The following is a 223,563-nucleotide window of genomic DNA, read 5'->3' on the forward strand; positions in this document are numbered from 1 at the left end:
CCGCCAGGCGGTGAACTCCTTCATCCGGACCAGCGGGATCTACGACGGTGTCGTCGACTTCGACGCCGCCGTGCGCGATCCCGCCGACCCGCTCGCGATGCTCCCCGCCTACGACTCCGGCGACCACCTGCACCCGAACGACGCCGGATACCAGCGGATGGCCGACGCGGTGCCGCTCACTCTGCTGTGACCGGCACGAGCGGCTTGCGCGGGAACGCCAGCACGGCAAGGAGACTGAGCACGCCGACCCCCACCATGTACAGCGAGACGGACAACGAGGTCCCGGTCGAACTCTGCAGCGAGGCCGCGATCAGCGGGGCGAACCCGCCGCCCAGCACCGCGCCCACGGCGTAGGCGAACGACGATCCGCTGTAGCGGAACCGGGATTCGAACAGCTCCGAGAACAGCGCCGACTGCGGGCCGTACGTCGCGCCGAGGCCGATGTTCAGCACCACCACGGCGACGATCAGCAGCCACGGCTGTGCGGTGTCCACGAGCAGGAAGAACGGGATCGACCACACGACCAGCAGCATGGATCCCGCGAGATAGACCGGTTTCCGCCCGACCGAGTCCGACCAGATCGCCGCCGCGACGATGCTCGCGAGCCACACGACGCTGCCGACGATCACCACGACCAGCATCGTCGTGCTCGACAGCTTCAGCACCGAAGTGCCGTACGACAGCAGGTAAGCGAAGAAGATGTAGCCCAGCGCGGTGTTCGCGATGAAGCTGACCGCCGCGGCGAGCACCTGCTTCGGCCGCGCGCGCAGCACCTCCACGATCGGCAGCCGGCTGCGCGCGCCGGTGCTGCGCAGCTTCGCGAACACCGGGCTTTCCTCCACGCGCAACCGGATCACCAGCCCGACCCCCACCAGCACCAGGCTGACCAGGAACGGGATCCGCCAGCCCCACGACCGGAACTCGTCCGGCGACAGCGAACTGTTCACCAGGAAGAACACCAGCTGGGCGAGAATGAGCCCGGCCGGGACGCCGATCTGCGAGAACGATCCGTACCGGCCGCGTTTGCCTTCCGGCGCGTGCTCGACCGCCATCAGCGCCGCGCCGCCCCACTCGCCGCCCGCCGAAATCCCTTGCAGCACGCGGAGAACGACGAGCAGCACCGGGGCGATCACACCGGCCTGGCGGAAAGTCGGCAGCGCGCCGACGCCCGCGGTCGCGAGCCCCATCAGCACCAGGGAGGCGACCAGCATCGCCTTGCGCCCCACGCGGTCGCCGAAGTGGCCCCACACGATCCCGCCCAGCGGCCGCGCGACGAACCCGACGCCGAGCGTCGCGAACGCGGCGAGCGTGCCGGACGCCGGGGAGAGCGAAGGGAAGAAGAGCTTGTTGAAGACCAAGGCGGTCGCCGTGCTGTAGGCGAAGTAGTCGTACCACTCGATCGTCGTCCCGACCGCGCTGGCGAGCGCCACCCGCCGGATCCGCCCCGCCGTGTTCACTTCCTGCTCAAGCACCACTGCCGAGCCCCCTTCTCGTTCAGGCGCGTCATCTTGGCACGGCCACTCCCCTCCGGTCGACCACCGGAAGGCGGGTGCTTTGCCCGCCCTGCCGCAGGTCGGCGGTCTGCCCGGCGGCGGCGCCTGTCGCCGCGAAACTCGGTTCCCGCCGCGCCCGAGGGTGTGCGAGGGTCGGCCGGTGCCCGATTCCTCCCTTGCGCTGCTCCGCTGGCAGTTCGACCTGACGTGGTCGCTGTTCGACTACCACCTGGAGCAGCTCGAGCCCGACGATTTCCGCCGGGAGCCCGCCGCGCTGTGCTGGACGATGCACCGGGCCGAAGACGGAACGTGGACGCCGGACTGGGCCGAGCGCGAGCCCGATCCCGTTCCGGTGCCGACTATCGCCTGGCTGAGCTGGCACCTCGGCTGGTGGTGGAGCGTCGCCCTCGACCAGGTTCGCGGTCGGGAACCGCGGGAACGGAACGACATCGCCTGGCCGGGCCCCGGCGAGCCGGCCGTCGCGTGGCTCCGCGGCCTGCGCGCGGACTGGCTCGCCGCACTGGACCGGCTCACCGACGCCGACCTGGCTTCCGCCGTTCCGTTCCGGTCCGAAGACGACCCCCGGCGCACCCTCGGACACCTGATCGCCTGGGCGAACGCGGAGCTGATGAAGAACGTCGCGGAGATCGGCCAGCTCCGCCTCCAGCGAGCCGCGCGCTGAGGAAACGGCTAGCCCGCCTTGGCGATCAACTCGTCCGCGACCCACCGCGCGGCCCCGGCCGGATACGGCGCAGGAAGGCCGAGCACGACGTGGCTGAACCCGCCTTCGAGCGCCTGCCCGATCGCCGTCCGGGTGAGAGCGGGCTGGTCGTAGGACACCGGCAGATGGATCGAGCGCGTGATCTCCGCCGGGTCGCGGCCGATTTCCGCGCAGTACTCGTCCAGCATCGCGCTGCGCTCGACGACGTCCGCGATGTCCCCGCCGGGGATGTTCCAGACGTCGGCGTGCTCGGCGACCACGCGCAGCGTCGCGCGGGCCCGGCCGCCGATCACGAACGGCGGATGCGGGCGCTGCACCGGCTTCGGGTTGCCGAACGCACCGGTGAGCTGGATGTGCTCGCCGGCGAAATCGAACGGCTTGTCCTCGGTCCACAGCTTCCGGATCACCGTGCACGCTTCGGCGAACCGGCCGACCGCGTCGGCGGTCTCCAGATACGGCAGGCCGTGCGCCTCGTACTCCCGGCGGGCGATCGGGTGGCTTGGCCGGGAGCCGACGCCGATGCCGAAGTCGAGCCGTCCGCCGGACACGACGTCGACGGTCGCGGCGATCTTCGCCAGCATCGCCGGCGGGCGGAACCGGTTGCTGGTCACCAGAAGCCCCAGCCGGAGCCGTTCGGTCTGCGCGGCCATCGCCGCAAGCAGCGTCCAGCCTTCGAAAATCGGCCCGTCCAGTTCTCCGGCGATGGGCAGGAGATGGTCGAACAGCCAAGCGTGCTCGATGGCGGGGACGGTGTCCGCCTCGCGCCAGACCTCCCGCAGCGAGGCGTACGTAGTCTGCATCGGCGCGGTCATGATGCCGAACCGAGGTCTCTCGGTCATCGGGGGAAGTCCTCTCACTCGTGGGATTCGACGCGGCCGAGCGGGCTGTCGGGGATCCCCGCCCAGCTGTCGTCGCCAGGGATGAGCGCGCTGCGGAGATACGCCGTGGTCAGCCGCTGCTGAAGGGCCACACGTTCGGGGCTTTCGTCGGTGGTCTCCGTGACGCCGTAGCCGGTGATGCCGCCGAGCGAATGCTCCGCGCCGAAGAGCGTCAGCAGGCTCTTCTCCCCCGGGCTGAGCCGGTACGCGTCGGTGAACCAGTCCGGGCCGCGCACCGACAGGGCCGAATCGTCCTGGTCCCCGGCGATGAAGAGCGCGGGTGCCTTCAGGCCGTCGAAATTCGGGCTCATGAACGGGAAATGCTCGGCAGCGAACGGCGACAGGTCCGCGCCGCCGATGCCGGTGAGGGCGAACAGAACCCCGGCGGACACTCGCGAATCGGTCAGATCCTCGCCGAGGCTGCCGTCCGCCTCGACGACGCGCGCGCCCAGCAGCATGCTCGCCGACTGCGCACCCCAGGAGTGCCCGGCGACGGCGATCCGGCTGTGGTCGACGCGCCCGCTCAGCCCGGGCAGAGCCGCTTCGGCGGTGTCGAGCTGGTCGATGACGTGCCGGAGGTCCTCGACCCGCAAGCGCCAGATGTTCGGCGTGCGCGGGTCTTCCGCGGGCAGTGCGCGGGTCCGCGAATCGAGGTGAGTCGGTTGCACGACAACGAATCCGTGCGCGGCCCAGTAGTCGACGAGCGGGGCGTAACCGTCCAGGGAAGAGCTGAAACCGTGGGAGAAAACGATCACCGGGAGGTCCTGTCCGGTGGCCGGGGCGGACACGCGCACCGGCAGGTCCTCGCCGCGGCCCGGCGCGTCGAGCCGCACCGGTTTCACCGAGACGACCGGAGCCGCGGGCTGTACTGCGGACATGGGGAATACCTTCTTTCGCCGTCCGGGCAGGAGGGTGTGGTGGCCGACGGCCCGGTCTGGCATCATGAGCAAACGGAACGTTGCTCCGGTAACTATACGGAACATGGTTCCGCTTGTCTACCGGCGGCACGCGGAGGGAGTGGCACGTGGGTGAGAACGCGGGGGCCCGCACGAAACGGGCGGACGCCCGGCGCAACGAGAAAACGCTGCTCGACGCGGCGGCGGCGGTGTTCGTCGCGTCCGGAGTGGACGCGCCGGTGCGCGACATCGCGGCCAAGGCCGGCGTCGGCGTCGGCACGATCTACCGGCACTTCCCCACCCGCGCGGACCTGATCATCGCGGTGTACCGGCACCAGGTCGAAGCGTGCGCCGACGCGGGACCGAAACTGCTCGCGGAGAACGAGTCCCCGCACGCCGCGCTCGCGCAGTGGATCGACCTGTTCGTCGACTTCCTCGTCACGAAACACGGGCTGGCCGGGATCATGCAGTCCGACCACAGCGGGTTCGAGGCGCTGCACGGGTACTTCCTCACCCGGCTCGTCCCGGTGTGCACCGAACTGCTCGACGCCGCCGAGAAGGCCGGGGAAATCCACACCGACCTGGAGGCCATCCACCTGATGCGCGGCGTCGGAAACCTGTGCATCGGCGCGGAAGCCGACGACAGTTACGACGCGCGCCGGCTGGCCGCGCTGCTGATCACCGGGCTGCGGCAGACCGGCTGAGTTCTCGGACGGGTCTCCGTGAGCGCGCGGCGGTCAGCCCGTCACCGCTCCGGAACCTCGACCTCGTCCGGACGCCGTTCCGGCCGCAACCCCCGCCACGCCGTATGCCGCAGGCGCCCGTCCCCCGGGGTCAGGCGGCGGTACACGACCTCGCCGACCACCTTCGGGTCCAGCCAATGCGCGCCGCGCGCCCGGTCCCGCGGCACCGGCTCGGCGAACGGGCTTGTCTTGCGCTCCAAGGGAACGAGCTGCGCCTGAAGGTCTTTGAGCATCGCGTCAGTGAAGCCGGTGCCGACGTCGCCGAGGTACCGCAGCTCCCCCGACTCCGGGTCGTGCGCGCCGAGCAGCAGCGCGCCGATCGTGCCCTCGCGCCGGCCCTGGCCCGCGCGCCAGCCTCCGAGCACCACCTCGGTCGTCTGCACGAGCGGATGCTTGAGCCATTCCGGACTGCGCCGTCCCGGGTGATACCGCGACGTGCGGGCCTTCACCATCAAGCCTTCGAGCATCATTTTCCGCGCGACGTCCAGCAGACCGGCCGGGGTCAGCCCGTCTTCGGCGAGGTCGCCGTGCCGGTACCAGGGCGTGATCGCGACCAGTTTCCGGTCCGGCGGTTCGATCTCGGCGAGCATCTCGCGGCGTTCCTCGTACGGCGCGTCGAGCAGGCTTTCCCCGCCCAGGCTCAGGAGGTCGAAAGCGAAGTACGCGACCGCTTTCCAGGTGCGGTTCTGCAGGAGCCCGAAGTCGGGGCGGCCGTGCTCGTCCAGGGCGACGATCTCGCCGTCCAGTACCGCCGGGCGTCCCCCGAGCGCGTCGCCGAGCGCGCCGGACAGCTGCGGGAACCTGGTGGTGAAGTCGTTGTCGTTGCGGCTGGTCAGCAACGTGCTCCCGTCGGGTGCGACGCGCATGGTCGCCCGGTAACCGTCCCATTTGAACTCGTAGGCGTACGCCGGGGAGTCGCGCAGCTTGCCGCCGTCGGGCGACGCCAGCATCGGCTCGATCGCGGGCGGCATGCCACCGGCCAGTTCGGACATTCGGGCACCTCCGCGCACCACCGTAAGCCGAACTTGCCGGATCCGCCGCCGTAAGATGGCCCGGTCCACGATGGAGGGGGCCAGGGCCGGTGCCGAGCACGGATTTCGATCGCATCATCCGCAAGCTGCGCGACGTCGAACGCGGCAGCGGCCGCGACTACACGTCGTTCAGCGTGCGCGGCAAGCGCTTCGGCTACCACTGGCCGCGCACGGACACGGTCGGGCTCAAGCAGACGATCGCGGAACAGCAGGCGCTCGTCGCGGAACGGCCGGACGTTTTCGAGGAGCAGTTCACGTCCGGCGGGTTCGGCTGGGTGGTGGTGCGGCTGGGCGGCATCGAGGCCGACGAACTGGCCGAACTCGTCTACGAGGCGTGGCGGCTGTCGGCCCCGGAGGACCTGGCGGCCGAGGTTCCGCTGCCGCGGCTCTGAAAATCCGGCACCGCGCAACGGCCCGGCGGACTTCTTCGTGTTCTGGCGGTCTCGCGGCGGTCGGTGCAAGTGCTGGCGGGGCTCGTCGTGGGGTGGTTCTGCGGTACCAGCGGGCTTTCCCCAGAGGGACCGGCGAAGCGGCCCTGCCTGCGCCCTACCCGGCCGAGTGGGGCGCGGCTTGGTCCGCGGGGCGCGGCTGGCGCTGATCTGCCTGCGCTGTCTGGCCTGCTGCGAACAGACCCGGCACCCTGAGTCCACATCGGACTGTCCACAAACGACGGTGCGCCCCGGCCGCGAAGCCGGGGCGCACCGCCCGAGTCACCAGGGGTTGTTGTCCTGCTCGTCCGGGTCGATGCCGCCCGGGCGGCGGCCCTGCGGCGGCGAAGCCGGTCCGCCCGGAGCGGGCGGCGAAGCGGGCGGACGGGCCGCGCCTCCCGCCGGGGGCGGCGTCGCGGCGGGCGGCTCCGGTTCGGCGTCCGGGCCGTCCTGCTGGTCGGCCGGGTCCGGGTCGGGGTCCGGGAACCGGTTGCGGAGCGAATCGAGCATGACGGCGCGGGTGTCCGGGTCCTCGTCGCCGAGGCTGCGGCCCATGACCTCGGCCACCCGGTCGGTGATGCCCGACTGCGCCTTGCGCATGGTCTCGAGCACCATCCTGGAGAGCTCCTCCGGCGGGATGGTGCGCGTGCGGGAACTGAACACCAGGTCCGACACGACCCCGTCGGCCCCGACGGTGACCTTGACGGTCCCGTCCGGGCTCGTCGCGGTCAGCCGCAGCCGCTCGGTTTCCTGCTGGGCCGCCGCGTAGCGCTCCGCCTTGCGGGCGAACCCGGCCGCCCATTCGTCCATTCGCCGGATTGCGTCGTCGGGGTCCCTGATCAGGTCGCCCAGCCCACCCGCGCTGGTCATGCTGTTCGTTCTCCTCGAATCCCGTCGCCCGCGCCGCTGCGGGCGGGTCGTGTCCTCGCCGCGACCGGCACCGTCATTCCCTCGACGGTACCCGCCCGCCGCCGCGCCGCGAGGGCGCCACCGCCTCGCTACGTCTCGTCCGGCGAAGCGTCCCGGTTCACCCGCAACGAGGCGTCGACCCGTTCCTTCGGCTGCACCGGCTCAGCCCCGCCGACCCGGAAGCGCTCCTTGAGCTCCGCGCCGTTCTCGTCGCTGAGCGGCCCTTCGGTCGCCACCTTCCTGAACGGCTTCGACTGGCCCTCGTCGCCCTCCTGGTAGGACTTCGCGGCGGTCCGCACGTTGTCGGCAGTCGCCTGGACGCCCTCGATCGCCCCGCTGATCGCTTCCTTGGCCTTCTCGCCGGTCGGGTTGATGATCGGCGGGAGGAACGCGCACAGCACCCCGTACGCGTCGTCGGACATCGCGTAGTTCGCCGCCTGCGCCGCGGTGTTCAGCCGGTCCACCAGGCCGTCCAGGTGGCTCGCGTGCGCCACGAGGTCGTCGGGTTCCACGCGGAACCCCTGTGCGCCTCCGCTCATCGCCGCCTCACTTCCAGTCCTTGTTCTTCCAGTCGCCGATCACCGGCGGGGCGACGACCTCGTCCGGCGCGAAGAACGACGGATCGTCCGACTCGACGAAGCTCGCGACCTTGTGTTCCTTGTCCTCCGGGCCTTTGCCGCCCTTGCCGCCGCCCATGGCTCCCATGCCGGGTGCGCCCGCGGCGCCCTTGCCGCCCGCCGCGCCCGAACCGGGACCGCCGCGCCCGGCGACGCCTTCCTCGGCCGGGCCGGAGCCGCCCGCACCGCTGAACGCTCCCCCGCCGCCCTTGGCGCCGCCGCCGCCCGCGCCGCCGCCGAGCCTGCTGCTGATGCTCTCGCCGTTGACGCCGCCGACCTTGCCGATGCCGCCGAGCTTCTCGCCGCTCGGTCCGGTGCCGCCCGGGAACAGCGGTTTGCCGTCCGGGCCGATCTTGCCGGGGTTGAACGGTTTCGGCTCGTACGGCTTGATCCCGCCGGGGCCTTCGAGGGACGGGGGCTTGAACGGCTGCGGCTTGTACGAGTTCGGCTTGTACGGGTCCCCGTCCTTGAACGTCGGCGGGGTGAACGCCGGCGGCGTGAAGTTCGTGCCGCCCGGGTTGCCGCCGCCCGGGATCGGCGGGATGTTCGGCGGGGTGAAGTTCGTGCCGCCGGGATTCCCGCCGCCCGGGATCGGCGGGATGCTCGGCGGGGTGAAGCCCTGCGCCCTCGTCGAATCGGGGTCGGTGTTCGTGGCCGGGATGGGCGGGAGCGAACCGCCGGGGCCTCCGCCGCCCGGACCGCCGCCGTAGCCGCCTTCGGGAATCTTCAGCGACGCCGGGTCGAACCGGCCGCCGGGCTGCTGCCCGCCGGGACCGCCGGTGACACCGTCCGGCCCGCCGCCGTAGGCACCAGGACCGCCGCTCGGCGCCTGCGGCTTGCCGTCCGGGCCGAGCGGCCGTCCGTCGGGACCGATCGGCTGCCCGTCCGGGCCCACCGTCGTCCCCGGCGGGCCGATCGGCTTGCCGTCGGGTCCCAGCGGACGGCCGTCCGGGCCGATGAGCTGGCCGTTCGGTCCGACCGTCGTCCCCGGCGGGCCGATCGGCTTGCCGTCGGGGCCGAGCGGACGGCCGTCCGGTCCGGTCGTCTGCCCGCCGGGCGCGCCCGCGCCGCCGCCCGCCGGGCTTCCCTGGAGCATCGGCGAGAGCCGGGCCGTCTCGGCGGGCAGCTTCGGCGGTTCGGCGAACCGCGGCGTGGCCACCGCGCCGGCGATCGTCTGGTCGTACCGCGTCATGATCTGCGCGGCCTGCTCCCGGGCGGCCTGCTGGTCGTTGTAGGTCTTCATGTCCGCGGCGTAAGCCACGGCGTACACGGCCGGGTCCTTGATCGTCATCAGGACTTTGTTCGCCTCCTGCGGCGAAAACTTCACCGGCGGGTTGGCGTTCATCGCCTTCTGCGTCTCGTTGAGCGCCTGCGAGTGGACCTCCTGCTGGCGCCCGGTGAGCGTCGCCCCCTGCGCGGTGGTGCCCAGCCACTTGCCGACGTTGGCGAGGTGCACGCGCGCCGCGTCGCCGCCGGCGCCCTTCCAGTTCGAGGTGCTCGCGTTGATCGCGTCGCCGAGGTTCTTCTGGTGCGCCGCCAGCTCGTTGCCGATGCGCACCCATTCCTCCGACGACTCGGCGACCGCGGCCGGGTCCGCGTCCGAGGTGATGACGTCGACCATCTGCTCGTGCGTCGCGTTCTTCCAGTCGGTGTGCGGGGCCGCGCCCGGGTCGCGCATCTCCAGGTCCTTGCCCAGCTGCTGCTTCGACTCGGTCAGGTTCCGCTCGTACATCTTCTGGATCAGCTCGTCGCGCAGCTTCCCCTGGACCTTCGGGAACAGCCAGCCGTTGAACATGAGGTCGACCTTGTTCGTCGCGTCCTCGCGCAGCTGGTCGCCCGAGGCCACGTCGTCCGGGCGCACCGGCCCGATGAAGTACTTCGACGACGGGTCCAGCGTCGGGTTGTAGAGCCCGCTGTGCGGGTCGTAGTCCGTCGAGCTCGGATCGGAGACGGACTCGGCGGTCGGTTGCTTCTTGTCGGCCACTGGTCTCCCCTTCAGCCCTGGTCGCCGGCGGTGCGGTGGATGCGCTCGAAGGTCTCCCGCGAGCTGTGCTCCCGCTCCTTGTAGTTCTTCTTCGCGAGCTTGATCGCCTCGACGTAGGTCGGGAATTCGTCGCGCGCCGCCTGCAGCTGGGTGAGCAGGCCCTGCGCGTCGCGCGCGGTCTCGGCCATGTGCCTGCTGACGAACTGCCCGGCCGGGCTCTTCGACATCGCCGGGACCTCGCCGACCTTCTGCAACGCGTTCCAGCGCGCCTGCAGGGCGTCGACCACGCCTTCGAGCGCGGCGATCATCTTGTCGCCGGTGCTGTCGTCCACCGCGAACGATCCGCGCTCGGCCAGCGTCTTCAGCTGGCGCGCGGGCAGCAGGTCCCTCGTGGCGGCCACGGGGGCCAGCCTCGCCTGCATCGCCATCGGTGCCTCGTCGGTCATCGGGACCTCGTTCTCCTCGTGAACTGTGGCCGGGTCGGGGGACATGCTCAGTAGACTTCGGACACCGCCTGCCGCACGGCCCGGACGAGATCGCGGTGCCCGGCAGGCAGGTACTCGGCGGTCAGGTCGCCGGCCTCGCTGACGGCCGACTTGATCAGGTAGCGGCCGTCGGCGGTGTCGAGCCAGCCGATCGGGGCTCCCCCGCGCCGTTCGCCGTGCCGGCCCCACCCGCTCGCGACGATGTGCCCGCCGCCGAGCCGGGGCTGCGCCAGGACGCGTTCGAGCACCTCGACCCCGCCGGGCGCGGCGCGGGAGACCCGCGGGTCCGGGCGGCGCGGCTGCACGCGCCCGCTGACCTCGATCATCCCGAACGCGTCGGTCTCTTCCTCGTCCTCGGCCTCCTCGGCCCGGCGGCGCGCGGTCATCGCGGACACCTCGCGCTCGGCCGCCTGGCGGATGGTGTGCGCGCCGGTGCTGGCCGGGCGGGCGCGGGGCAGCACCCCGGCGACCACCTCGACGAGCTCCTCGTCGTCGAAGAGCGAGAACAGCAGTTCGTCGGTCTTCGCGTCCTGGGTGATCCCGAGCGCCTGCCTGCCGTCGCTGAGCGCGACCACCGCGATGTCCGCGCCGAGGCCGTCGATCCCGCTGACCGCGACCGACACCCGCGGCTTCGCGAGCAGCTCGAAGGCGGTGCGCACGTACGGGCTCAGCTCGTCGCCGACCGAGAGCCTGCGCTCCTCGATCGCGTCGTTCACGATCTTCGCGACCCGCACGAACCGGTCCGGTTCCGCGGGCACGGAGCCGATCCGGAGCGGGAACTGGCGGATGTTCCCGCCCGTCGCCTCCGCGATCACCAAAGCTTCGACGACGTCGAGAACGAACTCGAACCTGTCCGCCATCCCGAGGGCATCCTTCCCACAGCCGGGTCGGGCACGGCCGCCTCGGCGCTCGGGCGAGCGACGCCGAATTGCCTTGCCGTGCCTGGGATTCGCAACGGGGAAAGACTATCAGTCCGGCAGGGGCGGGTGATCACCACGGGGACGGCTGCCCCAATGTACCGAGGGCCGTGTCCGAAGAGACACGACCTGCGGTTTCGCCGCGCGCGGCGCTTGACGTGCGGCCCGGAGGCGGCGGAAATTCCCGGGTGCGAGAAAGCCGACAACGGGCCGCCGCGGATCGCGGCGGCCCGTTGTCCTGCCCGGTTCTGCCGAGTTGTTCTCCTGTTCTTCGCCGTCGTTTCGCCGGTTCGTTGCTCCACAGTGGACTGGACGGCGTCAGGAGACGCCGCGCGCCCGTTCGATGTCCGGCGAGCGGTACATCCGCTCCGGGATGCGCGCCAGGGTCGATTCGTGCACCTGCGGCCCGAGCCCGTACAGCTTCTGGAAGCTCATGATCAGCGGCCGCCACGCGTCCGGGTCGATGCGGTCGTCGGCTCCCGGCATCCGGATGTCGTCGTGCACGAACACCCGCTGCACGCGCACTTCCAGCCCGACGATCCCGCCGCGCTGCGCCTCGTCGTCCTCGGCGAACGGGTGCACGGACTCGAGCACCGCTTCCATCGCGACCGGGCATTCGGCGACCCGGGGCGGCGCGATGGTCTCCGACGGGACCGGCGTGAGCCCCGCGCGGCCGAATTTGTCCGCGACGTGGAAGTAGCCGCGCTCCTGCTTGCGCGGCGGCACCGGATCGGAGCCGGTGGTCAGCGCCAGCCGGTCCACCGCGGCGGCCATCGCCGACGACGGGAGGTTCAGCACGCATTCCCGCGTGCGCAGCAGGTTGAGCGTGGTCTTCGACCGCGCGCCGAGTCCGAGCATCGCGCGCCAGCCGAGCCAGAATGCCGACGACATCGGGGCCAGGTTGGCCGAACCGTCCTCATTGGACGTCGAGAGCAGCACCACCGGGGTGCCGAAGTAGAGAATGCCGGGCTCGATCGCGGTGTGCGGAGGAAAAGTCGTGTTCACACCGCTCAGTCTGGCCACCGTCGCCCGCACCCCGCTGGCGGAAATCGGCCGTCGCTTTCCGGTCCCGGACAGCCCGTGAAGGACTCCTTGCGGGAATCTGATTCCCCCAAGGAGTCCTTCACGGACAGCTAGGCGATGCCCGCCGCGGACAGCGCGCGTCCGGTGAGGACCCGGGCGAGGTGACGCCGGTACTCGGCCGTGGCGTGCGGTTCTTCCGGGGGCGAAGTGCCCTCCGCGGCCAGTTTCGCCGCCTCCGCCGCGGTGGCTCCGTCGGCCAGCGCGCGTTCGGTGGCCGACGCCCGCAGCGGTGTGCCGCCCATGTTGATCAGGCCGACCGAGCGTCCGACCACCGCGACGCCGACGATCGCCCAGTCGATGGCGCGGCGGGTGAACTTCTCGAAGCCCCAGCCCAGCCCGGCCTGGCTCGGCAGCCGGATCTCGGTGAGCAGTTCGTCCGGCTCCAGCGGCGTCGTGAACGGCCCGAGGAAGAATTCCGCGGCGGGGATCCGCCGCTCCCCGTCCGGTCCGCGCGCGACGAGCGTGCCGTCCGCCGCGAGCACGGCCGCGGGCAGATCGGCCGCCGAATCGGCGTGCACCAGCGAGCCGCCGATCGTCCCGCGATGGCGCACCTGCGGGTCGCCGACGGAACCGGACACGTGCGCGATCAGCGGCGCGTGCTCGGCGAGCACCGGGTCGCGTTCGAGGTCGTGGTACCGGGACAGCGCCCCGATCACCACCTCGTCGCCCTCGGTCCGGACGAACTTCAGCTCCCGCAGCGGCGCGATGTCCACCACGACCTCCGGCGCGGCGAACCGGAGTTTCATCAGCGGCAGCAGCGAATGCCCGCCCGCGAGCAGCTTCGCGTCCTCGCCGTGCTCGGCGAGCAAGGCCAGCGCTTCGTCCACAGTGGACGCTCGCCGGTAGGCGAATCCGGCCGGGATCACTGCGCCACCTCCTGCCCGGACGCGTCGATCACGGCGCTCACGATGTTGTGGTAGCCGGTGCAGCGGCAGAGGTTGCCCTCCAGCGCGGCGCGGGCCTCGTCGCGCGTCGGCTTCGGGTTTTCCTTCAGCAACGACACCGTCGCCATCATCATGCCGGGCGTGCAGAACCCGCACTGCAGGCCGTGCTGCTCGCGGAACGCGCGCTGCACCGGGTGCAGGCCCTCTGTGCCTGATCCGGAGGCCAGACCCTCCACAGTGGTCACTTCGTGCCCGTCCGCCTGCGCGGCCAGCACCGTGCAGGATTTCACCGATTCGCCGTCGAGCAGCACCGTGCACGCCCCGCAGGACGTGGTGTCGCAGCCGATGTTCGTGCCGGTGAGGCCCGCGGTGTCCCGCAGGTAGTGCACGAGCAGGGTGCGGTCGGGCACCTCCCCGGCGATCGTCTTCCCGTTCACCTCGATCGAGACCCGCACGTCAGTTCGCCTTCCTAGCGTCGTTCAGGGCCGTCCACACCCGCAGCGGGGTGGTCGGCATGTCCAGGTGCCGCACGCCGAGGTGGGCGAGCGCGTCCACCACCGCGTTGTGCACCGCGGGCGTCGACCCGATGGTCGCCGCCTCGCCGATCCCCTTGACCCCCAGCAGGTTCCGGGTCGTCGGCGTTTCCATGTCCACCAGTTCGAAATCGGGCAGCTCGGGCGCGGTGACGAACGAGTAGTCGGCCAGCGTCGCCGTGGTCGGGTTGCCGTCCGCGTCGTAGCTCATCACCTCGAGCAGCGCCTGCGCGATGCCCTGGCCGAGCCCGCCGTGCCGCTGGCCGCGGAAGGTCAGCGGGTTCACGATCGGACCGGCGTCGTCGAGCGCGACCAGCCGGAGCACTCGCACCTTGCCGGTTTCGGTGTCCACCTCGACGACCGCGAGGTGCGCGCCGAACGGGAACGTCGGCGCGCCGTCGCCGAACCAGACGTCCGCGGTGAACCCGTCCGCCTCGGCGGCGACGCGGGCCCAGTCGAGCGTCGTGCTGGACGGCGCGCCGCGGACCTGCCACACGCCGCGTTCGACGTCCAGCTCCAGGTCGTCCGGCGCGGCCTCGAGCAGGTCCGCCGCGACCTGGCGGGCCTGCGCCACGACCTCCTCGGCCGCCCGCCGGATCGCCGAGCCGCCGAGCTGCAGCGAGCGCGAACCGAACGTGCCGATCGCGCGCGGGACCTCGTCGGTGTCGCCGTGCCGCACGGTGATCTTGTCCATCGGCACGCCCAGCTGGTCAGACAGCAGCATCGCCAGCGACGTCCCGAGCCCCTGCCCGTGCGGGGAACTGCCGGTCCACGCGGTGACCGAACCGTCCGGGTGCACATCGACCCGGCCGCTCTCACCCCCCGCGTCGCCGCCGGTGATCTCCACGTAGGCCGCGATGCCGAGCCCGAGCGCCACCGGGTCCCCGGCCTCGCGGCGCTTCTTCTGTTCCTCGCGCAGCCGCGCGTATCCCGCGGCCTCGAGCACCTTGTCGAGGGCCGCGGCGTACTCGCCGGTGTCGTAGGAGCCGCCAGTCGGCGTCTGGTAAGGGAATTCTTCCGGACGGATGAAGTTCACCCGCCGGACGTCCGCCGGGTCCATGCCGATTTCCGCGGCGAACAGGTCGATCGCGCGCTCGATGGCCGCGGTCGCCTCGGGACGGCCTGCACCGCGGTAGGCGGCGATCGGCGTGGTCGTGGTGACCACGCCGCGGCTGCGCGTCTGCACCACCGGGAACCGGTAGACGCCCGGGGCCATCAGCTCGGTGAGCGTCGGCAGGAACAGCGCACGCGGGTACGCGCCGGCGTCCTGGAGGACGTCGAGCCGGTACGCCAGCACGGTTCCGTCGCGCTTGCCGCCGATGGTCACGGTGTTGCGCTGCGCGCGGCCGTGCGTCATCGCGGTGAGATTCTCGCTGCGCGACTCCGCCCACCGCACCGCGCGCCCGGCGCGCTTCGCCGCCCAGGCGAGCAGCACCGCCTCCGGATCCGCGCCGATCTTCGCGCCGAACCCGCCGCCGACGTCCGGCGCGATCACCCGCACCAGGTCCTCGCCGATACCGAGCGCGCCGGCCACGATGCTGCGGCCGATCTGCGCGTTCTGCGTGGAAAGCCACAGCGTGACCCGGCCGTCATCGCCCCACGCGACGGACGCCCCGCGCGGCTCGACCGGGGCCGGGGCCACGCGCTGGTTGAGGATCTCCTCGGTGACGACGACTTCGCAGTCCTCGAACACGGAGTCGTCGAACTCCTCCGCACCGTGCGTGTGGACCACGTTGGTGCCGTGGTCCGGAAACACCAGCGTCTCGTCGGCGAGCGCGGTGTCGAAGTCCGCGACCGCATCCAGCGGGTCGTAGTCCACATCGACCAGTTCGGCCGCGTCGGCGAGCTGGTACCGCTCCTCCGCGAGCACCAGCGCCACCGGCTCGCCGACGTACCGCACGACGTCCTTCGCCAAGAACGGCTCCGCGACCGGCCCCGCCTTGCCCGGTTCGAGATCGAGATCGGCCGCGGTGTACACGCCGACCACGCCCGGCGCGGTGCGTGCTTCCTCCACGTCGATGCCGACGATCCGCGCGTGCGCGATCGGGCTGCGCACGAAGACCGCGTGCACGGCGCCGGCCAGCGCTTCTTCCTTGAGGTCGTCGACGTACGTTCCGCCCGCGGTGATCAGCTTCTCGTCTTCGACGCGCACCACCCGGGTGCCGACAATGCTCATCTGTCCTCCTGCTCGGGTACCCCGCCGACTATGCCCGCATGTGCCGCCCCGCGTCAGCCTGAAGAGGTTTGCCACGCCGAAACTGCTGGAAGAGGGAGACGCACGGGCTGGCGGCTGACTCCGTTCGGTGACCAGCGCATCTCGACGGCAGCGACCAGGATCAGCCCGAGTAAGCCTGCCATCCCAAAACCACCGCCAGGCAAAGCCCTCCCAAGCCGATCGCCACCCGCAGCGGCGTGGCAGGCAGGTAGCGCACCAGCACCGAGCCCAGCCACGAGCCCGCCACTGAGCCCAGGCACACCGCGATCGCCGCGGGCCAGAAGACCTTGCCGGTGAAGGCGAAGACCAGCGCGGCGATCAGATTCGCGGTGCCGGTGGCGATGTTCTTCGCCGCGTTCGTGCGGGCCAGCGCCTGGCTCCACACCGTCGTCAGCAGCGCGAGCATCAGCACCCCGGCCGCGGCCCCGAAGTACCCGCCGTACACGCCGACCAGGAAGGCGGCGATCCCGGTGAGGGGGCCGATTCCGCGGTGTTCCTGGTGCTCGGCCATCCGCCGCAGCCGCGGACCGGCCATCAGCACCACCGACGCGCCGCCGATCAGCCACGGCACGACGACGGTGAACGCGTCCGGCGAACTGACCAGCAGCACGAGCCCGCCGCACGCCCCGCCCGTCGTGGTGATCAGGCACAACGGCAGCAGCCGGCGGCCCTGGCCCTTCAGTTCCGGACGCGCGCCGACCGCGGCTCCGGCTGTCGTGCCCAGCATCGCCACCGTGTTGGTCATGTTCGCGATCACCGGCGGAAGCCCGGCGGCGAGCAGCGCCGGGTACGACACCAGCGACGCCAGGCCCGCGGTCGCGCCGGTCAGTCCGGCTCCGACCCCCGCCAACACGAGCAGCAGGAAGCCGCCGAAGCCGATGATCACGTTGTCATCTCAACACGCCGGTCCCGGCGGTTCGCGGCGGGGGGAGGCGATCCGGAGCAGCGCTCCCCCGGCGAAACGTATAGGGCGTTATACAATTTGGTCCGCCGTTGTCCGAAACCGGACGGAATCGTCCGGGAGGGTTGCCCCGCCGCCGAGCCGCCGCACAGAATCCGCGCTGACAAGGTTGTCACCACGGGAGGACGCGGGATGGACGGGTTCACCCGGCGGCAAGCGCTCGGTCTCGCCGGTGCGGGAGCCGCGGTCCTCCTGGCCTCCGGAACAGGGGTCGCCCGAGCGGCGACCCGGCCCGCGCCGGATCCCGTCGCCGCGACCTACCTGCGAGTCCTCCTCCGGCACACCCGCTGGGCCGAGCAACAGTTCGACCCCGCCGCCGGGATCTACCCCGCCCGCGACTTCACCTTCGCGGTCGTCCTCGGCAACGCGTTGCTGCTGACCCGCGACGGTTACGACGCCGCCGTCGCCGGGGTCGACCGCGAAACCCTCCGCGCGCACACCCTCGCCACCATCAAGCACTTCGCCGCCTCCAACCGGCTCACCGGCGGCGCCGAATGGGGCCGGACACTGTTCTTCGACACCACTTTCCAGTCCTACTTCCAGCTCGCCGCGCGTCTCTTGTGGACAGAGCTGGACGCCGCGACGCAGCGGAACGTCGAACGCATCGCGACCGAACAGGCCGCCTACACGACCAGTCTCGGCACCGGCAACGACCCGGCCTCCGGCGACTGGACGCCCAACGGCCTGCGCGGCGGCTACGTCGGCGACACGAAGCTCGAGGAGATGGGCGTCTACGCGCAGTCGCTCGCCCCCGCGCTCGCCTGGGCTCCGAACGATCCGCGCGCCGCGGAATGGCGCGCCGCCTTCGGTTCCTGGAGCCGCAACGAAGGCGGCCTGCCCGCCGCGGATCTGGCGAATCCCCGGCTCGTCGACGGAAAACCGATCAGCGACAACACCGCGACCAACCTGTACGACACGTTCCTCGTCGAGAACCACGGCTCGTTCGGCCCGCACTACCAGGAAGAACTCTGGCGCACCTCCGGCCGCAACGCGATGCATTTCCTCACCGCCGGCGTCCCGCTGCCCGAGGTGCTCACCGCGCAGCCGAACGGCGAACTGCTGTGGCGCACCATGCTCCTGATGACCAGCGACGCGGGCGAACCGCTGATGCCGATGGTCGCCGACCGCGAACACCTCTACGGCCGGGACGTCATCCCGCTGGCCTTCCGCGCGCAGGTGCTCGGCGACCGTCACGCCGCCTGCGCGGAAGCGCAGCTGGCCGCGCGGCTGGAGCCGTACCAGGCATACCCGCCGGTCGACCGGATCACGAAGTTCTCCGGCGAACCGAAGTACGAACCCGAAGCCCGCGCCGAACTCGCCATCAGCTATCTGCTGCACGAATGGCGCGCCGAGCACGGAGGCCCGATCAGCGCGGTGCGCAAGGAGGAATTCGACGCCCACGCCGCTCGCGCCGCCGACTTCGGCTTCGGACCGGGACTGCTGGCCCACCGCTCCCCCGCTGCGTGGGCGGCGACCGTCACCAAACCCGGCTTCGTGAAATTCGCCTGGCAGCCGAACCACGACGACTGGCTGTTCGTCCTCGGCGGCGCCAACCCGATGCTGCTGCCCGCCACGAACATCGCGGTTCGCGAACGCCACGCCACGACGTACCGCAAGATCCGCGACGGATTCGACGGCACCGTCGGCGTCCTGCGGTTCGACACCGGATACGCCGCGCTCGCCACGCTACCCACCGGCACCGCGGTCTACGCCAGCACTGGCGTCGCGCCGGACGAAGGCGTGCTGAACGTCTACAACCTGACTATGCCAGGCGTTCCCGGTCTCGACGGCGACCGCACCTACACCACCGCCGAGGGTTCGGTGACGCTCTCGGCGCCATCCGGCTCAACCGGCGACCGCACGGACGACCTGGCCTTCCCCGCGGTGACCGCGCGGTACGTGCGGATGCTTGGCGTGCAGCCGGATCCGCAGTACGGCTACTCGCTCTGGTCATTCGAAGTCCACGACGGCGACGGACCCGACCTCGCCCGGACCGGAACCGCGTCCGCGTCCTCGGCCACGCCGGGCAAGGAGGCGAAGTACGCCACCGACGGCGATTCCGCCACCCGCTGGGCAGTGTCCACATCGGACCGCCCGCGAGCGGACAGCTGGCTGGCCGTCGATCTCGGCGCGACACGTCGGTTCGATCGCGTCCGCCTGAGCTGGGAGGCCGCCGCCGGACGGAAGTACCGAATCGAAACCTCGCCCGACGGCGCCGCCTGGACCTCGATCGCGACCTACCCGGCACCCGCGCTGCACAGCACCGGCGGCTGGCTGGACATCGACGGCCGGGCCGGGATCGTCGTCACCAGCCCGAATCCGCTCACCGTCACGAACGACCACGTCACGCTGTCCGCCGGTCCGCCCGCGCCGTTCGCGGCCGAGCTCTACGCCGGCCGCGCGGATCTGCCGACGCTCACCCAGCGTGCTCGCGCCACCGCCGCGGGCATCCACGCGAGTGTCACGGACGATTTCCTCGTGCTGGCAAACCTTTCCGGCACCGCCGCGACCGGAACTGCTTCCCTGCCCCAGGATCGCACCGCGCTGCTGCTGTACCGAGGCACGCAAACAGTCACCACGTCCGGCAGCTTGTTCAGCTTCGAGCTGGCCCCCGGTGAAGGCCGGATCGAACCGCCTCGCTTCACCGTGCGCGGCAAGTCCGGCAGTGCCGTGCCGCCCGGCCTGACCGCGGCAGTGCACGATGCCAGCCGGGTCGATCTGACCGCGCCGCCCGGACTCCTCCCGGCGGTCGTAACCGTGACGCCGACGGGCGGCCGTCCGCGCACCGTCACGCTGCCACCAGGCCACACCGTGCCTGTCGTCTTCGCCGAAACCCGGCCCTATCCGCTGAACGACCACGCCCTCGGAGCCGCGACTTTCCCGGCCGAACCGCTGCCGCCCGGGATGACCAGCCCGGACGCCGCCGTCGACGACGACCCGGAGACAGCGTGGCAGCCCGGCCCGGGCGGCCGGATGGTGACAGACCTCGGCGCGCCGCTGGAGGTCGCGACCGTCGAACTCTCCTGGACGGCCGGACGCGTACCCGCCACCGTCATCGAGACCAGCACTGACGGCATCACCTACACCGAAGCCGCCCGCCCCGACCGGAAACGCACCGCTTCCGTCGCCCTCACCCGACCAGTCCGGTACTTAGCGGTCCGCACCCTGGACTGGCGACCGGGCGACGCCGGCCTCACCCGGGTCTCCGCCCTCACACTGCCGAACTAGCCGGCCAGTCCTCGAACGGCAACGCGAGCGTGTGCCCAGTCTGCTCGGCTTTCGCCCGCAGATACCGGACGTTGTTCTCGTTCGCGAAAACCCCGGTGCGGACCTGCTCGCGCACGTCGATGCCGTGCCGCGCCAGCTGAGCCACCTTGTCCGGGTTGTTCGTGAGCAGATCCAGCTGCTGGACGCCGAGCACGGTGAGCATTTGCGCGGCGGCGGTGTAGTCGCGCGCGTCTTCAGGCAGGCCGAGCGCGGCATTCGCCGCATAGGTGTCCAGTCCGGAATCCTGCAGCGCATACGCGTCGAGCTTGTTGTACAGCCCGATTCCGCGACCTTCCTGGCGCAGGTACAGCACGTACCCGCCGACCTCGGAAATCCGCGCGACGGCCTCCGCCAGCTGCGGTCCGCAATCGCAGCGCGCGGAGTGGAAGACGTCGCCGGTGAGGCACTCCGAATGCAGCCGCACCAACGGCACCGGACCGGGTTTTCCCAGCACGAAGGCAACATGTTCGAGCCCGTCGGACAGTCCGGCGAACGTGACCGCCTCGGAACCGACCGCGGGACCTTCGCCGAACCGCAGCGGGATCCGCACGCGGGTGCGCACTTCGGGAACCGTCGTCATCGGGCTGCTCCTCTCCCCTCGGGCCATTCCGACCCTACCCAGAACCGCCGACAAAACCGCGGCGACGGAGTGCGGCCAAGGTCACGTAGGCTCGCGGGCATGGCCGACCGCCCGGAATTGTTCGTCCCCGAAACCGATCCCGCGCAGCTCGCCGACCTGCGCGCCCGGCTGCGCGCCACCCGCTGGCCGGACGCGCCGGAAGACGGCTGGGCGCTCGGCGCCGACGTCGGTTACCTGCGCGAACTGATCGCCTACTGGGCGGACGAGTTCGACTGGACGAAGCAGGAGTCCGCGCTCGCGCGACTGCCGCGCTACCGGGTCCGGCTCGGCGGGTCGCGGATCCACTTCGTGCACGCTCGCGCGGTCGCGCCGAACGGTCCGGCGCTGCCGCTCGTGCTGACCCACGGCTGGCCGGATTCGTTCTGGCGGTACTCGAAAGTCATCCCGTTGCTCGCCGACCCCGGCGCCCACGGCGGCGACCCGGCCGACGCGTTCGACGTCATCGTCCCGGACATGCCCGGCTACGGGTATTCCGACCGCCCGACCGGTCCCGCACCCGATTCCGTCGCGGTCGCCGGGCTGTGGGCCGAACTGATGACGGTCCTCGGCTACGCCCGCTTCGCCGCGGCGGGCGGCGACATCGGCAGCAGCGTCAGCCGTTTCCTCGCCCTCGACCACCCGGACCGGGTCGTGGCCGTGCACCGGATGGACGCCGGACTGCCCGCGTTCGTCCCGGACGATCTGACGCCCGAGGAACGCAGCTGGCTCCAGGACGCCACGGCCTGGGGCGCCGCCGAGGGCGCGTATGCCGGGATGCACCGCACCAAACCGCAGACCGCCGCCGTCGGCCTCACCGATTCGCCCGCCGGGCTGGCCGCGTGGATCGTGGAGAAACTCCGTGCGTGGAGCGACTGCGGCGGCGACGTCGAACGCGCCTTCACGAAGGACGAGATCCTCACCAACGTCACGATCTACTGGCTCACCGGCACCATCGGCTCGGCCATGCGGATGTACCGGGCCAACGCCGCGATCCCGCCGGAACAGCACGCCCGGCGGGTCGAAGTGCCGTCCGGTTTCTCGCTGTTCCCGGCCGACCTCGCCCGCGCGCCGCGCGCGTGGCTCGACCGGATGGCCAATACCGTCCGCATCACCGAACCGGAGCGCGGCGGGCACTTCGCGCCGTTCGAGGAGCCTGAGCTGTACGCGCGGGAACTCCGCGACTTCTTCCGTCCGTTCCGAACCGCCTAACTCCCCCACGTAGACGGCATCCATCCCTCCTGTCCCGCCGGCGGCAACGCAGGCGACAGCAACGCCAGATCCGGCGGCACGAGCACCGCCGCCGATACCAGCGCCGCCACCAGATCGTCGTCCGGCGCCCCAGGCCGGAACCGGAACCGCACCGAATCCAGCACCCCCGCCACGACCTCCGCGGTCCATCCGCCCTCCGGATCGAGCGCGGACAACCGATGCGCGGCCAGCGAAACGGGCACCGGACGCGGCCGTTCCTCGCGCCGCAGGAATCCCCGCGCCACCATGGCGAGCACGAACCGTTCGTCCGGCCGCAGCCGCCCGGCAGGGACCGGCGACGGCGTCCCGTCGGCGATCCGGATCTCCAGCACGTGCTCGCGGTCCCCCGAACCGCGCGCGTACACCGGGAGATAGCCGGGCGGCAGCGGAACCGGCGCGGCTCCGGCGAACAGCAGCCGGGACCGCGGCAGCCGCAGCGGCACCTTGCCGGTGGCCCGCACCCACCACCGGCCCGCGTGCCGCTCCACCGCTCCGTGGCGGCGGCTGACGCGGCGGTCGTCCTCGCCCAGCGGCACCGTCACCTCGGCGGTGTTCCGCCCGAACGTGACCGGACCCCGCCCGGCCGGCGGCACCAGGACTCCCCCCGCGCGTCCCAGCACCGCCAGCGTGCCCGGCGGAGACGCGAACCCGAGCGCCAGGCTCGGGTGCCCCGCGGGCAGCGTCCGCATCGCCTCCCCTGCCACGGACCCCCCGCGGAGCCGCTGCCGGACCCCGGCCGGGCGGCCGCGAAAGCCCGCCGGGGGCGCGGAGCCGGATCCGCCGCGCGTCCCGAGTCAAGCAGGAGAGGCCGGGACCCCTCCCGGATCGTCGTCGGGCTCGAGCAGCGCCAGGTCCGGCGGGACCAGCGACGTCGACAGCAGCAGTTCCTTGATCAGGTTGTCGTTGAGCGCGTTCCCGACCGGTTCGCCGACCTCTTCCCGGGTCAGCCCGGCCACCCCGGCGCGGGCCAGCCGGGCGCGCACGGCGCCGACGAGGTGCTCGACGCGCTTGCTGCTCCAGCGCGCCTCCGGTTTCAGCTCCGACAGCTGCTCCGCGACCTGCCGCCACGCGAGCGGCTGCGGATACTTGTCCTGCAGCAGATACCGCTGCGCGAGCGAGACGAGGACGAGCCGTTCGTCCGGCGTGAGCCGCCACATCCGCGGCGGTTCGGTCACGTCCTGCGGCCGCGAATCCGGGCGGCGGCCGTCCGCGCCCGCGACGTACACCTCGAGCAGATGCTCGCGCCCGGCCGAACCGCGCACGAACGCCGCCGTGTAGCCCTCGGCCAGCGGCACCGGTTCCTCGTCCGGGAACAGCAGCCGCGAACCGGGCAGCCGGATCGGCAGCCTCCCGGTGTTGTGGATCCACCAGGAATCGCGGCGGCGCACCAGGAATCCCTGTTTCCGGCTGACCTTCCGGTCGTCCTCGCCGACGCACACGTGCACGTCGTCGCGGTTGCGCCCGAACAGCACCTGCCTGCCGTCGCGCGGAGGCATCCGCACGCCGCCGGTGACGGCGAGCGCGAAGATCGTGCCCGGAGGGGAAGGCGGGACGCCGTGCGCGAGGCTGCCGTGGTCCGGGCCCAGCTCTTCCGGCGTGCCGCCGGCGAACGCGGTCATGTCTTCGGCAGCTTTCCGGCCAGCGAACCGGCCAAGGCGGACACCGGCGCGCAGAGCCGGTCGGGCGGCCCGTCCCCTTTCACCACGACCAGCAGCCGTTCCACCCGCGGGTCCCCGTGCGCGTCGGTGTAGGTACGGTAGACGAGGACCGCCTGGCAGCTTCCCTCGGCGAAGCCGTCGGTCTTGAGATACGCGTCGTGGCCGCCGACCCGCACAAGCCGGCCGGTCGTGCCGTCCGGCGGCTGATCCCGGTCGAACAACACGGTCACCGAGCGGCTGGCCGCCGGGCTGTTCCAGTCGCACCGCCAGCCGCCGAAGCCGGGCTCCGTCCGGACCGGCGCGCCGACTCCGGCCGCCGAAGCGACCGTGCCCGCGTCGAGAAGCGAGCACGCGTCCGCGTACGCCAGGGAACCCGCCGGGAACGCCGTCGCACGCGCCGGAACCCCGGCCGCCGCCATGGCTTTCGTCGCCGAACCGACCGCGGTGTCAGCGGCCTGGCAGAGGTTGAGCTGGTATCCGTTGTCTTGGGACACCGTCACGTGCACCAGAAACCGGTCCTGCAGCTGGATCAGCCGCTCGCACTGGTCTGTCGGCGGAGCGGCGAACACCGTGAACGGCCCGGATTTCGACTGCGCGCCCTCCGGCGCGGCGCCGCCCACAGGAGGGCTCTCCAGCTCCACCTTGACGTCCGCCTGCAGGTCGCCGCGCCGCAGGACCGCGTCACAGCGGTTGAAGTTCCCGTAGTCCGGGACCGTTTCCGGGTCGCCGAACGGCCTCAGCGGAGCGGCATCGACCAGCCGGCACGGGTCCGCGGCCCGCGGGTCGGGACCGATTCCGAGTTTCGCCTGCGCAACCGGCGCGGTCGGCGGAGCGGCGGTGGTTTTCGCCGGGCGCGTCACGAAATACGCGGTGCCCACGATGGCGACCGCCGCGACCGCCACCCCGGCGATCAGCAGCCCGCGCCGGTTGCGCCGCCGCCGCGGCACCTCAACCGGCAGCGCGTCGATCCCCTCGGCCAGCAGTTCCCCCGCCGACACCGCGGTCGGCCGTTCGGCGGGATCGCGCCGCATCAGCAGTTCCAGCGTCGGCGCGAGACCGTCCGCGTGCCGCGCACGCGGGACCGCGCCCTCGGCGACCCGGCGGATGGTGGCGTACTCATTGCCGCCCGAGAACGGCGGCGAACCTTCGACGGCGGCGAAAAGCGTTGCCCCCAAGGAAAAAACGTCCGACGCCGCGGTGGGCGGATGCCCTTGCGCGACCTCCGGGGCGAGGTAGTCCGGCGTACCTCCGATGAGCGGCGAATCCGTCACCGTCTCGTCCGTGCGGACCGAGCGGGAGATCCCGAAATCGGTGAGCTTCGCGCGGCCGTCCGAGGCGATCAGGACGTTGCCCGGCTTGACGTCGCGGTGCACGATGCCGTGCTCGTGCACCGCGCCGAGCGCCGCCGCGATCTGCACGCCGATCTCGGCGACCGTGTGCGCGGGCAGCCGCCCTTCCGCGGCGAGGATTTCAGCGAGACTGCGCGACGGGACGTACTCCATCACCAGCCACAGCTCGTCGCCCTCGGCGGCGACGTCGAAGAAGGTGACCACGTTCGGGTGCAGCACCCCGGCCGCCAGCCGGGCCTCGCGGCGCAGCGTCCGCCCGCTCACCACGTCGGACAGCCGGGCCTGCTTGAGCGCCACCTCGCGGTCGAGCCGGTCGTCGCGCGCCCGCCAGACGACGCCCATGCCGCCGCTGCCGACGCGTTCCAGCAGCCGGTACCGGTCCGCGATGAGCTGGTCCGCGTGCACCGACGCTCCCCTCGGCGTGGTCCGACCCCTGTGAGGTAACTCGCAGTAACGATACTGCATCGCCTCCGTTCGCAGAAAGCGGCCCGGGACCCCTCCCGTCGTCCGGACCTACCTTCGCCGCGTCCCCCGACCGAGCGAAAGAAGGAGACCGATGCGCGCCCTCGCCCTCGCCGTCACCGCGGTCCTGGCCGTTGCCTTCGCCCCGTCCGCACAGGCCGCCGGGCCCCGGCTGCACCTCACCGCGGGCGGCACCCCGGATCAGCCGCGCGTGTACTCCGGCGGCGGGCAATCCGTCCGCGGCATCGACGTCGACGCCGACTGGGTCGTCGTCGACGGATTCACCCTCGACAGACCGTCCGCGCCCGGCGTGGAAATCCGCGGCAATCACGTGACCCTGAGGAACACCAGAATCACCGCCCCGCAAGGCGGAGACGGCGACGGCATCCGCTTCTTCGGCGATTACCTCGCGATCGAGCACAACACCATCAGCCGGACGTCGAACCGCGACGGTGCGCACGCCGACTGCATGCAGACCTTTTCCAGCGACAGCCCGCCGAGCAACCACGTCCGGATCGAAGGGAACCGCTGCGAGAAAATCGACAACATGTGCCTGATGGCCGAAGGCCCGAACGACGGCGAGGGCGACGGAAAAGGCCACACGACGGATTTCCTGATCAAGGACAACTTCTGCGAGACGCTGGTGGCTTCGCAGACGCTGATGTTCGAGGACGTCCAGCAGGCCACCATCACGGGCAACGCCTTCGCCGCGGGGCCCGATCACGCGATCGGCCTGGCGATCCACTCCACCGGCGCCCGCGTCGAAGGCAACCGCGTGGACCCGTCGATCCCCTGCGAGCTCGGCATCGACGATTCGTCGCGAGAGGGCTACGCCGGGCCGGAGCCCGCGTGCGCTCCGTGACTTTTGCGGACCTTTGCGGACCTTTGTGGACGGTCCGGCCGACCGCGCACCGTGACCGAAACCGCCGGAATTCGCCCGGATTCGGACAGTCGGGTGAATCCGAAGTGACGCGGTTCACCAGGGGACAGGGCGGGTATCTCCCCGATGACGGCACGCGGGCCGCCGAAGGAGAACTCCATGCTCAGTCATCACGAACGCGTCGAGCTGGACAAGATCGAGCGCTGGTTCGAAACCAGCGACCCGGAACTGGCGGCCGCCCTGCGCCGCGGCAAACCGGCCCGCTCCGCCGTGCTGCTCACCGCGTTCGCGATCCTGCTGGACGTCGCCGCGTGCGGCCTCCTGGTCGCGGGAATCGCCGGATCGAGTCCGGCGCTGACGGTCTGCGCCCTGTTCGCCGCGGCGGGCGGGGTGGCCGCGCACCTGGCCCGCTGCCGCGACCGCCGGTGACCGGCTGATCCGCTCCGCCGGACTCCCCGCGGTGCTGGTCCGCGTCCGCCCGTGACGGCCGCTCATGGCCAAAGCGGATGCCCTCTGGCCGGAACGCCGCTTCCGCAGGCACTGAACTCACCGGACCAGAGCACACACAACTCGACCCCCCAGCCCGCCTGGCCAGCACACCTCTAGCCCACCGCCGACGTCCACCGGACACCCCTTCCCCCGCCACCCACCATCGCCGGACTACACCGCGCTCCCCGACCACCAGCCCCGTCCGGGCCGCGACCCGGCCAGCACACCCCGCCGCCCGCCTCCGGATGCGCCGCCCGACCCCCGCACCGCACACTGGTCCGGTGTCCGACTGGGTGCTGCACGTCGACCTCGACCAGTTCATCGCGGCCGTCGAGGTCGCCCGGCGGCCGGAGCTGCGCGGGCGGCCGGTGATCGTCGGCGGGAAAGGCGATCCGGCCGAGCGCGCCGTCGTGGCCACCGCGTCCTACGAGGCGCGCGAGTTCGGCGTCGACTCCGGCATGCCGCTGCGGCTGGCCGTCAAACGCTGCCCGGACGCCGTCCTCCTCCCGGTCGACGCCCCGGCGTACCAGGAGGTCTCCGACCGCGTGATGGCCCGGCTGCGGGAATTCCCGGCGGTCGTCGAGGTGCTCGGCTGGGACGAAGCGTTCCTCGGCGCCACCGCCGACGATCCCGAAGCGCTCGCCGCGGAAATCCGGCGCGGAATCGAAGAAGAAACCGGGCTCTCGTCGTCCGTCGGAATCGGCGACAACAAACTCCGCGCCAAACTCGCCACCGGTTTCGCGAAACCGGCCGGAATCTACCGGCTCACCCAGGAAAACTGGTGGGACGTCATGGCCGAACGGCCCACCGACGCGTTATGGGGAATCGGCCGGAAAACCGCGAAGAAACTCGCCGAGGCCGGATACTCCACCATTCTCGATCTCGCCGCCGCCGATCCCGACGCGCTCGCCGCGCGGTTCGGGCCGAAACTCGGCCCCTGGTACCGACTGCTGGCCGGCGGCATCGGCGACGCCGAGGTGAGCGCCACCCCGTACGTCGCGCGTTCCCGAAGCAGGGAAACAACATTCCAGCAAGACCTCACCGACCCGGAAGCCATCGCCCGAGAGACCGCGACTCTCGCCGAACGCGTCGCGCAGGACGTCGCTGACGAGGGACGTCCCGCTGCCCGCGTCGCGGTCAAGGTGCGGTTCGCGCCCTTCCTGACCCACACGCACAGCGTGACGCTGCCCGCACCGTCCTCGGATCCGGCTGTGCTCTCCGCGGCGGCGCAAGACCTGTTGGGCCGCTTCACTTTCGGCAAGCCGGTGCGACTGCTCGGCGTCCGTGCGGAGTTCCCGCGCGCTTGACAGGTGCGGACCGGCCTTGCCAAGGTGGAATCGACGCACCCGCCTGGGTGCGGCTCCGGGCCGAGAGGCGCTGCGACGGGGTTTCCCGCCACGCTCGGCCCGCGGGACTTCGAGAGAAGGGCGCCTCCTGGTTCAGGAGGTGCCGCGTGTTACTGACGATTCCGGCCCGGTCAGCGCCGTCGCGCGACGTGCACCGTGTGGTCGGCGGCCAGCTCGACCGTGTCCGGCAACACCTGCCGAATCCGCTGGAAAACCTGTTGCCGCACCGAAATCGGCAGCATCAGGTACGCGGAGACCGTGGACAGCAGACCGACGTACTCGTCCGCGCGCAGCGTCAGCCGCTCCGAGACGACGAACTGCCGGACATCGGCGAACAGCTGGGACTTCTCGAGTTCCGTGCCCGGCCACCGCAGCTTGCTCTCCGGCGGTGTGCCGTCCGGCGACGGGATCTCCGCGCTGTCCAGAAACGGAGCCTGCGCCTCCTCGACCGCTTGCCGCACAACGGGATCCGCCAGCTCGGCGGGTCCGCCGACCGACGCGAACACCCCGCCGGGGGCGAGCAGCGCGGCGATCCGCGGCCACCGCCCGGCCGGGTCCGTCCAGTGCAGGGCCGCGGCCGAGTACACCAGCCCGTACTGCCGCTCCGGCCGCAGGTCCTCCAGCGCGCCTTGCCGCGTCTCGACCTCGGCGGGCACGTGCTTGCGCAGTTCGGCGAGCATCGCCGGATCCGGATCGGTCGCGGTGACCGCGATCCCCCGGCCCGCGAACACCCGGGTCATTTTCCCTGTCCCGGCCCCGATTTCGAGCGCGTCGGCGACCGGCGTGCCCGCGTAGTCCAGCACCCGCTCGGCTAGTTCGGCGGGATATCCCGGGCGGTACCGCTCGTACGCCTGCGCCACCGCCCCGAAAGTCAACGCGCGCTCGGTCATGCCCGGCATTCTGGCCTGACAAGCACCGCGCGCGCCTCCCCTTGTGAGCGCCAGCAAGACGCCGGTGCTCCATTCTGCCCGAAAAACCCCGAAAGGACCGGACAATGTCGCCTACCCTGCGTACCGTCGACGCCCTCGAGTTCGCGGTCGCCGACCTGTCGCTCGCCGCGGCCGGACGCATCCAGCTCGACCTCGCCGAGCACGAAATGCCCGGACTGATGGCGCTGCGCCGCGAGTTCGCGGAGTCCCAGCCGCTCAAGGGCGCGCGTATCGCGGGCTCGCTGCACATGACCGTGCAGACCGCGGTGCTGATCGAAACGCTCGTCGCGCTCGGCGCCGAGGTGCGCTGGGTGTCCTGCAACATCTTCTCCACCCAGGACGAGGCGGCCGCGGCGGTCGTCGTCGGCCCGGACGGAACCCCGGAGCGTCCCGAGGGCGCCGCGGTATTCGCGTGGAAGGGCGAAACCCTCGACGAATACTGGTGGTGCACCGACCAGCTGTGCCGTTTCCCCGGCGGCGAACCGCCGAACATGATCCTCGACGACGGCGGCGACGCGACCCTGCTCGTCCACAAGGGAGCCGAGTTCGAGAAGGCGGGCGCGGTGCCCGCCGCGCGCGAGGACGATCCGGAGGACTACCGGATCCTGCTGCGCACCCTGGCGGCCAGCCTGGCCGAGGATCCGCAGCGGTTCACCCGGATCGCCGGCGCGATCCGCGGGGTCACCGAGGAGACCACGGCGGGCGTGAACCGGCTGTACCAGCTCGCGGCCGCCGGCGAACTGCTGTTCCCGGCGATGAACGTCAACGACTCGGTCACGAAGTCGAAGTTCGACAACCGGTACGGAATCCGCCATTCGCTCCCGGACGGCCTCAATCGGGGCACCGACGTGATGATCGGCGGCAAGTACGCCGTCGTGTGCGGGTACGGCGACGTCGGCAAGGGCGCGGTCGAGGCGCTGCGCGGACAGGGCGCGCGCGTCGCGGTGACGGAGATCGACCCGATCTGCGCGCTGCAGGCCGCGATGGACGGGCTCGACGTGGTGGAACTCGACGACGTCGTGGAGCGCGCCGACATTTTCCTCACCACCACCGGCAATTTCGGCATCGTCTCGGCCGAGCAGATGGGGCGGATGAAGCACCAGGCGATCGTCGCGAACGTCGGCCACTTCGACAACGAGATCGACATGGCGGGGCTCGCGAAGGTCCCGGGCATCGTCAAAACCGAGGTCAAACCGCAGGTGCACACGTGGCGGTTCCCGGACGGGCACGCGATCATCGTGCTGTCCGAGGGCAGGCTGATGAACCTCGGCAACGCGACCGGGCACCCGTCGTTCGTGATGTCCGCGTCGTTCGCGAACCAGGTGCTCGCGCAGATCGAACTGTTCGGCAAGCCGGGCGGCTACGCGAACGACGTGTACCGGCTGCCGAAGCACCTCGACGAGAAGGTCGCGCGGCTGCACCTCGACGCGCTCGGCGTCCGGCTGACCAAGCTGACCAAGGAACAGGCCGAGTATCTCGGCGTGGACGTCGACGGACCGTACAAACTGGACCATTACCGCTACTGACCGAGCGGACCGGCACTGCCGGGAAAAAGGGGTCCTCCGGCTCCGAGGGGGAGGGAGAGCCGAAGGACCCCCGGTAGTGTTAGCACATCGCCAAGCAGCTTGTACACGGCCGGGTACCCGATCGGGTAGAGATGCCCCGGCTGCGCGGTGCGACGGACCCGGCCGCCGCCGCAGGTCAGGAAGCCTGCCGCAGCAGGGATTTCTCCGCTCCGGTGCAGGCGCACCCGGCGTCGAGGGTGTGACAGTCGATGATCAGGCCGTGCCGGACCCGGTCCAGGTCGAGGCAGGACGGGTCGGTGCACTCGGCGAACCCGCGGTCCGGGTGGACCACCAGGGTGCCGTGACAGTGGTCGATGCCGCTCGTGCAGAACGCGCACTCCATGCTCAGCCGCCTTCCGCTCAGGTATTCGAGTCCCCGGCGCCAGGTGCTCCGGGGCCGGACTCCTCTTTGGTACCACTGGAAATCTCGCCGCCGCAGAATACCGGGCGGCGTGTCGGCCCCCACGGTCCGGTGAAGTACGCCGCACTCGCTCACCCGGCGTGACGAACGGCATTTTCCGGACGGCAACGGTGAAATTTCACTATTCCGCGCCGCGGAACACTCCGCCCGAGCACCGGGCGCCGGCGAAAACCCCGCTCAGGCGCTTTTCGGCCGCCGAGCCCGCGCGGCCGGTTTCTTCGCCGCCGTTGTGCCGTCGCCGGCGGCTTTCTTCTTCTCCTTGGCAGGCCCGCGCGTTTTCTTCGCCGCCGACACGCTCGCTTCCAGCGCCGCCATCAGGTCGACGACCTCGGCCTTCTCCCCCTGTTTCGGCGCGCCGACCGTCTGGCCGCCGCCCGCCTTCGCCTCGATCATCGCCTCGAGCGCTTCGCGGTAGGAGTCGGAGTACTTTTCCGGTTCGAACACCGGCTCGGACAGCGAGTCGATCAGCGACCCCGCCATCGTCACCTCCTGCGGCCGGACCTGCGGCGGATCCTCGTGCAGGAACGGGAAATCCGGGACGCGGACCTCGTCGGCCCACAGCATCGTGGTCATCACGAGCACGTCGTCCACGACGCGCAGCAGTGCCAGGCTCTCCCGCTGGCGCACCGCGACCTTCGCGATCGCCACGTGGCTCGCCTTCTGCAGCGCGTCGCGCAGCACCACATACGGCTTGACCGCGTTCTTCTGCGGTTCCAGGTAGTAGGTGCGGTCGAACCGGATCGGGTCGATCGACTCCAGCGGCACGAATTCGAGCACGTCGATCGAACGCTGGGTGGGCAGCGGCAGTTCGGCGAGGTCGGCGTCGGTGATCACGACCATCTCGCCGTCGGGCAGCTCGTAGCCCTTGGCGATGTCGGAGTAGGGCACCTCCTCGCCGTCGATCGAGCAGAACCGCTTGTACTGGATCCGCCCGCCGTCGGCGACGTGCACCTGGCGCAGCGACACGTTCTTGTTCTCGGTCGCCGCGTACAGCTGGATCGGGATGCTGACCAGCCCGAAGGACACCGAGCCCTTCCACATCGACCGCATGCCGCGCACCTCCGCCGAGTTCGCCGGTACGTATTCACGCTCGGTCACCACCGTAGCCGCGATCGTCCGAATCCGACAGTCCGCGCAGGTCCGGGGCCTACGCGCAGCGACCGCGCAGCCACTGCCCGGCTCCTGTGTCCGGATCCGGTGTCGGATGATCGGGCGCGATCGGCCACGCGCCGTAGCGCCGCCCGGCCCGGTCGACGTCGACCGCGCTGGTGACGACGAGTTTCGCGCCGTCGGCCAGGGCGAACACGTCATTGGCGGTGGCGAATCCCGCGGTGGCCCCGCCGAACGTCGCGGCCCGGCCGAGCCCGCGGAAGGCGATCAACGTCGCCTCGCCCGAACTGGCGGTGATCCGCGAGGTCAGCACCGCGACCGGCGGTGCCGGACGGCTCAGCCGCACCGGGTTGACCTCGTCCGTGCGCGGGACCTCGCCGGACCAGGCCCGCCCGTCGCGGACGGACCAGAAGGTCGGAGCCGCCCCGGGTGCGGAGAACGAACCCGCGATCCCGTCCCCCAGCAACGGAGCCAGCACCGTCAGCATCGGCCACATGTTCCCGCCGGTGTCGTCGCGAAGATCGACGATCCAGCCGCACGAGGCCTGCGCTTCGACCGCCCGCAGCGCCGCCACCCCAGCCGCGACGTAACGCCGTTCGCCCGCGGGATCGGAGACAAAGCCGGGAATCTTCAGCACCGCGATGCCGTCCGACACGGAACTCGACGGCACCTCGATCGTCGCCGCCGACAGTGGCCGCGCTTGCGCGGGAGTGAGCAGTGCGCTGTGCGGGTTGCCCAGTTCGGCGAGCACGGTCCGGATCGCCGGATAAGTCCCGGAGTAGGTCGAAACCCCCTCGGCGGCGCGCAAGGCCTCGGCCTCCGCACGCGGCCAGTCGACCCGGTCCCGGTCGATCGAATGCGTCCGCAGCAGATTCAGCGCGCCGAGAAGATACGTCGGCGGCGTCGGCACGGACGGCTGGGCCGCGACCAGTCCGGCGCCGAGCAGCACCAGCGCGACGACCGCGGCCAGCGCTCTTCTCAAGCCGGCGAGCCCGGGAAATGCGGATTCTCGATCACGCCGACCAGGTTGCCGTCCGGTGCGCGCACCAGCGCGGTCCGGATCCCGCCGCCGAAGTCGGTCACCGCCGCGTGCTCGGCCGCGCCCTCCCCGACCAGCTTCGCCACCGCGGCTTCCACGTCCGGCACGCCCCAGTACGTCACCGGCCCGTCGCCGTTCTCCGCGCGGCCGTTCGGGTCGAGCGCCAGTTCGTAGCCGTGGACGCTGTACCCGACGTAGAACGGTTCGTCGAAGTACGGCGGCACCCCGAGCACCCGGGTCCACCACTCCTTGGCCACCGCCAGGTCCTCGGCCGGATACACGATCGTGCGCAGTCCGTCGAACATGTGTTCATCCTGGCACAGATCTCCCGCGCGGCCCCACACCTCTGCGAGAACGAAAATTTTCGCGGTCCGCATAATTTTTCGCACCACGCAACTTTCGCTGCTATTCTCGATCCGGTGACTTCCACCGCTCCCCTGGGCCTGCGCGAGCGCAAGAAGCGAGCCGCGCGAAGGGCGCTCGCCGACGCCGCGCTGCGGATCGCGCTCGAGCGCGGCCTCGACCAGTTGCGGGTGGAGGACATCGCGAGCGAGGTGGGCGTGTCCCCGCGCACCTTCAACAACTACTTTTCCAGCAAGGAGGAAGCTGTCTGCGCGTTCATCGTCGAACGGCAGGAACGCGTGCGCGAAGCGCTTCTGGCGAGGCCCGCCGACGAGCCGCTCTGGGACGCGGTCGTCAACGCCTCGCTCACGCGGTTCGCCGAGGAGGACCGCCCGAACCGCGAGGACGTGCGGCGGGTGCGCGCGATGATGAAGAACGGCGGCCTGTTCGGCGAGATGCTGCGCGCGTACGCGACCGTCGAGCGCGTGCTGGCCGACGCCATCGCCGAACGAGCGGGCGACCACGCAAATCCGTTGCACGCCCGGCTGATGGCGGGCATTGTGCAGAACGCTTCGCGCATCGCCTTCGAAACCTGGCTCAATTCGGACTCCGACGACGAAGAGTTCGTATCGATCTTCACCGGCCTCCTGCGGGAGGCAGCCGCGGGGATGCCCGCACTGGCCGCGTCCGGCGCGGCACGCTAGACCCGAACCGACGCCATTCACTTTTTTTGGGGGAGTGCCCGACCGTGCTGGTCACCTTGTTGCGCAGCTACCTGCGCCCGTACCGGGCCGCGCTGTGGCTCGTCGTCGCACTGCAACTGGTGCAGACGATCGCCGCGCTGTACCTGCCCACGCTCAACGCCGACATCATCGACGGCGGCCTCGTCAAGGGCGACACCGGCTACATCATCAAGATCGGCGGCGTGATGCTGCTGATCACGCTGGTCCAGATCGCCGGGTCGATCGGGGCCGTCTACCACGGCGCCCGCGTCGCCTCGGCCGTCGGCCGCGACCTCCGCGCCGGAGTCTTCCACCGCGTGCAGGATTTCTCCGCCCGCGAGATCGGCAAGTTCGGCACGCCGTCGCTGATCACCCGCACCACCAACGACGTCCAGCAGATCCAGCTGCTCGCCTCGCTCACCTTCACGCTGATGGTGTCCGCGCCGATCATGTGCGTCGGCGGCATCCTGCTCGCGCTGCAGCAGGATGTCCCCCTGTCGTCGCTGCTCGTCGTCATCGTGCCGGTGCTGGGCGTCGCGATCGGCCTCATCGTCATGCGGCTGCGCTCGGCGTTCCGGCTCATGCAGGTGCGCCTCGACCGGATCAACCAGGTCCTGCGCGAGCAGATCATGGGCATCCGGGTGATCCGCGCGTTCGTCCGCGACCAGCACGAGCGCGAGCGCTTCGGCCGCGCGAACGACGAGCTGTTCACGGTGTCGCTGCGGGTCGGCAGGCTGATCGCGCTGATGTTCCCCACCGTGATGCTGGTGGTGAACGTGTCGAGCGTCGCCGTGCTGTGGTTCGGCGGGCAGCGGGTCGACAGCGGGGCCATGCAGATCGGCGCGCTCACCGCGTTCCTGTCCTATCTGCTGCAGATCCTGATGGCGGTCATGATGGCCACCTTCATGTTCATGATGGTGCCGCGCGCGGAGGTCAGCGCCGAGCGGATCACCGAGGTGCTCGACACCGAGTCGAGCGTGCGCCTGCCGGCCGAGCCGCTCCCGGCCGGAGCCGAGCGCGGGCGCCTCGACCTCACCGGCGTCGAATTCCGGTACCCCGGCGCGGAAAAGCCGGTGCTGCAGGACGTGTCGCTGTTCGCCCGGCCCGGGGAGACCACCGCGATCATCGGCAGCACGGGCAGCGGGAAGACGACGCTGCTCAACCTGATCCCGCGGCTGATGGACGCCACGAAGGGCTCGGTCCGGGTGGACGGCGTGGACGTCCGCCAGCTCGACCCGGCAGTGCTCTCGTCGGTGGTCAGCATGGTGCCGCAGAAGCCGTACCTGTTCGCCGGGACGGTCGCCAGCAACCTCCGCTACGGCAATCCGGACGCGACGGACGAAGAGCTGTGGCACGCGCTGGAAGTCGCGCAGGGCAAGGACTTCGTCGAACGGATGGAACAGGGCCTCGACTCCCCCATCGCCCAGGGCGGCACGAACGTCTCCGGCGGTCAGCGGCAGCGCATCGCGATCGCGCGGATGCTGGTGCACCGGCCGGAGATCTACCTGTTCGACGATTCGTTCAGCGCGCTCGACTACGCCACCGACGCCGCGCTGCGCCGCGCGCTCGCCGACGAAACCCGCGACGCGACCGTCGTCATCGTCGCGCAGCGGGTCAGCACGATCCGCGGCGCGGACCGGATCATCGTGCTCGACGACGGCCGCGTCGTCGGCACCGGAACCCACCACGAGCTGATGGACACCAACGAAACCTACCGGGAAATCGTGCTTTCGCAGCTGACTGAGCAGGAGGCGGCGTGAGCGAGGAAACGAAAACCGCTGTCGCGCACGACGCCGACGAACCGGCCGCCGTCGCCCGCGACAAGACGCGGCCGCAACCCGTCGCGGGGCCCGGCCGGATGATGTCCGCGGGGATGCCCGCGGAGAAACCGCTCGACTTCAAGGGTTCGCTCGCCCGGCTGCTGCGGCTGCTGCGCCCGCAACGGGCGGCGCTGACCGGGGTGCTGGTGCTCGGCGCGATCGGCGTGGCGCTGACCGTCCTCGGGCCGAAGGTGCTGGCGCGGGCGACCGACCTGATCTTCGCCGGCGTGTCCAGCAGGCATCTGCCGGCGGGCGCGACCAAGGAGCAGGTGATCGAGGGTCTGCGGGCCCGCGGCGAGAACACGCTGGCCGACATGTTCACCCGCGTCGACCTGGTGCCCGGCCACGGCGTCGACTTCACCGCGGTCGGCCAGGTGCTCATGATCGTGCTGGCGCTGTACGTCTTCGCGGCGTTCCTGGGCGTCATCCAGGCGCGGCTCACCACGAATCTCGTGCAGGGCGCGGTGTTCCGGCTGCGCCAGGACATCGAGGCGAAGTTCGCGCGGCTGCCGCTGCGCTATTTCGACCGCCAGCCGCGCGGCGAGGTGCTGAGCCGGGTCACCAACGACATCGACAACCTGGCGCAGTCGCTGCAGCAGACGCTGTCGCAGATCGTCACTTCGCTGTTCACCGTGCTGGGCGTGCTGGTGATGATGTTCGTGATCTCGCCGCTGCTGGGCGCGATCGTGCTGCTGACGGTGCCGCTGTCGGTGTTCGTCGCGGCCAAGATCGGCAAACGCGCGCAGCCGCAGTTCATCCGGCAGTGGTCGACGACCGGGAAGCTCAACGCGCACATCGAGGAGATGTACTCGGGCCACTCGCTGGTGCACGTCTTCGGCCGCCGCAAGGAGGCCGAGGAGCTCTTCCGGCAGCAGAACGAGGCGCTGTACGAGGCGAGCTTCAAGGCGTCGTTCATCTCCGGCACGATCCAGCCGGGAATGATGTTCATCGGCAACCTGAGCTACGTGCTGGTCGCGGTCGTCGGCGCCCTGCGGGTCGCGTCCGGCAGCCTGACCCTGGGCGACGTGCAGGCGTTCATCCAGTACTCGCGCCAGTTCAGCCAGCCGGTCACGCAGATCGCGAGCATGGCGAACCTGCTGCAGTCCGGCGTCGCCTCGGCCGAGCGGGTGTTCGCGCTGCTGGACGCGAAGGAGCAGGAACCGGAGCCGGAGCAGCCGCGGCGCCCGGAGGTCGTGCGCGGCAAGGTCGAATTCGAGCACGTGTCGTTCCGCTACCTGAAGGACACGCCGCTCATCGAAGACCTGTCGCTGTCGGTCGAACCCGGCAGCACCGTCGCGATCGTGGGCCCGACCGGCGCGGGCAAAACCACGCTGGTCAACCTCCTGATGCGGTTCTACGAGATCGACGGCGGCCGGATCACCCTGGACGGCGTCGACATCAAGGCCATGGACCGCGAAGAACTGCGCTCGAAGACCGGCATGGTCCTGCAGGACGCCTGGCTGTTCGGCGGCACGATCGCGGAAAACATCGCGTACGGCGCGGACAACGTCACCCGCGAACAGGTCATCGAAGCCGCGAAGGCAACCTACGTGGACCGCTTCGTGCGCACCCTCCCAGACGGCTACGACACGGTGCTGGACGACGAAGGCGGCACCGTCAGCACCGGCGAAAAGCAGCTGATCACCGTCGCACGAGCCTTCCTGGCCAAGCCCGCGATCCTGATCCTGGACGAGGCCACGAGCTCGGTGGACACCCGCACCGAAGTGCTGATCCAGCACGCCATGAACTCGCTGCGCACCGGCCGCACGAGCTTCGTGATCGCCCACCGCCTCTCCACCATCCGGGACGCCGACGTCATCCTGGTGATGGAAAACGGCAACATCGTAGAACAAGGCAACCACGAAACGCTCATCAACGCAGGCGGCGCCTACTCCCGCCTCTACGCAGCCCAATTCGCAGAAGCCATGGCAGAAACCGAATAACACATCCCACACACACAAACAGGCCTCCGAGGAACCACTTCCTCGGAGGCCCTTCCCATCCCACCGCAACCAACGCACCCAACCCACCAAGCACCCACACCACCCCCGCACCCCGATACGAAGCCTTCCCTGCGGTTCGGGGGTGCTTGTCAAGGCATCTTTCCCGCCTTGACAAGCACCCCCGAACCGTCAGCACACTGGGCTTCGGGGTGCCCCCAACTCAGACAAGGCGCAATGTCGCCGCCAGGCGACGAGCCGAACCCCGACGCCCCACCTCAAATCCGAGGAATATTCCGCAAATTAGACTTGGCCAATTCCAGCATCTTCCCCACTCCCCCGCTCAACACCGTCTTGCTGGCCGCCAACGCAAACCCCTTCACCTGCGCCGCGGTGATATTAGGCGGAATAGACAACGCATTAGGATCCGTAACCACATCCAGCACCGCCGGCCCGTCGTGCGCCAGAATGTCCCGGATCCCCTCCCGGACCTCCCCGGGCTTCTCCACCCGCCGCGCATGCAACCCGGCCGCCCGGGCGATGCCCGCGAAGTCCACCTGATCGTGGTCGGTGCCGAACTCCGGCAACCCGTCCACGAGCATCTCGAGCTTCACCATCCCCAGCGAAGAGTTGTTGAACACCACCGCCTTGACGGGCAACGCATGCGTCTTGAGCGTCAGCAGCTCCCCCATCAACATCGCGAGCCCGCCGTCGCCGCACATCGCCACCACCTGGCGCCCAGGCGCGGCAGCCTGCGCCCCGATCGCGTGCGGCAACGCATTGGCCATGCTGCCGTGCACAAACGACCCCAGGATCCGCCGCCGCCCGTTAGGCGTGACGTACCGAGCGGCCCAGACGTTGCACATCCCAGTGTCCACAGTGAACACCGCATCGTCCGCGGCTTCCTCGTCCAGCACATCCGCGACATACTCCGGATGCAGCGGGATGTGCTTGGACACCTCGTTGGTATAAGCGTCGACGACCCGCTGCAGTCCCCGCTCGTGCTTGCGCAACATGGCATGCAAGAACGACCGATCAGTACGCTCCCGCAGCCGGGGCAGCACCGCGCGAATCGTCGCCCCGACATCCCCCTGCACCCCGAATTCGAGGACCGACCGACGCCCCATCCGGGCGGGGTCGATGTCCACCTGCACGGTGTTCCGCTGCGGCAGGAAGTTGTCGTACGGGAAATCCGTGCCCAGCAACAACACGAGATCCGCCTCGTGCATCGCCTCGTAGCAGGCCCCATAGCCGAGCAGCCCGCTCATCCCGACGTCGAACGGGTTCGAGTACTGCACGAACTCCTTTCCCCGCAACGAATGCCCGACCGGCGCCCCGACCGCGTCCGCGAGCGCGAGCACCTCGTCGTGCGCGTCCCGGCACCCCGCGCCAGCCATGATCATCACCTTCTCCGCCCGGTCGATCCGGTCGGCGAGGCGAGCGAGGTCAGCCTCAGCAGGCACCACCGCGGGCGGACTGCCCAGCGAAGCGGACTCGCCAGTGGCGTGCGCGGCGGGCTCGTGCGACACGTCGCCGGGCAGCACCAGCACCGCGGCCCCGCGCCGGCCGACCGCGTTCTGCACCGCGATCCGCGCGAGCCGCGGCATCTGCTCGGGCGAGCTCACCATCTCGCAGTAGTGGGAGCATTCGGCGAACAGGTGCTGCGGATGCGTCTCCTGGAAGAACCCGGTGCCGATCTGCGTCGAGGGGATGTGCGAGGCGATCGCGAGCACCGGCGCTCCGGAGCGATGCGCGTCGTAGACCCCTTGCAGCAGATGCAGATTGCCCGGCCCGCAACTGCCCGCGCACACCGCGAGGCGTCCGGTGAGCTGCGCCTCGGCCGCGGCGGCGAACGCGCCGGCCTCCTCGTTGCGCACGTGCACCCAGTCGATCCCGCCCCGCGCCGAACCGCCGGTGCGGCGCACCGCGTCCACCACCGGGTTGAGGCTGTCGCCCACCACCCCGTAGATCCGGTGCACCCCGGATTGCACCAGAACGTCGATCAACTGGTCGGCCACCGTCGCCATGCGCCTGCGTCCCTTCGTGAGAGTCCCTTCGCAGTCTGGCATCGATCGAGCGAACCGCCACCGCATTGACAGGTATTGTTGTCAATGGCACGGTGAACGACACCGACCACGAGGAGGACCCCGCCCATGCCCCGCGAGTTCGAGGTGCGCAAAGAGGTTCAGCTGCCCGCGGACCCGGAGGCCGTGTGGGAGGCGGTCGCGACCGGGCCCGGCATCGATTCGTGGTTCATGGGCCGCCACGAGGTCGACGCCGAGGCCAAGCGGATCCGGTTCCGCCTCGGCGAAATGCGCGCCGAGGCGGAGATCACCGCGTGGGACCCGCCGCGCCGGTTCGCCTATCGCGGCGAGCCGGCCGAGGACGGCACGTTCGACGCGATGGAGTTTCTCGTGGAAGCGGCCGAAGGCGGCACGTCCGTGCTGCGGTTCGTGCACCGGGGTTTCGTCCAGGACGGCTGGGACGACGAGTACCACGAGTCCTTCGCGGTCGGCTGGGAGATGTACCTGCACACGCTCGCCCAGGTGCTGGCCCATTTCCCCGGCCGCTTCGCGACCTACGTGACCGCGGACGGCCCGGCCTCGTCCGCGATCCGGGAAGCCTGGCCGAAGCTGCTGGCGGCGCTGGGCCTGCCCGCTGAACCCTCAGCCGGGCAAGCGGTCCAATTCAGTGTCGGCGACGACGTGATCGAGGGCGTCCTCGATTACTCGACCCCGAATTTCGCCGGAGTCCGCACCGAGGACGGCCTCTACCGGTTCCACGAGCGGTCACTGCTCGGCATGCCGGTCGCGGTCGGACATCACCTGTTCCGTCCGGACGTCGACGAGAACGCCGAAAGCGCGGCCTGGAGCCGCTGGCTCGCCGACGCGCTCAGCTGACGTCAGCGGCGGCGCAGCAGCAACGCCGCGCCACCAGCCGCCACGACGAGCCCGGCGATCACGTTGCCGGTCACCGCACCGGCCGACGGCACTGTCTCGTCGCCGTAGCGAAGCAAGAACGGAGACACCGCGGCCCACACTCCGAGCACCGGCAGCACCCAGGCCAAGGCCAGCGCGCCGGAATCCCGGGCCCGCATGGCGGCGAAGACGACGATCGCCAGCCCCGCGACGGTGTTGCTCACCGCGAGTTCGGCGGCCCCGCCGAAGCGCAGCAGCCACGGCGCGGCGATCAGGTACAGCCCGGCCAGCACAGCGAGTCCCGCTGCACCCCCGGACACCGCGGTCTTGCCGGACATCGTGCTGGTGGACATCACGGATCACCTCAGCAGATCTCGGTTCCACCCCACGGGTACCCAGATTCCGGGCCGGGATTCACGCCCCCGCGGCGGCGCACGCCTCGCGCAGGCCGCGGCGCACCGGCGCCTTGATCCCCGCCACCGCGAACGCGCGCAGCACGAGCGGTCCGGTCGCGACGATCGAAAGCGCCGGCCGGGCGCGGCTCGTCTCTTCGAGCGCGCGCAGCCCGGCACAGCTGACATAACCGACCCGCGACAGGTCCACGACCAGTTTCCCGCCGGCTCCGGAGGCGGCCGACAGCGCCGAGCGGAACTGCCCCACCGACGCGATGTCGATCTCGCCCGCAGCCGTGACCAGCACGATGTCGCCGTCCCTCCGGCTGGTGAAGACGGTGAGACCGGCAGCCCCGCGAGCACCCATTGGCGGAACGGTACGCGTCCGCACGGCGCCGGCAAACCCGTCCTGCCTCAGCCGGGTGGGGCAGTTCACCGGAATGTCACCGCGAGGCCAGCAGTTTTTCGCGCAGCTCCGGCTGATCGGCGAGACCTTCCCGGACCGTGCGGTCGACGAACGGCCGCATCCCCTCGTGCGGGGCGAGCGACCAGTCGAGCGGGCCGAGCGGCGGCCGCGGGTCGTATTCGATGCCGAACTGGACCAGCCGCGCGGCGTCCGTTCCGCTCATCCGCTCCACCAGGTGCAAGGCCAGGTCGATGCCCGCCGACACCCCGGCGGCGGTGATCACCGGGCCGCTGTCCGCCCAGCGCTGCCGGACCGGCGTGGCCCCGAACGCCCGCAGAGCGTCCAGGAAAGTCCAGTGCGTGGTCGCCTCGCGGCCTTCGAGCAGGCCGGCCTGGCCGAGCAGCAGCGAGCCGGTGCACACGGACGTCATCAGCTCGGCGGACTTCGCGGCCTGGCGGAGGTAGCCGATGAGCTTCTCGTCGCCGAGTGCGCGCAGCGTCGGAGCGCCGCCGCCGGGGACCAGCACCCAGGACGGGTCCGGGACCTGGTCGAAGGTGTGGCTCGGCGCGATCCGCAGCGGCGTGTCGGTTTCCGTGGTTTCCAGAGTTTCGCCCACGACCGCCACCCGGACCGAGGGATCGGCCGCCGCGAAGGAGGTGAGGACCTGCAGCGGGCCCGCCAGGTCGAGGATCGTCAGGCCGGGGTACACGACGAACGCGAAGGTTTTCCGGGTCATGCCGCTACCCTCCCGGACCCGCGGGGCGGCCGGGACACGCGTGTCCGAAATCCTGCGAACCTGGTTGATCCGGCCGGGCGAGCTGCTACGGTGCGGCCATGCCGAGTACCGCCCGGCAGGTCGTGATCCTCGGGTACCCCGACGCGGAACTGCTCGACATCGCCTGCGTGTCCGACGTTTTCGACGCCGCTACCCGGCTCGGCGCGGCCCGGCCGTACGAGGTCCGGCTCGCCACCGTCGACGGACTCCCCTTCGCCTGCCAGTCCGGGCTCACGCTCGCCCCGCACGTCCGCATCGACCAGGTTCGCGGCCCGCTCGACACCTTCGTCGTCGCGGGCGGACTGGGCCACTACGCCGCCGCCAAGGACGAACGACTGCTCGCGCACGTGCGGCGGTTGTCGCAGCTCAGCAAGCGCACGGCGTCCGTCTGCACCGGGGCGACCGTGCTGGCCGCCGCTGGCCTGCTGAGCGGCCGCCGCGCTACCACGCATTGGGCGCACGCGGCGCGGCTCGCCGAGCAATACCCGTCGGTGACCGTCGATCCGGTGCCGCTTTTCGTGCGGCACGGCGACGTCTACACCTCGGCGGGCGTCACCAGCGGGCTCGATCTCACCCTCGCGTTCGTCGAGGAGGACCACGGCCCGACGCTCGCCCGCGAGGCCGCGCGGTCCCTGGTCACCTACCTGCAGCGGCCCGGCAACCAAGCGCAGGTGAGCATGTTCCTCGCCGGCCCGCCGCCGGAACACCGGCAGGTCCGCGACCTCACCGCGTACGTCGCCGAGCACCTCGCCGACGACCTCGGCGCCCACACGCTCGCGAAACAGGCCGGCATCAGCACCCGCCAGCTGACCCGGCTGTTCGACGCCCACCTCGGCACCACGCCGGGGAAATACGTGCGGACCGTGCGCGCCGAACACGCCGCCCGTCTGCTGTCCGGCACCGACCTCCCGCTCACCGCGATCGCGCGACGCTGCGGTTTCGGCTCCACCGAGACGCTCCGGCAAGCGTTTCTGGACCATTTCGACACTCCGCCCTCGGCCTATCGCCGGGTGCACCTGCGTTCTGCGCACGCCTGAACGAAACGCCCGCTTCCTCCCCCACCCCACCCGGTACGGGTGAACCGGGAGCCGGGAGGGCAGGATGTCCGCCGTGGCACCGCACGACTACCCCGACCAGGACCCCGACGACACCGGCCCGCTGCCGCGCGTGCCGGGCGAGCCCGCGTCCCCGTCCCCCGCCGTGCCACCGCCGGTTTCTCCGGCCTCGCCGCCGCGCGCCCGGCCGGACGGGCCGCGCCGCCCGCGCCGCGCCGAACCCGCGCGACCGGCCGACCGGACCGGCGAACCCGGACGACCGGCTGAGCAGTCCGGCACTCCCGGCCGCCCCGGCGAACCGGGACGGCGACCCGAGCGGTCCGGCGAACCCCGGCGTCCGCGTGCCGCCGCGCCGCGGCCTGCTCAGCCCGGCGCCCCGCGCTCGGCGCAACCGGGCTCTGCTGACGCCCGCGGCTCGCACTCCGGCGAACTGCGCTTGCCCCGCCGCGCGGGCGACACTCCGCCGCCCGGCACCCGCCGCCGTCCCCCGGCCCGGCCGCCGCAGTCCGAAAAGGACACTCCGCAACCCGCCGCGGCCAAGGAAACCCCGCCGGCCACCGGACACGGCCACGGTCATGGGCACGGCCACGGTCCGGCCGCCCCCGCGTCGCAACGGGTCCGCAAGCTGCTGATCTGGCTCCTCGCCCCGCTGGCCCTGGCCACCGTCGTCGGCATGATCGTCCTGTACCCGTGGGGCAGCTCCCTGCCGAAAAGCGCGGTGCCGCAAGGCGCTCCGGTGCAAGCGGCGATCACGACCGCGACGTCCGGTCCCTGCCTGCAGCCCGGCCAGGTGCAGGTCGGCTCGCAGCCGGACCCGAACGCGAAACCGTGCCTGACCGTCGACCTGCAGATGTCCGACGGCCCGGCGGCCGGGAAACCGGTGCGGCTGACCGTGCCGATCGAGCCGAGCACGCCGCGGTTCACCGCGGGCGACAAGGTCGTGCTCGCCTACAACGGCGGCAATCCGCTCGATCCGCAGTCGTTCACGCTCGTCGATTTCCAGCGCGGCACGCCGCTGGTGCTGCTCGCCGCGCTGTTCGCGATAGCCGTACTCGTGCTCGGCCGCTGGCAGGGGGTGGCGGCGCTCGTCGCGCTGGTGCTGAGTTTCGTGGTGATCGTGCTGTTCGTGCTGCCCGCGATCCTCGCCGGGGAGAACCCGCTGGTGGTGGCGATCGCCGGGGCGGGCGCGATCATGTTCCTCGCGCTGTATCTGACGCACGGGCTGTCCGCGAGAACCTCGGTCGCCGTATTGGGGACGTTGGTCAGCCTCGCGCTGATCGGGATCCTGTCGGCGATCTTCTCCGCCGCCGCGTCGCTCACCGGCCTCGACGACAGCACCACGACGCTGATCGCCTCGCTCGGCCACGGCATCGACGCCCGCGGCCTGCTGCTGGCCGGCATCGTGATCGGCGCGCTGGGCGTGCTCGACGACGTGACGATCACCCAGACCAGCGCGGTGTGGGAACTGCGGCGCGCGAACCCCTCGCTCAGCTGGCGGGAGCTGTACAGCTCAGGCCTGCGGATCGGCCGCGACCACGTCGGGTCCGCGGTGAACACGCTGGTGATGGCCTACGCCGGGGCCGCGCTGCCGGTGATGCTCTACTCCGCGATCTCCGGCGTCGGCCTCGGCTCGCTCCTCGGCAGCGAGGACATCGCCGCGGAAATCATCCGGACGCTGGCCGGTTCGGTCGGCATCGTCGCCGCGGTGCCGGTGACCACCGTCCTGGCGGCCCTGATCGCCGCACGGGAGCCGGTAGAACACCTCATCAGCACCAGCAAACCCGCTGAATCACACTAGCCACACGCTGGCTGACCCGGTCGGGCGCGGGCGGCGCGGATGAGGTACGAAGACCGCGACCCCGCACCCGAGGAGGGGCTGTGTTCTCAGCCGTCCTGGCCGGACCCCGAGTCACCGTGCACCTGATCCGCCGCCTGTTCGCGTCGGTGCTGGAAGCCGCCGAAACAGTCCCGCGGATCGCCACCGCACTCGACGAAGTCCGCGCGACACTCCGCCACGTGGAGCGGCTTCTCGCCTACGTCGCCGAGGAACTCCCCGAACTGGCCGACCAGCTCGACCGCATCCGCGCCCGCGTCGACGGCCTGGAAGAACACACCCGCGAACCCGCCGGACGCGAATAATCCGCCTCAGGACCTACTCGAACTCGACCACAACGCGGGATCGCGGCATGAAGGCGATCCCGCCGCGACGGCGGAGCCGGCGCCAAACTACAGCGCCGCGACGAACCGGCTGACCGCTTCCATCGGAAACCGCTGCAGGTACTTCCCCGCAGGCGCCGCCGAAGCCAGCCGGTACAACGGCCGCTCCGCCACCGCGTCGCCCCGAGCCTCCGCGCGCAGCTCCGCCACCAGCAGCTCCGAGAACACCAGCCCGTTCGCCTCGGTGTTGTTCAGCACCGCGTCCGCCAGCCGGCGCAGTTGCAGCGCCCCCAGCTCGCGGCCGCCCGTTCCGGAAAACACCGCCAGGTCGAGCTTCACCGCCCGCCGCCGGTGCCCCGCGTTCACGAGCAACGCGACCGTCCGCGTGCCGCGGACGTCGCTGATCACCACGTCCAGCCGCGGCGCCTCGACCAGGTCCACTCGCCGGACGCCCCACGTGCGCACCACCAGCGTCGTGCCCTCCAGCCAGATCCGGCGGCGGTACGCGTACAGCACCACGTGGATCAGCGGCAGCGCGACGACCGCCGCCACGATCAGCCCGGTCAGCTGTCCGCCGATCAGCCCGGCGATCCCGCCGAACGCCGCGGCCAGGATCAGCACGCCGAAGACGCCGGACCACGCGCGGCGGCGGCGCAGCTTCGGCTCGTCGGCGAACAGCGGCAGGCGCTCCGCCGGCTTCCCGGTCACTGCACGGCTCCCGGCACGAAGGGGTTGGCGGCGCGCTCGCGGCCGATGGTCGTCGCCGGTCCGTGGCCGGGCAGCACGACGGTGTCGTCGGCGAGCGTGAGCAGTGTGCGCAACGAATTCTCCAGATCGGAGCCGGATCCGCCGGTGCGCCCGACCGATCCGGCGAAAAGCGTGTCCCCCGTGAACACCAGCCTGCCACCCTCGCCGGTCTCCACGGTGAACGCGACCGAACCCGGCGTGTGCCCGGGCAGCGGGAGCACCCCGACAGCCAGCCCGGCCGCCTCGACCTCTCCGGGAGCGAGCGGCTCGAAGGGCCCGTCGTACCAGCCGGCGTCGCCGGGATGCAGCCGCAGCGGCACTCCGTGCGCCCGCGACAGCTCGGCGGCCGCGCCGACGTGGTCGGGATGGCCGTGCGTGGCGAGCAGCGCGACCGGCGTCAGAGCGTGTTCCGCCAGCGCGCCGGCCAGCGGCTCGGCGGCTCCCTCGCCCGGGTCCACGACGAGACACGGACCTCCCGCGGCCGGAGCCAGCAGATAGCAATTCGAGCGCAGCGGACCCGCGGCGAACCCGGCGACGAGCACCGAACCCTCCTCCCCGGAAGCGGCCTTGATCACGACCCGGTGAAGACTAGCCGCCCCTGTACGGAGTCCTAACAGGCTGTGCCCATACACTGCCGCTACCTCAGACGTGTGACTTCGAGCGGAAACTGGAGGGCGGGTGGCGACCAACCAGCAGCGCCGAGAAGCCGCAAAGCGCAAACTCGAGCGGCAGCTCGTGCGCCGGGCGGAACAGGCGAAGCGACGCAAGATCGTGGGCGCTGGAGTGGTCGGCGGTGTCGTCCTCATCGTCGCCGGTCTCGTGGTGTGGATCGTGAACAGCGGCGGCAGCGGCGACCAGCCGGCCGCGGCGCCGCCGTCGAGTTCCGCGCCGCCGGTCCCGAGCGCCACGAACATCCCTACCGAGCGCACCGCGCTCCCCAAGCGCCCCAAGGCGCTGCCGAACCCGACGACGTGCTCGTACCCGGCCGACCCCAGCGGCAAGCCGCCGTCGGGCAAGAAGGCGACCGCGCCGGACGGCAAGAACGTGTCCTCGTCCGGGACCGTGAACATCACGATGAAGACCACCCAGGGCGACATCCCGATGACGCTCGACCGTTCGCTCGCGCCGTGCACGGTCCAGGCGTTCGAGAGCCTCGCGAAGCAGGGTTTCTACACCGACACGATCTGCCACCGCCTCGGCGTCACCGACCTGCAGATGCTGCAGTGCGGCGACCCGGACGCGAAGGGCGACGTGACGACCGACGGCCGCGGCGGCCCGGGCTTCACCGTGCCGGACGAGTTCATCGACACCGCGAAGTACGGCCGCGGCATCCTCGCGATGGCCAACACCGGCCAGCCGAACAGCGGCGGCAGCCAGTTCTTCATGGTCTACGGCAACGCGCCGCTGCAGCCGCAGTACACGATCTTCGGCAGCATCTCCGACGAGGGCCTGAAGGTCCTCGACAAGATCGCGAAGAACGGCATCGGCGCGATCGGCCAGGACGGTTCGACCGGCGAGCCCAAGCAGCCGGTCAAGTTCACCGCGGTCACGGTTTCCTGAGTTGACAGTGCGCGTCGAGATCGGCGGTGCCGCTCCTGGCACCGCCGATCTCGCTGCTGCCGCGACCAGCTACGGGCACTTCACCGCGATGCAGGTCCGCGACGGACGCGTGCGCGGCCTCCGCTACCACCTCGACCGGCTCGCCGCGAACACCCGGGAGCTGTTCGGCAGCGAACTGGACACCGATCTGGTCCGCCGCTGTGTGCGGCGGCTCGTCGCCGGGCAAGGCGCACTGTCGGTGCGGGTGATCATTTTCTCGCGGTCGTCGCCGCACGACGCTTCGATGACGCCCGAAATTCTCGTGCGCACCGCGCCGCCGAGCTACCACGTCGCCACGCCGATGCGACTGCGTTCCGTTGCGTACCAACGAGATCTGCCGCATGTGAAGCATCTCGGCGGCTTCGGTCTCACGCACCATTCGCGCTCGGCCGTCCTCGCCGGTTACGACGACGCCGTGTTCCTCGCCGCCGACGGCCGGATCAGCGAGGCGACGATCTGGAACGTCGGCTTCCTGCGCGACGGGGCGATCGTCTGGCCGGAAGCCGAGGTGCTGCCGGGAATCACGTACCTGGTGCTCGAGGAGCAGCTGCGCGCGGCCGGAGTGCCGCAGGAGACGCGTCCGGTATACCCGGCGGAGCTCCCGGAGTTCGACGCGATGTTCCTGACCAACTCCGCGACGATCGGCCGCCCGGTCGCCTCGGTGGACGACGTGGCGCTGCGGACCTCCCCCGCCGCCGCGGAACTGCTGACGACGGCTTACGAAGCCGCGCCCTGGGACGAGATCTGACGCGAGCGCGGCCGTCAGCGGTAGGTGAACTTCGGCGCGCGGCGGTTCAGGAACGCGTCCACGCCCTCCGCGTAGTCCTCCCCGTGCAACGCGGCGAGCCGGATCTTCTCGACCTCGTCGTCGTTCGCCTCCTGCCCCGCGACGATCTTCTCGATGATCCGGTTCATCCCGCGGATCGAGGCCTGCGACCGCCCGCACAGCGTTGCGGCGAACCGGGCCGTCGCGGATTCCAGGTCCGCGGCCGGGAAAACCTCGTTGACCAGCCCGATCTCGCGGGCCCGGGTCGCGTCGACGAGTTCACCGGACAGCAGGAAGTACTTGGCGTGCGCCGGGCCGACCAGCGACACCAGCTGCCGGGTCGAGGCGAAGTGGTAGACGATGCCGAGTTTGGCCGGGGTGATGCCGAAGCGCGCGTCGTCCGCAGCGAAGCGGAAATCGCAGGCGACCGCGATCTGGCAGCCGCCGCCGATGCAGTTGCCCTGGACCATCGCGACCGTCGGCTTGCGCATCGCGGTCAGCGCCGCCACCGCGCTGTCCACGGCCTCGTCGTACTTCGCGGCGGCCTCGGCGGTCGAGCGCAGCTCGCGGAACTCGCCGATGTCCGCGCCCGCGGAGAAATGCCGGCCGGCCCCGGTCAGCACGAGCACCTTCAGCTCGGGATCGGCCTCGACCTCGGCCGCCACGTCCGCGATCGCTGCCCACATGCCGTGGGTGATCGCGTTCATCTTCTCCGGGCGGGAGAAGGTCAGCCGGGCTACGGCGCCTTCGCGGGTGAACTCGAGTCCGTCCGTCATGCCCAGCACCCTAATGCGCCCGCACGACGATCCCGCTGTGGGACAGATCACCGGCCTAACCGGACAGCCGCGCCGTCAGCTCGCCCCGGCTGCGCACCCCGACCTTGCCGAACACCGACTTCAGGTGGTCCTGCACCGTGTTCGCCGAGATCCCCAGCCGCGCCGCTATGTCCGATGTGGACAGTCCGGACAGGACTTCCCGGCAGATATCGCGTTCGCGGGCGGTCAGCCGGTAGGCCGCGAGCAGCACGTCCAGGAGCTCCCCGCCGGAGGCGCGGCGGATCGTCACGACGATGTCGCGCGCGTCGTCGTCCGAGACCAATCTGCTGGCTTGCAACACAATCCAGCCGTCGCGGGCATCGCGCACCCGGGCGCGGAACGTCCCGCTCGCCGCGGACTGCGCCCCGACCGCGACCGCGCGCAGCAGCACCGCGAACCGGCCGTCGGCAATCGAGTCCAATTCGGACTCCCACGCGCCGACCTCCTCGGTCGCGCCGCGCCAGCGACCGTCCGGGCCGAGCACGACGATCGCCGGTTCCGCCGCCGGAGCCGCACCTCGGGCCAGCGCCGCGACTCGGGTGGCAGCGGCCAGCGTCGGTCCGATCGACGTCAGGAACTCCACCTCGCGGTCGCTGAACTCGCCTCGGCGCACCAGACCCGCCGCGGCCCAGCAAACGCCGTCCGCGGGAAACCCGACACGCAGTTCGCTCTCCAGCCCGAGCGGCCGCCACACCCGCGCCCACCTGCCGCTGCGTTCGCGTTCGCGGCGCGGCAGGTCGGAAAGCCGTGCTACCGGCACCGAACGCCCGGCAAGCTGCGCGAAGGTGTGCGGTTCCGCGCCGTCGTACTCGTACGTCGCCAGCAGCGGCTCGTACTCCCCCGGGATGCGGGCCCGGCCGCTGGTCATCGAGCTGATCACGGCCGTGTCCGGATCCAGCGAGGCCCAGCACGTCAGCTCGGTGGGCACGATCCGGTCGACCAATTCGATCGCCGCGGTGTGCAGCTCGGCGATGCCGCGACCGGCCGTGGCGAGAGCCGCCAGCTCCCGCCGCACGCTCTGCGCCCGGCCTTCCCACACCGACGCAGTATGCGCGCGCCCCTCCCCCGCCGGTATCCCTGATTTCCGGGATGGTTCCGTCGCCAAGGCGTTTCTACCTTCGGCGGCATGACCATCCACCTCAGCACCGCGGGCGAAGGCCCGGAACTGGACACGAAAGACGCGACCGTGACGGTGAAAGCCTCCTCCGCGGACACCGGCGGCTACGAGCTGTTCGAGATCGACGCGCCGCGCGGCCCCGCCGTCCCGCCGCACGCCGACCCGTGGACGAAAGGGTTCTACGTCCTGTACGGCCGGTTCACCGTCTGCCTCGACGGCGAACTCCACGATCTCGGCCCGGGTTCCTTCGTGCACATCCCGGCGGGCACCTCCAACACCTTCACCGTGCACACGCCGCACGCGAAGTTCCTCGTATTCACCCCGGACGACGCGATGGGCCGATTCTTCCGCGAAATCGACGGCATCGTCCCGTCCGATGCTCCGTTGCCGGACACGGTGCCGCTGCTCGGCGACATCGCCTCCCGGCACGGGGTCACCTTCGAGGAGCTGGCACCGTGAACGTCGTCGTGCAGGTCTTCGCCGGGATCGCCGTTCTCGTGCACCTGCTGGCCTTCGCGTGGGAAGTCCTGCTGTTCGAGCGACCGGGCGTGCACGCGGGCATCTTCCGGATCCCGGCCGAAAACCTGCCCGCCACGCGGCTCTGGTCGTTCAACGTCGGCTGGTACAACCTGTTCCTCGCCGCCGGGCCGGCGACCGGCTTGGTGCTGCTGCACACCGGTGACGCCGCGGCTGGCCGCGTGCTCGTGCTCTACAGCTGCGCTTTCATGACGCTCGCCGGGGTCGCGCTGGGCGTGTCCGACCTGCTCGCGCTGAGCCGCCCACGCGGCGCGGGACGTGCTGGGGCGCTCGCCCAAGCACTCCCGCCGCTGATCGCACTGGTCGCGACGGCGTTCTGAGCTAGGAAGCCGAGGTCACCCGGTACACGTCGTACACGCCCTCGACGCCGCGGACGACCTTGAGCACGTGCCCGAGATGCTTCGGGTCGCCCATCTCGAACGAGAACCGGCTCACCGCCACCCGGTCCCGCGACGTCGTCACCGAGGCCGACAGGATGTTCACCTTCTCGTCCGCCAGCACCTTCGTGACGTCCGACAGCAGCCGGTGCCGGTCGAGCGCCTCGACCTGGATCGCCACCAGGAACACCGAGGACGACGACGGCGCCCACTCCACCTCGACCAGCCGCTCCGGCTGGGTCCGCAGGTCGTCGGCGTTCGTGCAGTCCGTCCGGTGCACGCTCACGCCGCCGCCGCGCGTCACGAAGCCGAGGATCTCGTCGCCCGGCACCGGAGTGCAGCAGCGCGCCAGCTTCGCCCAGACGTCGCTCGCGCCCTTGACGATGACGCCGACGTCGTTCGAGCCGCGGCGGCGCGTGACCGTGGAAGGCGTGGCCCGCTCGGCCAGCTCCTCCTCGGCCTCCTCGACCCCGCCGATCAGCGCGACCAGCCGCTGCACCACGTGCTTCGCGCTGGTGTGGCCCTCGCCCACGGCCGCGTACAGCGACGAGATGTCGCCGTGCCGCAGTTCGGTGGCGACCGAGCCCATCGACTCCGCCGACACGAGCCGCTGGATCGGCAGCCCGACCTTGCGGATCTCCTTGGTGATCGCTTCCTTGCCCGCGTCGATCGCCTCGTCGCGGCGCTCCTTCGCGAACCACTGCCGGATCTTCGCGCGCGCCTTCGGCGAACCGGCGAACTGCAGCCAGTCGCGGCTCGGCCCGGCGCTTTCTGCCTTGGACGTGAAGATCTCGACGACCTCGCCGTTTTCGAGCTTCCGCTCGAGCGCGACCAGACGGCCGTTCACGCGCGCGCCGATGCAGCGGTGGCCGACCTCGGTGTGCACCGCGTACGCGAAGTCCACCGGCGTCGAATCCGCGGGCAGCGTGATGACGTCGCCCTTCGGCGTGAACACGAAGATCTCGCGCGCGGCCAGTTCGTAGCGCAGCGATTCGAGGAAGTCGCCCGGGTCCGCGGCCTCGCGCTGCCAGTCGAGCAGCTGCCGCATCCACGCGATCTCGTCCAGCTCCATCGCGTTGTTGCTGGCGTGCGTGCCCTTGGTTTCCTTGTACCGCCAGTGCGCGGCGATGCCGTACTCGGCGGTGCGGTGCATGTCGTACGTGCGGATCTGCACCTCGAGCGGCTTGCCGTCCGGCCCGATCACCGTGGTGTGCAGCGACTGGTACACGCCGAACCGCGGCTGCGCGATGTAGTCCTTGAACCGCCCGGGAACCGGCTGCCACAGCGCGTGCACCACGCCCATCGCGGCGTAGCAGTCGCGCACGTCCTCGACCAGGATCCGCACGCCGACCAGGTCGTGGATGTCGTCCAGGTCCCGGCCGCGGACGATCATCTTCTGGTGGATCGAGTAGTAGTGCTTCGGCCGTCCCTCGACCTTCGCGGTGATCCGCGACGACACCAGGTTGTTGGTCAGGTCCGCGATCACCTTGCGCAGATAGGTGTCGCGCGAGGGCGCGCGGTCGGCGACCAGCCGCACGATCTCGTCGTACTTCTTCGGCTGCAGGATCGCGAACGCGAGGTCTTCCAGCTCCCACTTCACCGTGGCCATGCCGAGCCGGTGCGCCAGCGGGGCGAGCACCTCGAGCGTCTCGCGCGCCTTGCGGGCCTGCTTTTCCGGCGGCAGGAAGCGCATCGTGCGCATGTTGTGCAGCCGGTCGGCGAGCTTGATGACCAGGACCCGCGGGTCCTTCGCCATCGCGATCACCATTTTGCGGATGGTCTCCGCCTCGGCCGACGTGCCGAGCTTGACCTTGTCCAGCTTCGTGACGCCGTCGACCAGCTCGCCGACCTTGTCGCCGAAATCGGCCTTCAGCTGCTCCAGCGAGTAGCCGGTGTCCTCCACCGTGTCGTGCAGCAGCGCCGCGACGAGCGTGGTGGTGTCCATGCCCAGTTCGGCGAGGATCGTCGCCACCGCGAGCGGATGCGTGATGTACGGGTCGCCGGACTTCCGCCGCTGGTCGCGGTGCAGTTCCTCGGCCACGTCGTAGGCGCGCTGCAGCTGACCCAGATCGGCGTTCGGGTGCAGTTCGCGGTGGATGACCGCCAGGGGCTCGAGGACCTGCTTGACCGGGGCGGCGCGCTGGGCGGTGATCCGCCGGGCAAGGCGCGCGCGGACGCGCCGGGTCGCGGAGGGGTTGGGCGCCGCTCCGTTGGCCCGGACCCCGGCGTCCGCGGCGGTGGCGCCGCCCTTCGCGGGGTAGTGGCGTCGAGCTCTTGGCTCACCCGCACCTCCAGCTGCTTCGTGCGGCCTCGAACCTTCAGGGTAACCGGTTGGTCTTCCGGGAGGTTTGGTGACGTGCCGTAATGGTGAGTCGGGGGCAGCGGCTCGTCGCCCTGGCGGGCGACATTGCGCCCGGATGGTTGCGTGGGGCACCCCGAAGCCCGAGTGTGCTGACGGTTCGGGGGTGCTTGTCAAGGCGGGAAAGATGCCTTGACAAGCACCCCCGAACCGCAGGGAAGCTTCGTATCGGGGTGCGGGGGCGGGTCTGGGTGCTGGGCTGGTTGGGTGCGCGGGTGCGGTTAGAGGGCCGTGAGGGGACCCCTGAGTGAACTGGGCCCCGGAAGTTGGACTGGTTATGTAGAGGTTAGGCGGCGAGGGTCTGGGCTCGGTATTCGGCTGGGCTGAGGTCGCCGAGGGTGGTGGAGATGCGGGTGGTGTTGTACCAGTCGATGTAGTCGTGCAGTGCCGTGGTGAACGTGTCGACGGTGTCGAACGTGTTGTGGTGGAAGAGTTCTTCTTTGAGGTGGCCGAAGAAGTTCTCGGCGACGGCGTTGTCCAGGCAGGTGGCGCGGCGGGACATCGACTGGGTCAGGCCGGCGTCGGCGAGCAGGGTGCGCCAGGAGGCGTGCTGGTATTGGAAGCCCTGGTCGGAGTGCACCAGCGGGCGGGCTCCGGCGGGCAGGGTCGCGATCGCGGCGCGCAGCGAGGAGTTCGTCAGCTCCAGCGTCGGGGACGGGCCGCAGGCGTAGGCGACCACGGACCGGTCGAACAGGTCGATCACGGGCGAGAGGTAGAGCTTGCGGTCGCGGATGCGGAACTCGGTCACGTCGGTGACCCATGTGGTGTCCGGGGCGTCGGCGTTGAACTGGCGGTTGAGCAGGTTCGGCGCGGTCGTGCCGGGCCGCCCGGGCCAGGACCGGCACCGGCGCGGCCGCCGGACCTGGCAGGCCAGGCCGAGGGCGTTCATCAGCGTGCGCACGGTTTTCTTCGCCACCCGCCAGCCGTCGCGGGCCAGGACCGCGTGGATCCGCCGGTGCCCGTAGCGGCCGCGGGCGGCCTCGAACGCCTCGGCGATCGCGGCCTTGAGCCCGGCGTGCGGGTCGGGCCGGTCCAGGCGGGCCTGGTGGTAGAAGAACGTCGACCGGGCCAGGCCCGCGACCGCCAGCAGCACCGGCAGCGGATAGTCGGCCTTGAGGGCGGCGACGGCCTGGGTTTTCACCCTCGCCCCTGCTCCCTCAAGGCCCGCAATTTTTTTAGGTAGGCGTTCTCCGCCGACAGCCGCAGGTTCTCCGCCCGCAACCGCTCCAGCTCGCCGGGACCCGGCGAGTCCGCGACACCGGGCGGACGGCCTTTCGGCTTGGGCCGCAACGCGTCCTCGCCCTCGCGCCGATACGCCCGCGCCCAGTTCTCCACGAGTTTGGGCGAGGACAGGCCGTGCTCGCGCGCCAGCTCGGCCGCGGTCGCCTCGCCGCCGACATACCGGCGCACGACCTCCAGCTTGAACTCGAACCCGAACGACCGCCTGCCTGGCTTGTTCATCAGCGCTCCCGCGCTCCGCAGCCTCCAACGATCACGCAAGCGTCGCACGGCACCCGCCGACACCCCCAACCGGGACGCCACGGCCTTCGCGCCATACCCGTCCTCGAACAACGCAACAGCGGACGCCCGCTGCCACTCAGACAACGAACTGCGTGGATGCAACGAACCACTCCCCGGACAGCCGGAACTGGATTCCCAGTCCAACTCCCGGGGCGCAGTTCAGAGGGCCGCTGGGCCGGCGAAGGGGCCCATTACAGCAGGTGGCGTGGCCTGCGATGGCGGGAAACCGGGCACTCGACGTGAGGCAAGCCCTGGTTCAGCCCTAGATCAAGGCGAGTTCGGCCAGACAAGCATTACCCCGCAACAGCTTCCTGCCCCGAACGACCCCGCCCGCTCCGCACAACACCCCATCCGAGCACCCCACCACTCCACCGCAGCCACGCACCCAACAACCGAGGCACCCACACCACCCCTGCACCCCGATACGAAGCCTCCCTGCGGTTCGGGGGTGCTTGTCAAGGCATCTTTCCCGCCTTGACAAGCACCCCCGAACCGTCAGCACAATCAGCTTCGGGGTGCCCCACCCCACCACCCCGAGCGCAATGTCGCCGCCAGGCGACGAGCCGCCCCAGCCGACACCCGCGGCCGGAACGCGACCCCCACCACAACAACCCCATCCACCCCAGCCAGACCAGCACCAATACGGCAGCATGGACCCGTGCTCTTCGACAGGATCGTCCGCCCAGCGATGTACCGGCTCGCCTACCACGACCCCGAGGTGGTCCACGAGCGCACCGTCACCCTGCTGAGCCGAGCCGGAACCGCCCTCCGCCCCTCGCCCGGGTGTACCGCACCGACGATCCCGCCACCGTCCTCGGCCTCACCTTCCCCAACCGGATCGGCCTGGCCGCGGGCATGGACAAGAACGGCCGAGCCCTCCACGCCTGGCCCGCGCTGGGCTTCGGCTTCGTCGAGGTAGGCACAGTCACCCGCCACCCGCAGCCCGGCAACCCCAAACCCCGCCTCTACAGCCTCCCGGCCACCGACGCGGTCATCAATCGCATGGGCTTCAACAACGACGGGGCCCAAGCCCTCGCCGACCGCCTGGCCGCGCACGGAAAACCGGCGGTGCCGCTGGGGATCAGCATCGGCAAGTCCAAGGTGACGCCGCTGGACGAGGCCGTCGAGGACTACCGCTTCTCCCTCCGTGCCCTGCACCCCTTCGCCGACTACTTCGCGATCAACGTCAGCTCCCCGAACACCCCCGGTCTCCGCGCGCTGCAAGACAAAGCCGCGCTCGCCGAACTGCTCGCCGAACTCCGCAAGACCGGGGCCGAACTGGGCGGCGACACTCCCCTGCTGGTCAAGGTCGCCCCCGACCTCACCGACGACGCGCTCGCCGAGCTTCTCGAAGTCTGCCTGGACCACGGCGTCGCCGGGATCATCGCGACCAACACAACCCTCTCCCGCGACGGCATCGCCCCCGCCGAAGCCGCGCTGGCCGCCGAAGCCGGCGGACTGTCCGGCCGCCCGCTGACGCAGCGCTCGGCTGAAGTCGTGCGCTTCGTCCACGAAAAGACCGGCGGCAAGCTGCCCATCATCGGCGTCGGCGGCATCCTCGGCCCGGACGACGCCCGCCGCATGCTCGACGCCGGCGCCAGCCTCGTGCAGATCTACACCGGCTTCGCGCTGCACGGGCCCGGGTTGGTCCGCCTCGTCGGCCGGGGCCTCGCTTCCCGGTAGCCGCACGGCCGGGGCTGCCACCGGCTCAGCGGCGAACCGGGACCCGACGGCGGCTGGTCACCACCCCCAGCCGCGTCCGCCCCTCAGCCAGGGAACCGGGGCCCGCCCGTGCTGACGAACCGCAAATACCCCCGCCAAGACGCGTACCGGTCCAGACCTTCCCCTCCCGCCGCGGCCGCTGGTTCGCACAGCACGGCGAGCGGCGAACTCCCGTCCTCCAGCTCGACCCGGCCCAGCACGAACGGCGCCGCCAGGCCAGCGGCGAACCGGCCGAACGCCGCCGGGGACAACCGCCAGCGTTCGCCGTCCACTCCGGCCGATCCGGGGATGACCCCGGGCTGCGGCGGCGTGACCCCCTCGAGCAGCACCATCCGGTAGCGCTCCGCGGTCCGGACCAGACCGCCGAACCGAGCGCCGTGCAGCTCGTCGTGCAACGGCTGGCCGCACAGATGCGCGCCGAACACCACGACGTCGACGCTCTCGCACGGATACGGATCCGGCGACTGCTCGCCAGTCAGCACCGAAGCCAGGTCGTTCCCGATCTGGTCCTCGAACGCCCGCGTCACCACGGTGATCCCATACGGCCGCCGGTCCCCTGGCACAGTCACCGCAGCAAGATCGAGGGCATTCAGAGTCGCGTCCAGGATGCCGACAGTCGGCAGGAGCAGGGCGTCCAGATCCGCCAGCAGCGAGCGGGCGGCCAGGACGTCTCCCGCGCCGTAAACCGCGCTGACGTCTACCGGGACCAGCACGGCGCCGGAAGCCTCCAGAGAGGCAGCAGCGACGTCGAACGCCCTCCTCGCGGGCAGCGGGAGGTTCGCTTCGGCGGGGATGCCGAGGCGCGGGTGCTGTCCGGCGGCGAGGCGGACGTCAGCGGGCCATTCGCGGACCGCCGGGTCCACGCCGTCGGGGCCGAGCATCGCGGCGATGGCGCGCTGGCCGGTCGCGAGGCGGCGGGCGGACACCGAGACGGTCGGCCCCGGGATCAGTCCGGGCGTCGGTTTGAGCGTGAGCACCCCGGGCGGGGCGGAGATCTCGCGCGCGGACGAATTCAGTGCCAGGTCGACGATCTCGAGTCCGACGGCCGCGTTTTCCGGGTCCGCGACGGCGGTTCCGAGGACTACCGCGCCGGCGTCGGTCAGCCGCGCGAGCGCGGGCAGGCCCTCGACGTCTGCCGCGCAGACGGTTCCGGCCAGCGGCAGGTCTTCCCCGGCGTGGACGCGTTCGTCGACGGTTTTCGCTTCGACGAGCACTTCCTCCATGGTGCGCACCGCGGCCCAGAGTCCGGGGCGGTCGGCTTTCGCGAGCCGCTCGAACGCGGTGCGGACCCGCTCGTGCGAGCTGGGCGGAGGGACGGGAACAGGATCAGGTTCCGGCGGGAGCGTAGTCACGAGGGCGTCCTTTCCTCGGCGGGATCGGAGGAGTCCACTGTGTACGTCCGGCGCCTCGAACCTCAGCCCGCGACGCCGGGCGTGGCGGGTGCCAACACCGACCTCATGAGAAAAACGTTAAACCGCAGACGTTTCCGTCACCAGCAGGATCGGATTACGCGATTGTTGCGGTGTGCGGGAGAAACTCACGCACCGTCGCGGCCGGGCTGCCCCGTTGCGCCGACCGGAATCCCAAACTCGCCCATCAGGACGGCGTTTCCGCCCGCCCTTCGCGAATCCCGGAGTCGCGGCGAAACCGCGGGCCGGGCCACATTCACCCCGGCATCGGGCGTTTCGCGGCGGAGTACGGGCCGCGCGACCCGAAACAGCGGCTGGATCAGCAGGTCAGCCGAGATCCTTCAGCGCCAGCGCCAGCCCGGCGAGCCGGTCCGTCGCGTCCGTCAGCGCTTCCCGCGACGTGACCATGCCGTCACTGCTCGCGGCCACCGCACGGCCGGCGGCGGCGACCAAGCTGCCGTAACCCTCGATGCCGTCGTCGAGCTGTTCGCGGAGCTTCGTCACGGCGGCCTGCAACGCCGGCCGTTCGCGCTCCGGCGCGGAATCACGGCCTCGTTCGACGGCCTGGATCCGGTCGGCCAGGCCGCGCAGCGCACGGGCGGCCTCGTCGGCCGTCGCGCGGGCGTCGGCGACCGAGACCTCCGGAACCGCGGTGGTGCCCAGCGAAGTGGGCACGGACAGCTGCCGCAGGAGTTCGCGCAGCGAAGCCTCCGACTCGGCCAGTCGCTCCATCGGCTCCCGAGCGGCCGAACCGGCGGCGGGCAACGGCGGCGGACCGCTCGGCGCGGCCGGGAGTTCGACCTTCTTCAGCTCTCGCAACCGCATCCCGGTTCGGACGCTGAACGTGCCGAACACCAGCGTGGCGAAACCGGAGAACACCGCCTGCCCGATCTCCGGGCCGGCCGCCGCTCCGCCGAGCAGGCCGGTGGCGGTGAGCACGGTGAGGACCCCGAGCAGGATCGTGATCAGCACCCAGAGGGTGAGCACGCGCGAGGTGCGGCGGATCCGGCGCTGGTGTTTCGCGCTCGGCTCGTTCCAGCGCTGCCATTTCGCGCGGGCCTCGGCGACCGCGGGCACCTGCCCGGCCACCGTGGAAAAGACCGCGGACGCGGCCGGAGCCGACGGACGACGCGGCGCCGGCGGCGGGGAGACCGGACCGCGCTGGGTCCGGCCGTTCTGTCGCGGCTTCCCGCCGGCCTCGTCGGCCGGCGGGAAGTACCGCTGCAGTTTTTCCTGGGCGCGCTGGGCGTAGTCGGGCAACCGCTCGATGTGCTTCTCGAGCTTGGCGTTGAACTCGCTGAAGTCCCGCCTCTTGGTCATCGCCCTGCCCCCTGCGCCGCTCGTGCCCGGCCGGTCAGGCCGGGTTCTTGCCCTGTTCGGCCTGCACGCGGGCCTGGATCTCCCGCTGGATGTCGCCCGAGGCGGCCGGCTTGGCGGCGGCCGCCCCCGCGCTCGCTCCGCCGTCGGTGACCTGGGCGACCGAATCGCCGCGCATCGACGCGCGGATCTGCTCCAGCCGCGAGTGGCCCGCCATCTGGGTGGCCGACTCCTGGACCTCCAGCATGCGGCCCTGCACCGAGTTCTGCGCCAGCTCGGCCGAGCCGAGCGCGGTGGTGTAGCGCTTCTCGATCTTGTCCCGGACCTCTTCCAGCGACGGCGTGTTGCCCGGCGCGGCCAGCTGGCTCATCTGGTTCAGCGAGGCGGAGACCTGCTCCTGCATCTTCGCCTGCTCCAGCTGCGAGAGCAGCTTGGTGCGCTCGGCGAGCTTCTGCTGCAGCATCGTCGCGTTGCGCTCGACGGCCTGCTTGGCCTGCGTCGCCGCCTGCAGCGACTGGTCGTGCAGCGTCTTGAGGTCTTCGATGCTCTGCTCGGCGGTGACCAGCTGCGCGGCGAAGCTCTCCGCCGCGGTCTCGAACTGGGCGGCCTTGGCCTCGTCGCCCTTGCCGCGGGCCTCGTCGGCCAGCACCAGCGCCTGGCGCGTCGAGGCCTGCAGCTTCTCGACCTCGCCGAGCTGGCGGTTGAGCTTCATCTCCAGCTGCCGCTGGTTGCCGATCACGGAGGCGGCCTGCTGCGTCAGCGCCTGGTGGTTGCGCTGCGCCTCCTCGATGGCCTGCTGGATCTGTACCTTCGGGTCGGCGTGCTCGTCGATCTTCGACGAGAACGCCGCCATCATGTACTTCCAGAACTTCACGAACGGGTTGGCCATCTCCTCCGCCTGCCTTCTTGCGTCCCACGGGCCCTGAGTTGCTTCGGGGCGGGGCGTCGCTCCCCTAGTCGCATAACGTACCGACCCCGGCGTCGGGTTCCATCGTGTCAGGTCGGCCTCCGCCGTTCCAGGCGACCCCGGGGGAATTCAGGGTCAGCCCTGACCTGTGCCCCGGACCCGTCGCGGAACCCTCCCCGCGCACGCCGACGGCCCCGGGGAGATCCCCGGGGCCGTGCAGCGAAGCAGCGCCGGCGTTACGCCGCGATCGTGGACGCCAGCTTCGGCGCGCCGATCGTGGTCCGCAACGTCGTGTTCATCCGCGGAGCGGGCTGGAGCCGCAGGTCGGAGAGGTCGTCGCCGATCAGCTCCGACACCAGGCGGCCGCCTTCGAACCCGGCCTCGCCCCGGTCGGGCACGGTCTGGCTCGGCGCGGCCTCCACCTCGTCGGCCACCGGCGCGACCTCGACCTTGTCGAGGGCCGACACGTCGGCGGCGACCTTGTGCAGCAGCTCGCCCAGCGGCAGCTCCAGCGCCTCGCAAATGGACGCCAGCAGCTCGCTGGAAGCTTCCTTCTGGCCGCGCTCGACCTCGGACAGGTAGCCGAGGCTCACCCGGGCGGCGCGGGAGATGTCACGCAGCGTCCGACGCTGGTTGGTGCGGGCATGACGGAGCCGATCACCGATCGCCTCGCGCAACAGCACGGTCATCACGCGCCTCCCTTCCCGAACTGGTGCCTCCTACGTTACCCAGAGCGGTGCCCCGAGTGCAGGACTTGGCACATGCGTACGCCAAGGGCGAACGCCGTTTTCAGTCTAGTTGTTCCCGGAGCAGCGCGAACGCGGCGCGCACCGACGAGGTCCGGATCGTGTCCCGGTCACCGGTTTCGGCCAGCTCACGCACCGTGTCCGCCCCCGGTCCGGAGAGGCCGACGTAGACGGTGCCCGGGGCCACGCCGTCCTGCGGATCCGGCCCGGCGACGCCGGTCAGGCCGAGCCCCCAGGTCGCCCCGCAGCGCTCCCGCGCGCCCCTGGCCAGCTGCGCGGCGACCTCCGGATGCACCGCGCCGTGCTCGGCCAGCAGCTGTTCGTCGACCCCGGCGAGCGCGGCCTTCAGTTCTGTGGCGTAGACCACCAGGCCGCCGCGCAGCACCGCGCTCGCGCCCGGCACCCGGGCGAGCGTGGCGCAGACGAGACCGGCCGTGAGCGACTCCGCCGCGGCCACGGTTTCCCCCCGCCGGGTGAGGACCGCGACCAGTTCGCGCGCTTCGGTCATCACGTGCCCATCGCGCGCCGGCCCGCGGCGCGCAGCCGGATCGCCCGGACCAGGTAGTCGACGCCGGTGATCGCCGTCAGCGCCACCGCGATGCCCATGAGAACCCAGCGCACCGGGTCCGCGCCGTCCGGCAGCGGCAGCAGGTAGGTCACGATCGCGAGGATCTGCGCCATCGTCTTCGCCTTGCCGCCGCGGCTGGCCGGGATGACGCCGTGCCGGATCACCCAGAACCGCAGCAGCGTCACGCCGATCTCGCGCACCGCGATCACGATGGTGACCCACCAGGACAGCTCCCCCAGCGCGCTGAGCCCGACCAGCGCGGCGCCGATGAGCGCCTTGTCCGCGATCGGGTCGGCGATCTTGCCGAAGTCGGTGACGAGGCCGTAGCGGCGGGCGACCCAGCCGTCGACCTGGTCGGTCGCCGACGCGATGGCGAACAGCCCGGTGGCGATCGCGCGCCAGGTGGTGTCCTCGCCGTGGCCGGTGAACAGCGCGACGACGAACAGCGGGACCAGGACCAGCCGCGAGATGGTGAGAAGGTTCGCCAGGTTCAGCGTCGGGACTTCGGTCGCCTCGGGCAGCTGGGCCCCGCCCTCGGACGCGGCGCGGGGCACGCCCTCGCCCGCCCCGCTGGGCGCGGCACTCACCGGCCGGCGTCCGGCGCCGGGCGGACGACCAGGTCGACGCCGGCGGAGTCGACGACCTCGCAGCGGACGAGGTCTCCCACCGCGAACGGCTTCGTGTCCTCGTCCTCGAGGATGACGCATTCCCCGTCGACCTCGGGAGCCTGGTGCGCGGCGCGGCCGACCGCGTCGTCGCCGTCCGCGCCGTCGTGCTCGACCAGCACGTCCACGAAGGTGCCGATCCGGTCCTCGGCGCGCTGCGCGGTCAGTTCTTCGACCAGCGCCGAAATGCGCGCGACGCGCTCGGCGACCTCGGCCGGGTCGAGCTTGCCGTCGAAGGTCTCGGCCTCGGTGCCGTCCTCGTCGGAGTAGCCGAACACGCCGACCGCGTCGAGCCGGGCTCCGGTGAGGAACCGCTCCAGCTCGGCCAGGTCGTCCTCGGTCTCGCCGGGGAAGCCGACGATCACGTTGGTGCGGATGCCCGCCTCGGGCGAGTACTCGCGGATCTGCTCGGTGAGCGCGAGGAACGAATCGGTGGACCCGAACCGGCGCATCCGGCGCAGCACCTGCTCGCTGGAGTGCTGGAAGGACAGGTCGAAGTAGTCCGCGACGCCCGGCGTGGTCGCGATGGCCCGCACCAGCTGCGGCCGCGTCTCGGCGGGCTGCAGGTAGGACACGCGCACGCGCTCGATGCCGTCGATCTCCGCCAGCCGCGGCAGCAGCAGTTCGAGCGCGCGGGTGCCGTCGCGGCCGAAGTCCTTGCCGTAGGACGTGGAGTTCTCGCTGACCAGGAACAGTTCCTTCGCGCCGTTCTCGGCGAGCCAGGCCGCCTCGGCGACGATCTCGTCCGGCTGCCGCGACACGAACGACCCGCGGAACGACGGGATCGCGCAGAACGAGCAGCGCCGGTCGCAGCCGGAGGCGATCTTCAGCGCGGCGACCGGCGAGTCGTCGAGCCGCGTGCGCAGGACCCGCGGGCCCCAGCCGTGCTGCGCGTGCCCGGGCACCTCGACCTCGGCGCTCGCGGCGGGCCGCTGCACCGGGCTGATCGGCAGCAGCTTGCGCCGGTCGGACGGCGTGTGCGCGGCGATCGCGCGGCCGGCGACCACGTCGTCCAGCCGGGCGGAAAGGTCGGCGTAGTGGTCGAAGCCGAGCACCGCGTCGGCTTCGGGCAGGCTGTCGGCGAGTTCGTTGCCGTAGCGCTCGGCCATGCAGCCGACCGCGACGACCTTGCGCCCGGTGTCGGCCGCCGCGAGCAGCGTGTCGACCGAGTCCTTCTTGGCCGATTCGACGAACCCGCACGTGTTGACCACGACGACGTCGGAGTCCTCCGGTTCGGCGGCCAGTTCCCAGCCGCCCGCGGCCAGCCGGCCCGCCAGCTCCTCGGAATCGACCTCGTTGCGGGCGCAGCCCAAGGTCACGAGGGAGACACGGCGGGCGCGAGCGGAGTCAGCGGCTGGAGAAGGCACGACGTTCAGGGTAGCCGTCGCTTCCGGACCGCTCCGCGACGGCGTCGCCCAGTGCGGTGAGGCGGCCTCCTCCGGCCAGGTCACTCCGCGGCGGACACGTCCGGAACCGTCAGCAGCGTCAGCTCCGCGTCGTCCAGCGCCTCCAGGTCGACGTCCGGCCCCGCCAGCCGCATCGCCTGCGCCCGGATCGCGCGTTCGAGCAGGCCGCGGGCCGAACGGCCGTTGGCGAAACCCGGTCCGCGGTCGAGGCGCGCCATGAACCCGGGCAGCGCTTCGGCGAGCCCGGCGTCGAGGCGGTAGCCCTGTTTGCCCGCCATGGCGGTGAAAATCTCGGCCAGCTGGGCGTTGTCGTAGTCGGCGAAATGCACTGTCGCGCCGAAGCGGGACCGCAGGCCGGCGTTGGCGTCGAGGAAGCGGTCCATGTCCGCCGGGTAGCCGGCCGCGATCACGATCAGGTCCTCGCGGTGGTTCTCCATCTGCACCAGCAGCTCGGCGATCGCCTCGGCCCCGAAATCGGTGCCCGACGCGGAACCCTGGACCAGCGTGTAGGCCTCGTCGACGAACAGCAGCCCGCCGATCGCCCGTTCGCACACCTCGCGGGTTTTCGGCGCGGTCTGGCCGATGTACTCGCCCACCAGGTCCGGCCGCGCGACCTCGACGAGGTGCCCGGACGGCAGCACGCCCAGCTCGCGGTAGATCTGCCCCATCAGGCGCGCGACGGTCGTCTTCGCGGTGCCCGGGTTGCCGGTGAACACCAGATGCCTGCTGCGCGCCCCGACCGGCAGCCCGGCCTTGCGGCGGCGCGCGTCCAGCCGCGTTTCCGCGACCAGCGCGCGGACCTGCGCCTTCACCTCGTCCAGGCCGATCATCCCGTCGAGTTCGGCGAGCAGGTCGTCCAGGCCGCGGCGCGGTCCGGCGTCGTCGCTGACCGCGACCCCCGCCTCGCCCGGCAGGTCGGCGGCCACGAGCACGGCCAGCTGGTCCGGCGGCGTGTCCGGGGCGGCGGCGAGGCGGCTGGACTGCCCGCTGATCGCGGCTTCCAGCAGGCCGCGCGCGGACCGGCCGTTCGCGAACCCGCGGCCGCGCGGGATGCGGCGGATCGCCTCCGGCAGGGCCGCGAGCAGGTCGGCGGACAGCTCGTAGCCCTGGCTCTTCGCCATCACCGTGAAAATCCCGGCGAGCTCTTCGTTCGTGTAGTCCGGGAACTCGATCCGGCCGGAGAACCGCGACCGCAGACCCGGGTTGGACTCCAGGAACTCGTCCATCTGCTTGGGATAGCCCGCGACGAACACCACCAGGTCGTCGCGATGGTTCTCCATCTGCACCAGCAGTTCGGTGACGGCTTCCTTGCCGTAGTCGTCGTTCTCGTCGCGCACGAGGTTGTACGCCTCGTCGATGAACAGCACGCCGCCCGCGGCCCGTTCGCACACTTCGCGGGTCTTCGGCGCGGTCTGGCCGGTGAACTCGGCGACGAGATCGCCGCGGCCGACCTCGACCAGATGCCCGGACGGCAGCACGCCCAGCTCCCGGTAGATCTGGCCGACCAGCCGCGACACGGTCGTCTTCGCCGTGCCGGGGTTGCCGGTGAACAGCAGGTGGCGGCTGCGGACGGCGACCTTCATGCCCGCGTCGCGCCGCCGCGCGTCGACAGCCATCTCGTCCACCATGGACCGCACCCGCTGCTTCACCGAGTCGAGCCCGATCATCGCGTCCAGTTCGGCCAGCAGCTCGGGGAGGCTGCGCCGCGGTCCGGAATCGTCCACCGCGCCGACGCCGGATTCGCCGGGACCGGGCAGATCGGCGGCGACGAGCGTGACCAGGTCCGCGCCGCCGTCGGTGGTCAACCGGGTGGACTGCTTGCCGATCGCCGCTTCCAGCAGCACGCGCGCGGACCGGCCGTTCGCGAACCCGCGGCCGCGCGGGATCCGCCGGACCGCCTCCGGCAGGGCCGCGAGCAGGTCCGCGGACAGCTCGTAACCCTGGCTCTTCGCCATCGCGCGGAAGATCTGCGCCAGTTCGTCGTTGGAGTAGTCCGGGAATTCGATGGACCCGGCGAACCGCGACCGCAGGCCGGAGTTGGACTCCAGGAAGGCGTCCATTTCCTTGGGGTACCCGGCCGCGAAGACCACCAGGTCCTCGCGGTGGTTTTCCATCTGCACCAGCAGTTCCGCGACCGCTTCCCGGCCGAAGTCGTCGTCCTTGTCGTTCACGAGGTTGTACGCCTCGTCGAGGAACAACACGCCGCCGACGGCCCGCTGGACCGCCGCGCGGGTCTTCAGCGAGGTCTGGCCGACGTACTCGCCGACCAGGTCGGTGCGGGTCACCTCCACGACGTGGCCCTTGGGCAGCGCGCCGAGCGCCCGGTAGATCTTGCCGAGCAGCCGGGCCACGGTCGTCTTCGCCGTGCCCGGATTGCCGGTCAGCAGCAGGTGGCGGCTGCGCACGGCGACCTTCATGCCCGCTTCCCGGCGCCGCGCGTCGATCGTCATCTCCGACGTCAGCGAGCGGACCCGTTCCTTGACCGCGGCAAGGCCGATCATCCCGTCCAGTTCGGCGAGCAGTTCCTCGATCGAGGCTCCGCCGCGCTGGCCGGCCGCGGCGACGAGCGGCTCGATGTCCGCGTGGCCGATCTCGATCCGGGTGCCCGGCACCGCGCCGCGGCTGATCGCCTGCCGCGAGGCCGCGTCCAGCATCGCCTCCACCGTGCGTGCGCCGGGTTCCTTGGCCAGCGCGGCGAGGCGGTCGCGCACGTCGGCGGGCAGGCCGAACGAGCGTTCCCGGGCGAGAACGTCGAGCAGCGCGGCCGCTTCGGCGGGCCGGTCGAACCGGGGCAGCCGGTACTGCAGCATGTTCTGCACCAGGTCAGGCGCCTCGGTGCTGAGCTGCTCGAGGACCTTCTCGGTGCCGTCCAAGATGATCAGGCGGCAGCTGTCCTGGTCGCGGGCGTAATTGCGCAGCAGGCGGACGGTCCCGGCGACGTCCTTTTCGAAGAGCGCGTCGACCCGCTCGGCGAGCATCAGCGCGGAGCCGCCGTTTTCGATTTCGTTGATCGTCGCGGGCACCGAACGCTCGACCGGGTCGTCGCCGTACTCCGCGAGCAGGGCGGCGCAGTCGAAGAACTCGGCGTTGTCGAATCCGACTTCGGCCTCGGTCAGCGACGCCTTCAGCGCCCGGGTGAACCGGCGCTGGCCGGTGTTCGGCTCCCCCACCAGCAGGATGAACGGGTTCGGCTGCTTGGTGCCCGCGGTCATCCGGGCCGCTTCGCGCTTCTCCCATTCGGCGTAGGCCTTCTGCCACTCCTCGTAGGCCTTTTCGTACCGGGACTGCTCCTTGCGCTGCCACATGCGGTTGCCCGCGGCCAGCAGGTCGAGCGTCACCGACCGGCTGTGCCGCGCCATGTCGCCGAGCACGTTGGCGCCGGAGCCGTCCGACCCCGGGCGCTCCGGTTCGACCGGCGGCGGTTCGCCGGGGCCGTTCGCGGTGCCGTGCCGGGTGGCGTCCGCCCAGGCCACCACCCGGGTGGCGCGCGTGACGAACTCGGCGATCGATTCGGTCCCCGAGACGAACATCCCGGCCTGGCCGAGGTTCTCCACCCGGATCTGCGGCCGCTGAGCGGTCACGGGAGTCGGCGCCGGTGCGGATGGCGGGGCGGCGGGCAGCGGCGGTCCCGAGGGCGCGGCCGCGGCGGGCGGCGGCTGTGCCGGGACTTGCCCGGACCACGGGCCGCCCTGCGGTGCGGGCTGGTAGCCGGGCTGCGGCGGGGGGTAGCCCTGCGGAGCGGAAGGCGGTCCGCCGAAGCCGTTCCCGGCCGGAGCGGGGGGTCCGCCGTATCCGCCGGGGCTGCCCTGCGGGCCGGGATACCCCTGCGGCGCGGGCTGCCCCGGGTAACCGCCGGGATTGCCTTGCGGGCCGGCGAACCCGCCCGGGTTGCTCTGCGGGCCCGGATACGGCGGCCGGGGTCCTCCGCCGGCGCCCGGACCGGGATAGCCCTGCGGGCCGCCCGGGTACTGCTGCGGGGCGCCGTACCCCGGTGCGGGCACGCCGGGCGGCGGCACGAGACGGGCGGCCGCGCGGTAGCCGGGATCCGCGGGCGGTTGCGTGTACTGCCAGTTCCCGTCCGGCAGCCTCCGCTGCCACGCCTGGCCGGGGACGAGCAGCCATCCGAGCCCGTCCGGGCCGGTCAGCGCGGCCGTCCGGCCCGCCGCCGCCTCGGACTGTGCGGCCTGGAATGCGTCCCACCCTGCGCGCGTCAAGAAGACCAGCTCCCCCTCAGGTGCCCGTGCGGCCCACGTGCCGCCGCCCTATTGTGCCCAACCCGGGACGCTCCGCGACGGCTAGCCGCCGAAGTCGTCCGTTCGCCCCTCGTGCGCGGTCACCACTGCAGATCGTGTTTGAGCTGGTTGACCGCGATCGGCGCGAGGGTCGTGTTGAAGGTCGCGGACGGATGGTTGTCGTCCATGTAGACCAGCACGTTCCCGACGACCGCGGGGCAGCGCTTGCGGTCGCAGTAGTAGTCGGTGAAGTCCAGGAACGTCACGTTGTCCGGGACGTTCTCCACCCGCTCCCACGACGGCACCGGGGCCACCGCGGCCTCGCGCGGCACCGAGCACGACGGGTCGGCCGGGCTCTTCTGCGCGACGCAGCTGGCCATGTTGAACGCGTAGCGCGGGTTGTCGCGCACGGCCACGACCGGGATGCCCGCGTCGTCCAAAGTGGACCAGACGTCGACGAAGCCCTTCGGCGTCGACTCGTTCGGCCCGGGTTTGGAGTTGACCGTGCCGAGCATGACGACCGCGTCCGGGCGCGTGTCGAGCAGTTCGCCGGTGACGGCCTTGTTCCACTCGATGCAGTTCTTGTCGCCCGGCATCAGATCCGAGCCGCTCGAATACGGGCACGCGCCCTTCAGCATGGTCTTGACCTGCCAGCCGTCCGAGACGACCGCGGGCCGGAAGGCCGCGAGGTACTGCTGGATGTGCGAGTCGCCGACGAGCACGATCCGCTTGGACGGCGGGCCTTCCGGGCCTTCCGTGCAAATCTGCAGTTCCTTGTTGCGCGGCGAGATCGAGCACTGGTCCGGCGGAATGCGGGCCCAGTCGTCGGCGAGTTTCACTGTGGGCGGCACGACCGACGGCGCCGGCGCGCCGCGGTAGACGAACCCCTGCGCGTGCGCGACCGCGCCCGGGTGGTCCGGGTCGCCGATGGCGATCTCGTAGTTCGCCCGCGCGCTGCTCACGCCCTGCCAGACGCCGCTCGCGACGAGCACCGGGGCCAGCGCGAGCACGCCGAACCGGTAGGCGCCCCACTGTTTCGCGGTGCCGATCTTCGACAGCCGGATCGGGTTCTCGATCAGGTGGTAGGTCAGGACCGAAAGCAGGAAGGACACGCCGACCACGAACGTGCCGCCGAGCAGGCCGACCGCCACCCGGTCCCGGACGACCAGGTAGAACACCAGCACCGGCCAGTGCCACAAGTAGAGCGAGAAGCTGAGATTGCCGACGTAGCCGAGGAATTTCGAGCTGAGCCAGCGATCCGCGCCGAGCACGCTGCCGGTCTGCCCGGCCACGAGCACCAGGCCCGCCGAGACGGTCGGCCAGAGTGCGATCCAGCCCGGGAACACGCTGTCGACGTCGAGCAGGACGCCGCACAGCACCAGCCCGGCGACGCCGACCCAGCCGAGCACGATGCGCAGCGGCCGCGGCAGCGTCACCTGGTCGAGGAACATCGCCATCAGGCCGCCGAGCGCGAATTCCCACACCCGGGTGAGGCCGTGGAAGTAGGCCAGCGGCTGGTCGGCCGCAGTGAGGTACACCGAGTACGCGAGCGAGGCGGCGAACAGGACGATCAGCAGCAGGTTCACCGTGCGCCGCAGCGACCAGCCGAGCCGGCGCACGAGCAGGCCGAGCCCGACGAACAGCAGCGGCCACAGCAGGTAGAACTGGCCCTGGATGGACAGCGACCAGAAGTGCTGCACGAGGCTCGCGCTGTTGTGCTGGGCGAAGTAGTCCACCGAATCGGCCGCGAGCTGCCAGTTCTCGTAGAACAGCGCCGACGCGACGACCTCGCGGATGGTCTGGAACCAGCGGTCCTGCGGCAGCAGCACCTGCGACAGGACCACGACGGCGAGCAGCACGGTCATCGCGGCCGGGAAGAGCCGCTTGATCATCCGGCCCCAGGTGGCGCGCAGTGCGATCCGGCCGCGCAGCAGCGCCCGGTAGAGCTGGCCGGTGATCAGGAACCCGGAGACGAGGAAGAACACGTCGACGCCGCCGGAGATCCGGTCGAACCACACGTGGTAGACGACCACCAGCACCGAGGCCAGCGCCCGCACGCCCTGCAGCTCGGGCCGGAAACGCGCCTGCGCGCCCGGTCCGGCGGGAGGCTGGCCGGACCGTTCCGGGGCAGCCACGGTGGTGCCGGACATGCAGGTTCCTCCCGAGGGCCGGTAGCCGGCCGGGGGCCGCCGACTACTGGTCATGTGCGCTCACTAGCTATACGTGACAGCTCGCGGCTTCACGCATCCGGGGTCCCCCGATGGAGCCGCTCGGCGGCGCCGGTGCTCGCGGTCGTTATCTTGACCGGGTGCCCGACTCCCGCCCTCCGTCCGTCCGCCGCGCGCGGATCGCCGACGTGCGCAAGATCAAGGCCCTCGTCGATTCCGACGCCGGCCGCGTGCTCCTCGAGAAAGATCTGGTCACGCTTTACGAGGCGGTGCAGGAGTTCTGGGTCGCGACCAACGAGGACGGCACCGGGAACGGCGACGACGACGTGCTGGGCGCCGCCGCGCTGCACGTGCTGTGGGAGGACATCGGCGAACTGCGCACCGTGGTGGTCGACAAAGCGGCCCGCGGCCGCGGGATCGGCCGGGCGCTGGTCGGCAGGCTCGTCGAAGAAGCCCGCGAGCTGGGGCTGAAACGGCTGTTCGTGCTGACGTTCGAGACGTCGTTCTTCGCCGCGCACGGATTCGTCGAGATCGACGGGGCCCCGGTGTCGCACGAGGTGTACGAGGAGATGCGGCGCTCGCTCGACCCGGGCGTGGCTGAGTTCCTCGACCTGCCCTACGTCAAGCCGAACACACTCGGGAACTCGCGGATGCTGCTCGAGTTCTGAGCGCTCAGGAGAACCGGACGAGGATGCGGGTCCCCGAACCGTCCACGGCGGCGAGCTTCACCGTCGTTCCGGCGAAGGTCGTCGAGTCCGGGCCCTGGCGGCCGGTGTGCAGCTCGACCGACGTGTGCTCGCCGCGGCCCGGCTCGGTGAGGACCAGCGCCACGACCGCCTCCCCCGCGGCGAAGCACTGGCGGCCCGGCTTGCACCGCGAATCCGAGACCAGCTGGCGGTAGCGCACGGTCAGGTCGCGGCCGGCGACCTGCACCTCCTGGCCGGGCGTGAGCGCCACGTTCCCGCCCGGCTCGGCGGCCGGCGGGCGCGAGGTCGTCTGCGCGAGGGCGGCCGGACCGCCCGCGCACCCGGCCAGCGCGGCGGCCGTCCCGATGCCCAGTGCGAGCTTCTTGAGGTCCATGCGCACTGGACGGGGCCGACGCGCCGCCGGGTTGCACGTCCGGGTCAGAAGTCTTCGTCCTCGCCGCCGGCGGGCGAACCGCCCGCGTCGGAGCCGCCGCGGATCATGAACAGCACCGATTCCAGCTCGTCCGGCTTGATCAGCACGTCACGGGCCTTCGAGCCCTCCGACGGGCCGACCACGCCGCGGCTTTCCAGCAGGTCCATCAGCCGTCCGGCCTTGGCGAACCCGACGCGGAGCTTGCGCTGCAGCATCGAGGTGGACCCGAACTGCGACGTGACGATCAGCTCGGCGGCCTGCAGCAGGACGTCGAGGTCGTCGCCGATGTCCGGGTCGATCTCCTTCTTCTCGCCCGCCTTGGCGCTGGTGACGCCCTCGTTGTAGTCCGGCTGCGCCTGTTCCTTGGCGAAGTTGACGACCGCGGCGATTTCCTCGTCGCCGACGAACGCGCCCTGGATGCGGACCGGTTTCCCGGCGCCCATCGGCAGGTAGAGCGCGTCGCCCATGCCGATCAGCTTCTCCGCGCCCGGCTGGTCGAGGATGACCCGCGAGTCGGTGAGCGACGACGTGGCGAACGCGAGCCGCGACGGCACGTTCGTCTTGATCAGGCCGGTGACGACGTCGACGCTCGGCCGCTGGGTGGCGAGCACCAGGTGGATGCCCGCGGCGCGGGCCTTCTGGGTGATCCGGACGATCGCGTCCTCGACGTCGCGCGGGGCGGTCATCATCAGGTCGGCCAGCTCGTCGACGATCGCCATGATGTACGGGTACGGCTGGTACTCGCGTTCGCTTCCCGGCGGCGCGGTGATGTCGCCGGAGCGGACCTTGGCGTTGAAGTCGTCGATGTGCCGGACCCGGTTGGCCTGCATGTCCTGGTAGCGCTGCTCCATCTCCTCGACGAGCCAGGCCAGCGCGGCGGCGGCCTTCTTCGGCTGCGTGATGATGGGCGTGATCAGGTGCGGGATGCCCTCGTACGGCGTCAGCTCGACCATCTTCGGGTCGATCAGGATCATCCGGCATTCGTCGGGCGTCGCACGGGCCAGCAGCGACACCAGCATCGAGTTCACGAAGCTCGACTTGCCGGAACCGGTGGAACCGGCGACCAGCAGGTGCGGCATCTTCGTGAGGTTCGCGGTGACGAACTCGCCCTCGATGTCCTTGCCGAGGCCGATCAGCATCGGGTGGTTGTCCTTGACCGTGGACGGCGCGCGCAGCACGTCGCCGAGGCGCACCATCTCGCGGTCGGAGTTGGGCACCTCGATGCCGACCGCGGACTTGCCCGGGATCGGCGCGAGCAGGCGGACGTTGTCGGTGGCCACCGCGTACGCGATGTTCTTGGTCAGCGCGGTGATCTTCTCGACCTTCACGCCCGGGCCGAGCTCGACCTCGTACCGGGTGACCGTCGGGCCGCGGGTGAAGCCGGTGACCTGCGCGTCGACGTTGAACTGGTCGAGGACGCCGGTGATCGCCTCGATCATCTGGTCGTTGGCCTTGCTGCGGGACTTCGGCGCGTCGCCGAGCTTCAGCAGGTCGGGCGGCGGGAGCGCGTAGTCGCCCTCCACGGTGCGGGTGACCGAGAGCGCGGGTTCCGGAGCCTTCTTCGGCTTCTTCTCCGGCACCTCGGCGGGCGGCGCGACCGGCTTCGGCGGCCGGATCGGCGTGGCCGGTTCGGCGAGCGCCGCGTCGAGGTCGAGCTGCTCGCCGTCCTTGTCGGCACTGGCCTGGCGGCGGCGCGACGGCTTCCGCAGCCGGACGGCCTTCGGGTCGGCCTCGGGTTCTTCGGTGTCGTGGTCGTCGGGCTGGCTTCCCTCGTACTCGGCCAGCTCGTGCTCGTCGAGCCCCCAGGTGCGCAGGCGGTGCGGGATGTCGCGCACCGGCGTCCCGGTGAACACAAGCACGCCGAACAGGAGCGCGAGGATCAGCAGCGGCACCGCGACCCAGGTGGTGACGCCCTTGGCCAGCAGCCCGCCGGAGAACGCGCCGAGGATGCCGCCCGCGTACATCCGGCCGTCGTTGGTGTCCGGGAGCGCGGTGAAGATGTGCAGCATCCCGAGCACGGACAGCACGACCAGCAGCGTGCCGATGACCATCCGCGGACGGGTCTCCTGCTGCGGCTCGGACCGCATCAGCGCGACGGCGACCACGAGCAGCACCAGCGGAAGCGTCACGGCTCCCGCGCCGAGCACGGTCCGCGTCGCGATCTCGACCGCGGCCCCGATCGGACCGGCCGCCCGCCACCAGACCCCGACCGCGGCGACGATGGCCAGCGCGATCAGCCCGAGAGCGAGCCCGTCCCTGCGGTGTTCCGCCTCGAGTTCCCGGGTGCGCCCCACCGTGCGGGCCAGCGAGCCGATCCCCTTGGCGGCGAGGTTCCAGGTGCCGCGCACCCCGCGCCCGATCGCCCCGGAGCTCCTGCGCCCAGCCGGGCGCCGCGCGGGGGACGTCCGGGGCCGGGAGCTGCTCCGGGCCCTGGACGAGCCTTTGGACGACCTGCTCGAAGCGGCCGCCCGGGACTTAGCCGGCGTACGCGAACCGCGCGCCGGTGCCTTCCCGCCGCTTCCCGCCGTGCTCCGCTTCCTCGTCGCCGACCCAGCCATGCCTCCACGGTAACGGGCGAGGACCAATAGTCACATGTGCCACTCGCAGCGCATGCGAAACAATCGGTGCCAAGTCACAGTCGGCCGCGGCGATCGACCAGGTCCGGGCATGAACTGTCTCGCCGCACCACGACGGGAGAGAGGGTTCCGTCTCCGCGGCGACGGTGTTTGCCGATGCCGCGGCGGGGAACCACCCGATCCGGTGCGATCCGGCCGCCGTGAAATGCTCTGCGCATGTTCGCGCTCCAACAGGACGATGCCGCGCGCCGTGCCCCCGCGATCTGGCGGACGATGCTCAACCTCGACCGGGGGCTGGTGAATCTCGTCGGGCGGCTCACGGTCACCGGGTCGGTGCCTCGGGAGCTGCGGGGCAAGCCGCTGCTCATGACTGCCAATCACATCGGCGTGTTCGACGCCTTCGTGCTCATGGCGGCGTGCAAGCGGATCGGCATCAACCCCCGGTTCATGCTCGCCGGCGGGATTCTCGACGCTCCGGTGATCGGGCCGGCGCTGCGCGTGAGCGGGCATCTGCGGGTGGACCGGGCCAAGGCGGCGACCGCGGTCGGCCAGTTCGCCGAGGCGGCGGAGGCGTTGCGGACCACGCGCGAGCCGATCATCGTGTACCCGGAGGGGCGGATCAGCCACGACCCGGGCCTGTGGCCGGAGCGCGGCAAGACCGGTGCGGCCCGGCTCGCGCTGGCCGCGGGGGTGCCGGTGATCCCGATCAGCCAGTGGGGCGCGCACGAGGCCGTCTACTGGGGCACGGAGACCGTGAACGGGCCCGCGGATCTGCTGCCGCTGGCCAAATCCGGGTTGAGCGCGCCGTTGCGGCGGCCCCGGTTCAAGGTGCATTTCGGGACGCCGGTGGACCTCTCCGACGTCGAGCCGGAACGACCCGGCGCGGGCGTTCGCGCGCACGCCAAGATCATGCAGGCGATCACCGACGGCCTGATCCCGTTGCGCCGCCACGAACCCGTCCGCCCGCGCTTCCACGACCCGACCCGGCCGACCGACACGGTCAGCCCCTGGAAACCCCAGCGCTGAGCAGTCCGGATCGTGGGACACACCAGCGAGTCCGGCTAGGGTCGCGAGGTGTGAGCACCCGCATCCTGGTCGTCTATTACAGCGCTACCGGCAACACCGCCGCCCTCGCCGGCGCGCTCGCCGAAGGGGCGGGAGAAAGCGGTGCGGAGGTCCGTGTCCGCACCGTGCCCGAGACCGCGCCGCCGGAGGCGGTGGCGAGCAATCGGCGCTGGCAGGCCTGGGTCGACTCCGGGCCGCACCACGAGCTCGCCACGCTGGCCGATCTCGCATGGGCGGACGGGCTCGCGCTCGGCAGCCCGACCCGGTTCGGCGGACCCGCCGCGCAGCTCAAGTCCTTTGTGGACACCACAGGCGGCCTGTGGGCGCAAGGAAAACTGGCCGACAAGGTGGCGACGTCGTTCACGTCGGCTTCCACCGCGCACGGCGGCCTGGAGGCAACCGTGCTGGCAATCAACAACATCTTCTACCACTGGGGCGCGATCGTCCTGCCCCTCGGCTACGCGGACCCGCACCTCCTGGAGTCCGGCAACCCCTACGGCGGCTCGTTCGTCTCGCGCAAATCCGCGGCGCCGGACGACACCGCGCTGCGGGCGCTGCGGCTTCAGGGACGACGGCTGGCGACGATCGCGACGCACGTCGCGGCGGGCCTGAAAGCCTTGGAATAACTCGGTTTCGTTCGGTCGTCCCGCTCCGTAATGTCGCGCGGGTGACCACCGAACTCCCCGTCCTGGAACCACCCCGGGTGATCCGCCGGGGCCGCGGCCTGTCGCTCGTGCTGCTCGCCGCGGTCTTCTTCAGCACGTCCGGCACGCTGGCGAAACCCGTGATGGGCGCGGGCATGACGCCGGAGCAGGTGGCGGTGCTGCGGATTGGGACGGCGGGAGTCCTGCTGCTGGTCGGCACCGCGCTCTTCGCCCCGCGCACGCTGTGCGTCCGGCGCGGGGAATGGCCGATGCTGCTGGCGTACGGAGCGCTCGGCGTCGCCGGCACGCAGCTGCTGTATTTCATTGCCGCCGAACGGATCCCGGTCGGCATCGCGATCCTGCTGGAGTTCACGTCGCCGGTGCTGATCGCGTTGTGGGTGCGCGTGGTGTGGCGGCAGCGGCTGCCGCGCATGCTGTGGTTCGGGATGGCGGTCGCGCTGATCGGACTGGCGCTGGTGGCGCAGGTCTGGCAGGGATTGGGGCTCGACGCGATCGGGCTGCTGGCCGGGATCGGCGCGGCGGTCTGTTCGGCCGGGTACTTCCTGCTCGGCGAACGCGCGGTCGCCGAGCGCGAACCGCTCGGGCTGGTCACCTGGGGCATGGTGATCGGCGGGGTGCTCGTGAGCGTCACCGCGCCGCCGTGGACGCTGCCGCTGGACCGGGCGGGCCAGACCGTCGCCTTCGGCCCCTGGACCCCGCCCTTGTGGCTGCTGCTGATCGGCCTGGTGGTGCTGTCGACGGCCATCCCCTACGTCGCGGGAATCTCCGCGCTGCGCCATCTGCCCGCCTCGGTGGCGAGCGTCGTCGGACTGCTCGAACCCGTGACGGCGGCGGCGTTCGCGTGGGCGTTGCTCGGCGAAGCCCTCGCGTGGCCGCAAGCGGTCGGTGCCGTGCTGCTGCTCGGCGGCGCTTACCTGGTCCAGCGACAGACGGCCGAGGTCGCCTGACTCCCTCCCGGGAGGGAGACGGGAACCAGCCTCGAGCGGGATGTGTCCGATCGGCGGCCCCGCCACACTGAACGGGCCGCACGAGAACGCCAGGGGGATCTCATGGACAACCGACCGAGCCGGGCCGACCAGCGCAGAGCCCGCAACGCGCTCGCCCGCCAGGCAGCGACCGTGCTGGTCGCGTTGCTGCTGGCGGGCGCGCGGCGCTGACTCAGACCGGGATGACCGTCGGCACGATCATCGGCCGCCTGCGGTAGGTGTCGGCGACCCACCGGCCGACGACCCGGCGCACCGCCTGCGCGATGCGGTGGGTGTCGGTGATGCCCTCGGCTTCCGTCCGCGCCAGCTCCATCTCGACGAGCGGCACGACGGCGTGCAGGGCCTTCGGGTCGTCGGAGAACCCGCGGCCGGAGATCGTCGGGCTGCTGACCGCGCGGCCGGTGTTCGAGTCGACCACCACGGTGATCGCGATGAACCCGCCCTCGCCGAGCACCAGCCGGTCGGACAGGGTCGACTCGCCGACGTCGCCGACGGAGAGCCCGTCCACGTACACGTGCCCGACCTCGACGCGGCCGGTGCGCGAGGCCTTGCCGTCGACCAGGTCCACGACCACGCCGTCCTCGGCGATCACCACGTTGTCCGGCGCTACGCCGGTGCGGATGGCGAGCTCCCCGTTGGCGCGCAAGTGTTTCCACTCGCCGTGCACCGGCATCACGTTGCTCGGCCGGACCGCGTTGTACAGGTACAGCAGCTCGCCCGCGGACGCGTGGCCGGACACGTGCACCTTCGCGTTGCCCTGGTGCACCACGTTCGCGCCGAGCCGGGTCAGGCCGTTGACGACGCCGAACACCGCGGTTTCGTTGCCCGGGATCATCGAGCTGGCCAGCACGACGGTGTCGCCCGCGCGGATGGAGATCTGCCGGTGCTCGCCGCGTGCCATCCGCGACAGCGCGGACAGCGGCTCGCCCTGCGAACCCGTCGACACGAACAGCACCTTGCTCTCCGGCAGGGTGCTGGCCTGGTCCAGGTCCACGAGCAGGCCGTCCGGCACCTCCAGCAGGCCCAGCTCGGCCGCGATGCCCATGTTCCGGACCATCGACCGGCCCACGAACGCCACCCGGCGGCCGTGCCGCACCGCGGCGTCCAGCACCTGCTGCACGCGGTGCACGTGGCTGGCGAAGCACGCGACGATGACCCGCTGGTCCACGCGCCGGATGACGTCGTCGAGCACCGGGCCGATGTCGCGCTCGGGCATGACGAACCCGGGCACCTCGGCGTTGGTCGAGTCCACGCAGAACAGGTCCACGCCCTCGTCGCCGAGGCGCGAGAAGCCCGCGAGGTCGGTGAGCCGCCCGTCGAGCGGCAGCTGGTCGAGCTTGATGTCGCCGGTGTGCAGCACGACGCCGGCCGGCGTGCGGATGGCGACCGCGAGCGCGTCCGGGATCGAGTGGTTCACCGCGAAGAACTCGAGGTCGAACGCGCCGACCTGGCGCTTCTCCCCCTCGCGCACCTCGATCAGCTTCGGCCGCTGGCGGTGCTCCTTGGCCTTGGCCGCGAGCAGCGCGTTGGTGAACCGCGAACCGTAGATCGGGACGTCCGGGCGCAGCCGGAGCAGGAACGGGACGGCTCCGATGTGGTCCTCGTGCCCGTGGGTGAGCACGAGGCCGTCGATCTCGTCGAGCCGGTCCTCGATCGCGCGGAAGTCCGGCAGGATCAGGTCGACGCCCGGCTGGTCGTCCTCGGGGAAGAGGACGCCGCAGTCGACGATCAGGAGCCTGCCGTCGTATTCGAAGACGGTCATGTTGCGCCCGACCTCGCCGATGCCGCCGAGCGCGACGACGCGCAGGGCTCCCTCGGGAAGGGCGGGCGGGAGGTGCGTCGGGCCGGGTCCGGCGGGAAGTGAAGTCACCGGGGCATTGTCCCAACGCTGGTGTGCGAGGTGGGGGCGGTGTAGGCCGCCTGCGAATCTGCTTGTGCCACCCGTGCACCATGCCAGTCCGAGGCCGCGCTGTCCTCCAGCGGCACGCCGCCCTGGGCCAGATCGGCCGCGATCTGCTCCAGCTGGTCGTCGAACGGGGGCACGATCGGCAGCCGCGGGTCGCCGATGTCGAACCCGCGCAGGCGCAGCGAAGCCTTGCTGAACGCGACGCCGCCGACGCGCGACATCGCCCGCAGCACCGGCAGCATCCCGCGGTGGTTCGTGCGCGCGGTGGACGTGTCGCCCGCCTCGTAGGCCTCGATCATCGCGCGGATCCGGCCCGCCACGACGTGCCCGATCACGCTGACCACGCCGACCGCGCCGACCGACAGCCACGGCAGGTTCAGCCCGTCGTCGCCGGAGTAGTAGGCGAGGTGGGTGTTCGCGATGACCTCAGACCCGGCGATCAGGTCGCCCTTGGCGTCCTTCACCGCGAGGATCCGCGGGTGCTCGGCCAGCCGCTGCAGCGTGTCGACCTCGATCGGCACGATCGAGCGCGGCGGGATGTCGTAGAGCATCACCGGCAGCTCGGTCGAGTCCGCGACCGTCGTGAAGTGCGCGTACAGCCCGGCCTGGCTCGGCCGCGAGTAGTAGGGCGTGACGACGAGCAGGCCGTGCGCGCCCGCCTCGGCGGCGGCGTGCGCCTGCTCGATGCTGTGCGCGGTGTTGTTGGTGCCCGCCCCCGCGATGACCGTCGCGCGGTCGCCGACCGCCTCGACGACGGCGCGGACCAGGGCGGCCTTCTCGTCGTCGGTGGTGGTCGGGCTCTCGCCGGTGGTGCCGTTGACGACGAGGCCGTCGTTGCCGAGGTCCACGAGGTACTCGGCCAGTTCCTGGGCCCGCTTCACGTCCAGCGCCCCGGCTCGGTCGAAGGGGGTCGCCATCGCGGTGAGCACGCGGCCGAACGGACGTCCGGGCGCGGCGGCAGGTGAGGTGGACATGGCCACGACGGTACCTCCTCAGGCCGCCTAACCCGGCCCCGACCTGGTGTGCCACCGGCAACTTCGGAGAATTTCCGCCGCCGCGGGCATCGCGGAGGAACTTCTCGCGCGGCTACTTGACCTTGGCGGTGATCTGCGCCGGGATCTGGTCGTTGTTCGCCCGCGCGAGGACGCAGTAGATCTTGCGGTTCGGGCCGCTGCTGCTGTCGTTGTCCGGCTGCACCTGCCACGCCTGCGGGGTCGGCACGATCGCCCGGTAGACCAGTCCCGTGCGCTGCTGCTGCGGCACCACCGCGGAATGGAACGCCGCCGCGCAGCGCGCCTCGGCCGCCCGGGTGATGTCTTCCAGCCCCGGATAGGGGGCGACGACCGCGTCGTTGTCGCTCCAGCTCTCCAGCGGCAGCGGGTCGGCGGTGTCGTAGACCTCGAGCGTGTGGTTCTTCTTGCAGTCGACGTTGTTGTCCGAGCTGATCACGACGCCTGGCTGGACCACCGCGTTGTAGCAGATCTCGTACGAGGAGAACTTGGTCTTGAGGTAGCCGTCCGGGCCGTAGGTGACGGTGTCGGCCTGCTGTTCGTCCTTCTTCGGCGACCACACCGGCTTGCCGAGGAAGAACCCGCCGGCCAGCGCGGCGATCACCAGCACCGCGATCGCACCCGCCCACCAGCCGCGCCTGCTCTTGCCTTCCGGCTGCGCGGCCGTCCGGGTCGGCTGGCCGCCCACGCGGGTCTCCTGCGGCAGCACCGCGGTGGCCGGACGCTGCGTCGGACCGGTGGCGTGGGCGAGCTGTGCCCGCGCCTGAGCCGCCGTGAGCCGGGCTTCCGGGTTCGCCACCAGCAGGCCGAGGATGACCGCGCCGAGCGGACCGTGCACGCGGGTCAGGTACGGCACCTCGGTCATGATCGCGTGCAGCGTGGCGGCCGTGGTGGGCCGTTCGAACGCGACGATGCCCTCGACCGCGAAGTACAGCGTCGCGCCGAGCGACCAGAGGTCCGATTCCGGCATCGCCTCGCGGCCCTCGACCCGCTCCGGGGCCATGAAGGCGGGCGAGCCGACGATCATCCCGCTCGTGGTGAGCCGCGGGTCGTCGATGGCGTGCGCGATGCCGAAGTCGGTGAGCTTCACCCGGCCGTCCGGCGCGACCATGATGTTGGCCGGTTTGACGTCGCGGTGCACGATCCCGGCGGCGTGCGCGGCCTGCAGCGCCGACAGCACCCGCTCCCCGATCACCGCCGCCTGCTGCTCGGGCATCGGGCCGTGCGCGCGCACCAGGTCGGCGAGCGTGGGCGCCTCGACCAGTTCCATCACGATCCACGTGGTGCCCTGGTCGGTGACCACGTCGTAGACCGTCACGACGGCCGGGTCGTTGAGCCGGCCGCCCGCGCGCACCTCGCGCAGGATCCGTTCGGAGAACACCGCGGCGCCCTCGGTTTCGGGCAGCCGCAGTTCCTTGATCGCGACCTGCCGCCCGATCACCTGGTCCTGCGCGCGCCACACGATGCCCATGCCGCCGCGGCCCAGTTCGCCGAGGAGCAGGTAGCGACCGGCCACCACGCGGCCGGCGGGGGCCGTGCGGTTCGGGTCGTGCGGGCGGGTCTGTTCGTCGGTCACGGGGTCGGGCTCCTCGGTCGGCTTCGCGCAGATGCTAGTCCGACCGCGGCGCGGCCTTGCCGGTTCCGTCCCGTGAGGACTCGCTCAGCCGGTGAAGGTGAGCGCGATGAGCACGACGTTGAGCAGGATGATCACGCCCGCGACGGCGGCGGCGAACACCGTGGTGGTGCGGCGGTTGACGTCCGCGCCCATGAGCCCGCGGTCCGCGGTCAGCCGGATCAGCGGCACGAGCGCGAACGGGATGCCGAACGACAGCACCACCTGCGACACCACCAGCGCCGCGCTCGGATCGGCTCCGAGCGCCAGCACGACAATCGCCGGGGCGAGCGTGATGAGCCGGCGCGCCACGATCGGAATCCTCTTGCGCAGCAAGCCTTGCATGATCATCGCGCCCGCGTACGCGCCCACGGAGGTCGATGCCAGCCCGGACGCGAGCAGCCCGATCGCGAACAGCAGCGCGACCCCCGGCCCGAGCGCGGCGGCGACCGCTCCGTGCGCGCCTTCGATGGAGTCGACGCCTTGCTGTCCTTGAAGATTCGTCGCCGCCACCAGCAACATGCCGAGGTTCACCGCGCCCGCGAGGAGCATCGCGAACCCGACGTCGTAGCGGGTGGCCCGCAGCAGCCGCCGGCGGCCTTCGGGTTCCGGCGTGCCGTGCCGGTCGCGGACGAGTCCGGAGTGGAGGTACACCGCGTGCGGCATGACCGTCGCGCCGAGCATCGCGGCCGCGATCAGCACGCTGTCGCCGCCGCTGAAGCGAGGGATCAGGCCGTTCGCGATCCCGGCGGCCGACGGGGATTCGACGAACAAGCTCGCCAGAAACCCGACCGCGATCACCACCAGCAGGCCGGTCACGACGCGTTCGAACGGGCGCTGGCCGCCGCGGTCCTGCACCGCGAGCAGCACCAGCGACACGAGTCCGGTGATCAGCCCGCCGACGACGAGCGGGAGTCCGAAAAGGAGGTTGAGCGCGATCGCGCCGCCGACGACCTCGGCCAGGTCGGTGGCGATCGCGACGATCTCGGCCTGCGCCCAGTAGCCGAGCCGAGCGCCGCGGGAGAGCCGGTCGCGCAGCGCCTCCGGCAGCGATTGGCCGGTGACGAGCCCGAGCTTCGCCGACAGGTACTGCACCAGCACGGCCATCAGGTTCGCCGCGACGATCACCCAGACCAGCAGATAGCCGAAGCGCGCGCCGGCGCTGACGTTGGCCGCCACGTTGCCGGGGTCGACGTACGCGACGGAGGCGACGAACGCCGGTCCGAGCAGCGCCCAGCCGGCCCGCAGCCGGGCCACGCCGCGCGGACGTGCCGCTTCCGCCACCGCCATGTGCGCCCACTTCCTGGTATCGGTCGCCCCAACTCAAAGTTTAGGCATGCCGAACTTTGTTGAGCAAGGGTGTGCTGAGCCACGCCTCCCGCCGCTGAAGGTCCGTGAAGGGCTCCTTGTAGGAATCTGATTCCCGCAGAGAGTCCTTCACGGACTTTGGTCAGGCCGGCAGGAGCACTTCGTGGCCGGCCTCGCGGAACGCCGCCACGGCCCGGTCGAGGTCGTCGGAGGGCACCAGGATGTGGTCGGTGTCGAAGGTGGACAGCGAGAACAGCGCGACACCCGCGGCCGCCAGCTCCGACGCGAGCGCGGAAATGATGCCGGTGAGGGTGAATTCCAGCGGCCCGCGCACGGTGAACAGCCGCCAGCCCTCCTCGACCGTGCCGCCCTCGGGTTCGCGGCCGGCGGGGCAGATCAGCGACAGCTCGTCGGGCGTGCGGGTGACCGACACGAGCGCGGGTTCGCCCGGTTCGAGCAGTTCGGCGGGGACGGCGGCGTCGGCGGGCAGCCGCACCACCGAGTACGGACCGGGGCGGAGGTCGATCGTCAGGTGTTTCATCAGGGTGGTGTCAGCCTTCCAGCACCTTCGGGCTCGAGGCGATCTCGGTGCCGTCGGGCAGGGTTGAAATCGTGAAGTCGGCGAACACGTTGGCAGCCGCTTTGTGCAGCTGCCGCAGGCATTCGACGGCCAGGGAACGGATCTCGACGTCCGCGTGCTCGGTGGCGCGCATCGCGACGAAATGCCGCCAGGCTCGGTAGTTGCCGGTGACGACGATGCGGGTTTCGGTCGCGTTCGGCAACACGGCGCGGGCCGCCTGGCGCGCCTGCTTGCGGCGCAGGCTGGCGCTCGGTGCGTCGCCGAACTTCTCCTCCAGCCCGGCGAGCAGTTCGTCGTAAGCGGCCGCGCTGGCCTGCGTGGCCTTGACGAATTTCTCGTGCAGCACCGGGTCTTCGGCGATGACGTCTGGCTCGACGAACTCGGCGTCGCGCTCGGGAACGTAGCGCCGCGACAGCTGGGAGTAGGAGAAATGCCGGTGCCGGATCAGCTCGTGGGTGAGCGAGCGGGAGATCCCGGAGAAGTAGAAGGTGACCGTCCCGTGCTCGAGAACGGCCAGGTGGCCGACGTCGATGATGTGCTCGAGATACCCGGCGTTGGTCGCGGTCGCGGGATTGGACTTCTCCCAGGACTGGTAGCAGGCGCGCCCGGCGAACTCGGCGAGCGCTTCGCCTCCCTCCGCGTCGGTGGACCAGGGCACGTCCTCGGGCGGGAAGAACTCGGTTTTCGCGATCAGCTGCACCTTGGGCGGCACCGGTCTCGCTCCCCTCATGTCGGCTCCGCCAGCCTAACCCGGCGGCACAGGTGACATCACCGTGCCTTGACGTGACGTCACTAGTGACGCCATAGTGGTGTCATGGACTTGACGCCGTATATCGCGAACCTTCGCGAAGACCTCGCGAGCACGGCCTCCGCCGGGGACGAGCAGACCCGGCGGGCGGCCGCACTGCTGTCGTCTGCTCTGGAACCGGCGGTCCGGCTGACGCTGATGAACGCGCTGGCCGACCTGGCGGCCGAGGTGACCGCCGCGCTGCCCGGCCAGGTCGTGGACGTCCGGCTGGACGGCCGGGACGTGCGTGTGGTCGTCACTGGCGGCGAGGACCGTTCTTCTTCCGCGCCTCCCCCGCCACCACCGCCTCCCGCCCCGCCGATCGACGGCGGCGACATCTCGCGGATCACGCTGCGGCTGGTCGAGCAGATCAAGGGCCAGGCCGAACAGGCCGCGGCCGCGCAGGGGGTTTCGCTGAACACCTTCGTGGCGCAGGCCGTGCAGGGGGCGCTCGGCCAGGCGCAGCAGCACCAGCAACGGCATCAGCGCTGGCACGACAGCGGCAGCGGCGGGGGCCGCACCGAGACCAAGCTGCACGGCTGGGTCGAAGGCTAGAAGGGGGCATCACCATGGGCGAGAACCGGGAAGACCAGGGGAAGAACACCGAAGACCGGGTTGGGGAGCCTGGTTTCGGGGGCGCGGGCGAGACGGCCTCGGAAGCCGGGTCCGGCGCTGCTGCCGAGGCCGCGGCGAGCGAGCCCTCCGCGGGCGAAGGGACATCGGGCGAGCCGGGCGGGACCGGGGCCTCGAGCGCTGAGTCCACTTCGGACAGTTCAACGGCCGCTGCGGCTTCGGACGCCTCGGCGGGAACCGGCTCGGATTCCGCGGAACCGGGTCCGTACGTGCGGTTGCAGGACTTCGAGGCGGACGGTCCGGTCGAGCTGGACCTCGGCGTCACGATCGGGCGGGTCGAGGTCGTGCTCGGGCGGGAGTCCGGGGTGACCGTGCGGCTGCAGCACGACGCGGGCGAGCAGCCGTCGTGGGTCAACGGCGTCAGCAGCCTGCTGTCGTGGGTCGGCGAGAAGTTCGGGGACCAGTTCGGCGGCATGCCGGAGTTTTCGGTCGCCGACGCGGTGCGGCAGGCGCGAATCGAGAAGACCGGCAACCGGGTCGTCGTGCGGGCGGCGAAGGCGTGGCAGCTGCGGAACGTTCCGGTGGCGGTCACGGTCCACGCGCCGGCCGGGTCGCACCTCGAAGTGCGTGCGGGCTCGGCGGATGTCACAGTGACCGGCACCGCGGGCCGTGCGGACATCCTCACCGGGTCCGGCGAGGTGACGCTGGAACGCGCGGACGGCGCGGCCACCATCCGCACCGGAACCGGAGCCGTGAAGCTCGGCCCGACCCTGGCCGGACTGCAGCTGCGGAGCGGAAGCGGTTCGGTCGAGGCGGCGTCGATCTCCGGGCCGGCGACGCTCGGCACCGGAACCGGAAACGTGTGGCTGGGCGCGGTCGAAGGCGACGTCATGGCCCGCACCGGCAGCGGGGACCTGTCGGTGGCCGACGCGGCGTCCGGGTCGCTCGAATTGATCACCGGCTCGGGCGAGGTGCGGGTCGGCATCCGGAGCGGCGTGCGGGCGGAAGTGGAACTGGCGTCGGCGGCCGGGCGGGTCTCGAGCGAGCTGGACGTGTCGGACACGCCGCCGGAGGGCGCGGTCGCGCTGAAAGTCCGCGCCCGCACCGGAACCGGCAACGCGGTGGTGACCCGCGCGGCGGGCTGACCATCCCGTCCGCTCAGGCCGACACACCCGTCACTCCACGACCCTGGGTGCGCCGAGCGGACGGCTGCAAGGGGGAGGCGGCGGGCCGCACCGGAGCATTCCGGGTGGCCCGCCGCTTCTGCTGTCCGGGAAACTCTTGTGCGCCAAGGAAAGCCGACGGGGCGCGTTTCCCCATGCGCCAAGCTACAGCCGTCGCGGCTCGGATTCCTCGCGTGCCAAGCCCAGCCGCCACAACGACTTTTCTGCCGCGCCAACGACCCTGGCCGCCACAACGACTTCCGCGCGCCCATACCTCCGCCCCTGCGGCGGAAACCCCTCAGGAGTCGTGAGTGTCTATGCCGGTTAGAACCGGCATAGACACTCACAAGCCCGCAGGTTGCGCCGCCGACACCGCCATCTAGCTCCCGAGCGCGCGGGGCACCATGAGCGACAACGCCGGTTCTCACCGGCACCACCACTCAAAGCCCCCAGGTCACCGCGCCCCCGACACCCCGGGCACCGAGCGCGGGATGCCGTGAGCAGCAATGCCAGTTCTCACCGCACCAACGCTCACCAACCCCCGCTCACTTCACCGCGCGCCGCAACGCGCGGGCCAGATCGCCCCGCTCCCCCACCGCGACGCCGTCCAGTCCCTGCCATTCCGCCATCGTCCGCAGTTCCCCCGCCAGCTCCGCCGCCACCCTCGTCTGGTCGGCTCCGGGCTCGGCGAACGCCCCCTGCACCCGCAGCACCCCGGCCGCGCGGTCGGACTTCAGGTCGACTCGCGCCGACAGCTCCCCGTCCAGCAGGAACGGAAACACGTAATACCCGTGCACCCGCTTGGGTTCCGGAACGTAAATCTCGATGCGGTACCGGAAGCCGAACAACCGCTCGGTCCGCGCGCGTTCCCAGATCAGCGGGTCGAACGGGCACAGCAACGCCCGTCCGGGCACTGCCCGCGGCGTGCGCGCTTCGACGTGCCGGTACGCGACCGCGCGCCAGTCGGCGACCTGGACCGGCTCCAGGACGCCTTCCTCGACCAGCTCCTGCACGGCTTGCCGGGTGACGTCCGGGCCCAGGCGGTAGTAGTCGCGCAGGTCGGTTTCCGTTGCCACGCCCAGTGCCCGCGCCGAGCGGTCGATCAGGCCGCGGGCACCTTCGTCCGCGGAAACCTTGCGGGACAAGATCTCCGGCGGCACCACTCGCTCAGTCAGGTCGTACAGCCGCTCGAAAGACCGCCGGGTGCCAGTGCTCAGCTGGCCGACGCCGAACAGGTACTCGCACGCCTTCTTCACCACCGAGCGTTCCCACCACGCGCCCGGCCCGCGCCGGACCGCCTCGGTTTCCAGCTCCTTTTCGATCGCCCCGGCCCCGATCGGACCGTGTTCCTTCACGACCGCCAGCACGTCGTCGAGCAGGCCGGGCATCGTGTCGACCACCCGGGTGTAGTTCCGCCACCAGCCGTCCCGTTTCGCGCCGGACCGCAGCAGCGGCCAGTCCTCGATCGGCAGCAGGCTCGCCTCGTGCGCCCACGACTCGACCAGCAGCCGCGGCCGGCGCGCGCGGTGGCTCCACGCGGCGTCGTCGACCAGCGCCGGGTCGTACGGGCCCAGGCGCGAGAACAGCGGCATGTAGTGCGCGCGCACGGCGACGTTCACCGAGTCCAGCTGCAGCAACTGGACCCGCGACAGCACCTTGGCGAGGTGCCGCCGGGTCGGGGCCGAGGCGGGCCGGGGGTCGGCGAAGCCCTGCGCGGCCAGAGCGGTGCGGCGGGCGACGGAAAGGCTGATCGTCTGCATGATTCCGCCATGGTGCCAGCCACCCCCGACAGTTTCGGTACATTGCCCGCGTGAGTGCCGCCGAAGTCCGTCCCGCGAACCCGTCCGACGCCGCGGAGATCGCCCGCATCCAGCGGCTGACCTGGCGGGCCGCCTACGCCGGGCTCCTGGGCGAGCAAGCCATCGACGAGCTCGACAAGGCCGATCTCGAGGGCACTTGGGCGGAGACGATCGAGTACCCCGGTTCCCGCGTCTACCTGGCCACCGAGGGCTCGTTCACGGTCGGCTACTGCGTCGCGGGCCCGGCCCCGGAGGACGAGGCCGCCGCGGCAGACGGATCAGCGCCCGAGGACGCTCCGGGGTTGATCGCGTCGCTGGTGGTCGAGCCGCGCTGGGGCCGCCGCGGGCACGCCGGACGGCTGCTCGCGACCGCCGCCGCCGACCTGCGCGCGAACGGGCTCAGCCGCGGCATCACCTGGGTCGCCCAGTCCGATCACGCGACGCTGGGCTTCTACCGCCGCGCCGGCTGGTCCCCCGACGGCACCGTCCGCACCCTCGACACCGGCCGCGGCACCCTGCGCGAAGTCCGGCTTACCGGCACGCTGGACCTGGAACTCACACAGTGACCGGCTCTTCGCGCTTCGCGAAGACCACCCAGCGCATCACCGAGTACATGAACACGCCCTCGCACGCCCCCGCGATCAGCCGCGACAGGTGGTATTCGACGCCCAACGCGGCCAATCCCGCGCCCAGCCCGAGCAGGAACGCCACGTAGTTCACCGCGATCGCCACCGCGTACAGCACCGCCTGGCGGCCCACCGGCGCGTGCGAACGGAAGTTCAGCGCGCGGTTCAACACGAAACTCAACCCGAACGCGACCACGTACGCGACGCTGATCGACAGCCACACCGGCCACTTCAGCCCGCCGTGGAACAACGTCAGCAGCACCAGGTCGACGCCGAACGTGAAGCCGTTGATCACCGCGAAACCGAGGAAACTCGGCGCGACGATCCGCGACAGTCCGAACGGCAGAACGCGCACGACAGCGGCGCACAGTCCGGCGAAACGGTCGGCGAGGGGCACCTCAGGCACCTGTCCGAGAGTGGCAGCAGAAGGTGACCGAGAGCGGTCGGCCAGGTGATCTTCTGGGGTTGGCGCCCAGGAAAAGAGTGGGGCTAACCCCCGTGATCTTTTCGTGATGGCTGATAGCTTGGGGTGAGCAGGGACACGGAGGGGGTGACGCGATGGGATGGGTGCTCCTGACCCTCGGCGTCGCCTTCGGCTCGGCGATCGTGCCGCTGGTCAACGCGGAGCTCTTCGTCATCGGCCTCTGCGCGAGCCAGCACAGCGTGCACTGGCTGTGGCTGGGCGGCGCGGTCGCGGTCGGCCAGATCGCCGGGAAACTGCTGTACTACCTGGCCGCGCGCGGCTCGATCCGGCTCCCGAAGGTCCTGCACGACCGGCTGCACCGCGAACGCCCGCTCACGCCGCGGCGGGTCCGCTGGCAGCTGCGCACCAAGGTGATCCGGAGCAAGATCGAGGCTCTGCGCGAACGCTGCCAGCGCCATCCGCACTGGATGACCGGCACATACGGGATCAGCTCGCTCGTCGGGCTGCCCCCGTTCATGGCGACGAGCGTCCTCGCCGGGATGGTCCGGATGCGGCTGTCGACGTTCGTCGCCGCGGGCCTGGCCGGACGGTGGGTGCGGTTCAGCTTGCTGGCGGCTTCGCCCGCGCTGTTCGCCGGTTGGCTGCACTAGCCCGCTGCGGGAGCCGGGAGAGCCGCGAGAGCCAGCGTTTACTTGCGCTCCGCGGCTTCCAGCTCGATCGCCTTGCGCATCGTCGCCCGCGCCCGCCGCCGGTCTCCCGCGATGTCGTACGCGTACGCCAGCCGGTACCAGGCTCGCCAATCTTCTTGGCTCGCCTCGACTTCCGCGCGGCGCTCGTCGAACCACGCGTCCGCGGCGTCGCGGTCCACGCGGCCGGATGGGCGGCGCGGGAGGTCCGACACGTCCGGCAGGCCGCCCTCGGCGTCGAGCCGCCGAGACAGCCGCTGGATCTGCATGCCGGACCGCCACGTCATCACGACGATCCACACGCCCAGCAGCGGCAGCAGGAACACCCCGATGCCCAGCGCGATCCCGGCCGGCGTCCCGGTGCCGAGCAGCGCCACGGCCCGGTCCGCCAGCAGGACGAGGTACACGACCAGCGCCGCCGTCATCAGCAGCGCGAAATTACGGGCTTTCACAGGTCGAGCACGTTCTCCAGGCCGACCGTCAGGCCGGGACGCGACACCACCGAACGCACGCCGAGCAGCACGCCCGGCATGAACGACGTCCGGTCCAGCGAATCGTGCCGGATGGTCAGGGTTTCGCCCTCGCCGCCGAACAGGATTTCCTCGTGCGCCACCAGGCCCGGCAGGCGGACCGAGTGCACGTGGACGTCCTCGACCGAAGCGCCGCGGGCACCGTCCATTTCGGACGTCGTGGCGTCCGGACCGGGAGCGAGGCCGGCCTCGGCGCGGGCGGCGGCGATCATCCGCGCGGTGTGCGCGGCGGTGCCGGACGGGGCGTCGGCCTTGCGGTTGTGGTGCAGTTCGATGATCTCGGCCGAGGCGTAGAACTTCGCCGCCTGCGCCGCGAACCGCATCGCCAGCACCGCGCCCAGCGCGAAGTTCGGCGCGATCAGCACGCCCACCGACGGCTTGTCCGCCAGCAGCCCGCGCAGTTCGGCCAGCCGTTCCTCGCTGAACCCGGTGGTGCCGACGACCGCGTGCAGGTCGTGCGCGATCAGCCAGCGCAGGTTGTCCATCACCGCGTCCGGATGCGTGAAGTCCACGACCACCTGGGCTTTTTCCAGGGCGGCGAAATCGTCGCCCGCGTCCAAGGCGGCCACCAGTTCCTGGTCCGCGGCGCCTTCCACGGCTTTCACCACGGTGGCGCCCATGCGGCCGCGCGCGCCCAGCACGCCGACGCGGATCGGGGACTCGGTCATGACGCGATCACCTCGTGCAGATCGTCCGGCAGGTCGTCGGCGTGAGCGTACGGCCCCACCACCGCCGCGGACGACACCCCGCCGGGGCGGCGCAGCAGAGTGCGAGCGAGCGCACACACGTCTTCGGTCGTGACCGCGTCGATCCGCGCGATCGTGTCGTCGACGCCCAGGTACCGGGCGTAGTTCAGCTCGTTCTTGCCGATCCGGGACATCCGCGACGACGTGTCCTCCAGGCCCAGCACCAGCCCGCCGCGCAGCTGCCCCTTGGCGCGCGCGACCTCGGCGTCGGACAGCCCGTCCGCGGCGACCGAGTCGAGCACCTCGCGGATCACGCCCGCGACCTGGCCCAGCCGCTCCGGCTGGCAGCCCGCGTACACCGACATGTGCCCGAGATCGGCGTAGCTCGCCACCGACGAATACACCTGGTACGCCAGGCCCCGCCGCTCGCGGATCTCCTGGAACAGCCGCGAACTCATGCCGCCGCCGAGCGCCGCGTTGAGCACCGAAAGCGTGAACCGGCGCTCGTCGTGGCGCGGCAGCGCGCGGAAACCGAGCATCATGTGCGCCTGCTCGGTGTCGTCCGGGTGCAGCGCCAGCTTCGGCACCGTCTTCAGCCGCGCACGGCCGGACCGCGGCGCGACCGGCGTCGCAGTGCCGCCGAGACGGTCCCGCAGCGCTCGCTTCACCAGCCGCAGCACCTGCGCGTGCTCGACGTTCCCGGCGACCGCGAGCACCATCCGCGGCAGGGTGTAGCGACGGCGGTAGAAACCCCGTAGCGCTACCGGAGACATCTCGGTGATGGACTTTTCCGTGCCCAGCACCGGACGTCCCAGCGGATGGTCGCCGAGGATCGCGCTGACGAACTCCTCGTGCAGCAGGTCTTCCGGGTCGTCGTCGCGCATCGCGATCTCTTCGAGGACGACGCTGCGCTCCATGTCCATGTCGCGGTCCGCGCACTGCGCTTCGAAGACCACGTCGGTGACGAGGTCGAGCGCCAGCGGCAGGTCCGCGTCCAGGACCTGGGCGTAGTAGCAGGTGTGCTCTTTCGCGGTGAAGGCGTTGAATTCGCCGCCCACCGCGTCGATTTCTTCGGCGATCTGGGTGGCGTCGCGGTTGGCGGTTCCCTTGAACAGCAGGTGTTCCAGGTAATGCGCGGCCCCCGCGACCGCGGCCGGCTCGTCGCGCGAACCGACGCCGACCCACAGGCCGACCGTCGCCGAACGGGACGCGGGGACGTGCTCGGTGATCAGCCGCAGGCCGCCGGGCAGGACGCTTCGCTTGACGACCGCACCGTCCGAAGTGGACTCGAGCGTACGGGTGGTGCCGACGGGCTGCTCGTGCCCGGAAACCTGCGGTGCCAATGAAACCTCTGTGTTGGATTGCGCCGGCTCCGCCGTCGCGGGCGGGATCGCCTTCAAGTCCCGCGGTTCGCTTGCGTGAGGGGAAGTCGGACGGCGTGGGTGGGTCGCAGCGAGGGCCTCCTGCCCGGGTGGGGCAGGAGGCCCTCGATGGGACTGCGGGTGTTACTTGGCTTCGGCCTTCTCCGCCTCGGCGTCGCCTTCGGCCGGCTTCGCCGCGTCGTCGTCCTTGACGACGATCAGGCTGATCTTGCCGCGGTTGTCGATATCGGCGATCTCGACGCGGATCTTGTCGCCGACGTTCACGACGTCCTCGACCTTCGCGATCCGCTTGCCGTTGCCCAGCTTCGAGATGTGCACGAGGCCGTCCTTGCCGGGCAGCAGCGAGACGAACGCGCCGAACGCGGCCGTCTTCACCACGGTGCCCAGGAAGCGCTCGCCGACCTTCGGCAGCTGCGGGTTGGCGATGGCGTTGATCTTGCCGATCGCCGCCTCCGCCGACGGGCCGTCGGCCGCGCCCACGTAGATCGTGCCGTCGTCCTCGATCGAGATGTCGGCGCCGGTCTCCTCGGTGATCGAGTTGATCATCTTGCCCTTCGGGCCGATGACCTCGCCGATCTTGTCGACCGGGATCTTCACCGAGGTGACGCGCGGGGCGTACGGGCTCATCTCGTCCGGGCCGTCGATCGCCTCGGCGATGACGTCCAGGATGGTGAGGCGAGCGTCCTTGGCCTGCTTCAGCGCGGCCGCGAGCACCTCGGACGGGATGCCGTCCAGCTTGGTGTCCAGCTGCAGCGCGGTGATGATGTCCTTCGTGCCGGCGACCTTGAAGTCCATGTCGCCCAGCGCGTCCTCGGCGCCCAGGATGTCGGTCAGCGCGACATACCGCGTCTCGCCGTCGACCTCGTCGGACACCAGGCCCATGGCGATGCCCGCGACCGGAGCCTTCAGCGGCACGCCGGCGTTGAGCAGGCCCATGGTGGACGCGCAGACCGAACCCATCGACGTGGAGCCGTTGGAGCCCAGCGCCTCGGAGACCTGGCGGATCGCGTACGGGAACTCGTCCCGCTTCGGCAGCACCGGGACCAGGGCGCGCTCGGCGAGCATGCCGTGGCCGATCTCGCGCCGCTTCGGCGAACCGACGCGGCCGGTCTCGCCGGTGGAGAACGGCGGGAAGTTGTAGTGGTGCAGGTAGCGCTTCGTCGTCTCCGGCGACAGCGAGTCGATCTGCTGCTCCATGCGGAGCATGTTCAGCGTGGTGATGCCCAGGATCTGGGTCTCGCCGCGCTCGAACAGCGCCGAACCGTGCGCCCGCGGGACCACGGCGACCTCGGCCGAGAGCTGGCGGATGTCGGTCAGGCCGCGGCCGTCCATCCGGATCTTCTCGGTGAGGACGCGGGTGCGCATGATCTTCTTGGTCAGCGCCTTGAACGCACCGCCGACCTCCTTGTCGCGGCCCTCGAAGGCTTCGCCCTCGCCGAGGCCGAGCTTCTCCAGGACGGCGGCCTTGACCTCGTCGGTCGCGGCGTCGCGCTCCTGCTTGCCGGGGATCTGCAGGGCCTTGGCCAGCTCGTCGGACGCGATCGCGGCCACGGCCTCGTAGATGTCCGGCTGGTAGGCCGGGTACAGCGGGAACTCGCCGGTCGGCTTCGCGGCGTCGGCGGCCAGGCGCTGCTGCGCCTCGCACAGCACGCGGATGAACGGCTTCGCGGCCTCGAGGCCCTCGGCCACCGTGGCCTCGTCCGGAGCCTTGCCGCCCTCGGCGATCAGGTCCAGCGTGTGCTCGGTGCCCTCGGCCTCGACCATCATGATCGCGACGTCCTCGCCGACGATCCGTCCCGCGACCACCATGTTGAAGGTGGCCTTCTCGAGCTGCGGCCAGGTCGGGAACGCGACCCACTGGCCCTCGATCAGCGCGACGCGCACGCCGCCGACCGGGCCGGAGAACGGCAGGCCGGCGATCTGGGTGGAGGCCGACGCGGCGTTGATCGCCAGCACGTCGTACGGGTCGTCCGGGTTGAGGCTCTGGACGGTGATGACGACCTGGATCTCGTTGCGGAGGCCGTCGGCGAAGGACGGGCGCAGCGGGCGGTCGATCAGGCGGGCGGTGAGGATCGCGTCGGTCGACGGGCGGCCCTCGCGGCGGAAGAACGCGCCCGGGATGCGGCCGGCGGCGTACATCCGCTCCTCGACGTCCACGGTCAGCGGGAAGAAGTCGAAGTGCTCCTTCGGGTGCTTCGACGCCGTGGTCGCCGACAGCAGCATGGTCTCTTCGTCCAGGTACGCGACGACGGCGCCGGCGGCCTGCTTGGCGAGCCGGCCGGTCTCGAACCGGACGGTGCGGGTGCCGAACCGGCCGTTGTCCAGAACGGCTTCGGTTTCGAACACGGTGACTCCGGTGGAGTCGGTCATATGGTCAATCTCCTCTTTGGTTCCTTCGTACGGCGTGAGTCTCCCACTGTGGGACCCGGTTCGCCCGAGGACGCTCGAGGAGGTGTGAGGCCGGTCTTCGATCGAAGCCCCCGGGTCCGTTGCCCGGGAACCACTACCGAGGACCGGCGAGATCGTTCCTCCAGCGCGCTCGCGCCGTGTGGGGGGTGTGCTTGCGGCGAGGGGGAGCGGCCGGAGCCGCTCCCCCTCGTCAGCACGCTATCGACGCAGGCCGAGACGCTTGATCAGGTCGCGGTACCGCGCCACGTCCACCTTCTCCGTGTAGTTCAGCAGCCGGCGGCGACGGCCGACCAGCAGCAGGAGACCGCGACGGGAGTGGTGGTCGTGCTTGTGGGTCTTCAGGTGTTCGGTGAGGCCGATGATCCGCTTGGTCAGCAGCGCGACCTGGGCCTCGGGGGATCCGGTGTCCGAGTCGTGCAGCCCGTACTCGGCGAGGATCGTCTTCTTCTCTTCGGTGGACAGCGCCACTGGTGGTGCTCCTTGTGCATCTCGTGCCGTGAGGCCCGCACCGCGCTGCGCGGCCGGGTGAGACGGTCGCGGCCGCCACGGACTGCAGCCGGACCCGGTTTCTGAGGTTACCAGCCGGTTGAACTGCGGCTTCCGGCGCGTGCGGCTAGCTCGGCGGCACGGCCTCACCCGCGCCGCAGGGGCCAGGCCCGCAGCGTGCGGTACGGGCTGCCGCCGCCCATCAGCTCGACCCGGTCCGCGGTCCACACCCGGCTGCGGAAACCCGCGAGGTGTTCCCTCCACGCCGTGGGCGGCCGCGTGCGGGAGCAGCGCGCCAGCGTGAGGTGCGGCCGGTAGGGCCGGTCCTCGTCCGAGCCCACGGCCGCGGCGAGATCGGCCAGGTCCTCCCCTGCCACTCCCAACCACAGCACTCCCGGAAATGTTCCCGAACCGCGGAGCTGGACGTCAACGGATTTCCGGCCGTCCAGCACCCGGTCGAGGAAAGCGCCCCGTTCGACGGGGTCCGCCTCGCCGTAAAAAGCCAGCGTGACGTGCCAGCCGGCCGGATCGCTCCAGCGCAGGAGCCGGTCCCGGGAGCCGAGCGCGTCGGCGATCTCCGCCGCGACGTCGGCGGGCGGGCGCAGCGCGGTGAACAGCCGCATCGGCTACTGGCCCGACGCTCCCGCGCGGCGAAGCAGGTCGGCCAGCGCCGGGAAGTCCTCGTCGAGCAGCTTCGCCGCCTCGGCGAGGTTCTCGTCCTCGGCGACGTCCCGGATGCCCGCGAGCAGGATCTTCTCGTCCGAGCTGACCGGGATGTTGTCGCGGCCGACGGTGGGCCGCGAATCGCGCACGTCCTCCAGCGCGGCCTGCATCGCGTCGCGGTCGCCCGCGGCGACCTCGGGCACGAGGATCTTGCGTTCGAGCATGATCATCCGGGCCAGCACGACCGGATTGCCGATCTTCGCCCGCCGCCCGCTCATCACCTGGCTCAGCATCGGCGCGCTGATCCCCAGCACCTCGGCCAGGAACGCCTGCGACACGTCGAAGGCCACGACCAGCCGGCGCACCCGATCGCCCAGCGGCTCCCCGTACCACTCCCGCTGCAGCGCGATGTTCCGCTGGACGATCTTGTGGTCCTCCACCTAGCTCCGCTCCCCTAGCGATGTCGTCCCGCGGCCCGGTGCGGCCGGCCCACCTTGGTCCACCGGCCCGGCGCCGCCGGCCCATCTTGCCACCCCGGACGCCCCCGGCGGGCCGGAACGCCCGATTCGCCCCCGGTCCGGCCCGCTCCGGGGCCGGGTCCGCTCAGCTGTCCGAGCCGAGCGCTTCCCTGGTCCGGGCCACGTCCTCGTCGATCTTCTTCACGAGATCGGCCGACGCGCCGAACCGCGCCTGATCCCGCAACCGGGTGACGAAGTCCAGGGCGACGTGCTGGCCGTAAAAGTCCTCGTCGACGTCCAGCACGAACGCCTCGACGGTGCGCTCGCGGCCGGAGAACGTCGGGTTCGTGCCCACCGAGACCGCCGCGCGCAGCCGGCGGCCCGGGTCGGACAGCCGGGTGAACCAGGCCGTGTAGACGCCGTCGGCGGGCACGGCGGCGAACCGCGCGGTGGACAGGTTGGCCGTCGGGTAGCCGAGGTCGTGGCCGCGGCCGTCGCCGCGGACGACGATGCCCTCCAGCCGGTGCGGGCGGCCGAGCGCGTCGGCCGCGGCCTCCACGTCGCCGGCGTCAATGCACGAGCGCACGTAGGTCGACGAGAAGGTGATGTCGTTGGCGCCGCGGTCGTCGTCGAGCGAACGGCCCTGCAGTTCCGCGCCGTAGGCGACGAACCCGAAGCGGCGGCCGAGTTCGCGCAGCAGCGCGACGTTGCCCGCGGCCTTGGCCCCGAAGGTGAAGTTGTCGCCGACCAGCACCGCGGCCGCGTGCAGCCGGTCGACCAGCACCTCGTGCACGAACTCGTGCGGGCTGAGCCGGGACAGCTCCAGGGTGAAGGGCAGCACGCAGAACACGTCCACGCCGAGCCCCTCGACCAGCTCGGCCTTGCGCCGCAGGGTGGTCAGCTGCGCGGGATGGCTGCCCGGGCGCAGCACCTCGGACGGATGCGGGTCGAAGGTCAGGACCACGCTGGGCACGCCGCGTTCGGCGGCCGTCGCCACGGTGCGCTTGATCAGTTCCTGGTGCCCGCGGTGCACGCCGTCGAACACGCCGATGGTGACCACGCATCGTCCCCAGCCGCCCGGGAGATCCCCGAGCCCACGCCACCGCTGCACTGTTGTCAACTCTCCCCGAGCAAGGTGCCTTTGCCCCCACCCTATGCGGGCAGGAGGACCACCACCGAGCGGGTCACTCCCTCGGTGTCGGAGGCCAGCGCGAGCACGTGGCCGTCCGGCGCGAACAGGCCGTACGTGCCGTCGATTCCCGCGGCCGGGATGCGCCTTCCGTACTGGACGGCCTTGGCGGTGGCGGCGTCGAGATCCCGGCGCGGGAACGCGGCGGCGACGGCGGCGTCGAGGTCCAGCGACAGTTCCGGTTTCTCTTCGAGCTGGTCGAGCGTGCGCGCGCGGGCGAGCGTGAACGGCCCGACTGTGGTGCGGCGCAAGGCTTTCAGGTGCCCGCCGACGCCGAGCCCGGCGCCGAGATCCCGGGCGAGCGCGCGGACGTAGGTGCCGGACGAGCATTCGACGATCGCGTCGAGTTCGATCCGGTCCTCCTCGCGGCGGACGCCGAGAACGTCGAACCGGTGCACGGTCACCGGCCGCGGCGGGAGGACGACGTCTTCCCCCGCGCGCACCCGGGCGTAAGCGCGCTTGCCGTCGATCTTGACGGCGGAGACGGCGCTGGGCACCTGCTGGATGTCGCCGGTCAACGCGGCGATGCCGTCCGCGATCTGCTCGTCGGTGACGGCGGCGAGGGTTTCCGACGCGGCATCGTTTCCGGCCAGCGGTTCGCCTTCGGCGTCGTCGGTGGTGGTGGACCGGCCGAGCGACAGCGTGGCGAGGTAGGTCTTGCGGTCGAGGGCAAGGTGCCCGAGGAGTTTGGTGGCGCGCTCGATGCCGAGCACCAGCACGCCGGTCGCCATCGGGTCGAGCGTGCCGGCGTGGCCGACCTTGCGGGTGCCCATGATCCGCCGCGCCCGCGCGACCACGTCGTGCGACGTCATGCCCGCCGGTTTGTCGACGATGAGCAATCCGGGCGGCGGGGCGGGACGACGCGGTTCTTTCGGGCGAGACACGGCGGAAACCCTACCTAGGCTGCGTTTCGCGGCTGGCGCCCGGTTCGAGCCGGTGTGCTGGAAGGGGTGGCGAGGCGGTGGGGGCCGGTCCGGGACGGCGGAAGCGGCTTGGGCGATTTGGCTTGGCGACTGGTCCGCGCGGCTCGGGCGACGGGCTCGGGCTGAGGGCCTGGACGAGAATCCAGGCAGCCGGGAAGACCGGCTCAGACGACCGGCTTGGACAGCTGCCCTGGCAGTCGACCCGGACACGCGGCCCCTGGCAGCCACTCAACCTCAGCAACCGACTCGAGCAATTAGCCCCCGGGCAGCGGACTCATTCGGGCGGCTGGCTCGGGCAAGCGCCCTGAGCAGTCGGCCCGGACACGCGCTCCCCACCGCCAACCGACCGGGCAACCAGCCGGGGGCAACCGACTCACGCGACGGCCCTGGGCGCGACTGCCTAGGACAGCTGGCTCCCTGGCACTCGCCCGGCTCGGGCGACTGGCTCGGGCAACCGACCCGGCGAACGTCCCGGGCCGTCGAACCGGTCAGAGCAGCTGGCTCAGGCGGCGGCCGCGGCCTCTTCCGGGGCGCGGTCCCAGCGGTGCCGCCGGATCTGGACCGGGACTTCTTCCCCTCGGGCCGCCGCGGCGAACACGTGGGCGCGGGCCCTTCGCCACCACACCAGCATTCGCGACGCGCCCACTGCCAGGACGCCCACGATGACCAGCAGCGCGATCCGGAAGTTGCCCCCGGTCGCTTGGAGCAGGATGCCGATCAGCAGGGCGGTCACGGTGGTCGCGAGGAAGCCGCCGACGTTCACCACTCCGGTCGCGGTGCCGACGCGCGACAGCGGGTTGTAGTCGCGGGCGACGGCGAAGCCGATCATCGACGCCGGGCCGCCCAGCGTCAGGAACGCGAAGGCCGGGACGAGGACGCCCACTGGGACGTGGCCGTTCCAGCCGAGCAGGACCGCCCACACGATCGTCGCGCCGACGAGATAGCCGACGACCAGCGGCACTCGCAGGGCCGGGGCGCGGCCGATCACCGCGCCCAGCAGCGGGCCGCCCGCCATGGAGCCGAAGACGAACACCGTCAGGAGCGCGCTGGCGGTCGCCGCGGGCAAGCCCTCGCCCTGCACCAGGAAAGGCATGCCCCACAACAGGGTCAGCACGTTCGGCGCGAACATCGTCGAGAAGTGCACCCAGAAACCCAGCCGGGTGCCGGGGGTTCGCCAGGCCAGCTTGACCTGCCGGCCGAGTTCCGCCGGGCGCACGGGTTCGCGCTTGCGTTCCGGCACGCCGTCCGGGGTGTCGCGGACCCGCAACGCGACCGGCACCGCGTAGAGCACCGTCACCGCGCCGACGGCGAGGAAGGTGACTGTCCATCCTGGACCGTCGAGGAGCAGGGTGAGCGGGACGGTCGCGATGAGGTTGCCGATGTAGCCGACGCAGGAGGTGAAGGACGCGAGCAGCGCGTATCGGTGCGCTGGGAAGTGCGCCGCGACGAGGCGCAGGACGCTGACGAAGGTGAGCGCGTCGCCGAAGCCGAGGACGCCGCGGGCCAGCAGGCCGAGCGCGTAGGTGTCGGCGAGTCCGAGCAGCAGCTGCCCGGAGCCGAGGATCAGGACGGCGGCGGTGAGCACGCGGCGCGGACCGTAGCGGTCGACCAGCACTCCGGTCGGGATCTGCATGGCCGCGTATACGCCGACCTGCAGCACGGTGAAGATGCCGAGCGCGGCGGATCCGACGCCGAAGCGTTCGGCCGCCTTCAGCCCGGCCACGCCGAACGAGGTGCGGTGGAAGACGGCGAGCAGGTACACCGTGACCGCGGTAAGCCAGATGAGCCAGGACCGGACAGGGGCGCGGCCGGCGGGCGTCAAGAGTTCCTCCAGAGAGCAGGCGAGCGTCGGACAGAGGAGGACGACGACGCTGCCGCCTCGATAGTTGTATCGCCTCAGCAACCTCGATACATAGCCGTAACGCCGGTGGGATTCACCACAGATCCACTTCGCCCCGGATCCCGATGACGGTTTCGCCGCCGACCCACACGTCCTCGCCGTCCCGTTCGACGTGCACCCGTCCTCGCCTGCCGAGCCGCGTGCCCTGCGCCGCGACGTACGACTCCGGCGCGATGCCGTCGCCGATCAGCCACTGGCCGAGCGCCGCGTTGAGGCTGCCGGTGACCGGGTCCTCGACGACGTCGCTGAACGCTCGGACCTCGAACGCCGTGTCGGATCCGGCCGGCTGCGCACCGGCGACGCCCACCTTGAACGAGCCGAGCGCGCCGAAGTCCGGCTCGATCGCGAGGACGGTCGCCGCGTCGCGCAGCAACAGCGCGACCCAGCCGGGGCCGTTGTCCGCCCACCGCGCGTCGAGGACGTCGGCGTCGCCGAGGTGCAGGCCGCGCTTCACCGCGGCGAGGTCGGCGTCGTCCACCGGACCGCTGCGGCGCAGCGGAGGCGCGGCGAACGCCAGCCGGTCGCCGTCGCGGCGCACCCGGACCAGCCCGGCCCCGCATTCCTGCACGAGGTGCCCGGCTTTCGGCTCTCCCCCGGCGGCCAGCCACGCCCGCGCGGACCCGAGCGTCGGATGTCCGGCGAACGGCAGCTCCCGGCCCGGGGTGAAGATCCGGACGCGGTAGTCGGCGGCCGGGTCGGAGGGCTGCAGCAGGAACGTGGTCTCGCTGAGGTTCGTCCAGCGGGCGAACGCGGCCATCCGCTCGTCGGACAGCCCGTCCGCGCCGTGCACGACAGCGAGCGCGTTGCCTCGGGTGAGCTCGTCGGTGAAGACGTCGACCTGGGTGAACTTCGGCATGCGCCCACCCTCGCATCCGCCGGGCGAGGGCGGCGAGCGGGTTTTGCCGTTACGCCATCACGCCTCCCGCACCGCGCCGACCACGGCCCACCGCCCGGACCGCCATCGCGCCACCACGGCTGCCAGCCGGAACACCATGAACAGCGACAATCCGCTCCAGATCCCGCTCAACCCCCAGCCCAGCGCCAGCGACAGCCAGATCAGCGGCAGGAACCCGAGACCGGCGCTGACGAGCGTCGCGGTGCGGAGGAAGGCGGCGTCGCCCGCACCGAGGAGGACGCCGTCCAGCGCGAACACCACACCCGCGATCGGTTGCAGCGCCACGAAAAACCACCAGGCGTGCGGGATTTCGCCGAGCACTCCCGGATCGGACGTGAACGCGTGCGGCAGGACGCTCCACAACGCCGCGAACAGCACGCCCAGGAAGCAGCCAAGGACCAAGCCGTAGCCGGTGATCTGCGTGGCCACCCCACGCGCCTGCCGAGCCGCTCCCGCGCCGAGCGCCGCGCCGACGAGCGATTGCGCGGCGATCGCGACCGAATCGAGCACTAGGGACAGGAACGTCCAGAGCTGCAGGACCACCTGATGCGCCCCGACCGCCTCGGTCGAAGTACGCGCGGCCACCGCGGCGGCCGACACGAAGCACGCCTGGAACGCGAAACTGCGCAGCACGAGGTCCCGGCCGAGGCCCAGTTGCGCCCGCATGACCGGGAAATCCGGCCGCAACGGCACCTTTTCCCGCACCAGCGCGGCGAGGAACATCGACGCGGACACGACCTGCGCGACGACGTTGGCGATCGCCGACCCCTCCAGCCCGAGGCCGGCGCCATACACCAGAACGGGGCACAGGATGGCGGAGATTCCGTTGCCCGCCAGCACATAGCGCAGCGGGCGGGTGGCGTCCTGCACCCCGCGCATCCAGCCGTTGCCCGCCATCGTGACGAGGATCAGCGGCGCGCCGAACAACGCGATCCGCAGCCACGACACGGCCGCCGCGGCGATCTCGTCGCTGCCCGAAAGCGCGCGGGCGATCGGCTCGGCCAGCAGTTGCCCGGCGACGAGCAGCACCAGCCCGACCAGCACGCCGAGCCAGGTGGCCTGCACGCCCTCGCGGACCGCGTCGGAACGCCTGCCCGCGCCGTGCAGCCGCGCGGTGCGGGAGGTGGTGCCGTAGGACAGGAAGGTGAGCTGGGTGGAGATCTGCGACAGCACCACCCCGCCCAGCGCGAGGCCGGCGAGCCGCAACGCCCCGAGGTGGCCGACGACGGCGGTGTCGACCAGCACGTAGAGCGGCTCGGCGGCGAGCACGCCGAGCGCGGGCACGGCGAGGCCGAACACTCGGCGGGGCGGGATGCGGTCACCGCTGACGGCGGTGGTCGTGGCGTTTTCGGACACGGGGACGAGAGTAGCCACCGGGACCGACAATTCCGGCGGGCCATAGGGCGGGCCTGGTTTCCCGCTCCCGGAGGGCGGGGCGGCAGGTGGCATCGCCGGACGGCGGACCGACGTCCGGCTCGGACGGTCTGGAGAGCACGCATCGCTCCCACGCTCCAGCAAGCCGGAGGGCAGCCTCGTTTCCCGCTCCGGCGGACCAGAGGGCAGGCATGGTTTCCCGCTCCGGCAGGCCGGGCAGCGGGCGCGGTATCCCCGGACAGCCAACCGACGCCCTGCTCCGCCAGCCTGCACAGCAAGCACCGCTCCACGCTCCAACGAGCCGGAGGGCAGCCTCGTTTCCCGCGCCGGAGGAGCAGAGGACGAGCCTGGTCTCTCACTCGGACAGACCGGGCAGCGGGCGCGGTATCCCCGGACAGCCAACCGACGCCCTGCTCCGCCAGCCTGCACAGCAAGCACCGCTCCACGCTCCAACGAGCCGGAGGGCAAGCCTCGTTCCCGCTCCGCCGGACCGGGCGGCGAACCTCTGTCCTGCGGCGAAAGGTCGGACAACGTGCCCGGCTTCCTACTCCGGCAGGCCGGACGGCGAGCCTGCTGTCTCGTTCCGGCGCTTCCCAGCGCGTACCATCGCGCGTCCGTGAAAGCGGCCATCACGAATCGTTTCGGTGGATGGTCCGTGAAGGGGCCTTTCACGGACCTGGCCGCAATGCCAGGGGATTAATGGGGTGGCCGCACCGGCCGCCGCGCGTCCACAAAGGACCCAACCTCGGCGAAATGCGCGGTTCGTCCTCACCTGACTTTTCTGTTTGCCCAGTCCCGGTCACCGCCTTAAGTCCTGGCATTGGACCGGGCGGCGGCGAGAGGGGTCCTTAAACGGAAAAAGAGCGAAGAAGCGGTGCGGGATCAGGAAGCCCGCAGCAACGGCGCCCTCTCGAGCGCCTCCCGCAGCCGCTCCAGCACGTCCTCCGCCGGGCCTTCCGCGGTGCACCCCGCGGCCATCCGATGGCCTCCCCCGCCGAACTCCGCGGCTGCGGCGGACACGTCGATGTCGCCCGCGGAGCGCAGCGAGACCGTCCACACTGGACCAGGCCCGACTTCCTTCAGCACCGCCGCGACTCCGGCCTCCCGGGTCGCGCGCACCACGTCGATCACCGACTCCACCTCTTCGAGCCGCACGGTCGCCGCCGCGGCCGCGCGCACTACCGTGTGGACGAAGCCGAACCCTTGGGCCCCTTCGGGTTCCAGGCGGGCTTCCGACAGGACCGTCGCCAGCATCGGCAGCCACGCGAACGGGTGGTCGTCGACGATGCGGCGGGCCACTTCGCCCGGGTCCGCCCCGGCTTCCAGGAGGCGCGCCGCGATCCGGTGGGTTTCGGGGCTTGCCCGGCGGAAGCCGCTCGTGTCGGTGACTACCCCGGCGTACAGGCAGCGCGCCGCGGGCGCGTCCAGTTCGACGCCCATCGCCTCGATGATCCGCGTGACCAGGATCGCCGTCGCCTCGGCGGTGTCGTCCACGACGTGGTGCGTGCCGTAGCGGCCGTTCGTCGCGTGGTGGTCGACGACCAGGACCGAACCGCCCGCGTCGCGGACCGCGGCGACCCTCGGGGCGAGTCTGCCCAGGCGGGCCAGGGTCGGAGTGTCGAGCGCGACGAGCACGCCGTCCGTCGGAGGGAGGGCGTCGACCGGGGTGATCAGGCCGTCGACATCCAGCCAGGCCAGTGTTTCGGGGGCCTCGTCCGGCTCGCCGAAGGCGACTCGCACGCGCGCGCCGCCGCGATGCAGCACGTGGCCGAGGGCCAGCGCGCTGCCGAGGGCGTCGGCGTCGGGGCGCACGTGTCCGAGCAGCGTCACGTCGGTGGCCCCGGCCAGCAGTGCGGCGGCGGCCTCGATGTCCTGTACCAGGGAAGCTGTCACGATGTGTCACGCTACGCTCTGCGGGATGCCTGAGTACGTGATCCTCGTTCTGCCTTCCGCCAACCGCGTGTACGCCGCGTCGTCGCCGGCGCTGCTGCGCGCCGAGCTGGCGGCCTTCGGCGCCGGTCTTTCCGCCGAGGTGTCGGCGATCGAAGAGATCGAACTCGGCGGTGTCGGGTACGTGAAATTCGCCTGCGCGGCCCCGCTCGGCGAGCGCGACCTCGCGCTGCTGTCGAACCTGTCCTCGCTGTACGCCCTGTTCGAACTGGGCGACGGCGTGCTGCGGCCGGTCGCCGTGCACCCGCTGGCGAAGGCGGACTCCGACCTGCTGACCATCCAGAAGTACCCGGGCAAGACGAACGAGCAGTTCACGAAACTGCTGCTCAACCTGACCCTGCTGGCGACCTCGCGGCCCGCGGACTGGACGGACCGCGAACTGCACGTCCTCGACCCGCTGTGCGGCCGCGGGACGACGCTGAACCAGGCCGTGATGTACGGCTTCGACGCGACCGGCCTCGACGTCGACGAGCGCGATTTCGAGGCGTACGAACAGTTCGTGAAGACGTGGCTGCGCACGAAGCGCGTGAAGCACACCGCGGAATCCGGCCAGCTGCGCCGCAACAAGGTCCGCCTCGGCCGCCGGCTGGACATCGAGTACGCGTTCGACAAGGACGACTACAAGGCCGGCCGCACCCGGCGGCTCAGCTATCTCAACGCGGACACCCTGACCACCGACGAGGTCCTTCGTCCGGCGTCGGTGGACCTGATCGTGACCGACGCGCCGTACGGCGTGCAGCACGGCAGCCACCGCGACACCGGACTGGCCCGCAGCCCGCGCGACCTTCTCGCGGCGGCGATCCCGGTGTGGAACCGGGTGCTCCGGCCGGGCGGTGCGCTGGGAATCTCATGGAACACGCATGTGCTGCCGCGGGAGGACCTGGTGGCGATCCTGGAACGGGCGGGGCTGGCGGTGCGCTCGGGCGGGCCGTACGAGGAACTGGCGCACCGGGTGGACCAGGCGATCGTGCGCGATCTCGTGGTGGCGGGAAAGCCCGTCTGAAGTCGCGGCGGAGACCGGTGATCCGGTTACGCCACGCGCGGCCCGAGAAAGCGCAGCACCTCCGGCAGGACGCCCTTCCAGTACTCCGAGGTGTGCTTTCCCGGCGTGATCCGCGCGACCTCCGGATGGGCGGTGCTGATCAGCTTCCGGTTGGCGGCCACGAAGGAATCCCCGTCCCCGCACCACACGCCGAGGCCGCGGGACGGGAGTTCGTCCACGTGCTGCAGCGGCTCCGCGGCCGTCCAGTCGTCCTGGGACGCGAAGACGTGCCGCGTCCGGGCTTCCGGCCAGGTGCGGAACAGAGCCGCACTGCAGGTGGCCACCGCGGTCACGTCACGACGGCGGCGGGCCAGGTTCAGGGCTCCGAAGCCGCCCATCGAGATGCCGAAGAGCCCGGCCATCGGGCGGAGTCCGGATTCGGACAGCCAGCCGGGGAGTTCGTCGGTGAGCATCCGGTGCGGGTCGTCGCCGCCGTCAGGCATCCAGTAGTGGCTGCCGTCGACCGCGACGACCGCGAACGGCGGGGTCCCGGACCGGACCGCGGCGGTGAGGGCCGCGGGCAGGTCCAGGTCCAGGAACGTGCGGGCGTTCGCCCCGCGCCCGTGCAGCGCGACGCAGACCGGCAGGCCGGTGCTGGGGACGCCGTCGGGCGTCATCAGCACCACGTCGACGTCCCGGCCGCGGGCCGCGGAGTGCCTGCGGTGGATCGTGATCGACGCCTTCAGGGGCGACGGGCTGGAGGCCGGGGCAGCCGAGGGCGGCGCAGCCACCGGGGCGGAGCGCCCGGCGCAGGCGGCGACGAGCGCCGCGGGACCGCCGAGCAGCAGGCCGCGTCGCGTGACACCGGGCTTTGACCGCATCGCTTCAGCCGCGCGTCTCCTCTTCTGCTTGCTCCTCGTCCTCTTCGGCACGAGGGGCCTTGTACGGGTCCGCTTCGCCCGCGGGCTGCGCTCCGGTCGCCCGGCGCGCCACCTCGGCGTCCGATTCGCGGGCCTTCGCGAGCAGTTCTTCGATGCGGCGGGCGTCGTCCGGAACGCTGTCGGCGACGAAGGTGAGCGTCGGGGTGTAGCGGACGCCGGTGCCCTGTCCCACCTTCGTGCGCAGGACGCCGCGCGCGGCCTCCAGCGCGGCCGCGGCGCTCGCGAAGTCCGGCTCCGCGTCGACGGTTTCGCCGAGCACCGTGTAGTACACCGTGGCGTCGTGCAGGTCCGCAGTGACGCGGGCGTCGGTGATGGTCACCGCGCCCAGTCGCGGGTCCTTGACGTCGTGTTCGATCGCCGAGGCCACGATCTGCGAGATCCGCTTGGCGAGCTTGCGTGCCCGAGCGGGATCGGCCATGGCTGAGGTCTCCTTCTCCGGATTTCCCGGTGTTCTAGTCGTCCGGGCCGAGCAGCCGGCGGCGCGCGGAGAGCAGCTCGAATTCCGGGCGTCCGGCCGCGAACCGCTCGCACGCGTCGAGCACGTCCCGGATGTGCTCGCCGTCGGGGGCGACCGCGGCGACGCCGATGAGCGCGCGCCGGTGCAGGTCCAGATGTCCCGCCTCGGCGACCGAGACGGCGAATCGCTTCCGCAGTTCGGCCACCACCGGCCGCACCACGGATCGTTTCTGCTTCAACGAATGCACGTCGTCGAGCAGCAAGTCGAGCTCCAAGGCTCCGACAAACAAAGCCAGCCACCAACCTACAAAACTCGACGGAAAAGCCCGGCTGGACCCCGGCAGGGGTCCAGGGGGCTTGCCCCCTGGCGGGGGCGCGGGGGTTCGACCCCCGCACAACACGCTGGCGGCGGGGAGGGGCGAGCGCAGCCTGCGAGCACGCCCCTCCCCCACGGGAGCCGTCAGCTACGGGGCTTCTCCCGCTGTTCGTAGGTCTCGATCACGTCGTCGACCTTGATGTCGCTGTACGAGCCCAGCGTGAGACCGCACTCGTACCCTTCCCGGACCTCGACCACGTCGTCCTTGAAACGGCGCAGCGAGTTGATCGGCAGGTTCTGCGCGATGACGTTGCCGTCGCGCAGGAGGCGGGCCTTGGCGTTGCGCCGGATCTCGCCGGACATGACCAGGCAACCGGCGATCGTGCCGATCTTGGAGGACTTGAAGACGTCCCGGACCTCGGCGCGGCCCAGTTCGACCTCTTCGTACTCCGGCTTGAGCATGCCCTTCAGGGCCTGCTCGATCTCCTCGATCGCCTGGTAGATGACCGTGTAGTAGCGCACGTCGACGCCCTCGCGGGTGGCCCGCTCGGTCGCCTTGCCCTGCGCCCGGACGTTGAACCCGAGGACGATCGCGTCCGACGCGGTCGCCAGGTCGATGTCCGATTCGGTCACGCCGCCGACGCCGCGGTGAACCACGTGCAGTTCGACGTCTTCGCCGACGTCCAGCTGCAGCAGCGCCGCTTCGAGGGCTTCGACGGTACCCGAGTTGTCACCCTTGATGATCAGGTTGAGGCTGCTCGTCTCCTTCAAGGCGGAGTCGAGGTCCTCGAGGCTGACCCGCTTGCGCCGCGACGCGTTGAGCGCGTTGCGGGTGCGAGCGGAGCGGCGCTCGGCGATCTGCCGGGCGACGCGGTCCTCGTCGACCACCAGGAAGGTGTCGCCCGCTCCCGGCACCGAGGTGAACCCGATGACCTGGACCGGACGCGAGGGCAGCGCCTCGGTGACGTCCTCGTTGTGCTCGTCGACCATCCGGCGGACGCGGCCGTAGGCGTCGCCCGCCACGACCGAGTCGCCGACGCGCAGCGTGCCGCGCTGGACCAGGACGGTGGCCACCGGGCCGCGGCCGCGGTCGAGGTGCGCCTCGATCGCGACGCCCTGCGCCTCCATGTCCGGGTTGGCCCGGAGGTCCAGAGCCGCGTCCGCGGTCAGCAGGATCGCCTCGAGAAGCCCGTCGATGTTGATGTTCTCCCGTGCGGAGATCTCGACGAACATCGTGTCGCCGCCGTATTCCTCGGCGATGAGGTTGTACTCGGTGAGCTGCTGCCGGATCTTGTCCGGGTTCGCGCCCTCCTTGTCGATCTTGTTGATCGCGACCACGATCGGGGCCTTCGCGGCCTGCGCGTGGTTGATCGCCTCCACCGTCTGCGGCATCACGCCGTCGTCGGCCGCCACCACGATCACCGCGATGTCGGTCGAGTTCGCGCCTCGGGCACGCATGGCGGTGAACGCCTCGTGACCCGGGGTGTCGATGAAGGTGATCAGCCGCGGCACGCCTTCGAGCTCGGTCTCGATCTGGTAGGCGCCGATGTGCTGGGTGATGCCGCCGGCCTCGCTCTCGCGGACCTTCGTCTTGCGGATCGTGTCCAGCAACCGGGTCTTACCGTGGTCGACGTGACCCATGATCGTCACGACCGGCGGACGGACCTGCAGGTCTTCCTCGCCGCCCTCGTCCTCACCGTAGGTGATGTCGAAGGTCTCCAGGAGCTCGCGGTCCTCCTCCTCGGGGCTGACGACCTGAACGTTGTAGTTCATTTCGCCGCCGAGCAGCTCGAGGATGTCGTCCGACACGGACTGCGTCGCGGTGACCATCTCGCCGAGGTGGAAGAGCACCTGCACCAGCGAAGCCGGGTTGGCGTCGATCTTCTCGGCGAAGTCGGTCAGCGAAGCGCCGCGCGGCAGCCGGATCGTCTCGCCCTGGCCCTTGGGCAGGCGGACGCCGCCGACGCTGGGCGCCTGCATGTTGTCCATGTACTCCTGGCGCTTCTGCCGCTTCGACTTGCGGCCCTTGCGCGAGGGCCCGCCGGGACGGCCGAAAGCACCGGCCGTGCCGCCGCGGCCGCCGGGGCCGCCACGACCGCCGCCGCCGCGGAAACCGCCGCCGCCTGCCGGGGCGCCGCCACCGCCGCCGCCGGGACGGAAGCCGCCGCCACCGCCGCCGCCGGGACGGAAGCCGCCGCCACCGCCGCCGCCACCAGGGCCGCCGCGGAAGCCGCCGCCACCGCCGCCGCCACCGGGACGACCGCCGCCGCCAGGACGGCCAGCGCCGCCGCCGGGACCGCCGCGGCCGCCTGCCGGTCCGGCCGGACGGGCGCGGCCCGGCATCATGCCGGGGTTCGGGCGCGGGGGCATGTTGCCCGGGCTCGGCCGGTTGCCGCCGCCCTGCCCGCCGGGACGCGGCGGACGCTCGCCGCCGCCCTGGCCGCCGCCGGGACGCGGCGGACGGCTCTCGCCGCCCTGGCCGGGGCCGGGACGGGCGGGCGGACGCGGAGCCGGGGACCCGGAGCCGACGCCGAACGGGTTGTTGCCGACCCGCGGGGTGCGCGGACCGGGCTTCGGACCGCCGGGCTTGGGGCCCTGCGGCTTGGGCGGCACGACCGAACCGGCGGACGACGTGTCCTGCTGCTTCGGGGCCGGCTTGGGCGCGGCGGGCTCGGCCTTGGCGGCCGGGACCTCCTGCGCGGGGGCCGGCTGCGCCGGTGCGGGCGGGCGCGGCCCGGGGCGCGGACCGCCGGGCTTCGGTCCCGCGGCGGCAGGCTTGGACGCCTGCGGGCTCGGCTTCGCGGCCGGGGCCTGCTGCTGCTGCGCGGCGGCCGGCTGGGCCGGGGCCTGCGGAGCGGCGCTCTGCTGCTGCGGAGCGGCCGGCTTCGGAGCCGGTCGCGGTCCCGGGGTGGGGCCGGGCTTCTTCCCGCCCTTGGCGGGGTACGCGTCGCGGAGCCGGCGGGCGACGGGCGCCTCGACGGTGGACGACGCGGACTTCACGAACTCGCCCTGCTCCTTCAGCTTGGCGAGTACTTCTTTGCTGGTGATGCCGAGCTCCTTAGCGAGCTCGTGTACACGGGCCTTGCCTGGCACAGCTCTCCTCATCTAGGGGAGGCCAGGCGGGGACCCCGCTGACCTCGTCCTTATCGTCGCGCGTTCATGGCTTCAGCTTCACGGCTGACTCATGACGGGTCGACCTGCTTCCTTGTTTCTCGCGACCCCGGGGGTGTCCCGGCGTCGTCGTCCGCGGCGAACGCCGCGTGGTCGTGCAGCTCCGCGGTCTCGAGCGCGCCCTGGGCCCGGAGAGCCCGGGGGAACGCCCGCTTCCGCTCGGCTTTGGCCAGGCAGCCCGGCCCCGGGTGCAGCCACGCACCCCGGCCCGGCAGCCGCCGACGTTCGTCGACGACCACTCGCCCGTCCACCGCGACCACGCGCAGCAGTTCTCCGGTCAAGTCCCGTTTCCGGCAGCCGACACACGTGCGCACCGGCGAATGCCGGTGACGCTGGAGGTCGGGGGTGTCCCCAGTAGCCCTTCGCGGGTCTTGAACCGTTGTCGAGTCTAGCGCCTGCACCTTCAGTCGGCCGAACCGGTCGCCGCGGCGGGCCGCGCCTGGCCGGCGTGGTCTTGCTCACCCCCGGCGGGACCGGCCGGTCCGGCGGGCTCAGCGGGGGCCGCGTCGCTGCGGATGTCGATCCGCCAGCCGGTGAGCCGGGCGGCGAGGCGGGCGTTCTGGCCCTCCTTGCCGATCGCCAGCGACAGCTGGAAGTCCGGCACGACGACCCTCGCCGTCTTGGCGCGTTCGTCCACGACACGTACCGAAACAACCTTCGCGGGCGACAATGCATTCCCGACGAACTTCGCCGGGTCGTCGGACCAGTCGATGATGTCGATCTTCTCGCCGGCCAGCTCGCTCATCACGTTGCGCACGCGCGCGCCCATCGGGCCGATGCAGGCGCCCTTGGCGTTGACGCCGGGGATGGTGGAGCGGACGGCGATCTTCGACCGGTGCCCCGGTTCGCGGGCGACCGCGGCGATCTCGACGGTGCCGTCGGCGATCTCCGGGACCTCCAGCGCGAACAGCTTGCGCACCAGGTTCGGGTGCGAGCGCGACAGCATGATCTGCGGGCCGCGGTTGCTGCGCGACACGCCGAACACGAACGCCTTGATCCGGGTGCCGTGCTCGTAGGACTCCCCCGCGACCTGTTCGGCCTGCGGCAGCACGCCCTCGGTGTCGCCGACCTGGATCACGACCATGCCGCGGGCGTTGGCGCGCGCGTCGCGCTGCACCACCCCGGCCACGATCTCGCCCTCCTTGGCGGAGAACTCGCCGTAGGTCTTCTCGTGCTCGGCGTCGCGCAGCCGCTGCAGGATGACCTGGCGCGCGGTGGTGGCGGCGATCCGGCCGAAGCCCTCGGGCGTGTCGTCCCATTCCTCGTCGACCTCGCCGTCGGAGGTGAGGGTGTGCGCGAGCACGCGGACGAGGCCGGTCTTGCGGTCGATGTCGATCCGGGCGTGCGGCTGGTGGCCCTCGGTGTGCTTGTACGCGGTGAGCAGCGCGGTCTCGATGGCCTCGATGACCGTGTCGAAGGGGATGTCCTTGTCCCGTTCGATCGCCCGCAGCGCGGCGATGTCCACGTTCACTTCGACTCCTCCTTCTTCTCGTTCTCGTCCGCGGTCAGCTGTTTGAGTTCCTCGGCGGGCGGTTGCTTGAACTCGACTTCCACCACGGCCTTCGCGACGGACTGGTAGGACACGTCCTTGATCCGGCCGTCGACGAGCACGCGCACGCTCTTCTCGCCGGCGTGGCCGACGCGGCCGAGGTAGGCGGGGCCTTCGACGGGCGTGATCTTGACGAGGCGGAACCGGGCGCGCCGCCAGTGCCGCCGCTGGGTGAGCGGCCGGTCGAGGCCCGGCGAGGTGACCTCGAGCGTGTAGGCGCTCGCCAGCACGTGCTCGTTCTCGTCGAGGGCGGCCGACACGGTGCGGCTGACCTCGGCGACCTCGTCCAGCCCGACGCCGTCGTCGGAGTCGACGACCACCTTCACCAGCTGTCGCCTTCCGGCTTGCTGCACCTCGAGCGAGTCGAGGTCGAAACCCGCGGTCGTGACGGCTTCGGCCACGATCGGCTCCAGCCGGCTGGCGAGTTCGTTGGGCACGTGGAGCACTCCTGTTCGGCCGTCGTGACGCGGGCTGGTCACGGCTGTGGTCGGTGAAGGTCAAGCTTATCCTGCGCCCCCGCGAAGACGCGCGAGCGGCGGCGCACCCGGGGGCCTGGCAGGATGGGCCGACGTGACCGCAGACCTCTCCCGGCGCGCCGTGCTGCGTCTGGGCGCCCTGAGCGCCACTGTCGCCGCGGCTGTGCCGCTCGCCGCCTGCTCGGGCGGCTACGACGACGCCCCCGATCCGCTGGCCCCGCTGCTGGCGATGGCCGAGGCCGACGCCGCCGCGGCCAGGAAGCTGCCCGCCGGCGGCGACGCGGCCGGACAGGTCGCCGACGCCAGAGCCGCGCAGGCGGCCGCGCTCAAGACCGAGGTGGACCGGCTGAACCGGCCGAAGAGGGCGGAGAACGTCCCGCCCGCGCCCGCCGATCTCGGCGGGTTCAAGGACCGGCTCGCCGCCGCGCGCAAGCAGGCCGAGGACCTGGTGCCCGCGCTGCCGGCGTACCGGGCCGGGCTCGTCGCGTCGGTGGCCGCCGGGTGCGCCGGGCTGCAGCGGGTCGCGCCGGAGCTCGGGCCGGGGGCCGACGCGAAAGCCGCGGCGGCGCCGGCGTCGGTGCCGAAGGAAGCGGTGGATCCGCTGCAGAAGGCGCTGGCGGCCGAGCACGCGTCGTTGTGGGTGTACGGGCTGGTGACGGCGTACCTGCCGGGTGATTTCGGGGACGCGGTGAAGGCTGGCCGCGCGGAGCACACCGCGCGGCGGGACGTGGTCACGCAGATGATCACGTCGGCGTCGGCGACGCCGGTCGCGCCTGAAGCGGCGTACGTGCCGCCTAAACCGGTCACGGACACTGCTTCGGCTGCCGCGCTGGTGGCCAGCGCGGAGGCGGACACGGCGGCGGCCTGGCATGCCGTGCTCACGCACACCGACGATTCGGGGCTGCGCGGGATGGCGTTGCAGGCGTTGATCGCGGCGGCGCGGCGCGGGATGCCGTGGCGGCAGGAGGCCGGGCAGAAGCCCGCCGCGGTCGCACTCCCCGGGCAGCCCGCATAAGAAAAGCGCGCAGGCCGGACGGGACCGGCCTGCGCGCTCGCGAAAGCGGTCAGCGGAGCTTGCCGGACAGCTTCAGCGCGTTCTTGGCGATCTGCTCGAGCAGCGGCTTGTCGTGGTGGCCGTAGTAGAAGTCGGTCAGCACGATCGTCACCTCGGGGCCGCTGGCTTTCGACTCGTACACGGCCTGGTCGCCGCTCAGCTTCGGGGCGTCGGTGTCGTGGAAGGTGCCGTCGCGGACCAGGTCGCTCACGTTGCCCGTGCCGTCCTGGTCGGTGAGCTGTTTCAGCTCGGTCGCCTTCGCCGCGTCCGGCATGGTCACCAGCACGACCGACACCAGCGCCTTCGCGTCGCCGGACTGCACCGTGTACAGCGCCCGCGCCAAGGAGGTGCACTGGTTGTCCTGGAAGAACTTCTTGGCGCCCGAGTAGGCGTTGGCGGCGCAGTCGGTCGCCTTGACCGGGCCTTCGGCCAGTTTGTAGTCGAACGCGGGCTTCGCGGTCGTCGCCGGGGATTCGGCGACCGGCTGTTCCGGCGTGCTGTCGTGCCGGATCAGATACCAGACGAGCCCGGCCACGACGGCGATCGCCACGAGCCCGGCGCCGCGCAGCAGCAGGGCGCGGTTGCGCGACGGCCCGGGCGGCGGCCCCGGGGGCGGGCCCGGCTGCGCGGGCACGGCCGGGATCGGGGCCGTGTCCGAAGGACCGGGGACGCCGGGGGTGAAGTGCGGATGGGACACGCGAACACCGTAGTTCACCGCCCCGGCGCTCCCCCAGACGCTCGGCCCAGCGCGCTCAGCCCAGTGCGCGCAGAACGCGTTCGACGTCGTCAGGGCCGTTGTACAGATGGAAACCGACCCGTACCCGCCCGTTGCGGACGCTCGCCACGACCCCGGCTTCGGCGATCCGCTCCGGATCGGCCTCCAGCGCCACGATCGCGCTCCCCTGCGGCTCCAGTCCGGCCGCGGTGCGCAGGGAATCGGCCAGGCCGGCGTTGTGTTCGCGCACCGCGGCGAGGTCCAGTGACGCCAAGTAGCCGAACGCTTCCGCTGCGCCGACGTGTGCCAGCCACACCGGCGAAAGGTCGAACGCCCGAGCGTTTCCGGCCAGGCGCAGTGGCATTCCGTAGACCGAGGACCACGGATCGTCGCCGGCGTACCAGTTCGCGGCGACCGGCCGGGTCCGTTCATGGGCTCGCGGGTGCACCGCGAGCCAGGCGCAGCCGCGCGGCGAGAACAGCCATTTGTAGCCCCCGCAGACGATCCAGTCCGCCCACGCGACGTCCAGCGGGAGCCAGCCCGCGGCTTGCGTGACGTCGATCAGGACCGGCACGCCGGCGGCTTCGGAGGCGGCCCGCAGCGCGGCGGTGTCGAGGAGCGCGCCGTCGGCCGACTGCGCGAGGCTGACCGCGACGAGGTCGTGGCCTTCGACATGCTGCGCCAGCTTGGCGAGCGGCGCTTCGGTGACGTTCGCCCGCTCCGCGAACGGGAACGTCACGCTGGTGAATTCCCCCTCGGCGACCAGGACGCGGGCGTCCGGGGCCAGCCCGGCGGCGACGTTCGCCGCCAGCTGCGACACCGACGCGCCGATCGCCACCCGCTCCGCCGGGACCCCGGCGAGCCGCGCGAACCCGCTGCGGGAACGGGATACCGCCTCGTCGAAGTCCGTCGGGGTGTCCTGTCCGGTGCGCCACCGGCCGACCGCGGCGTCGACCGCTTCGGCGACGGGCGCCGGCGGGATCCCGATGCTGGGCGTGTTGAGGTATCCGGCGGGGACAGCGAAGTCGGTGCTTCCTCCGAAGATCATGGAGCCCAGATTACGGGAGCAAGGCCGTGACATCCCCGTACGACGGCGGCCGCACCGGCAGCTCCGCCCCTTCCCGGACGGAGTCCACTGTGGCCAGTGCGGCGGAAAGTGCCACGCGGTAAGGCATTGAGCCGAAACTGACCCTCGCCACGCCCAGGGAAGCCAATTCCGAGAAAGTGGCTTTCCCGGGCAGGTACAGGAGGTTCACCGGCACGTCGACCGCTTCGACAAGCTCCGTCACGTCCGCGGGCTCGTGCAGTCCGGGGACGAAGACGCAGTCGGCGCCGGCTTCGGCGTACGCGCGCGCCCGGGTGACGGCGTCCGCGACCGGGCCGGTGCCGAGCCAATGCGTGTCGGTGCGGGCGTTGAGGAACATGCCCGGGACCCGTTCGCGCACCTTCGCCAGCAGCGCGGCCTGGACGACGATCGGGGCGAGGGCGTCGCCCCGGCCGTCTTCCAGGTTGACGCCGACGACCCCGGCGTCGGCGAGTTCCGCGACGAGGTCCGCTACTTCGGCGGGGTCGGCGCTGAACCCGTCGGCGAGGTCGATGCTGACCAGGATGTCCAGCGGCGCCAGCGATTTCGCCAGTGCGACGGTGGCGGCACGGGACTCCGGAGCGCCGTCGGCGAGCCCGGCGGCGGCCGAGACGCCGAGACTGGTCGTGCCGACCGCCGGGTGGCCCGCGTCGGCGAGAGCGGCAGCGAAGCCGAACTCCCAGACGTTCGGCAGCAACAGCGGACGGCCCGGGACGTGCAGCGCGGCGAAGGAGGTCATGGCCGCCACGGTACGACGTCCACGTTTCGGCGGCGGCCGAACCGTCGGTCAGCCCCCTCGGCTGGCCGACGGCCCGGCATCAGCCGCCGGAACCGCCGGAGAACGCCGCGATCCGCGCGGCCCGCCGACCGGCTACGGCCTTGCGCAGCGCCGGAACCACCGGCCCGGCGAGCTGTTCCAGTTCCTTCAGCCGGCCGGAGTGGCGCCGCGCGTCCGACCGGGACATCCCGGCTCCGGAGGCCCCGGCGAGTGCCGCCAGGGCCGCGTCGGAAGCGTCCACTTCGGACAGCGGAGCGGTCAGGGCGTGGTCGAGCAGTGCGTGCGCGTCGCGTACTCGCGCCGGGTCGGAAGGCTCCAAAACCTTGCGGTGCAAGATCGAACTGCTGCCCTCCTCGAGCAGCCCGGCCGCGGAGAGTTGCGTTTCCAGCGACTGCAGCGTGTCGTTCTTGCCGCGGCGCAGCAACGCCCGCCACGACGCCGGGCGGTGCGCGCGGAGGTCGGCGAGCAGATCGTCGAGCAGGAGGTCGCCGGTCGGGGCGGCGCCGGTTGGCTCAGCGTGGCCGCGCTGGTCGCGGAGGTTGCCGCGCAGCACCAGGTCGGTCACCGCCGCGGCACGGACCAGCAGGGCCGCCCGGGGACGGCGGGAGACCGGTCCGCCGTCCGGATCGCAGGCGAGGAAATACGCTCGCGCGGGCAAGGAATCGCTCATTGTTTCTTCACCTCTGGCCAGATCGTTTCCCAGGATTGCTTCCGCCCGGTGTACAGCCACATCAGCCCGGGCACCACTTCGGTCACCGAAGAGAAGTACGGACGCAGCAACGCCGGATCGAAACCCGCGAAAAGCACGTTTCGCGCGGAACCCGGCGGCCGGCCGAAATACCAGTAGCCTCGGTGTCCACTGTAGACATCATTGATCCCGTACCGCGGCCCGTAGTACTCCACGGCCGCCGCGAACGGGTAGATTTCCCCGTATACGGCGGTTTCCCGGCGCACCGGCCCGGGCAGCGACTGATATGCCTGCCCGACCCCGTCCGCCAGCTGCTGTTGCGCGGTCTCTCCCTGCGCGAACACGGTGCCGAGCGGAAACGGCCCGAACGACGTCGCTTTCGTCGACGCCGGCCACACCGGCAGCCCGGCAACGGTGACCGCGGCCGAAAGAGCGAACGCGATTCCGACCGGAATCTTCCACCACCGCACCAGATTCCGTCGCGAAAGCTCCGTCGCGGCGGCGGCGAACGGCAGCGAATACAGGCTCATCAAATAGTACGACCGGCCGTGCGTCCCGACGATCACCGCGACCACCAGCAGCAACGCCGCCGCGAGGTACCGGTACGGCACCAGGTCGGGCGAACGGAACAGCCGCCACATCCCGTACAGCAGCGCCAGCACGCCGATTCCCATTCCCGCGCCGAGCACACCGTCGCGCGCGAAGGCGAGGTAGCCGGGGAATTCGGCCGCGACAACTTCGCCCATCCGGGTGTAGGCCCACCCGTGCGTGGCCTGCCAGAGGAACATCGGCAGGGTGGCCACGACGGCGATCAGCGCGCCCAGCCACAGTTTCGGCCGGGACACCAGGTTCCGCGGCCCGAGCACGAGCGCGGACACCAGCACCGCGCCCCACAACGCGGGAATCAGGAATTTCGTCTGCAGCGACACCGCGGTGACCGCTCCGGCCCACACGAGCAGACCGTCGCGGCGCGTCCGGGTCCAGCGGACCAGCAGGAACACCACGAGCGTCCAGAAGAACGGGTCCAGCGCGTACGTGGCTACCCAGTGGCTGATGATCATCAGCCCGGAAGTCGCGTACGCTCCCGCCGCCATCACCTGCGCCGCGCGACCGCCCCCGAGTTCGCGGGCGGTCAGCGCGGTCACCACTGCCCCGGCGCCGGCCGCGAGCGCCATCGGCAGCCGCAACGCGACCAGCGAACCGGGGAACCACCGGTCGAGCGTGCCGGCCAGCAGCGGAACGAGCGGCGGCTGGTCGAAATACCCCCAGGTCAGGTGATCTCGACCGGCCACGAGGAAGTACAGCTCGTCGAATCCGTGCGCGTACCGGATGCTCGTCGCGACCAGCAGCGCGACGGCGGCCGCCGCCACCGCCAGCACCGGCAGCCGGGCGAACGGCGGTGCGGTCCGGATCCCCTCGCTCGTCATGGCGTCGAGTCCACCGCGGCGGGAGGGTGCGGCGTAAGCGTGGTCGGTAGCGACTCGCAGCGACGAAAGTGGATCGCTCGCGGCGGGTCCGCAACTTTCGGCGGCAACCCGGCATCCGGGCGGTGCGGATCCGGCGCGGGCGGACCGGCGACCGGATACCGTGGCCGGGTGACCAGCACGCGCCGTTCCTGGCCGCGGTCGACCGATTGGCTCTGGCTGGTCGGCGCCGCGCTCGCGTTCGGCTGCCTCGACTTCGGGCTTTTCCTCGCCTCCGAGCCCACCACCGGCTTCCTCGGCCCGTACGCGACGCTGGTCCTGGAGCTCGTCTGCGACGCGTCGCTCCTTCTTCTGGCACGCTTCCCGAACGGCGTGGCCGGTCTGCTGATCGCGGCCTCGCTGGCGATGCTGGCGTCCGACCTCTTCTCCCCCGGCTTGCTCGTGCCCACCCACCAGCCGACGCTGATGACCGTCCCGACGATCACGCCGATCGTGCTGGCGCAGCTCGTCCGGCAACTGGACCGGCGACGATTGCTGTGGATCGCCGGATTCCTGGCGCTGCTCGCGACGCGGCCGTGGAACCCGGCGTGGAACACGACGCCGTTCGGGCTGCTGAGCACCGCGCTTCCGGTGGCCGTTGCGCTGTATTTCGAGGCTCGGCGACAGCTGCTGAGTTCGCTGCGCGATCGGGCCGAACGGGCGGAACGCGAGCAGCATCTGCTCGCCGAACAGGCGCTGGCGGCGGAACGACGGCGGCTGGCCAGCGAGATGCACGACGTCGTCACGCACCGGTTGAGCCTGATGGTGCTGCACGCGGGCGCGCTCGGCGTGACGTCGCCGGATCCGTCGGTGAAGTCGGCGGCCGAGGACATCCGGCGCGAGGGCGCGCACGCGCTGGACGAGTTGCGCGACCTGGTCGGCGTGCTGCGGAACGGCACCGGGATCGAACCGCCGGTGCCGAATCCGCCGCTGCCCGGCGAGGTGGCGGACCTGGTGGCCGAATCGGCGGCGGTCGGCATCGCGACCGAGCTCGCCGTGACCGGAGACCGGACTTCGGTGTCGCCGACCGTCGCGCGCACCGCGTATCGCGTGGTGCAGGAGGCGCTGACGAACATCCGCAAGCACGCGCCCGGCTGCTCGGCGACGGTTTCGCTGCGCTACCACCCGGAAGGGCTGGACGTGGCGGTCGTGAACACCAGCGCGACCCGGCCGCCGGACGCGGCGCTCGCGGGCAGCGGCTCCGGCGCGGGGCTGAGCGGGCTGCGCCAGCGGGTCGAGCTCGTCGGCGGCACCTTCGAGGCGGGGCCCGTGCCCGGCGGCGGGTTCAAGATCGGTGCGATACTGCCCGCCTACGTCCCGACCACGGAAGGTGCTGCCCGGTGATCACGGTCGTGGTGGCCGACGACGAGCCGATGGTGTGCGCGCATCTGCGCACGATCCTCGGTTCGGCCGGCGACATCGAGGTCGTCGCGCAGGCGCGGGACGGCGCCGAGGCGGTCGAGGAAGTGGTCCGGCACCGGCCTTCGGTGGTGCTGATGGACCTGCGGATGCCCGGCGTGGACGGGCTGGCCGCGATCGAGCGGATCTGCGCGCTGCCGGACCCGCCCGCGGTTGTGGCGCTGACGACGTTCGACGCGGACACCTACGTCATCCGTGCGCTGCGCGCGGGCGCGGCCGGGTTCCTGGTGAAGTCGACGCCTCCGGAAGACCTGATCGGCCTGGTGCGCGTGGCCGCGGACGGCCACACCGTGTTGTCGCCTTCGGCCGCGCGCCGGCTGGTCGCGCTGTCGTCGGACGGCCACCGCCGCGACGACGAAGCCCGCCGCCGGACCGCCGGGTTGACGGAGCGGGAGCGGGAAGTGTTGGCCTGCCTGGGAGAAGGACTGTCCAATGCGGACATCGCGGGCAGGTTGCATCTGGCGGAGGCGACGGTGAAGAGCTACGTGTCGCGGATGCTGGTGAAGCTCGGCTGCACGAACCGGACGCAGGCCGGGCTGCTCGCGCACGAAGCCGGGCTCGTCGGCCGCTAGTCCCGGGGCTCGTGAGTGTTGATCCCGGTTCTCACCGGGATCAACACTCACGAGCCCAGCGGTAGTCACTTCAGCAGCGAGCCCAGCCGCTGCGCCGACGCCACCACCAACCGGCCCAGTTCGTCCGGGTCCGGGGCCTCGAACAACGACAGCCCGATGGCCGTGCCCGGGGTGTCGCGGCCGGTCGGCACCACCGCGGAAATGCCGGTGATCCCCGGCGCGATTTCCCCGACCGACACCGCGTAGCCCCGGGTCCGGGCGCGGGCGATCTCCTCGCGTTCGCCCTCCACCGGCGGCTCCGCCGAAAGCAGCGCGAGCCCGGCCGACCCGCGGCCGATCGGGTCCACCTGGCCGCTGCGGAACGACACGTGCATCCGCGCCTGCCGCGGCTCCACGATCATCAGCATCCGCACCTGTTCGGCGTTTTCGCGGACGACCAGGTGCGCCGACGCGCGGCCGGCGTCCGACAGCTCCTCCAGCACCGGGCGCGCGAGCGTGCGCAGGTCCTGTTCCACCGGCTCGGCCAGGCGCACGAGACCGGTGCCGAGCGAGATCCGCTTGAACCGGTCGCGCCGGCAGAGGTGGTGCGCCTCGAGCGTGCGCACGAGCCGGTGCGCGACCGTGCGGTGCACGCCGATTCCCTCGGCGATCTCGGTCAGCGTGAGCCCCTGCGGATGCTCCACCAGCAGCTCCAGCACCTGAAGCCCGTGGCTCAGCGTCTTCGACGTCCCCGATTCGGACACACGACTCCCTTGACGACAGCTTGTCCGGCGACCTACTGTTCCTTCATATCGCACGGTGCGTGCGAATATAGCACGTTTGCCGCTCGAGGCAACTCCCCCGCGGATCGAGGTACCGGAAATGAGCGAAGTCCCGATCGAGGACGTGCTGGCGGTGCATCAGCTCTACGGCCGCCAGAGCCACGCCATCGACTCCGGGCAGGCCGCGCGCTGGGCCGCCACGTTCACCCCGGACGGGGAGTTCGTGTCGCCCAGTTATCCGGAACCCGCGGTCGGGACCGCCGCGCTGACCGCGTTCGCCGAACGGTTCCACGCCGGGTGCGCGGAGTCGGGCGAACGGCTGCGGCACGTGGTGTCCACAGTGGAGGTCCGATCCGGACAGACCGCGGATGCCTTGCGAGCGCTCGCCTATCTGCAGATCGTCGGGACGCCGGAAGGCGGCTCGCCCCGGCTGCACCGGCTCACCGTGCTGGACGACGAACTCGTGCGCACCACCGGCGGCTGGCGCGTGCGCCGCCGCACCGTGCACCGCGAGCCCTGAAAAACAACGAGGAGAAAACCCAGATGACCACTCTCGAGCCCACCGGCCCCGGCCGGGTGCTGCACCAGCCAGCGACCGCGCGCTACCCGGAGATGCCGGGCAAGGTCGCCGTGGTCACCGGCGCGGCCCGCGGCATGGGCGCGCGGTTCGCCGCCGGTCTCGCCACCCGCGGGGTGCACGTGGTGGGCGGCGATCTCGACGCCGCCGCGATGACCGCCACGGCCGGCGAACTGACCGACGCACTGGCCGCCGAGTCCCTTGAGGACAAACCGGGCCGGATCGTCGCGTCCGCTTTGGACGTCACCCGCGCCGAGGACCACGTCGCGCTCGCCCAGCGCGCGATCGACGAGTTCGGGCGCATCGACTTCTGGGTCAACAACGCCGGAATCTTCCCGTACGCCGAGGTTCCCGACATCACCCCGGAACAGATCCGGTCGACGCTTTCGGTGAACGTCGAGGGCGTGCTGTTCGGCGCGCAGGCCGCGGCCGCGCGGATGGAACCGGGCAGCGCGATCGTCAACATGGCGTCGGTGTCCGCGGTCCGCGTGCGCAAGGGCCGCGCGGCGTACTGCAGCTCGAAGGCGGCCGTCGCACACCTCACCGAATCGCTCGCGGTGGAACTCGGCGACCAGGGCATCCGGGTCAACGCCATCGCCCCGGGCTACATCGACACCGAAATGACGCGCTGGATCCAGGACGACGCGCCCGCGCTGGCGAAAGCGCTCGACGCGGTGCCGCTGCACCGGATCGGCTCGCCGGAAGAGGTCTGCAGCGTGCTGCTGTTCCTGCTTTCGGACAGCTCGCGCTACGTGACCGGGCACAGCCTCGCGGTCGACGGCGGCTCCCGGCATGTCTGACGCCACCGAAGCCGTGCGCTACCCGGACGTCGTGCTCGTGACGGGCGCGGCGAACGGGATGGGCGCACAGCACGCCCGCGCACTCGGCGAACGCGGCGTGCACGTCTGCGTCGCGGATTTCGCCGGTGCAGACCACATCGCGGACGAGATCCGCGCGGCAGGAGGCGCGGCCACGCCGTACACCATGGACGTAGTCGAACCAGCACAGTGGACTCGCGTGCTCGACCGGATCCGCGCCGAGCACGGTTCGCTCGGCGGGCTCGTGAACAACGCAGGGATCTCGCGGCGGCTGGAATTCCAAGACACCACCGAGGAAGTCTGGGACCGCGTACTGGCGGTGAACCTGTCCGGACCGTTCCACGGAATGCGCGCGGCCGCGCCGCTGATGCGGGATTCGGGCGGCGGTTCGATCGTGAACATCTCGTCGATCTCCGGCCAGATCGGCTACTTCTCCCCCGCCTACTCGGCGAGCAAATGGGGACTGACCGGACTGTCGAAGTCCGCCGCGGGCAATTTCGCGAAGTGGCGGATCCGGGTCAACTCCGTCCATCCCGGACTGGTCGACACCGGACTCCTGGCCGGAGCGGACGCGTTCGTCAAGTCCGCTGTGGACAGTGTGCCCGCCGGAAGGATGGCCGACCCCCGGGAAATCACCGACGCGGTGCTGTTCCTGCTGTCGGACCGGTCCACCTATCTGACCGGAAGCGAGGTCACCGTGGACGGCGGTCTCGTCTCCAACGGTCTCTACCACCGCATTCTCGCTGAAACCGGAGGTGATCTGGGATGAGCGTCGACGCTGACGTCGTGGTGATCGGCGGGGGTGGCGCGGGGTTGGCCGCAGCGGTGTCCGCGGCCGAACACGGTGCCTCGGTGCTGCTGTTCGAGGCGGAGAAGGAACTCGGCGGCTCGACCCAGCTGTCCGCGGGCATGCTCACCGCGGCCGGTACGAGCGTCCAACGGGAACTGGGCATCGAGGACACGCCGGAACGGTTCTTCCAGCATTACCTCGACCTCAACCAGTGGCAGCTGAAACCCGGTCTGCTCAAGACTTTCTGCCGCGAAGCCGGGCCCGCCGTCGAATGGCTGATCGGGCTCGGCGCGGAGATCCCGGCGAAGGTGTCGCACGACGCGCACACGCCGGGCCTGACCCGCGCGGGCGTCGAGGACGTCTGGCGCGGGCACGTGCCGAAGGACCAAGGCTACGGCCTCGTCCAGGTGCTCGACCGCGCGCGCCGCAAGGCCGGCGCCGAAGCGGTGCTGAACACCCGCGTCGAACGGCTGCTCGTGGAGGACGGCCGGGTCGCCGGCGTGGTCGCCGACGGCATCGAGGTGCGGGCGAACTCGGTGATCGTGACCAGCGGCGGATTCGCTCAGGATCCCGCTCTGCGCTCGCGGTACTACCCGGACGCGGACACGGCCGGCGAGGACCTGTTCGTCGTCGCCGCGCCCGGCTCCCGAGGCGACCACTTCGCATTCGGCGAGCAGGTGTCCGCCTCGATCACCGGCGAGGGCTGGGGATTGCTGCTGCCGACCGCGTATTTCCAGCGCCTGCACCACTGGCAGTCGGGTTTCCCGCCGCGCTCGCGCGTGCTGGTCAACGCGCACGGCCGCCGGTTCATGGACGAGGACGCGTCGTACGCGGTGTCCAGCGGCATCATTTCCGCACAGGACGGTCCAGTGTGGATGGTCTTCGACGACCGAGCGCGCCGCGACCTCCCGCCGGGCTACGCGCACTGGAACGCCGACCACGTCCTGTCCGAAGCGGACGCCGGGCGCACCCTGCGCGCCGGCACCCTGGAAGAACTCGCGGGCAAGATGAACGTGCCCGCCGACGCCCTCCAGGCCACTGTGGACAGATGGAACGCCCAGCTCCCCACCGGCGAGGACCCGGAGTTCCTGCGGCACGAAACGCTGTCCGCCAAGGGTGCCGCCGAACCGCCGGCGAAAATCGCCACCGGACCGTTTTTCGCCGCCCGCACGCTGCCCGCCGAGCTGGTCTGCACGCACGCCGGGCTGGAGATCGACTCCAGCGCCGCGGTGCTCGATGTCCGCGGCGATCGCGTGCCCGGGCTGTTCGCCGCGGGCGAGGCCGGGGCCGGAGTGCTCGGCTTCCGCTACGTCGGCGGCGGCAACGCGGTCGCCAACGCCGTCACCATGGGCCGCATCGCCGGCCGCTCCGCCGCCTGACCCCCACAGAGTTACTGCTCACCGTCGAGGAGAACCTCATGTCCGTCCCCGCCGCAGCCGCCACCACGGCGGATTCCCCGCTGGCCAGACGAACCGTCCGCAAGGTCGGCGTCCGCGTCATGCCGATCGTCCTGCTGCTCTACATCTTCAACTACATGGACCGGGCGAACATCGGCTACGCCCAGCTCGGCATGGCCAAGGAGCTCACCATCACGGCCGCGACCTTCGGCGTCGCGTCGGCGATCTTCTTCCTCGCCTACGTGGTGTTCGAGGTCCCCAGCAACATGATCATGAAGAAGGTCGGGGCCCGGCTGTGGCTCAGCCGGATCGCGGTCAGCTGGGGCATCGTGACCGTGCTGACCGGCTTCGTCGCGAGCGTCACGCACCTGATGATCGCGCGGATCCTGCTCGGCATCGCCGAAGCCGGCCTGTTCCCCGGGCTGCTGCTGTACTTGACCTTCTGGTTCCGCGGAAAGGAACGCGGCCGGGCCATCGCGACGCTCGCGCTCGCGCAGCCGATCGCGCTGATCCTCGGCAGCCTGTTCGGCGGCTGGATCCTCGACCACGTGCACTGGTTCGGCATGAGCAGCTGGCAGTGGGTGTTCATCCTGCAGGGCGCGCCCGCCGTGCTGATCGGCCTGCTGACCTTCTTCTGCCTGCCGAACAAGCCCGCCGACGCGAAGTTCCTGACCGCCGAGGAGAGCTCCTGGCTGCAGGCCGAGATCGACCGCGAGTACGTGCCGGAGGAGAAGGAAACGTTCCTCGGCCAGCTGCGCGCGGTGCGCGACGGCAAGGTCCTGCTGCTGGCGATTTCCAACCTCTTCATCGCCTGCGGGCTGTACGGGCTGACGTTCTTCCTGCCGCTGATCGTCAAGCAGCTCGACCCGAAGTACTCCTCGACCAACATCGGCCTGCTCGGCGCGATCCCGTACGTGGTCGGCGCGATCGGCATGCTGCTGCTCGCTCGCAACTCCGACCGCACCGGAGAGCGCAAGGGGCACGTGATCGGCACCGTGCTGGTGGCGGCGATCGGGTTCTTCGGCGCGATGCTGTTCAAGACCGTACCGGCGTTGTCGCTGATCAGCCTCTCGCTGGCGGCGATCGGCGTGCTCGGCTACCTCGCGCCGTACTGGGCGATGGCCGCGCGCGTGCTGTCGAAGGAGCACACGGCGGTCGGCCTGGCCGCGATCAACTCGATCGCCGCGCTCGGCGGGTTCTTCGGGCCGTACGCGATCGGGCTCGCGGCCACCGAGACCGACGTGACGGTCGGGCTGTACTTCCCGATCGGCTGTCTCGTCGTCGCGGCGGTGATGCTGGCGTTCCTGAAGGTGCCGCGCGACGCGGGCACCCGCGCCAAGAAGTAGTTTCAAGTTTGACTATCCCGGCGGCGCGGCTACAGTGCTGGTCATGCAGGACCCCGCCGCGCCGCCGGACCCGGACTCGCTCGACTTCTGGTCGTTCATCGCGCTGGCCAACCGCAGGCTGTCGGAAGAATTCGGGTTCCGCCACCAGCTCGCGACCGAGGTGCTGCTGACGCTGAACCGCGCGTCGAACCTGGTCACCTACGACCTCGAATCCGCCGTGCACCGGCCGCGCGGGCGGTCGTGGTCGGCGTTCCGGGTGCTGTTCGTCGTGTGGCTGGCCGGACCGCTCGAACCGTCCGCCGCCGCGCGGCTGACCGGGATGAGCCGGGCAGCCGTGTCGAATCTGGCGAAAACCCTGGTCAGCGAGGGTTTGCTGACGCGGACGCCGGGCGAGACGGACGGCCGTTCGGTGCGGCTGTCGCTCACCGAGGCCGGGCACGCCGAGATGCTCGAGGTCTTCGAGGCGCAGAACGAGCGCGAGGCCGGGTGGGTCGAGGTGCTCACCGAGGCCGAGCAGCGCGTGCTGGTGATGCTGCTGGACAAGCTCATCTCCGGCCGCGCCGGGTTCGCCACCCGCCGCTGACCCGCCGCCACTGTCCGTGAAGGGCTCCTTGAGAGAATCAGATTCCTTCAAGGAGCCCTTCACGGACAACCCATCAGCCCTTCCCACGGCTTGGCTGGGGGACTACGCTGGCCGGAAAATAGTACATACTTTGATTACTTCGCGCCGAGGAGGCGACCCATGGCCTACTACCGCAGCGCGGGCAGCATCCCGCCTAAGCGGCACACCCAGCACCGCACGCCCGAAGGCGGGCTCTACTCCGAGGAACTGATGGGCGAGGAGGGCTTCTCCTCCGACTCGTCGCTGCTCTACCACCGCGGCATCCCGTCCGCGATCGTCGACGCGACGCCGTGGGAGCTGCCGGACCAGACGCTCACCGAGAACCGGCCGCTCAAGCCGCTGCACCTCAAGCTGCACACGCTGTTCCCGGGCCAGGAATGGAAGAGCTCGGATGTCGTGAACAACCGTCGGCTCGTGCTCGGCAACGGCGACGTGCGGATTTCCTACGTCGCCGCCGGCGAGGCTTCTCCGTTGTACCGCAACGCGATCGGCGACGAATGCGTGTACGTCGAGTCCGGCGAAGCGGTCGTCGAGACGGTGTTCGGCGCGCTGCCCGCCCGCACCGGCGACTACGTCATCCTCCCCCGCGCCACCACGCACCGCTGGGTGCCGAAGGGCCCGGAACCGTTGCGCGCCTATGTGATCGAGGCGAACTCGCACATCGCGCCGCCGAAGCGCTACCTCTCGCGTTACGGCCAGCTGCTGGAGCACGCGCCGTACTGCGAGCGCGATCTGCACGGTCCAGCCGAACCGCTGCTCGCGGAGGGCACCGATGTCGAGGTGCTGGTGAAGCACCGCGGCTCGCGCGGCGTCGTCGGCACGCGGTACGTGTACCCGACGCACCCGTTCGACGTGGTCGGCTGGGACGGCTGCCTGTACCCGTACACGTTCAACATCTCCGACTTCGAGCCCATCACCGGCCGCGTGCACCAGCCGCCGCCCGTGCACCAGGTGTTCGAGGGCAACAACTTCGTCATCTGCAACTTCGTCCCGCGCAAGGTCGACTACCACCCGCTGGCGATCCCGGTGCCGTACTACCACTCCAATGTGGACTCCGACGAGGTGATGTTCTACTGCGGCGGGAACTACGAGGCACGCAAGGGCTCCGGCATCGGCCAGGGTTCGATCAGCCTGCACCCCGGCGGGCACAGCCACGGGCCGCAGCCTGGCGCGGTGGAGCGCTCGCTCGGCGCGGAGTTCTTCGACGAACTGGCCGTCATGGTCGACACGTTCCGCCCGCTGGAGATCGGCGAGGGCGGCCACGCGAGCGACGACCCCGGCTACGCCTGGACCTGGGCAGGACGGGGACCGCAGTCGTGACCGACGCACTCACCCGCGGCCTGCTCGACGACGCGGCGGTCTTCCCGCCCGGCCTCGCGCCGCTGCCGGACGCCGTCGCCGCCCACGATCGGCACACCTCCTCGTCCTATGCCGCGATGGTCGGCCCGCTGGTGGTCGCCGCGTCCGGACTGGCGGAACTCGCCGAAGTCGTTGCCGGTCGGGAAACGCCGCTGCCGCTCACCGTGACTCTGCCCGCCGGCCCGGGCGGGATCGCCGACGTGCTCAAAGCCGTCGACGGCCTGCCGGTGTCGGTCGAATCGCTGGAAATCGCGGTGCCGCAAGGAATGAGCGTCGCCGAGTTTCTGTCCGCGGTGGACGGTTGCCCGGTTCCGGTCGCCGTGGAGATCCCGCGCGACGAACGCCGGGTTCCGTTGCTGCAAGCCCTTTCCGGCACCCCGCACAAGGCGAAGTTCCGCACCGGCGGCACGTCCGCCGAGTATTACCCGGACGAAGCCGAACTGGCGGCCGCGATCCGTGCGACCGTCGAGGCGGGCGTGCCGTTCAAGGCGACCGCGGGCCTGCACCACGCGATCCGCAACACCGATCCCGCGACGGGCTTTGAACAGCACGGATTCCTCAACCTGCTCCTGGCCGCCGAGGCGGTCGACCGCGACGCCGGGGACGAAGAAGTCGTTGGGCTGCTTGCCGAACGCGATGCCGCCGCGGTGGCCGACCGGATCCGTGCGCTGACGCCGGAACGGCTGGCCGCTGCCCGTGCCCGGTTCACCTCGTTCGGCACCTGCAGCATCACCGACCCGCTCACCGAACTGACAGACCTAGGCCTGATCGGAGCCCCCGCATGACCGTGCTCGACATCCCCGCCGGCTCGCCCTTCGGCGTCGAAAACCTGCCGTACGGCGTCTTCTCGGCAGGCGACGGCAGCCCCCGAGTGGGCGTGCGCGTGGGCGAGCACGTGCTGGACCTGTCGATCGCGCTCGGCGACGCAGTTTTTGCCGAGCCGACGCTGAACGCCTTCATGGCGCAGGGTTACGACCGCTGGGTCGAGGTCCGCACGCGACTGCAGACGCTGGTGACCGGCGACGTGCCCGCCGAAGCCGTGCACGCGGTCGCCGACGTCAAGCTGCACCTGCCCGTCGAAGTCGCCGATTACGTGGACTTCTACGCCTCGGAACACCACGCGTCGAACGTCGGCCGGCTGTTCCGTCCGGACGCGGAACCGTTGCTGCCCAACTGGAAACACCTCCCGGTCGGCTACCACGGCCGCTCCGGCACGGTGTACGTGTCCGGCACCGACGTCGTCCGCCCGAGCGGCCAGCGCAAGGGCGAGAACGGTCCGGTCTTCGGCCCGAGCACCCGCCTGGACATCGAGGCGGAACTGGGCTTCATCGTCGGCGCGGGCACCCCGCCCAACAGTCCCATCTCGCCGGACGACTTCCCTCGCCACGTTTTCGGCGCGGTCCTGCTGAACGACTGGTCCGCGCGCGACATCCAGGCCTGGGAGTACGTGCCGCTGGGCCCGAACCTGGGCAAGAGCTTCGCGACGTCGATCTCGCCGTGGGTGGTGCCGGTCCTGGCGCTGGCCGAAGCGCGGGTGCCGCTGCCCGGCCAGACGTCGCCGGAACCGCTGCCCTACCTGCGGGAAACGTCGCCGTGGGGCCTGGACATCACCCTGGTCGTGGAATGGAACGGCCAGGAGGTGGCCCGCCCGCCGTACCGCGAGATGTACTGGTCCCCGGCGCAGATGCTGGCCCACCTGACCGTCAACGGAGCCTCCGCCCGCACCGGCGACCTCTACGGCTCCGGCACGGTCTCCGGCAAGGAACCGTCCGAACGAGGCTCGTTCCTGGAACTCTCCTGGGGCGGCCGCGACCCGCTGACCGTCAACGGAGAGCAACGCACCTTCCTGCAGGACGGCGACGAGGTCGCCATCACCGGCACAGCCACGACGAGCAGCGGGGCGAAACTGGGCTTCGGCGAGGTTCGGGGCCGCATCCTTCCCGCGCAGTAGGCCGCTCAACGTCCGTGAAGGGCTCCTTGAGGGAATCAGATTCCCTCAAGGAGCCCTTCACGACCCGAGACTCACCCCCGCGTTCGGGTGGGTGCACCGTGCCGATGCCACAGCGACCAGTGCACCCGACCCACGGAGGCACCCACACCACCCCCGCACCCCGATACGAAGCCCCAACGCGGCGCGGGGGTGCTTGTCAAGGCATCTTTCCCGCCTTGACAAGCACCCCCGCGCCGTCGTCACCATCAAGCTTCGGGGTGCCCCACCGCACCTTCAGGGCACCCGGAAGCACTTCCAGAACACCCCACCGCAGCTACCCCGCGATCGGCGCCCCAGTCTTCTCCCGCACCTCTTCCAGAGACACCCCAGGCGCGAGCTCCACCAGCTTCAACCCGTCCTCAGTCACGTCGAGCACCGCCAGATTGGTGATGATCCGGTTCACCACTCCGGCCCCGGTCAACGGCAGAGTGCATTTCTCGACGATCTTGGGCGTCCCGTCCTTGGCGGTGTGATCGGTAATGATCACCACCCGACGAGCCCCGGCGACCAAATCCATCGCCCCGCCCATCCCCTTGACCAAAGCCCCGGGCACGGTCCAGTTGGCCAGATCCCCGTTGGCCCCCACCTGCAACGCCCCGAGCAACGCCAGATCGATGTGCCCGCCGCGAATCATCGCGAAGGACTCCGCGGAATCGAACAGACTGGCCCCGGGCTGCAGGGTGACCGTCTGCTTGCCCGCGTTCACCAGGTCCGGGTCTTCCTCGCCTTCCCACGGGAACGGCCCGAGCCCGAGAATTCCGTTCTCGCTGTGCAAGGTCACCTGCACCCCGTCCGGAATGTGGTTCGCCACCTGAGTGGGAATCCCGATGCCGAGGTTCACGTAGTCGCCGTCCCGCAGCTCACGCGCCCCGAGCGTGGCCATTTCGTCCCGACTCCAGCTCACGCCGACGCCTCCTCACGCACGCGGACCGTCCGCTTTTCGATCTGCTTTTCCCGCTCAGCCGCCTGAATCAGCCGCTGGACGTAAATCCCCGGCGTGATGATCCGCTCCGGATCGAGGTATTCGTCCGAAACCTGCTCGGCCTCGGCGACGGTCACCTTCCCGCAGGTCGCGACGAGCGGGTTGAAGTTCCGCGAGGCGTACCGGTAGATCAGGTTGCCCGCCGGGTCCGCGACGTACGCGTGCACCAGGGACAGATCGGCGACGATCGCCCGTTCCTGCACGTAGGTGACCCCGTCGAACTCGGCGTGCGGCTTGCCCTCGGCGATCGGCGTTCCGACCCCGGACTTGGTGTAGAAGGCCGGGATCCCCGCGCCGCCGGCCCGCATCCGCTCGGCGAGCGTCCCCTGCGGCGTGAACTCGACCTCGACGGTCCCGTCCAGGTACTGCTGCGCGAACAGCTTGTTCTCGCCCACGTACGACGCGATGACGCGGCGCACCTGCTGGTTCTCGAGCAGAATGCCGAGCCCGGCCCCGTCGACTCCCATGTTGTTCGAGACGATCGTCAGATCGCGCACGCCCGAGTCCCGGACCGCCTCGATGAGGTCGTTCGGGTTCCCGGTGAGGCCGAAGCCCCCGACCGCGATCGTCAGCCCGTCCTCGAGCAGCCCGTCGAGGGCCTCCGCGGCGCTGCGGTACTTCGTCGGCACGGCATCCTCTCCACTTCGTTCGGTGAGTGGTCAGCTCCCGCATACAACCCAGCGCAGCCGAAACGGGTCAACCGACACGCCGGGATCCCCGGCAAACCTCTCGCGCACCGAACACCCGCGCCCGATGCGTCCACTGAGCGGACGTACCCTCGTTCCCGTGCCCACCTCGCCTCCGGACCACGTCGTCGGACGGGTGTCCGCGGTCCTGCGCGCATTGTCCACCTACCGCGACGGAGCGTCGACCTCGCAACTGGCGCGCCAGTGCGGCCTGGCCCGGCCGACGGTGCACCGCCTGCTCGCATCGCTGGCCGCCGAGGGCTACGTCGACCGCGACCGGCAAAGCGGCCGCTGGTACCTGGGCCCGGAGCTGTACCTGCTGGGCGAAGCGGCCGCCCCGCGCTACGACGTGACGCACCAGGCGCGCGCGAGCGTCCACCGGCTGGCGACGGTCACCGGGGAAAGCGCGTTCTTCTCCGCCCGCCGCGGCAACGAGACGGTCTGCCTGCTGCGCGAGGACGGCGACTTCCCGATCCGGTCGTTCGTGCTGTACGAGGGCGCGAGGTTCCCGCTGGGCGTCGTGTCCGCCGGGCTGGTGGTGCTGGCGATGCTGCCGGACCGGGAGGTCGAGGAGTATCTGTCCACAGTGGACCTGACGGCGGAATGGGGTCCGGCGCACCGGGCGGAGGAGGTGCGGGCCCGGGTCGCGCGGACGCGGGAGGACGGGTACTCCACCAATCCCGGACTGGTGGTCGAAGGAAGCTGGGGAATGGCAACGGCGGTGTTCACCCCGGCCGGAGAGCCCGCGTGGGCGTTGACGCTGACGGGGGTCGAGTCACGGTTCCGGGCGGAGCGGCGGGTTGAGCTGGGGGCGTTGCTGCTCAAGGAGGCGCATACGTTGACGAACCTGCTTCGGCATCCCTCGTGAGCGCCGTGGGGTCCCTTCGTCCGGTTTGAGAATCAGGGCCTGCCTGCGAGTTAACGGGCTAGGTGCTCCCGCACGAGTTCGACGAGAGCCCCGCGCGCCTTCCGGGCTCGCCACTCTGCCTTCTCGGCGTCGGCGAGAGCGTCGTGCACGTTGTCTTGCGATGAGCCTTCAGTAGCGGCCCACGCCGTCCAGAGAGCCGACCACAACTCGCTGATCTTCTTGATCACGACTTCGACTTGCTCGTGGATTTCTGCAGGGCAAAGCACCTCCAAGGAAACCGCAGTTTCCACGACCTCCGCGTACGCGAGTTCGACGTCCTGCTCGCGGTCGCCCACTTCCTCGCGGCTGGTCGCGGATCCGGCAGCTGCGTTGACGAGTGCCACCCGCATCTTTTTCACGACCCGGAGTTGCCGCCGCGACACTGTCAAGAATTCCAAGCAGGCGTGGGCTCTCCGTTCGAGCTGCTCCCGATCGAGCTCTCGTCTCCATCGCAGGTCTTCCCTGCGCAGTTCGCGTTCCATCTCCGATCGTCGCGGCGCGCAGCGATCCACTGGCGGCCCCACGCTCCGGCAAGAGCCGCGAGAGCGCTGACAACTACACTCAGCCAGTTGCTCACGCCGAGCAGGTTATCCAGCAGTTCGTCCGGTCTCCGCCGGATCAGGTCGTCGAACCGCCCCGCTCAGCAGATTCGAACTGTTCTCGACAGCGGCCGCTCACGACGCGGTGGCGGCGTTCTCCGCGTCGTAAGCCGCTCGTGCCGCCTTCACCTGGTCCATGTTCTGGCGTGCCCACCGGTCCAGCAGTTCCAGCGGTTCGGCGAGGTTGCGGCCCAGCTGGGTCAGCTCGTACTCGACCTTCGGCGGGATCACCGGGTACGCGGTGCGGGTCAGGATGCCGTCGCGGACCAGGCTGCGCAGCGTTTGCGTCAGGACCTTCTGCGAGATCCCGTCGACGCGCTTGCCGATCTCGGTGAACCGCAGCGGGCCGTCCACCAGGGCTCCGACGATCAGCACCGTCCACTGGTCGCCGATCCGGTCGAGCAGCTGGCGGGTCGGGCAGTCGCGGTCGTATGGGTTTCCCAGCACCGGCGGCCTCCTCACTCTCCGCAAGAGAGTAACACTCTCCCGCACTGGAGGGCTTTACCGAACCCGAACATTCGTCCCACACCGCTCGTACACCGGCGCGCGACCGTGGTCCCAGAGACACCGACACGGGAGGACGACAACGATGCGAGGAACGAAGCGGCTGGCACTGGCGGGTTGCGGGATCGCGGCCGGACTGCTCGTGGCCGCGCCGATCGCCAGCGCCGACACGCAGACCCCGGCCCCGGCTCCGGCCCCGGTCACGCTGAGCCCGCAGGAAGTGCAGCAGATGTGCACGGCCTGGGTGCCGAAACTGCGCAAGCAGGCCCAGAACCTCACCAACCGGATCAACGGCGGGCCGGAGGTTTCCGGGTCGGTCGCGAATCTCAAGGCGCGCGCGAACGACGCCCGGACGAAGGGCCGCACCGCGCAGGCCGACCGGCTGCAGAAGCGGGCGGACAAGCGGCAGAGCCAGATCGGCGAGCTGGCGAACGCGACCAAGCAGCTCGACGCGTTCACCGCGGCGCACTGTCAGGCGCCGAAGTGAAGCGGCTGATCGCGGTCGCTGCCGCGGCTGCCGTCGTGGGGCTCGGCTGCGCGGCGTGCGACAACGGTTCGACGCCGTCGTCGGGGGCGGCGTCGAACGGCGATCTGAGCAGCATCCAGTCCACGCTGGACTCGATCCAGTCGGACATGGCGGGCGACGGGCAGCGGTGAGCCGCGTACCGTTTCCCCCGACGTAGCCGGCCGGAGGAACGGGAGCCCGCATGGGGTCAGCTGGCCGCGGCCTCGTCCTCGTCGTGGAGGACGAGGCCGCGATCGCCGAACTCGCCGCGCTGTACCTGCGGCGCGACGGGTTCGGGGTGGAGGTCGAGCCCGACGGCGCGAAGGCGCTCGCGGCGATCCGCCGGTTGCGCCCGGTCGCCGTGGTGCTCGACATCGGACTGTCCGGAATGGACGGCATCGAGATCTGCCGGGCGCTGCGCGCGGCGGGCGACTGGACGCCGGTGCTGTTCGTGACCGCCCGCGACGACGAGCTGGATCGCTTGCTGGGCCTCGAAATCGGCGCGGACGACTACCTCACCAAACCGTTCAGCCCCCGCGAACTCGCCGCCCGCGTACGGACTGTGCTGCGTCGCGCGTCCGGCAGCCCGGCCACGACACTCGCTTGCGGCGGCGTGCGCATCGACGTGCCCGGCCGCCGCGCGTGGGCGGGCGAGATGGAGGTCACGCTCACGTCCACCGAGTTCGACCTGCTCGCTTACCTGCTGCGCCACCCCGGCCAGGTGCTGTCGCGCGATCAGCTGCTCAGCGCCGTCTGGGGGTACGCCGCCGCGGCCGGGACGCGCACGGTGGACGTGCATGTCGCGCAGCTGCGGGCGAAACTCGGCGACGACAGTCCAATCCGGACAGTCCGGGGCATCGGCTACGCGGCGGACGCGGGATGAAAGGCACGCTCGCGCTCCGGATCACCGTGGTGTGCCTGGCGGTCGCCGGGATCGCGGTGCTCGTGGCCGGGCTGGTCGCTTCCAAACTGGTGCGCAACACCGCGGATTCGGTGCTGCAGCAGTCGTTGCGGGATCAGGCCGACGTCGTCGCCGGGCAGCTCGACGGCACCGGCATCGGCAACCGGCTCGCGATCGGCAAGGTGGCGGCGGTCGTGCGCGGACAGGGCATCGAGGTCGTCGTGCACCGGGTCAGCGGCCAGAATTCCGGCCAGGCGACCGCGGTGCGCGCGGCGGAACAGGCCGGGCTCACGTCCGGACAGGACCGTTCGGCGAGGGTCGCGATCGGCGATGTCGACTACCTCGTGGAAGTGCGCCCGGTCGGCCCGCAAGCCGCGTTCGCGCTCGTCCAGCCGGTGCGCAGCGCCGAAGCGACCCAGCACGCGCTGGTGCGCAACATCCTTCTGGCTCTCGGCATCGGACTCGTGGTCGCGGCGATCGCCGGATACGTTTCCGGACGGCTGCTCGGCCGGCCGCTCCGCCGTGCGGCCGCCGCCGCGGGCAGCCTCCGCGCGGGCCGCCGGGACGTCCGCGTGCCGGTCGAAGGCCCCGCCGAGGTCGCGCAGGTCGCGGGCTCGCTGAACGAACTCGCCGACGCGCTGGCCCGCAGCGAAGCCCGGCAGCGAGAGTTCTTGCTGTCGGTGTCTCACGAACTTCGCACCCCGCTGACCGCGGTGACCGGTTTCGCCGAGGCGATCGCCGACGGGGTCGCCGAAGGCCCGGACGCCCGCCGCGCCGGGGAAACGATCCACCGCGAGGCTCAGCGCTTGGAACGGCTCGTGTCCGATCTGCTGGAACTCGCCCGCCTCGGCGCCGACGAATTCCAGCTCGACCTGGGCGTCCTCGATCTGACCGCGCTGGTCAAGGACTGCGCGGAGGTGTGGCAGCTGCGGTGCGCCCGCTCGAACGTCCCGCTGACCGTGCAGTCTCCCCCGGGACCCGCCATGGTCACCGCCGACGCCCGGCGGCTGCACCAGGTCGTGGACGGACTGGCGGAGAACGCCCTGCGCGTCACGCCCGCGGGTGCGCCGATGGTGTTCGCCCTGGTGGTCGCGGACGGCCGCGCACACCTGTCGGTCCGGGACGGCGGCCCGGGCCTGGCGCCGGAGGACTATCCGGTGGCATTCGAACGCGGCGTGCTCAACGCCCGGTACCGCGACAGCCGCCCGGTCGGGTCCGGCATCGGGCTGGCACTGGCGCACGGGCTGGTGACGCGGATGGGCGGGACGCTGAGCGCTGGATCGGCGCCGGAAGGCGGGGCGGCGTTCACGATCACGCTCCCGCTGGCCCAGCCCGGCTAAGCGAGCAGCAGCGCCGCAGCCCACTCCGTGCGCGGAACAGCCCGGCGAGCGTGCCGTTGCGCGCTGAGCACGAGCCCTGCCCCGCAGGACTCGGTCGGGGTCCGACGTTACCGCCCGGGCAACGACCAAGATCCGCCCCCGGCCCGGCTGCCTGGGCTTATCCGGCCGGGGACCACCTGCTCGGGCCCTAGTTCACGCATCCGCTGGCGGTCGTCATCTTCGGCTGCGCCGGAGTTCCCGACGGCGGGGCCGGCGTCGTGGTCTGCGCGATCGGGCGCACCGCGCCGCCGCCCGACGACGGGTGGACCGTGCCCGAGTCGGGCGTTCCTCCCGAAGCCGAGACGTCCGGCGAGCTGATCTGGGCCTGGACGAATTGCCGCACCTGCGCCGGGTCCACCTTCACCGCGTCCCCGTCGGACGGCGTGGGCAGCGACAGGCTCTGCACCGGGATCGTGCCGAACGCGATCGCGCCCGAGCTGAGGCCGTGCAATTGCTGGGCGAAGCTCAGCAGATTCCAGCCCTGGTCGAGGGTGACCGAAGCTTCCAAAGCGTCCACAAGGGACGACAGCCGCGACGGATCGGTGAGGGTGCCAGAGCCGAGGACGGTTTTCGCCATTGCCGACAGGAAGGCCTGCTGCCGCGCGATCCGGTCCAAGTCGCCGTTGGGAAGACCGTGCCGCTGCCGGACGAACGCCAGCGCCTGCGTGCCCGAAATGGTCTGCACTCCGGCGGGGAAATCCGCGCCGGAGAAGGAATCGTGCACCGGTGCTTTCAGGCACACCTGCACTCCGCCGACCGCCTGGCTCAGGGCGGCGAACCCGGCGAGATTGACCGCCGCGTAGTGGTTGATGGGGAGCCCGGTGAGCTCCTGCACCGCGGCGATCGCCGACTTCGCCCCGGCGGCGTCCGCGGCCACCTCCAGCGCCGGACCGCTCATTCCTTGCTGGGCAAGCTTTCCCCGCTGATCGGTGCGGGCCCGGCTGTACGCAGAATTGATCTTGTGCTTGCCGTATCCCGGAATGTCCACATAGGAGTCTCGCGGGATCGAGATCGCGGTGGCGGCCGCCCCGCCTGCCGGGATGTGCACCACGATCATCGTGTCGGTGGTGTTGCCGCCGTCGTCTCCCCCGCCCGCGTGCAACGCGTCGAGCACGTTCTGCGGCAGCGGCGTCCCGTCCGGTTTGGTGCGCGAATCGAGACCGACCAGCAGGATGTTCTGCGCGACGGCGAGCGGTTCCCCGGCCGAGGCGTCCGGAACCTGCGCCGAGGGCGCGATGACGTCGGCGGTGACGAGGCCGTTGTCCAGCCGGTGCAGTTGCGACCACGCGAATCCGGTGGCGCCCAGCACCAGGGTGGACACCACTCCCAGCACCGCACGGCCGCCGATCCGGCGGCCCCGGGACGTGATCAGCACGGCCGGCTCCTCGCTTCCCCGGGGACGGATTTCGACCCTCCCTTTCGAGGATCGCCGCGTTAGCTGGGAATAGCCTGAGAAACCTGTCGCGAAGATGTGATGCTGCCCGTTCGGCGGAGCGCGCGGCGACAGCCGGTGTCCTTGCGGGCACAGGGAGTTCAGCGCGGCATCCGCCGCCACACCGCGCGCGGCACGAACCGCATCGCCGCGAACACCAAGCGCAACACGCCCGGTACCCACACCACTTCCCGGCGACGGCGCAACGCGGCGACTGTCGCGTCGGCGACCTGGTCGGCGGTGCTGGAGAACGGCGCGGGCGACATTCCTTCGGTCATCCGGCCGATCACGAAGCCAGGGCGCACGAGCAGCAGGTGCACGCCGCTGCCGTGCAGAGCGTCCGAAAGTCCCGAAGCGAACCCGTCGAGGCCAGCTTTCGCCGAGCCGTACACGTAGTTCGCCCGGCGCACGCGGATCCCGGCGACCGACGAGAAGACGACCAGGTTTCCGGAACCCTGAGCACGCAACAGTTCCGCCGTGTGAGTGAGCACCGATACCTGAGCGACGTAATCGGTGTGCACGATCGCGGTGGCATGCGCCGCGTCGCTCTCCGCGCGCGCCTGATCGCCGAGGATGCCGAACGCCAGCACGACGGTCTCGAGCGGTCCGTGCTCCTTGATGACGCGATCGAGCAGCGGGCGGTGCGCGGAGAGGTCGTCGGCGTCGAAGTCCTCGGTCGCGACGGTCTCCGCGCCTGCCTCGCGCAGGGCAGCTGTCTGTTCTTCGAGGTCCGCGCCCGGCCTCGCGGCGAGCACGAACCGCCGCGCGCCCCCGCGCGCCAGCCGGACGGCCACCGCCGTCCCGATTTCGCTGCGTCCGCCTAGCACCAGCACCGTTCCGCTCACGGTGGGTGAGTCTGCCAGCCCGTTCCCGGGGCGGGCGGACGAGGTGTCGCGCGTGTTCGCGTCGGCGAGAACCGGAATTGCCGCTCGCGGGCTACCGTTGCCCGGGTGACCAGCGACGACGAGTTCGGCACCCTGCTCGAACGGCACCGGCGCGAGATCCGCGTGCACTGCTACCGGATGAGCGGTTCGTTCGAGGAGGCCGAGGACCTCACGCAGGAGGCGTTTCTCCGGGCCTGGAAAGGCCGCCGCGGCTTCGCCGGGCGCGCGAGCGTGCGGACGTGGTTGTACCGGATCGCCACGAACGTGTGCCTCGACGCACTCGCCCGGCGGCCGCGGCGGGCGCTGCCGGACGAACTAGGCCCGGCGGCCGACCCGACCGGCGAGATCTCCGCGCTGGACGTGCCGTGGCTCGGGCCGTTCCCCGATCTGCTGCTCGACCCCGCGGCGCCGGACGACACCGGCGCAGCCATCGTCGAACGGGAAACCATCGAGCTGGCGTTCCTCGCCACCATCCAGTTGCTCCCGCCTCGGCAGCGTGCCGCGCTGATCCTGCGCGACGTGCTCGATTGGTCCGCAAAGGACACTGCCGAACTGCTGGGCACTTCAGTGGCCTCGGCGAACAGCGCGCTGCAGCGGGGCCGGGAGACGTTGCGCACCAAGCTGCCCGCCCGGCGCGCCGAGTGGTCCGCTCCGGACACCACGACCGCGGAGGAAACGGCGCTGCTGCGGAAGTTCATCGCCGCCTACGAATCGGCGGACGTGCAAGCGGTCGCCGCGCTGCTGAGCGAGGACGCGCGTGCGGTGATGCCGCCGTATTCGTTGTGGTTCGACAGCCGCGACCGGATTCTCGCCGCGCTCGGGCCGAGTTTCGATCCGCGGTCGCCGTACTACCGGGGCAGTTTCCGGATGGTGCCGGTGCGCGCGAACCGGCAGCCGGCCGTCGCCGGATATCTGCGCGGGCCCGGCGAATCGGTTTATCGCGCTTTCGGCGTGTGCGTCCTCACCGTCCGAAACGGACTGGTCACGGCGATGGCCGCGTTCGAAACGGCGGCATTGGCGCCGTACGGACTCGCCGAAACGTTCGAAGAATAAAGAACGCCCGGGCGGCGATCGCTGGTGTGCGATCGCCGCCCGGGCGCAACCACCGAGTTCCGGGCTTCGTGCCGGTCGTGGTGGGGGAAACTGCTAGCGCCCTCGCCGCCGGGAAATGGTCACCGGCTCGCGGTCAGGCGACTCGATGCCGTGCGGCGGCGGAGCCGGTTCGCACCAGCTTCCGGCGCTCCAGCTCGGTGGTTCCCCCGAAGATCCCGTTGCCGAGACCGTTGTCCAGAGCATAGGAAAGGCATTCCGCGCGGACCGGGCATCGCGCGCAGACCGCCTTGGCCTTCGCGACCTGCTGCGCCCCGGGACCCATGTCGGAAATCGGGAAGAACAGTTCCGGGTCCTCGTCCTGGCACGCCGCGCGGGCGAGCCAGCTGGTGGCCGTGAGTTCCATTGTTGCTTTTCACCTCCTGTCCTCATTGTCGAAGCGTGGTCAACCGACTTCTCCGCGCGCACGGACGCGCCATGCCTTCGGAGGGTGTTCGGTGGGCTTTTCCGGCCGAACCGCCCCGGGCCGCGAAGGACCCGGCGGACGACCGGCTTTCCAACTTACCACCGATCACCGCCCGCGCGCGAAATTTCGATTCAGCTCACATCGCGGACGCGGTTGCCGCCGGACGTGCTACCGCCTCCGCACGGCCGCTCGCCGGTCCCGGGTTTTCCTTTTTCCGCGCGCCATTTCCCCCTTCCGCCGCGCGCCCGGGCGAACTGCCCGTCCGGCCCAGGTACCCGCCAGCCCCGACCCTAACCCTCGTTCCGTGACCCGATCGTTACATCTCACGGGCGCGTCACCGCACCTGTTCGACAAGTGCGGGATCGGGAGGGGGTGCGCGTGGCGGGGTTCGACGGCTTTTTCCGCGGCGATTTCCCTCGCCTCGTGGCGTTCCTGTGCGCGGGCGGGCTCGGGCCGCGCACCGCGCGCGAGGTGGCGGTGGAGGCGTTCGTCGAGGAAACCGGGACGTGGCCGCCGCCGGGAGACCCGCGCGTGGCGGTGCGGCTGACCGCCGTCCGGCTCGCCGCCGAGCAGACGTGGTTCGACGGCGGCGCCCCGCCGGCGGATCCGCCGGGCGACCGGCTGGCGTCGGTCGTGGAGCGGAACGCGCGCGCGGTCGAACTGCTTTCGACGCTGCCGGAGACCCAGCGCACGGTGCTGACCTGGTCGCTCGACGGGTTCTCGCCCGCCGCGATCGCGTCCGCGCTCGACATGGCGGGCACCACAGTCCGCTCGAACCTGCGACACGCGCGGGAACGGCTGAAACACCGGCTCGGCCTGGCCGGGCGCGAGGAGGCCCTGATGACCGCACTGCGCGAAGCCGCTGCCGCACTGGTCAACGCGTTGCGCTCGGCGCTCGACGTCGAGGACGCGTTGACCCGGGTGAAAACCGAGGCGACCGTCGTGGCCGCACCGCGGGTTCCGGCCGGCCGGTTCAGTTTGGACGGCCCGGCGCGCGCCGCGATCGAGGGAGATCCGGAGGCGGCGCAGGAGCTGCTCGCCGCCGTGCAGCCGCTGATCGTGCGCTACTGCCGGGCCCGACTGGGCGGAGCCGACGCGTACTCCTCGGCCGACGACGTGGCGCAGGAAGTCTGCCTGGCGTTGCTGACGGCGCTGCCCGGCTATCGGCAGCAGGGGCGGCCGTTTCTCGCTTTCGTTTACGGGATCGCGCAGCACAAGGTGGCTGACGCGCACCGGGCGCACGCGCGCAACCGGACCGAGACGGTGGCCGAATTGCCGGAGGTGCCGGATCTCGCCGACCGACCGGAGGAACGGGCACTGCGCGCTGAGCTGAACCGGCAGCTGGCTCAGCTGCTGCGGTTGTTGCCGGAGCGACAGCGGGAGATCGTGCTGCTGCGCGTCGTAGTCGGACTGTCCGCCGAGGAAACGGCTGAAGCGGTCGGCTCCACCCCGGGCGCGGTCCGGGTCGCGCAATACCGCGCCCTGCTGCGGCTCCGCTCAGCTCTCGAACGACGACGCTGACCCGATCCGCGCCACCACGAACTCCGCCAGCGCCGCGACCGGCCCCTCGCTGGCGTCCCGGGAGAGCAGGATGAAATCCACGTCGCCCGGGTCCGGGAGGCCGAGCTCGGCGGGCAGTTCGACCAGGTCGGACGGCACCAGGCTCCGGGCGTGCACCGTGATCCCGAGCCCCGCGGCCGCCGCGGCGCGCAGGCCGGTCAGGCTGGACGTCAGGCAGGCCGCGCGCCATTCCAGCCCGGCGCGCTCCAGCGTTTCGACCGCCAGCTGCCGGGTGACCGACGGCATCGGGTACTGCACCAGCGGCACCGGGTCGCCGGGGGTGAGTTCCGTCGCCGCCGAGCCGATCCACACCAGCGGTTCGCGGCGCAGCAGCCGTCCCGGGCCGGGCGCACCCGGGCGGCGTTTGCCGAGCACCAGGTCGAGGCGTCCTTCGGCGATCCGGCGAGCGAGCACATCGGACAGTTCGACGTGCAGCTCGACGTCCACCAGCGGATGGCTTTCCCGCAGCCGACGCAGGATTTCCGGCAGCTCGCCGAGCGCGAAATCCTCCGACACTCCGAACCGGACCCGGCCGCGCACCTGCGCGCCGCGGAAATGCCGCGCCGCGCGCTCCTCGGTGTCCACAATGGTCTGTGCGAAACCGAGCATCGCCTGCCCGCGCGCGGTCAGGTCGACCGCGTGCGTGTCCCGGGCGAACAGCAGCCCGCCGGCCTCGGACTCGAGCCGCCGGATGTGCTGGCTGATTGTGGGCTGCCCCACACCCAACCGCCGCGCTGCCGCCGTGAAGCTGCGAGTTTCCGCCACCGCAAGGAAAGACCGGCACAACCGCGGATCCAGCATGCGTCACATCTTATCTGCTTTCACAATGACAGTCAGTACAGTAATCGGGGTTCCGAATGACCGTCGGCGACGAGAGAATGGCGGGGAAAGGAGTTCCATGACCACCGTGCTCGCCTCGCTCGCCCGCCCCGTCTCGGCTGTGCTCGCCAAGCTGCGGATCGACCCGTTCATCGCCCTGATCCTCGTCACCGTAGGCATCGCCTCGCTGCTGCCGGCGTCCGGCGCGGTCGCGACCGGGTTCGGCGTCGTGACGAAGATCGCGGTCGGGCTGCTGTTCTTCCTTTACGGCGCACGGCTTTCCAGTCAGGAAGCGGTCGAGGGGATGCGGCACTGGCGGTTGCACGTCACGGTGCTCTGCGCCACTTTTGTGCTCTTCCCGCTGCTGGGACTGGCCGCGTCGGTCCTCTCCCCCGGGCTGCTGACGTCGCCGCTGTACACCGGCGTGCTGTTCCTCTGCCTGCTGCCGTCGACCGTGCAGTCGTCGATCGCGTTCACCTCGATCGCGAAGGGCAACGTCGCGGCGGCGATCTGCAGCGCGTCGCTGTCCAACCTGCTCGGCATCGTGCTGACGCCGCTGCTCGTCGCGCTGGTGCTGTCGACCGACGGCCCGGGTGTGAGCGGTTCGGCGGTGCTGGACATCGTGCTGCAGTTGCTGGTGCCGTTCGTGGCCGGGCAGCTGGCGCGCCGCTGGATCGGCGGCTGGGTGCAGCGGCATTCCGCGCCGCTGAAGATCGTCGACCGCGGTTCGATCCTGCTGGTGGTGTACACCGCGTTCAGCGAGGGGATGACCGAGGGCATCTGGCATCAGCTGGACCTCGGCCCGCTGCTGGCGCTCGTCGCGGTCTGCTGCGTCCTGCTGGCGGCGGTGCTCGGCGCGACGAGCGGCGGCGCGAGGCTGCTCGGGTTCGCCCGCGCGGACCGGATCACGATCATGTTCTGCGGGTCGAAGAAGAGCCTCGCGAGCGGCCTGCCGATGGCGACGGTGCTGTTCGGGCACGCCGAGGTCGGGCTGATCGTGCTGCCGCTGATGCTCTTCCACCAGATTCAGCTGATCGTGTGCGCGGCACTGGCGCGCCGGTACGCCCGGCAGGCGGCCGCCGAGGAGCCGGGAGAACTCGCGGCGGTCGGCTGACGTTGACCGCGTGCGCCAGTTCCAGCGCCGGGGCAACGGCGTCTTGCGGCGGCTGAACTACCGCGCCGTGCACGGCGGCAAGTCGGCCGCGCTGATCTTCTGGGAGCCCGCCGACGCGCCGCGGCTGCCGCACGGTTCGCCGGAGTACCTGGTCGGCGCGGGCGAGTCCGCCCCGGCCGAAACGATCGGGCTGCCGATCTCCCACAGCGTCGGCATGGCGGATTTCCTCGACCAGCTGACCGGGAAGTCGTTCTCGCAGGCGCTGCACTTCCTGCTCGGCGACCTGGACCGCCGGTCGCCGCCGGAACTGGCGGGCTGGATGGCGGGCTACGCGCGTGGGACAGCCGATCTGACCGTCGCGGACACGCCGTTCTCCTACGTCCAGCCAGAAATCACGCCGCTTGCCCGGGTCGTGGTCGCGAGCTCGTTGTATGTCGAGTTCACGAGCGCTCCGGAGCCGGACTGACCGCGCTCGCCGGTGTCAACGCCCAGCCGGAAAACCAGTGGAGCAGTGCCCGGGTCCGCGGCTACCCTCGCCCGACCCGTGTCGGCTAGGCAAGGACGTGCCGTTGTCCATCGCGTGAGGCATCCCAAGCTCTGATCTCGTCGCGCGCCGCGTTTGCGCGCCGCGCTTCTTCGTGCTGCGGAATTCTCACTGGAATCGGTGTACTCCTGTGCTCTATCACTGGACAGTCCTGCCCACTTGCCTGCCGCTCGTCCGGCGGCGCTGCCATGCCTGCACGTCCGGACGCTTCCGGGCAGACGGCAAGTTCCGTGTCAATGCCAACCACAAACTCATCGACGCCTGGCTTCTCGTGCTCTGCACCGGCTGCGGGGAAACGGCGAAACTCACCGTGTTCGAACGGGCGAGGTTGCGCTCGGTCCGGCCGGAGCTGCTGGATCGCTTGCACCACAACGATCCCGGCCTCGCCGCCGAGTTGCTCCAGGATCCGGTCCTGCAACGGCGCAACCGCATCGCGCTCGACTGGGACGGCGCCTGGCGGCTCGAGACCGGTGGTCCAGACCGTGTGGACCAGGACGCGATCGACGTCGCGGTCGGCTTCGCGGCCCGGATCCCGGTCCGGCCGGTGCGGCTGATCGCCGAGGGCTGCGGTCTTTCCCGAGCCGAGGTCGAGCGGCTGCTCGCCGAGGGGAAGGTCGTGTCGGCGGTCCGGCTGGGCGGCAAGCTCTCCGGCGACTTCGCCTTCACGCTCAAGTACTGAGCCGCACCGAAAAGCCGTGCGGGAACCCTGGGGCATCCCTCGGGGTTCCCCGCACGGACAACCGGCACCGTCTGTCCACAGCGGACTGGGCGGGGACCGCGCCCGGCTTCCGCTCGCATGAGCGCGAACCGCGAACCCGGGCAACAGCGGTGCCTGAACGGGCAATCGTGCGTAACCCGGTGCGGCGAAAGGCGTTGCCGAGGGCCCGCGCCCCGGGGCGGAGGCGGCGCTTGCCCCGCCGTCCGTGCACTGGTGTTCAGAAGGGAACAACGCGGCGACAACCCGTAGACCGGCGCTTACCGTAAGTCCGCAGTCTCCCCCTGCTCTCCGTATCGGCCGAACGAAGGGCAACCGCGGCGACGTCGGCGGTCTGGCATGCCAGGCCGTCATATCCGGAGAACCCGATCAGAGGAGAAAGCATGGCTTCGCAGGACGGCGCCCGCGTCGACACCAACGTCATGCGCAAGGGCGCGCAGACGATCAGCGACACCGGGCAGAACATCACCGGCGTGAACCAGAAGGTCGACGGCACCATGCAGACGCTGTTCGGCACCTGGCGGTCGGACTCGGCGAACGTGTTCAACCAGGCCATGGGCCAGTTCGATCAGACGGTCCGCAAGATCGTGCAGAAGCTGGACGAGCTCGCGCAGAACGTGCAGACCTCGGCGAGCGAGTACGACAGCCGGGACTCGGACAACACCTCCACCGCCCACAACGCGGCCGCGGTCATCGGCGGCGGCGGTCTGCAGGGCTTCTGATCCCCTTCCTTCCCACGAAAGGACACTTCTCATGGCTTTGGGCCAGTTCCAGATCAGCTTCGCGACCATGCAGGACACCGTCGGGCAGGCGAAGCAGCAGTCCAACCAGATCACCGAGCTGCTGGACCAGATGAAGGCCGTCATCGAGGGCCAGCGCGAAAACTGGACCGGTGTCGCGGCGGACATGTTCCACGAGACCTACACCTACTGCCACCAGGCGGCGCTCACCCTGCCGCAGGCGCTGGACGCCGCTTCGCAGACCCTCGCGCAGATCAACGAGGGCACCTCCAACACCGAGGGCAACAACGCCAAGCGGTTCGCCGCGAACTGAGGCCGTTCCCCCGCGGAGACGGAAAGGAGGGCGAACGACGATGGTGGCTCTCGGCGACACCAATTACGGGATGAACAACGACACGTCGAACAAGCATCAGCAGACCTCGTCGGACGGCAAGTTCCACAGTCCCGGCGACCAGGCCCCGCCGGACGTGAACAACGAGTGGATCCCGCCGGGCGACGTCGGCAAGCCGCCGCCGGTGCCGGGCGGCGCCGAGCATCCGGGCAAGGGCGTCACGGCGGTCAACACCGAGGCGATGCGCACGTTCGCGAAGAACATGCAGACGCTCGCGGACGGGCCGCTGAAGGATCTTCCGGCGAAGCTCGACGGGATCCAGCTCAAACCGGGCGTGTTCCTCACGGCGCAGAGCAAGATCGCCACGCCGATCCAGGGCACGAACCAGCTGCGGGACGCCACCCGCACCGCGATCCACGACCTCTGCAAGGCGCTCGACGAGGTGGCGGACGCGGTGACCAAGGCCTCCAAGGCGTACGACAACGCCGACGAGGTCAACAAGATGTCGGCCGACGACTACAACCAGTACTTCAACACAGTCAGCGGCCACATCACCGGCGCCGGTCAGAAACCCTGACCGGACGGGCGGCGGTCTTTCCGGTTTCCAAGCGATCGAGGGAAGATGTCGGACGACAACAACACCCACGGGTTCACCTCGGATGACAACGGGGTCTGGCCGGACACCACGCAGTCCGGCAACCAGAACACCACTGGTGACCCGTCGAAGGATTTCGACGGCCTGACGTGGAAGCAGATCGAAGCGGCGATCCTCGGCGGCGGTTCGCTGTCGGGCGGCCAGGACAACCTTGACAAGGCCTACGGCAACGTCAACTGGCAGTCGCTTCAGGACGCGGCCGGGGTGTTTCAGGAGACGCAGCAGAACCTCGCGATGGTCGCTCAGTCCATTCAGGACCAGACCGCCGCCCTCGCCGGACCCGACGGTCCGTGGAAGGGCGACGCCGCGACGAAGTTCAAGGACATGATGACCGCGCTGGCCAACAAGTTCTCCGATCTGGCGGACCGGATCGGAGACGGCGGCGGGGCCAACAACGTGCCGAACAACCTCGTCAATTCCGCGGCGTACCTCAAATGGGCGCAGGACACGATCCGCTACATCGACAGCTATTACGCCAGCCAGGTTCTCGCCCAGGGCAGCAAATACCATCTCAGCGACGGGCGCGCGTACATCTCGCAGTTCCCCGAAGCCGTCGAGATGATGACCAACGACATGCGCAAGGTGGCCGGCCAGCTCGCGCAGAAGTACAACACCGTGCACGTCAACTCGGGCCAGACGACCCCGCCTCCGACGCCCGGCGGCGGGGACGGCAACGTTCCCCCGCCTCCTCCACCACCACCGCCGCCTCCGCCGCCGCCCACACCGCCGCCTCCTCCGCCGGTGACGCCTCCCCCTCCGCCGCCGACGGCTCCGCCGCCGCCCCCGGTGACGCAGCCGCCGCCTGCGCCGAATCCGCCGCCTGTGTCCCCGCCTCCGGGCGGAGGTGGCGATGGCGGCGGCAATGGCACGCCGCCGCCGGTGAACAAGGCGGTGCTTCCGCCGCCTCCGGGTGACGTCAACGGTCCCGGAGGCAACGGCACGCCGCCTCCTGCGTCCATTCCGCCGCCGCCCAACGGGGTCGGAGGGAACACCGTGAAATCGCCGAACCTGCAGAAGCCGCCGGGCTCGCAGGTTCCGCCGCCGGTTATTCCTCCGCCGCCGGGCGACAGCGCAGGCGGGGACGGCAACGTCAAGTCGCCGAAGGTCTCCCCGCCTCCCGGTGATTCGGCGGGAGGGAACAACCTCAAGTCGCCGTCGATCCCGCCTCCGCCCGGAGCCGTGGGCAACAACCTGGGCGGGTCCGGGCACGTCGACCCGCCGTCGATCCCGGCCCCGCCGGGCGGCTCGGGCGGATCAGGGCACGTCAACCCGCCTTCCATCCCGGCCCCGCCGGGCAGTTCGGGCGGGCACGTGAACCCGCCTTCGATTCCGCCGCCTCCGGGCGATTCCGGCGGCCACCTGGCGAACAACGCGCTCAACCCGGCGCATCTGCCACCGGGCCTGAACACCCCGCCGGGCAACCAGACGCCCGGCGGCAGCGGCATCCCGATGATGCCGCCAGGCGGCATGGGCGGCGGCGGTGGACTGAACACGCCGTCCGCCGAACGACCGGACTCCTCCGGGCTGCTCGGCAACATCAAAGAGCCGTGGATCAGCAACCCGCCGGACGGCATCGGCAACCCCGACGCACAGGGCGACACACCGCCGCTGCACTCCGCCAAGTGGGCTCCCCCGCCCGGCGCGAGCGGCGGGACCGGCGACGGTGTGGGCAGCCCCGGAGACAGCGGTCCGGGCGCGATCAAGGGCCTCGGCGAGAGCGATCTGCCGAAACTGCCGGACCCCGTCGGCAACCACGAACAACAGCAGATCCCAGGTGCCGGGACCCCGCCCATGGTCCCGCCCGGCGGCATGGGCGGCGGCAGCGGACTCAACACACCAGCTGCCGAACGACCCGACTCCTCCGGACTGCTCGGCAATATCAAGAAACCGTGGATCAGCAACCCACCGGACGGCATCGGCAACCCCGACTCGCACGGCGACACGCCACCGCTGCACTCCGCCGAATGGGCACCGCCGCCAGCAACGGTCAACGCTCCAGGCGGCGGAGAACCGAGCGGCCCGGGGGTGAAAGGCCTCGACGAAAGCACCCTGCCCAAACTCCCGGAGCCCATCAGCAACCATGAACAACCACAGCTCCCGGGCTCGGGAACACCGCCGATGGTCCCGCCAGGCGGCATGGGCGGTGGCAGCGGACTCAACACACCAGCTGCCGAACGACCCGACTCCTCGGGGCTGCTCGGCAACATCAAAAAGCCGTGGATCACCAATCCTCCGGACGGCATCGGCAACCCCGACTCGCACGGCGACACACCACCGCTCCACTCCGCCGAATGGGCACCGCCACCAGCAGCGGTTAACGCTCCAGGAGGCGAACCGGCCGGGCCAGGCGTGAAGGGCCTCGACGAAAGCAACCTGCCCAAACAGCCCGAACCCATCGGCAACCACGAGCAGCAACTCCCGGCCTCGGGAACACCACCCATGGTCCCGCCAGGCGGCATGGGCGGCGGCAGCGGACTCAACACACCCGCCGCGGAACGACCGGATTCGGCTGGACTTCTCGGCAACGTGCAGGAGCCGTGGACGGCCGACCTGCCGGGTGGCATCGGCGACCCGAGCGCGTCCGGTGAGACGCCGCCGAGCGAATCAGCGGACTGGGCGCCTTCGGCGAAGGGGACTCAAGGCCCGGGCATGCCGATGGTCCCGCCGGGTGGCACCGGCGGCGGGACAACCACACCCGCCGCCGAACGGCCCGACTCCGCAGGACTGCTCGGCAACATCCAGCAACCCTGGGCACCGAACACTCCCATCGGTGTCGGAAACCCCATCGCCCAAGGCGAAACACCCCCGAGCACCGCAATCGACTGGGCCAAGAACCAGCAGGCGGAAGGACCGAACGACGGGATCAACCCGCCAATCGGCGTCGGGGACCCCAGCGCGCGGGAAGAAACTTCCCCGAGCACACCGGCCAGCTGGACCCCCGCGCAAGGCAACGGTTCCGTGGCGCAAGGACCCGGCATGCCGATGGTCCCGCCGGGTGGCACCGGCGGCGGGACGACCACACCCACCGCCGAACGGCCCGACTCGGCGGGGTTGCTCGGCAACATCCAGCAACCCTGGGCACCGAACACCCCCATCGGCGTCGGAAACCCCAGCGCACAAGGCGAAACTCCACCGGCCGACCCCGCCCCCTGGTCGTCCACTGTGGACTCCCTCGTGCCGCCCAAGCGTGCCGACGACCGCCCGGACGGCACCGAACCGCGGTCCACTCCGGCGAACACCGGCTGGGGCACCGCTGCGAGCCCCGAGGAGACCGACCTCTTAAGGATTCCCGTAGTGCAACCCGTCGACACCGAGGACACCTCAGCCTGGGACGTCGGCACCGCCGACTTCCTGCCCGCCCTTCTGCCGGTCACCGCCCCCGCAGACGACCGGGCCCAGGAAATCACCACCGATTTCGTCCAGCGCAGCGACGAACCGTGGCGACCCGACGAGACCCCCGCGTTCGGCACCTACCAGCGGGTTCGAGGCGGCCCGGCCGAGATCGTTCCCGACGAGCTGCCTACCTGCGGCGACGCTCCGGAACCGCTGGAGCCCGAGGAGGACACCGCCGAAGAAGAGACCGAGGAAGAAGAGGAACGCACGATGGCCGACCTGCTCCGGCAGGACGATTCGGCCTGGGGCAAGCCCGCTCGCCGCACTGTCCCGGGGGTCCTCGAATGAGCACGGAAACCGTGAAGCGGGGCCCGCGCGCGGCGGGTCCGGAAATGCCCGAGGGGCAAGAGGAACTGCAGGAACCGCCAGTCATGGCGGAACCGGCGGCACGCGATTTCAACTCGCTGCTGATGATGCTGCCGATGGCCATCGGGTCGCTGGTGATGGTGCTGGCGTTCTCGGGAGTCGCGGGCAGCTCGCCGTTCACCTACGTGATCGGCGGCGGCATGGGCGTGTCGATGATCGCGATGAGCCTCGGGCAGCTGTCCCGCGCCGCCGCCGAGCGCAAGCGCAAGATGCAGGCCGAGCGGCGGGATTACCTGCGCTACATCGGCCAGGTCCGCGAGCGGGCCCGGTCGACCGCCGAGGAGCAGCGGCTCGCGGTGGCCTGGAACAACCCGGCCCCGGATTCGCTGTGGTCGCTCGCGATGGGCCCGCGGTTGTGGGAGCGCCGGATCAGCCACGAGGACTTCGCGCGGGTGCGGATCGGGCTGGGCACGCAGCAGTCGGCGCTCGAGCTGGTGCCGCCGGTGACCAAGCCGATCGAGGACCTCGAACCGCTGTCGGCGATCTCGCTGCGCCGGTTCACCGAGACCTACCGCACGCTGTCCGGGATCCCGACCGCGGTGGGGCTGCGAAGCTTCACGAGCGTCGAGTTCGACGGCGACCCGGACGCGGCGGTCGCGCTGGTCCGGGCGATGCTCGCGCAGCTGGTCGCCTTCCATTCGCCGGACGAGCTGCGGCTCGCGGTGCTCACCACCGAAGCCGCGCAGGCGCAGTGGGACTGGGTGAAGTGGTTGCCGCACAACAACCATCCGACCCTGCGCGACGCGGCGGGCCCGCTGCGGCTGCTCGCCGCCGACCACGACGAGCTGATGGACCTCCTCGGCCCGGACGTGGCCGATCGCGACGACCACGACAAGACCGTCGGGCCGACGACGACCGAGCCGTTCGTGGTGATCGTGGCGCATCTGGCGACGATCCCGGAGTCCTCGCGGCTGGTCGGCGCGGGCCTGCGCAACGTGGTGCTGCTCGACGTGACCGGCGCGCTCCCCGGCGGTCCCAAGGTGCTGCGACTGACCACGAAGGACGATCTGGTCGAGTTCCCGGCCGGCAGCGGAGTCGGTTCGGCGACCCGGGACGAGCTTTCGGTGACCCAGGTCGAGGGGCTCGCGCGGCTGCTCGCGCCGAAACGGACCAGCGGCACCCTGGAAATCGCCGACCAGCCGCTGGAAAGCGACTTCGGGCTGACCGCGCTGCTGGGCATCAAGGACGTGCACACCTTCGACATCCCGGCCCAGTGGCGGCCGCGGACGGCGCAGCGGGCCCGGATGTCGGTGCCGATCGGCGTGACCGAGGACGGCGAGATCGTCGAGCTGGACCTGAAGGAATCGGCGCAGGGCGGCATGGGCCCGCACGGGATGCTGATCGGCGCGACCGGTTCGGGCAAATCGGAGCTGCTGCGCACGCTCGTGCTCGGCCTGGCGGCGACGCATTCGTCGGAGATCCTCAACTTCGTGCTCGTCGACTTCAAGGGCGGCGCGACGTTCCTCGGCATGGACCGGCTGCCGCACACCTCGGCGACGATCACCAACCTCGCCGACGAACTGCCGCTGGTCGACCGCATGCAGGACTCCCTCAACGGCGAAATGGTGCGGCGGCAGGAACAACTGCGCGCCAGCGGCTACCCGTCGCTGTACGAATACGAAAAGGCGCGCGCGGCCGGCGAGCAGCTGGCCCCGATGCCGACGCTGTTCCTGGTCGTGGACGAGTTCTCCGAACTGCTGAGCGCCAAGCCGGAGTTCATGGAGCTGTTCGTCTCCGTCGGACGGCTGGGCCGCAGCCTCGGCGTGCACCTCCTGCTGGCCTCGCAGCGGCTGGACGAGGGCCGCATCCACCGCGTCGAAGGCCATCTGTCGTACCGGATCGCGCTGCGCACCTTCTCCTCGATGGAGTCCCGCAGCGTGATCGGCGCGGGCAGCGCCTACGAGCTGCCGCCGGAGCCGGGCAACGGCTACCTGAAGATCGACACGACGAACCTGGTGCGGTTCAAGGCCGCTTACGTTTCCGGTCCGGTCCCCGCGGGCAACGGCGAGAACTCCGCGATGACGGCGGCGCGCGCCAGCCGGGAGGTCGTCCCCTTCCGCACCGAGGCCCGGCCGGCCAAGCTGATCATCCGCGACGACGAACCGGAACCGGCCGAGAAACAGTCCGATGTGGACGCCCTGGAAGCCGCCGTGCCGGGCGGCCCGACGCTCGCCGACGCGTTCATCGACCGGCTGGCCGGCGCGGGTCCGGCGGCGCGCCAGGTGTGGCTGCCGCCGCTGGCCGAATCGCCGAGCCTGGACTCGCTGCTGCCGAGCGTGACGCCGGATCCGGTGCGCGGGATGTCGGTGCAGGATCCGGCGCACTGGGGCAAGCTCCGGGTGCCGATGGGCATGATCGACCGGCCGTTCGAGCAGGTCCGCGAGCTGCTGACGGCGGACCTGTCGTCGGCGGCCGGGCACGTCGCGGTGGTCGGCGGGCCGAAGACCGGCAAGTCGACCCTGCTGCGCACGCTCGTCCTGGCGCTGGCGATGACGCACACCCCGAAGGAGGTCCAGTTCTACGGGCTGGACTTCGGCGGCGGCGGGATCATGTCGCTGTCCGGGCTGCCGCACGTCGGTTCGGTCGCGACCCGGCTCGAGCGCGACCGCGTCGTGCGGACCATCGAGGAAATCTCGCAGGTCATGGAAGGCCGCGAAACGCTGTTCTCCGAGCACGGCATCGAATCCATGGACGCCTACCGCGCGTTGCGCCGCAGCGGCCAGATCGAGGATCCGTTCGGCGACGTGTTCCTGGTGGTCGACGGCTGGTACAGCCTCAAGAACGACTACGGCGACCTGGAACAGAAGATCGGCGAGCTGGCCTCGCGCGGGCTGTCCTTCGGGGTGCACGTGGTGATCGGCGCGACCCGCTGGTCGGAGATCCGGCCGTATCTGCGCGACCTGCTGCAGACGCGGTTCGAGCTCCGCCTCGGCGATCCGATGGAGTCGGAAATCGGCTCGCGCAAAGCGAAAACGGTGCCGAACCAGCCGGGCCGCGGCCTGACCCCGGACGGCCTGCACTTCCTCGCCGGCCTGCCGCGGATGGACGGCAGCGGGAACACCGACGACCTCGCGGCGGCGGCCAAGGCGGTCGCCGAAGAGGTGCACCTGTTCTGGCCGGGCGCACCGGCCCCGGCGGTGCGGCTGCTGCCCGCGAAACTGCCGATGGCCCAGCTGCCCGCGCCGGACGGCGACCTGCGGATCGCCCTCGGCCAGGACGAGCAGCGGCTGCTGCCGGTGTGGCACGACTTCGCGGCCACCCCGCACCTGCTGGCCTTCGGGGACAACGAAACGGGCAAGACCAACCTGCTGCGGGTGGTCCTGCGTTCGGTGCTGACGCGCTACTCGCCGAGCGAGGCGAAGATCGTGCTCGCCGACCCGAGCCGCCAGCTGGACGCCGAGGTGCCCGAGGCGTACCGCGTCGGCTACGCGACGACGACCGAGGCACTGCAGGAACTGGCGCAGCAGGCCAGCGTGTCGCTCACCCCGCGGGTGCCGGACCAGACCATCACCGCGGACCGCCTCAAACGCCGCGACTGGTGGACCGGCCCGCGGCTGTTCTTCGTGGTCGACGACTACCAGCTGCTGACCAGCGGCATGGGCTCGCCGCTGGAACCGCTGCTGTCGTTGCTGTCGCAGGGTTCCTACATCGGGTTCCACCTGATCCTCAGCCGCAGCACCTCCGGTGCGATGCGCGCGCTGAGCGATTCGGTGGTCCGCCGGATCTGGGAGCTCGGCAGCCCGGGCGTGGTGTTCTCCTACCCCAAGGAGGAGGGCAAATTCCTCGGCGAGGCGGCTCCGCGGCAGCTGCCCGCCGGACGCGCGCAGCTCGTCACCCGCCGCGGCGTGAAGCTCGTGCAGACCGCGATCGCGGAAGAAGAGCGGACCGGCGAGGGCTGGTCGCCGCTCGCGATGACCGAAAGGGGCGTGCGATGACCGCGTCGACCGGCGAGCTGTGCCGGATCACCGTGTACGGGCCGCAGGGCCGGGCGGACCTGGCGGTGCCGATGTCCGTCCCGCTGACCAGCCTGCTTCCGGTGCTGCTGGAGCACACCGGCGGCCGCGAGGACCTCGGCGAGGCCTGGGTGCTGCAGCGGCTCGGCGAGGAGCCGCTCGACGCGTCGGGCACGCCGGAGTCGCTGGACTGGAAGGAGGGCGAGGAATTCCACCTGCGCCCTCGCGCGGATCCGCTGCCGGAACTGGATTTCGACGACATCGCGGACGGCATGGCCACCGCGGTGAGCCGCCGTCCCGGCCGCTGGCGCCCGGAGTTCAACCGCGGCCTGTTCCTCGGGTTCGCGATCTTCTCCCTCGTCGTCCTCGCCCGGGTGCTGCTCTACCCGGGTTCGGCCGGGCTGACCGCGATCGGCGGCGGCGTGGTGTCGCTCGGGCTGGTCGTCGCGGCCGTGGCGACCGGGGTGCGTTCCGACGACAAGGCCCTGCTGACGTTGCTCGGACTCGGCGGCTGCGGGTTCGCGTTCCTGGCGGGCGCGGTCGCGGTCGCCGGGCTCGCTCCGGCGTTCGACCTCCAGGGCACCCCGATCTTGACCGGCTGCCTGGCCTTCGCGCTGGCCGGCGGCCTGGTGCTCGGCGGCCGGGCCGCGTGGTCGCACGCCATTCCGTTCGTGCCGTTCGGCGCGGTGGTCGCGACCGGGCTGGCCGGGGCGATCTCGCTGTGGCTGCACCTCGGCGCCGGGTTCACCGCCGAACAGGCCGCCGGACTGGTGTCCTTCGTGCTGGTCGGGCTGATGGTGTTCGCGCCGCGGATCGGCATCCGGTTCGCCCGCATCCGCGGTCCGCAGCTGCCGCGGTCGGCCGGCGAACTGCAGTACGACATCGAGCCGATGCCGGCCGCGCAGATGGTGCACCAGACCGGGTACGCCGACGGCTACCTCACCATCGCCTGCCTCGCCGCCACCGCGGTGTTCGTCGGCTGCTTCCCGTTCCTGGTCGGCCACGGGCTGTTCCCGTCGATCCTCGGCGGGCTGGTGTCCGCGGCGGTGCTGATGCGTTCTCGGGCGCTGCTCGGCGTGTGGCAGCGGGTTCCGCTCGCCGTCGCCGGCGCGATCGGCCTGGTGCTGCTCGCGCTGGCGCTGATCCAGCCGCTGCCCACGCCGTGGCGGGGCGCCTGCCTCGCCGGGCTGTGCCTGGTGTTCTTCCTGCTCCTGCTGGCGATGCTGCGCCCGCCGCCGCGGCGGCTGCTGCCGATCTGGGGACATCTGGCGAACTGGCTGGAAACGCTGAGCGCGGTGGCGATCATCCCGATCCTGCTGCAGCTGTTCGGCGTCTACGCGTGGGCCGTCGGGCTCACCGCATGAGCGAAGGAGAGGTGACCTGGTGCAGACGCAGAAGGACCACGTCGAGGCGTACTCGTTCCTGATCGGGCGGATGACCTCGGCACTGGTGCTCGGCGACGCGAGCCACCTCGACGTGCCCGCCCGGCGGGCCTGGGTCGGCCTGCTGGTCGGGCTCGTCCTCGGCCTGCTGATCGCGGTCGGGTTCTTCGTGTACGGGCTGATCGCGCACCACACCGGCGGGGCGGCGCCCGCCGTCGGACGCCGGGCCTGAGCGGAAGGAGGGCAGCCATGGAACTCTCGCTGATCCGGCGCGGCGACGGCGCTTTGGAGAAGAAGACCGTGGGCAACGCGCTGGTGGTGCACCTCGCGGAGGGCATGACCGTGCAGGCTCAGTCGCTCGCGCTCGGCGTCGCGGCCGATCCCGAGCACGACCTGGTGGTCGTCGACCTGCCGGTGGATTCGCCGATCTCGATGTGGGAATCGGTGGCCAAGGCGCTGCCGCGGCGCCGGCGCGGGGTGCGGCTGGTGATCGGCGGGCGCTCGCGCGAGACGACCGCGCTGGCCGGGCAGTGGCTGGCCGAGCGGATCAACCGCCCGGTGCTCGCGCCGGACGGTTCGGTGATCCCGAGCGCGGGCGGCGCGTTGTTCGTCCACGCCGGACGCGGCGGCGGCTGGGTCCGCTTCCGGCCGGGCCGCCCGCCGTCCTGGGAGGCGAAACGGTTCCCGCGCCCGGCTTGGGATTCCGGGATCGCCGCCGAGCTCACCCCGACGAGTTCGCGCGGCGTCGCGGAGCCGCTGCCGGGCGGGCTGTGGGTCCGTCCGGTCGGCTTCGACGCTCCCCAGCGCCACCACCGCAGGGCGCTGATCTCCCGGATGCCCGCGCAGCACGACACCATGACGATCGTGCTCGGCTGCCCCGGCTGCCCGCCGCTCGCGCTGGACGACGCGGCCCGGCTGTGGGTGCAGCTTCCGGAGAAGGTGCGGGCCAAGGCTCGGTTCGTGCACTACGGCCCGATGGCGGTGCCCGGCGAGGCCACGATCGGCCAGGCGCTGGCGGACCTGCTCGGCAAGCCGGTCGCGTTCTACGCGGGCGTGCCGGTCGGTTCGCCGCAGCTGCCGACTCTCCGGACGGTGTTGTACGACGGACAGCTCGGCTGGCGTCCGTTCACCACCGAACTCGGCTATGAACCGCGCTCGGCCGACGAAACGCCATTGCCGGAACTGCTTTCGCACCGCCCGCCGATCCACGGGCTCGACCAGGTAGCCCCCGCGGTCTACTGGTACTCGCCGGATGCGGTGGTCGAGGTCGTGCAGTCGGGCCTGCTGGTGCGTCCGCCGCAGGACGGTCCTTCGTCGGCCGCGGTCCGCGAGATCACTCTCGACGCCGCGGTGCACAACCTCACCTTTGACGCCGCTGACGAGGGGTCGGCGTCGCGGATGCGGTTGCTGGCGGAGGATCTGCTGGCGCGGCTGGACGAGCAGACGCGCCGGATGAGCCGGGTGCTGCCCGCTGCCGCGCTGCTGGCGGAACGTGCCCGGCCGCGGGTGGCGGCTCGGGCGTTGGACGCGATCGAGTCCGGGCATCCGGTGCCGGTCGTGGCCTCGCCTGTTCCGCCGGCGGCGTATCGGCCCGCGGCTCCGGCGGCGTTGGGCATCGCCGCGCCGACGGAGGTTCCGGGGGCGATCGCTGCTCCCAGCCCGGTCGCCACGCCTGCGAAGCCGGAACCTCCGGCCGCACCCGCTGAAGTTCCCGCCCCGGCCGACCTCCCCGGGGCAGCCGCCGCTCCCGCCGAAACCAGGGCGGCCGTTCCCCCGGCGAAGGTCTCCGCCGCGCCTCCCGCAGCGAAGCCGCTCACGCACCTCGCTCCGGCCGACGTCACCCCGGCCAAACCGGTCGAACCGCCGGTCGCCAAGCCCGCGATCCCGGCTCCGGAAAAGCTGCCGACGGTGTCCGGTCCTGCGGAGAAGCCGGAACCAGTGTCCACTTCGGACAAGCCGGAGCCCGCGCCGAAACCACCGGCAGAGCTGCGTTTCCAGGAAACCCCCGGTGCGGAATCGACCGCGCTGCTGCCCAAACGCGGCGTCGACAAGGAACGCCAGTGGCTGCGCAAATCGCTCGGCGCGGAATACGGCCTGATGTCGAACACCGTCGCGCGAATCCTGTCCGAGCACCCGGGATTCCAGGGCGTGCTGTCGACCTCGTCCTCGGCCGAGGTGCTGACCGACGCGGTGGCCGTGCAGCTTTACCTGTCCCCCAAGGGCTCGACCATCGACGCGGGACTGCGGCGGGGCGCGAACGGCCCGCACGTTCCGGTCGCCCGGTGCGTCGTGGCCGGGTTGAGCCGCCTGCCCTCGCACCGCGGTCCGGCGACGTTCGCCACCGAGCTGCCGCCGTCCGCGTGGCCGCTGCTGGACGGGCGGAAAGTGCTGACCGAATGGGGTTTCCTCAACGCGCTGACGCAACCGTCGTCCACTGTGGACGGCGACACCGACGTGCTGGTGTGGTCGATCACCGGACGGCGCACCAAATTGCTGGAACCGAGCGAGGGCGGCGTCGAGAACCGGGTGCTGTTCGTGCCGGGGACCAGTTTCAAGGTGCTGGAGACTCGCGAACCGGCCGCGGGCGCGCGCGGCGCGGTGCTGCTGCGCGAGCTGACCGCGAGCGAGATCGACGAGACCGGCCGGGTCGCGAACGACCGGGCGTCGCTCGACGAGCTGGCCATGAACTCGCTCCGGCAGACGGTGCAGACGTGGGCGGAAGCGGGCGAGGACCTGGTCCGGACCGTGATGGACGAGCAGGCCGCGGAGCGGTTCGGGGCGCTCCCGGGCCTGGCGTGAGCAGGGAGAGGCGGAGACGATGAACCGACAGCTGCTCGTGGTCGGCGGCGACCGGGCGGGCGCCTTCGGCACCATCGGCGCGGCGCTGGCGCAGGCGCAGCCGGGGGCGACGATCAGCGTGCACCCGGGCCGGTACGAGGAAAACCTCGTGGTGGACCGCATGGTGTCGCTGGTGGCCGAACAGGGCGCGGGCACCGTGGAAATCGTGGCGAACACCGGAAGCGTGCTCGTCGCGAACGCCGAGGCGGTGCAGCTCAGCGGGTTCGTCCTGACCGGTGCCGACGACCAGCTGGTCACTGTGGACGTCGTCCGCGGCGAGGCGGCGCTCGACAGCTGCCGGTTGTCCGGGACATCGTGGGCGACCCTGCTGGCCCGGCTGGAGGGTTCGCTCGCGCTGCGGGGCTGCACGGTGACCAGCACCGGCGGTGCCGGGGTCGTGATCGCCTCGCCGGTGCAATCGGCCATTGAGGACACTGAGATCGTCGATGCCGCGTCGTCCGGCGTTGTGGTGGCCGAGACCGGTTCGGTCGTGCTGCGCCGCTGCACGGTGCGGGGCGCTGCGGGCAACGGGGTGTGCGTCAACGGCGAAGCGGGCGCGATCGTCGAGCAGTGCGAGATCGTCGGCGCGCAGAAACCTGCGATGGTCGTGGAACAGCAGGGTCGCGCGACGATCACCGGGCTGACTGTGCGGGACAGCGCGAACGTCGACCTGTACGTGACCAGCAACGGCCGGGTTTCCGTGGCGTCGTCGCAGTTCCGTTCGGCGCCGATGCAGGCCGCGCACATCGCCGCGTCCGCCGAGCCGCTGCTGCGCGAGTGCGTGTTCGTCGGGGCGGGCGCGAACGCGGTGCAGGCCACCGGAACCGCCGCGCCGCAGTTCGTGGACTGCACCTTCGACGGCTCGCCGGTCACAATCCTGGTCGACGACCAGGCGCGACCGCGGTTCGAGCGCGCGACCGTGCGGGGTTCGACGCACACCGCGATGTCGGTCGGCGGGGAATCCTCCGTGACCGTCGGCGGGCTGCGGATGACGCCGGACAGCGGTGCCGGGATCGTCCTCTCCGGACAGTCCACCTTGGACCTCGCGGACGCCTCCATCGACACCGGCCGGGAAATCGGCGTGCAGGTCACCGAGGACGCCCGGTTGACCGCGACCGACCTCCGGGTTGATTCGACGGCGGACAAGGCAGTCTCATTTGCCGCCAGCGCGCCCTCGTCAGCGAAGTCGGTGCAGGTGCGCGGCGGAGGACTGCACGTTTCCGGAACGGCGGAAATCTCCCTGCAGGACTGCGAGATCATCGATTCCACAGTGGACGGAATCACAGTCGCCGCGGGCTCGGCGCTGACCGCTTCCCGCTGCCGGGTGCGCAATGCCCGAGGGAACGGCGTGTACGTCTCCGCTCAGGCGTCGTTCACCGAATGCGAAATCCTCGGTGCGGGCGAGGACGGCTTCCACGTGGAAACCACCGAGCCGGTCAGCGTTCGCGATTGCGTGGTCAACGACGTCTCGGGCGAACCCGTGAGCGGCGAGCACGCGGACGTGGCCAACCTGAGCACCGATTCCGCCCGGCCCGCCGCGCCGGTGCCCGCCGGCCCGCCGAGCGACTTCGCGACCCCCGAGCAGAGCGTGAGCGAGGCCGCCGGAGAGGTGCTCGAAGGCCCGCTGGGAGATTTGGAAGCGCTGGTCGGGCTGGCCGGGGTGAAGAAGGAAGTCACCAGCCTGATCAACCTGATCAAGATGTCGCAGATGCGCGAGCGGATGGGGCTGCCGATGCCGCCGATGTCGCGGCATCTGGTGTTCGCGGGCCCGCCCGGCACCGGCAAGACGACCGTCGCCCGGCTGTACGGCACGGTGCTCGCCGAACTCGGCATCCTGTCGAAGGGGCACATGATCGAGGTGGCCCGCCAGGACCTGGTCGGCCAGTACATCGGGTCCACCGCGATCAAGACGACCGAGGTCGTCGAGAAGGCGATCGGCGGGGTGCTGTTCATCGACGAGGCGTACACGCTGAGCGCGCCGACCGGCGGTTCCGGCCCGGACTTCGGGCAGGAAGCCATCGACGCGTTGATGAAGATCATGGAGGACCAGCGCGATTCGCTGGTGGTGATCGTCGCGGGCTATTCCGAGCAGATGGAGCAGTTCCTGCAGTCGAACCCCGGCCTCGCGTCGCGGTTCACCCGCACCATCGAATTCCCGAACTACAGCGTCGACGAACTGGTCACCATCACGACCGGCCTCACGCGCAAGCACTACTACGAAATGACCGACGACGCGCTGGCCGCGCTGCGCGAGTATTTCGAGCGGGTGCCGAAGAACTCGACGTTCGGCAACGGTCGTGTCGCGCGCAAGCTGTTCGAGGCGATGGTGAACAACCAGGCGTCGCGGCTCGCGCTGAATCCGCCGTCCAAAGACATCGAGCTGAACCGGCTCACCGCCGACGATCTTCAGGCCGAACTGGCGCAGTTGCCTTCCGCGGCGAAGTCGGCGGTTTCGGTCACCGCCGATCCGGCCGCCGCGGTCAAGACCAGCGCGGGATGGAAGCGCCTCAGCGGTTTGGTCGGCCAGAAATCGGTGCGGGAGAACGCCGAACGGCTGCTGCTCAAACTCGGCAAGCTCACCCACGAACGCCAACCACTCGGCCACCAGGCGAACCTGGTGATCAGCGGAAAACGCGGCACCGGGCGGTCGGAGTACGCGAAACTGTACGCACAAATCCTCTCCGAATTCGGCATGGCCCCGATGGGGCAGCTGGTTCACCGCAACCTCGCCGAAGAACTGTCGCCGCAATGGCCCGGCCAAGCCGAGCATCTGGTCCGAGCCGCGGTGGAGGACGCGTCCGGCGGCACCCTGGTGGTCGACCTGGACGGCGACTGGGACACCTCGCCCCACACGCCCGGCATCGAAGCCTTGGAAGCACTGTCCGAAATGATCGCCCGCCGACCCGCCGATCCGGTCGTGGTGTTCACCGGCGAAAGCGACCGCGTCGGCGAACTGCTCGCCCAGCTGCCCACCTTGCGCGACGCCTTCCCGTACGGCTGGCAACTCGGCGAGTACACAGTGGACGAACTCGCCGAGATCGCCGTACGGTTGCTGGTCCGGCGCGGCCACGAGGTTCCCGACGACGTCCGCGACGCGCTCGCCCACGAACTGTCCGCCGCGTCCGACCACACCGCGTACGCGGCGCACGAACTCGCCCGCACGCTGTCGGCCGCCGCCGCGTCCCGCACGCTCGCCGCCGCCGACCTGCGCGGCATCCGCCCGCCCGACACCGGCGCCATGGCCCTCGGGCCCGGCCTGGCCTCGGTCGGCTGACCCCGGGAGGAGACCGATGAGTTCGCACTACGAAAAGATGCTCGAGGACGCGATGGCGGCCTACCAGCACCAGCGCGACCATTTCGACCAAGCCCGCCAGGACGTCGAAACCGCCGCCAGCACGGTCACTTCCGCCCGTCGCGAGGTGACCGCGACCGTCGGCCGCACCGGTGAGCTGACCGAGCTTTCCTTCCCTACCAGCGCCTATAAACGCATGGCCCCCGCGGAGCTGGCCTCGGTGATCGTGCACACCGTCTCCGCCGCCCGGCAGAAATCCGTCGCCGCGGCCGCGGAAATGATGGCTCCCATGCTGCCGCCGGGGATTTCCGCGCAGGACCTGATGAGCGGAAAAGTGGATGTCAACGCTCTGTTCTCGGCGCGAGTGCCGGGATTCGACGAAGGGAACCTGCCGTGACAGACCAGTTTTTCGTCGACGCCGACGGGCTGGACGGCGGCCGCGACGGATTCGACGGCAAGAGCGCCGAACTGCGCACGCTCGCCCAGCGGGTGCAGAGCCTGGCGAACCCCAGCCGGATCAGGGACGCGGCCGGGAACGACAAGAACGGGAATCAATTCTCCGCGACGAACATCCAGTCGGCGGCCGAGATCTACAACGGCATCAACGCCTGGGCACTGGCGGTGGAAGCGACCCGCGACGCGATCGGCGACATGGCCACGTCGTTCCGCGAGGCCGACCAGGGCGCCTACGACGGGGCGAACTCCCTGTTCAAGAACTTCACCGACCTGCACGACAAGGTCCGCAAGGCCGACCCCGGCGGCTCCTCCGACGCACCTCCGACCGAGTACCAGCGCGGGGTGCGGATCCAGGGCAAGCTGCTGCGCAAAGAGCCGGAAGCCGAGGACGGCGGCGGCTGGGCTCCGGCCAAGCAGGTCCGGGCCCGGATCGCGGACCGCGTGCCGGCGGAGCCTGGCGAGCGCGTGCGGCATCTGACGGTCGGGCACCCCGCGGCGACCCCGCTGCAACCGACCGAGTCGAGAGTCTTCGTCCGGTCGGAAAAACCGGTTCACGCGGTCGAGGACAAGGAGGAGACGCCCGAGGGCGAAGTCACCGCTCGGACGCGGCCGAGGGAGGTGTGGCTGGCCAAGTCGGTCCCCGCCGAGCCGCCGATCCCCCCGGCAGAATCCTGACTTTCCGCGCCCGTTGAGGAGGTGAACCCGCGATGAGCCTCATGGTGGACCCCAGCCTGAACTGGGTGTTCTACATCATCGCGGGTGACGCCTGGCCGCAGGGCGACGAGGACAAAGCACGCGAACTGGCTGCCGAATGGGACCAGGTCGCGCAGGAGATTTCCGCCGCGGGCACCGGGTTCAGCCAACTGGCGGAACAAGTCGTCGCCAATGTAGGCGGCGACGTGGCGACCAATTTCGCCGACTACGCCAACAAACTCAGCACCATGGGGGCCGGTTTCTCCTACCGGGCCCAGCAGCAAGCCGCGGCTCTGCGCGAATACGCGTTGAATGTCGAGAACGCGAAATACGGCATCCTCATTTCCATCGCGGTCACCGCCGCGGACTTGATCTGGGCGATGACGAACCCGTTCACCGCCCCGTTGATCCCGGGAATCTGGGCAGCCGGGCGGACCGCGGTGATGCAAATCGAACGCTCGCTGATGTCGCGTTTGATGAGTTTGCTGTCGAGGGTCGCGCGAGAGGCCGCGCAGGAAGCCGCGGAAGAAGCGGCCGAGGAGATGCTGGCCGAGTTCATCCAGATCGCGCAGGGAAACCGGGACGGCTTCGACTGGAAACAGATCGGCCAGAACGCCGCACTGGGCGGGATCGGCGGAGCGTTCGCCGCCGGCGCGCACAGCGGTCTCGGCAAATGGGGCCACAACGTCTTCGGCGCGGCCGGAGTTGAAGCGGCGACCGAGGTGGTTGTCGGCCTGGCGGGCGCGGGCCTGTTCGGCGGAGACCTGGATAGCCTGGGCTGGGGCGCCCTCAACGGCGGCCTGACCGGCGCCGCCACCCACGGCGCCCACCACGCCGGAGAGAACCTGCACAACAAACTCACTGGCGGCGGTGACGGCGGAGGGCAGGGGAAGGGCCCGAACGACCCGGGCGGGGAGAGCGGGACCGGGAACATCAAGGTGGACCCGGTCAACGGGCCGAGTGCGCCTGGTGGCTCCGGTGATCCCGGAGGACCTGGAGATTCCTCCGACTCCGGTAGCCGCGGTGGCGTTGGTCCTGGCGGTTCGGACGGCTCCAGTGGGCCTGGTGGCGTGAGTCCCGGTGGTTCACACAGCACCAGCAGCCCCGGCTGTGTCGGTCCCGGCGGCTCCAACACCTCCAGCGGCACCGGCGGTGTCGGTCCCGGCGGTTCGCACAGCACCAGCAGCCCGGGCGGCGTCGCTCCCGGTGGTTCGCACAGCACCAGCGGCCCCAGCGGCGCTGGTCCCGGCGGCTCCAACACCTCCAACGGCTCTGGCAACAACGCCGCACACAGCGACAGCCAAAACAACTCCCACTCGGCGGGCAACAACCAGGCCCCGTCGAACAGCTCCGCCAGCAACGCGAGGGGCGGCAGCACCTCAAACTCCGCGAACAACTCCCACTCGACCGGCGATCACAATTCGGCCGCCGGACCGAACCCCACGAGCGGTCCCAACGCGACCAGCGGCACCGGGCATGCCGGAAGCACCAACTTGCCCAGCGGCTCGCAGCCAACCGGCAACGCCACTTCCCCAGGCCACAGCACCACGGACAACTCGACCTCATCGAGCAGCCCTAACCCGGAGGGCAACCACAACCCCACGGGCACCTCAACTTCCAACCCCGCGAACACCCCGAACACGACGAGCAACGCACCCACGAACGGCACGGAGGGGAACTCCGCTCAAAGCCCCCAGTCGCCCAGCAGCAACCCCACCAGGGACACCGCCACGTCCGGCAACAACCCCACCGGGGACACCGCCTCGCCCGGCGGCATGAACCACAGCACGACACCTCCTGGCACCAATCCCGGCGTCGAAAACCAGGGCGGTCGCACCACCGGCCCGTCGGGCGTCCAGAGCCTCAGCCCGAACAGCAACCCGAGCATCGTCCCCGGCACGACCGTCGGAAACCAGAACACGAACCCAGGCGCGAGCCCCCATCCGAATCCGGGAAGCAACACCGCCCCGGCTCCCGGTACCGGCGCCGACCCGTCCCTTGGTTCGACCTCCGCCTCGACCAACCATGGCGCGAACGGCACCGACCACCACGCCGCCCCGCCTCCGTCCACATCGGACTCAGTCAAGACAGGTTCCCCGACCCCGCCACCGGCCGCACCCGACCACGCCGGGCCTCGCGACGCGACCCCACCGCCGGCTCCGAACTCGGCCGCGACCGGAAACCCGCCCGCCAGCACGAACGGCCACACCTCGGGTGGCGGCCACCCCCTCTCGCCAACCGCGACCAGCGGCAGCAACTCGCCGACCCCGCAGCACGACACCGGCCTCCCCGGCTTCGGCGGTCCCCAGACCGCGGCCCCGCACTCCGCCACTGATCCGAGCCAGGCGAACGTCTCCTCCAACCCGACGACTCGCCCCGGGCTGGAGACCGCCCCCAACTCGCCTGACCGCACCAACCCGGCCCCCGCGACCAACGCTCCGTCAACCCCGGCGCATGGCTCGAACGGCACTCCTTCCCCGAACCCGTCGCCCAGCCCGAGCATCACCACTTCCCCAACCCCGTCGCCCAGCCCGAGCATCACCACTTCCCCAACCCCGTCGCCCAGCCCGAGCATCACCACTTCCCCAACCCCGTCGCCCGGCTTGAACGTCACCGCTTCCCCCACGCCGGCGCATGGCCCGAACATCACCACTTCCCCCAACCCGAACATCACTGGGGCAAACCCCTCCGCCGACTCCGTCCGTGCCCCGGGTTCGACCGCCACCACCACTGGCTCGGCCAACCCCAGCACCAGCCCGAACCCGAGCACAAAGCCGGACTCCCCGGCTTCCGCCGACCCGGCCACCACCCCGCAGCCCAAGCCGGTACCGCCGCCGACGTCAGCCAGCGTCAAAGGCATCGATTCGATCCCGAGCCCCGCCCCGAAGACGACCGTCAACGACCCGAACCACGTACCGGTCACCCCGGAACACGCCTCCCCCGGCCCGACGACCGGGAATCCGCACCACCCCACCGATCCGGTCACGAACACCGCTCCGAAGCCGGCCACAGACACCAAACCCAGCCAGAACCCGGCCAATCCGGATCCGGCCGCCAGCCCGGACTCGCACCCCGCCGCCAATCCGGACCCAGACACCGTTCCGGCCCGAACTGCCGACCCGAACCCGGCCGACAGTGAGGCTCCGAACCCCGCCACGGGACGCGACCCGAGCACGAACCCAGCCGACAGTCAGAGTCCGAAGCCGGGCCCGAACCCCGCTACGGGAACCGGCACCAGCCCGAACGCTGCTGGCAACCCCAGCCCGAACCGGGCTGCGCATCCGGTCGCGGATCCAGCCACGGATTCCACCTCGAAGCCGACCGCCAAGCCCGACTCAACGCCGAGTGCGCCCACCGACCCAGCCACGGCTGTCAATTCCGGGGTTGCCTCGTCGCCGACGCCGAGCTCCAAAACCTCCCCGAACCCGGCCATCAGCGCGAAGCCCGCCGCCGAGCTGACCCCGGGCAGCCCCGCCTCCACCTCACCCAAGAACGGCCCAGCCCCGTCCCCGGCGAAGCCGATCGGCACCACCCCTACCCCCGCCCCGCGCTCCCGCGACACCGCCGCCGAGGACCGCCACACCCCGGTCACCGCGCCAAAGAAGCCGACCACCGCGGCAAACCCGCCGCGCCACGACCTCCACACCCCGGTCGGTGCCCCCAAAAAGCCAAACCCCGCAACGAACCCCCACAGCAGCAACGTCCACACCCCCGCCGCCGCAACCAAAAAGCCAAACCCGACAGCGAACCCTCAGAGCGGCAACGTCCGCACCCCTGCGGACGCGCCCAACAAACCAAACCCGACAGAGAATCCCCGGAGCAGCAACCTCCACACCCCCGCAGCTCCCAAAAAGCCAAACCCGACAGCGAATCCCCAGAGCAGCAACCTCCACACCCCCGCGGCACCCAAAAAGCCAAACCCCGCACCAAACCCCCACCCCCACAACCTCCACACTCCCATCGCCGCACCCAAGAAACCGGCCATCGCCGGCCCCGGGCCGAATGTCGGCAAGCATCCGCCCGTCAACGGCGGCAAGGGCGACTTCGCTCAGCACCTCAAGAACTTCAAGTTCACCGTCGTGCACGAAACCGGCATCATCGGCGACCTCGGCACTCGCAACGAGAACAACCAGAACAGCATCGGCGTAGTAGCCACCGTCGCCGCGACTCCGAACGACAATCTCCAGGCCATCGCGGAGAAATACTCGGCCGGGTTCACCGGGAACTCCTCCGACGGGCGCTTCGGCCTCGTCATCGGAGTAAACGGAACGCCAGGCTCAGAACAAGCCATCAGCCAAAAGATCCAGCAATTCCAGAATACCTGGGACAACCGCTTCCCGGTAGCGATAATCGGATTCACCTGGAAACACCCGAGCAATCCGAACATCGACCAGAAGACCATCCCGTACGGCGGAATCCGCGAAACAATCGTCCGGAATCCGGTCACCGAGAAGCTCGCCGCGCAAATCCGCGAAGCCGGCGGCGACAACGAGGTCTACCTGCACACCGGCGACGCCGACGTCCACTCTCTCGACACCCGCAACGGGCCTCTCTTCGACGTCGTCAACACCGCGGTCCAGCAGAACCCCGAGGGCCCGCCAGAGGTGATCAGCGGCGGTTATCACGTCCGCCCCGAGGACGGGGACCTCGCGAACCGGGCCGCGCAGCTGGATCTGGATGTCCGGCAGGCGCTCGCCGGAGTCGACTCCCGGTCCGTCTACTTCCCGGAGCCGAACACGTTTGTCCGGATGCAAGGGAACAAGCTCGAGAACGACGCGACATTCGGCACCAAAAACCCGAACACCGGACATTTCGACTACGGAGCCAAAGAAGGCCAGGGCCTCGTCGATTCGGTCCTCGCGCAGCGCAACCCGAGCTGGCAATACAGCGACCACCCGGCCGCGATCGCGAAATTCTCCTCCGATCTCGCCATCCAGACCGACGGATCGCGCATCGCGGGCAAGGTCGGCACCGATCCGGACGGCATCACCGCGCTGACCCAGAGCCACGCCAACGAAACGACCTGGTCCGACCAGATCGGCCATTATCTCGGCAATCACACGACCCTCGACCCCAATCTGGCCAAGATCGCCGCGAAAGCCGCCTTCCACGGGATCACGCCGAGCGGGCCGACGCCGAAACGGCCGGAGGTGTTTTCCGAGGTCGTCGCGAATCTGCCTAAGAACGAGCGCACGTCGCTGGTCAAGGGCATGAAGGAGAACGTCGACGACGGGAAGAAACTCGCCGACCTGACACTCGCCACCCGGCAAGCGCTGGTCGACAACCTCAGCGGCAACCGTCCGGCGAACACGCAGACCCCTGCTGCCGCCCCGAAAAACCACACCCCGGAAAACGCCGCACCGAAACCGGACCAGGCGAAGAGCCTGCCGGGACCGAACGACTGGAACGGCCGCCGCGACACCGCACCGGTCACGCGGTTCTCCTCGGAGCGGTTCGATCCGGTCAAGAACATCGCCGAGCAGTTCGCCGGCAACCGCGCCGGGCTCAAGGGCGGGCAGCTCGCCGGCGCGATGGCCCACATCCGGTTCGACGTCCGCCGGTTCGAGATCGCGCCGGGCCAGTGGGTGCGCGAGCACACGATCCCGATCGACCTGACCTCGCATTCCGGCTCGGTCTCCTCCGAACAGCGAGAACAGTTCGTCCAGAACGTCCAAGCCCACCTGGACGACTGGGTCAACCGGGCCTCCCGGCTGCCCGGCGGCGACCAGCTGCACGTCAGCCTCGACGTCCGCGTCGCCGACGACGTCCACCCGGACGACACCGGCTGGCAGGCCGACCCCCGCCGCCGGATCCCGGTGAACCTGCACGATTCCACAGTGGACCCGGACACCCCGGAGACGAACCAGCTCAACTGGGACGTCCACGACTCGGCGTTCGGCGTCACGCACGAGCTGATGCACTTCCTCGGCCTCGGCGACGGCTACAAGAACGACGAAATGCTGTTCAACCGCGAGGACCAGCCCGGCGTGATGGGTCCGGGCGCGTGGCACGATTCACGGCTCAACCCGGGCAATCTCGCCCAGCTCGAGCAGGTCTCGAACACCGCGAACATCCGCGACCACCACCTCGGCGACGCCCCCGCGCCCCACCCGCGACCGCACCAGGACGACCACCGCTCGCAGCCCGAGCCGGAAGCCAAGCCGAACCTGCACACCCCCGTCAAAGCCCCGCCGGAACCGGCAGCCGGTCCCACCCCGGAAACGCACGACCGCCAGCAGACCGGCGTCCAGCTCGACTCCGAGCACGGCGCCCGAGCGGTCCGGGAAAGCAACCCGAAAGCCAGCGCATCCGTCGCGAACCGGGTGAAGCCCCGCGACTTCTCCCCTGACGAAAAGGCCGCTGTCTCCGCCGCGCTTCAGCATTACGCCCCGATCATCGGCGACCAGCGGCAGAATTCTTCCCGCGCCGGGATCGAGCAGGAGGTCCAGCACATCGGCGCGGTGAACTTCGGCATCGAGAACGGGCAGCTCTCCCCCGGCATGGCGGGCGAATACATCGGCTCGCACCGGACGGTCAACGTCTACGCGATGGCCGGATTCGCCCGGGACTTCGGCGGCGGCAGCCGCGAGGTCGAGGGCATGGTCACCCACGAGCTGTCCCACGGCCTGCTCAAATACGCCCTCGACGACTACACCAAGCACGTCGGCGTCTGGAACGAGGACGGCACCCCGAAGCGCGCACCCGGCGCCGAACCGCCGACCGATCCGAAGTTCCGCAGCGATTTCGAGGACTTCGCCGGGTCGATCCGGACCCATCTGGCCGCCCCGGGCAAGCTCGCCGCCGACGCCCCGCGCCGGTCGGAGTTCATCAAACAGCTCGAAGAGCGCCATCCCGACGTTTTCGAGAAGCGCGGCGAAACCGACCTCATCCGCGTTCGCGCTGCCCGGATCGCCCAGGAACTCCGCAAGGACAACCTCTCCGCGTTCAACGAGCGCACCGGATACTGGACCGCCGACGGCTTCCCGGCCTTTGCCGGGGAACGCCCGATCACCCGCTACGGCGCGACGAACCCGAACGAGGACATGGCCGAGGCGGCCAAATTCTATTTCCTCGACCCGGACCGGCTGCGTGCCGAAGCTCCCCAGCGCGCGGCGTTCTTCGACCAGCTGGTCTCGGATTGGACGCCGCATCAGAACGACGCGGTGCTGGTCTCGGACGAGCACACCGAAGAGACACCCGACAACCGTCCCCTCTCCGAGCGCTTGCCCGCATTCGTCCGCGACGGCAAGGCGCTCGGCTCCGTAGTCCCGGTCGACGTCCGCGGCGCCAAGGACGTCGGCACGAGCATCGAAAACCTGATCCACCGCCTGAACCCCCAGCAGCAGAACCCGCCCCGGACGCACGGCGTCGACGCGATCACCGATTCCCTGTCCGGCCCCGAGTTCGAGTCCTTTATGGGCGATGGCCGCAAGTCCATGGTGCGGGCCGGCGAGAAGTGGTACGAGGTGCACGTCACCGCGGAGCCGGACTTCGGCTCCGTCAACGCCGACCAGATCGCGAAACTGCCGCAACCGACCATCGGCGACGTCAAGAACGAGGTCAAGACCACCCACGCGAGCCCGAACACGGACACCACCGCGAAGGCCGTCGGCACCTCGTACTTCGCGATGTTTCCAGCCGGTCCGTACGCGTCCGTCGGCGGCACCGCGCAGCTCGCCAGCCCGTCCGCCGAGCACACCGGCACCACGACCGGCACCGACCAGCGCGTGATCCGCACGGCGGGCGACATGCAGCGGGCCGACGCTCCGGTGACCTACCGCATCACCGTCCGCAACGAAACCGGCGGCCTCGTCGGATCCACAGTGGACGGCCATGTGGGACTGGTCCTCTCCACGGATTTGGCCAACCTGAAACAGGAAGAAACTGTCGGGCCGCCCGAACCGAAGCCGGACTGGGCCAAAAAGATCGAGTTCCTTTCGCCGGAAGCGCTCGACTTCGACGAAAACGCGCTCTTCGATCAAGTAAGCAAGAACCTGCATCCGTCGGTGACGAAATTCGGCGCCCCGGGCCGGACCTCACTGCGGGAATTCCTCAGCCGCGGCGGCGTCCGAAGCATGCTCGGCACTGCGCTGCAGGGCAGCCCAGTGGTGTCGAACGACCTGCTCAGCCCGCACGGCACCCACCGCGACGCCGTGCAACTGGAGGCGCGGCCGACGAAGGTCGAGTACCTCGGCACGATCCCCGGCGACAGCGAGCTGCGTTTCAACGATTCCGCGGTGAACGGCGGAAGCACCACCGTCTCCTCCAAATACGGCGGGGAGGTAAACGCGATCTTCGGGGGCGGCTCCTACGTGCCCGGCACGGTCGGCGGCGTCGGCGGGGTCAGCGGCAGCTATTCCCGCAAGGTCAACCAACAGTCCACCAGCGGCACCAGCTTCACCAACAAGTCCACAGTGAACGCGAAGGGCGACATCGGTCTGTACAAGGTGACCGTCGACCTCGATGTCACCACCTCGAACGGGGAGAAGACCACCGTCCAGGCCACTTCGTACACGCGAATGGGCTTGCCGGAGGCGAAAGCCCAGGGACTTCCGGTTCCGAAGCACACCCCGACGAAGTTCAAAGACGTCGGCGCGCGCTACGAACCGCCCTATCTCGCCGCGGCCGTGGCGGCGGGCACTGCCCGGCCGGGATCGTTCGAGCCGGCGACGCGCGTCCAGCCGCAGATCGAAAACGCGCTGCGGAACCTGCCCGGCGCGGACAAATTCCTGCCCCGCTGGGACAAATTCCAGAGCGACAGCCAAGGCTCCAGCCGGGACATCGCCGAACGGTTCGCGAACCTGCGGAAGATCACCTCCACGTTCTCGGCCGCCTCGCTGCGGGGCAAAATGGACAGTCTGTTCACGCAGGGCGTTTCCGCGCAGCTGAAGCGGCGCGGCCTGTTCACCGACGAGTACCTCAACGTCACGGTGAAGGCGAAGCCCGGGCCAGGCCGTCATCTCGGCCAGGCGGACGGCCGGTCGGTCAAGAACAGCAACGAAACGAGCCCGTCGCTGACCAGCGCGACCACCACCGAACGGGGCTGGTCGGCCGGCCTCGAGGGCCGGGTGATCATCCCGGGCGCCACGACGGTCGCGAACCTCGGCATCAGCCCGACTGTCAGCCCGCTGCAGTACTCAGACACCCGGACGTGGAAGAACTCCGGCGGCCCGACGGTGACCACGACGACCGGCAAGGGCGGCAGTCCCGATTCGCAGGTCTTCGAGCACGACGTCGAGTTCGAGGTCGAGATCACCAGCTACACCCGCCACCGGCCGTGGGTGCGCCGGCTGACGCCCGGGTCGCCGTTCCGGGTCACGCCCCAGGTGTCCACTGTGGCCAAGACCGGAGACCCGGATCTGCCGCCGATCTCCGGCAAAGTCGATTTGTGGATCAACGACGGCACCGCGCTGACCAAGGATCCGTCCGAGTTCAAGCCGGGCAAGCCGGGCGTCATCTCGATGACGCCGAACGAGACCCCGGCCATCGACGACCTGCTGACCCAGCAGCAGAACCAGACGGCACCGAACTTCCTGCACGTGGAAGCGTTCGCCAACACCGAGGCGCTGCGGGACGAGGCGCTGCGTCAGCTTCAGCGCGCGGCCGGCGGCGACGCGGTGCTCGGGCTGCCCGGCAGCGAAGCGCGTGCCCGCGTGGACCGGATGTTCTCGCCGGAAAACTTCCGCGGCCTCACGCCGAAGCTGCTGAAGCAGGGCGGCACGGCGAACGGATTCCGCTACGAACGCCGCGTCGCCGACCGAGTCGGCGGTCTCGGCATGGGCGTCTCGCTGAGCAATCCGAAACTCGTCGCGGTCTCGGAAACCGGCGGCGGCGACCGGACGTTCTCCGGCGGCTCGAAAGCCGGCTACGAAGGCACGAAAAAACAATCCCTCGAAGCCAACGTCCAGCTCGGCCTCACCGTCCGGCCGACCGGCAGCGACACGCACGGCCAAGGCCAGCTTTTCGGGACCGCGAAGTGGAGCCCGTGGCAGCGCAGCTCCGGTTCGTCGCACGAGATCACCGCGAGCGTCGACCACACCAACCGGTCCTCTTCGGACAGTCGCACCGTGCTGGTCCAGTACGACGCGAAGGTCCGGCTGATCGCGGAAAGCCGGCAAGAAGGCATCGTCAACGGATCGATTTCGCGAGCAGGTGCGGACGTCCAGCTGCCGGGATCGGTCTTCGTGTCGATGACCGAGGACGAGGCTCGTGCGGAAGGACTGCTGCCGCCGGTCGAGCCGCGCACCCCGGCGCCGGGCAAGCTTTCGGCTCCGTCGCTGGTCGGCGGCAAGTCCAGCTCGCTCGGCTCAGCGGTGCTGGAGGACGCTCCCAACCTGACGAAGCTGGTGCAGGACGCCCGGCAGCAGCTCGGCAAGCTCGGTGGCACACTGCTGCCGAAATCGGTGCTGGACGATTCCATGAACAACCTCCAGCGGACGCTCGACACCGCCTCGCCGGAAGCGGTCACGTCCCTTGTGGACAGTGCACTGGACGGCGGCGTGTCCTTGCTGGCCCACGACCCGGGCGTGCTCTGGACCGACAACTACCAGATGTTGCTCAAAGCGAAGATCCTCGATACGCAGTTCGTCGGCGTGAAGCACGACGGCAGCGAGGTCGACCACGTCGTCAATTCGACCGTGACGGACAAAAAGAACTCCGGCCACGGCTCGTCCTACGGCGGGCAGATTCGCGGCGCCGGCCGTGGCCTGTTCCAGGACAGCCAGCCCAAGGTCAGCGGCTACGACGGGGCCTATCTGGGGGCTTCCGGGACCCGCGCGAAGAGCGACCAGACCGTCGAGAACAAGACCATCACCACCGCGTTGACCTCGTCTTCGAGCGGGCCGTCGGCGCGGTACCAGCACCAGGTCCAGTTCGAACTGGTCGTCGCCAGGGACGGGCGCACCTACCCGGTCGCTTCGCAGGAGGCGACCGTGACCTCGCGGTCCTCGGCGGACGACCAAAAAATCTCCGGCAACGAGCAGTACCACACCAAACTGTACGGATCGAAGACGACCGAACTCAATGCCGCGGAGTCCGCTCCGGACCGGCTCGAAGCGTGGCAGAGGGAAGGGTTCGGCCCCCTGCCGAAGTCTTCGACCGTCGAGGGGATCCGCGGTGCCGCGGACGTGCGAGCCGCCGCCATCCGCGCGCTGCGGCTGGCCGGCGCGGGCAACGGTCTCACCGGACCCGGAACCGGTGCGCACAACACGCTCTCGTCCTCGATCACCAACGAGACGCTGCAAGCGCATCTCCCGAACATGGTCAGCAAACCGTTCGAGACCCCGGACCTGCATTCCTCCGCGGTGACCGGCAGCAGCCACGCCTCGGTGAAGGTGTACACGCGGGTCGTGAAACCGGATCTCGTCGGGTTGAGCGATTCGGTGAAACTGGAGCGTTCGGACCAGACCGGATCCACTTTCGCCGGCGAGGCCAAGGAAACGGTCACCGGCGAGCAGCTGGGCAACATCGGCACGGGCGGAATCACCGACCCTGGCCGCAACACGCATTCCTGGGGCGGGCTCGACGTGCGCGGCCCCGTCGGGCAGAACGATCCGACGTCCAGCACCGCCGCGGCGCAGCGGTCCGTGGTCGGCAAGGACAAGGGCCGGACCGGGCTGGTCGGGTTCGACGTCGAGTACCGCATCGTCGCGACGGTCGACGGCAAGACCGCGGCGGTCGAGGTGCGGGTGCCGCAGTCTTCGCGGACGCGGATGAGCGAAACCGACCTGGAACACTCGCTCGGCCAGCCGCTGCCCGAGACACTCGCCTCGGCGCAAGACGCGGTGAAGAAGGCCGCCGAGGATTGGCGTTCCGCGGAAGAGGAACTCGAAAAAGCACAGCGCGATTTCGATGACGCGTGGCTGTCCGAAAAGGACAATGTGCGCACGACGACCGACGGCGCGCGCGGGCTGCACCTCCCGGTCGACGGCGATCCGGTGCAGCACCTGCGGCAGGCGGTGCAGACAGCGCAGAACGACGCTCGCGAGGCGGGCCAAGCACTGCGTGCGGGCAACGACGAGATCACCCGGCTCAACGAACTCGACGAGCAGCTTCTTTCGCTCGCTCTCGGCGAGGAACCGGGTTCGGTCGAGCAAAGCGACCTGGTCGCGAGGGCCTGGGACACGCAACGGCAGGTCCAGCAGATCCGGAACGAGCAGGCCCAGCTGGTCCAGCAGCGGCAGGCGGCGCAGGACCGTGCCGCGGAAATCCTGGCCGTACTGGACGAGTACCGCAACAATCACACCGACCACACCGCGCGGCAGGACGACGCGAACAACCGGATCCAGCAAGCCCGGGAGAAGGCCGACGAGGCTCTCCGGAAATGGTGGCAGGCCAAGTCCGAAGCGGACAACCAGATCGCCGCGCACGCCTGGCCGCGTCCGCCGGAGAACACCCCGGAACAGCACCGCGAAGGCACAGTCGACGCGAACGACACGGTGTCCGGCTGGGACGCTGACACCGACCGCCCATACAGCTTCGACCCGGCCGAAATCCAGGTCCGTCAGATCACCGACAGCTCGGGCCGCGTTCGCGCGGTCTCGTTCCTCCCGGCGAACGAGCACACTGAAAGCGTCGAGCGGGACTGGGTCGCCCACAACTCCGGTACGGTCAGCACGCTTCCGGAAGGCGCCACACCGGAGAAGTTCGACCCGCTTTTGAAGCAGGCCAGCACTGCCGGGGCCCAGCCGGAGCTGTCCGGACGCCGGTTCGGCGAGTGGGCCGACAAGACCGCGGCCCCGTGGGACGACGACTCCCTCTTCGTGTTCGCCCACGGACGCGAGCAATCGGTCAAGGTGACCCTGCTCGGCGGCCAGACCGTGCGGGTCGACGGCGATACGTTCGCCCGGATCGTGGCCCAAGCCGCTCCCCTGGCCCAATCCCGTTCGGTCACGCTCATCGCGTGCAGCACCGGCCGGACCGACGGCCCGGGCGGCCTGGCCCACGACTTCCAGCGCGCACTCCGCGGACTTGGCGGACCGTCCACAGTGCACGCGCCGACCACACCCGCGTTGTTCGGCCGTGATTCGGCGACGCTCGGCCAGGCCGTCGGTGCGACGCGCGGCTTTACCGCGGTCACCGACGGCGGCCATTTCCGCACCTTCGGCGATCCTTCCGCGCAGTCCACAACGGACTCCGGACCGCGTGGGGAGGAACCCCGCTACTCTTCGCCTTCAGAGCTGGTCTCCGATCTTCAGCGGACCGCGGTCAACGGACCGCCGCCCGCGCCGTTGCTGGGACCGGACCTGTTCGGCCTGTATCGCGCGCCCGAGCCGCCGGAATTCCTGCGCGGCCACGATTTCCGCCACCTCACCGCCGGGCAGGGCATCAGCTTCCTGGACCTGCTCGACCTCGCCAAGGGCTACCAGCTCAGCCGGGAACACCTCGATCCCGCCAACCTGGAAGACAACCGCGTTTGGACGCTGGAGAAGGAGCGGCCCGACGACAAGCTGGCCGCATGGGCGCCGGGCGACGTCGAACCGCTCGCCAAGACGACGTCGACGCCCTTGCTGATGCACGCGATCTGGCTGGGCGGCCCGCTCAAGGACACCGGCACCATGCACGCCTTCCGCCGGAACTTCGGCGACGCCGCGGACCGGCTCGGCGACGGCATCGTCCCCGTGCTGTGGACGGACGTGCCGCGCTGGCAGACGGAACTGGCGTTGACCACCGCCGCGCCGGAGGAGGGCCCGGATCCGCTGCACGACGTCCGGGACCTGCTGCGCTGGGCGGCGGAACACCGCGTCCAGCTGATCAATGTGGACGAGGTGTTCACCAGCGAGCATCCGATGCGGGCACAGGAGTTCTATCTGTCCGAACTGGCCAAACAGACCGGTCCCGGTTTCGCGGCGGCGAGCGACATCCTGCGGCTGGAGCTGATGCACCGGTTCGGCGGCCTCTACACCGACGGCGACAATGTCGTGCACGGACTGGACGACGTCGTCCGCGCCGCCGAGTCCGACGCCGGTTACGCGGTGCACCGGGTCGGCGGGAACATCGCGAACTCGGCGTTCACCATGGCGAAAGGACATCCGTTCGCCGCGTCCTATTTGGACCAGTTGCGCGAAAACTACGGGCAGACCCAAGCGAATCTGATGCCGCGCGAGGTCGATTCGCTCGGCCAGGGGTTCTTCGCCACGCCGATGGGCCGGGTGCACCGGCAGTCGGTGATGTACCGCACCGGCCCGGTCGCGATGACCGAAACGGCCCGGCGGATCGGCCTGAACTCCGCGCTCGAACTGCCGGGCATGACGCAGATCCGGATGAACAGCGACCACAGCTGGCTCCTGCCGCCGCAAGGCGATCCGGCTCCGCTGGCGGACCGGTTCGAGACCCGGGAGCTGACCCAGCGCGTGATCCAGACGCTGGTGCGCGGCCTGCACAACCGGGACGGCGACCTGCATCTGACCGCGGTCGAGCCCGCCGTGCGGCGGCACGCCGACCCGGACCTGGTGTGGCAGGCGGCGTTGTCGTACATCGCGGCGGATCCCGAGCTGTCCGCCCTCGTCCGCACAGTGACCGACCGCAGCAGCTACACCGGCGAGGTGCACGACGTTCCGCTGCCGCCGGCTGCCCGCGCGTTGCTGACCATCGACGACAGCCATGTGCACTACCACCTCGGCGAGGTCCAGCGGGCCGCCACTCTGCGTGCGGCCGACGCCGTTCTGGTGGCAGATTCGCCCGCCCCGCTGGAAAACTTGATCTCCGCGCTCCGTGCGACGAATGACCCGCTTCCGCCGATCGTGGTCACCGGAACGGGACCGGACGGCCGCGCGCACGCCACCGCCGCGGCCCGCGAACTGGCCGGGAATCTCGCCGACGCCTTGGGCGCCGACGTGCTGGACCGCGTCCCGGTGAAGATCCGCGTGTCCGAAGGGGACGGTCAGGTCAGGATCACTTTCCGCCCGCCAACCGGAGCCGCTGTCGAGATGTCGACAGGTACGCCGACACCGCGCGTGTTCCGCGGCTTGGACGACGGCCCGGCACCCGCGACGCCTCGGCCGTGGACGCACAACGGCCGTACCGTAGGGGTGCACTACTCGCCGCCCGATGTATCCGTCCCCAATGGACAGTCGGTCCTGACCACCGACCCGGCAGCGACCCGCGCCTTCACCGAGCAGTTGCGCACCGAGGGCAGCGACCGTCCCGTCGACGCGGCCCCCGTCCGGCTGTCCGCTGCCGATCACCCGACAGCGGACTTCCTTCTCAGCGACGGCACCGCGGAAACGGATCTGCTGCTGGAAGAGCTCGTGCGTACCGCTACGCACCGCTGGTGGTTCCGCCCGACGCCGCCGGTCGGCCCGATCGCGTTGAGCGACCGGGACGGCACCGCCAAGCTGCTCGGCTGGGTCCTCGCGGAACTCGGCCGCGGCGAATCGGCCGCTTCGCTCGCCGAGGACGTCGCGCGGCACGAACGACCGGACTTGATCTGGACCGCGGCCCGCGAACTCGCCGCGCTGTCCCCGCTCCACGACGACCTGGCCGAGCAACACGCTGTCCTGCACCTGCACGGTGTGACCGACACCTTGCTCGGCAAACCGGACGCCTCCGCGGTGCTCTCCGACCTGGCCAAGTCCACTCGCGACGGCGCGGACGTCGCCCGGATCGCCGAGGCCGTGGAGGTCCTCGACCGGCACGACGCCTTGGCTCCCATCCTGAACGCCCCGGGCGGCCGTTCCCTGCTGTTGGAAGAAATCTCGCGGCTCGGCGACCGCCCGAATCCCGACGGGTACGCCCGCGACCTGGCCGCTGCCCTCCACGAACTGGCCGCGCGAAACCTGCCCGCGGACACGTTCCGCACCGCATTGCGCACCGCCCTCGACGGCCCGGGCACGCGACCGGCCCCGCATCGGCTGAGCGTGGTCGGCCTGGGCTGGCTGGACCGGTGGCACACGGCCGCGGCCATCCGCCGATACCAGGCGGAGGAACGCGCGGCATCCGCCCGCCAAGCCGCTGAACTGGCCGAACTGACGGAAGGAAGTCCCCGTCATGCGTGACCGGCCGGTAGATTCACCGGACGCGAAGGAGGTACCGGCGATGTCCGAGGACCAGTGGGTGCTGCTGGTCGACCCGGCGTGGCAACCGGCGTCGACGACCGGCGGCACCGAGGCCCCGAGCCCTCCGCCGCAGGCCGTGGTGGGCGGCTGGCTCGCACGCGAGGACGGGTCCGTCAGCCGCTTCGAGCCCAACCCGGCCTACGAGCCAGCGGCGGAAAACTCCCCGACCGACCCGCTGGACGCCGTGCTCCGCCTGACCGCCCGCGGCGAGGCCGACTTCGACCAACTGGCCGCCGTCTTCCGCGAATCGGCGTTCGCGGTGGCCGTGGACACCGACGAGTCTCCGCTCGTCGCGCCGTCGCCGGACAACATCCCGTGCCTGCTCGTCACGACGGCCCCGGCGCACCGCCGCCGAGTCCGCGCGGCCGGTTGGCGTCCGGCGGCTCCGGTCGACCTGCTCCGCCTGCTGAACGACTATGACGGCGTCGACTTGCTCCTCAACCCCGGATCGCCCGGATGCCTCCGGCTGCTGGCGGACAGCGTCCGGGAGATCACGACCTGACCGGGGCTAGCGGTCCCAGCCCGTCGAGCACGCCGCACGAGCGGGAAAACCCTTGGGCCACAACCACGCTGGCTCACAACGGCACCGACCGCACCGCCGGCGCCCCAGGTTGAGCGTCGACCGACAGCCAGTCGTTGCGAGTCGCGTGCAGCGCCAGCTGAAACCGGTTCGCCGCTCCCGTGCGGGCCATCAGGTTTTCCAGGTACCGGAACATCGTCCGCCTGCTCACGCCGAGTACCCGGGCGACCTGGTCGTCGGTGAGCCCGGCGGCGAGCAGGGCGAGCAGCCGTCGTTCGCTGGGCCGGATTTCGGGGCCGGAGGTGTCGTCGGCGAGGCCGAGCGGGAGCGCGACCTGCCAGCACATCTCGAACAGCCCGGCCAGCGCGTCGAACAGGCCGCACGAGCGGATCAGCAGCACGGTGCGGTCCGCGCCGGACAGGGCCGCGCAGTCGTCGACGATCAGCAGTTTCACCGGGACCTCGGGCAGCACCCGGGCCTCCTCCCCGCTTTTGCCGCAGGGCAGGATGTTTTCCGCGACGTACTCGGGGCGTTCCAGCGCGAGCCTGCCGTAGACGGCGCGATAGCGGACGCCCCGGGCGAGGTTCTCCAGTTCGATCTCGTTGGCGTCCGCGTCGGCGTAGTACGGCGGCGAGTCCAGTCCGCGGACCTCCGTGCGCGCCGCTCGCTCCAATTGCCGCACCCGTTCGGCGGCAGCGGTTCCGCTGACCACCTCGATCATCGAATCGGCGTCGTAGCGGGCCGAGTGTCTTCGGTAGTGCTCGTACAGGCGCGTCATCGCCGCGCGGGCTCCGGCCAGTTCGGCTTCCCGTTGCCTGGTCAGGACTTCCAGCACCGGGTCCGGGCGCAGCGCGGACATCGGCGAACCGGGCCCGTCGACCGGGCCGGCCAGTCCGATCCCGGCCAGCACCGACAGCGCGCGGCGCACCTCGCCGGGGTCGCGGCCGGTCTCCCGCGCCAGCCGGTCCGGCGGAACGGGGCCCGACGAAAGTAGGTCGAGGTAGATTTCTGCTTCGTCCGCTTTGAGCCCGAGCGTCACGAGATGGCCGATTGCTTCGGGAACCATTCGGAGGCACCTCCACCGGGCTGGCCGACACCATTGCGCCACTGGCACCAGCGCGTCACCGCCAGGGCTGAACGAACTGTAGACAACGGGGCACCGAATGGCCCGACGCCGTTCGCAGCAATTTCCCTGGGAGGGATAGTGTCCCGTTCAGCCCGAAGAATCCTTGCCATGGCCGGTTTCGCGGCCTTGGCCTTGACCGCCCCGGCCGTGCCCGCCGTGGCCGCGCCCGCCGCGGTGCATCCGACCGCCCGCGTCTGCGCCGAGAAGGCGAAGCCCGGCATGGCCACGTGTTTCGCCGAACGCCAGACCGACACCATGCGCGCGCTGCTCTCCCCGGGCGCGCTGCCCAGCGGGTTCGGCCCTTCGGACCTGCGCTCCGCCTACAACCTCACCGCCGCGGGCAGTTCCTCGGCCACCGTGGCCATCGTCGACTCCAACGACGACCCGAACGCTGAATCGGACCTCGCGAGCTACCGCTCCACCTACGGGCTCCCGCCCTGCACCACCGCGAACGGCTGTTTCAAGAAAGTCAACGAAAACGGGCAAACCAGTCCGCTCCCGGCCGCCGATTCCGGCTGGGCGGGCGAAATCTCGCTCGACGTGGACATGGTTTCGGCGATCTGCCCGAATTGCCACATCCTTCTCGTCGAAGCGAATCAGCCGAGCATGGCCGATCTCGGCACCGGGGTGAACACCGCCGTGTCGATGGGCGCGAAGTACGTTTCCAACAGCTACGGCGGCGCCGAAGACGGCACCGAACCCTCCTCTGACTCCAGCTATTTCCACCATCCCGGCGTGGCGATCACCGCGAGCACCGGCGACAACGGCTACGGCATCAGCTATCCGGCCTCGTCGCAGTACGTGACCGCGGTCGGCGGCACCTCGCTGACCCGCAACAGCAGCGCGCGCGGCTGGGGCGAAACCGCGTGGAGCGGCGCGGGCAGCGGCTGCTCGGGCTACGTGGCCAAGCCCGCGTTCCAGAACGTGACCACCGGTTGCGCCAACCGCGCGACCGCCGACGTCTCGGCCGTGGCCGACCCGCAGACCGGCGTCGCGGTGTACCAGACCTACGGCGGCAGCGGCTGGGCCGTCTACGGCGGCGCCAGCGCGTCCTCCCCGATCATCGCGTCCGTCTACGCCCTCGCCGGCACGCCCGGCGCGTCCGACACCCCCGCCGCCTACCCGTACTCGCACACCGGCAACCTCAACGACGTGACCTCCGGCAGCAACGGCAGCTGCTCGTCCTCGGTGCAGTGCAACGCCGGCCCCGGCTGGGACGGCCCGACCGGTCTCGGCACTCCCAACGGCACCGCGGCGTTCACCGCGGGCGCTCCCACCGGCGGCGTCACGGCGAACAACCCGGGCAGCCAGAACGGCGTCGTCGGCACCGCGGCGAGCCTGCAGCTCTCCGCGTCCGGCGGCAGCGGCGGCTACACCTGGACCGCCACCGGCCTGCCCGCCGGGCTGTCGATCAGCTCCGGCGGCCTGATCTCCGGCACGCCGACCACCGCGGGCACGTACTCGGTGACCGCGACCGCCAAGGACTCGTCCGGCGCCACCGGCTCCACCACGTTCAGCTGGACGATCGCCCCGACCGGCGGCGGTACCTGCTCCGGCCAGAAACTGGGCAACCCCGGCTTCGAGAACGGCACCAGCCCGTGGACCGCGTCCGCCGGGGTGATCAGCACGTCGTCCAGCGGCGAAGCCCCGCACAGCGGCAGCTACCTCGCCTACCTCGACGGCTACGGCAGCACGCACACCGACACGGTCTCGCAGTCGGTGAGCATCCCCGCCGGCTGCCACGCCTCGCTGAGCTACTACCTGCACGTCGACACCGCCGAGACGACCACCTCGACGGCCTACGACAAGCTCACCGTCAAGGCTGGTTCGACCACGCTCGCCACGTACTCGAACCTGGACCAGGCGACCGGATACCAGCTGCACACCGTTGACATGTCGGCGTACGCCGGCCAGACGGTGACGCTGACCTTCACCGGCACCGAAGACTCGAGCCTGCAGACGTCCTTCTGCCTCGACGACACGGCGCTGACTCTGAGCTGAAACCGAGTTCCGCGGAAAGGCCGTCCCGTGCGCGGGGCGGCCTTTCCTGTCCTTGTTCGGCCCAAGGCGGGTACGAACGGGCAAGCCGAAGGTCTCAAGGCAACCGGGCGCCTCGATGCGCGTCAGTGCGTACGACGAGATCGGACGTGACGGAGGCAGGATGCCTTACTCGGTTTACCTGGTGGTGCCAGCGGTGGTCGGCGGCTTGCTGGTGGCCGGCGCGATGTTCTTGCTGACTCGCGGCCGGCTGAGCGGACGGAACGCGAAACTGGCCGCCGCGACCGCCGGGCTGGCCTGGGCGCTGGGGTGGTACTTCACGGCGTTGATGGTGCTGTTCGGCGTAGCCGTCGCGGCTGCGGGCTACGGCTTCGCGCGCCTCTTCATCCGCGCAGAGCAGGCCATGGTGGCGGCTTTCGGTGCGTACGTCGTGTTCATGGGCGGTGCTGGTTACGTGCTCTACGTCGGTCTCAACGGCATGGGCTGAGCCCCGAGCTCCGACGAACGAATCCCGCGGCCGTCGACACCGCGGACGAAAGTCCCTCCGCGAAAGCGGCGACCGCTTCCCGCCGGGATCGCCCAGGGGCTCAGCGCCCGGCCTCGCCGAGGTCGATCCGCGGGCGAGTGCGCACGGTGCCGAACAGGAGGGCCTGTCCGGTGGCCGCCATGTGCTCGGAGATCACCTGCTGGGTCTTGACCGGGTCGCCGGATTCGATCGCGGTGACGATCTCCAGATGCCGTCCGGCGCTCATGTTCGACAGTGCCCGTTCGAGGCCGCGGTACATGATGCACATCCGGATCGCGCCTTCGAGCAGTTTCCAGGACCGCACCAGCGCGTCGTTGTCGGTGAGTTCGACGAGCAGTTCGTGGAACGCGAGGTCGGCCTCGATCTGCGCCTCCAGCGACACCCGTTCGGCGCGGGCCATGGCGTCGACGGCTTTGCGCAGCTTGGCGCAATGCTCCTCGCGGTAGTAGCTCGAGGCCAGCGTCTCGCCCGCGAGCGCCTCCAGCGCGGCGCGGACGGTGAAGGTGTTGATGATGTCCTTCTCGTTGATCGAGCGGACCGTGACGCGGCCCCGCTCGCCGTAGGAGACCAGGCCTTCCTGCTGCAGTTCGCGCAGTGCCTCGCGCAGGGTGCCCCGGCTGATCCCGAGCTGCTCCGACACCTGGACCTCGCCGAGGTGGCTGCCGGGCGGGAACTGGCCGGTGGTGATCGCCTCGCGCAGCGTGTCGACCGCCATCTGGCGCAGGTTGCGGCCGGGTTGGCTGGCCGAAGCCGGACGGCTCACCACGCGTCTCCTCCCTGACTCGACGTCAGCACCGTTCGTAGTCGTTGAGCAACTGTACCTTCGCCGCGCTCGGCGACCGGTCGTCGAAGACGTACCCGAGCCATTCCCGCACGAGCCTGCGGGCGAGTTCGAGGCCGACGACGCGCTGGCCCAGCGCGAGAACCTGGCAGTTGTTGGACAGCACTGAGCGTTCCGCGGAGAACGAATCGTGCGCGGTGGCCGCGCGGACCCCGGGCACCTTGTTCGCCGAAAGCGCCATCCCGATCCCGGTGCCGCACACCAGCACCGCGCGGTCGACCGTGCCCGCCCGGATCGCCTCCCCCGCGGCGAGCCCGATCTCCGGGTACGGCCGGTGCTCGTCCTCGGCGCCGCGGTGCACGCCGAGGTCGAGCACCTCCGACACCCGCGGGTCCGCGCGCAGGTCGCGGGCGAGCTGTTCCTTGTAGTCCAGGCCGGCGTCGTCGCAGCCGACCGCGATCCGGTAGGTCATCGGGTCCCTTCTCCACTGTCTTCCGAGCTTTCCGAGAGGGCGCGCACGATCAGCGCCAGGGAGACCGCGCCGGCGTCCGGAGTGCCGACGCTGCGTTCGGCCAGCGGGCGCGCCCGGCCCTTCTTCGGGGTCAGCGCGGCGGTATCGCGCGCGGCTGCTTCCGCGACCGCGGCCGCCTCCGCCCACGACTTCCCCGCCGTCAGCGCGGCGCGGAACGGTTCGAGCGCATCGACCATCGTCTTGTCCCCCGGTTCGGCACCGCCGAGCGTCGCGACGCGGTCGGCGAACGCGTCGACGACAACCCGGACATCGACGACACCCGATTCCGCGCCGATGACTTCTCCCGCCGCGCGCAGCCCCGCACCCCAGAGAACGCCCGACGTGCCGCCGGCTCGAGCCGCCCACTCGTCACCGGCGGCCGCGAGGCAATCGCCCGCGCCGGCGCCGTGGCGCCAGGCGGACTCAGCGCCCGCGACAGCCGCGTCGATGCCGCGGACCATGCCGCGGCCATGGTCGCCGTCCCCCGCGACGGCGTCGATGGCGCCCAGCTCGTTTTCGGCTTCGTGCAAGGCTTTCCGCACCGTGCGCAGGCCGTCCAGCACCGCTTCGGCGAGCTTTCGGGACGCTGGCGCGGCGGCGTAGCTCGGCGCGGCGAGTTCTGCTGCGGCGTCGTGCACCGGAGCGGCTGCTGGCTCGGGCCGGGGTTCGCCGCGGCGGAAGGCGGGAGTGGCGGCGGGCGCGCTCCACCAGCGTTCCAATTCCTCGTCGAGCCAGGTCACGGTCAGCGAAACGCCTGCCATGTCGAGACTGGTCACCAATTCGCCGACTTCCGGGAGCACCGGCGTGTGCCCGGATTCCCGCAGCCGCGCGGCGATCCGCGTCCACAGCACGAACAGTTCCTCGTGCTTGACCGATCCAAGACCGTTGAGCACCACCGCGACGCGCTCTCCCGCGCCGTCCGGCTTCTCGGCGAGGAGCCGGCTGACGAAGTCCTCAGCCAGTTCGGCGGCGGACGGGAGCGGGAGGTCGCGCAGACCGGGTTCGCCGTGGATGCCGAGGCCGAGACCCATCTGTCCGTCCGGGACGGTGAACAAGGGGGCGCCGGCACCGGGGAACGTGCAGCCGGAGAACGCGGTCCCGATCGTGCGGGTCGCCGCGTTGGCTTTGCGCCCGGCGCGGACGACCTCGTCGAGATCCAGGCCCTCTTCGGCAGCCGCGCCGAGGATTTTGAAGACCACGAAGTCGCCGGCGATCCCGCGCCGCTGCCCCGCTTGTTCCGGCGGTGCGCTGGCGATGTCGTCGGTGACCACCACGTGGTCCGCGCGGATCCCGCGCGCCCGCAGCGATTCCGCGGCGAGACCGAAATTGAGCACGTCGCCGGCGTAGTTGCCGTAGCTGAACACCACTCCGGCGCCGGAATCCGCCGCGGCCGCCACCGCGCAGGCGTCCTGCGCGGAAGGCGAGGTGAAGAGGTTCCCGCTCACCGCGCCGTCGGCGAAGCCCGGCCCGATCACCCCGTAGAACGCCGGATAGTGCCCGGAGCCGCCGCCCGGAAGCACCGCGACTTTCGGCCGGGCCGGCCGGTCCGCGCGCACCGCGCCGCCGGGCACCCGGCGCACCGCGTCCGCGTGCAGCTCGCAGAACCCGGCGAGCGCGTCCTCGGCGAACGCCGCCGGATCGTCGTACAGATAGGTCATCGCGTGTGCTCCGTCCTCATCGGACTTGTCAGTGGAGGTACGAGCCGCCGTTGATGTCGATCGTGGTGCCCTGCAGGTATCCGGCGTCGTCGGAGGCGAGCCAGGCGATCACGCCGGCGACGTCGTCCACAGTGGCCTGCCGGCCGAGCGGGACGCTGCTGGTGATCGCGGCTTCCAGCTCGGCGGTGGTCGATCCGGCCCGGATGTCGGTCTCCACCGCGCCGGGCGCGACCGCGTTCACCGTCACCCCGGCGTCGCCCAGTTCTCGCGCCAGCGACTTGGTGAAGCCGAGGATCGCGGCCTTCGCGGTGCTGTACGGCGTGCGGCCGAACACGCCGCCGCCCTGCTGCGCCGACACCGAGGACATGGTCACGATCCGCCCCCAGCCCGCCTCGATCAGGTCGGGCAGGAACGCTTTCGTCACGAGGTACGTGCCGGTCGCGTTGACCGCCAGCACCTTGTTCCACAGGTCGAGCGTCGTCTCCAGGAACGGCACCGGCGAGGTGATGCCCGCGATGTTGACCACCGCGCCCACTCCGGGGAGCCGGCCCGCCTCGACCTCGGCCCGCACGGCCGAGTAGGCGGCGAGCACAGAGGCTTCGTCGGCGACGTCGACGCCGTGCGAGAAGGCGGTCGCGCCGGTCGCCGCGAGGTCGTCGGCCACCTCCTTGGCGGCGGGCTCGTCGAGGTCGAGCACGACGACCGCCCAGCCGTCCCGGGCGAAGCGGGCGGCGGTGGCCCGGCCGATTCCGCGGGGCGCGCCGGCTCCGGTGATCACGGCGGTGCGACGGATTCCGGTCATGTCGTTGTCTCCTTGGGGAATCAGAGGGTGGCGAGGTAAGCGGCGGCCTTCACCGCGGCGGCGGGACGTTCTTCGTCGGCGACGTCCCGCGTTTCGAGTTCGAGCGAGCTGTGGCCGCGATAGCCGGTGGCGCGCAGCGCGGCGAACGTCGCGGCGAAATCCACGTCGCCGTTGCCGATGCTGAGGTTGATCTGCCCGGGCGTCGCGTCGCGCAGGTGGACGTGCGCGATCCGGCCGGCGAACCGGTGCGCGAACGCGGCCGGGTCGCCTCCGGACGCGACGACATGGCTGGTGTCGAGGACCAGCCCGACCGCCGGGTCGAGCCGGGCGACCAGCTGCCGGGCGAGGTCGACGGTGTGGCAGAGCCGGTACAGATGCGGCGCTTCGCACCACAGCTCCAGTCCGCGGTCCGCGGCCAGCGCGGCCGCCCGGCCCAGCTGATCGGCGACGAGGTCCAGATCGGCCTCCAGGCTCGTCACGGGCTCGTGCGACAGCGCGCCGCACGGCAGCACGAGCGCCCGCGCGCCGCATTCGGCGGTCAGATCGAGCAGCCGCCGCAGGTGGGCCGCGCGGGCTTCCTCCTCCGCCGGGACGAGCGGACGGTTCAGGTCGCCGATGTCGCCGTTGACCGAGCGCACGGCCAGCCCGGACGCGCGCACCTGCCCGGCGACCGAGCGCACCGCCGCGTCGGTGAGGTCGTAGGGCACGTGGTCGCAGACCCCGGGCAGCGCGCCGAGGTCGATCTCGGCGAAGCCGCAGTCCGCGACGACCGCGAGCGCGGCGGGCAGAGGCAGGTGCCGGAAGCTGATCGTGGAGCAGCCCGGCACGGGGAGGCATTCCATGGTCGGCAATGTTAACAGAGAAGTGTCAACAGGCAAGGCGATCGCGATTGATCAGGTATTACAAGGGATTTTCTCCGACATTCACTGTTGACAGAGCAGACACCAGAGCGCACGATACGCTCCATTGTTGACAGCCAGGCAGCTCGATTACCGTCGAGGCGGCCGCTGGAAGAGAGAGGCGATCGACATGCGCAGCGAAGCGCTCACCATGCGGGGACCGGTGCACGGCACCGCGGACGCCCGCCGGGTGGCCTGGGGCTCCACTGCCGGGGCCGTGATCGAGAGCTACGACTTCATCGGATTCGGCACCGCCGCGGCGCTCTACCTCGGCCACGCCTTCTTCCCCGGCGCGTCGCCGGTCGCCGGCACGCTGTCGGCCTTCGCGACCCTCGGCGTCGGATTCATCGCCCGGCCGCTCGGCGGGGTCGTCGGCGGGCACCTCGGCGACCGGATCGGCCGCAAGCCGGTGCTGGTGGCGTCGCTGATCGTGATGGGACTCGCGACCTTCGCCATCGGCCTGCTGCCGACCTACGCGACGGCGGGCGTGCTCGCGCCGATCCTGCTGGTGACCGTCCGGATCGTCCAGGGCCTCGCGTACGGCGCCGAGTGGAGCGGCGCGATCCTGATGACCTACGAGCACGCGCCCTGGCTGCGCAAGGGTGCGTTCACCGGCATCGTGCAGTCCGGGTTTCCGATCGGGCTGCTGCTGGCGAACCTGGTGTTCCTCGTGTCGGTGAACCTGCCCGGCGACTGGGCGTGGCGGGTGCCGTTCCTGGCCAGTCTGGTGCTGGTGATCGTCGGCCTGATCATGCGGGCGAAGGTGCCGGAATCGCCGGTCTTCCAGGACGTGCGCGACAGCGGCGACCTCGTGAAGGCCCCGATCGCGGCCGTGCTGCGCGACGACTGGCGCACCGTGGCGCGCGGCATCGGGCTGCGGATCGCGGAAACGGCGGGCTACGCGGTTTCGATCACCTACCTGGTCTCCTACCTGAAGTCGGAAAAGCTCGCCAGCAGCGGGGAAACGATCCTGGCCCTGTGCATCGCCTCGGCGATCGGCATCGCCGCGACCGTCGGCTGGGGCGCTCTCACCGACCGGATCGGCCGCCGCACGGTGTACGTCGGGGTGACGCTGTTCGCCGCCCTGTGGGCGATCCCGATGTTCCTGCTCGTCAACACCGGCACGCTGGTCGCGGTCGTGTGCACCGTGGTGGTCTCCTACGGCGTCTGCCAGAACGCGCTCGCCGGCTCGCAGGGCGCGTGGTTCCCGGAACTGTTCCAGGCGGGCACCCGTTCTTCCGGCGCCTCGCTCGCCTACCAGATCTCGGCGATGATCTCCGGCCTCACCCCGTTCGTCACGACGTTGCTGTTCCTCGGCATGGGCTGGCTCGGGCCGGCGCTGCTGTTCCTCGCCTTCTCGCTGCTCGGACTCGTCTCGGCGCTGCTGACCCGGGAAACCTGGGGCCGCGCGGAACGCGAGGCGGCCCGCGCGGCCGCCTCGAATTCCGAACCGGCTGCCCAGCACGCCGCCTGAACCCCCGCCGCCGAAAGGAAAACACCGTGAGTCTTGACCTGATGACGCCGCCGGCGTTCCGGCAACGGCTGGAGGCGTGCGCGGAATCGGCGTACCGCATCCGGATGGGCGTCCTCGACGAGGGCGAGGCGCAGGGCGAAGGCTACGTCGGGCAGGCGCTCGGCGCGGCCGACCTCCTCGCCGTGCTCTACCGGGACGTCCTGCGTTTCGACCCGGCGGATCCGGAGTGGCCGGACCGCGACCGGTTCCTCTTGTCCGTCGGCCACTACGCCCTGCTGCTTTACTCCGCGCTCGCCGAAGCCGGGGTGATCCCCCGCGAAGAACTGGCGACCTACGCCGCGGACGGCTCCCGCCTGCCGATGTCGGCGATGTCCACCTACACCCCCGGCGCCGAGATCTCCGGCGGCTCGCTGGGCCACGGCCTGGGGCTCGCCGTCGGGATGTGCCTCGGACTGCGTGCGCAAGGCCGGACCGGGCAACGGGTCTTCACGCTCTTCAGCGACGGCGAGCTCAACGAAGGATCGACGTGGGAGGCCGCGATGAGCGCGGCGCGGTGGCAACTCGGCAATCTCGTCGCCTTCGTCGACATGAACGGACTGCAAGCGGACGGACCGACCCGCGACGTGCTCGCCCTCGACCGGCAAGAAGACCGCTGGCGCGCTTTCGGCTGGCAGGTGCGGCGGGTCGACGGCAACGATCTCGAAGCGCTCCTCCGCGCGGTCGACGAGGCGACCGGCCGTGCGTCGGCTGTCGGGCAGCCGCACCTCGTCATCTGCGACACCGTGGTCGGCAAAGGCGTTCCGCTGCTCGAAGGACGGGAAAAACTCCATTTCATGAAGATCGCCGCCGACGAATGGCCCGTGTGCAAACAGCAGCTGACCGCCGGACACGAAAAGAGGACCAGCCGATGACCGCCGTCCAGCCGCGGCGTTCGGCCGCGATGATCGCGTCGATCGCCGATCCCGGCGTGCGCACTACGCGGGCGCCGTTCGGCGACGCGCTCGTCAAGGCGGCCGAAGCGGACCAGCGGATCGTCGGACTCGCCGCGGATCTGGCCAAATACACCGACATGCACGTGTTCGCCCGCGCGTTCCCGGACCGGTTCTTCCAGATGGGCATGGCCGAGCAGGTGATGATGGCCGCCGCCGCGGGGATGGCGGAAGTCGGCCAGATCCCGTTCGCCGCCACGTATTCGGTGTTCGCCACCCGGCGCGCCTACGACTTCCTGTGCCTCGACATGGCCGAACCGGGGCTCAACGTCAACATCGTCGCCGCGCTGCCCGGGCTCACCACCGGCTACGGCCCGAGCCACCAGGCGACCGAGGACGTCGCGATCCTGCGCGGAATGCCCGGACTGACCATTGTGGACCCGTGCGACGCCGTGGACATCGAGCAGGCCGTGCCCCAGCTCGCCGCGGCCCCCGGCCCGAGCTACACCCGGCTGCTGCGCGGCGCGGTGCCGCGGATCCTCGACGACTACGACTACTCCTTCGAACTCGGCAAAGCGAAACTGGTCCGCCCCGGCGACGACGCCGTGTTCGTCTCCTCCGGCCTGATGACCATGCGCGGTCTCCTCGCCGCCGAACGACTGGCCGAACAGGGAATCGACGTGGCAGTCGTGCACTGCGCGACGCTCAAACCGTTCGACGAGGACACAGTGCTCGCCCACGTCGCCGACGATCGTCCCGTCTTCACCCTCGAAAACCACAGCGTGATCGGCGGCCTTTTCGAAACCGTGGCCGCCGCGCTCGCCCGGCGCGGCGGTTCCGGCAAGAAGATCGTGCCGATCGCCCTGCCGGACGAATTCCTGGCCGCCGGAGCACTCCCGACGCTGCACGACCGCTACGGCCTGTCGGCGAACCGCGTGGCCGACCGGGTCCGGGAAGAACTGTCCGCGACGCCGGGCTGACGCACGGGAGCCGCTCTTGCCCCGATGCGGGCAAGAGCGGCCGGGGCCCGAATCCTCCGGCACCACAGCCTCGGCACTCGGCAAGCACCGAACGTGATCGAGCCGCTACAGCGGCGCAGCGGAACGCGCAGCGACCGTGCTGAGGAAGCGGGCCAGCACGCATCTGCCGCATACCACCGGATTCGAGGTCACCCAGCCGCGGACCGGTCGTCACGCACTGTTCGCACCCCCGAGAACCGGACCAGCAGCCACTGCCTGCACAGCCAAAGATCGCGGTCCGCACTCGCATAGCCCGGGCACGCCTGGGTATCCCCCCGATCAACCGCAGTTTCCCGGTGACGGTCAGGAGGCCTCCATGCTCGCGCTGCTCGGTCTGCTTCTGGTGATCTGGCTGGTGTGCATCGTGCTCGGGGTGGTGATCAAGGGCCTGTTCTGGCTCATCATCGTGGGCGCGGTGCTGTTCCTGGCGACCGCCGCGGTCGGGTTCGTGAAACGGGAGGCGCTCGGCCGGGGCCGCTAGCCGGCACCCACCCGGTTGAAACCCGCGCCGGGAGAGACGATCGCAACACCCGTCGCGGCTCTCCCCGGCTTAGGCTGAGTCCATGGCCGACACGACACCCCCGACTCCGCAGGAAGCGTTCGACCTGCTGATGGCAGGCAACCACCGCTTCGTCACCAGCGCACCGGAACACCCCAACCAGGACGCCGCCCGGCGCGCCGCGATCGCGCCGGACCAGAGCCCGTTCGCGGTCCTGTTCGGCTGCTCCGACTCCCGCCTCGCCGCGGAAATCATCTTCGACCGCGGTCTCGGCGACCTGTTCGTCGTGCGCACCGCGGGCCAGGTGATCGGCGGGGAGGTCGTCGGCAGCATCGAGTACGGCGTCGACCTGCTGAACTGCCCGCTCGTCGTCGTGCTCGGCCACGACTCCTGCGGGGCCGTCGGCGCGGCCCGCGCGGCGCTCGAAGACGGGCTCGCGCCCGTGGGCTACGTCCGCGACGTCGTCGAGAAGGTCACGCCCAGCGTCCTCGCCGCGCGGGCCGCGGGGCGGGTCGAACCGGACGAGATCCTCGCCGAACACGTCAAGCACACCGTCGACCTGCTGCTGGACCGCTCCCGCGTGCTCGCCGACCGCGTCGCGGACGGCCGGGCCGCCGTCGTCGGCCTCCGCTACCGGCTGGCCGACGGCAGCGCCGAAGTCGTGACCGCGCACGGCATCGACGTCCCCACCGCCAACTCGGCGGCCTGATCCGCCCGGCTTTCGCAGAAGTCCGTGAGGGGGACCCGGATTCCCTGAACTGCGCCCCGGGAGTTGGACTGGGAATCCAGTTCCGGCTGTCCGGGGAGTGGTTCGTTGCATCCACGCAGTTCGTTGTCTGAGTGGCAGCGGGCGTCCGCTGTTGCGTTGTTCGAGGACGGGTATGGCGCGAAGGCCGTGGCGTCCCGGTTGGGGGTGTCGGCGGGTGCCGTGCGACGCTTGCGTGATCGTTGGAGGCTGCGGAGCGCGGGAGCGCTGATGAACAAGCCAGGCAGGCGGTCGTTCGGGTTCGAGTTCAAGCTGGAGGTCGTGCGCCGGTATGTCGGCGGCGAGGCGACCGCGGCCGAGCTGGCGCGCGAGCACGGCCTGTCCTCGCCCAAACTCGTGGAGAACTGGGCGCGGGCGTATCGGCGCGAGGGCGAGGACGCGTTGCGGCCCAAGCCGAAAGGCCGTCCGCCCGGTGTCGCGGACTCGCCGGGTCCCGGCGAGCTGGAGCGGTTGCGGGCGGAGAACCTGCGGCTGTCGGCGGAGAACGCCTACCTAAAAAAATTGCGGGCCTTGAGGGAGCAGGGGCGAGGGTGAAAACCCAGGCCGTCGCCGCCCTCAAGGCCGACTATCCGCTGCCGGTGCTGCTGGCGGTCGCGGGCCTGGCCCGGTCGACGTTCTTCTACCACCAGGCCCGCCTGGACCGGCCCGACCCGCACGCCGGGCTCAAGGCCGCGATCGCCGAGGCGTTCGAGGCCGCCCGCGGCCGCTACGGGCACCGGCGGATCCACGCGGTCCTGGCCCGCGACGGCTGGCGGGTGGCGAAGAAAACCGTGCGCACGCTGATGAACGCCCTCGGCCTGGCCTGCCAGGTCCGGCGGCCGCGCCGGTGCCGGTCCTGGCCCGGGCGGCCCGGCACGACCGCGCCGAACCTGCTCAACCGCCAGTTCAACGCCGACGCCCCGGACACCACATGGGTCACCGACGTGACCGAGTTCCGCATCCGCGACCGCAAGCTCTACCTCTCGCCCGTGATCGACCTGTTCGACCGGTCCGTGGTCGCCTACGCCTGCGGCCCGTCCCCGACGCTGGAGCTGACGAACTCCTCGCTGCGCGCCGCGATCGCGACCCTGCCCGCCGGAGCCCGCCCGCTGGTGCACTCCGACCAGGGCTTCCAATACCAGCACGCCTCCTGGCGCACCCTGCTCGCCGACGCCGGCCTGACCCAGTCGATGTCCCGCCGCGCCACCTGCCTGGACAACGCCGTCGCCGAGAACTTCTTCGGCCACCTCAAAGAAGAACTCTTCCACCACAACACGTTCGACACCGTCGACACGTTCACCACGGCACTGCACGACTACATCGACTGGTACAACACCACCCGCATCTCCACCACCCTCGGCGACCTCAGCCCAGCCGAATACCGAGCCCAGACCCTCGCCGCCTAACCTCTACATAACCAGTCCAACTTCCGGGGCCCAGTTCATTCCCTCGGGGTTCCCCTCACGGACCTCCACCGCGCCGGGGAAACCCCAGCAGGGCCCGCGGACACTCCGTTTCCGCCGAGGCCGAAGCTACGCGGGCGTCCAGTTCCGGCCGGTCTCGATCAGCAGTTTCCGCATCGCCGATCCGGCGGGGGAAAGCCGTTCCCCGCGCCGGTGGGCGAGCACGATCCGGCGGCTCGGCGGGCGCGGCGAGATGGCGGCGAGGACCCGGATGTCGTTGCGCAGGCTGTAAAGCGACAGCCGGGGCACCAGCGCGATGCCCATGCCGACCGCGACCATCGCCTGTGCTTCCTGGTAGCTGCGCGCTTCGAAGCTGACGATCGGGTCGAAGCCCGCCGCCTCGCAGGCCGCGTTGAGCAGCGCCAGGACGTTGGGCGAGGTGCGGATGATCCACGGCTCGTGCCGGAGCTCTTCCATCCGGACCGACGACCGCTCGGCCAGAGGGTGGCTGGACGGCACTAGCAGCACGTTCGGATCGCGGAAGATCAGTTCGCTCGTCAGGCTTTTCCCGGGCTCGTCGGCGGGCCGCTCGCGGTCCCAGGTGATGGCCAGTTCGATCTCGCGCGATTCGAGGAGATGTTCGAGGCCGGAGAGCTGGGCGCTGTGGACGCGCAGGTCCACGCCGGGATGATGCTCGCGGAACGCGGAGATCGCCGTCGGCAGGAACGATTCGGTCACCGTCGGGACCGTGCCGAGCCGCAGCGTCCCGGTGTTGAGCCCGGCGAGGTCGCGCAGTTCCTCGTGGGCCGCTGACACGATCCGCTCGATCTTCTCCGCGTGGCGCACCACGGCGCGGCCGGCCTCGGTGAGCGTCACGCCCCGCGGCCGGCGCTCGATCAGCGGTTGCCCCGCCTCGTCCTCCAGCTGCCCGATCTGCTGGGAAACCGCGGAAACCGTGTAGCTGAGGCTCTCCGCCGCCGCGGTCAGCGAGCCCGCGCGGGAAACCTCGACCAGCACGAGCATCCGCCGGATGTCCATCCTCATCCCGACAGCCTACAGCTCAGCTTAAGCCACCTTGAGCAACTTTAGCTGGTTTGAACCGACGCGGTGTCGCACGCTTGCTCGGGAAGCCAGCAACCAAAGGAGTTCGAGGTGGATCCCACAGCGGGCACAGTCGACTTGCCGGGCGCGTGGATGCGGGGCGGCACCAGCAAATGCTGGATCTTCGCCGCGGACGCGGTGGCGGCCTTGCCGCTCGATCTCGACGTCGTGCTGGCGAACGCTTTCGGCTCGGGCGATCTCCGGCAGATCGACGGGGTCGGCGGAGCGACGTCGACCACGTCGAAGGCCGCGGTCGTCTCCCGTTCGACGAGTCCGGGCGCCGACGTCGACTACCTCTTCGGCCAGGTGGGGATCGCCGAACGGGGCGTCGAATGGGGCAGCAACTGCGGGAACTGCGCCACCGCCGTCGGCCTTTACGCGGTGCAGGAAGGACTTGTCGCGGTCGAGGGCGACGTGACGACCGTGCGGCTGCGCAATCTCAACACCGGCGCCATCCTGCAGACCGCGGTCGCCACCCCGGGCGGCCGTGCGCCGCGGACCGGCGAGGCCCTCGTGCCGGGCGTCGAATCGGGCGGCGTGGACGTGGAACTCGCGTTCCGCGGGCCGTTCGATCTCGACCGTTCGTTCCCGACTCGCCGCCCCAGTCAGATCGTCAGCGCGGGCGGAACGACCGCCGAGGCGAGCCTTGTCGCCGCCGGAGCGCCCGCGATCCTGATCGACGCACCCAGCGTGGCGATGACCGCCACCGAGAACGCCGACGAGATCGCCGAGCGGCTGCCCATGCTGACCGCCTTCCGTGCGGAAGGCGCGGTCCGGCACGGGTTGGTGCCGCCCGGCGGACCGGTGCCTCATGCGGTGCCGAAGACCGGCGTGGTCGGCCCCGCGGCGGACTACCGGACTGCCAGCGGGAAGCTGGTCCGGGCGCAGGATTACGACATCGCGGTGCGCATGCTCTCCATGCACGCCGCGCACCCCGCGATCGGGCTGACCTCGGCCGTGGCGGTGGCGGTCGCGGCCGCGAGGCGCGGGAGCGTCGTGCACGCACGCGTCGGGGACGACCGCCAGTCGTTGCGGATCGGGACCCTCGCCGGCGTGGTCGAGGTCGCGTGGAACCGCTCCTCCCCTCGGGAGGTCGAAGCGGTTTCGTTGCGCCGAGCGGCCCGAAGGCTCGCGACGGCCGTCGTGCACATCCCGATCTCGGACCGTCCGCGCCCGGCGCGGCGCCAACCCGACGTTCATCCCCCTGCCACTGCCGAACTCGCGGTGTCACTCTGAAAGGCGCGCCCGCGGCCGCCTGCCCGTTCGATCCCGCCACCGGGACGCCACGTCTATCAAGGAGGATAGAAGTGCTCACGCCCTTCACGACGGCCGCCCGCCTGGACCGTCTCCCGATCACCAGAGCCCACAAATTCGCCCTGGCCACGCTGGCCTTCGTGTTCCTGTTCGAGTTCGGCGACCTCAACACCTTCGCCTACGTCGCGCCGGCGCTGGTCAAGCACCTCGGCTTCTCCGTCGGGGACATCGCGGTCGTCACCTCGGCGGCGTTCCTGGGCATGGCGGTCGGCGCGGCGTTCGGCGGGCGGGTCTCGGACCTCATCGGCCGCAAACGGGCCCTGCTCTGTTCGACCTCGTTGTTCTCGCTGTTCTCCTTGGTCAACGCGGCCGGGGTCAACGTGCCGACCTTCGTCGTCTTCCGCTTTCTGACCGGAGTCGGCCTGTCGGCGATGGTCGTTGCCGCGACCACCTACATCTCCGAGGTCATGCCCGCCGCGCGACGCGGCCGGATGCAGTCGGCCGTGATGGCCGTCGGTCTCGCCGGCATCCCGTTCATGTCGTTCTCGGCGCGCGGCATCGTCCCGCTGGGATCCGGTGCCTGGCGGCTGGTCTTCGTTCTCGGCTCGGCCGCGTTGCTGGCCATTCCCGCGCTCGCGGCGCTGCCCGAAAGCCCCCGCTGGCTCGTCCACAAGGGCCGGCAGCCCGCGGCCGAGGCCGTCCTCGAGAAGCTGGAGCAGCGGGCCGGGCCGCTGCCTCCGCTCGCCGAAGTCCCGGCCGGGCCGAGTACTCCGGCGAGCCCCGGCGGCTACCGGCAGCTGTTCAAGAGCCCGTACGGCCGCACCACCTTGTTCCTCGCGGTCGTCTGGATTTTCCAGACCCTCGGCTTCTACGGTTTCGTCGCCTGGGTGCCCACTCTCCTGACGCAGCACGGCTTCAGCGTGGCCAAATCGCTCGGGTTCTCCGCCCTCACCACGATCGGCGCGGTCCCCGGCGCACTGCTCGCCTGGCCGGTGACCGACCGGCTCGGACGCAAGCTTCCGCTCGTGATCGCGGCCCTGGCCACCGCGGCGAGCGGGCTGGCCTACGGCCTGACCTTCAACCCGGTGGCGATCGTTGTCTTCGGATTCTGCGTCAATCTCCTGATCCAGACCTTCGCCACGCTTCTCTACGCCTACAGCCCCGAGCTTTTCCCCACCGGACTGCGCAACGCCGGCCACGGGCTGGTGTACGGAACCGGGCGCCTGGCGAACATCTTCGGCCCGATGCTCGTCGCGTCCATCTTCGCCGGGCTCGGGTACCAGGCGGTGTTCGTGTACATCGCGGCCTGCTGGCTGATCGTCGCGCTGGCGATCGCGATCTTCGGGCCGCACACCGGAAAACGCCCATTGGAAACACTGTCCGCGCGGACCGGAGCCCCCAGCGAACCCGCCTCGGCAGTGCCGGAAAACCCGGTGCGCGCCACCGATAACGCCGAAGGGACCCTTCGTTGAACCCGTCTGCCGAAACCGCGAACCCGGGAAAAGCCGCTGACGTCATCGTCGTCGGCGGCGGCAACGCGGCTTTCACCGCCGCGCACGCCGCCGCGGTGCGAGGCCGCCGGGTGCTGGTTCTCGAGAAAGCTCCGCGCGAGCAGTTCGGCGGAAACAGCTACTACACGGCGGGAGCCACCCGGATCGCCCACCGCGGCCTCGAGGATCTCCTCGACTTCATCGAGCCGGACGAGCGGCATTCCACCACCCGCGTGCCCCCGTATTCGCCGGACGACTACGCCCGGGACCTCGCGAAGGTCACGAACGGCCGCAACGACCCCGGACTCACCGAGGCGCTGGTCAACGAGGCCGCGTCCGGGCTGCGCTGGCTGCACTCGCTCGGCTTGAAGTACCGGCTGATGTACGAGCGGCAAGCCTACGAGCGTGCCGATGGCACCTACTTGTTCTGGGGCGGTCTGCACGTCGGAAACGTCGGCGGCGGGGCAGGACTCATGCACGACCATGTCCGGGTCGCGGACCGGCTCGGCACGGAAGTCCGCTACGGACAGGACGTCTTCGACCTGCTGACCGAAAACGGTGCCGTCACCGGAGTGAAAGTCCGGCAGGGCGACGGTGTTGTCCACGAACTGCGCTCGGATTCGGTCGTCCTCGCCGCGGGCGGCTTCGAGGCGAACCGGGAGCTGCGGCGGGCACATCTCGGCCCGGGCTGGGAAAACGCCAAGGTCCGGGGAACGCCCTTCAATACCGGCCAGATGATCACCGCCGCGCTCTCGCTCGGAGCGGCCAAGGGCGGGGACTGGCAGTCGTGTCACTCGACCCAGTGGGACGCCTTCACACCCGGCAACGAATCGAATCGCGAGCTGACCAACCGGCTCACGCGGCAGAGCTATCCGCTCGGCATCATCGTCAACCGCGACGGAGAACGGTTCCTGGACGAAGGCGCGGACTTCCGGAACTACACCTATGCCAAGTACGGCAAGGAAATCCTCGAACAACCCGGCTCCGTCGCGTATCAGATCTTCGACGCCTGCCTCCGCCCGATGCTGCGCTCCGAGGAATACGACATGCCGGGCGTCTCCGTCGCGAGCGCCGGCAGCGTCGAAGAACTGGCCGAACGGATCGGCGTCAATCCCGAACGACTCGCCAAGACCGTCAACGACTACAACCGCTCGATCGACGTCTCGATCCCGTTCGACCCCAACGTCAAAGACGGCCGCCGAGCCGACACGAGGCCGCCGAAAAGCAACTGGGCGACGCCGCTCACCACCGGTCCCTTCTACGCGTACGCGGTGACCTGCGGCATCACTTTCACCTTCGGCGGCCTGAGCTGCGACCCGCACGGCCGGGTCCTCGACGACCGCGGCCGCGCCCTGCCCGGGCTCTACGCCTGCGGCGAGATGCTCGGCGGCCTCTTCTCCGGCAACTACCCCGGCGGCTCAGGCCTGGCGGCCGGGGTCGTCTTCGGCCGCCGCGCGGGCTCGCTGGCCTGACGCCCGCGGCACCAGCTCGGAGAAGTCCGCGACCAGGCGTCGCGGCAAGTCGGACGTGGTCGGCGGAGACTGGTCGGCTACCGTTCCGGACCCGCTTCCCGGACGGCGTGTTCCAGCAGGGCGAGCGCCCGTTCGATGTCCTTGCGGTCGGCTTCGCCCAGGCTGGCGAGGAGCGCTTCTTCCCGGGCGAGGTGTCCTTCGAGAACCCGGTCGATGAGCTTGCGGCCAGCGGCGGTCAGTTCGGCGTAGCTGACCCGGCGGTCGGCCCGGTGGTCGCGGCGGCGGATCAGCCCGTCGCGTTCCAGCGCGTCCAGCCGCCCGGTGAGAGCGCCGGAGGTGACGAGCGCGGAGGCCGCCAGCTCCGACGGCGTCTTCCGGTAGGGGCGTCCGGCGCGGCGCAGGTTGCACAGGATGTCGAACTCGCCCGGGGTCAGGCCGTACGGGGCGAGGTACCCGCGGAGGCCGCCCGCGGCGAGGTCGGCGATCCGGCGGACCCGGCCGAAGACCGCGATCGGCGAGGCGTCCAGGTCCGGGCGCTGGCGCGCCCAGTCCGCCACCACCTGGTCGACCGGGTCCATCGTCATCGGCTCCTTGTCCCGCGGCATGCGGACGGAGCCTAGCCGGTGGCCTACGTCCTAACGAGACTGCGCCGCGGGCTGATCGGCCGCAGCGGGTTTCCCCGCCGGGGCGCGACCGCGGAGCAGCACGACGGCACCGAGCAGCGTGAGCAGCTGCGTAGCGGCCAGAAGCGCGTACCCGGCGGCGAACCCGTGGTCTCCGCCCGCCGCGATCGCCACGCCCATCAGCGTGGGAAGCAGCGCGGACACCAGATTGCCGACCCCGTTGATCACGCCGTAGGCGCTGCCCACGGAGCCCGCCGGCGCGTATTGCTGCACCAGTGTCGGAATCGCCGGGCCCTGCAGGCCCCAGAACGCGTTGGCGAGGATCAGGGTCGCCGCCGCGAGCCAGCGCGAATCGGCGAACGTCACGGTCGTCGCGCACAGCGCGGTGCCGATGCTGCCGATCACCAGCACGAGCGGCACCCGGCGGCCGGGCATCCGGTCGATGAGGTATCCGCCGAGGAAACCCGAACCGAGGCTGACCACGAACGGCAGCGCCGACAGCGCGCTCATCTGCGCCAGCGAGAAATGCCGTGCCTGCAGCAAATACGACGGGAGCCAGGAGGTGCTGCCCCACAGATAGCCGAGCGTGGCCACCTCGATCAGCAGGATCCAGCCGAGCTTGGGCGTGCGCAACGCTCCGGCGAACCGCCGCAGCGCCGGTTCCCGGACCGCTGTCCGGCGCCGCGAGGCTCGGACGAACAGGGCGACCAGCGGCAGGCCGACGACGAGGTTGAGCGCCGCGAGCAGGAGGAACGAGCCGTGCCAGCCGAAGTGCACGAGGGCGAAGGTGATCACCGGGATGCCCAGCGCCGTGCCCAGCGAAACGCCCATCGAACTGACCGCGTTGGGCTTGCCCCATGCGCCTTCGGCGAAATTGTCCTTGACGTACATGGTCTTCAGCGAGAACAGCGGTCCCTCGCTGGCCCCGAGCAGGAACCGCAGCGTCAGCAGCACCAGCGCGCTCCCGGCGTACGGGGACACGAGGGTGAACAGCGCCCAGCACGCCAGGCTGACGATCAATCCGCGCCGGACCCCGAAAACCGCCTCGTACCACGGCGTGATCAGCATGGCCGCGATTCCGTAACCAGCCAGGAACAACGTCATCAACGCACCCTGCGCGGCCCGGTTGCCCGCGATCCCGAAGTGATGCGCGAACGCGGGATCGGTGATCAGCACGGACACGTTGACCCGGTCGATGTAGGAAATCGCCACGACCGCCAGCAGCGCCAGCACGCCCAGCCACGCGGTCAACGGCGCACGCTCTTCTCTCGGCACGGTCACAGCGGTTCCTTTCCGGGCCGGACCATTCGCGAGGCGGGCCCGGACCGCGCGGTCCCGCCGCGCCGCCAGACCAGCCGCCTCGGCCGGCGGGGTCGCCGGAAGTATCTTTGTCCTAAGATGCTTGTGTCAAGCTATCTCGGCAGAGTTCTTTCGGCGGCGGGTTCTGGCGGAAGGTGAGGGCAAGGCGCGGGCCGCAGAGGCAGCACGTGGTCCCGGGTTCGCAGGGGCGGCCTGCCTCGGGATCGCAGGATGGCAGCTGGCCCCCGCCCGCAGGACGACAGCCACCCCTGGTTCACAAGGCGGCAACTGGTCACGGATTCGCAGCGGCGGCCGGTCTCGGGATCGCGGGCGGCAACTGGCCCCGCTCGCACGACGGTAGCTGCTCCCCGGCCCGCAACACGGCAGCTGCTCCCCGGCCCGCAAGACCGCAGCTGGCCCCAGCCCGCACGGCAGCTGGTCCCGCATTCGCTCGCCGCCGCCTTCCCCGCCTGGCTCTAGGCGGGATTCCGAGAGTCCTCCGGCACGTCGACGAGCCCGAAGGCTGCTGCTCGACGCACTCCCCCGAGGCCGAAAACGGGGAAGGGCCGAGCCCGCAGGCCCAGCCCTTCCCCTCCGATCACCGGCAGACCGGTGCCCTTAGCCGCCGAACAGTCAGCCCCACACCGGTTCGCTCGCCGGGGCGAGCAGGTCGCTGACGTCGCCGGACAGGTCCTCTCCCGGCATGCCGCGCCGGAACAACCGGCCGGGTGCGCCGCCGCTCGTGGAGACGCCTGCCAGTTCCGCCCAGTCTCCGCGCACGCGCAGCCACGTGCCCTCGCGCAGGCCGAGCACCGGAATGTCGTTGCACTCGTGGAATTCCGCTAGCCGCTTCTCCCGAGTCTCGCCCATGTGCGTGCTGCCCGGGTCGGGGTCGACGTAGTGCGGGTTGAGCTGGAACGGCACCAGGCCCAGCGAGGTCAGGCTCGGCGGCTCCACGATCGGCATGTCGTTGGTGGTGCGCACCGTCGGGCCGGCGATATTGGTGCCCGCGCTGGCCCCGAGGTAAGGCATCCCCTCGGAAACCCTGTCCCGCAACGGTTCCAGCAGCCGCTGGCGGTACAGTTCGGCCAGCAGGCGGAAGGTGTTGCCGCCGCCGGTGTAGACCGCCGGGGCCGAGCGCACCGCGGCGACCGGGTCGTCGGCGGTGTGCAGCCCGCGCACCCGCATCCCGAGCGGCGCGAGCGCGGCCGCGATGCGCTCGGTGTAGCCGTCGTGGTCGGCCAGCGCGAACGGCACGAACACCAGCTCGGTGCGCCCGTCCAGCACCTCGGCCATCGCGTCCAGCGCGTGTTCCAGCGCGCCGCGGCCGTGGTTGGTCGAATTGGACAGCAACAGCAAGTCAGTCACACGATTCTCCTTGGTCCGCCCGCCATTGTTCAGCACGTCCGCAGCAGCCGGTCCAGGACCCGGACGGAGAACCGCAAGGACTCCAGCGGCACCCGTTCGTCCACGCCGTGGAACAGCCGGTTGTAGGGCAGTTCCGGCGGGACGCGCAGCGCTTTGAACCCGAAACCGCGGATGCCGAGCGCGGACAGCGCCTTGTTGTCGGTGCCGCCGGCGTTGCAGTACGGGGCGGGGTGGCCCTCCGGATCCTCGGCGGCGATGGCCGCGCACATCGCGTCCACCAGCGGGCCGTCGAAACCGCTTTCCATCGCGATGTCCCGGTGGATGAATTCGCGGCGCACCGACGGGAGCAGCAGCTTGTCGATCGTGTCCAGCAGTTCCTGTTCGTACCCCGGCAGGAACCGGCCGTCGACCGCGGCGGTGGCCCGGCCGGGAATGACGTTGACCTGGTACCCGCCGGAGATCATGGTGGGGTTCGCCGAATTGCGCAGGATCACCTCCACCAGCTCCCGCACCCGGCCCATCCGCGCCAGGCTTCCGTCCACATCGGACGGATCGAACGGGACGCCGAGCAGGTCCGCCGCGCGTTCCAGCAGCGCCCGCACCGGGGCGATCAGCCGGACCGGGAAGCGGTGCCGCCCGATCCGGGCGAGCGATTCGGCCAGATCGGTGACCGCGTTCTCGTCGTTCGGCGAGGACCCGTGCCCGGCGCGGCCGGTGGCGACCAGCCGCAGCCACGCCTGCCCGCGCTGCGCGCACTCGATCGGATACAGCCTGCTGCCGTTGCCGAGGTCGAACGACACCCCGCCGCCCTCGGTGATCGCCTCGCCCACGCCGTCGAACAGATCGCGGCGGTTCTCGGCCAGCCAGTGCGAGCCGAACTTCCCGCCGCCCTCCTCGTCGGCGAGGAAGCCGAACACTATGTCCCGCGGCGGTTTTTCGCCGGCGCGGCCGAACTGCCGCGCCAGCGCGAGGATCGCCGCGTCGAAGTCCTTCATGTCGATCGCGCCGCGGCCCCACAGCATGCCGTCGGCGATCTCCCCGGAGAACGGCGGGACGCTCCACTCGTCCGCGTCCGCGGGCACCACGTCCAGATGCCCGTGCAGCAGCAGCGCGGGCCGCGAAGAGTCCGCTCCGGACACCCGGGCGAACACGCTGGCCCGGCCGGGCGCGCTCTCCACCAGCGTCGGCTCCAGCCCGGCGTCGGAGAGTTTCTCCGCGACGTACTCGGCGGCGGGCCGCTCAGCGGCGCCCGGGTTGGACGTGTCGATCCGGATCAGGTCGCGGCAGAGGTCGACGACCTCGTCCTGTGCGCTGGTCACCGGCCCACCTCCTCCAGGTCCACCGAGCCCACTGGCCGGATCAGCCCGGCCAGGCCCAGGACCGTGTAGAGGATCGCGGCGGTCAGCAGCGAGTTCAGCGCCGGAATGCCCCAGTGCACGAACTTGCCGACGCAGAACGCCGCTGCCCACACCGCGAGCGTGGCGGGCACCCACACCGGCATGGTGGCCGGGACCCGGCCGTCCGCCCGGGTTTCCCGCAGCGGCGTGGAAAGGCGGCGCACCAGGAAGTATTCGGCCACGATGATGCCGCCCACCGGCGGGATCGCGACCCCGAGCACCGACAGGAACGCAGTGAAATGCTGAAGGAAGCCGATCGCGGACAGCACCGTCCCGGCGAACCCGATCACCAGGGTGACGACACCGCGGTGCAACGGGCGGCCGAACACGGTCCGCACGAAGTTCACCACGCCCAGCGAAGAGCCGTAAAGGTTCCAGTCGTTGATCTTCGCGGTCGCCAGCACCACCACGATCAACCCGACGAAGCCCGAAGTGGACAGCACGATGTGCGTGACGTCGGAACTGCCGACCAGGTGCCCGAGCAGCACGCCGGTCATGCCGACGATGTATTCCGACAGGACGATCGACGCCGAACTCTGCAGCAGGACGTGCCAGCCCTTGCGGTTGAACCGGGTCATGTCCGGGGCGACCACGGCCCCGGTCATGTAGCCGCCGGCGATGATCGTCGCCGCGGCGGGGATGGTGATCGCCGTCGCGGTCGGCGCCGCCGACATCAGCGCGCCCACCGAGTGGTCGGACAGGGTCGAGATGACGCTCCAGGCCACGAGTCCGAAGAACAGCGGCACGGCGATCTTCGCCAGCCACATCATGTACTTGAAGCCGTAGATCACCAGCAGCGTCAAGACGACGCCGGACACCGCGCACCACAGCCACGGCGGCCCGCCGACGAGGGCGTGCATGCTCTTGCCGAAGATGCCGTTCTGCACGCCGAACCAGCCCACCAGGCTGATCGCGATCACCAGGCTCACCAGCGCGGAGCCGTTGCGGCCGAAGCCGGTGAACCGGGTCAGCATCGTCATGGTGAGGCCCTCCCGCTGGCCGGCAAGGCCGATCAGGAAGATCACCGCCTCCAGGATCACCGCGCCGAGGGTGAACGCCCAGAACGCGTCGGAGAACCGCATCCCGACGCCGAGCGTCGCGCCGAGCACGAACTGCGACAGCGACCCGGACTGCGCGAGCCACTGCAGCAGCATCGACCCGAACCCGTAGCGGGCCTCCTGGGGGACGCGGCGCAGCGAGTAGTCGTCGTTGCCGATCCGCTTCTTGGTCTGCTTCGCGGTTTTCGTCGCGGTGTTCATCCGGCCACCTCCGTGCCCAGCGTCTGCAGGTGCGCCATCGAGCCGTAGCGGGCTCGCAGGTTGGCGAACTCCGCCTCGTCGTGGAAGTGCAGCGCGCCCGCGCCGAACTGCTTGGCGACCTCGACCGCGTAGCGCGCGGCGGCCGCGATGTCCGTCTCGTGACTGGCGCCGGTCGCGCAGCCCGCGACGGTCGCCGCCGAGGTGATCGCCAGTCCCACGACCGGCGCGTCCGTCGCGGTCGACGGCTGCAGGATCGAGTTCAGGTGGTAGACGCCGTTGCCGTAGGGCGTGATGTCCTGCGTGGTGATCGGGTAGGTCACCAGCGGCGCGCCGGTCACCGCCTCCAGCAGTTCGCCCAGCCCCTCGGAGACCCGCAGGATGTAGCCGCTGCGCACGGTCGGGGACAGCGCGAGCCCGCGGTGGTTGATCACCCGGTTGCCCTTGGTGGTGTCGATCGACAGCACGGCGGCCATCTCGCCGGACAGCTCGTACCTGTTCATCGTGGCGATGTCGACCGGCGAGTTCATGAACGGCACCGGATCGTGCGGCAGGGTCGGCGCGTCCGGGCAGATGTGCGTCCCGATCAGCACGTCGCCGGCCAGCACGTCCCCGCGAGCGCGCATGGACAGCAGCTTGGCGGCAGCGGCGAGCGCCGCGGCGGCGCCGTCCCCGTCGGACACGAACCCGGTCACCTCCGGCCGGGCGCCGACCCCGCCGAGCCGGCCCACCACGCCGAGCGTGGGCGCGTCGCCGCCCGCGGTGCGGCCGCGGCTGCCGGGCACTCGCACCCGGACGAAGTCGGTCTTCCCGGCCGGGCCGGGCACCGTCGTGATCTCCGCGCCGCTGCCGTCCGCGCCGGCGACGGCGTCGAGGTAGCCGACGACCTCCTTCCCGGTCACCGCCGGGTCGTCGAGGATTTCGAGCAGTTCCAGGACGTGTTTGAGCATGTGGTTCCTCTGGAGAAGTCAAAGCAGGCGGGGATTGGTCCGACCAGATTCCGTCCGAGCCCGCCCGCTTTACAAACATTTCCCGTTATTCGCACAATGGCGGGATGCCGGACCCCGACGACCGCACCACCCCGCCCGGCCTGCCGCAGACCGCGGACCGCGCGCTGCAGGTGCTGCTCGCGTTCGACCGCGCCCGCCCGGAATGGGGAGTCACCGCGGTGGCCCGCGAGTTCGGGCTGCACACGTCGATCGCCCAGCGGCTCCTGGCCGTGCTGGCCCACCGCGGTTTCCTGGTCCGCGACGACAGCACCCGCAAGTACCGGATCGGCCCGGCCGCGCTGCACCTGGGCCGGATGTGGGACCGGGCCGGCGCGCTGGACCTGCTGGTGGCCCCGGTCCTGACCGACCTGGCCGCCCAGACCGGGCACGCCGCCCTGCTGTCCCTGCCCGACGGCGCGCACACCCGGTGCGTGCTGGCCGCGGAAGGCGCGGACGGACGGCTGCGCGGCTACTCGCTGGTCGGCGAGCTGTACCCGGCGCACGCGGGCGCGACCAGCAAGGCGTACTTCGCGTTCCTGTCCGAAGAGGAGCGAGACCGGCTGTTCGCCGACCGCCCGATGGCCCGGTTCACGCCGGACACGGTCACCGACCTCGCCGTCCTGCGCGAGCAACTGGCCGAGGTCGCCGTGCGCGGCTGGGCGTTCACCACCGGCGAGTACGACACCGGTGTGGCAACTCTCGCGGTGCCGGTCTTCTTGCGCGGCGAACCGTACGGAAGCCTGTCGGTCGGCTGGTCCGCGGCCCGCTTCGACCACGACCCGGAGCAATGGGTGGACCTGTTGCGCCGGGGCGCGGACTTGATCGAACTGCGGCTTTCGCGGCCGGTTCCGCGCCGGTGACACGGCTTTGCCTGCTCGTCTCTGGCTGCCGCCGCTCTCGCATCAGTCCGGCAACCTATTCCGAAGAAAGGGTTGACCCGCCGTCTGTTATCGCTAACATTGCGATGCTCATACCCGCGGACTTCAGCGAGGAGGTGCGGGAATGCCCGCCGACGGGTCTTCAGCCAAACGCCAGCCGGGGCTTGCCGAAGTGGCGGCGATGGCAGGCGTTTCGCACATGACCGTCTCCCGCGTCGTGAACGACACCGGGCCCGTTCGCGCGGAAACGCGGGCGCGGGTGCTGGCCGCGGTGGAACAACTGGGGTACCGGCCCAATTCGGCGGCCAGGACGTTGGCGACCGGGAGGTCGAGCATTCTCGGCGTCGTCGCGCTGGAGTCCAATTTGTACGGTCCGGCGAGCACGCTGTACGGCATCGAGCACGCCGCCCGCGAAGAGGGCTACGGCGTCACGATCTCCAGCGTCAGCCGCCCGCGGAGGTCGACGTTCGCCGAGGCAGTGGACAATCTGCGGCGGCAGGCGGTCGGCGGGATAGTGGTCATCGCGCCGCACGTCGCGGCCGGCGAGGCGTTGCGGCAGGTGCCCGAAGACATCCCGATGGTCGCGGTCGGCGGCGGCGAATCGGCTCCGGTGCCGGTGATTTCGGTCGACCAGTACGACGGGGCCCGGCGGGTGACCGAGCATCTGCTGTCGCTCGGGCACGAAACCGTGTGGCACGTCGCCGGGCCGGAGGACTGGCTGGAATCGCTGGAGCGGGAACGCGGCTGGCGGGAAGCGCTCGAACGGCGCGGCGCCAGGGTGCCGCCGCCGCTGCGCGGGGACTGGAGTCCTCGTTCCGGCTACGACGCGGGGCGTCGCCTGGTCGCCGAAACCCAGCCGGACGCGGTGTTCGTCGCGAACGACCAGATGGCGCTGGGCGTGCTGCGCGCGTTCGCCGAGGCGGGTCTCTCGGTGCCGGGGCAGGTCCGCGTGGCCGGTTTCGACGACGTTCCCGAGGCCGCCTACTTCAGCCCGCCGCTCACCACCGTCCGGCAGGATTTCATCGAGGTCGGGCGGCGGACCTTCCGGTTGCTCGTCGAACGCATGGAAGGCGGCGACCCCGGCGTCCGCCATCTCGTCGCACCCGATCTGATCGTCCGGGACAGCACCGGACCCCGATAGCGGCGCCGCGACGCCGCTCCCGAGCACGCGAACACTTCGAAATGTTAGCGCTAACAGCCGAGCGGCATCCCGTCGCGCGGCGCGGAATCCGGAAGGAAATCCCTCCAGTGCCAGCAGATCCCCTCGTCGTAGGCCTCGACTTCGGCACGCTGTCCGGGCGCGCGGTCGTGGTCCGGGTGCGCGACGGCGCCGAACTGGGGACCGCCGTGACCGAGTACCGGCACGGGGTCGTCGACGACCGGCTTCCCGCCACGGCCGAGGAGCTGCCGCCGGGCTGGGCGTTGCAGGTTCCGTCGGACTACGTGGACGTCCTGCGCACCGCCGTGCCCGCCGCGCTGGCCGACGCGGGAGCCGATCCGCGGGACGTGATCGGGATCGGCACGGATTTCACCGCCTGCACGATGATCCCGGCCACCGCGGACGGCACTCCCCTGTCCGAACTCCCGGAATTCGCGGGCAATCCGCACGCGTATGTGAAGCTGTGGCGGCATCACGCCGCGCAACCGCAGGCCGATCGCATCAACGCCGCGGCCCGCGAACTCGGGGAGCCGTGGCTGCCGCGGTACGGCGGGCTGATCTCGTCCGAATGGGAGTTCGCCAAAGCCCTGCAGCTGTTCGAGGAAGCCCCCGAGGTCTACCGGGCCATGCGGCACTGGGTCGAGGCGGCGGACTGGATCGTCTGGCAGCTCACCGGGACCTACGTCCGCAACGCCTGCACGGCCGGGTACAAGGGGATCCACCAGGACGGCCGCTACCCCGGCCGGGAGTTCCTCCGCGCGCTCAATCCCGGATTCGAGTCCTTTGTGGACGAGAAACTCGACCATCCGATCGGGCAGCTCGGCTCGCTCGCCGGGAAGCTGAGCACGCAGGCCGCGGCCTGGACCGGGCTGCCCGCCGGGATCGCGGTCGCGGTCGGGAACGTCGACGCGCACGTCACCGCGCCGGCCGCGCAGGCGGTCGAGCCGGGCCAGATGGTCGCGATCATGGGCACGTCGACCTGTCACGTCATGAACGGCGCCGACCTGCGCGAGGTGCCGGGCATGTGCGGAGTCGTCGACGGCGGCATCGTCCCCGGGCTCTGGGGCTACGAAGCGGGCCAGAGCGGTGTCGGCGACATCTTCGGCTGGTTCGTCGAGCACTGCGTCCCAGCGTCCTATTCGGACACTGCGCGGGCGGAAGGGCTGTCCCTGCACGAGGTCCTGACCCGGCTCGCGGAACAGCAGGAGATCGGCGAGCACGGCCTGGTCGCGCTCGACTGGCACAGCGGCAACCGGTCGGTCCTGGTCGACCACGAGCTGTCCGGGGTGATCGCCGGGCAGACCCTGAGCACCCGGCCCGAGCACGTCTACCGGGCCTTGCTGGAGGCCACCGCGTTCGGCACCCGGAAAATCATCGAGACCTTCGAAGCCGCCGGAGTGCCGGTCACCGAGCTGATCGTCGCGGGCGGGCTCACGAAGAACCAGTTGCTGATGCAGATCTACGCCGACGTCACCGGCCTCCCGCTCTCGGTGATCGGCTCGGCGCAAGGGCCCGCGCTGGGCTCGGCCATCCACGCCGCGATCGCCGCGGGCGCCTACCCCGACGTGCGCGCGGCCGCCGCGGCGATGGGCTCGGTCCAGCGGATGGCGTACCAGCCGGTGCTGTCGAACGTATCGGCCTACGACGAGCTGTACGCGGAATACACCGCGCTGCACGACTACTTCGGCCGCGGCGGCAACGACGTGCTGCACCGTCTCGCCGCGCGCCGCCGCGAACTGGCCACTGTCGCGAAAGGACAGAACTGATGACGCTGACCGCACAGGCGCGCGGGACTATCGCGGAGCTGAAGGAATCCGTCGCGCGGCTGCACAGCGAGCTGACGCGCAACGAACTGGTCGTCTGGACCTCGGGCAATGTGTCGGCGCGGGTGCCCGGCGAGGACCTGATGGTGATCAAGCCGTCCGGCGTGTCCTATGACGACCTGACTCCCGACACGATGGTCGTCACCGACCTGCACGGCAAGCTCGTGCACGGCGAACTCGCGCCGTCCTCCGACACCGCCGCGCACGCCTACGTCTACCGGCATCTGCCCGAGGTCGGCGGCGTCGTGCACACGCATTCGACCTACGCCACGGCCTGGGCCGCGCGCGGCGAGCCGATCCCCTGCGTGCTCACGATGATCGCCGACGAGTTCGGCGGCGAGATCCCGGTCGGCCCGTTCGCGCTGATCGGCGACGACTCGATCGGCCGCGGCATCGTGGAAACCCTCCGCGCGACCCGCTCCCCCGCGGTCCTGATGCGCAACCACGGCCCGTTCACCGTCGGTGCCACCGCGCGGGACGCGGTGAAGGCCGCGGTGATGGTCGAGGACGTCGCCCGCACCGTCCACATCGCACACCAGCTCGGCACGCCCGTCCCGCTGTCGGGCTCCGACGTCGACCGGCTGCACGCGCGCTACCAGAACGTCTACGGGCAGCGCTGAAACCATGAGCCAGCAAGGAGAAAAGATGACCTCCGCGACCAAGCCGCAGGTGTGGTTCCTCACCGGCAGCCAGGCGCTCTACGGCGAGGAGACCCTCGAGCAGGTCGCCGGGCAGTCGCTGCGTATCCGGCAGCTGCTGGCCGATTCCGGCGGGCTGCCGTGCGAGCTGGCCGGCAAGCCGGTGCTGACCGAGTCCGCCGGCATCCGGCAGGTGCTGCAGGAGGCCAACGCCGACCCCGCCTGCGTCGGCGTGATCGCGTGGATGCACACCTTCAGCCCGGCGAAGATGTGGATCGGCGGTCTCGACGCGCTGCGCAAACCGTTGCTGCACTTGCACACCCAGCTCGACGCGACGCTGCCGTGGGCCAGTCTCGACATGGACTACATGAACCTCAACCAGGCCGCGCACGGCGACCGCGAGTTCGGGTTCGTCCAGACCCGGCTCGGGATCCCGCGCAAGACCGTCGCCGGCCACGCGGCCGATCCGGCGGTGGTCGCCCGCATCGACGCGTGGGCGCGGGCGGCGATCGGCGCGGCGCATCTGCGGACCTTGAAACTGGCCCGGTTCGGCGACAACATGCGCGACGTCGCGGTCACCGAAGGCGACAAGGTCGAGGCCGAGCTGCGGTTCGGCGTCTCGGTCAACACTTACGGCGTCACCGAACTCGCCGAGCGGGTCGACGCGGCCTCCGAAGCGGACGTCGACGGCCTGGTCGCGCAGTACGCGGACGAGTACGCGCTCGCTCCGGAGCTGGCGCACGACGGGGAACGGCACGAATCGCTGCGGTATGCCGCGCGGATCGAACTCGGCCTGCGGTCCTTCCTCACCGAAGGCGGATTCGGCGCGTTCACCACGAACTTCGAGGATCTCGGCGGACTGCGCCAGCTGCCGGGACTGGCCGTGCAGCGGCTGATGTCCGAAGGCTACGGCTTCGGCGGCGAGGGCGACTGGAAAACCTCCGCGCTGCTGGCCGCGGTGAAGGCGATGGGCCGCGGCTCGGACCGCGGAACGTCGTTCATGGAAGATTACACCTACCATTTCGGACCCGGCGAACCGAAAATCCTCGGTGCGCACATGCTCGAGGTGTGCCCCAGCATCGCCGCGGCCACGCCGTCGTGCGAGATCCACCCGCTCGGCATCGGCGGCCGCGAGGACCCGGTCCGGCTGGTCTTCGACGCCGCGCCCGGCCGGGGCGCGGTGCTGGGCCTGACCGACCTCGGCGACCGGTTCCGCTTGGTGGCCAACGAAATCGACGTCGTCCCGCCCGACGAACCGCTGCCGAACCTGCCGGTGGCGCGCGCCGTGTGGAAGCCCACGCCGTCGCTCACCACGTCCGCCGAAGCGTGGATCACCGCGGGCGGACCGCACCACACCGTGCTCACCCAGGCGGTCGGCACCGAGACCGTGCGGGACTTCGCCCGCATGCTCGACGTCGAACTGCTCCTCATCGACGAGAACACCACCACGGCGGACTTCGCCGACCGCATCCGCTGGAACCAGGCCTACCACCGGCTCGCCCAGGGTTTCTGAGAGAAGGAGAACGAACAATGAGGTTCATTCGAGGAATCCGCACCGCCGCCGCGGCGGCCGGAGTCGCCGTGCTCGGGTTCGGCCTCGCCGCGTGCGGGTCGAGCGCGAAAACCGTCGACCAGCAGGCGGGCGGGTCCGCCGGCGCGCTCGTCGGTGTCACGATGCCGACCAAATCGTCCGAACGCTGGATCCACGACGGCGACAACATCAAGGCCGCGCTGGAAAAGCTCGGCTACAAGGTCGACCTGCAGTACGCCGAGAACGACATCCCCACCCAGGTCAACCAGATCGAGAACCAGCTGACCAAGGGCGCGAAACTGCTGATCGTCGCCTCGATCGACGGCACCGCGCTCACCACCCAGCTGCAGGAGGCCGCCGACCGCAAGGTCCCGGTCATCGCCTACGACCGGCTGATCCGCAACTCCCCCGCCGTCGACTACTACGCCACCTTCGACAACTTCAAGGTCGGCGTCGAACAGGCCAACTCGCTGCTCAAGGGCCTCGGCGACGGACCCGGTCCGTTCAACATCGAACTGTTCGGCGGATCGCCCGACGACAACAACGCGACCTTCTTCTACAACGGCGCCATGTCGGTGCTCAAGCCGCTGATCGCCAGCAAGAAGCTGATCGTGAAGAGCGGCCAGGTCGACTTCGCGCCGACCGCGATCCTGCGCTGGGACCCGGCGACCGCGCAGCGCCGCATGGAAGACCTGCTGACCAAGACCTACACCGGCGGCGCGAAGGTCCAGGGCGTGCTCTCCCCGTATGACGGCCTGTCGATCGGCATCCTGTCCGCGCTCAAGAGCAACGGCTACGGCACCGCCGGACAGCCCTATCCGGTGGTCACCGGACAGGACGCCGAAGTCGCCTCGGTCAAGTCGATCATCGCCGGCGAGCAGTATTCCACCGTCTTCAAGGACACCCGCAAGCTCGCCGACGTCACGGTGAAAATGGCCGACTCCGTCCTCAAGGGACAGAAGCCGGCGGTCAACAACACGACCGACTACAACAACGGCACCAAGATCGTCCCGGCCCAGCTGCTGCAGCCGGTCGTGGTGGACAAGTCCAACTACCAGAAGGAACTGCTCGACTCCGGCTACTACACGGCGGGCCAGCTGAAATGACCGAACTGCTCGGCATGCGCGGGATCACCAAGACCTTTCCCGGCGTCACCGCGCTGTCCGACGTCACGCTCTCGGTGCGGCGCGGGGAGATCCACGCCGTCTGCGGCGAGAACGGCGCCGGGAAATCCACCCTGATGAAAATCCTGTCCGGCGTCTACCCGCACGGCAGCTACGACGGCGAAATCGCCTTCGACGGCCAGGACTGCGCGTTCGGGTCCATCCGGGACAGCGAACGCCGCGGCATCGTGATCATCCACCAGGAACTCGCGCTGTGCTCGCAGCTTTCGATCGCCGAGAACATCTTTCTCGGCAACGAGCGGGCCAAGCGCGGCTGGCTCGACTGGAACCGGACCAACCACGAGGCCGCCGACCTGCTGCGCCGGGTCGGGCTGCGCGAGAACCCGGTCACGCCGGTCAGCGAACTCGGCGTGGGCAAACAGCAGCTGGTCGAAATCGCCAAAGCCCTGTCCAAGCGCGTCAAACTGCTCATCCTCGACGAGCCGACCGCCGCGCTCAACGACGACGATTCGGCCCATCTGCTCGCGCTGCTGCGCGAACTGCGCGACGACGGCGTCACGTGCGTGATCATCTCGCACAAGCTCGGCGAGGTCATCGCGATCGCCGACACCGTCACGATCCTGCGCGACGGCAAGACGATCGAAACGCTCGACGCGGCCGGGCTGAGCGAGGAACGCATCATCACCGGCATGGTCGGGCGCGACCTCGAACACCGGTTCCCGCCGCGGGAACCGGACATCGGCGACGAGGTGCTGCGGATCGAGGACTGGACCGTGCACAGCCCGAGCCAGCCCGGCCGGGTCGTGGTGGACGGGGCGAACCTGACCTTGCGCCGGGGCGAGATCGTCGGGCTCGCCGGGCTGATGGGCGCGGGCCGCACCGAACTCGCGATGAGCGTGTTCGGCCGCTCGTACGGCACGAACATCTCGGGCCGGCTGGTCAAGGACGGCAAGGAGATCACCCTCAAGTCCGTCCGCGACGCCATCCGCAACGGCATCGCCTACGCCACCGAAGACCGGAAACTGTACGGGCTCAACCTGATCGACGACATCCAGCGCAACACCTCCGCGGCCGGGCTGCCGGCGCTCTCGCGCCGCGGCTGGGTGAACGAGCACAGCGAACACGACGTCGCGATCCGGTTCCACCGCGACCTCCGGATCAAGGCCCCGTCGGTGCGCAGCGTCACCGGCAAGCTGTCCGGCGGGAACCAGCAGAAAGTCGTGCTGGCCAAGTGGATTTTCACCGACCCGGACGTGCTCATCCTCGACGAGCCCACCCGCGGCATCGACGTCGGCGCGAAGTACGAGATCTACACGATCGTCAACGAGATGGCCGCGCAGGGGAAGGCGGTCCTCGTCATCTCCTCCGAGCTCCCCGAGCTGCTCGGGCTCTGCGACCGCATCTACACCCTGTCCGCGGGCCGGATCACCGGCGAGGTCGCCCGCGCCGAGGCCACCCAGGAACTGCTCATGCGACACATGACGAAGGAACGGACATGACCACCACGAACCCCGTGCGGCCAGCCGATCCGGCCGCCCCGCCCGCGGGGCGCAGCCCCCGGCGGATTTCGATCAACCTCCGGCAGAGCGGCATCTACGTCGCCTTCGCGCTGATCGTGGTGCTGTTCGAGGCGATCACCGGCGGCGCGCTGCTCGAACCGCAGAACATCTCGAACATCATCGTGCAGAACTCCTACGTGCTGATCCTCGCCATCGGGATGATCCTGGTGATCATCTCCGGGCACATCGACCTCTCCGCGGGCTCGGTCGTGGCGATGACCGGCGCGGTCGCCGCGGTCCTCACGGTCAACCTCGGGCTGCCCTGGCCGCTCGCGGTCGTGCTCACCCTTGTGGTCGGCGCGGTGATCGGCGCCTGGCAGGGATACTGGGTGGCCTACTTCGGCATCCCCGCCTTCATCGTGACACTGGCCGGGATGCTCGCCTTCCGCGCGCTCACCCTGACCGTGCTCGGCAACCAGGGCATCGGCCCGTTCCCGGACGCCATCCGCACCCTGTCCAACGGCTTCACCGGCGGCTACCTCGGCAACATCGGCCTCGGCCCGCTCGGCGGAGCCGACCTCTTCAGCCTCCTCGCCGGGGTCGTGGTGGTCGCCGGGATCGTGCTCACCCAATGGCGCAAGCGCACCGCCCGGCTCGGCTACGGCCAGGAAGTCGACCCGTTCCCGCTGTTCGTGCTCAAAATCGCCGTCGCCGCCGCGCTCGTGCTCGCCGTCGTCGTGCAGCTCGCCCGGTTCCGCAATCTCCCCTGGGTCCTCGTCCTGCTCGCCGTCCTCGTGCTCGGCTACTCGCTCGTCGCCGGGAAATCCGTGTTCGGCAGGCACATCTACGCCATCGGCGGGAACCTGCAGGCCGCGACCCTGTCCGGGGTCAAGGTCAAATCGGTGACGTTCTGGGTCTTCGTCAACATGGGCGTCCTCGCCGCGCTGGCCGGCATCATCTTCGCCGGCCGCCTCAACCAGGCCGGGCCGACGGCGGGCGTCAACTTCGAACTCGACGCCATCGCCGCCGCGTTCATCGGCGGCGCCGCGGTCCAGGGCGGGGTCGGCAAGGTCGTCGGAGCCATCACCGGCGGCCTGATCATGGCGGTCATCAACAACGGCATGTCGCTGATCGGCGCTCCCAGCGAACGGGTCATGCTCGTCAAGGGCGCGGTGCTGCTCGCCGCGGTCGCGTACGACATCTGGACCAAACGCCGCGCGGGCGCCGCAGCTCGCTGACCGTCCCGCGCTCGGCATCGGGTCCTGGGTTGCCGGTGGGCGACGCTTCGGCGCCGCCCGCCGGCCCCGTCGTATATCGGTGGCGGTGCGGTCCCCCGCCGACCTAGGCTTTCCGGCGCGGGGAACACCATGGAGTAGATCAGCGGCAGATCACCCGGCTCGTAACCGGGAGGGCGCGGGTTCGAATCCCGCCTCCATGTCGCTTCCCCCGCCTCTTGGAGTAGTTCAGCAGGCAGAACACCCGGCTGTATTCCGGGAGGGCGCAGGTTCGAATCCTGCCTCCAAGTCTCGACAGCAGGGGGAATCCACATGGGACACACCGCTTCGCCGGGGTACGCCTACGGGCAGCTCGAACGGGCTGTGCGCACCGCCGCGTCCGCGAAGGACGGCGCGACGCGCCAGCGTGCGCGGGCGAAAGCGAGCCGGTGGCAGGAAATCCTGGCGGGCATGGCCGACGGCTCCCTGCGAATCGGCTCGCGGGTTCCGGTCGCGGAAACTCCGGCGTGGATGACCCTCGAGGTCGCGCACGGCGGGTTCGCCACCGGCCGCTTCCTCGCTGAGGTCCCGCTTTCGCCCGCCGAGGCCGCTCTGTGCGCCGACGGGCCGGGCGCCACCGACCGCGAACGGCTCAACCTCTGGTACCTCACCGACGCCGGGCTCGCCGCGCTGCGCGCCATGCTGGCCTCCGAGTCGTACCGGATCGAGCTTCCCGAGGACGCCGCGCTGCCGGTCGTGGCCTGGCTGCTGGACCACGGGCACGCCGAAGCCGCGCTCGACCTGATCGCGGAGCTTCGTCCGCACCTGCCTCGCCTGCGCCTGGCTCCGCTGCCGGGCGCGGCGCCGCGACCGACGGGCGCACTGGTACGGCTGAGCACCGTCGGCGAAGTCCGGGAATCGCTGCGGTCGGCGCGCACCCGGCCCGCGATCGCGGCGATGCTGGAAACGCTGAAGGTGTGGCACCCGCTGTTCGACCGGCTGGTCGCGCTGTGGTGCGACACCGTCGAGGGCGAGCTGCCGCGGCTGGACGGAAACGACGTCACCGGCGGCTGGCCGTGCCGTACCTGGCCGCGGGACTGGAGCCAGCGACGCGCCGAGTGGCTCGCCGACTACGCGACCGCGAGCGTCCGGTACACCGCGTCGAAAGCCCACACCCACCCGAAGAGCAACTTCGCCCGGCTGCATCGCGCGCTGCTGGCGTGCGAGCACGACAGCACGGAACTGACCGGCCGGGACGTGGGCTGGATCCGCCGTGCCCTGGCGAACACGATCGCCAAGCACGGCGAACCGGACTCGGAACCGCGGGCGGCGCTGCGGGCTTTGCAGGCCTCGGTCGCCGCGCAGCCCACCCACGCCGAACTCGCGGCCGCGCTGGCCGAACGGCTGGACCGCTTCCCGGCCGACGGCGGGCTGCCGTCGCTCGAGCCGGTCGCCGGAGACGCGCCAGCGCACCTGGTCACCAAGGTCGCCCGCGCGCTGGAGGCGCCGATCGAAGAACTGGTCGCGCGCGACGTGATCACCTCAGCCGACGTGCTCGCGACGGTCCTGCCGCAGATCACCGCGCAACTGCTGGCCGCGAACTTCGACAACGAGCAGCTTTCGACGCTGTACGCGAAGATCTACGCGGCCTTCCGCCGCCGGCGGAGCCTGCTGCTGCTCGACCTGGAAGACCAGGTCCGGCTCGAGGAACTGCCCTGGGTCCGCGCGATCGATCCGCTGCGAGCGCGGCGGCCGGACACCGCCCGGGCGGCGCGCCAGACGCTGGCCCAGACGGTGCTGCTGGCGCTCAGCGCGTTCCCGCAGGCCATCCTGCCGAACACGCTGGTGCGCGAGCTGGGCGCACTCGCGAAACAGGCCGGGCTGCCGATGCCGCTGGTGGAGGAAGTCGCCGCCGACATCTTCATGGGCACGTTCACCGCGAAATGGCGCACGGCGGCGGAGCTCACGAGTCGCGCGATGGCGGGCACGCTCTACGCCCGCTACTACGACCTGCCGCAGTCCTGGACGTCGGCGCCACGCCCGCGCCCGTTCCGCGTGCTGGCCAAACGCACCGCCGACGACTTCGCCGACCTGTGCGTCGCCCGAGCCGCCGAAGCCCGGCCGACGCGGACGCCCGGCTCGGTGGCCGCGAACGGCACGGTGCTGGAGCAGAGCCAGATCCTCACGACGCAGAACCTGGCAGTTCTGGTGGACACGCTGGGTCTGCGGGACCGGCTCCGGGCCTCCGCGCCCGAGCTGGCCGCGGAGTCGTTGGCGTGGACGGTGGACCGGCTGGCGATCCGCACCGACCATCGCCACGCGGCCCTGCAAGCGGTCAAGAACGCGGCGTACGCCTGGCGGCAGGCACTGTTCTTCTTGAGCTTCTGCAACACGGACACTCAGCGCACGACCGTGCGCCAGCTCGCCGCGCAGGTGGCCCGGGCGGGCCTGGCCGAGCGCTTCACCCCGGCAGTGACCGGCCTGGCCCACGTGGTCGACGGCGGCCGGTTCACCCCGGACGGCCGGACGCCCGACGGAACGGGACGGCGCTTCCTCGGCTGGACCACCGGCAGGCACTGGTGCCTGCCGGGCGAAGAGGAGGAAGCATGACGGCTCCCGGCACCACGACCGACTCGCCCGGCAGGAACCGCGCCGTCCACAAAGGACTCCTCGACTCGGCGGGAAGCGGATCGGGCGGGACGTCCCGCAGGCGCTCGCCCTTCCGCCAGGTCGGCAAAAGCCAGCCGTGACCAGCGCCACGTTTACCCGCACCCGGGTACCGGGAAGTTCGGATCTGGCATTCCGTTCGGCGACGCGCGAGGCGGTGACGACGATGACGGCGATACATTCTGGCGCGCAACGAGAAAATCCGGACACCCACGGCGGTGCGGGCACGGCGGAGCGACCACTGCCGCAGCTGCTGGCGGAATTGGACCGGCTCACCCGGCGCGTCGACGAACACCTCCGCAGGCCTGGCCGACGACAGCACCGGGCCGGCGGCAGCCTGGACGGCTTCTCTCGCGGATAACGGGAAACCGGCCCGCTCTCCTCGCCAAACTACCCCGCGAGGCGACCGGCGTCGCGGCCGGACAGGTCTCCGCCACGCCCGTCTCGCAGGGTGGTCCGCACTGCCCGCACCCGCGAAGACCGCCTCGGAGATCCTCAGCCAGCCACCGGAGTGACTGCGCTTGCCGCCAGGACCACCCGGACCTCCCGCGCCTGCTCGACGCCTGGCCCGCCGACCCCGGCTGCTCGCCCCACCCGGGCGGTCGCGGCCTGGCGCGAACCCGCCGCCCTCATCGAGCTTGCGACGGCGGACGTCCATAACGCCTGCGGAACGCCGCCGCGAACCGGCTCGCGCTCGAAAAGCCCCACCGCGCGGCGATTTCGCTGACCGAGGATTCCGGGTGCGCTTCGAGGTCCGCGCGGGCGCGCTGCAGCCGGACGCCGACCAGGTGTTCCGTCGGCGTGCATCCGACCCACTCCCGGAAGCTTTCCTGCAGCCTGCGGACCGTGGTCCCGGCGACGGCCGCCATGTCCGCGGCGGTCCACGCCCGGGCCGGGTCGGCGCGGACGGCGTCGACCACCCGCATGATCGCGCGCGGCCGCGGCGCCGGGACGCAGCCGGAGTCGGGGCAGCCGGCCAGCAGGAATCCGGCCGCGACCGCTCCGGCCAGCTGTTCCCGGACGATCGGCTGGTCGCTGAACAACGCGCGGTCGCCCATGTGCGACGACAAGCCGGAAACGAGATGCCGCCAATCGCGCGCCGGGCCGTGTTCGAGGCGAAGCTGGTCCGGGAGCGCGCCGGCCACGCGGACGGTCCCGGCGCCGAGGACCCGCTCGGCCTCGCGGTCCAGCCAGTCCCGGTCGAATTTGACGCCCAGCACGGTGCAGGTCGCGTCCCAGTGGGTGATCAGCGACGGCGTGTCGGCCCGGAAGACCGTCGCCTGCCCGGGCACCGACGTGACCGTGCCGTGCCTGCCGCGGCTGGCGAGGTGGCCGGTCAAGGGCAGGTTGACCTCGTAGGCGGACGGGTAGTCGCAGGCGATCTCGACGTCGGCTCCCCAGCCGACGTACCCGATCAGCACCGGGCCGAGGTCCAGCGTCCGGAGGGTCAGCCGCGGCTCGCGGCCGCCGCGCAGCGGCGTCAGCTGATGCGGAAAGTAGGCGGCGGCCACCGACTTCGAGACTCGCTCCCAGTCCCGCGGCGCCGCACCCCGGCGTGCGGACATGGACGCATGCTAGCTGATCAGCGGCGACGCGCCGGATTCGTCGCGCGATCCGTACCGGATCCGCGCTTGGCGTGTCGTCGGCCCGGCTCGCCCGGACCTACCTTTCCTCCGACCCGGACGAAGTCCCGAAGGAGGCCGCGTCAATGACGACGAACAGCACCACCGCCCCGGACCTTTCCTGGATCGGCGACATCACCATGGCCCAGCTGGAGCGAAACCCGTACGAGCCCTACGAACGGCTGCGCCGCGAGGCTCCCCTGGCGTACGTGCCGGTCCTCGGCTCGCACGTCGCGACGACCGCGGAGATCTGCCGCGAGATCGCCACCAGCCCCGACTTCGAAGCCGTCATCACGCCGGCCGGCGGCCGCACCTTCGGCCATCCGGCGATCATCGGCGTCAACGGCGACATCCACGCCGACCTGCGCTCGATGGTCGAACCCGCCCTCCAGCCCGTCGAGGTCGACCGGTGGATCGACGACCTCGTCCGGCCCATCGCCCGCGGCTACCTCGCGAAGTTCGAGAACGACGGCCGGGCGGAACTCGTCTCCCAGTACTGCGAGCCGGTCAGCGTCCGCTCCCTCGGCGACCTGCTGGGGCTGCAGAGCGTCGAATCGGACAAGCTGCGCGAATGGTTCGCGAAACTGAGCCGGTCGTTCACCAACGCGGCCATGACCGAGGACGGCGAATTCGCCAACCCGGAAGGTTTCGTCCAGGGCGACGAAGCGAAGGCCGAGATCCAGGCGACGGTCGACCCGCTGATCGACAAGTGGATCGCCGAACCCGCCGACACCGCGATCTCGCACTGGCTGCACGACGGCATGCCGCCGGGGAAAACCCGCGACCGCGAATACATCTACCCCACCATCTACGTGTACCTGCTCGGCGCGATGCAGGAACCGGGCCACGGCATGGCCTCGACGCTGGCGGGGCTGTTCAGCGAACCCGACCAGCTGGAACAGGTCGTCGACGACCCGGCGCTCATCCCCCGCGCGATCTCCGAAGGCATGCGCTGGACGTCGCCGATCTGGTCGGCCACCGCGAGGATCTCCACCAAACCGGTCACCGTCGCCGGGGTCGACCTTCCCGCCGGCACGCCGGTGATCCTGTCCTACGGCTCGGCCAACCACGACACCGGCGTCTACGAGGCCCCGACCCGCTACGACCTGCACCGTCCGCCGCTGCCGCACCTGGCCTTCGGCGCCGGGAACCACGCCTGCGCGGGCATTTACTTCGCCAACCACGTCATGCGCATCGCGCTGGAGGAGCTGTTCGAGTCGATCCCCAACCTCGAACGCGACACCTCCTCCGACGTCGAGTTCTGGGGCTGGGGCTTCCGCGGCCCGACGTCGCTGCACGTCGCCTGGGAGGTCTGACATGCCCTTCACCGCGACCGTCGGCGACCGGGAAGTGCCGTGCGAGCCCGACCAGCCGATGCTCGACGCCTTCCTCCGCGCCGGCGTCTGGATGCCGAATTCCTGCAACCAGGGCACCTGCGGAACCTGCAAACTCCGGGTGGTCGACGGCGACGTCGACCACCGCGACTCCCCCGCCGACACCTTGACCGAGGACGAGCGGGCCGCGGGTCTGGCGCTGGCCTGCCAGGCCCGGCTCCGCTCGAACGTCGTCGTCGAAACCGGGGGCGGCGCCGGTCGTGCCACGCACCCCTTGCGCGATCTCACCGCGACAGTCCGGGAAATCGAAGACATCGCCCGCGACACCCGGCGGCTGCGGCTGGGCCTGCCCGAGCCGCTGGCCTTCCACGCCGGGCAGTACGTCGAGCTGACCGTGCCGGGCACCGCCGTCCGCCGCCAGTACTCGCTGGCCAACACCGCCGACGAGGACAAAGTCCTGGAGCTGCACGTCCGTTCGGTGCCCGGCGGAGCGGCGACCGAAAAGTGGATCTTCGCCGATCTCACCGTCGGAGAACAGGTTCAGGTCACCGGACCTCTCGGCGACTTCGTCCTGCCCCCGGCCGACGAGGACGACGGCGGCCCGATGGCACTCATCGGCGGCGGCACCGGCCTCGCCCCGCTGATCGGCCTCGCCCGCACGGCGCTCGCCCGCGACCCGAACCGGAAAATCGTGCTGTACCACGGGGTTCGCGGCGAGGCCGACCTCTACGACCTCGACCTGATGGCCGAACTCGCCGACAGCTGCCCGAATTTCGCGTTCCTTCCGGTGCTGTCCCACGAACCCGGAAACAGCACGCACCGCACCGGTTTCCCGACCGACCGGTTCCTCGAGGACATTCCCAGCGCACGCGGCTGGTCGGGCTGGCTCTGCGGACCGCCGCCGATGGTCGACGCCGGGGTGAAAGCGTTCAAACGCCGCCGGATGGCGCCGCGCGTGATCCACCGGGAGAACTTCACCCCGGCCGCGACCTGACTGCCGCCGGTCGGGCCGAGGCTCGCGGGCTGGCGCGAGCCGCGGCCGAGGTTCGCGACTCCGGCCGGAATCCCTGCGCGGACAACCGATTCGGCCGCCCGCCGCGACGGCCGGGTCGGTTCGTCATCGGCACAACTGACCAGCAACCGCGCGAGGTACCGAGGACCCCGCGGCCCCCAGCCCGCACACCCCGACGTTCATGCAGCGGCACAACCACCTTCCCTGGCCCACCTCCCGCCGCAGCCGGGCCGATTCGCCCCCAGCACCACCGATCAACAGCCCGTGAGACAACCGAGGAACCCTCCAGCAGCCAGCTCGCACACCGCCGACGTTCACGCAGCGGCACAACCACCTTCCCTCGGCCACCTGCCGCGACAGCCGAGCCGATTCGCCCCCAGCACCACTGACCAACAGCCGCGCGAGACAACCGAGGAACCCCTCGGCCGCCAGCCCGCACACCCCGAAATTCACGCAGTGGCAAACCACCTTCCCCCGGCCGCCGCGTGCGGGGAGTTCCCTCGTCTACAGCTCGATGACGACCTTCCCGTGCACGTGCCGTCCCGCCTGGAGCTCGACCGCGTCCCGGATTTTCTCGACCGGGAAGGTCGCCGCGATCGGCACCCGGAGCTTTCCCGCCGCGACCAGGCCGGCGATTTCCTCGATGGCGCCCGGGGCCGCGTTGGCGCCGTTCGCTGGCGTGATCCCGTCGATCTGGGCGGCGATGGTGGTGATCCGCTCGTCCGGCACGCCGAGTTCGCGTGCTGCCAGTGCGGTGTCCTCCCCGTGCAGGTCCATGGCGGCGGTGACGCCCTCGGGAGCCAGCGCGCGGACGCGATCGACCAGGCCGTCGCCATAGGTGACCGGCTCGGCCCCCAGTGCGCGCAGGGCGTCGGCCGACGACGCTGATCCGGTCCCGATCACTCGCGCGCCCGCGAGCCGCGCGAGTTGGACGGCGAATACGCCGACCCCGCCTCCCGCGCCGCCGACGAGCACCGTGTCGCCCGGGCCCGGGTTGATCACG

192 protein-coding genes, 2 tRNA genes and 8 pseudogenes (1 of these 202 cut by a window edge) are annotated in these 223,563 nt (G+C 70.8%); 96 read left to right on the forward strand and 106 right to left on the reverse strand.

What is annotated here, in order from left to right; all coding sequences use genetic code 11:
• A protein-coding gene (locus tag ATK30_RS43465; RefSeq protein ID WP_101441383.1) for an SGNH/GDSL hydrolase family protein crosses the window boundary here: on the forward strand, window positions 1-190 show its 3' portion. Its footprint begins 1,001 nt before the window's first position; 190 of the gene's 1,191 nt are visible here — the last part of the coding sequence; its start codon lies beyond the left edge, outside the window; its stop codon occupies window positions 188-190.
• Here ATK30_RS43465 and ATK30_RS43470 read toward each other — a convergent pair.
• Window positions 177-1,475, reverse strand: a complete 1,299-nt coding sequence (locus tag ATK30_RS43470) for an MFS transporter (protein WP_167442103.1) — start codon at window positions 1,473-1,475, stop codon at window positions 177-179. The two genes, ATK30_RS43465 and ATK30_RS43470, sit on opposite strands and share 14 nt — an antisense overlap.
• Before the next feature lie 178 nt (window positions 1,476-1,653).
• Here ATK30_RS43470 and ATK30_RS43475 point away from each other — a divergent pair, with 178 nt between their 5' ends.
• Window positions 1,654-2,175, forward strand: a complete 522-nt coding sequence (locus ATK30_RS43475) for a DinB family protein (protein WP_244194904.1) — start codon at window positions 1,654-1,656, stop codon at window positions 2,173-2,175.
• An 8-nt stretch (window positions 2,176-2,183) separates the two neighbouring features.
• On the opposite strand, the gene ATK30_RS43480 is transcribed toward ATK30_RS43475, so the two are convergent.
• Window positions 2,184-3,053 (reverse strand): LLM class flavin-dependent oxidoreductase, encoded by an 870-nt coding sequence (locus tag ATK30_RS43480; RefSeq protein ID WP_101440473.1) that lies wholly within the window; start codon window positions 3,051-3,053, stop codon window positions 2,184-2,186.
• Between the two features lie 14 nt (window positions 3,054-3,067).
• Complete coding sequence (locus tag ATK30_RS43485) at window positions 3,068-3,970, reverse strand: alpha/beta hydrolase family protein (protein WP_101440474.1); 903 nt, start codon at window positions 3,968-3,970, stop codon at window positions 3,068-3,070.
• 146 nt (window positions 3,971-4,116) lie between these two features.
• Between ATK30_RS43485 and ATK30_RS43490 the strand changes: the two genes are divergently transcribed.
• Entirely contained in the window at window positions 4,117-4,692 is a 576-nt protein-coding gene (locus tag ATK30_RS43490) for a TetR/AcrR family transcriptional regulator (RefSeq protein ID WP_101440475.1), read from the forward strand.
• 41 nt (window positions 4,693-4,733) lie between these two features.
• On the opposite strand, the gene ligD is transcribed toward ATK30_RS43490, so the two are convergent.
• Window positions 4,734-5,723: a non-homologous end-joining DNA ligase gene (ligD, locus tag ATK30_RS43495; protein WP_101440476.1), complete on the reverse strand. Its 990-nt coding sequence runs from the start codon at window positions 5,721-5,723 to the stop codon at window positions 4,734-4,736.
• 89 nt (window positions 5,724-5,812) lie between these two features.
• Between ligD and ATK30_RS43500 the strand changes: the two genes are divergently transcribed.
• On the forward strand, window positions 5,813-6,154 hold the full coding sequence (locus ATK30_RS43500; RefSeq protein WP_101440477.1) for an MmcQ/YjbR family DNA-binding protein: 342 nt from the start codon (window positions 5,813-5,815) through the stop codon (window positions 6,152-6,154).
• 318 nt (window positions 6,155-6,472) lie between these two features.
• Here the strand turns inward: ATK30_RS43500 and ATK30_RS43505 are convergent, their stop codons facing one another.
• The 10 genes and pseudogenes from ATK30_RS43505 to ATK30_RS43550 form a co-directional block, all read right to left on the reverse strand.
• A complete protein-coding gene (locus tag ATK30_RS43505) occupies window positions 6,473-7,060 on the reverse strand; it encodes a YbaB/EbfC family nucleoid-associated protein (RefSeq protein WP_101440478.1) in 588 nt (195 codons plus the stop codon).
• 278 nt (window positions 7,061-7,338) lie between these two features.
• Window positions 7,339-7,638 (reverse strand): annotated as a pseudogene (locus ATK30_RS43510) (type VII secretion target); the annotation flags it as partial.
• Between the two features lie 7 nt (window positions 7,639-7,645).
• Entirely contained in the window at window positions 7,646-9,700 is a 2,055-nt protein-coding gene (locus tag ATK30_RS43515; RefSeq protein WP_101440479.1) for a hypothetical protein, read from the reverse strand.
• An 11-nt stretch (window positions 9,701-9,711) separates the two neighbouring features.
• On the reverse strand, window positions 9,712-10,191 hold the full coding sequence (locus tag ATK30_RS43520) for a hypothetical protein (RefSeq protein WP_244194905.1): 480 nt from the start codon (window positions 10,189-10,191) through the stop codon (window positions 9,712-9,714).
• 2 nt (window positions 10,192-10,193) lie between these two features.
• On the reverse strand, window positions 10,194-11,045 hold the full coding sequence (locus tag ATK30_RS43525; RefSeq protein ID WP_101440480.1) for an ESX secretion-associated protein EspG: 852 nt from the start codon (window positions 11,043-11,045) through the stop codon (window positions 10,194-10,196).
• 375 nt (window positions 11,046-11,420) lie between these two features.
• Window positions 11,421-12,107 carry a flavin reductase family protein gene (locus tag ATK30_RS43530; protein WP_101440481.1) on the reverse strand — a complete coding sequence of 229 codons (687 nt, stop codon included), beginning with the start codon at window positions 12,105-12,107 and terminating at the stop codon, window positions 11,421-11,423.
• 128 nt (window positions 12,108-12,235) lie between these two features.
• Window positions 12,236-13,051 carry an FAD binding domain-containing protein gene (locus ATK30_RS43535; RefSeq protein ID WP_101440482.1) on the reverse strand — a complete coding sequence of 272 codons (816 nt, stop codon included), beginning with the start codon at window positions 13,049-13,051 and terminating at the stop codon, window positions 12,236-12,238.
• The gene (locus ATK30_RS43540) at window positions 13,048-13,524 is read right to left on the reverse strand and encodes a (2Fe-2S)-binding protein (protein WP_101440483.1); all 477 of its coding nucleotides are present in this window, start codon (window positions 13,522-13,524) and stop codon (window positions 13,048-13,050) included. Before ATK30_RS43540 ends, ATK30_RS43535 begins: the two co-directional genes overlap by 4 nt.
• Before the next feature lies 1 nt (window position 13,525).
• Window positions 13,526-15,778 (reverse strand): xanthine dehydrogenase family protein molybdopterin-binding subunit, encoded by a 2,253-nt coding sequence (locus tag ATK30_RS43545; RefSeq protein WP_101440484.1) that lies wholly within the window; start codon window positions 15,776-15,778, stop codon window positions 13,526-13,528.
• Window positions 15,779-15,938: 160 nt separating this feature from the next.
• Window positions 15,939-16,703, reverse strand: a complete 765-nt coding sequence (locus ATK30_RS43550; RefSeq protein ID WP_101440485.1) for a sulfite exporter TauE/SafE family protein — start codon at window positions 16,701-16,703, stop codon at window positions 15,939-15,941.
• A gap of 207 nt (window positions 16,704-16,910) precedes the next feature.
• Here ATK30_RS43550 and ATK30_RS43555 point away from each other — a divergent pair, with 207 nt between their 5' ends.
• Entirely contained in the window at window positions 16,911-20,006 is a 3,096-nt protein-coding gene (locus ATK30_RS43555; protein ID WP_101440486.1) for a discoidin domain-containing protein, read from the forward strand.
• Here the strand turns inward: ATK30_RS43555 and ATK30_RS43560 are convergent.
• Entirely contained in the window at window positions 19,990-20,625 is a 636-nt protein-coding gene (locus ATK30_RS43560) for a GTP cyclohydrolase II (RefSeq protein ID WP_101440487.1), read from the reverse strand. The genes ATK30_RS43555 and ATK30_RS43560 overlap by 17 nt on opposite strands.
• Before the next feature lie 99 nt (window positions 20,626-20,724).
• On the opposite strand from ATK30_RS43560, the gene ATK30_RS43565 reads away from it, so the two are divergent.
• Window positions 20,725-21,873 (forward strand): epoxide hydrolase family protein, encoded by a 1,149-nt coding sequence (locus tag ATK30_RS43565; protein ID WP_101440488.1) that lies wholly within the window; start codon window positions 20,725-20,727, stop codon window positions 21,871-21,873.
• On the opposite strand, the gene ATK30_RS43570 is transcribed toward ATK30_RS43565, so the two are convergent.
• The 3 genes from ATK30_RS43570 to ATK30_RS43580 form a co-directional block, all read right to left on the reverse strand.
• A complete protein-coding gene (locus tag ATK30_RS43570; RefSeq protein ID WP_101440489.1) occupies window positions 21,870-22,601 on the reverse strand; it encodes an FHA domain-containing protein in 732 nt (243 codons plus the stop codon). The two genes, ATK30_RS43565 and ATK30_RS43570, sit on opposite strands and share 4 nt — an antisense overlap.
• Window positions 22,602-22,706: 105 nt before the next feature.
• The gene (locus ATK30_RS43575) at window positions 22,707-23,531 is read right to left on the reverse strand and encodes an FHA domain-containing protein (RefSeq protein WP_101440490.1); all 825 of its coding nucleotides are present in this window, start codon (window positions 23,529-23,531) and stop codon (window positions 22,707-22,709) included.
• Window positions 23,528-25,324, reverse strand: coding sequence for a serine/threonine-protein kinase (locus ATK30_RS43580; RefSeq protein ID WP_158242590.1), 1,797 nt, complete (start codon window positions 25,322-25,324; stop codon window positions 23,528-23,530). The genes ATK30_RS43575 and ATK30_RS43580 overlap by 4 nt, the downstream gene beginning before the upstream one ends.
• Window positions 25,325-25,475: 151 nt before the next feature.
• Here ATK30_RS43580 and ATK30_RS43585 point away from each other — a divergent pair, with 151 nt between their 5' ends.
• The 3 genes from ATK30_RS43585 to ATK30_RS43595 all read left to right on the forward strand — a co-directional run bounded on the left by ATK30_RS43585 (window position 25,476) and on the right by ATK30_RS43595 (window position 28,057).
• Window positions 25,476-26,243, forward strand: coding sequence for a right-handed parallel beta-helix repeat-containing protein (locus tag ATK30_RS43585; protein ID WP_101440492.1), 768 nt, complete (start codon window positions 25,476-25,478; stop codon window positions 26,241-26,243).
• Between the two features lie 177 nt (window positions 26,244-26,420).
• Window positions 26,421-26,690, forward strand: a complete 270-nt coding sequence (locus tag ATK30_RS43590) for a DUF3040 domain-containing protein (RefSeq protein ID WP_101440493.1) — start codon at window positions 26,421-26,423, stop codon at window positions 26,688-26,690.
• Between the two features lie 305 nt (window positions 26,691-26,995).
• A complete protein-coding gene (locus tag ATK30_RS43595; RefSeq protein WP_101440494.1) occupies window positions 26,996-28,057 on the forward strand; it encodes a DNA polymerase IV in 1,062 nt (353 codons plus the stop codon).
• Between the two features lie 170 nt (window positions 28,058-28,227).
• Here ATK30_RS43595 and ATK30_RS43600 read toward each other — a convergent pair whose 3' ends face one another.
• Window positions 28,228-28,986 (reverse strand): class I SAM-dependent methyltransferase, encoded by a 759-nt coding sequence (locus ATK30_RS43600; protein ID WP_101440495.1) that lies wholly within the window; start codon window positions 28,984-28,986, stop codon window positions 28,228-28,230.
• 104 nt (window positions 28,987-29,090) lie between these two features.
• Here ATK30_RS43600 and ahcY point away from each other — a divergent pair, with 104 nt between their 5' ends.
• Window positions 29,091-30,551, forward strand: coding sequence for an adenosylhomocysteinase (gene ahcY, locus ATK30_RS43605; RefSeq protein ID WP_101440496.1), 1,461 nt, complete (start codon window positions 29,091-29,093; stop codon window positions 30,549-30,551).
• Between the two features lie 175 nt (window positions 30,552-30,726).
• Here the strand turns inward: ahcY and ATK30_RS43610 are convergent, their stop codons facing one another.
• The 4 genes from ATK30_RS43610 to ATK30_RS43625 form a co-directional block, all read right to left on the reverse strand.
• Window positions 30,727-30,933: a hypothetical protein gene (locus tag ATK30_RS43610; RefSeq protein ID WP_101440497.1), complete on the reverse strand. Its 207-nt coding sequence runs from the start codon at window positions 30,931-30,933 to the stop codon at window positions 30,727-30,729.
• 255 nt (window positions 30,934-31,188) lie between these two features.
• Entirely contained in the window at window positions 31,189-32,061 is an 873-nt protein-coding gene (gene ku, locus ATK30_RS43615; RefSeq protein WP_101441386.1) for a non-homologous end joining protein Ku, read from the reverse strand.
• A 97-nt stretch (window positions 32,062-32,158) separates the two neighbouring features.
• Window positions 32,159-33,103 (reverse strand): S41 family peptidase, encoded by a 945-nt coding sequence (locus ATK30_RS43620; protein ID WP_101440498.1) that lies wholly within the window; start codon window positions 33,101-33,103, stop codon window positions 32,159-32,161.
• Window positions 33,100-33,465 carry a VOC family protein gene (locus ATK30_RS43625; protein WP_101440499.1) on the reverse strand — a complete coding sequence of 122 codons (366 nt, stop codon included), beginning with the start codon at window positions 33,463-33,465 and terminating at the stop codon, window positions 33,100-33,102. Before ATK30_RS43625 ends, ATK30_RS43620 begins: the two co-directional genes overlap by 4 nt.
• Window positions 33,466-33,579: 114 nt before the next feature.
• On the opposite strand from ATK30_RS43625, the gene ATK30_RS43630 reads away from it, so the two are divergent.
• From ATK30_RS43630 to ATK30_RS43640, 3 genes are all read left to right on the forward strand, one after another.
• Window positions 33,580-34,206, forward strand: coding sequence for a TetR/AcrR family transcriptional regulator (locus ATK30_RS43630; RefSeq protein WP_101441387.1), 627 nt, complete (start codon window positions 33,580-33,582; stop codon window positions 34,204-34,206).
• Between the two features lie 44 nt (window positions 34,207-34,250).
• Window positions 34,251-35,984 carry an ABC transporter ATP-binding protein gene (locus ATK30_RS43635; protein WP_101440500.1) on the forward strand — a complete coding sequence of 578 codons (1,734 nt, stop codon included), beginning with the start codon at window positions 34,251-34,253 and terminating at the stop codon, window positions 35,982-35,984.
• A gap of 113 nt (window positions 35,985-36,097) precedes the next feature.
• Window positions 36,098-37,987: an ABC transporter ATP-binding protein gene (locus ATK30_RS43640; protein WP_208637764.1), complete on the forward strand. Its 1,890-nt coding sequence runs from the start codon at window positions 36,098-36,100 to the stop codon at window positions 37,985-37,987.
• Between the two features lie 275 nt (window positions 37,988-38,262).
• On the opposite strand, the gene ATK30_RS43645 is transcribed toward ATK30_RS43640, so the two are convergent.
• Window positions 38,263-40,011 carry a pyruvate dehydrogenase gene (locus ATK30_RS43645; RefSeq protein WP_101440502.1) on the reverse strand — a complete coding sequence of 583 codons (1,749 nt, stop codon included), beginning with the start codon at window positions 40,009-40,011 and terminating at the stop codon, window positions 38,263-38,265.
• A gap of 126 nt (window positions 40,012-40,137) precedes the next feature.
• On the opposite strand from ATK30_RS43645, the gene ATK30_RS43650 reads away from it, so the two are divergent.
• A complete protein-coding gene (locus tag ATK30_RS43650; RefSeq protein WP_101440503.1) occupies window positions 40,138-40,884 on the forward strand; it encodes an SRPBCC family protein in 747 nt (248 codons plus the stop codon).
• A gap of 2 nt (window positions 40,885-40,886) precedes the next feature.
• On the opposite strand, the gene ATK30_RS43655 is transcribed toward ATK30_RS43650, so the two are convergent.
• The 3 genes from ATK30_RS43655 to ATK30_RS43665 form a co-directional block, all read right to left on the reverse strand.
• Window positions 40,887-41,255, reverse strand: coding sequence for an SPW repeat domain-containing protein (locus ATK30_RS43655; RefSeq protein WP_101440504.1), 369 nt, complete (start codon window positions 41,253-41,255; stop codon window positions 40,887-40,889).
• 61 nt (window positions 41,256-41,316) lie between these two features.
• On the reverse strand, window positions 41,317-41,661 hold the full coding sequence (locus tag ATK30_RS43660) for an STAS domain-containing protein (RefSeq protein ID WP_101440505.1): 345 nt from the start codon (window positions 41,659-41,661) through the stop codon (window positions 41,317-41,319).
• A 76-nt stretch (window positions 41,662-41,737) separates the two neighbouring features.
• Window positions 41,738-42,436, reverse strand: coding sequence for a DJ-1/PfpI family protein (locus ATK30_RS43665; protein ID WP_101440506.1), 699 nt, complete (start codon window positions 42,434-42,436; stop codon window positions 41,738-41,740).
• A 98-nt stretch (window positions 42,437-42,534) separates the two neighbouring features.
• On the opposite strand from ATK30_RS43665, the gene ATK30_RS43670 reads away from it, so the two are divergent.
• The 3 genes from ATK30_RS43670 to ATK30_RS43680 all read left to right on the forward strand — a co-directional run bounded on the left by ATK30_RS43670 (window position 42,535) and on the right by ATK30_RS43680 (window position 45,669).
• On the forward strand, window positions 42,535-43,512 hold the full coding sequence (locus ATK30_RS43670) for a GlxA family transcriptional regulator (RefSeq protein ID WP_101440507.1): 978 nt from the start codon (window positions 42,535-42,537) through the stop codon (window positions 43,510-43,512).
• A 448-nt stretch (window positions 43,513-43,960) separates the two neighbouring features.
• Window positions 43,961-45,328: a YibE/F family protein gene (locus ATK30_RS45485; protein WP_463672434.1), complete on the forward strand. Its 1,368-nt coding sequence runs from the start codon at window positions 43,961-43,963 to the stop codon at window positions 45,326-45,328.
• Between the two features lie 80 nt (window positions 45,329-45,408).
• Entirely contained in the window at window positions 45,409-45,669 is a 261-nt protein-coding gene (locus tag ATK30_RS43680; protein ID WP_101440508.1) for a hypothetical protein, read from the forward strand.
• Between the two features lie 87 nt (window positions 45,670-45,756).
• On the opposite strand, the gene ATK30_RS43685 is transcribed toward ATK30_RS43680, so the two are convergent.
• Window positions 45,757-46,395 (reverse strand): hypothetical protein, encoded by a 639-nt coding sequence (locus ATK30_RS43685; RefSeq protein WP_101440509.1) that lies wholly within the window; start codon window positions 46,393-46,395, stop codon window positions 45,757-45,759.
• Window positions 46,392-46,976, reverse strand: a complete 585-nt coding sequence (locus ATK30_RS43690) for an MBL fold metallo-hydrolase (RefSeq protein ID WP_167442298.1) — start codon at window positions 46,974-46,976, stop codon at window positions 46,392-46,394. The genes ATK30_RS43685 and ATK30_RS43690 overlap by 4 nt, the downstream gene beginning before the upstream one ends.
• 136 nt (window positions 46,977-47,112) lie before the next feature.
• Between ATK30_RS43690 and ATK30_RS43695 the strand changes: the two genes are divergently transcribed.
• On the forward strand, window positions 47,113-47,994 hold the full coding sequence (locus ATK30_RS43695; protein WP_101440511.1) for a peptidylprolyl isomerase: 882 nt from the start codon (window positions 47,113-47,115) through the stop codon (window positions 47,992-47,994).
• A 7-nt stretch (window positions 47,995-48,001) separates the two neighbouring features.
• Window positions 48,002-48,781 (forward strand): aminotransferase class IV family protein, encoded by a 780-nt coding sequence (locus ATK30_RS43700; protein WP_101440512.1) that lies wholly within the window; start codon window positions 48,002-48,004, stop codon window positions 48,779-48,781.
• A gap of 14 nt (window positions 48,782-48,795) precedes the next feature.
• Here the strand turns inward: ATK30_RS43700 and ATK30_RS43705 are convergent, their stop codons facing one another.
• Window positions 48,796-49,575, reverse strand: coding sequence for an enoyl-CoA hydratase/isomerase family protein (locus ATK30_RS43705; protein ID WP_167442105.1), 780 nt, complete (start codon window positions 49,573-49,575; stop codon window positions 48,796-48,798).
• 55 nt (window positions 49,576-49,630) lie between these two features.
• Complete coding sequence (locus ATK30_RS43710; RefSeq protein ID WP_101440514.1) at window positions 49,631-50,653, reverse strand: helix-turn-helix transcriptional regulator; 1,023 nt, start codon at window positions 50,651-50,653, stop codon at window positions 49,631-49,633.
• A gap of 87 nt (window positions 50,654-50,740) precedes the next feature.
• Here ATK30_RS43710 and ATK30_RS43715 point away from each other — a divergent pair, with 87 nt between their 5' ends.
• A complete protein-coding gene (locus ATK30_RS43715) occupies window positions 50,741-51,190 on the forward strand; it encodes a cupin domain-containing protein (RefSeq protein ID WP_101440515.1) in 450 nt (149 codons plus the stop codon).
• Entirely contained in the window at window positions 51,187-51,588 is a 402-nt protein-coding gene (locus tag ATK30_RS43720) for a DUF1304 domain-containing protein (protein WP_101440516.1), read from the forward strand. Before ATK30_RS43715 ends, ATK30_RS43720 begins: the two co-directional genes overlap by 4 nt.
• A 1-nt stretch (window position 51,589) precedes the next feature.
• Here ATK30_RS43720 and ATK30_RS43725 read toward each other — a convergent pair.
• The 4 genes and pseudogenes from ATK30_RS43725 to ATK30_RS47370 all read right to left on the reverse strand — a co-directional run.
• Window positions 51,590-53,928: pseudogene (locus ATK30_RS43725) on the reverse strand (RelA/SpoT family protein).
• Window positions 53,929-54,290: 362 nt separating this feature from the next.
• Window positions 54,291-55,145, reverse strand: a complete 855-nt coding sequence (locus tag ATK30_RS43730; RefSeq protein ID WP_244194528.1) for an IS3 family transposase — start codon at window positions 55,143-55,145, stop codon at window positions 54,291-54,293.
• A complete protein-coding gene (locus tag ATK30_RS46755) occupies window positions 55,142-55,465 on the reverse strand; it encodes a helix-turn-helix domain-containing protein (RefSeq protein ID WP_101438641.1) in 324 nt (107 codons plus the stop codon). The genes ATK30_RS43730 and ATK30_RS46755 overlap by 4 nt, the downstream gene beginning before the upstream one ends.
• Window positions 55,466-55,498: 33 nt before the next feature.
• Window positions 55,499-55,669, reverse strand: a pseudogene (locus ATK30_RS47370) (helix-turn-helix domain-containing protein); the annotation flags it as partial.
• 514 nt (window positions 55,670-56,183) lie between these two features.
• Here ATK30_RS47370 and ATK30_RS43735 point away from each other — a divergent pair.
• Window positions 56,184-57,208, forward strand: a pseudogene (locus ATK30_RS43735) (quinone-dependent dihydroorotate dehydrogenase).
• Window positions 57,209-57,291: 83 nt separating this feature from the next.
• On the opposite strand, the gene ATK30_RS43740 reads toward ATK30_RS43735, so the two are convergent.
• The 9 genes from ATK30_RS43740 to ATK30_RS43780 all read right to left on the reverse strand — a co-directional run bounded on the left by ATK30_RS43740 (window position 57,292) and on the right by ATK30_RS43780 (window position 70,647).
• On the reverse strand, window positions 57,292-58,599 hold the full coding sequence (locus tag ATK30_RS43740; protein ID WP_101440517.1) for an allophanate hydrolase-related protein: 1,308 nt from the start codon (window positions 58,597-58,599) through the stop codon (window positions 57,292-57,294).
• A gap of 384 nt (window positions 58,600-58,983) precedes the next feature.
• Window positions 58,984-59,976, reverse strand: a complete 993-nt coding sequence (gene pspM / locus ATK30_RS43745; protein WP_101440518.1) for a phage shock envelope stress response protein PspM — start codon at window positions 59,974-59,976, stop codon at window positions 58,984-58,986.
• Window positions 59,977-60,010: 34 nt separating this feature from the next.
• Window positions 60,011-60,862, reverse strand: coding sequence for a PspA/IM30 family protein (locus tag ATK30_RS43750; RefSeq protein ID WP_101440519.1), 852 nt, complete (start codon window positions 60,860-60,862; stop codon window positions 60,011-60,013).
• A 254-nt stretch (window positions 60,863-61,116) separates the two neighbouring features.
• Window positions 61,117-61,569 (reverse strand): helix-turn-helix domain-containing protein, encoded by a 453-nt coding sequence (locus ATK30_RS43755; RefSeq protein ID WP_167442106.1) that lies wholly within the window; start codon window positions 61,567-61,569, stop codon window positions 61,117-61,119.
• Between the two features lie 100 nt (window positions 61,570-61,669).
• Entirely contained in the window at window positions 61,670-62,134 is a 465-nt protein-coding gene (locus ATK30_RS43760) for a CinA family protein (protein WP_101440521.1), read from the reverse strand.
• The gene (gene pgsA, locus ATK30_RS43765; RefSeq protein ID WP_101440522.1) at window positions 62,134-62,781 is read right to left on the reverse strand and encodes a CDP-diacylglycerol--glycerol-3-phosphate 3-phosphatidyltransferase; all 648 of its coding nucleotides are present in this window, start codon (window positions 62,779-62,781) and stop codon (window positions 62,134-62,136) included. Before pgsA ends, ATK30_RS43760 begins: the two co-directional genes overlap by 1 nt.
• A complete protein-coding gene (gene rimO, locus ATK30_RS43770; RefSeq protein WP_101441389.1) occupies window positions 62,778-64,226 on the reverse strand; it encodes a 30S ribosomal protein S12 methylthiotransferase RimO in 1,449 nt (482 codons plus the stop codon). Before rimO ends, pgsA begins: the two co-directional genes overlap by 4 nt.
• A gap of 80 nt (window positions 64,227-64,306) precedes the next feature.
• Window positions 64,307-66,766: an AAA family ATPase gene (locus ATK30_RS47615; RefSeq protein ID WP_416332937.1), complete on the reverse strand. Its 2,460-nt coding sequence runs from the start codon at window positions 66,764-66,766 to the stop codon at window positions 64,307-64,309.
• A 1,832-nt stretch (window positions 66,767-68,598) separates the two neighbouring features.
• Window positions 68,599-70,647, reverse strand: coding sequence for an acyltransferase family protein (locus ATK30_RS43780; RefSeq protein ID WP_208637585.1), 2,049 nt, complete (start codon window positions 70,645-70,647; stop codon window positions 68,599-68,601).
• A gap of 158 nt (window positions 70,648-70,805) precedes the next feature.
• Here ATK30_RS43780 and ATK30_RS43785 point away from each other — a divergent pair, with 158 nt between their 5' ends.
• Window positions 70,806-71,333 (forward strand): amino-acid N-acetyltransferase, encoded by a 528-nt coding sequence (locus ATK30_RS43785; RefSeq protein ID WP_101441390.1) that lies wholly within the window; start codon window positions 70,806-70,808, stop codon window positions 71,331-71,333.
• 4 nt (window positions 71,334-71,337) lie between these two features.
• On the opposite strand, the gene ATK30_RS43790 is transcribed toward ATK30_RS43785, so the two are convergent.
• Window positions 71,338-71,745: a hypothetical protein gene (locus ATK30_RS43790; RefSeq protein WP_244194906.1), complete on the reverse strand. Its 408-nt coding sequence runs from the start codon at window positions 71,743-71,745 to the stop codon at window positions 71,338-71,340.
• Between the two features lie 44 nt (window positions 71,746-71,789).
• Window positions 71,790-74,132: an FtsK/SpoIIIE family DNA translocase gene (locus ATK30_RS43795; protein WP_244194907.1), complete on the reverse strand. Its 2,343-nt coding sequence runs from the start codon at window positions 74,130-74,132 to the stop codon at window positions 71,790-71,792.
• On the opposite strand from ATK30_RS43795, the gene ATK30_RS46760 reads away from it, so the two are divergent.
• From ATK30_RS46760 to ATK30_RS43810, 4 genes are all read left to right on the forward strand, one after another.
• Window positions 74,122-74,355 (forward strand): hypothetical protein, encoded by a 234-nt coding sequence (locus ATK30_RS46760; protein WP_244194908.1) that lies wholly within the window; start codon window positions 74,122-74,124, stop codon window positions 74,353-74,355. The genes ATK30_RS43795 and ATK30_RS46760 overlap by 11 nt on opposite strands.
• Before the next feature lie 221 nt (window positions 74,356-74,576).
• Window positions 74,577-75,386, forward strand: a complete 810-nt coding sequence (locus ATK30_RS43800) for a lysophospholipid acyltransferase family protein (RefSeq protein WP_101440527.1) — start codon at window positions 74,577-74,579, stop codon at window positions 75,384-75,386.
• Between the two features lie 50 nt (window positions 75,387-75,436).
• Entirely contained in the window at window positions 75,437-76,051 is a 615-nt protein-coding gene (gene wrbA / locus ATK30_RS43805) for an NAD(P)H:quinone oxidoreductase (protein WP_101440528.1), read from the forward strand.
• A 41-nt stretch (window positions 76,052-76,092) separates the two neighbouring features.
• Window positions 76,093-77,037, forward strand: coding sequence for an EamA family transporter (locus ATK30_RS43810; RefSeq protein ID WP_101440529.1), 945 nt, complete (start codon window positions 76,093-76,095; stop codon window positions 77,035-77,037).
• A gap of 211 nt (window positions 77,038-77,248) precedes the next feature.
• On the opposite strand, the gene ATK30_RS43815 is transcribed toward ATK30_RS43810, so the two are convergent.
• From ATK30_RS43815 to thyX, 6 genes are all read right to left on the reverse strand, one after another.
• The gene (locus ATK30_RS43815; protein ID WP_244194985.1) at window positions 77,249-78,838 is read right to left on the reverse strand and encodes a ribonuclease J; all 1,590 of its coding nucleotides are present in this window, start codon (window positions 78,836-78,838) and stop codon (window positions 77,249-77,251) included.
• A gap of 104 nt (window positions 78,839-78,942) precedes the next feature.
• A complete protein-coding gene (gene dapA, locus ATK30_RS43820; RefSeq protein ID WP_101440530.1) occupies window positions 78,943-79,956 on the reverse strand; it encodes a 4-hydroxy-tetrahydrodipicolinate synthase in 1,014 nt (337 codons plus the stop codon).
• 112 nt (window positions 79,957-80,068) lie between these two features.
• Window positions 80,069-81,568, reverse strand: a complete 1,500-nt coding sequence (locus tag ATK30_RS43825) for a serine/threonine-protein kinase (RefSeq protein ID WP_101440531.1) — start codon at window positions 81,566-81,568, stop codon at window positions 80,069-80,071.
• An 84-nt stretch (window positions 81,569-81,652) separates the two neighbouring features.
• Window positions 81,653-82,894: an Nramp family divalent metal transporter gene (locus tag ATK30_RS43830; protein WP_167442108.1), complete on the reverse strand. Its 1,242-nt coding sequence runs from the start codon at window positions 82,892-82,894 to the stop codon at window positions 81,653-81,655.
• 160 nt (window positions 82,895-83,054) lie between these two features.
• Window positions 83,055-83,453: an ACT domain-containing protein gene (locus tag ATK30_RS43835; protein ID WP_101440532.1), complete on the reverse strand. Its 399-nt coding sequence runs from the start codon at window positions 83,451-83,453 to the stop codon at window positions 83,055-83,057.
• A gap of 10 nt (window positions 83,454-83,463) precedes the next feature.
• Window positions 83,464-84,222 carry an FAD-dependent thymidylate synthase gene (gene thyX / locus ATK30_RS43840; RefSeq protein WP_101440533.1) on the reverse strand — a complete coding sequence of 253 codons (759 nt, stop codon included), beginning with the start codon at window positions 84,220-84,222 and terminating at the stop codon, window positions 83,464-83,466.
• 84 nt (window positions 84,223-84,306) lie between these two features.
• Here thyX and ATK30_RS43845 point away from each other — a divergent pair, with 84 nt between their 5' ends.
• Together ATK30_RS43845 and ATK30_RS43850 are read left to right on the forward strand one after the other, a co-directional pair.
• Complete coding sequence (locus ATK30_RS43845) at window positions 84,307-84,834, forward strand: toxin-antitoxin system HicB family antitoxin (protein WP_101440534.1); 528 nt, start codon at window positions 84,307-84,309, stop codon at window positions 84,832-84,834.
• A gap of 287 nt (window positions 84,835-85,121) precedes the next feature.
• A complete protein-coding gene (locus tag ATK30_RS43850; protein ID WP_101441393.1) occupies window positions 85,122-85,997 on the forward strand; it encodes a DUF4097 family beta strand repeat-containing protein in 876 nt (291 codons plus the stop codon).
• 563 nt (window positions 85,998-86,560) lie between these two features.
• On the opposite strand, the gene ATK30_RS43855 is transcribed toward ATK30_RS43850, so the two are convergent.
• Window positions 86,561-87,775 (reverse strand): winged helix-turn-helix domain-containing protein, encoded by a 1,215-nt coding sequence (locus ATK30_RS43855; RefSeq protein ID WP_101440535.1) that lies wholly within the window; start codon window positions 87,773-87,775, stop codon window positions 86,561-86,563.
• Between the two features lie 50 nt (window positions 87,776-87,825).
• On the opposite strand from ATK30_RS43855, the gene ATK30_RS43860 reads away from it, so the two are divergent.
• Window positions 87,826-88,380, forward strand: a complete 555-nt coding sequence (locus ATK30_RS43860; protein ID WP_101440536.1) for a GNAT family N-acetyltransferase — start codon at window positions 87,826-87,828, stop codon at window positions 88,378-88,380.
• On the opposite strand, the gene ATK30_RS43865 is transcribed toward ATK30_RS43860, so the two are convergent.
• Window positions 88,370-88,846 carry a GtrA family protein gene (locus ATK30_RS43865; RefSeq protein ID WP_167442109.1) on the reverse strand — a complete coding sequence of 159 codons (477 nt, stop codon included), beginning with the start codon at window positions 88,844-88,846 and terminating at the stop codon, window positions 88,370-88,372. The genes ATK30_RS43860 and ATK30_RS43865 overlap by 11 nt on opposite strands.
• Window positions 88,847-88,998: 152 nt before the next feature.
• Here ATK30_RS43865 and ATK30_RS43870 point away from each other — a divergent pair, with 152 nt between their 5' ends.
• Window positions 88,999-89,514 (forward strand): YqaA family protein, encoded by a 516-nt coding sequence (locus ATK30_RS43870; RefSeq protein WP_101440538.1) that lies wholly within the window; start codon window positions 88,999-89,001, stop codon window positions 89,512-89,514.
• A 38-nt stretch (window positions 89,515-89,552) separates the two neighbouring features.
• Here the strand turns inward: ATK30_RS43870 and ATK30_RS43875 are convergent, their stop codons facing one another.
• From ATK30_RS43875 to ATK30_RS43935, 13 genes are all read right to left on the reverse strand, one after another.
• Window positions 89,553-90,002 (reverse strand): tetratricopeptide repeat protein, encoded by a 450-nt coding sequence (locus ATK30_RS43875; RefSeq protein ID WP_167442110.1) that lies wholly within the window; start codon window positions 90,000-90,002, stop codon window positions 89,553-89,555.
• The gene (dapB, locus tag ATK30_RS43880) at window positions 89,999-90,748 is read right to left on the reverse strand and encodes a 4-hydroxy-tetrahydrodipicolinate reductase (protein ID WP_101440539.1); all 750 of its coding nucleotides are present in this window, start codon (window positions 90,746-90,748) and stop codon (window positions 89,999-90,001) included. Before dapB ends, ATK30_RS43875 begins: the two co-directional genes overlap by 4 nt.
• Window positions 90,745-92,109, reverse strand: coding sequence for a M16 family metallopeptidase (locus ATK30_RS43885; RefSeq protein ID WP_101441395.1), 1,365 nt, complete (start codon window positions 92,107-92,109; stop codon window positions 90,745-90,747). Before ATK30_RS43885 ends, dapB begins: the two co-directional genes overlap by 4 nt.
• 162 nt (window positions 92,110-92,271) lie before the next feature.
• Window positions 92,272-94,518, reverse strand: coding sequence for a polyribonucleotide nucleotidyltransferase (locus ATK30_RS43890; RefSeq protein WP_101440540.1), 2,247 nt, complete (start codon window positions 94,516-94,518; stop codon window positions 92,272-92,274).
• A 237-nt stretch (window positions 94,519-94,755) separates the two neighbouring features.
• Entirely contained in the window at window positions 94,756-95,025 is a 270-nt protein-coding gene (gene rpsO, locus ATK30_RS43895; RefSeq protein ID WP_009080476.1) for a 30S ribosomal protein S15, read from the reverse strand.
• A 164-nt stretch (window positions 95,026-95,189) separates the two neighbouring features.
• Entirely contained in the window at window positions 95,190-95,666 is a 477-nt protein-coding gene (gene thpR / locus ATK30_RS43900; RefSeq protein ID WP_101440541.1) for an RNA 2',3'-cyclic phosphodiesterase, read from the reverse strand.
• 3 nt (window positions 95,667-95,669) lie between these two features.
• The gene (locus ATK30_RS43905) at window positions 95,670-96,146 is read right to left on the reverse strand and encodes a helix-turn-helix domain-containing protein (RefSeq protein ID WP_101440542.1); all 477 of its coding nucleotides are present in this window, start codon (window positions 96,144-96,146) and stop codon (window positions 95,670-95,672) included.
• A 163-nt stretch (window positions 96,147-96,309) separates the two neighbouring features.
• A complete protein-coding gene (locus ATK30_RS43910) occupies window positions 96,310-97,275 on the reverse strand; it encodes a bifunctional riboflavin kinase/FAD synthetase (protein ID WP_101440543.1) in 966 nt (321 codons plus the stop codon).
• Window positions 97,276-97,316: 41 nt separating this feature from the next.
• Window positions 97,317-98,237, reverse strand: coding sequence for a tRNA pseudouridine(55) synthase TruB (gene truB, locus ATK30_RS43915; protein WP_101440544.1), 921 nt, complete (start codon window positions 98,235-98,237; stop codon window positions 97,317-97,319).
• A gap of 541 nt (window positions 98,238-98,778) precedes the next feature.
• Window positions 98,779-100,098 carry an MFS transporter gene (locus ATK30_RS43920; RefSeq protein ID WP_101440545.1) on the reverse strand — a complete coding sequence of 440 codons (1,320 nt, stop codon included), beginning with the start codon at window positions 100,096-100,098 and terminating at the stop codon, window positions 98,779-98,781.
• A gap of 112 nt (window positions 100,099-100,210) precedes the next feature.
• On the reverse strand, window positions 100,211-101,032 hold the full coding sequence (locus ATK30_RS43925; protein ID WP_101440546.1) for a PhzF family phenazine biosynthesis protein: 822 nt from the start codon (window positions 101,030-101,032) through the stop codon (window positions 100,211-100,213).
• A gap of 57 nt (window positions 101,033-101,089) precedes the next feature.
• Window positions 101,090-102,427, reverse strand: coding sequence for an MATE family efflux transporter (locus ATK30_RS43930; protein WP_101440547.1), 1,338 nt, complete (start codon window positions 102,425-102,427; stop codon window positions 101,090-101,092).
• Between the two features lie 900 nt (window positions 102,428-103,327).
• Window positions 103,328-104,338 carry a DHH family phosphoesterase gene (locus ATK30_RS43935; RefSeq protein WP_101440548.1) on the reverse strand — a complete coding sequence of 337 codons (1,011 nt, stop codon included), beginning with the start codon at window positions 104,336-104,338 and terminating at the stop codon, window positions 103,328-103,330.
• A gap of 25 nt (window positions 104,339-104,363) precedes the next feature.
• On the opposite strand from ATK30_RS43935, the gene ATK30_RS43940 reads away from it, so the two are divergent.
• Window positions 104,364-105,398 (forward strand): TRM11 family SAM-dependent methyltransferase, encoded by a 1,035-nt coding sequence (locus ATK30_RS43940; protein WP_183125711.1) that lies wholly within the window; start codon window positions 104,364-104,366, stop codon window positions 105,396-105,398.
• Window positions 105,399-105,424: 26 nt separating this feature from the next.
• Here ATK30_RS43940 and ATK30_RS43945 read toward each other — a convergent pair whose 3' ends face one another.
• The 7 genes from ATK30_RS43945 to rimP all read right to left on the reverse strand — a co-directional run bounded on the left by ATK30_RS43945 (window position 105,425) and on the right by rimP (window position 112,247).
• Window positions 105,425-106,258 (reverse strand): alpha/beta hydrolase, encoded by an 834-nt coding sequence (locus tag ATK30_RS43945; RefSeq protein WP_167442111.1) that lies wholly within the window; start codon window positions 106,256-106,258, stop codon window positions 105,425-105,427.
• Window positions 106,259-106,262: 4 nt separating this feature from the next.
• Window positions 106,263-106,736: a 30S ribosome-binding factor RbfA gene (rbfA, locus tag ATK30_RS43950; RefSeq protein ID WP_037369137.1), complete on the reverse strand. Its 474-nt coding sequence runs from the start codon at window positions 106,734-106,736 to the stop codon at window positions 106,263-106,265.
• Between the two features lie 34 nt (window positions 106,737-106,770).
• Window positions 106,771-107,064 (reverse strand): DUF503 domain-containing protein, encoded by a 294-nt coding sequence (locus ATK30_RS43955; protein WP_009080501.1) that lies wholly within the window; start codon window positions 107,062-107,064, stop codon window positions 106,771-106,773.
• Between the two features lie 170 nt (window positions 107,065-107,234).
• Window positions 107,235-110,183 (reverse strand): translation initiation factor IF-2, encoded by a 2,949-nt coding sequence (gene infB / locus ATK30_RS43960; RefSeq protein WP_101440550.1) that lies wholly within the window; start codon window positions 110,181-110,183, stop codon window positions 107,235-107,237.
• 89 nt (window positions 110,184-110,272) lie between these two features.
• The gene (locus ATK30_RS43965) at window positions 110,273-110,542 is read right to left on the reverse strand and encodes a YlxR family protein (RefSeq protein ID WP_376772294.1); all 270 of its coding nucleotides are present in this window, start codon (window positions 110,540-110,542) and stop codon (window positions 110,273-110,275) included.
• Between the two features lie 122 nt (window positions 110,543-110,664).
• Window positions 110,665-111,732, reverse strand: a complete 1,068-nt coding sequence (gene nusA / locus ATK30_RS43970) for a transcription termination factor NusA (protein WP_101440551.1) — start codon at window positions 111,730-111,732, stop codon at window positions 110,665-110,667.
• Window positions 111,729-112,247, reverse strand: a complete 519-nt coding sequence (gene rimP / locus ATK30_RS43975; RefSeq protein ID WP_101440552.1) for a ribosome maturation factor RimP — start codon at window positions 112,245-112,247, stop codon at window positions 111,729-111,731. Before rimP ends, nusA begins: the two co-directional genes overlap by 4 nt.
• Before the next feature lie 133 nt (window positions 112,248-112,380).
• On the opposite strand from rimP, the gene ATK30_RS43980 reads away from it, so the two are divergent.
• Complete coding sequence (locus ATK30_RS43980; protein ID WP_167442113.1) at window positions 112,381-113,301, forward strand: ferritin-like domain-containing protein; 921 nt, start codon at window positions 112,381-112,383, stop codon at window positions 113,299-113,301.
• A gap of 49 nt (window positions 113,302-113,350) precedes the next feature.
• Here the strand turns inward: ATK30_RS43980 and ATK30_RS43985 are convergent, their stop codons facing one another.
• The 5 genes from ATK30_RS43985 to ATK30_RS44005 form a co-directional block, all read right to left on the reverse strand.
• Complete coding sequence (locus ATK30_RS43985) at window positions 113,351-114,037, reverse strand: hypothetical protein (RefSeq protein WP_101441398.1); 687 nt, start codon at window positions 114,035-114,037, stop codon at window positions 113,351-113,353.
• A 55-nt stretch (window positions 114,038-114,092) separates the two neighbouring features.
• Entirely contained in the window at window positions 114,093-115,103 is a 1,011-nt protein-coding gene (locus ATK30_RS43990) for an aminotransferase class V-fold PLP-dependent enzyme (protein WP_101440553.1), read from the reverse strand.
• Window positions 115,104-115,113: 10 nt separating this feature from the next.
• A complete protein-coding gene (locus ATK30_RS43995) occupies window positions 115,114-115,878 on the reverse strand; it encodes an isocitrate lyase/PEP mutase family protein (RefSeq protein ID WP_101440554.1) in 765 nt (254 codons plus the stop codon).
• 79 nt (window positions 115,879-115,957) lie between these two features.
• The gene (locus ATK30_RS44000) at window positions 115,958-116,587 is read right to left on the reverse strand and encodes a GPP34 family phosphoprotein (RefSeq protein WP_101440555.1); all 630 of its coding nucleotides are present in this window, start codon (window positions 116,585-116,587) and stop codon (window positions 115,958-115,960) included.
• Window positions 116,584-118,032 carry an ArnT family glycosyltransferase gene (locus ATK30_RS44005; protein ID WP_101440556.1) on the reverse strand — a complete coding sequence of 483 codons (1,449 nt, stop codon included), beginning with the start codon at window positions 118,030-118,032 and terminating at the stop codon, window positions 116,584-116,586. Before ATK30_RS44005 ends, ATK30_RS44000 begins: the two co-directional genes overlap by 4 nt.
• Window positions 118,033-118,200: 168 nt before the next feature.
• Here ATK30_RS44005 and ATK30_RS44010 point away from each other — a divergent pair, with 168 nt between their 5' ends.
• Window positions 118,201-119,412, forward strand: coding sequence for a sensor histidine kinase (locus ATK30_RS44010; RefSeq protein WP_101440557.1), 1,212 nt, complete (start codon window positions 118,201-118,203; stop codon window positions 119,410-119,412).
• Entirely contained in the window at window positions 119,409-120,059 is a 651-nt protein-coding gene (locus ATK30_RS44015) for a response regulator (RefSeq protein ID WP_101440558.1), read from the forward strand. The genes ATK30_RS44010 and ATK30_RS44015 overlap by 4 nt, the downstream gene beginning before the upstream one ends.
• Before the next feature lie 65 nt (window positions 120,060-120,124).
• Here the strand turns inward: ATK30_RS44015 and ATK30_RS44020 are convergent, their stop codons facing one another.
• Window positions 120,125-120,802, reverse strand: coding sequence for an IclR family transcriptional regulator (locus tag ATK30_RS44020; protein ID WP_101440559.1), 678 nt, complete (start codon window positions 120,800-120,802; stop codon window positions 120,125-120,127).
• A 118-nt stretch (window positions 120,803-120,920) separates the two neighbouring features.
• Between ATK30_RS44020 and ATK30_RS44025 the strand changes: the two genes are divergently transcribed.
• The 9 genes from ATK30_RS44025 (at window position 120,921) to fahA (ending at window position 129,680) form a co-directional block, all read left to right on the forward strand.
• Window positions 120,921-121,340 carry a nuclear transport factor 2 family protein gene (locus tag ATK30_RS44025; protein ID WP_101440560.1) on the forward strand — a complete coding sequence of 140 codons (420 nt, stop codon included), beginning with the start codon at window positions 120,921-120,923 and terminating at the stop codon, window positions 121,338-121,340.
• 23 nt (window positions 121,341-121,363) lie between these two features.
• On the forward strand, window positions 121,364-122,197 hold the full coding sequence (locus ATK30_RS44030) for an SDR family NAD(P)-dependent oxidoreductase (protein ID WP_101440561.1): 834 nt from the start codon (window positions 121,364-121,366) through the stop codon (window positions 122,195-122,197).
• Window positions 122,190-122,984: an SDR family NAD(P)-dependent oxidoreductase gene (locus ATK30_RS44035; protein ID WP_101440562.1), complete on the forward strand. Its 795-nt coding sequence runs from the start codon at window positions 122,190-122,192 to the stop codon at window positions 122,982-122,984. Before ATK30_RS44030 ends, ATK30_RS44035 begins: the two co-directional genes overlap by 8 nt.
• Window positions 122,981-124,384 (forward strand): FAD-dependent oxidoreductase, encoded by a 1,404-nt coding sequence (locus tag ATK30_RS44040; RefSeq protein ID WP_101440563.1) that lies wholly within the window; start codon window positions 122,981-122,983, stop codon window positions 124,382-124,384. The genes ATK30_RS44035 and ATK30_RS44040 overlap by 4 nt, the downstream gene beginning before the upstream one ends.
• Before the next feature lie 38 nt (window positions 124,385-124,422).
• The gene (locus ATK30_RS44045; protein ID WP_101440564.1) at window positions 124,423-125,748 is read left to right on the forward strand and encodes an MFS transporter; all 1,326 of its coding nucleotides are present in this window, start codon (window positions 124,423-124,425) and stop codon (window positions 125,746-125,748) included.
• A 43-nt stretch (window positions 125,749-125,791) separates the two neighbouring features.
• Entirely contained in the window at window positions 125,792-126,331 is a 540-nt protein-coding gene (locus ATK30_RS44050; RefSeq protein ID WP_101441399.1) for a MarR family winged helix-turn-helix transcriptional regulator, read from the forward strand.
• Window positions 126,332-126,490: 159 nt separating this feature from the next.
• Entirely contained in the window at window positions 126,491-127,690 is a 1,200-nt protein-coding gene (locus ATK30_RS44055) for a homogentisate 1,2-dioxygenase (RefSeq protein ID WP_101440565.1), read from the forward strand.
• A complete protein-coding gene (locus ATK30_RS44060; RefSeq protein ID WP_101441400.1) occupies window positions 127,657-128,514 on the forward strand; it encodes a hypothetical protein in 858 nt (285 codons plus the stop codon). Before ATK30_RS44055 ends, ATK30_RS44060 begins: the two co-directional genes overlap by 34 nt.
• Entirely contained in the window at window positions 128,511-129,680 is a 1,170-nt protein-coding gene (fahA, locus tag ATK30_RS44065; protein ID WP_101440566.1) for a fumarylacetoacetase, read from the forward strand. The genes ATK30_RS44060 and fahA overlap by 4 nt, the downstream gene beginning before the upstream one ends.
• 313 nt (window positions 129,681-129,993) lie before the next feature.
• On the opposite strand, the gene ATK30_RS44070 is transcribed toward fahA, so the two are convergent.
• Together ATK30_RS44070 and ATK30_RS44075 are read right to left on the reverse strand one after the other, a co-directional pair.
• Window positions 129,994-130,623, reverse strand: a complete 630-nt coding sequence (locus ATK30_RS44070) for a CoA transferase subunit B (RefSeq protein ID WP_101440567.1) — start codon at window positions 130,621-130,623, stop codon at window positions 129,994-129,996.
• Window positions 130,620-131,330: a CoA transferase subunit A gene (locus ATK30_RS44075; RefSeq protein WP_101440568.1), complete on the reverse strand. Its 711-nt coding sequence runs from the start codon at window positions 131,328-131,330 to the stop codon at window positions 130,620-130,622. The genes ATK30_RS44070 and ATK30_RS44075 overlap by 4 nt, the downstream gene beginning before the upstream one ends.
• A gap of 157 nt (window positions 131,331-131,487) precedes the next feature.
• Here ATK30_RS44075 and ATK30_RS44080 point away from each other — a divergent pair, with 157 nt between their 5' ends.
• Window positions 131,488-132,255 carry an IclR family transcriptional regulator gene (locus tag ATK30_RS44080; RefSeq protein ID WP_244194909.1) on the forward strand — a complete coding sequence of 256 codons (768 nt, stop codon included), beginning with the start codon at window positions 131,488-131,490 and terminating at the stop codon, window positions 132,253-132,255.
• Between the two features lie 50 nt (window positions 132,256-132,305).
• On the opposite strand, the gene ATK30_RS44085 is transcribed toward ATK30_RS44080, so the two are convergent.
• Complete coding sequence (locus tag ATK30_RS44085; protein ID WP_143271492.1) at window positions 132,306-132,638, reverse strand: hypothetical protein; 333 nt, start codon at window positions 132,636-132,638, stop codon at window positions 132,306-132,308.
• A gap of 330 nt (window positions 132,639-132,968) precedes the next feature.
• A complete protein-coding gene (locus tag ATK30_RS44090) occupies window positions 132,969-133,340 on the reverse strand; it encodes a winged helix-turn-helix transcriptional regulator (RefSeq protein ID WP_101440571.1) in 372 nt (123 codons plus the stop codon).
• Between the two features lie 142 nt (window positions 133,341-133,482).
• On the opposite strand from ATK30_RS44090, the gene ATK30_RS44095 reads away from it, so the two are divergent.
• From ATK30_RS44095 to ATK30_RS44105, 4 genes are read left to right on the forward strand one after another with little or no spacing between them, the layout of a single operon-like run.
• Window positions 133,483-133,884, forward strand: coding sequence for a hypothetical protein (locus ATK30_RS44095; RefSeq protein ID WP_101440572.1), 402 nt, complete (start codon window positions 133,483-133,485; stop codon window positions 133,882-133,884).
• Window positions 133,881-134,054, forward strand: a complete 174-nt coding sequence (locus ATK30_RS45490; RefSeq protein ID WP_167442115.1) for a hypothetical protein — start codon at window positions 133,881-133,883, stop codon at window positions 134,052-134,054. Before ATK30_RS44095 ends, ATK30_RS45490 begins: the two co-directional genes overlap by 4 nt.
• 50 nt (window positions 134,055-134,104) lie before the next feature.
• Window positions 134,105-134,785: a response regulator transcription factor gene (locus ATK30_RS44100; RefSeq protein ID WP_101440573.1), complete on the forward strand. Its 681-nt coding sequence runs from the start codon at window positions 134,105-134,107 to the stop codon at window positions 134,783-134,785.
• On the forward strand, window positions 134,782-136,143 hold the full coding sequence (locus ATK30_RS44105; RefSeq protein WP_101440574.1) for a sensor histidine kinase: 1,362 nt from the start codon (window positions 134,782-134,784) through the stop codon (window positions 136,141-136,143). Before ATK30_RS44100 ends, ATK30_RS44105 begins: the two co-directional genes overlap by 4 nt.
• A 187-nt stretch (window positions 136,144-136,330) precedes the next feature.
• On the opposite strand, the gene ATK30_RS44110 is transcribed toward ATK30_RS44105, so the two are convergent.
• Window positions 136,331-137,557 carry an LCP family protein gene (locus tag ATK30_RS44110; protein ID WP_101440575.1) on the reverse strand — a complete coding sequence of 409 codons (1,227 nt, stop codon included), beginning with the start codon at window positions 137,555-137,557 and terminating at the stop codon, window positions 136,331-136,333.
• Window positions 137,558-137,715: 158 nt separating this feature from the next.
• The gene (locus tag ATK30_RS44115) at window positions 137,716-138,459 is read right to left on the reverse strand and encodes an SDR family NAD(P)-dependent oxidoreductase (protein ID WP_101440576.1); all 744 of its coding nucleotides are present in this window, start codon (window positions 138,457-138,459) and stop codon (window positions 137,716-137,718) included.
• 99 nt (window positions 138,460-138,558) lie between these two features.
• On the opposite strand from ATK30_RS44115, the pseudogene ATK30_RS44120 reads away from it, so the two are divergent.
• Window positions 138,559-139,551 (forward strand): annotated as a pseudogene (locus tag ATK30_RS44120) (RNA polymerase subunit sigma-70); the annotation flags it as partial.
• Window positions 139,552-139,684: 133 nt separating this feature from the next.
• Here the strand turns inward: ATK30_RS44120 and ATK30_RS44125 are convergent.
• Window positions 139,685-139,954 carry a WhiB family transcriptional regulator gene (locus tag ATK30_RS44125; protein ID WP_037812602.1) on the reverse strand — a complete coding sequence of 90 codons (270 nt, stop codon included), beginning with the start codon at window positions 139,952-139,954 and terminating at the stop codon, window positions 139,685-139,687.
• A 693-nt stretch (window positions 139,955-140,647) separates the two neighbouring features.
• On the opposite strand from ATK30_RS44125, the pseudogene ATK30_RS47040 reads away from it, so the two are divergent.
• Together ATK30_RS47040 and shbA are read left to right on the forward strand one after the other, a co-directional pair.
• Window positions 140,648-140,803 (forward strand): annotated as a pseudogene (locus tag ATK30_RS47040) (sigma factor-like helix-turn-helix DNA-binding protein); the annotation flags it as partial.
• 51 nt (window positions 140,804-140,854) lie between these two features.
• On the forward strand, window positions 140,855-141,535 hold the full coding sequence (gene shbA / locus ATK30_RS46770) for an RNA polymerase sigma factor ShbA (RefSeq protein ID WP_244194986.1): 681 nt from the start codon (window positions 140,855-140,857) through the stop codon (window positions 141,533-141,535).
• Here the strand turns inward: shbA and ATK30_RS44135 are convergent.
• Window positions 141,512-142,375 carry a LysR substrate-binding domain-containing protein gene (locus tag ATK30_RS44135; RefSeq protein ID WP_101440579.1) on the reverse strand — a complete coding sequence of 288 codons (864 nt, stop codon included), beginning with the start codon at window positions 142,373-142,375 and terminating at the stop codon, window positions 141,512-141,514. The two genes, shbA and ATK30_RS44135, sit on opposite strands and share 24 nt — an antisense overlap.
• Before the next feature lie 97 nt (window positions 142,376-142,472).
• On the opposite strand from ATK30_RS44135, the gene ATK30_RS44140 reads away from it, so the two are divergent.
• The 15 genes and pseudogenes from ATK30_RS44140 to ATK30_RS47845 all read left to right on the forward strand — a co-directional run.
• Window positions 142,473-143,507, forward strand: a complete 1,035-nt coding sequence (locus tag ATK30_RS44140; RefSeq protein WP_101440580.1) for a bile acid:sodium symporter family protein — start codon at window positions 142,473-142,475, stop codon at window positions 143,505-143,507.
• Between the two features lie 10 nt (window positions 143,508-143,517).
• A complete protein-coding gene (locus ATK30_RS44145; protein WP_101440581.1) occupies window positions 143,518-143,973 on the forward strand; it encodes a hypothetical protein in 456 nt (151 codons plus the stop codon).
• 208 nt (window positions 143,974-144,181) lie between these two features.
• A complete protein-coding gene (locus tag ATK30_RS44150; protein ID WP_101440582.1) occupies window positions 144,182-144,730 on the forward strand; it encodes a DUF1062 domain-containing protein in 549 nt (182 codons plus the stop codon).
• Between the two features lie 419 nt (window positions 144,731-145,149).
• A complete protein-coding gene (locus ATK30_RS44155) occupies window positions 145,150-145,488 on the forward strand; it encodes a WXG100 family type VII secretion target (protein WP_101440583.1) in 339 nt (112 codons plus the stop codon).
• Window positions 145,489-145,519: 31 nt separating this feature from the next.
• Window positions 145,520-145,819 carry a WXG100 family type VII secretion target gene (locus ATK30_RS44160; RefSeq protein ID WP_101440584.1) on the forward strand — a complete coding sequence of 100 codons (300 nt, stop codon included), beginning with the start codon at window positions 145,520-145,522 and terminating at the stop codon, window positions 145,817-145,819.
• Between the two features lie 40 nt (window positions 145,820-145,859).
• A complete protein-coding gene (locus ATK30_RS44165) occupies window positions 145,860-146,414 on the forward strand; it encodes a hypothetical protein (protein WP_101440585.1) in 555 nt (184 codons plus the stop codon).
• Between the two features lie 45 nt (window positions 146,415-146,459).
• The gene (locus tag ATK30_RS45880; protein ID WP_158242591.1) at window positions 146,460-150,173 is read left to right on the forward strand and encodes a hypothetical protein; all 3,714 of its coding nucleotides are present in this window, start codon (window positions 146,460-146,462) and stop codon (window positions 150,171-150,173) included.
• A complete protein-coding gene (gene eccCa / locus ATK30_RS44185) occupies window positions 150,170-154,186 on the forward strand; it encodes a type VII secretion protein EccCa (RefSeq protein WP_101440589.1) in 4,017 nt (1,338 codons plus the stop codon). The genes ATK30_RS45880 and eccCa overlap by 4 nt, the downstream gene beginning before the upstream one ends.
• Entirely contained in the window at window positions 154,183-155,568 is a 1,386-nt protein-coding gene (gene eccD, locus ATK30_RS44190) for a type VII secretion integral membrane protein EccD (RefSeq protein ID WP_101440590.1), read from the forward strand. Before eccCa ends, eccD begins: the two co-directional genes overlap by 4 nt.
• A 19-nt stretch (window positions 155,569-155,587) precedes the next feature.
• On the forward strand, window positions 155,588-155,818 hold the full coding sequence (locus tag ATK30_RS44195) for a type VII secretion protein EccB (RefSeq protein ID WP_101440591.1): 231 nt from the start codon (window positions 155,588-155,590) through the stop codon (window positions 155,816-155,818).
• A 17-nt stretch (window positions 155,819-155,835) separates the two neighbouring features.
• Window positions 155,836-158,385, forward strand: coding sequence for a hypothetical protein (locus ATK30_RS44200; protein WP_208637588.1), 2,550 nt, complete (start codon window positions 155,836-155,838; stop codon window positions 158,383-158,385).
• Between the two features lie 19 nt (window positions 158,386-158,404).
• Window positions 158,405-161,698 (forward strand): right-handed parallel beta-helix repeat-containing protein, encoded by a 3,294-nt coding sequence (locus ATK30_RS44205; protein ID WP_101440592.1) that lies wholly within the window; start codon window positions 158,405-158,407, stop codon window positions 161,696-161,698.
• A 16-nt stretch (window positions 161,699-161,714) separates the two neighbouring features.
• The gene (locus ATK30_RS44210; protein WP_101440593.1) at window positions 161,715-162,113 is read left to right on the forward strand and encodes a YbaB/EbfC family nucleoid-associated protein; all 399 of its coding nucleotides are present in this window, start codon (window positions 161,715-161,717) and stop codon (window positions 162,111-162,113) included.
• Window positions 162,110-162,847, forward strand: coding sequence for a hypothetical protein (locus ATK30_RS44215; protein WP_101440594.1), 738 nt, complete (start codon window positions 162,110-162,112; stop codon window positions 162,845-162,847). Before ATK30_RS44210 ends, ATK30_RS44215 begins: the two co-directional genes overlap by 4 nt.
• Before the next feature lie 41 nt (window positions 162,848-162,888).
• A pseudogene (locus ATK30_RS47845) lies at window positions 162,889-163,206 on the forward strand (WXG100-like domain-containing protein); the annotation flags it as partial.
• A gap of 1,073 nt (window positions 163,207-164,279) precedes the next feature.
• On the opposite strand, the gene ATK30_RS44225 reads toward ATK30_RS47845, so the two are convergent.
• From ATK30_RS44225 to ATK30_RS44235, 3 genes are all read right to left on the reverse strand, one after another.
• On the reverse strand, window positions 164,280-164,534 hold the full coding sequence (locus ATK30_RS44225) for a hypothetical protein (RefSeq protein ID WP_101440596.1): 255 nt from the start codon (window positions 164,532-164,534) through the stop codon (window positions 164,280-164,282).
• A gap of 15 nt (window positions 164,535-164,549) precedes the next feature.
• Window positions 164,550-165,788: a hypothetical protein gene (locus tag ATK30_RS44230; RefSeq protein WP_143271494.1), complete on the reverse strand. Its 1,239-nt coding sequence runs from the start codon at window positions 165,786-165,788 to the stop codon at window positions 164,550-164,552.
• 267 nt (window positions 165,789-166,055) lie between these two features.
• Window positions 166,056-166,478 (reverse strand): hypothetical protein, encoded by a 423-nt coding sequence (locus ATK30_RS44235; protein WP_143271495.1) that lies wholly within the window; start codon window positions 166,476-166,478, stop codon window positions 166,056-166,058.
• A gap of 466 nt (window positions 166,479-166,944) precedes the next feature.
• On the opposite strand from ATK30_RS44235, the gene ATK30_RS44245 reads away from it, so the two are divergent.
• Window positions 166,945-178,860 (forward strand): TcdA/TcdB catalytic glycosyltransferase domain-containing protein, encoded by an 11,916-nt coding sequence (locus ATK30_RS44245; RefSeq protein ID WP_101440600.1) that lies wholly within the window; start codon window positions 166,945-166,947, stop codon window positions 178,858-178,860.
• A gap of 40 nt (window positions 178,861-178,900) precedes the next feature.
• Window positions 178,901-179,422: a type VII secretion system-associated protein gene (locus ATK30_RS44250; RefSeq protein WP_208637589.1), complete on the forward strand. Its 522-nt coding sequence runs from the start codon at window positions 178,901-178,903 to the stop codon at window positions 179,420-179,422.
• Between the two features lie 73 nt (window positions 179,423-179,495).
• On the opposite strand, the gene ATK30_RS44255 is transcribed toward ATK30_RS44250, so the two are convergent.
• A complete protein-coding gene (locus tag ATK30_RS44255; RefSeq protein WP_101440602.1) occupies window positions 179,496-180,506 on the reverse strand; it encodes a helix-turn-helix domain-containing protein in 1,011 nt (336 codons plus the stop codon).
• Window positions 180,507-180,674: 168 nt separating this feature from the next.
• Here ATK30_RS44255 and ATK30_RS44260 point away from each other — a divergent pair, with 168 nt between their 5' ends.
• Window positions 180,675-182,567 carry a putative Ig domain-containing protein gene (locus ATK30_RS44260; protein WP_101440603.1) on the forward strand — a complete coding sequence of 631 codons (1,893 nt, stop codon included), beginning with the start codon at window positions 180,675-180,677 and terminating at the stop codon, window positions 182,565-182,567.
• Window positions 182,568-182,727: 160 nt separating this feature from the next.
• Complete coding sequence (locus ATK30_RS44265) at window positions 182,728-183,051, forward strand: hypothetical protein (RefSeq protein WP_143271496.1); 324 nt, start codon at window positions 182,728-182,730, stop codon at window positions 183,049-183,051.
• A 100-nt stretch (window positions 183,052-183,151) separates the two neighbouring features.
• Here the strand turns inward: ATK30_RS44265 and ATK30_RS44270 are convergent, their stop codons facing one another.
• The 5 genes from ATK30_RS44270 to ATK30_RS44290 are packed head-to-tail and all read right to left on the reverse strand — an operon-like array spanning window position 183,152 to window position 187,684.
• On the reverse strand, window positions 183,152-183,853 hold the full coding sequence (locus tag ATK30_RS44270; protein ID WP_244194910.1) for a GntR family transcriptional regulator: 702 nt from the start codon (window positions 183,851-183,853) through the stop codon (window positions 183,152-183,154).
• A 25-nt stretch (window positions 183,854-183,878) separates the two neighbouring features.
• Window positions 183,879-184,343 (reverse strand): ribose-5-phosphate isomerase, encoded by a 465-nt coding sequence (locus tag ATK30_RS44275; protein ID WP_101440605.1) that lies wholly within the window; start codon window positions 184,341-184,343, stop codon window positions 183,879-183,881.
• A complete protein-coding gene (locus ATK30_RS44280) occupies window positions 184,340-186,040 on the reverse strand; it encodes a dihydroxyacetone kinase family protein (protein ID WP_101440606.1) in 1,701 nt (566 codons plus the stop codon). The genes ATK30_RS44275 and ATK30_RS44280 overlap by 4 nt, the downstream gene beginning before the upstream one ends.
• A 28-nt stretch (window positions 186,041-186,068) precedes the next feature.
• Window positions 186,069-186,842 carry an SDR family NAD(P)-dependent oxidoreductase gene (locus ATK30_RS44285; RefSeq protein WP_101440607.1) on the reverse strand — a complete coding sequence of 258 codons (774 nt, stop codon included), beginning with the start codon at window positions 186,840-186,842 and terminating at the stop codon, window positions 186,069-186,071.
• 20 nt (window positions 186,843-186,862) lie between these two features.
• Entirely contained in the window at window positions 186,863-187,684 is an 822-nt protein-coding gene (locus ATK30_RS44290) for a sugar phosphate isomerase/epimerase family protein (RefSeq protein ID WP_101440608.1), read from the reverse strand.
• A gap of 127 nt (window positions 187,685-187,811) precedes the next feature.
• Here ATK30_RS44290 and ATK30_RS44295 point away from each other — a divergent pair, with 127 nt between their 5' ends.
• The 8 genes and pseudogenes from ATK30_RS44295 to ATK30_RS44315 all read left to right on the forward strand — a co-directional run bounded on the left by ATK30_RS44295 (window position 187,812) and on the right by ATK30_RS44315 (window position 193,813).
• Window positions 187,812-189,215, forward strand: a complete 1,404-nt coding sequence (locus tag ATK30_RS44295) for an MFS transporter (protein ID WP_244194911.1) — start codon at window positions 187,812-187,814, stop codon at window positions 189,213-189,215.
• 26 nt (window positions 189,216-189,241) lie between these two features.
• Window positions 189,242-190,126, forward strand: coding sequence for a transketolase (locus ATK30_RS44300; RefSeq protein ID WP_312878715.1), 885 nt, complete (start codon window positions 189,242-189,244; stop codon window positions 190,124-190,126).
• On the forward strand, window positions 190,123-191,124 hold the full coding sequence (locus tag ATK30_RS44305) for a transketolase family protein (protein WP_101440611.1): 1,002 nt from the start codon (window positions 190,123-190,125) through the stop codon (window positions 191,122-191,124). Before ATK30_RS44300 ends, ATK30_RS44305 begins: the two co-directional genes overlap by 4 nt.
• 355 nt (window positions 191,125-191,479) lie before the next feature.
• Window positions 191,480-191,644: a hypothetical protein gene (locus tag ATK30_RS45500; RefSeq protein WP_167442116.1), complete on the forward strand. Its 165-nt coding sequence runs from the start codon at window positions 191,480-191,482 to the stop codon at window positions 191,642-191,644.
• 82 nt (window positions 191,645-191,726) lie between these two features.
• Window positions 191,727-192,371 (forward strand): carbonic anhydrase, encoded by a 645-nt coding sequence (locus ATK30_RS44310; RefSeq protein WP_101440612.1) that lies wholly within the window; start codon window positions 191,727-191,729, stop codon window positions 192,369-192,371.
• Between the two features lie 123 nt (window positions 192,372-192,494).
• Window positions 192,495-192,605, forward strand: a pseudogene (locus ATK30_RS47850) (helix-turn-helix domain-containing protein); the annotation flags it as partial.
• A gap of 33 nt (window positions 192,606-192,638) precedes the next feature.
• Window positions 192,639-192,962 carry a helix-turn-helix domain-containing protein gene (locus ATK30_RS46775; protein WP_101438641.1) on the forward strand — a complete coding sequence of 108 codons (324 nt, stop codon included), beginning with the start codon at window positions 192,639-192,641 and terminating at the stop codon, window positions 192,960-192,962.
• Complete coding sequence (locus tag ATK30_RS44315; protein WP_244194528.1) at window positions 192,959-193,813, forward strand: IS3 family transposase; 855 nt, start codon at window positions 192,959-192,961, stop codon at window positions 193,811-193,813. The genes ATK30_RS46775 and ATK30_RS44315 overlap by 4 nt, the downstream gene beginning before the upstream one ends.
• 126 nt (window positions 193,814-193,939) lie before the next feature.
• Here ATK30_RS44315 and ATK30_RS44320 read toward each other — a convergent pair whose 3' ends face one another.
• Window positions 193,940-194,854, reverse strand: a complete 915-nt coding sequence (locus ATK30_RS44320) for a LysR family transcriptional regulator (RefSeq protein ID WP_101440613.1) — start codon at window positions 194,852-194,854, stop codon at window positions 193,940-193,942.
• A 108-nt stretch (window positions 194,855-194,962) separates the two neighbouring features.
• Here ATK30_RS44320 and ATK30_RS44325 point away from each other — a divergent pair, with 108 nt between their 5' ends.
• The 3 genes from ATK30_RS44325 (at window position 194,963) to tcuA (ending at window position 199,127) form a co-directional block, all read left to right on the forward strand.
• A complete protein-coding gene (locus ATK30_RS44325; RefSeq protein ID WP_208637591.1) occupies window positions 194,963-196,147 on the forward strand; it encodes a PrpF domain-containing protein in 1,185 nt (394 codons plus the stop codon).
• Between the two features lie 71 nt (window positions 196,148-196,218).
• On the forward strand, window positions 196,219-197,637 hold the full coding sequence (locus ATK30_RS44330; RefSeq protein ID WP_101440614.1) for an MFS transporter: 1,419 nt from the start codon (window positions 196,219-196,221) through the stop codon (window positions 197,635-197,637).
• Window positions 197,634-199,127: an FAD-dependent tricarballylate dehydrogenase TcuA gene (tcuA, locus tag ATK30_RS44335; protein ID WP_101440615.1), complete on the forward strand. Its 1,494-nt coding sequence runs from the start codon at window positions 197,634-197,636 to the stop codon at window positions 199,125-199,127. The genes ATK30_RS44330 and tcuA overlap by 4 nt, the downstream gene beginning before the upstream one ends.
• Before the next feature lie 77 nt (window positions 199,128-199,204).
• Here tcuA and ATK30_RS44340 read toward each other — a convergent pair whose 3' ends face one another.
• The 6 genes from ATK30_RS44340 to ATK30_RS44365 form a co-directional block, all read right to left on the reverse strand.
• On the reverse strand, window positions 199,205-199,732 hold the full coding sequence (locus tag ATK30_RS44340; protein ID WP_244194912.1) for a MarR family winged helix-turn-helix transcriptional regulator: 528 nt from the start codon (window positions 199,730-199,732) through the stop codon (window positions 199,205-199,207).
• A gap of 30 nt (window positions 199,733-199,762) precedes the next feature.
• Window positions 199,763-201,031 carry an MFS transporter gene (locus ATK30_RS44345; protein ID WP_208637592.1) on the reverse strand — a complete coding sequence of 423 codons (1,269 nt, stop codon included), beginning with the start codon at window positions 201,029-201,031 and terminating at the stop codon, window positions 199,763-199,765.
• A gap of 651 nt (window positions 201,032-201,682) precedes the next feature.
• Window positions 201,683-202,417, reverse strand: coding sequence for a dipeptidase PepE (gene pepE, locus ATK30_RS44350; protein ID WP_101440617.1), 735 nt, complete (start codon window positions 202,415-202,417; stop codon window positions 201,683-201,685).
• Window positions 202,418-202,446: 29 nt separating this feature from the next.
• Entirely contained in the window at window positions 202,447-203,736 is a 1,290-nt protein-coding gene (locus ATK30_RS44355; RefSeq protein WP_101440618.1) for a M20/M25/M40 family metallo-hydrolase, read from the reverse strand.
• Entirely contained in the window at window positions 203,733-205,073 is a 1,341-nt protein-coding gene (locus ATK30_RS44360; protein WP_101440619.1) for a cytosine permease, read from the reverse strand. Before ATK30_RS44360 ends, ATK30_RS44355 begins: the two co-directional genes overlap by 4 nt.
• The gene (locus ATK30_RS44365) at window positions 205,070-206,020 is read right to left on the reverse strand and encodes a DUF1177 domain-containing protein (protein WP_101440620.1); all 951 of its coding nucleotides are present in this window, start codon (window positions 206,018-206,020) and stop codon (window positions 205,070-205,072) included. The genes ATK30_RS44360 and ATK30_RS44365 overlap by 4 nt, the downstream gene beginning before the upstream one ends.
• A 104-nt stretch (window positions 206,021-206,124) precedes the next feature.
• Between ATK30_RS44365 and ATK30_RS47045 the strand changes: the two genes are divergently transcribed.
• The 12 genes from ATK30_RS47045 to ATK30_RS44915 all read left to right on the forward strand — a co-directional run bounded on the left by ATK30_RS47045 (window position 206,125) and on the right by ATK30_RS44915 (window position 218,953).
• Window positions 206,125-206,919 (forward strand): IclR family transcriptional regulator, encoded by a 795-nt coding sequence (locus ATK30_RS47045; RefSeq protein WP_101440621.1) that lies wholly within the window; start codon window positions 206,125-206,127, stop codon window positions 206,917-206,919.
• 142 nt (window positions 206,920-207,061) lie between these two features.
• A complete protein-coding gene (locus ATK30_RS44375; RefSeq protein WP_101440622.1) occupies window positions 207,062-208,078 on the forward strand; it encodes a LacI family DNA-binding transcriptional regulator in 1,017 nt (338 codons plus the stop codon).
• A 107-nt stretch (window positions 208,079-208,185) separates the two neighbouring features.
• Window positions 208,186-209,862, forward strand: a complete 1,677-nt coding sequence (araB, locus tag ATK30_RS44380; RefSeq protein WP_101440623.1) for a ribulokinase — start codon at window positions 208,186-208,188, stop codon at window positions 209,860-209,862.
• Window positions 209,862-210,539, forward strand: a complete 678-nt coding sequence (locus ATK30_RS44385) for an L-ribulose-5-phosphate 4-epimerase (protein WP_101440624.1) — start codon at window positions 209,862-209,864, stop codon at window positions 210,537-210,539. The genes araB and ATK30_RS44385 overlap by 1 nt, the downstream gene beginning before the upstream one ends.
• Before the next feature lie 25 nt (window positions 210,540-210,564).
• The gene (gene araA / locus ATK30_RS44390; protein WP_101440625.1) at window positions 210,565-212,070 is read left to right on the forward strand and encodes an L-arabinose isomerase; all 1,506 of its coding nucleotides are present in this window, start codon (window positions 210,565-210,567) and stop codon (window positions 212,068-212,070) included.
• A gap of 17 nt (window positions 212,071-212,087) precedes the next feature.
• Entirely contained in the window at window positions 212,088-213,194 is a 1,107-nt protein-coding gene (gene chvE / locus ATK30_RS44395; protein WP_101440626.1) for a multiple monosaccharide ABC transporter substrate-binding protein, read from the forward strand.
• Window positions 213,191-214,711: a multiple monosaccharide ABC transporter ATP-binding protein gene (mmsA, locus tag ATK30_RS44400; protein WP_101440627.1), complete on the forward strand. Its 1,521-nt coding sequence runs from the start codon at window positions 213,191-213,193 to the stop codon at window positions 214,709-214,711. Before chvE ends, mmsA begins: the two co-directional genes overlap by 4 nt.
• The gene (gene mmsB, locus ATK30_RS44405; protein WP_101440628.1) at window positions 214,708-215,949 is read left to right on the forward strand and encodes a multiple monosaccharide ABC transporter permease; all 1,242 of its coding nucleotides are present in this window, start codon (window positions 214,708-214,710) and stop codon (window positions 215,947-215,949) included. The genes mmsA and mmsB overlap by 4 nt, the downstream gene beginning before the upstream one ends.
• Window positions 215,950-216,077: 128 nt before the next feature.
• Window positions 216,078-216,149 (forward strand) — tRNA-Thr (locus ATK30_RS44410).
• Between the two features lie 14 nt (window positions 216,150-216,163).
• A tRNA-Tyr gene (locus tag ATK30_RS44415) sits at window positions 216,164-216,236 on the forward strand.
• A 22-nt stretch (window positions 216,237-216,258) separates the two neighbouring features.
• Complete coding sequence (locus ATK30_RS44420) at window positions 216,259-218,535, forward strand: hypothetical protein (protein WP_101440629.1); 2,277 nt, start codon at window positions 216,259-216,261, stop codon at window positions 218,533-218,535.
• Between the two features lie 223 nt (window positions 218,536-218,758).
• Window positions 218,759-218,953 carry a hypothetical protein gene (locus ATK30_RS44915; RefSeq protein WP_143271497.1) on the forward strand — a complete coding sequence of 65 codons (195 nt, stop codon included), beginning with the start codon at window positions 218,759-218,761 and terminating at the stop codon, window positions 218,951-218,953.
• 268 nt (window positions 218,954-219,221) lie between these two features.
• Here the strand turns inward: ATK30_RS44915 and ATK30_RS44425 are convergent, their stop codons facing one another.
• Complete coding sequence (locus ATK30_RS44425) at window positions 219,222-220,157, reverse strand: AraC family transcriptional regulator (RefSeq protein WP_101440630.1); 936 nt, start codon at window positions 220,155-220,157, stop codon at window positions 219,222-219,224.
• 143 nt (window positions 220,158-220,300) lie between these two features.
• On the opposite strand from ATK30_RS44425, the gene ATK30_RS44430 reads away from it, so the two are divergent.
• Both ATK30_RS44430 and ATK30_RS44435 read left to right on the forward strand, forming a co-directional pair.
• The gene (locus ATK30_RS44430; protein WP_101441405.1) at window positions 220,301-221,530 is read left to right on the forward strand and encodes a cytochrome P450; all 1,230 of its coding nucleotides are present in this window, start codon (window positions 220,301-220,303) and stop codon (window positions 221,528-221,530) included.
• Window position 221,531: 1 nt separating this feature from the next.
• Window positions 221,532-222,542 carry a 2Fe-2S iron-sulfur cluster-binding protein gene (locus ATK30_RS44435; RefSeq protein ID WP_101440631.1) on the forward strand — a complete coding sequence of 337 codons (1,011 nt, stop codon included), beginning with the start codon at window positions 221,532-221,534 and terminating at the stop codon, window positions 222,540-222,542.
• A gap of 522 nt (window positions 222,543-223,064) precedes the next feature.
• Here ATK30_RS44435 and ATK30_RS44440 read toward each other — a convergent pair.
• A partial coding sequence (locus ATK30_RS44440; RefSeq protein WP_143271498.1) for a zinc-binding dehydrogenase occupies window positions 223,065-223,563 on the reverse strand: 499 nt, incomplete at its 5' end.

This window comes from Amycolatopsis echigonensis, assembly GCF_002846615.1.
GTDB lineage: Bacteria > Actinomycetota > Actinomycetes > Mycobacteriales > Pseudonocardiaceae > Amycolatopsis > Amycolatopsis echigonensis.

Excerpts from the sequence above, each read along its gene's own strand:
- ATK30_RS44025 (WP_101440560.1), top strand. The coding sequence starts at position 120,921 with ATGAGCGAAGTCCCGATCGAGGACGTGCTGGCGGTGCATCAGCTCTAC.
- eccCa (WP_101440589.1), top strand. The coding sequence starts at position 150,170 with ATGAGCACGGAAACCGTGAAGCGGGGCCCGCGCGCGGCGGGTCCGGAA.
- ATK30_RS44285 (WP_101440607.1), bottom strand. The coding sequence starts at position 186,842 with ATGACCGGAATCCGTCGCACCGCCGTGATCACCGGAGCCGGCGCGCCC.
- ATK30_RS43665 (WP_101440506.1), bottom strand. The coding sequence starts at position 42,436 with ATGACCCGGAAAACCTTCGCGTTCGTCGTGTACCCCGGCCTGACGATC.
- ATK30_RS44385 (WP_101440624.1), top strand. The coding sequence starts at position 209,862 with ATGACGCTGACCGCACAGGCGCGCGGGACTATCGCGGAGCTGAAGGAA.
- ATK30_RS43625 (WP_101440499.1), bottom strand. The coding sequence starts at position 33,465 with ATGTTCGACGGACTGCGCACGATCGTGTATCCGGCCGAGGACCTGGCG.
- ATK30_RS44205 (WP_101440592.1), top strand. The coding sequence starts at position 158,405 with ATGAACCGACAGCTGCTCGTGGTCGGCGGCGACCGGGCGGGCGCCTTC.
- ATK30_RS44165 (WP_101440585.1), top strand. The coding sequence starts at position 145,860 with ATGGTGGCTCTCGGCGACACCAATTACGGGATGAACAACGACACGTCG.
- mmsB (WP_101440628.1), top strand. The coding sequence starts at position 214,708 with ATGACCACCACGAACCCCGTGCGGCCAGCCGATCCGGCCGCCCCGCCC.
- ATK30_RS43845 (WP_101440534.1), top strand. The coding sequence starts at position 84,307 with ATGGACTTGACGCCGTATATCGCGAACCTTCGCGAAGACCTCGCGAGC.
- ATK30_RS44125 (WP_037812602.1), bottom strand. The coding sequence starts at position 139,954 with ATGGAACTCACGGCCACCAGCTGGCTCGCCCGCGCGGCGTGCCAGGAC.
- ATK30_RS43485 (WP_101440474.1), bottom strand. The coding sequence starts at position 3,970 with ATGTCCGCAGTACAGCCCGCGGCTCCGGTCGTCTCGGTGAAACCGGTG.
- thyX (WP_101440533.1), bottom strand. The coding sequence starts at position 84,222 with ATGAGGGGAGCGAGACCGGTGCCGCCCAAGGTGCAGCTGATCGCGAAA.
- ATK30_RS43750 (WP_101440519.1), bottom strand. The coding sequence starts at position 60,862 with ATGGCCAACCCGTTCGTGAAGTTCTGGAAGTACATGATGGCGGCGTTC.
- ATK30_RS44915 (WP_143271497.1), top strand. The coding sequence starts at position 218,759 with ATGACGGCGATACATTCTGGCGCGCAACGAGAAAATCCGGACACCCAC.
- ATK30_RS43610 (WP_101440497.1), bottom strand. The coding sequence starts at position 30,933 with ATGGAGTGCGCGTTCTGCACGAGCGGCATCGACCACTGTCACGGCACC.
- ATK30_RS43780 (WP_208637585.1), bottom strand. The coding sequence starts at position 70,647 with ATGTCCGGCACCACCGTGGCTGCCCCGGAACGGTCCGGCCAGCCTCCC.
- ATK30_RS44030 (WP_101440561.1), top strand. The coding sequence starts at position 121,364 with ATGACCACTCTCGAGCCCACCGGCCCCGGCCGGGTGCTGCACCAGCCA.
- ATK30_RS44160 (WP_101440584.1), top strand. The coding sequence starts at position 145,520 with ATGGCTTTGGGCCAGTTCCAGATCAGCTTCGCGACCATGCAGGACACC.
- ku (WP_101441386.1), bottom strand. The coding sequence starts at position 32,061 with ATGCGGTCGATGTGGAAGGGCTCGGTGTCCTTCGGGCTGGTCAGCATC.
- ATK30_RS43705 (WP_167442105.1), bottom strand. The coding sequence starts at position 49,575 with ATGACGGACGGACTCGAGTTCACCCGCGAAGGCGCCGTAGCCCGGCTG.
- ATK30_RS43575 (WP_101440490.1), bottom strand. The coding sequence starts at position 23,531 with ATGACCGCGTTCGCCGGCGGCACGCCGGAAGAGCTGGGCCCGGACCAC.
- ATK30_RS44040 (WP_101440563.1), top strand. The coding sequence starts at position 122,981 with ATGAGCGTCGACGCTGACGTCGTGGTGATCGGCGGGGGTGGCGCGGGG.
- ATK30_RS44290 (WP_101440608.1), bottom strand. The coding sequence starts at position 187,684 with ATGGAATGCCTCCCCGTGCCGGGCTGCTCCACGATCAGCTTCCGGCAC.
- ATK30_RS46775 (WP_101438641.1), top strand. The coding sequence starts at position 192,639 with ATGAACAAGCCAGGCAGGCGGTCGTTCGGGTTCGAGTTCAAGCTGGAG.
- ATK30_RS43585 (WP_101440492.1), top strand. The coding sequence starts at position 25,476 with ATGCGCGCCCTCGCCCTCGCCGTCACCGCGGTCCTGGCCGTTGCCTTC.
- ATK30_RS43640 (WP_208637764.1), top strand. The coding sequence starts at position 36,098 with ATGCCCGCGGAGAAACCGCTCGACTTCAAGGGTTCGCTCGCCCGGCTG.
- ATK30_RS44310 (WP_101440612.1), top strand. The coding sequence starts at position 191,727 with ATGGCCGACACGACACCCCCGACTCCGCAGGAAGCGTTCGACCTGCTG.
- ATK30_RS44260 (WP_101440603.1), top strand. The coding sequence starts at position 180,675 with ATGGCCGGTTTCGCGGCCTTGGCCTTGACCGCCCCGGCCGTGCCCGCC.
- ATK30_RS44305 (WP_101440611.1), top strand. The coding sequence starts at position 190,123 with ATGACCGCCGTCCAGCCGCGGCGTTCGGCCGCGATGATCGCGTCGATC.
- ATK30_RS43555 (WP_101440486.1), top strand. The coding sequence starts at position 16,911 with ATGGACGGGTTCACCCGGCGGCAAGCGCTCGGTCTCGCCGGTGCGGGA.
- ATK30_RS43525 (WP_101440480.1), bottom strand. The coding sequence starts at position 11,045 with ATGGCGGACAGGTTCGAGTTCGTTCTCGACGTCGTCGAAGCTTTGGTG.
- dapA (WP_101440530.1), bottom strand. The coding sequence starts at position 79,956 with ATGTCCACCTCACCTGCCGCCGCGCCCGGACGTCCGTTCGGCCGCGTG.
- ATK30_RS43595 (WP_101440494.1), top strand. The coding sequence starts at position 26,996 with ATGCGCCGCCCGACCCCCGCACCGCACACTGGTCCGGTGTCCGACTGG.
- ATK30_RS44100 (WP_101440573.1), top strand. The coding sequence starts at position 134,105 with ATGGGGTCAGCTGGCCGCGGCCTCGTCCTCGTCGTGGAGGACGAGGCC.
- ATK30_RS43570 (WP_101440489.1), bottom strand. The coding sequence starts at position 22,601 with ATGCGGACGCTGCCCGCGGGGCACCCGAGCCTGGCGCTCGGGTTCGCG.
- ligD (WP_101440476.1), bottom strand. The coding sequence starts at position 5,723 with ATGTCCGAACTGGCCGGTGGCATGCCGCCCGCGATCGAGCCGATGCTG.
- ATK30_RS44250 (WP_208637589.1), top strand. The coding sequence starts at position 178,901 with ATGTCCGAGGACCAGTGGGTGCTGCTGGTCGACCCGGCGTGGCAACCG.
- rbfA (WP_037369137.1), bottom strand. The coding sequence starts at position 106,736 with ATGGCCGATCCCGCTCGGGCACGCAAGCTCGCCAAGCGGATCTCGCAG.
- ATK30_RS44375 (WP_101440622.1), top strand. The coding sequence starts at position 207,062 with ATGCCCGCCGACGGGTCTTCAGCCAAACGCCAGCCGGGGCTTGCCGAA.
- ATK30_RS43940 (WP_183125711.1), top strand. The coding sequence starts at position 104,364 with ATGCCTGAGTACGTGATCCTCGTTCTGCCTTCCGCCAACCGCGTGTAC.
- mmsA (WP_101440627.1), top strand. The coding sequence starts at position 213,191 with ATGACCGAACTGCTCGGCATGCGCGGGATCACCAAGACCTTTCCCGGC.
- ATK30_RS44200 (WP_208637588.1), top strand. The coding sequence starts at position 155,836 with ATGGAACTCTCGCTGATCCGGCGCGGCGACGGCGCTTTGGAGAAGAAG.
- ATK30_RS43545 (WP_101440484.1), bottom strand. The coding sequence starts at position 15,778 with ATGAGCATTGTCGGCACCCGGGTGGTGCGCGTCGAAGACGAGAAGCTG.
- ATK30_RS44050 (WP_101441399.1), top strand. The coding sequence starts at position 125,792 with ATGCAGGACCCCGCCGCGCCGCCGGACCCGGACTCGCTCGACTTCTGG.
- chvE (WP_101440626.1), top strand. The coding sequence starts at position 212,088 with ATGAGGTTCATTCGAGGAATCCGCACCGCCGCCGCGGCGGCCGGAGTC.
- ATK30_RS43755 (WP_167442106.1), bottom strand. The coding sequence starts at position 61,569 with ATGACCGTGCTGTTGCGCGAGGCGATCGGTGATCGGCTCCGTCATGCC.
- ATK30_RS45500 (WP_167442116.1), top strand. The coding sequence starts at position 191,480 with ATGCTCGCGCTGCTCGGTCTGCTTCTGGTGATCTGGCTGGTGTGCATC.
- ATK30_RS44045 (WP_101440564.1), top strand. The coding sequence starts at position 124,423 with ATGTCCGTCCCCGCCGCAGCCGCCACCACGGCGGATTCCCCGCTGGCC.
- thpR (WP_101440541.1), bottom strand. The coding sequence starts at position 95,666 with ATGCGGCTGTTCACCGCGCTGCGCCCGCCCGCCGACGTCGCGGCGGAG.
- ATK30_RS46755 (WP_101438641.1), bottom strand. The coding sequence starts at position 55,465 with ATGAACAAGCCAGGCAGGCGGTCGTTCGGGTTCGAGTTCAAGCTGGAG.
- ATK30_RS44320 (WP_101440613.1), bottom strand. The coding sequence starts at position 194,854 with ATGAGGATGGACATCCGGCGGATGCTCGTGCTGGTCGAGGTTTCCCGC.
- ATK30_RS43650 (WP_101440503.1), top strand. The coding sequence starts at position 40,138 with ATGCCCCGCGAGTTCGAGGTGCGCAAAGAGGTTCAGCTGCCCGCGGAC.
- ATK30_RS44280 (WP_101440606.1), bottom strand. The coding sequence starts at position 186,040 with ATGACCTATCTGTACGACGATCCGGCGGCGTTCGCCGAGGACGCGCTC.
- ATK30_RS43815 (WP_244194985.1), bottom strand. The coding sequence starts at position 78,838 with ATGACCGTCTTCGAATACGACGGCAGGCTCCTGATCGTCGACTGCGGC.
- shbA (WP_244194986.1), top strand. The coding sequence starts at position 140,855 with ATGACCGCACTGCGCGAAGCCGCTGCCGCACTGGTCAACGCGTTGCGC.
- ATK30_RS43715 (WP_101440515.1), top strand. The coding sequence starts at position 50,741 with ATGACCATCCACCTCAGCACCGCGGGCGAAGGCCCGGAACTGGACACG.
- ATK30_RS44140 (WP_101440580.1), top strand. The coding sequence starts at position 142,473 with ATGACCACCGTGCTCGCCTCGCTCGCCCGCCCCGTCTCGGCTGTGCTC.
- ahcY (WP_101440496.1), top strand. The coding sequence starts at position 29,091 with ATGTCGCCTACCCTGCGTACCGTCGACGCCCTCGAGTTCGCGGTCGCC.
- ATK30_RS43990 (WP_101440553.1), bottom strand. The coding sequence starts at position 115,103 with ATGATCTTCGGAGGAAGCACCGACTTCGCTGTCCCCGCCGGATACCTC.
- ATK30_RS43480 (WP_101440473.1), bottom strand. The coding sequence starts at position 3,053 with ATGACCGAGAGACCTCGGTTCGGCATCATGACCGCGCCGATGCAGACT.
- ATK30_RS43830 (WP_167442108.1), bottom strand. The coding sequence starts at position 82,894 with ATGGCGGTGGCGGAAGCGGCACGTCCGCGCGGCGTGGCCCGGCTGCGG.
- ATK30_RS43760 (WP_101440521.1), bottom strand. The coding sequence starts at position 62,134 with ATGACCGAAGCGCGCGAACTGGTCGCGGTCCTCACCCGGCGGGGGGAA.
- ATK30_RS44255 (WP_101440602.1), bottom strand. The coding sequence starts at position 180,506 with ATGGTTCCCGAAGCAATCGGCCATCTCGTGACGCTCGGGCTCAAAGCG.
- ATK30_RS43855 (WP_101440535.1), bottom strand. The coding sequence starts at position 87,775 with ATGCAGACGATCAGCCTTTCCGTCGCCCGCCGCACCGCTCTGGCCGCG.
- ATK30_RS44430 (WP_101441405.1), top strand. The coding sequence starts at position 220,301 with ATGACGACGAACAGCACCACCGCCCCGGACCTTTCCTGGATCGGCGAC.
- ATK30_RS43945 (WP_167442111.1), bottom strand. The coding sequence starts at position 106,258 with ATGCGGTCAAAGCCCGGTGTCACGCGACGCGGCCTGCTGCTCGGCGGT.
- ATK30_RS44265 (WP_143271496.1), top strand. The coding sequence starts at position 182,728 with ATGCCTTACTCGGTTTACCTGGTGGTGCCAGCGGTGGTCGGCGGCTTG.
- ATK30_RS43870 (WP_101440538.1), top strand. The coding sequence starts at position 88,999 with ATGGGATGGGTGCTCCTGACCCTCGGCGTCGCCTTCGGCTCGGCGATC.
- ATK30_RS47045 (WP_101440621.1), top strand. The coding sequence starts at position 206,125 with ATGCCGGACCCCGACGACCGCACCACCCCGCCCGGCCTGCCGCAGACC.
- ATK30_RS44340 (WP_244194912.1), bottom strand. The coding sequence starts at position 199,732 with ATGCCGCGGGACAAGGAGCCGATGACGATGGACCCGGTCGACCAGGTG.
- ATK30_RS44135 (WP_101440579.1), bottom strand. The coding sequence starts at position 142,375 with ATGCTGGATCCGCGGTTGTGCCGGTCTTTCCTTGCGGTGGCGGAAACT.
- ATK30_RS44155 (WP_101440583.1), top strand. The coding sequence starts at position 145,150 with ATGGCTTCGCAGGACGGCGCCCGCGTCGACACCAACGTCATGCGCAAG.
- ATK30_RS43790 (WP_244194906.1), bottom strand. The coding sequence starts at position 71,745 with ATGGACCTCAAGAAGCTCGCACTGGGCATCGGGACGGCCGCCGCGCTG.
- ATK30_RS43645 (WP_101440502.1), bottom strand. The coding sequence starts at position 40,011 with ATGGCGACGGTGGCCGACCAGTTGATCGACGTTCTGGTGCAATCCGGG.
- ATK30_RS47615 (WP_416332937.1), bottom strand. The coding sequence starts at position 66,766 with ATGATCGGCCTTGCCGCGGTCAAGGAACGGGTCCGCTCGCTGACGTCG.
- ATK30_RS44035 (WP_101440562.1), top strand. The coding sequence starts at position 122,190 with ATGTCTGACGCCACCGAAGCCGTGCGCTACCCGGACGTCGTGCTCGTG.
- ATK30_RS44000 (WP_101440555.1), bottom strand. The coding sequence starts at position 116,587 with ATGAGCGATTCCTTGCCCGCGCGAGCGTATTTCCTCGCCTGCGATCCG.
- ATK30_RS43565 (WP_101440488.1), top strand. The coding sequence starts at position 20,725 with ATGGCCGACCGCCCGGAATTGTTCGTCCCCGAAACCGATCCCGCGCAG.
- ATK30_RS43505 (WP_101440478.1), bottom strand. The coding sequence starts at position 7,060 with ATGACCAGCGCGGGTGGGCTGGGCGACCTGATCAGGGACCCCGACGAC.
- ATK30_RS43835 (WP_101440532.1), bottom strand. The coding sequence starts at position 83,453 with ATGAAACACCTGACGATCGACCTCCGCCCCGGTCCGTACTCGGTGGTG.
- ATK30_RS44095 (WP_101440572.1), top strand. The coding sequence starts at position 133,483 with ATGCGAGGAACGAAGCGGCTGGCACTGGCGGGTTGCGGGATCGCGGCC.
- ATK30_RS44210 (WP_101440593.1), top strand. The coding sequence starts at position 161,715 with ATGAGTTCGCACTACGAAAAGATGCTCGAGGACGCGATGGCGGCCTAC.
- fahA (WP_101440566.1), top strand. The coding sequence starts at position 128,511 with ATGACCGTGCTCGACATCCCCGCCGGCTCGCCCTTCGGCGTCGAAAAC.
- ATK30_RS44420 (WP_101440629.1), top strand. The coding sequence starts at position 216,259 with ATGGGACACACCGCTTCGCCGGGGTACGCCTACGGGCAGCTCGAACGG.
- ATK30_RS44005 (WP_101440556.1), bottom strand. The coding sequence starts at position 118,032 with ATGACGAGCGAGGGGATCCGGACCGCACCGCCGTTCGCCCGGCTGCCG.
- ATK30_RS43600 (WP_101440495.1), bottom strand. The coding sequence starts at position 28,986 with ATGACCGAGCGCGCGTTGACTTTCGGGGCGGTGGCGCAGGCGTACGAG.
- ATK30_RS43925 (WP_101440546.1), bottom strand. The coding sequence starts at position 101,032 with ATGCCGAAGTTCACCCAGGTCGACGTCTTCACCGACGAGCTCACCCGA.
- ATK30_RS43890 (WP_101440540.1), bottom strand. The coding sequence starts at position 94,518 with ATGACCGACTCCACCGGAGTCACCGTGTTCGAAACCGAAGCCGTTCTG.
- ATK30_RS44055 (WP_101440565.1), top strand. The coding sequence starts at position 126,491 with ATGGCCTACTACCGCAGCGCGGGCAGCATCCCGCCTAAGCGGCACACC.
- ATK30_RS44105 (WP_101440574.1), top strand. The coding sequence starts at position 134,782 with ATGAAAGGCACGCTCGCGCTCCGGATCACCGTGGTGTGCCTGGCGGTC.
- ATK30_RS43670 (WP_101440507.1), top strand. The coding sequence starts at position 42,535 with ATGCCGAGTACCGCCCGGCAGGTCGTGATCCTCGGGTACCCCGACGCG.
- ATK30_RS45880 (WP_158242591.1), top strand. The coding sequence starts at position 146,460 with ATGTCGGACGACAACAACACCCACGGGTTCACCTCGGATGACAACGGG.
- ATK30_RS43995 (WP_101440554.1), bottom strand. The coding sequence starts at position 115,878 with ATGACCTCCTTCGCCGCGCTGCACGTCCCGGGCCGTCCGCTGTTGCTG.
- ATK30_RS43655 (WP_101440504.1), bottom strand. The coding sequence starts at position 41,255 with ATGTCCACCAGCACGATGTCCGGCAAGACCGCGGTGTCCGGGGGTGCA.
- ATK30_RS43660 (WP_101440505.1), bottom strand. The coding sequence starts at position 41,661 with ATGGGTGCTCGCGGGGCTGCCGGTCTCACCGTCTTCACCAGCCGGAGG.
- ATK30_RS44360 (WP_101440619.1), bottom strand. The coding sequence starts at position 205,073 with ATGAACACCGCGACGAAAACCGCGAAGCAGACCAAGAAGCGGATCGGC.
- ATK30_RS43560 (WP_101440487.1), bottom strand. The coding sequence starts at position 20,625 with ATGACGACGGTTCCCGAAGTGCGCACCCGCGTGCGGATCCCGCTGCGG.
- ATK30_RS44425 (WP_101440630.1), bottom strand. The coding sequence starts at position 220,157 with ATGTCCGCACGCCGGGGTGCGGCGCCGCGGGACTGGGAGCGAGTCTCG.
- araA (WP_101440625.1), top strand. The coding sequence starts at position 210,565 with ATGACCTCCGCGACCAAGCCGCAGGTGTGGTTCCTCACCGGCAGCCAG.
- ATK30_RS43520 (WP_244194905.1), bottom strand. The coding sequence starts at position 10,191 with ATGTCCCCCGACCCGGCCACAGTTCACGAGGAGAACGAGGTCCCGATG.
- ATK30_RS44435 (WP_101440631.1), top strand. The coding sequence starts at position 221,532 with ATGCCCTTCACCGCGACCGTCGGCGACCGGGAAGTGCCGTGCGAGCCC.
- pspM (WP_101440518.1), bottom strand. The coding sequence starts at position 59,976 with ATGACCAAGAGGCGGGACTTCAGCGAGTTCAACGCCAAGCTCGAGAAG.
- ATK30_RS43800 (WP_101440527.1), top strand. The coding sequence starts at position 74,577 with ATGTTCGCGCTCCAACAGGACGATGCCGCGCGCCGTGCCCCCGCGATC.
- eccD (WP_101440590.1), top strand. The coding sequence starts at position 154,183 with ATGACCGCGTCGACCGGCGAGCTGTGCCGGATCACCGTGTACGGGCCG.
- ATK30_RS44275 (WP_101440605.1), bottom strand. The coding sequence starts at position 184,343 with ATGACCTACCGGATCGCGGTCGGCTGCGACGACGCCGGCCTGGACTAC.
- ATK30_RS44365 (WP_101440620.1), bottom strand. The coding sequence starts at position 206,020 with ATGCTCAAACACGTCCTGGAACTGCTCGAAATCCTCGACGACCCGGCG.
- dapB (WP_101440539.1), bottom strand. The coding sequence starts at position 90,748 with ATGACCGAGTCCCCGATCCGCGTCGGCGTGCTGGGCGCGCGCGGCCGC.
- ATK30_RS43590 (WP_101440493.1), top strand. The coding sequence starts at position 26,421 with ATGCTCAGTCATCACGAACGCGTCGAGCTGGACAAGATCGAGCGCTGG.